The organism is Planococcus sp. TJ-302, from assembly GCF_058268455.1.
Map to the genome: position 1 here is coordinate 115,038 of NZ_JBZDOI010000002.1, position 230,686 is coordinate 345,723.

Annotated in this window: 207 protein-coding genes, 2 pseudogenes and 1 riboswitch (2 of these 210 only partly in view); of the genes and pseudogenes, 63 read left to right on the top strand and 146 right to left on the bottom strand. The window is 46.2% G+C overall.

The window, feature by feature from the left end:
- The 6 genes from AC4EHB_RS11520 to AC4EHB_RS11545 all read right to left on the bottom strand — a co-directional run.
- A protein-coding gene (locus AC4EHB_RS11520) for an SPFH domain-containing protein (protein ID WP_490981576.1) crosses the window boundary here: on the bottom strand, positions 1–575 show its 5' portion. It extends 415 nt beyond the left edge of the window; 575 of the gene's 990 nt are visible here — the first part of the coding sequence; its start codon is at positions 573–575; its stop codon lies beyond the left edge, outside the window.
- A gap of 33 nt (positions 576–608) precedes the next feature.
- Positions 609–1,397, bottom strand: coding sequence for a TPM domain-containing protein (locus AC4EHB_RS11525; protein ID WP_490981577.1), 789 nt, complete (start codon positions 1,395–1,397; stop codon positions 609–611).
- On the bottom strand, positions 1,391–2,419 hold the full coding sequence (locus AC4EHB_RS11530; RefSeq protein ID WP_490981578.1) for a TFIIB-type zinc ribbon-containing protein: 1,029 nt from the start codon (positions 2,417–2,419) through the stop codon (positions 1,391–1,393). Before AC4EHB_RS11530 ends, AC4EHB_RS11525 begins: the two co-directional genes overlap by 7 nt.
- Before the next feature lie 47 nt (positions 2,420–2,466).
- The gene (locus tag AC4EHB_RS11535; RefSeq protein ID WP_490981579.1) at positions 2,467–3,180 is read right to left on the bottom strand and encodes a PspA/IM30 family protein; all 714 of its coding nucleotides are present in this window, start codon (positions 3,178–3,180) and stop codon (positions 2,467–2,469) included.
- Positions 3,181–3,581: 401 nt separating this feature from the next.
- A complete protein-coding gene (locus AC4EHB_RS11540) occupies positions 3,582–4,466 on the bottom strand; it encodes a YitT family protein (RefSeq protein WP_490975903.1) in 885 nt (294 codons plus the stop codon).
- Between the two features lie 472 nt (positions 4,467–4,938).
- Positions 4,939–6,216: a M48 family metallopeptidase gene (locus AC4EHB_RS11545; RefSeq protein WP_490981580.1), complete on the bottom strand. Its 1,278-nt coding sequence runs from the start codon at positions 6,214–6,216 to the stop codon at positions 4,939–4,941.
- 202 nt (positions 6,217–6,418) lie between these two features.
- On the opposite strand from AC4EHB_RS11545, the gene AC4EHB_RS11550 reads away from it, so the two are divergent.
- A complete protein-coding gene (locus AC4EHB_RS11550) occupies positions 6,419–7,162 on the top strand; it encodes a ZinT family metal-binding protein (protein ID WP_490981581.1) in 744 nt (247 codons plus the stop codon).
- An 88-nt stretch (positions 7,163–7,250) separates the two neighbouring features.
- On the opposite strand, the gene AC4EHB_RS11555 is transcribed toward AC4EHB_RS11550, so the two are convergent.
- Both AC4EHB_RS11555 and AC4EHB_RS11560 read right to left on the bottom strand, forming a co-directional pair.
- Positions 7,251–7,466, bottom strand: coding sequence for a hypothetical protein (locus AC4EHB_RS11555; protein ID WP_490975900.1), 216 nt, complete (start codon positions 7,464–7,466; stop codon positions 7,251–7,253).
- 212 nt (positions 7,467–7,678) lie between these two features.
- On the bottom strand, positions 7,679–7,903 hold the full coding sequence (locus tag AC4EHB_RS11560; protein WP_490975899.1) for a hypothetical protein: 225 nt from the start codon (positions 7,901–7,903) through the stop codon (positions 7,679–7,681).
- A gap of 316 nt (positions 7,904–8,219) precedes the next feature.
- On the opposite strand from AC4EHB_RS11560, the gene AC4EHB_RS11565 reads away from it, so the two are divergent.
- A complete protein-coding gene (locus AC4EHB_RS11565; RefSeq protein ID WP_490981582.1) occupies positions 8,220–8,792 on the top strand; it encodes a DUF4256 domain-containing protein in 573 nt (190 codons plus the stop codon).
- A 131-nt stretch (positions 8,793–8,923) separates the two neighbouring features.
- Here AC4EHB_RS11565 and AC4EHB_RS11570 read toward each other — a convergent pair whose 3' ends face one another.
- The 4 genes from AC4EHB_RS11570 to AC4EHB_RS11585 form a co-directional block, all read right to left on the bottom strand.
- Positions 8,924–9,364, bottom strand: a complete 441-nt coding sequence (locus tag AC4EHB_RS11570) for a GNAT family N-acetyltransferase (RefSeq protein WP_490981583.1) — start codon at positions 9,362–9,364, stop codon at positions 8,924–8,926.
- A 230-nt stretch (positions 9,365–9,594) separates the two neighbouring features.
- On the bottom strand, positions 9,595–10,728 hold the full coding sequence (locus tag AC4EHB_RS11575; protein WP_490981584.1) for a mannitol-1-phosphate 5-dehydrogenase: 1,134 nt from the start codon (positions 10,726–10,728) through the stop codon (positions 9,595–9,597).
- Between the two features lie 5 nt (positions 10,729–10,733).
- Positions 10,734–12,818: a BglG family transcription antiterminator gene (locus tag AC4EHB_RS11580; RefSeq protein WP_490981585.1), complete on the bottom strand. Its 2,085-nt coding sequence runs from the start codon at positions 12,816–12,818 to the stop codon at positions 10,734–10,736.
- Positions 12,819–12,917: 99 nt separating this feature from the next.
- On the bottom strand, positions 12,918–14,840 hold the full coding sequence (locus AC4EHB_RS11585) for a PTS mannitol transporter subunit IICBA (protein ID WP_490975893.1): 1,923 nt from the start codon (positions 14,838–14,840) through the stop codon (positions 12,918–12,920).
- A gap of 321 nt (positions 14,841–15,161) precedes the next feature.
- On the opposite strand from AC4EHB_RS11585, the gene AC4EHB_RS11590 reads away from it, so the two are divergent.
- Positions 15,162–15,776, top strand: a complete 615-nt coding sequence (locus AC4EHB_RS11590; RefSeq protein ID WP_490981586.1) for a hypothetical protein — start codon at positions 15,162–15,164, stop codon at positions 15,774–15,776.
- A 220-nt stretch (positions 15,777–15,996) separates the two neighbouring features.
- On the opposite strand, the gene AC4EHB_RS11595 is transcribed toward AC4EHB_RS11590, so the two are convergent.
- From AC4EHB_RS11595 to AC4EHB_RS11625, 7 genes and pseudogenes are all read right to left on the bottom strand, one after another.
- On the bottom strand, positions 15,997–16,665 hold the full coding sequence (locus AC4EHB_RS11595; RefSeq protein ID WP_490981587.1) for a vWA domain-containing protein: 669 nt from the start codon (positions 16,663–16,665) through the stop codon (positions 15,997–15,999).
- A gap of 275 nt (positions 16,666–16,940) precedes the next feature.
- Positions 16,941–17,702, bottom strand: a pseudogene (locus AC4EHB_RS11600) (FUSC family protein); the annotation flags it as partial.
- A 12-nt stretch (positions 17,703–17,714) separates the two neighbouring features.
- On the bottom strand, positions 17,715–18,890 hold the full coding sequence (locus AC4EHB_RS11605) for a hypothetical protein (protein ID WP_490981588.1): 1,176 nt from the start codon (positions 18,888–18,890) through the stop codon (positions 17,715–17,717).
- Positions 18,891–19,142: 252 nt separating this feature from the next.
- On the bottom strand, positions 19,143–20,012 hold the full coding sequence (locus tag AC4EHB_RS11610; RefSeq protein ID WP_490981589.1) for an EAL domain-containing protein: 870 nt from the start codon (positions 20,010–20,012) through the stop codon (positions 19,143–19,145).
- A gap of 158 nt (positions 20,013–20,170) precedes the next feature.
- Positions 20,171–24,367, bottom strand: coding sequence for a tetratricopeptide repeat protein (locus AC4EHB_RS11615; protein ID WP_490981590.1), 4,197 nt, complete (start codon positions 24,365–24,367; stop codon positions 20,171–20,173).
- A 267-nt stretch (positions 24,368–24,634) separates the two neighbouring features.
- Positions 24,635–25,396 (bottom strand): hypothetical protein, encoded by a 762-nt coding sequence (locus AC4EHB_RS11620; protein WP_490981591.1) that lies wholly within the window; start codon positions 25,394–25,396, stop codon positions 24,635–24,637.
- Positions 25,397–25,400: 4 nt separating this feature from the next.
- Positions 25,401–29,174 carry a DEAD/DEAH box helicase gene (locus AC4EHB_RS11625; RefSeq protein ID WP_490981592.1) on the bottom strand — a complete coding sequence of 1,258 codons (3,774 nt, stop codon included), beginning with the start codon at positions 29,172–29,174 and terminating at the stop codon, positions 25,401–25,403.
- A gap of 220 nt (positions 29,175–29,394) precedes the next feature.
- Between AC4EHB_RS11625 and AC4EHB_RS11630 the strand changes: the two genes are divergently transcribed.
- Together AC4EHB_RS11630 and AC4EHB_RS11635 are read left to right on the top strand one after the other, a co-directional pair.
- A complete protein-coding gene (locus tag AC4EHB_RS11630; RefSeq protein WP_490975884.1) occupies positions 29,395–29,736 on the top strand; it encodes a hypothetical protein in 342 nt (113 codons plus the stop codon).
- A gap of 250 nt (positions 29,737–29,986) precedes the next feature.
- Entirely contained in the window at positions 29,987–30,328 is a 342-nt protein-coding gene (locus tag AC4EHB_RS11635; protein WP_490975883.1) for a hypothetical protein, read from the top strand.
- Positions 30,329–30,401: 73 nt separating this feature from the next.
- On the opposite strand, the gene AC4EHB_RS11640 is transcribed toward AC4EHB_RS11635, so the two are convergent.
- The 6 genes from AC4EHB_RS11640 to AC4EHB_RS11665 form a co-directional block, all read right to left on the bottom strand.
- A complete protein-coding gene (locus AC4EHB_RS11640) occupies positions 30,402–31,307 on the bottom strand; it encodes a hypothetical protein (protein WP_490981593.1) in 906 nt (301 codons plus the stop codon).
- A gap of 269 nt (positions 31,308–31,576) precedes the next feature.
- Positions 31,577–31,933: a hypothetical protein gene (locus AC4EHB_RS11645; RefSeq protein WP_490981594.1), complete on the bottom strand. Its 357-nt coding sequence runs from the start codon at positions 31,931–31,933 to the stop codon at positions 31,577–31,579.
- 40 nt (positions 31,934–31,973) lie between these two features.
- Positions 31,974–32,243, bottom strand: a complete 270-nt coding sequence (gene rpsN, locus AC4EHB_RS11650) for a 30S ribosomal protein S14 (RefSeq protein WP_490975880.1) — start codon at positions 32,241–32,243, stop codon at positions 31,974–31,976.
- 55 nt (positions 32,244–32,298) lie between these two features.
- Positions 32,299–32,448, bottom strand: coding sequence for a 50S ribosomal protein L33 (gene rpmG, locus AC4EHB_RS11655; RefSeq protein ID WP_490975879.1), 150 nt, complete (start codon positions 32,446–32,448; stop codon positions 32,299–32,301).
- A 23-nt stretch (positions 32,449–32,471) separates the two neighbouring features.
- Complete coding sequence (locus AC4EHB_RS11660) at positions 32,472–32,627, bottom strand: hypothetical protein (protein WP_490975878.1); 156 nt, start codon at positions 32,625–32,627, stop codon at positions 32,472–32,474.
- A 205-nt stretch (positions 32,628–32,832) separates the two neighbouring features.
- Positions 32,833–34,341 (bottom strand): phytoene desaturase family protein, encoded by a 1,509-nt coding sequence (locus AC4EHB_RS11665; RefSeq protein ID WP_490975877.1) that lies wholly within the window; start codon positions 34,339–34,341, stop codon positions 32,833–32,835.
- Between the two features lie 437 nt (positions 34,342–34,778).
- Between AC4EHB_RS11665 and AC4EHB_RS11670 the strand changes: the two genes are divergently transcribed.
- Entirely contained in the window at positions 34,779–35,255 is a 477-nt protein-coding gene (locus AC4EHB_RS11670) for an SRPBCC family protein (RefSeq protein ID WP_490981595.1), read from the top strand.
- Positions 35,256–35,452: 197 nt separating this feature from the next.
- Here the strand turns inward: AC4EHB_RS11670 and AC4EHB_RS11675 are convergent, their stop codons facing one another.
- Positions 35,453–35,626: a hypothetical protein gene (locus AC4EHB_RS11675; RefSeq protein ID WP_490975875.1), complete on the bottom strand. Its 174-nt coding sequence runs from the start codon at positions 35,624–35,626 to the stop codon at positions 35,453–35,455.
- A 219-nt stretch (positions 35,627–35,845) separates the two neighbouring features.
- On the opposite strand from AC4EHB_RS11675, the gene AC4EHB_RS11680 reads away from it, so the two are divergent.
- Positions 35,846–36,769, top strand: a complete 924-nt coding sequence (locus tag AC4EHB_RS11680) for a hypothetical protein (protein WP_490981596.1) — start codon at positions 35,846–35,848, stop codon at positions 36,767–36,769.
- A 172-nt stretch (positions 36,770–36,941) separates the two neighbouring features.
- Here the strand turns inward: AC4EHB_RS11680 and AC4EHB_RS11685 are convergent, their stop codons facing one another.
- From AC4EHB_RS11685 to AC4EHB_RS11700, 4 genes are all read right to left on the bottom strand, one after another.
- Complete coding sequence (locus AC4EHB_RS11685; RefSeq protein ID WP_490981597.1) at positions 36,942–38,231, bottom strand: TRAP transporter large permease; 1,290 nt, start codon at positions 38,229–38,231, stop codon at positions 36,942–36,944.
- A complete protein-coding gene (locus AC4EHB_RS11690; RefSeq protein WP_490975872.1) occupies positions 38,228–38,722 on the bottom strand; it encodes a TRAP transporter small permease in 495 nt (164 codons plus the stop codon). Before AC4EHB_RS11690 ends, AC4EHB_RS11685 begins: the two co-directional genes overlap by 4 nt.
- A 65-nt stretch (positions 38,723–38,787) precedes the next feature.
- Complete coding sequence (locus AC4EHB_RS11695; RefSeq protein ID WP_490981598.1) at positions 38,788–39,813, bottom strand: TRAP transporter substrate-binding protein; 1,026 nt, start codon at positions 39,811–39,813, stop codon at positions 38,788–38,790.
- Complete coding sequence (locus tag AC4EHB_RS11700; protein WP_490981599.1) at positions 39,810–40,475, bottom strand: GntR family transcriptional regulator; 666 nt, start codon at positions 40,473–40,475, stop codon at positions 39,810–39,812. Before AC4EHB_RS11700 ends, AC4EHB_RS11695 begins: the two co-directional genes overlap by 4 nt.
- A 215-nt stretch (positions 40,476–40,690) precedes the next feature.
- Between AC4EHB_RS11700 and AC4EHB_RS11705 the strand changes: the two genes are divergently transcribed.
- From AC4EHB_RS11705 to AC4EHB_RS11725, 5 genes are all read left to right on the top strand, one after another.
- On the top strand, positions 40,691–42,067 hold the full coding sequence (locus AC4EHB_RS11705; RefSeq protein ID WP_490981600.1) for an FAD-binding oxidoreductase: 1,377 nt from the start codon (positions 40,691–40,693) through the stop codon (positions 42,065–42,067).
- 338 nt (positions 42,068–42,405) lie between these two features.
- Positions 42,406–43,047 (top strand): 3-hexulose-6-phosphate synthase, encoded by a 642-nt coding sequence (gene hxlA, locus AC4EHB_RS11710; protein ID WP_490981601.1) that lies wholly within the window; start codon positions 42,406–42,408, stop codon positions 43,045–43,047.
- Position 43,048: 1 nt separating this feature from the next.
- The gene (hxlB, locus tag AC4EHB_RS11715) at positions 43,049–43,603 is read left to right on the top strand and encodes a 6-phospho-3-hexuloisomerase (protein WP_490981602.1); all 555 of its coding nucleotides are present in this window, start codon (positions 43,049–43,051) and stop codon (positions 43,601–43,603) included.
- A 157-nt stretch (positions 43,604–43,760) separates the two neighbouring features.
- On the top strand, positions 43,761–44,603 hold the full coding sequence (locus tag AC4EHB_RS11720; RefSeq protein ID WP_490981603.1) for a Cof-type HAD-IIB family hydrolase: 843 nt from the start codon (positions 43,761–43,763) through the stop codon (positions 44,601–44,603).
- On the top strand, positions 44,575–44,937 hold the full coding sequence (locus AC4EHB_RS11725; protein ID WP_490975865.1) for a winged helix-turn-helix transcriptional regulator: 363 nt from the start codon (positions 44,575–44,577) through the stop codon (positions 44,935–44,937). Before AC4EHB_RS11720 ends, AC4EHB_RS11725 begins: the two co-directional genes overlap by 29 nt.
- Before the next feature lie 77 nt (positions 44,938–45,014).
- Here AC4EHB_RS11725 and AC4EHB_RS11730 read toward each other — a convergent pair whose 3' ends face one another.
- Positions 45,015–46,211, bottom strand: coding sequence for a M14 family zinc carboxypeptidase (locus tag AC4EHB_RS11730; protein ID WP_490981604.1), 1,197 nt, complete (start codon positions 46,209–46,211; stop codon positions 45,015–45,017).
- A gap of 365 nt (positions 46,212–46,576) precedes the next feature.
- Here AC4EHB_RS11730 and AC4EHB_RS11735 point away from each other — a divergent pair, with 365 nt between their 5' ends.
- Entirely contained in the window at positions 46,577–47,878 is a 1,302-nt protein-coding gene (locus AC4EHB_RS11735; RefSeq protein ID WP_490981605.1) for an acetamidase/formamidase family protein, read from the top strand.
- Between the two features lie 48 nt (positions 47,879–47,926).
- On the opposite strand, the gene nadX is transcribed toward AC4EHB_RS11735, so the two are convergent.
- Positions 47,927–48,706: an aspartate dehydrogenase gene (gene nadX / locus AC4EHB_RS11740; protein WP_490981606.1), complete on the bottom strand. Its 780-nt coding sequence runs from the start codon at positions 48,704–48,706 to the stop codon at positions 47,927–47,929.
- A gap of 216 nt (positions 48,707–48,922) precedes the next feature.
- Between nadX and AC4EHB_RS11745 the strand changes: the two genes are divergently transcribed.
- Entirely contained in the window at positions 48,923–49,522 is a 600-nt protein-coding gene (locus tag AC4EHB_RS11745; protein WP_490981607.1) for a hypothetical protein, read from the top strand.
- A 148-nt stretch (positions 49,523–49,670) separates the two neighbouring features.
- Here AC4EHB_RS11745 and AC4EHB_RS11750 read toward each other — a convergent pair whose 3' ends face one another.
- From AC4EHB_RS11750 to AC4EHB_RS11765, 4 genes are all read right to left on the bottom strand, one after another.
- Positions 49,671–50,027, bottom strand: a complete 357-nt coding sequence (locus tag AC4EHB_RS11750; protein ID WP_490981608.1) for a hypothetical protein — start codon at positions 50,025–50,027, stop codon at positions 49,671–49,673.
- A gap of 98 nt (positions 50,028–50,125) precedes the next feature.
- Entirely contained in the window at positions 50,126–50,680 is a 555-nt protein-coding gene (locus tag AC4EHB_RS11755; protein WP_490981609.1) for a restriction endonuclease, read from the bottom strand.
- 314 nt (positions 50,681–50,994) lie between these two features.
- Positions 50,995–52,659, bottom strand: coding sequence for a diguanylate cyclase domain-containing protein (locus AC4EHB_RS11760; protein WP_490981756.1), 1,665 nt, complete (start codon positions 52,657–52,659; stop codon positions 50,995–50,997).
- Positions 52,660–52,709: 50 nt separating this feature from the next.
- Entirely contained in the window at positions 52,710–54,749 is a 2,040-nt protein-coding gene (locus AC4EHB_RS11765; RefSeq protein WP_490981610.1) for a sensor domain-containing protein, read from the bottom strand.
- Between the two features lie 874 nt (positions 54,750–55,623).
- On the opposite strand from AC4EHB_RS11765, the gene AC4EHB_RS11770 reads away from it, so the two are divergent.
- On the top strand, positions 55,624–56,373 hold the full coding sequence (locus AC4EHB_RS11770) for an SDR family NAD(P)-dependent oxidoreductase (protein WP_490975856.1): 750 nt from the start codon (positions 55,624–55,626) through the stop codon (positions 56,371–56,373).
- Positions 56,374–56,560: 187 nt separating this feature from the next.
- On the opposite strand, the gene AC4EHB_RS11775 is transcribed toward AC4EHB_RS11770, so the two are convergent.
- From AC4EHB_RS11775 to AC4EHB_RS11785, 3 genes are all read right to left on the bottom strand, one after another.
- On the bottom strand, positions 56,561–57,316 hold the full coding sequence (locus tag AC4EHB_RS11775; protein ID WP_490981611.1) for a glucose 1-dehydrogenase: 756 nt from the start codon (positions 57,314–57,316) through the stop codon (positions 56,561–56,563).
- A gap of 249 nt (positions 57,317–57,565) precedes the next feature.
- Complete coding sequence (locus tag AC4EHB_RS11780) at positions 57,566–59,521, bottom strand: phospholipase D-like domain-containing protein (protein WP_490981612.1); 1,956 nt, start codon at positions 59,519–59,521, stop codon at positions 57,566–57,568.
- A gap of 405 nt (positions 59,522–59,926) precedes the next feature.
- A complete protein-coding gene (locus AC4EHB_RS11785; RefSeq protein WP_490981613.1) occupies positions 59,927–60,913 on the bottom strand; it encodes an aldo/keto reductase in 987 nt (328 codons plus the stop codon).
- Positions 60,914–61,189: 276 nt separating this feature from the next.
- On the opposite strand from AC4EHB_RS11785, the gene arr reads away from it, so the two are divergent.
- A complete protein-coding gene (gene arr, locus AC4EHB_RS11790; RefSeq protein ID WP_490981614.1) occupies positions 61,190–61,606 on the top strand; it encodes an NAD(+)--rifampin ADP-ribosyltransferase in 417 nt (138 codons plus the stop codon).
- Positions 61,607–61,715: 109 nt separating this feature from the next.
- On the opposite strand, the gene AC4EHB_RS11795 is transcribed toward arr, so the two are convergent.
- From AC4EHB_RS11795 to AC4EHB_RS11815, 5 genes are all read right to left on the bottom strand, one after another.
- A complete protein-coding gene (locus tag AC4EHB_RS11795) occupies positions 61,716–62,228 on the bottom strand; it encodes an isoprenylcysteine carboxyl methyltransferase family protein (protein ID WP_490981615.1) in 513 nt (170 codons plus the stop codon).
- Positions 62,225–63,295, bottom strand: a complete 1,071-nt coding sequence (locus AC4EHB_RS11800; RefSeq protein ID WP_490981616.1) for a type III polyketide synthase — start codon at positions 63,293–63,295, stop codon at positions 62,225–62,227. Before AC4EHB_RS11800 ends, AC4EHB_RS11795 begins: the two co-directional genes overlap by 4 nt.
- Before the next feature lie 64 nt (positions 63,296–63,359).
- Positions 63,360–64,076 (bottom strand): type 1 glutamine amidotransferase domain-containing protein, encoded by a 717-nt coding sequence (locus AC4EHB_RS11805; protein ID WP_490975849.1) that lies wholly within the window; start codon positions 64,074–64,076, stop codon positions 63,360–63,362.
- A gap of 277 nt (positions 64,077–64,353) precedes the next feature.
- On the bottom strand, positions 64,354–64,743 hold the full coding sequence (locus AC4EHB_RS11810; RefSeq protein ID WP_490981617.1) for a MazG nucleotide pyrophosphohydrolase domain-containing protein: 390 nt from the start codon (positions 64,741–64,743) through the stop codon (positions 64,354–64,356).
- Complete coding sequence (locus AC4EHB_RS11815; protein ID WP_490981618.1) at positions 64,740–65,243, bottom strand: Lrp/AsnC family transcriptional regulator; 504 nt, start codon at positions 65,241–65,243, stop codon at positions 64,740–64,742. Before AC4EHB_RS11815 ends, AC4EHB_RS11810 begins: the two co-directional genes overlap by 4 nt.
- Positions 65,244–65,460: 217 nt before the next feature.
- On the opposite strand from AC4EHB_RS11815, the gene AC4EHB_RS11820 reads away from it, so the two are divergent.
- Positions 65,461–66,399 carry a DMT family transporter gene (locus tag AC4EHB_RS11820; RefSeq protein WP_490981619.1) on the top strand — a complete coding sequence of 313 codons (939 nt, stop codon included), beginning with the start codon at positions 65,461–65,463 and terminating at the stop codon, positions 66,397–66,399.
- Positions 66,400–66,524: 125 nt separating this feature from the next.
- Here the strand turns inward: AC4EHB_RS11820 and AC4EHB_RS11825 are convergent, their stop codons facing one another.
- Positions 66,525–67,844, bottom strand: a complete 1,320-nt coding sequence (locus AC4EHB_RS11825; RefSeq protein WP_490975845.1) for a short-chain fatty acid transporter — start codon at positions 67,842–67,844, stop codon at positions 66,525–66,527.
- Positions 67,845–68,127: 283 nt separating this feature from the next.
- Here AC4EHB_RS11825 and AC4EHB_RS11830 point away from each other — a divergent pair, with 283 nt between their 5' ends.
- Complete coding sequence (locus AC4EHB_RS11830) at positions 68,128–68,880, top strand: sulfite exporter TauE/SafE family protein (RefSeq protein WP_490981620.1); 753 nt, start codon at positions 68,128–68,130, stop codon at positions 68,878–68,880.
- 248 nt (positions 68,881–69,128) lie between these two features.
- Here AC4EHB_RS11830 and AC4EHB_RS11835 read toward each other — a convergent pair whose 3' ends face one another.
- The 9 genes from AC4EHB_RS11835 to AC4EHB_RS11875 all read right to left on the bottom strand — a co-directional run bounded on the left by AC4EHB_RS11835 (position 69,129) and on the right by AC4EHB_RS11875 (position 80,201).
- Entirely contained in the window at positions 69,129–69,698 is a 570-nt protein-coding gene (locus tag AC4EHB_RS11835) for a hypothetical protein (protein WP_490981621.1), read from the bottom strand.
- 73 nt (positions 69,699–69,771) lie between these two features.
- Entirely contained in the window at positions 69,772–70,806 is a 1,035-nt protein-coding gene (locus tag AC4EHB_RS11840; RefSeq protein WP_490981622.1) for a zinc-binding alcohol dehydrogenase family protein, read from the bottom strand.
- 252 nt (positions 70,807–71,058) lie between these two features.
- Complete coding sequence (locus AC4EHB_RS11845) at positions 71,059–71,547, bottom strand: DUF1648 domain-containing protein (protein ID WP_490981623.1); 489 nt, start codon at positions 71,545–71,547, stop codon at positions 71,059–71,061.
- Positions 71,548–71,650: 103 nt separating this feature from the next.
- Positions 71,651–72,427 carry an ABC transporter permease gene (locus AC4EHB_RS11850; RefSeq protein WP_490981624.1) on the bottom strand — a complete coding sequence of 259 codons (777 nt, stop codon included), beginning with the start codon at positions 72,425–72,427 and terminating at the stop codon, positions 71,651–71,653.
- A 3-nt stretch (positions 72,428–72,430) separates the two neighbouring features.
- On the bottom strand, positions 72,431–73,348 hold the full coding sequence (locus AC4EHB_RS11855) for an ABC transporter ATP-binding protein (protein ID WP_490981625.1): 918 nt from the start codon (positions 73,346–73,348) through the stop codon (positions 72,431–72,433).
- Positions 73,349–73,545: 197 nt separating this feature from the next.
- The gene (locus AC4EHB_RS11860; protein WP_490981626.1) at positions 73,546–76,761 is read right to left on the bottom strand and encodes a M36 family metallopeptidase; all 3,216 of its coding nucleotides are present in this window, start codon (positions 76,759–76,761) and stop codon (positions 73,546–73,548) included.
- A 409-nt stretch (positions 76,762–77,170) separates the two neighbouring features.
- Positions 77,171–78,442, bottom strand: a complete 1,272-nt coding sequence (sstT, locus tag AC4EHB_RS11865; RefSeq protein ID WP_490975837.1) for a serine/threonine transporter SstT — start codon at positions 78,440–78,442, stop codon at positions 77,171–77,173.
- Between the two features lie 651 nt (positions 78,443–79,093).
- A complete protein-coding gene (locus tag AC4EHB_RS11870; RefSeq protein ID WP_490981627.1) occupies positions 79,094–79,456 on the bottom strand; it encodes a YciI family protein in 363 nt (120 codons plus the stop codon).
- Between the two features lie 316 nt (positions 79,457–79,772).
- On the bottom strand, positions 79,773–80,201 hold the full coding sequence (locus AC4EHB_RS11875) for an OsmC family protein (RefSeq protein ID WP_490975835.1): 429 nt from the start codon (positions 80,199–80,201) through the stop codon (positions 79,773–79,775).
- A 207-nt stretch (positions 80,202–80,408) separates the two neighbouring features.
- On the opposite strand from AC4EHB_RS11875, the gene AC4EHB_RS11880 reads away from it, so the two are divergent.
- The gene (locus AC4EHB_RS11880; protein ID WP_490981628.1) at positions 80,409–80,606 is read left to right on the top strand and encodes a hypothetical protein; all 198 of its coding nucleotides are present in this window, start codon (positions 80,409–80,411) and stop codon (positions 80,604–80,606) included.
- A gap of 195 nt (positions 80,607–80,801) precedes the next feature.
- Here the strand turns inward: AC4EHB_RS11880 and AC4EHB_RS11885 are convergent, their stop codons facing one another.
- Entirely contained in the window at positions 80,802–81,773 is a 972-nt protein-coding gene (locus AC4EHB_RS11885; protein ID WP_490981629.1) for an NAD(P)-dependent alcohol dehydrogenase, read from the bottom strand.
- Positions 81,774–81,961: 188 nt separating this feature from the next.
- Here AC4EHB_RS11885 and AC4EHB_RS11890 point away from each other — a divergent pair, with 188 nt between their 5' ends.
- The 3 genes from AC4EHB_RS11890 to AC4EHB_RS11900 all read left to right on the top strand — a co-directional run bounded on the left by AC4EHB_RS11890 (position 81,962) and on the right by AC4EHB_RS11900 (position 85,130).
- Positions 81,962–83,623 (top strand): DUF2207 domain-containing protein, encoded by a 1,662-nt coding sequence (locus AC4EHB_RS11890; RefSeq protein ID WP_490981630.1) that lies wholly within the window; start codon positions 81,962–81,964, stop codon positions 83,621–83,623.
- Between the two features lie 270 nt (positions 83,624–83,893).
- On the top strand, positions 83,894–84,535 hold the full coding sequence (locus tag AC4EHB_RS11895; protein ID WP_490981631.1) for a peptidoglycan-binding domain-containing protein: 642 nt from the start codon (positions 83,894–83,896) through the stop codon (positions 84,533–84,535).
- A 319-nt stretch (positions 84,536–84,854) separates the two neighbouring features.
- Entirely contained in the window at positions 84,855–85,130 is a 276-nt protein-coding gene (locus AC4EHB_RS11900; protein WP_490981632.1) for a hypothetical protein, read from the top strand.
- 292 nt (positions 85,131–85,422) lie between these two features.
- Here AC4EHB_RS11900 and AC4EHB_RS11905 read toward each other — a convergent pair whose 3' ends face one another.
- From AC4EHB_RS11905 to AC4EHB_RS11935, 7 genes are all read right to left on the bottom strand, one after another.
- The gene (locus tag AC4EHB_RS11905; protein ID WP_490981757.1) at positions 85,423–85,986 is read right to left on the bottom strand and encodes a DUF5067 domain-containing protein; all 564 of its coding nucleotides are present in this window, start codon (positions 85,984–85,986) and stop codon (positions 85,423–85,425) included.
- A 484-nt stretch (positions 85,987–86,470) separates the two neighbouring features.
- Positions 86,471–87,715, bottom strand: a complete 1,245-nt coding sequence (locus AC4EHB_RS11910; RefSeq protein ID WP_490981633.1) for a TerD family protein — start codon at positions 87,713–87,715, stop codon at positions 86,471–86,473.
- 268 nt (positions 87,716–87,983) lie between these two features.
- Entirely contained in the window at positions 87,984–88,793 is an 810-nt protein-coding gene (locus AC4EHB_RS11915) for a TspO-related membrane protein (protein WP_490981634.1), read from the bottom strand.
- A 77-nt stretch (positions 88,794–88,870) separates the two neighbouring features.
- Positions 88,871–91,141 (bottom strand): excinuclease ABC subunit UvrA, encoded by a 2,271-nt coding sequence (locus AC4EHB_RS11920; RefSeq protein WP_490981635.1) that lies wholly within the window; start codon positions 91,139–91,141, stop codon positions 88,871–88,873.
- A gap of 278 nt (positions 91,142–91,419) precedes the next feature.
- Positions 91,420–92,262, bottom strand: a complete 843-nt coding sequence (locus AC4EHB_RS11925; protein WP_490981636.1) for an aldo/keto reductase — start codon at positions 92,260–92,262, stop codon at positions 91,420–91,422.
- Positions 92,263–92,551: 289 nt separating this feature from the next.
- Positions 92,552–93,061 (bottom strand): YfiT family bacillithiol transferase, encoded by a 510-nt coding sequence (locus AC4EHB_RS11930; RefSeq protein ID WP_490981637.1) that lies wholly within the window; start codon positions 93,059–93,061, stop codon positions 92,552–92,554.
- A gap of 153 nt (positions 93,062–93,214) precedes the next feature.
- The gene (locus AC4EHB_RS11935) at positions 93,215–93,358 is read right to left on the bottom strand and encodes a VWA domain-containing protein (protein WP_490981638.1); all 144 of its coding nucleotides are present in this window, start codon (positions 93,356–93,358) and stop codon (positions 93,215–93,217) included.
- Positions 93,359–94,324: 966 nt separating this feature from the next.
- On the opposite strand from AC4EHB_RS11935, the gene AC4EHB_RS11940 reads away from it, so the two are divergent.
- Positions 94,325–95,191, top strand: a complete 867-nt coding sequence (locus AC4EHB_RS11940) for a DNA/RNA non-specific endonuclease (RefSeq protein WP_490981758.1) — start codon at positions 94,325–94,327, stop codon at positions 95,189–95,191.
- Positions 95,192–95,386: 195 nt separating this feature from the next.
- On the opposite strand, the gene AC4EHB_RS11945 is transcribed toward AC4EHB_RS11940, so the two are convergent.
- On the bottom strand, positions 95,387–96,181 hold the full coding sequence (locus tag AC4EHB_RS11945; RefSeq protein WP_490981639.1) for a hypothetical protein: 795 nt from the start codon (positions 96,179–96,181) through the stop codon (positions 95,387–95,389).
- Positions 96,182–96,626: 445 nt separating this feature from the next.
- Positions 96,627–97,187 carry a TetR/AcrR family transcriptional regulator gene (locus tag AC4EHB_RS11950; protein WP_490981640.1) on the bottom strand — a complete coding sequence of 187 codons (561 nt, stop codon included), beginning with the start codon at positions 97,185–97,187 and terminating at the stop codon, positions 96,627–96,629.
- Positions 97,188–97,339: 152 nt separating this feature from the next.
- Here AC4EHB_RS11950 and AC4EHB_RS11955 point away from each other — a divergent pair, with 152 nt between their 5' ends.
- Positions 97,340–98,269, top strand: a complete 930-nt coding sequence (locus AC4EHB_RS11955; RefSeq protein WP_490981641.1) for a DsbA family protein — start codon at positions 97,340–97,342, stop codon at positions 98,267–98,269.
- A gap of 253 nt (positions 98,270–98,522) precedes the next feature.
- Here AC4EHB_RS11955 and AC4EHB_RS11960 read toward each other — a convergent pair whose 3' ends face one another.
- A complete protein-coding gene (locus AC4EHB_RS11960; protein WP_490981642.1) occupies positions 98,523–98,978 on the bottom strand; it encodes a hypothetical protein in 456 nt (151 codons plus the stop codon).
- A gap of 293 nt (positions 98,979–99,271) precedes the next feature.
- On the opposite strand from AC4EHB_RS11960, the gene AC4EHB_RS11965 reads away from it, so the two are divergent.
- Both AC4EHB_RS11965 and AC4EHB_RS11970 read left to right on the top strand, forming a co-directional pair.
- Positions 99,272–99,958: a GIY-YIG nuclease family protein gene (locus AC4EHB_RS11965; RefSeq protein WP_490981643.1), complete on the top strand. Its 687-nt coding sequence runs from the start codon at positions 99,272–99,274 to the stop codon at positions 99,956–99,958.
- A 26-nt stretch (positions 99,959–99,984) separates the two neighbouring features.
- Complete coding sequence (locus tag AC4EHB_RS11970; RefSeq protein WP_490981644.1) at positions 99,985–100,509, top strand: hypothetical protein; 525 nt, start codon at positions 99,985–99,987, stop codon at positions 100,507–100,509.
- Between the two features lie 248 nt (positions 100,510–100,757).
- On the opposite strand, the gene AC4EHB_RS11975 is transcribed toward AC4EHB_RS11970, so the two are convergent.
- From AC4EHB_RS11975 to AC4EHB_RS11985, 3 genes are all read right to left on the bottom strand, one after another.
- A complete protein-coding gene (locus AC4EHB_RS11975) occupies positions 100,758–101,348 on the bottom strand; it encodes a DUF4230 domain-containing protein (protein WP_490981645.1) in 591 nt (196 codons plus the stop codon).
- A 185-nt stretch (positions 101,349–101,533) separates the two neighbouring features.
- Positions 101,534–102,157 carry an EcsC family protein gene (locus AC4EHB_RS11980; protein WP_490981646.1) on the bottom strand — a complete coding sequence of 208 codons (624 nt, stop codon included), beginning with the start codon at positions 102,155–102,157 and terminating at the stop codon, positions 101,534–101,536.
- A gap of 327 nt (positions 102,158–102,484) precedes the next feature.
- Positions 102,485–103,159 carry a metallophosphoesterase gene (locus AC4EHB_RS11985; protein ID WP_490981647.1) on the bottom strand — a complete coding sequence of 225 codons (675 nt, stop codon included), beginning with the start codon at positions 103,157–103,159 and terminating at the stop codon, positions 102,485–102,487.
- A gap of 570 nt (positions 103,160–103,729) precedes the next feature.
- Here AC4EHB_RS11985 and AC4EHB_RS11990 point away from each other — a divergent pair.
- Positions 103,730–105,259: an FAD-dependent oxidoreductase gene (locus AC4EHB_RS11990; protein ID WP_490981648.1), complete on the top strand. Its 1,530-nt coding sequence runs from the start codon at positions 103,730–103,732 to the stop codon at positions 105,257–105,259.
- Positions 105,260–105,517: 258 nt separating this feature from the next.
- Here the strand turns inward: AC4EHB_RS11990 and AC4EHB_RS11995 are convergent.
- The 5 genes and pseudogenes from AC4EHB_RS11995 to AC4EHB_RS12015 all read right to left on the bottom strand — a co-directional run bounded on the left by AC4EHB_RS11995 (position 105,518) and on the right by AC4EHB_RS12015 (position 110,083).
- Positions 105,518–106,503 (bottom strand): annotated as a pseudogene (locus AC4EHB_RS11995) (YhdH/YhfP family quinone oxidoreductase).
- 451 nt (positions 106,504–106,954) lie between these two features.
- Positions 106,955–108,376: a helix-turn-helix domain-containing protein gene (locus AC4EHB_RS12000; RefSeq protein WP_490981649.1), complete on the bottom strand. Its 1,422-nt coding sequence runs from the start codon at positions 108,374–108,376 to the stop codon at positions 106,955–106,957.
- Positions 108,377–108,381: 5 nt separating this feature from the next.
- Positions 108,382–108,840, bottom strand: a complete 459-nt coding sequence (locus AC4EHB_RS12005; RefSeq protein WP_490981650.1) for a DUF6932 family protein — start codon at positions 108,838–108,840, stop codon at positions 108,382–108,384.
- A 519-nt stretch (positions 108,841–109,359) separates the two neighbouring features.
- Entirely contained in the window at positions 109,360–109,815 is a 456-nt protein-coding gene (locus tag AC4EHB_RS12010) for a transposase (RefSeq protein WP_490981651.1), read from the bottom strand.
- On the bottom strand, positions 109,799–110,083 hold the full coding sequence (locus AC4EHB_RS12015) for a hypothetical protein (RefSeq protein ID WP_490981652.1): 285 nt from the start codon (positions 110,081–110,083) through the stop codon (positions 109,799–109,801). Before AC4EHB_RS12015 ends, AC4EHB_RS12010 begins: the two co-directional genes overlap by 17 nt.
- A 349-nt stretch (positions 110,084–110,432) precedes the next feature.
- Between AC4EHB_RS12015 and AC4EHB_RS12020 the strand changes: the two genes are divergently transcribed.
- Complete coding sequence (locus tag AC4EHB_RS12020) at positions 110,433–110,678, top strand: AAA family ATPase (RefSeq protein WP_490981653.1); 246 nt, start codon at positions 110,433–110,435, stop codon at positions 110,676–110,678.
- A gap of 565 nt (positions 110,679–111,243) precedes the next feature.
- Here AC4EHB_RS12020 and AC4EHB_RS12025 read toward each other — a convergent pair.
- From AC4EHB_RS12025 to AC4EHB_RS12050, 6 genes are all read right to left on the bottom strand, one after another.
- Positions 111,244–111,939: a hypothetical protein gene (locus tag AC4EHB_RS12025; RefSeq protein WP_490981654.1), complete on the bottom strand. Its 696-nt coding sequence runs from the start codon at positions 111,937–111,939 to the stop codon at positions 111,244–111,246.
- 254 nt (positions 111,940–112,193) lie between these two features.
- Positions 112,194–112,970, bottom strand: a complete 777-nt coding sequence (locus AC4EHB_RS12030; RefSeq protein ID WP_490981655.1) for a DUF4145 domain-containing protein — start codon at positions 112,968–112,970, stop codon at positions 112,194–112,196.
- 439 nt (positions 112,971–113,409) lie between these two features.
- A complete protein-coding gene (locus AC4EHB_RS12035; RefSeq protein WP_490981656.1) occupies positions 113,410–114,129 on the bottom strand; it encodes a hypothetical protein in 720 nt (239 codons plus the stop codon).
- An 865-nt stretch (positions 114,130–114,994) separates the two neighbouring features.
- Positions 114,995–116,605, bottom strand: coding sequence for a DUF2075 domain-containing protein (locus AC4EHB_RS12040; RefSeq protein ID WP_490981657.1), 1,611 nt, complete (start codon positions 116,603–116,605; stop codon positions 114,995–114,997).
- 529 nt (positions 116,606–117,134) lie between these two features.
- Positions 117,135–117,359, bottom strand: coding sequence for a hypothetical protein (locus AC4EHB_RS12045; protein WP_490981658.1), 225 nt, complete (start codon positions 117,357–117,359; stop codon positions 117,135–117,137).
- 274 nt (positions 117,360–117,633) lie between these two features.
- A complete protein-coding gene (locus AC4EHB_RS12050) occupies positions 117,634–118,383 on the bottom strand; it encodes a hypothetical protein (protein ID WP_490981659.1) in 750 nt (249 codons plus the stop codon).
- A gap of 487 nt (positions 118,384–118,870) precedes the next feature.
- Between AC4EHB_RS12050 and AC4EHB_RS12055 the strand changes: the two genes are divergently transcribed.
- Both AC4EHB_RS12055 and AC4EHB_RS12060 read left to right on the top strand, forming a co-directional pair.
- Positions 118,871–119,149 (top strand): DUF5412 family protein, encoded by a 279-nt coding sequence (locus tag AC4EHB_RS12055; RefSeq protein WP_490981660.1) that lies wholly within the window; start codon positions 118,871–118,873, stop codon positions 119,147–119,149.
- A gap of 19 nt (positions 119,150–119,168) precedes the next feature.
- Positions 119,169–119,495 (top strand): hypothetical protein, encoded by a 327-nt coding sequence (locus AC4EHB_RS12060; protein ID WP_490981661.1) that lies wholly within the window; start codon positions 119,169–119,171, stop codon positions 119,493–119,495.
- Positions 119,496–119,582: 87 nt separating this feature from the next.
- Here the strand turns inward: AC4EHB_RS12060 and AC4EHB_RS12065 are convergent, their stop codons facing one another.
- The 14 genes from AC4EHB_RS12065 to AC4EHB_RS12130 form a co-directional block, all read right to left on the bottom strand.
- On the bottom strand, positions 119,583–119,765 hold the full coding sequence (locus tag AC4EHB_RS12065; protein WP_490981662.1) for a hypothetical protein: 183 nt from the start codon (positions 119,763–119,765) through the stop codon (positions 119,583–119,585).
- 24 nt (positions 119,766–119,789) lie between these two features.
- On the bottom strand, positions 119,790–120,638 hold the full coding sequence (locus tag AC4EHB_RS12070) for an ABC transporter permease subunit (protein ID WP_490981663.1): 849 nt from the start codon (positions 120,636–120,638) through the stop codon (positions 119,790–119,792).
- On the bottom strand, positions 120,638–121,426 hold the full coding sequence (gene phnE, locus AC4EHB_RS12075) for a phosphonate ABC transporter, permease protein PhnE (RefSeq protein WP_490981664.1): 789 nt from the start codon (positions 121,424–121,426) through the stop codon (positions 120,638–120,640). Before phnE ends, AC4EHB_RS12070 begins: the two co-directional genes overlap by 1 nt.
- A 13-nt stretch (positions 121,427–121,439) precedes the next feature.
- The gene (phnC, locus tag AC4EHB_RS12080; protein WP_490981665.1) at positions 121,440–122,213 is read right to left on the bottom strand and encodes a phosphonate ABC transporter ATP-binding protein; all 774 of its coding nucleotides are present in this window, start codon (positions 122,211–122,213) and stop codon (positions 121,440–121,442) included.
- 92 nt (positions 122,214–122,305) lie between these two features.
- The gene (locus AC4EHB_RS12085) at positions 122,306–123,349 is read right to left on the bottom strand and encodes a PhnD/SsuA/transferrin family substrate-binding protein (protein WP_490981666.1); all 1,044 of its coding nucleotides are present in this window, start codon (positions 123,347–123,349) and stop codon (positions 122,306–122,308) included.
- Positions 123,350–123,448: 99 nt separating this feature from the next.
- Complete coding sequence (locus AC4EHB_RS12090) at positions 123,449–124,276, bottom strand: PHP domain-containing protein (RefSeq protein ID WP_490981667.1); 828 nt, start codon at positions 124,274–124,276, stop codon at positions 123,449–123,451.
- Complete coding sequence (phnL, locus tag AC4EHB_RS12095; RefSeq protein WP_490981668.1) at positions 124,273–124,989, bottom strand: phosphonate C-P lyase system protein PhnL; 717 nt, start codon at positions 124,987–124,989, stop codon at positions 124,273–124,275. Before phnL ends, AC4EHB_RS12090 begins: the two co-directional genes overlap by 4 nt.
- A gap of 20 nt (positions 124,990–125,009) precedes the next feature.
- Positions 125,010–126,191 (bottom strand): phosphonate metabolism protein PhnM, encoded by a 1,182-nt coding sequence (phnM, locus tag AC4EHB_RS12100; protein ID WP_490981669.1) that lies wholly within the window; start codon positions 126,189–126,191, stop codon positions 125,010–125,012.
- Between the two features lie 14 nt (positions 126,192–126,205).
- A complete protein-coding gene (locus AC4EHB_RS12105) occupies positions 126,206–127,045 on the bottom strand; it encodes an ATP-binding cassette domain-containing protein (protein ID WP_490981670.1) in 840 nt (279 codons plus the stop codon).
- Positions 127,038–127,916 (bottom strand): alpha-D-ribose 1-methylphosphonate 5-phosphate C-P-lyase PhnJ, encoded by an 879-nt coding sequence (locus AC4EHB_RS12110; RefSeq protein ID WP_490981671.1) that lies wholly within the window; start codon positions 127,914–127,916, stop codon positions 127,038–127,040. The genes AC4EHB_RS12105 and AC4EHB_RS12110 overlap by 8 nt, the downstream gene beginning before the upstream one ends.
- Positions 127,906–129,021, bottom strand: coding sequence for a carbon-phosphorus lyase complex subunit PhnI (locus AC4EHB_RS12115; protein WP_490981672.1), 1,116 nt, complete (start codon positions 129,019–129,021; stop codon positions 127,906–127,908). The genes AC4EHB_RS12110 and AC4EHB_RS12115 overlap by 11 nt, the downstream gene beginning before the upstream one ends.
- Positions 129,022–129,618, bottom strand: a complete 597-nt coding sequence (gene phnH / locus AC4EHB_RS12120; protein WP_490975800.1) for a phosphonate C-P lyase system protein PhnH — start codon at positions 129,616–129,618, stop codon at positions 129,022–129,024.
- A gap of 37 nt (positions 129,619–129,655) precedes the next feature.
- Entirely contained in the window at positions 129,656–130,078 is a 423-nt protein-coding gene (gene phnG, locus AC4EHB_RS12125) for a phosphonate C-P lyase system protein PhnG (RefSeq protein ID WP_490981673.1), read from the bottom strand.
- A gap of 160 nt (positions 130,079–130,238) precedes the next feature.
- Entirely contained in the window at positions 130,239–130,955 is a 717-nt protein-coding gene (locus AC4EHB_RS12130) for a GntR family transcriptional regulator (protein WP_490981674.1), read from the bottom strand.
- A gap of 433 nt (positions 130,956–131,388) precedes the next feature.
- On the opposite strand from AC4EHB_RS12130, the gene AC4EHB_RS12135 reads away from it, so the two are divergent.
- The 5 genes from AC4EHB_RS12135 to AC4EHB_RS12155 are packed head-to-tail and all read left to right on the top strand — an operon-like array spanning position 131,389 to position 135,193.
- Positions 131,389–131,898 (top strand): DUF4178 domain-containing protein, encoded by a 510-nt coding sequence (locus AC4EHB_RS12135; protein WP_490981675.1) that lies wholly within the window; start codon positions 131,389–131,391, stop codon positions 131,896–131,898.
- A 19-nt stretch (positions 131,899–131,917) separates the two neighbouring features.
- Entirely contained in the window at positions 131,918–132,589 is a 672-nt protein-coding gene (locus AC4EHB_RS12140; RefSeq protein ID WP_490975796.1) for a PspA/IM30 family protein, read from the top strand.
- 60 nt (positions 132,590–132,649) lie between these two features.
- Positions 132,650–133,204 carry a DUF4247 domain-containing protein gene (locus AC4EHB_RS12145; RefSeq protein WP_490981676.1) on the top strand — a complete coding sequence of 185 codons (555 nt, stop codon included), beginning with the start codon at positions 132,650–132,652 and terminating at the stop codon, positions 133,202–133,204.
- Positions 133,205–133,227: 23 nt separating this feature from the next.
- Positions 133,228–133,623, top strand: coding sequence for a DUF350 domain-containing protein (locus tag AC4EHB_RS12150; protein WP_490975794.1), 396 nt, complete (start codon positions 133,228–133,230; stop codon positions 133,621–133,623).
- Between the two features lie 16 nt (positions 133,624–133,639).
- Positions 133,640–135,193 (top strand): polyamine aminopropyltransferase, encoded by a 1,554-nt coding sequence (locus AC4EHB_RS12155; RefSeq protein ID WP_490981759.1) that lies wholly within the window; start codon positions 133,640–133,642, stop codon positions 135,191–135,193.
- A 154-nt stretch (positions 135,194–135,347) separates the two neighbouring features.
- Here the strand turns inward: AC4EHB_RS12155 and AC4EHB_RS12160 are convergent, their stop codons facing one another.
- The 12 genes from AC4EHB_RS12160 to AC4EHB_RS12215 all read right to left on the bottom strand — a co-directional run bounded on the left by AC4EHB_RS12160 (position 135,348) and on the right by AC4EHB_RS12215 (position 148,314).
- Positions 135,348–136,280 carry a DUF5996 family protein gene (locus tag AC4EHB_RS12160; RefSeq protein ID WP_490981677.1) on the bottom strand — a complete coding sequence of 311 codons (933 nt, stop codon included), beginning with the start codon at positions 136,278–136,280 and terminating at the stop codon, positions 135,348–135,350.
- A gap of 619 nt (positions 136,281–136,899) precedes the next feature.
- Complete coding sequence (locus AC4EHB_RS12165) at positions 136,900–137,505, bottom strand: flavin reductase family protein (RefSeq protein ID WP_490981678.1); 606 nt, start codon at positions 137,503–137,505, stop codon at positions 136,900–136,902.
- A gap of 216 nt (positions 137,506–137,721) precedes the next feature.
- Positions 137,722–138,852, bottom strand: a complete 1,131-nt coding sequence (locus tag AC4EHB_RS12170; RefSeq protein ID WP_490981679.1) for an iron-containing alcohol dehydrogenase family protein — start codon at positions 138,850–138,852, stop codon at positions 137,722–137,724.
- A gap of 17 nt (positions 138,853–138,869) precedes the next feature.
- Positions 138,870–139,694 carry a MetQ/NlpA family ABC transporter substrate-binding protein gene (locus AC4EHB_RS12175; protein ID WP_490981680.1) on the bottom strand — a complete coding sequence of 275 codons (825 nt, stop codon included), beginning with the start codon at positions 139,692–139,694 and terminating at the stop codon, positions 138,870–138,872.
- Positions 139,695–139,713: 19 nt separating this feature from the next.
- Entirely contained in the window at positions 139,714–140,385 is a 672-nt protein-coding gene (locus tag AC4EHB_RS12180; protein WP_490981681.1) for a methionine ABC transporter permease, read from the bottom strand.
- Complete coding sequence (locus tag AC4EHB_RS12185) at positions 140,375–141,388, bottom strand: methionine ABC transporter ATP-binding protein (RefSeq protein ID WP_490981682.1); 1,014 nt, start codon at positions 141,386–141,388, stop codon at positions 140,375–140,377. The genes AC4EHB_RS12180 and AC4EHB_RS12185 overlap by 11 nt, the downstream gene beginning before the upstream one ends.
- A 71-nt stretch (positions 141,389–141,459) precedes the next feature.
- Positions 141,460–141,568, bottom strand: a riboswitch (SAM riboswitch).
- Between the two features lie 224 nt (positions 141,569–141,792).
- Positions 141,793–142,056 carry a cation transporter dimerization domain-containing protein gene (locus AC4EHB_RS12190; RefSeq protein ID WP_490981683.1) on the bottom strand — a complete coding sequence of 88 codons (264 nt, stop codon included), beginning with the start codon at positions 142,054–142,056 and terminating at the stop codon, positions 141,793–141,795.
- Positions 142,057–142,233: 177 nt separating this feature from the next.
- A complete protein-coding gene (locus tag AC4EHB_RS12195; protein WP_490981760.1) occupies positions 142,234–143,775 on the bottom strand; it encodes a murein hydrolase activator EnvC family protein in 1,542 nt (513 codons plus the stop codon).
- Between the two features lie 794 nt (positions 143,776–144,569).
- Positions 144,570–145,514, bottom strand: coding sequence for a metal ABC transporter substrate-binding protein (locus tag AC4EHB_RS12200; protein ID WP_490975785.1), 945 nt, complete (start codon positions 145,512–145,514; stop codon positions 144,570–144,572).
- 24 nt (positions 145,515–145,538) lie between these two features.
- On the bottom strand, positions 145,539–146,399 hold the full coding sequence (locus AC4EHB_RS12205; RefSeq protein WP_490975784.1) for a metal ABC transporter permease: 861 nt from the start codon (positions 146,397–146,399) through the stop codon (positions 145,539–145,541).
- A gap of 2 nt (positions 146,400–146,401) precedes the next feature.
- Positions 146,402–147,142 (bottom strand): metal ABC transporter ATP-binding protein, encoded by a 741-nt coding sequence (locus AC4EHB_RS12210; protein ID WP_490975783.1) that lies wholly within the window; start codon positions 147,140–147,142, stop codon positions 146,402–146,404.
- A gap of 431 nt (positions 147,143–147,573) precedes the next feature.
- Positions 147,574–148,314: a YwaF family protein gene (locus AC4EHB_RS12215; RefSeq protein WP_490981684.1), complete on the bottom strand. Its 741-nt coding sequence runs from the start codon at positions 148,312–148,314 to the stop codon at positions 147,574–147,576.
- Between the two features lie 632 nt (positions 148,315–148,946).
- On the opposite strand from AC4EHB_RS12215, the gene AC4EHB_RS12220 reads away from it, so the two are divergent.
- Positions 148,947–151,118, top strand: coding sequence for a bifunctional metallophosphatase/5'-nucleotidase (locus tag AC4EHB_RS12220; protein ID WP_490981685.1), 2,172 nt, complete (start codon positions 148,947–148,949; stop codon positions 151,116–151,118).
- Between the two features lie 336 nt (positions 151,119–151,454).
- Here AC4EHB_RS12220 and AC4EHB_RS12225 read toward each other — a convergent pair whose 3' ends face one another.
- The 3 genes from AC4EHB_RS12225 to AC4EHB_RS12235 all read right to left on the bottom strand — a co-directional run bounded on the left by AC4EHB_RS12225 (position 151,455) and on the right by AC4EHB_RS12235 (position 155,889).
- Positions 151,455–153,389, bottom strand: a complete 1,935-nt coding sequence (locus AC4EHB_RS12225; RefSeq protein WP_490981686.1) for a fructose-1,6-bisphosphatase — start codon at positions 153,387–153,389, stop codon at positions 151,455–151,457.
- Between the two features lie 262 nt (positions 153,390–153,651).
- Positions 153,652–154,710 carry an aldose epimerase family protein gene (locus AC4EHB_RS12230; protein ID WP_490981761.1) on the bottom strand — a complete coding sequence of 353 codons (1,059 nt, stop codon included), beginning with the start codon at positions 154,708–154,710 and terminating at the stop codon, positions 153,652–153,654.
- Between the two features lie 30 nt (positions 154,711–154,740).
- Positions 154,741–155,889: an ROK family protein gene (locus AC4EHB_RS12235; RefSeq protein WP_490975778.1), complete on the bottom strand. Its 1,149-nt coding sequence runs from the start codon at positions 155,887–155,889 to the stop codon at positions 154,741–154,743.
- Between the two features lie 333 nt (positions 155,890–156,222).
- Between AC4EHB_RS12235 and AC4EHB_RS12240 the strand changes: the two genes are divergently transcribed.
- Genes AC4EHB_RS12240 through AC4EHB_RS12250 form a run of 3 tightly spaced genes read left to right on the top strand, consistent with a single transcriptional unit; the run spans position 156,223 to position 159,895 of the window.
- Positions 156,223–157,401, top strand: coding sequence for a galactokinase (locus AC4EHB_RS12240; protein ID WP_490975777.1), 1,179 nt, complete (start codon positions 156,223–156,225; stop codon positions 157,399–157,401).
- A 2-nt stretch (positions 157,402–157,403) separates the two neighbouring features.
- Positions 157,404–158,399: a UDP-glucose 4-epimerase GalE gene (gene galE / locus AC4EHB_RS12245; protein ID WP_490981687.1), complete on the top strand. Its 996-nt coding sequence runs from the start codon at positions 157,404–157,406 to the stop codon at positions 158,397–158,399.
- A 2-nt stretch (positions 158,400–158,401) separates the two neighbouring features.
- A complete protein-coding gene (locus AC4EHB_RS12250; protein ID WP_490981688.1) occupies positions 158,402–159,895 on the top strand; it encodes a UDP-glucose--hexose-1-phosphate uridylyltransferase in 1,494 nt (497 codons plus the stop codon).
- A gap of 74 nt (positions 159,896–159,969) precedes the next feature.
- On the opposite strand, the gene AC4EHB_RS12255 is transcribed toward AC4EHB_RS12250, so the two are convergent.
- The 10 genes from AC4EHB_RS12255 to AC4EHB_RS12300 form a co-directional block, all read right to left on the bottom strand.
- Positions 159,970–162,000, bottom strand: coding sequence for a beta-galactosidase (locus tag AC4EHB_RS12255; protein WP_490981689.1), 2,031 nt, complete (start codon positions 161,998–162,000; stop codon positions 159,970–159,972).
- Between the two features lie 30 nt (positions 162,001–162,030).
- Positions 162,031–163,755, bottom strand: a complete 1,725-nt coding sequence (locus tag AC4EHB_RS12260; RefSeq protein ID WP_490981690.1) for a glycoside hydrolase family 35 protein — start codon at positions 163,753–163,755, stop codon at positions 162,031–162,033.
- 77 nt (positions 163,756–163,832) lie between these two features.
- The gene (locus AC4EHB_RS12265) at positions 163,833–166,043 is read right to left on the bottom strand and encodes an alpha-galactosidase (RefSeq protein WP_490981691.1); all 2,211 of its coding nucleotides are present in this window, start codon (positions 166,041–166,043) and stop codon (positions 163,833–163,835) included.
- 397 nt (positions 166,044–166,440) lie between these two features.
- Positions 166,441–167,268, bottom strand: coding sequence for a carbohydrate ABC transporter permease (locus AC4EHB_RS12270; RefSeq protein ID WP_490975771.1), 828 nt, complete (start codon positions 167,266–167,268; stop codon positions 166,441–166,443).
- Positions 167,265–168,212, bottom strand: coding sequence for a carbohydrate ABC transporter permease (locus AC4EHB_RS12275; protein ID WP_490975770.1), 948 nt, complete (start codon positions 168,210–168,212; stop codon positions 167,265–167,267). Before AC4EHB_RS12275 ends, AC4EHB_RS12270 begins: the two co-directional genes overlap by 4 nt.
- A 111-nt stretch (positions 168,213–168,323) precedes the next feature.
- On the bottom strand, positions 168,324–169,622 hold the full coding sequence (locus tag AC4EHB_RS12280) for an ABC transporter substrate-binding protein (protein ID WP_490975769.1): 1,299 nt from the start codon (positions 169,620–169,622) through the stop codon (positions 168,324–168,326).
- Positions 169,623–169,771: 149 nt separating this feature from the next.
- The gene (locus AC4EHB_RS12285; RefSeq protein ID WP_490981692.1) at positions 169,772–171,580 is read right to left on the bottom strand and encodes a sensor histidine kinase; all 1,809 of its coding nucleotides are present in this window, start codon (positions 171,578–171,580) and stop codon (positions 169,772–169,774) included.
- Entirely contained in the window at positions 171,540–173,102 is a 1,563-nt protein-coding gene (locus tag AC4EHB_RS12290; protein WP_490981693.1) for a response regulator transcription factor, read from the bottom strand. Before AC4EHB_RS12290 ends, AC4EHB_RS12285 begins: the two co-directional genes overlap by 41 nt.
- A gap of 258 nt (positions 173,103–173,360) precedes the next feature.
- Entirely contained in the window at positions 173,361–174,857 is a 1,497-nt protein-coding gene (locus AC4EHB_RS12295; RefSeq protein WP_490981694.1) for a flotillin family protein, read from the bottom strand.
- 171 nt (positions 174,858–175,028) lie between these two features.
- Positions 175,029–175,430, bottom strand: a complete 402-nt coding sequence (locus tag AC4EHB_RS12300; protein WP_490981695.1) for a hypothetical protein — start codon at positions 175,428–175,430, stop codon at positions 175,029–175,031.
- 117 nt (positions 175,431–175,547) lie between these two features.
- Here AC4EHB_RS12300 and AC4EHB_RS12305 point away from each other — a divergent pair, with 117 nt between their 5' ends.
- Together AC4EHB_RS12305 and AC4EHB_RS12310 are read left to right on the top strand one after the other, a co-directional pair.
- Positions 175,548–175,991: a hypothetical protein gene (locus AC4EHB_RS12305; RefSeq protein ID WP_490981696.1), complete on the top strand. Its 444-nt coding sequence runs from the start codon at positions 175,548–175,550 to the stop codon at positions 175,989–175,991.
- 58 nt (positions 175,992–176,049) lie between these two features.
- Entirely contained in the window at positions 176,050–176,208 is a 159-nt protein-coding gene (locus tag AC4EHB_RS12310; RefSeq protein ID WP_490975763.1) for a hypothetical protein, read from the top strand.
- Positions 176,209–176,534: 326 nt separating this feature from the next.
- Here AC4EHB_RS12310 and AC4EHB_RS12315 read toward each other — a convergent pair whose 3' ends face one another.
- A complete protein-coding gene (locus tag AC4EHB_RS12315; RefSeq protein WP_490975761.1) occupies positions 176,535–177,143 on the bottom strand; it encodes a type 1 glutamine amidotransferase family protein in 609 nt (202 codons plus the stop codon).
- Positions 177,144–177,491: 348 nt separating this feature from the next.
- Here AC4EHB_RS12315 and AC4EHB_RS12320 point away from each other — a divergent pair, with 348 nt between their 5' ends.
- The 4 genes from AC4EHB_RS12320 (at position 177,492) to AC4EHB_RS12335 (ending at position 182,123) form a co-directional block, all read left to right on the top strand.
- Complete coding sequence (locus AC4EHB_RS12320; protein ID WP_490981697.1) at positions 177,492–179,591, top strand: MMPL family transporter; 2,100 nt, start codon at positions 177,492–177,494, stop codon at positions 179,589–179,591.
- Positions 179,592–179,657: 66 nt separating this feature from the next.
- A complete protein-coding gene (locus AC4EHB_RS12325) occupies positions 179,658–180,329 on the top strand; it encodes a response regulator transcription factor (protein WP_490981698.1) in 672 nt (223 codons plus the stop codon).
- Complete coding sequence (locus AC4EHB_RS12330) at positions 180,326–181,717, top strand: sensor histidine kinase (protein WP_490981699.1); 1,392 nt, start codon at positions 180,326–180,328, stop codon at positions 181,715–181,717. The genes AC4EHB_RS12325 and AC4EHB_RS12330 overlap by 4 nt, the downstream gene beginning before the upstream one ends.
- A 16-nt stretch (positions 181,718–181,733) precedes the next feature.
- On the top strand, positions 181,734–182,123 hold the full coding sequence (locus AC4EHB_RS12335) for a hypothetical protein (protein ID WP_490975757.1): 390 nt from the start codon (positions 181,734–181,736) through the stop codon (positions 182,121–182,123).
- A gap of 256 nt (positions 182,124–182,379) precedes the next feature.
- On the opposite strand, the gene AC4EHB_RS12340 is transcribed toward AC4EHB_RS12335, so the two are convergent.
- Positions 182,380–184,236, bottom strand: a complete 1,857-nt coding sequence (locus AC4EHB_RS12340) for a penicillin-binding transpeptidase domain-containing protein (RefSeq protein ID WP_490981700.1) — start codon at positions 184,234–184,236, stop codon at positions 182,380–182,382.
- A gap of 119 nt (positions 184,237–184,355) precedes the next feature.
- Here AC4EHB_RS12340 and AC4EHB_RS12345 point away from each other — a divergent pair, with 119 nt between their 5' ends.
- Entirely contained in the window at positions 184,356–185,177 is an 822-nt protein-coding gene (locus tag AC4EHB_RS12345; protein ID WP_490981701.1) for a CPBP family intramembrane glutamic endopeptidase, read from the top strand.
- A 21-nt stretch (positions 185,178–185,198) separates the two neighbouring features.
- Positions 185,199–185,504 carry a hypothetical protein gene (locus tag AC4EHB_RS12350; protein ID WP_490981702.1) on the top strand — a complete coding sequence of 102 codons (306 nt, stop codon included), beginning with the start codon at positions 185,199–185,201 and terminating at the stop codon, positions 185,502–185,504.
- A 297-nt stretch (positions 185,505–185,801) separates the two neighbouring features.
- Here AC4EHB_RS12350 and AC4EHB_RS12355 read toward each other — a convergent pair whose 3' ends face one another.
- Together AC4EHB_RS12355 and AC4EHB_RS12360 are read right to left on the bottom strand one after the other, a co-directional pair.
- Positions 185,802–187,661, bottom strand: coding sequence for an ABC transporter ATP-binding protein (locus tag AC4EHB_RS12355; RefSeq protein WP_490981703.1), 1,860 nt, complete (start codon positions 187,659–187,661; stop codon positions 185,802–185,804).
- On the bottom strand, positions 187,658–189,382 hold the full coding sequence (locus AC4EHB_RS12360; RefSeq protein ID WP_490981704.1) for an ABC transporter ATP-binding protein: 1,725 nt from the start codon (positions 189,380–189,382) through the stop codon (positions 187,658–187,660). The genes AC4EHB_RS12355 and AC4EHB_RS12360 overlap by 4 nt, the downstream gene beginning before the upstream one ends.
- 511 nt (positions 189,383–189,893) lie before the next feature.
- Between AC4EHB_RS12360 and AC4EHB_RS12365 the strand changes: the two genes are divergently transcribed.
- Positions 189,894–190,331, top strand: a complete 438-nt coding sequence (locus AC4EHB_RS12365) for a WapI family immunity protein (protein ID WP_490981705.1) — start codon at positions 189,894–189,896, stop codon at positions 190,329–190,331.
- A 30-nt stretch (positions 190,332–190,361) separates the two neighbouring features.
- Positions 190,362–190,622, top strand: a complete 261-nt coding sequence (locus tag AC4EHB_RS12370; protein WP_490981706.1) for a hypothetical protein — start codon at positions 190,362–190,364, stop codon at positions 190,620–190,622.
- A 49-nt stretch (positions 190,623–190,671) separates the two neighbouring features.
- Here the strand turns inward: AC4EHB_RS12370 and AC4EHB_RS12375 are convergent, their stop codons facing one another.
- From AC4EHB_RS12375 to AC4EHB_RS12410, 8 genes are all read right to left on the bottom strand, one after another.
- Positions 190,672–192,678 (bottom strand): penicillin-binding transpeptidase domain-containing protein, encoded by a 2,007-nt coding sequence (locus tag AC4EHB_RS12375; RefSeq protein WP_490981707.1) that lies wholly within the window; start codon positions 192,676–192,678, stop codon positions 190,672–190,674.
- Between the two features lie 150 nt (positions 192,679–192,828).
- Positions 192,829–194,469 (bottom strand): glycoside hydrolase family 13 protein, encoded by a 1,641-nt coding sequence (locus tag AC4EHB_RS12380; RefSeq protein WP_490981708.1) that lies wholly within the window; start codon positions 194,467–194,469, stop codon positions 192,829–192,831.
- Between the two features lie 12 nt (positions 194,470–194,481).
- Positions 194,482–195,501, bottom strand: a complete 1,020-nt coding sequence (locus tag AC4EHB_RS12385) for a LacI family DNA-binding transcriptional regulator (protein ID WP_490981709.1) — start codon at positions 195,499–195,501, stop codon at positions 194,482–194,484.
- 13 nt (positions 195,502–195,514) lie between these two features.
- Positions 195,515–196,330: a carbohydrate ABC transporter permease gene (locus AC4EHB_RS12390; protein WP_490975746.1), complete on the bottom strand. Its 816-nt coding sequence runs from the start codon at positions 196,328–196,330 to the stop codon at positions 195,515–195,517.
- On the bottom strand, positions 196,330–197,190 hold the full coding sequence (locus tag AC4EHB_RS12395) for a carbohydrate ABC transporter permease (RefSeq protein WP_490975745.1): 861 nt from the start codon (positions 197,188–197,190) through the stop codon (positions 196,330–196,332). The genes AC4EHB_RS12390 and AC4EHB_RS12395 overlap by 1 nt, the downstream gene beginning before the upstream one ends.
- Before the next feature lie 114 nt (positions 197,191–197,304).
- Positions 197,305–198,615 (bottom strand): ABC transporter substrate-binding protein, encoded by a 1,311-nt coding sequence (locus AC4EHB_RS12400; protein ID WP_490981710.1) that lies wholly within the window; start codon positions 198,613–198,615, stop codon positions 197,305–197,307.
- Positions 198,616–198,856: 241 nt separating this feature from the next.
- Positions 198,857–199,729 (bottom strand): ROK family protein, encoded by an 873-nt coding sequence (locus AC4EHB_RS12405; RefSeq protein WP_490975743.1) that lies wholly within the window; start codon positions 199,727–199,729, stop codon positions 198,857–198,859.
- A 25-nt stretch (positions 199,730–199,754) separates the two neighbouring features.
- Positions 199,755–201,347, bottom strand: coding sequence for a glycoside hydrolase family 13 protein (locus tag AC4EHB_RS12410; protein ID WP_490981711.1), 1,593 nt, complete (start codon positions 201,345–201,347; stop codon positions 199,755–199,757).
- 270 nt (positions 201,348–201,617) lie between these two features.
- On the opposite strand from AC4EHB_RS12410, the gene AC4EHB_RS12415 reads away from it, so the two are divergent.
- A complete protein-coding gene (locus tag AC4EHB_RS12415) occupies positions 201,618–202,199 on the top strand; it encodes a biotin transporter BioY (RefSeq protein WP_490975741.1) in 582 nt (193 codons plus the stop codon).
- Between the two features lie 54 nt (positions 202,200–202,253).
- Here the strand turns inward: AC4EHB_RS12415 and AC4EHB_RS12420 are convergent, their stop codons facing one another.
- Together AC4EHB_RS12420 and AC4EHB_RS12425 are read right to left on the bottom strand one after the other, a co-directional pair.
- Entirely contained in the window at positions 202,254–203,729 is a 1,476-nt protein-coding gene (locus AC4EHB_RS12420) for a protein adenylyltransferase SelO (protein ID WP_490981712.1), read from the bottom strand.
- 212 nt (positions 203,730–203,941) lie between these two features.
- Complete coding sequence (locus tag AC4EHB_RS12425) at positions 203,942–204,481, bottom strand: MEDS domain-containing protein (RefSeq protein ID WP_490981713.1); 540 nt, start codon at positions 204,479–204,481, stop codon at positions 203,942–203,944.
- Positions 204,482–204,687: 206 nt separating this feature from the next.
- On the opposite strand from AC4EHB_RS12425, the gene AC4EHB_RS12430 reads away from it, so the two are divergent.
- On the top strand, positions 204,688–205,578 hold the full coding sequence (locus AC4EHB_RS12430) for a PucR family transcriptional regulator (protein ID WP_490981714.1): 891 nt from the start codon (positions 204,688–204,690) through the stop codon (positions 205,576–205,578).
- Positions 205,579–205,684: 106 nt separating this feature from the next.
- Positions 205,685–206,782 carry an ABC transporter ATP-binding protein gene (locus tag AC4EHB_RS12435; RefSeq protein ID WP_490975737.1) on the top strand — a complete coding sequence of 366 codons (1,098 nt, stop codon included), beginning with the start codon at positions 205,685–205,687 and terminating at the stop codon, positions 206,780–206,782.
- A gap of 676 nt (positions 206,783–207,458) precedes the next feature.
- Here the strand turns inward: AC4EHB_RS12435 and AC4EHB_RS12440 are convergent.
- The 3 genes from AC4EHB_RS12440 to AC4EHB_RS12450 all read right to left on the bottom strand — a co-directional run bounded on the left by AC4EHB_RS12440 (position 207,459) and on the right by AC4EHB_RS12450 (position 212,341).
- On the bottom strand, positions 207,459–207,920 hold the full coding sequence (locus AC4EHB_RS12440) for a DUF2512 family protein (RefSeq protein ID WP_490981715.1): 462 nt from the start codon (positions 207,918–207,920) through the stop codon (positions 207,459–207,461).
- 216 nt (positions 207,921–208,136) lie between these two features.
- A complete protein-coding gene (locus tag AC4EHB_RS12445) occupies positions 208,137–209,879 on the bottom strand; it encodes a DNA/RNA non-specific endonuclease (RefSeq protein WP_490975735.1) in 1,743 nt (580 codons plus the stop codon).
- 92 nt (positions 209,880–209,971) lie between these two features.
- A complete protein-coding gene (locus tag AC4EHB_RS12450) occupies positions 209,972–212,341 on the bottom strand; it encodes a M14 family zinc carboxypeptidase (protein ID WP_490975734.1) in 2,370 nt (789 codons plus the stop codon).
- Positions 212,342–212,595: 254 nt separating this feature from the next.
- Here AC4EHB_RS12450 and AC4EHB_RS12455 point away from each other — a divergent pair, with 254 nt between their 5' ends.
- The 3 genes from AC4EHB_RS12455 to AC4EHB_RS12465 all read left to right on the top strand — a co-directional run bounded on the left by AC4EHB_RS12455 (position 212,596) and on the right by AC4EHB_RS12465 (position 214,391).
- Positions 212,596–213,393: a DUF817 domain-containing protein gene (locus tag AC4EHB_RS12455; RefSeq protein WP_490981716.1), complete on the top strand. Its 798-nt coding sequence runs from the start codon at positions 212,596–212,598 to the stop codon at positions 213,391–213,393.
- Between the two features lie 73 nt (positions 213,394–213,466).
- The gene (locus AC4EHB_RS12460; protein ID WP_490975732.1) at positions 213,467–213,940 is read left to right on the top strand and encodes a GNAT family N-acetyltransferase; all 474 of its coding nucleotides are present in this window, start codon (positions 213,467–213,469) and stop codon (positions 213,938–213,940) included.
- Positions 213,941–214,019: 79 nt separating this feature from the next.
- The gene (locus AC4EHB_RS12465; protein ID WP_490981717.1) at positions 214,020–214,391 is read left to right on the top strand and encodes a DUF5655 domain-containing protein; all 372 of its coding nucleotides are present in this window, start codon (positions 214,020–214,022) and stop codon (positions 214,389–214,391) included.
- 62 nt (positions 214,392–214,453) lie between these two features.
- Here AC4EHB_RS12465 and AC4EHB_RS12470 read toward each other — a convergent pair whose 3' ends face one another.
- From AC4EHB_RS12470 to AC4EHB_RS12480, 3 genes are all read right to left on the bottom strand, one after another.
- Entirely contained in the window at positions 214,454–215,344 is an 891-nt protein-coding gene (locus AC4EHB_RS12470; protein ID WP_490981718.1) for a TIGR01777 family oxidoreductase, read from the bottom strand.
- Between the two features lie 101 nt (positions 215,345–215,445).
- A complete protein-coding gene (locus AC4EHB_RS12475; RefSeq protein ID WP_490975729.1) occupies positions 215,446–216,273 on the bottom strand; it encodes an undecaprenyl-diphosphate phosphatase in 828 nt (275 codons plus the stop codon).
- A gap of 247 nt (positions 216,274–216,520) precedes the next feature.
- Positions 216,521–216,967 (bottom strand): DUF4385 domain-containing protein, encoded by a 447-nt coding sequence (locus tag AC4EHB_RS12480; protein ID WP_490975728.1) that lies wholly within the window; start codon positions 216,965–216,967, stop codon positions 216,521–216,523.
- A gap of 295 nt (positions 216,968–217,262) precedes the next feature.
- Between AC4EHB_RS12480 and AC4EHB_RS12485 the strand changes: the two genes are divergently transcribed.
- On the top strand, positions 217,263–217,907 hold the full coding sequence (locus AC4EHB_RS12485) for a hypothetical protein (protein WP_490981719.1): 645 nt from the start codon (positions 217,263–217,265) through the stop codon (positions 217,905–217,907).
- A gap of 263 nt (positions 217,908–218,170) precedes the next feature.
- Here AC4EHB_RS12485 and AC4EHB_RS12490 read toward each other — a convergent pair whose 3' ends face one another.
- Complete coding sequence (locus AC4EHB_RS12490; protein WP_490975726.1) at positions 218,171–219,808, bottom strand: thiamine pyrophosphate-binding protein; 1,638 nt, start codon at positions 219,806–219,808, stop codon at positions 218,171–218,173.
- 20 nt (positions 219,809–219,828) lie between these two features.
- A complete protein-coding gene (locus tag AC4EHB_RS12495; RefSeq protein WP_490975725.1) occupies positions 219,829–222,603 on the bottom strand; it encodes an EAL domain-containing protein in 2,775 nt (924 codons plus the stop codon).
- A 369-nt stretch (positions 222,604–222,972) separates the two neighbouring features.
- Here AC4EHB_RS12495 and AC4EHB_RS12500 point away from each other — a divergent pair, with 369 nt between their 5' ends.
- Together AC4EHB_RS12500 and AC4EHB_RS12505 are read left to right on the top strand one after the other, a co-directional pair.
- Positions 222,973–223,329, top strand: a complete 357-nt coding sequence (locus tag AC4EHB_RS12500) for a DUF1801 domain-containing protein (protein ID WP_490975724.1) — start codon at positions 222,973–222,975, stop codon at positions 223,327–223,329.
- 23 nt (positions 223,330–223,352) lie between these two features.
- Positions 223,353–223,808: a GNAT family N-acetyltransferase gene (locus AC4EHB_RS12505; protein ID WP_490975723.1), complete on the top strand. Its 456-nt coding sequence runs from the start codon at positions 223,353–223,355 to the stop codon at positions 223,806–223,808.
- Between the two features lie 71 nt (positions 223,809–223,879).
- Here the strand turns inward: AC4EHB_RS12505 and AC4EHB_RS12510 are convergent, their stop codons facing one another.
- Genes AC4EHB_RS12510 through AC4EHB_RS12520 form a run of 3 tightly spaced genes read right to left on the bottom strand, consistent with a single transcriptional unit; the run spans position 223,880 to position 226,415 of the window.
- A complete protein-coding gene (locus AC4EHB_RS12510; protein WP_490981720.1) occupies positions 223,880–224,647 on the bottom strand; it encodes a class I SAM-dependent methyltransferase in 768 nt (255 codons plus the stop codon).
- A gap of 17 nt (positions 224,648–224,664) precedes the next feature.
- Complete coding sequence (locus AC4EHB_RS12515) at positions 224,665–225,693, bottom strand: ABC transporter permease (protein ID WP_490981721.1); 1,029 nt, start codon at positions 225,691–225,693, stop codon at positions 224,665–224,667.
- Positions 225,690–226,415, bottom strand: a complete 726-nt coding sequence (locus AC4EHB_RS12520) for an ABC transporter ATP-binding protein (protein WP_490975720.1) — start codon at positions 226,413–226,415, stop codon at positions 225,690–225,692. Before AC4EHB_RS12520 ends, AC4EHB_RS12515 begins: the two co-directional genes overlap by 4 nt.
- Before the next feature lie 257 nt (positions 226,416–226,672).
- Here AC4EHB_RS12520 and AC4EHB_RS12525 point away from each other — a divergent pair, with 257 nt between their 5' ends.
- Positions 226,673–227,476 carry a metallophosphoesterase gene (locus AC4EHB_RS12525; protein WP_490975719.1) on the top strand — a complete coding sequence of 268 codons (804 nt, stop codon included), beginning with the start codon at positions 226,673–226,675 and terminating at the stop codon, positions 227,474–227,476.
- 40 nt (positions 227,477–227,516) lie between these two features.
- Here the strand turns inward: AC4EHB_RS12525 and AC4EHB_RS12530 are convergent, their stop codons facing one another.
- Positions 227,517–228,128, bottom strand: coding sequence for a 3'-5' exonuclease (locus AC4EHB_RS12530; RefSeq protein WP_490975718.1), 612 nt, complete (start codon positions 228,126–228,128; stop codon positions 227,517–227,519).
- A gap of 103 nt (positions 228,129–228,231) precedes the next feature.
- Between AC4EHB_RS12530 and AC4EHB_RS12535 the strand changes: the two genes are divergently transcribed.
- Positions 228,232–228,417 (top strand): CsbD family protein, encoded by a 186-nt coding sequence (locus AC4EHB_RS12535; protein WP_490975717.1) that lies wholly within the window; start codon positions 228,232–228,234, stop codon positions 228,415–228,417.
- A gap of 70 nt (positions 228,418–228,487) precedes the next feature.
- Here the strand turns inward: AC4EHB_RS12535 and AC4EHB_RS12540 are convergent, their stop codons facing one another.
- Positions 228,488–229,033 carry a GNAT family N-acetyltransferase gene (locus AC4EHB_RS12540; protein WP_490981722.1) on the bottom strand — a complete coding sequence of 182 codons (546 nt, stop codon included), beginning with the start codon at positions 229,031–229,033 and terminating at the stop codon, positions 228,488–228,490.
- A 208-nt stretch (positions 229,034–229,241) separates the two neighbouring features.
- Here AC4EHB_RS12540 and AC4EHB_RS12545 point away from each other — a divergent pair, with 208 nt between their 5' ends.
- The 3 genes from AC4EHB_RS12545 to AC4EHB_RS12555 all read left to right on the top strand — a co-directional run bounded on the left by AC4EHB_RS12545 (position 229,242) and on the right by AC4EHB_RS12555 (position 230,206).
- Positions 229,242–229,526: a hypothetical protein gene (locus tag AC4EHB_RS12545; RefSeq protein ID WP_490981723.1), complete on the top strand. Its 285-nt coding sequence runs from the start codon at positions 229,242–229,244 to the stop codon at positions 229,524–229,526.
- Positions 229,527–229,540: 14 nt separating this feature from the next.
- Entirely contained in the window at positions 229,541–229,777 is a 237-nt protein-coding gene (locus AC4EHB_RS12550) for an SHOCT domain-containing protein (RefSeq protein WP_490981724.1), read from the top strand.
- Between the two features lie 102 nt (positions 229,778–229,879).
- Positions 229,880–230,206, top strand: a complete 327-nt coding sequence (locus AC4EHB_RS12555) for a four-helix bundle copper-binding protein (protein ID WP_490975714.1) — start codon at positions 229,880–229,882, stop codon at positions 230,204–230,206.
- 74 nt (positions 230,207–230,280) lie between these two features.
- Here the strand turns inward: AC4EHB_RS12555 and AC4EHB_RS12560 are convergent, their stop codons facing one another.
- Positions 230,281–230,686, bottom strand: partial view of a response regulator transcription factor gene (locus tag AC4EHB_RS12560; RefSeq protein ID WP_490981725.1) — the 3' portion only. The gene runs 269 nt beyond the window's last position; only the last 406 of its 675 coding nucleotides appear in the window; its start codon lies beyond the right edge, outside the window; the stop codon is at positions 230,281–230,283.

The following is a 230,686-nucleotide window of genomic DNA, read 5'->3' on the forward strand; positions in this document are numbered from 1 at the left end:
TGGATGCCAGCGCCGATTTCGTGGGCGTTGGCCTGCAAGTTGAACATGTCTTTGCCTTCCCGTGGAATCCATTTCATCAAGAGCTGATCCAAAATGGCGGTGATGCGGATTTTCACATCTTCCACGAGGTAACTGCTGCGCACACCCGCTATTTTGTCGATCAACGCCATATAATTGTTCACTTGAAACTGGAACGTGCCGTTCGCGCGGATCGGCATGCCGCCTGGAAGCCCCGGTACCTGGATATTAATTGGGTTCTGGGTGCCCCACCGGACGGTGAATTCTTTCGTGTTCACAAAAAGCACTTCCACACGCATCCCGCTGTTAAAGCCGAAGCGGAAACCTTTTAATGTCGATAAAAACGGAACGATTTCCGACTCGATGTCGTATTCGCCTTCATCTTCAAAAATTCCTTCCACTTTTCCATGGTCGAGGAAGATGGCATCCTGGCCGGGACGGATGACGAGTTTGCTGCCTTTTTTGATTTCCTTATTGGTCCATTTCCAGAAAATCATATCCTCCCTGAATTCTTCCCATTCCACTACATCTGCAAATTGATTGCCGAAAAATGCCATGTTGTTCATTCCTTCCGTGTATTGAATTGCCGTTTAGAATTTGCGGCCGCCTCCGCTGAACGAACGGCCTCCTCCGGTCATGCCGCCTCCACCGAAACCACCGCCTCCCCCGCCTTTGTTCTGCGGGATTTTGCTGCGGCTTACGGTTTTGTTGCGGAAGCGGTCTTCGCGGTTCGTCACTTGCGTATTGTCGCCATCAAAATATGTGCGCGGTGTCGTGGTAACTCGGCCGCCTGAGTTATAAAGCATCGAACCGACAATTCCACCGCCGAGAGCAAGGGACACCAAGCCGTGGAACCAGGTTTTCAAGAAAATGCTTTCCGGATTGACGCCCGGGCGGTAATCCATATACTCACTCGAAGCGGCCATCATTTCTTCGTAAGCCCCGCCGTAATCGCCTGCCTGCAACTCCGGGAAGATGCGGTCGAGTACAAGATCGATTCGCTCGTCATCAAGCGACGTTTCCGCTGTGCCGAAACCGGACAGGAACACTTCGCGGCTTGCGATATCGATTGTCAGCAAAACGGCGTTTTCCTGGTTGTTATCGACAGCCCATTCATCAAAGAAATCGCCCATGAATGTAACAATGTCCTTGCCATCCATTCCATTCACCGTCAAAAAAAGAAAGTCGACCCCTTCTTCGCGGCTGTATTGAACTGCAGCCGCTTCTAAGTCCTGCGCTTCCGTACCAACCAACAAACCAGCGTTGTCATAAATGTGCCGGTCTGCCACGGCTGACGCTGAAGTCGCACCTGTGAGCCAGAAAATACAGACAAGCGCAATCAACAGGAAGGGTGTTTTCCATACTATTTGGCTCACCATAGCACACCTCCTACCAAGTATGCCGCAGCTTTCATCAGCGCGAATGCTCCCACAGCAATGCCGAGGAACCAGCCCGCGACTTTTGCACCACTGATCGGCGGTTTGCCAACCACTTTGCCGGTCTGGCCGTTCATCGCAAAAGTGTGCTCTTTGTTTTCAAAATCGTAATACACCATCCATACTGGAAAAAGCGTGTAATACGCTTGCTTTTTATTAGCATGGATCTGCTTGTTCGTGTAACTGACGGTCGAGTAGCCGGAAATCGTTGTTCCGATATACGCATCGATATAAGGCACAATTTTCGACTCGACGCGCGAGAACAAGGAATCATCATCGTAATCGTATTTCTCAGACAAATAACCCGCGAGATAAGGCATTCTGAAATCCTTTAGTTCTTGATAATCATAAGGCTCCAGCTTGTCCATCAGCACGTCGTCCATCTTCTCGGAAGCGTCAGCCGGCACTTTCAAGTAGCTGAGGTCGATATCGCGGTGTACGTCGTAAAACTCGGTTTCTGTGTAAGTTGTATCCCCGCTCGTGTAGCTGCGCGTCTTAGTGGCGACTGCCGCTACTTCAGCGCTGCCGTCAATGTCATAAAGCCAGAACGGTACGTACATTCCGGTCATTTTCTTGATGCGGTCTCCGCTCATGAAACCCCTTGGGGACAACCTGCCTTTGCCGGTCCATTTCCGGAAAGCGGCTTCGGCTTCTTCTCTGCTGACGGAAAAAGGAATGACTTTGGCCGGGGCGAAATCGCCTGTCAGCCGGTCCGCCAGAACGACCGGCGCACCGCAGAAACTGCAATGCGTCGCGGTCGTTTCCGCCTCCGTCAAAAGCACCGCACCGCAATTCTCGCAATGGAACTCTTTTGCTTCATCCGTTTCAGCTACGTGTTCTATATTCTCGGGAGGAAATGTCCCGATATCTTCCTGCCTGCCGCAGCTCGGGCATGACAGCTTGCCCGACTCGCTGTCGAACGCCATATCCGAACCGCAATTCGGGCATTTATAATGAGTGACCATTGCGTCTCCCTCTCCTTGGCCTGCAGAATCTGTAGCAAAAGCCTCCATTAGGCTTTATTGACTTGGTTTTTTAACGCTTCCAGCTCTGCTTCAACATCCGTGCCGGCTTTCAGCTCATCCATTTGCTTTTCAATAGTAGAATCTGAATCGTATTTCTTGGCGAGATCTTTGATATCGACACCTGGATTTTTATTGAGCTCTGACATCGCCATCGCTTCATCAAGTTCGCGGTTGATTTTTTCTTCCATCTTGTCAAAAGCTGAAATCGTATTGCCCGCTCCGCTGAATGAATCATTGAATTCGTTCATGCGCTCCTGCGTCCGTGCTACTGCCGCTTTGCCTTTCAGCTTGTCGCGGCGTGATTCAAGTTCCCCGATATCTGACACCAGTTTTTCGTGCATTTCACGCATCTGTACTGTGTTCGCCGATGCCAATTCCGCCGCCGTCTTTAAGTCTGCTTCTTTCTCAGCCAGCTCCGCTTTGCGCTGCAGGAACTTGCGGGCATCGTCTTCATTGCCCGCTTCGAGCGCTTTCACCGCATAGCGCTGCATATCATCCAGCTCTTTATGCAGCTCTTCCAATTCCCTGCGCTCGCGCTTTTCTGCAGCCATGATTGCGGCCGTTTCAGACTTCACTTTGCCCAAGTCGCTGTTCAAGTCGCGCAAATATTGGTCAATCATCTTTTCCGGGTCTTCAGCGCTGTCCAGCATTGAATTAATATTGCTCGCCATTATGTCTCTGAACCTTTTCAAAATTTCCATCATCATTCTCCTCTTATTTCATATTTTTTATTGGCTGCCTAACAGCCATCCTATAGAGACAGAATACCCATAACCGCCCGGTCCTAAGCAATATAAAAAGCCGCATGGCACGATGCGGCTCTTCTGGCGGCATTCATTTAGCCCAGTGGTGCAAATAGAAATAAACCATGATGAGTACAACCGCGATTGCAGCTAAGACAAGCATCGGCACAAACCCAAAGGTCGCTTCCATCTGACACACACCTCCTTTACTTTCATCATAACCCCATCCAGAGGAAATGAAAACCACTTTATCAGATAATTCCGACACTAAAGACATATGCTATAAGCCATGCTCTAAAATTGCCGAAAAAAAACAGCCTGCCGATTAATGCCGGCATGGCTGTTTCGTTTGTACCCTTTTAAGTTGTTTGTTCAGTTGGCTCCGCTGCTGCGCGGTAAGACGTTTCCGGGTTCTTCTTGTAATTATCATCGCGGCGGAAATTGCCCATGACTTCCATTGTCTGGGTGATACTGACGAAAGCGTGCGGGTCGATCTCCTTGATGAGGGGACGGACGTGCGCCAACTCGTAGCGCGTGATGACCGTGTAAAGCACCTTGACTTTATTGCCGGAATAGGCGCCCTCGCCGTCGGTCACTGTGATACCGCGGTAAAGGTTTGCCAGCATTTTCTGCTTGACGGCATCGCCTTGGGTGGTGACCACCATAAGGCTGAGCTTGATGTGGCGCGTATGGATGCGGTCAACGACAAGGCCGGTGATGTAAATGGACGCCATCGTGTACATCGCAAGCTCCCATGAAAAGATAAAGCCCGATATGAAGACGACGAGGCTGTTGAGGCCGAACACCATGAAGCCAAGCGGAATGTCGCGCTTCATCGTCAAGAGCAGGCCGACGACATCAAAGCCGCCGGTCGAGCCGTAGAAGCGGATGATGAAACCGACGCCGATGCCGACCAGCACGCCGCCGAAAACCGACGACAGCAAAGCATCTTCTGTTACCTTCATGACAGGAATGTAAAGCATCGTGACCGAAGTCACCGCAACCGAATAGACGCTGTTGAGGATGAATAGTTTGCCGAGCTTCATCCAACCGAGCACCAAAATCGGGATGTTCAACAAAAGCAGCCAAATCCCTGCATTGATCGGTGTCATCAAACTGAAAATCATCGCGACTCCCGTGATGCCTCCCGATAGGATTTCATGCGGCAATAAAAACATATTAAATGCGAATCCAAGCATAACTGATCCTGCAAAAATGATCAGCGCGCTGTAAAGTTTGTCCATTAAAATTCTCCGTTCCTTTTAAACTCGGTACCTGAAAAAAACCACTAAAAAAAGGCCGCGCATCTTCCGCTCCGCCTTTTCTAGCTTTGGCACAATAGATCAAATTATAGGGGATGGCTCTACGGGAACGCAAGCTTTATTTCCTCGCAAGCAGAAAGTCTTTTGGCAGTCTGCCGGAATCATCGGCTGCCAACAGAACTTCTAATGCTTGTGCGAATTTTAGTTCGCGTCATAACTACTAGCTCTCTTCTATAATCATGCACCACGCATACGAAGAAACTCAACAGAACCCAAACAACAACCTTCCCGCTATGCGATCCGTGTGTATAGGAAGCCAAGCAACGGACACTCCTTTGCCAGAAAAATCCGCGTTCAAAATTTCGACAAGACCTTGCCAGTCTTACATGAAAAAAACGGCAGCTCTTTGGCTGCCGTCCCCTTCATTTTATAAGCCAGCCTTCGCTGCCGACCGTTATTCCTTCAGCATTTCCATGAACTCCGCTTCGGAACTTGCCCCCATTGCGTCAATCGCTGTCGTCCCTGCCGGACTTGTAATCAGCGGGTCCGCCCCGTATTCAATAAGCAGGGTGGCCATCTCGAAATCTTCATACAGGACAGCGGTCTCGAGCGCAGTTGAATAATCATCGCTCGAATTGACTTCTGCACCCGCTTCGATCAACCGTTCTGCAACTGCCGCTTCTCCGCCTTGAATCGCATACATCAGCGCATCCGCACCATCCGCGTCCTTGGCGTGGATATCTTCACCATCAGCGAGCGCCTTTTCGACGGCATCCAAATCACCATTAAAAGATGCATTCATCAACGGCGTCTCGCCTTCAACTGCAAAAAGCGATTCCTCAGAAAAATCATCCGGCAGCAATTGTGAATAAACAAACCCGCTGCCAGTAAACAATAGGATTGCCGCGATATAGACGCCGGTGAAAATACCCGTCATCAACAGAGCGCCCAATACGATTTTCCCGTTGTTCGGCTTATACAGGTAGCTGTCTTTGCCGGAGAATTGTTCAATCGATTGGATGCGCTTCGGCAAATTTGGATGCGTCGACAGCACTTCGCTGAACCATACGATGCCGTTCGACTCCGTTTCAATCTGTTCCCGGTAAGCATCTTCGTCCACTTCCAGGTACATTTTCTTGCCGATGCCGAGCAGCGTCAATGCGCGTTTCGCAGCATCCGCGTCCCGGATCACGTAAGCTGCATGACGGTCGCACGTGTATTCGCAGGAACGGCTGTAAGCCTGCGCCAAAAACGGGATAAAGCCTGCTGGCAGGATGAAGATGTTTTTCCAGACATGGCGGCGTTTGATATGTGCCAATTCATGCGCAATGATGAAATCCAGTTCCGCCTGCCCTTGTTCACGAGCCAATTCGAAAACTTCCGAATACAGAACAACCATATCGCGCCCTAAAAAGCGGGTCGCGAACGCATTCAACGCACCTTCCGATTGGATGACGAAAACGTCGGGGACTTTTTTCAATCCCATTTCCTTCGACAATACTTGAACGCGGCTATAGATATCTCCAAATTGCCGCTCATGGATGCGCACGCCGTTGCCGCGGATCGACCCGAGCATCATGGCGTTGACGTACAGCATGAAAACGAGAATGACGAGGAGGATCGCAATACCGAAAATCGACACCGCCGCGAGCACATACACCAAAAGGCTAGACAGCACGCAGAATACAAAATACAAAGTTTCTCTTTCAGATTGAATATGGTAGGAGTTCATGTTATCTTCCTTTCGACCGAACTGATTCCATTATAACAGCACTAAAGGTTTAGATAATATACTTTATTTTGAAGTTTCGAGATGAAAGTCTTGAAGTATAGGGGTTCTTCATATTCGAAATATTCTTTTTTTGGACTTCTTATAAATCCCTCTGTATAATCATAAATTGTAATTATTACGATTTAAAAAGAGGAGTGTTACCATGAAATATTCATTGATTAAAGGCTGCGGTGTTGTCGGTCTTGCCGCCTTGCTCGCTGCTGGATGCCAATCCGCTGATTCCAAAGAGACAGAACTGGATGCCCCATCCGTTTCAGCTGAAGCCAAAAAAGCACAAGCCTCAGAAGAAAACCTGACACGCGACGAAAAAGCACAAGCCTCAGAAGAAAACCTGACACGCGACGAAAAAGCACAGGTTTACGCTGGTTACTTTGACGACAGTTTAGTGGCTGACCGTCCGCTTTCCGATTGGGCAGGCGACTGGCAATCGGTCTTTCCCTTTCTTCAAAACGGCGACCTAGATGGCGTATTTGCCGACAAAGCCGCGCATTCAGATGAGATGACCGCTGAGGAATACAAGGACTATTACACTGCAGGCTACGAAACGGATGTCGAACGCTTAATCATCCAAGAAGACGACGTAAGCTTTTTCAAAAACGGCAAGGAACAAACCGGCCGCTATACATATGACGGTTACGAGATCTTGGAATACGAAGCCGGCAACCGCGGTGTGCGTTTCATCTTCAAACTGGCAGAAGAAACGACTGGCCTGCCGCGCTTTATTCAATTCAGCGACCATGCCATCTTCCCTACCGATGCTGACCATTATCATATATACTTTGGCGATGACCGTGAAGCACTGCTCGATGAAGTCGTGAATTGGCCGACGTTTTACCCATCGAATATGGATGGAGATGATGTTGCGGAAGAAATGATGGCACATTAATAACAAAAAAGGCAGCCGCCGGAATGGGATTCCGGCGGCTGCCTTTTTGGATTTATGGCTGGTTAAACCTTAAAACATGCGTTTACTTTTAACTTTGGGTATCGCGCGGCTGCTCATTCGATACTTTTTTTGAATGTTCTTTCGCATCTTCCATTTCTTCTTTTCCTTTGACGTCTTCATAATCCGTTGCTTTATTATCCCCATCTAAAGCTTCCTTGGTTTTGTTGATCGCTTTGTCAATTCCGGATTCGCGGGCTCCTATTTGTTTTTCTGGCGTTCGTCCTGCTGTACCTTTTCTAGCCATTGCCGATCCCTCCTGTTTAAATGATTAGTTATGGTTTACCCACTGTCGGCAATGTTAATCCCATTTAAAATCAGCAAGGAGTTGACGAGGGGGAAATGACGCCGGCCGAGAAGCATTGCTCGCGGAAGTCGTGAACTGGCCGATGATATAGCACTACTTAATGGTTTGAACAATAAGAAAAAGGCTGGATTGAGCGGGCCGATCCCTCTTCTTCATCCACCCCTTCTCGTCGTATTAACAGGTTCGGTATAATCCTTTATCTTCACTAGTTTAATGTCGTCTTTGTTAAATAAGTTCAATTCCCCAAAAATATCTTCAAATTGAACGATCTGTTCCGATAATGCCATGGCGGCCACATCTTCTCTCGATTCTGCTTCCACCGTCCGTTCCACCGCTAGCCCTTTTTCTAAAGAATACTGGATGACATACTTTTTCATCTTTTCACCTCCTACGTTCAACTTCTAGATAATGTGGCATAACCCTTTAAATTATATGGACCGTGCAAAAAAAATTACAGCAAAATCAAGAACTGTCATCCTGTAAGGTTAAGTGAAAGCAGCGCACCGAGTCGAAATGTTCACAGCCATTTGTACCCGTATTCCCGAATCTTGCCATAATATTGCATCTACCTTCTAACGCCTACAGTTCCACCTTTCGATCCTGAATCGGTTACTTCTTTTCCCCAGAGAACCGACTTTTCTGTATACTTGAATCATTACGGTTGTGAACCATAATAATGAGGAGGAAACAACTATGGCAAAGAGCAGTACTCAAAAAAGCTTGTCATCAGAACAACGCGAAGCCTTACTCAGCGGATTGAAAGAACGTTTCGAAAAAAACATAACTCGCCATGAATGGTTGGAATGGCCTAAAGTTCAAGCCAAGCTGGAAGCAAATGCTGAAAAGCTGTGGTCGCTTCATGAAATGGAACGAACGGGCGGAGAACCGGATGTTGTGGATTATGATAAAGCGAAAGATGAATATATTTTCTATGATTGTTCAGCGGAAAGCCCGAATGGCCGCAGAAGCGTTTGCTACGATCCGGAAGCACTGGAGGCAAGGAAGAAAAATAAACCTGAAAACAACGCGGTCGGTATGGCATCGGATATGGGCATCGAGCTGTTGACGGAAGAGCAGTACCGCGCGCTGCAGAAGCTTGGAAAGTTCGATACGAAAACGTCGAGCTGGGTGCAGACACCTGCTGATGTCAGGGTCCTCGGCGGCGCCCTTTTCTGCGATTTCCGCTACGGCCGCGTCTTCTTGTACCACAACGGCGCCGATTCCTATTATGCCGCACGCGGGTTCCGCGGGGCGCTGAAAGTTTAAGATTTCAATGGACTTCAAAAGCCAATAAAGAAAATTATGTACATGTGTAAACAAAAATAAGATTCCAAGGTAGATTGTATGCCTTGGAATCTCATTTTTTTTGTTGACCGGTTTCAATTTATTGCATCTCTTTAATCCACATTCCGGCTTAAAAACACAAGCCGCTCTATCTCTTCAAATCCATTATTCTTATAGAATTCTTCCGCCGGAATCCCGCGATCCGTCAACAAGGAGATGTTGGTGACCGCACTGTCGCCCATTTCATCCACCAACTGTTTCAAGAGAGCTTTCCCCACGCCTTTTTTCTGTTGTTTGCCTTTGACGCACATTTCATTGATGAAAAATTCATCTCCACTCCACCATTTTCTGCTGCTGCCAAAGAGAAAGCCAATAATGGTTTCGCCCTCTACTGCCAAAATCCCGATGAATCCTGGAGTCCGGGAAAAGTCCTGCAGATACTTCGTTGCTTTTTCCATCTCCCATTCATCGTTCCATGGCGCCTCATTGAAAACGCTCACGAATGTTTCAGCGCATCCGTGGAGGTCACTGTCGTGAAAAAGTCTACATTCCATACAACCAACTCCCGTCTTTTATGCCACTTGCTTACAGTTTACTATATAGCGCATTATTCCAGCAGCCCCTGTCTCCGGCACAATTCCGCACAACTTATTCACATGAATAAAAAACCGCCGCTCCTCGGAACGCTAATTCGCTGGGAGCGGCGGTGTATACGATATAAATAGTCGTGCATTGTCAGAATCACCTAGGAATAGTGTGCGGCACAAGTATCCATTAAATTCCTCTACAAAGCCTCATACTGGCGAACCACTTCTTGAGTGATTTCGCTTTCTTCATCCAGTCCGCTTATCTCTTTCAAGACAGAAGCCGGGCCGTCTGCTTTGATCATCGCTTGGATTTTCACTGCGTCTTCATCTTCCGGATTGTTGAATGCCAACGCTGCAGCAATCGCCTTGGCCAAATAAGTGTATGGCAATCCTGCTTTTTGAGCTTGTGTCGCCGGGCGGATCAAACGGTCATCCGGTCCCAGTTTCCGGATCGGTGCTCGTCCTACGCGCGTCACGCCGTCGTTCAAAAACGCATTTTTAAAGCGTTCAATGTTTTTATTGATATAAGCTAGATGCTCTTGCTCGTCGAGGCCGTATTCTTTCACAAGGTATGCGCCTGTTTCCTTCAGCGTTTCCTGCACTTGTTTTTCAATTTCTGGATCGGCCAAGGTTTGGTCGATCGTCAATTTGCCGGCAAGCGAGCCAAGGTACGCAATAACGGCATGGCCGGTATTGACGGTGAACAGCTTGCGTTCGATAAACGGTGCCAGGGTTTCCACAATCGTCATGCCTGTGACCGGCGGAATGTTTTCTGCCGTTTCCACAACCCATTCGAAATATGGTTCTACAAGCACATCTAGAGAGTGGCCTTCTTGAATCGGAACAATCCGATCGACCGCAGAGTTGAAGAAATAGACGGTGCCTTCAAGTTTGTCTTTTGACGCATCATCCAGGTTGTCCAAAATGTGGCCTTTCAAAATATCCGTTGCGCCAATCTGGTTTTCACAAGCGATGACATACAACTTTTCATCCGTCGCTTTAAGACGCTCTGCGATGCCTTTCGCAATGATCGGTGCAATCCGCGGCAAGATATTCGGACCAATCGCAGTCGTCAAATACGTCGCGCTGCGGATCGCTTCGAGAACTCCCGCTTCGTCTTTCATATTGTTGACGCCCGAGACATTTTCAATGGTTACGCTTTCTGGCTGGGCTTGAGCCATGTTCACGTGATACTTTTTTTCTTCATTCAATTTATTGATGACCTCATCGGCAACATCCACGAATGTCACGTGGTAGCCGGATTCGGAAAACAACGCCCCGATAAAACCTCTGCCAATATTTCCTGCTCCAAAATGAACGGCTTGTTTCAACGTCATCAGTCCTTTATCAAATTATTTTGTAGGTATTCGTAAAATACATCTTCCAGCTTGTTTCGGATCATGCTTTCGTTCGACGAAGAAAAAATCATCATTGCCGCATCGCTTTCGATTAAACTCGAACTGATGAGGCTCAAAATTTCCTGCTCCCGGTCGGTCATGTCGAGCGGCGCCAGCATCAGCAGCAAGTTGCGCATCTCTACCTGCCCGCCGTCCATTCCTTTGACCGGGCATGGCGTATCCAAATGCACCACTTGAAATAAAAGTTCCTGAACGGTTTCATCGCGGCAATGGAAAAGAGCCATATTGGTATCCGGAATGCCCAGCCCGCCTTTGGATTCCCGGTCGTCTAATTGGCGCATTGCGGCATCTGCGCTCTTCACAAGCCCGTCGCGTTCCGCTTGTGCGAGCACATCCGCGAGTACGGTCCGATGGTCAGCCGCTTGCGGATGCTTAAGCACTTTGAAATTCGCTAATATCGCTTTCATGCTCTTTTGGACATCTTTAATTTCCCGCAGAAGCTTCTGGACGTTCGGCCTGTTTTTCTTTTTATCTCTTTCGCCCGGTTTTTCAACAACTAAATACTGCTTTTTGCTGGTGATTTTCTCAATGTTGCGTTGCAGGTAGCTTTCGATAGACCCGATGTCTTTGTCGCTGAGCAGCGGGCTGACCATGATGTAATCCACATCCGTTACAGGAAGGCGGATTGTCGAAATCACCAAATCGTAATCCTGGAAATGCGCTGATTGAAAATCATTGATTGATAAGATTTCCACCGAATTGATTTCGGCAAGCTCTTTTTGAATGCGGCTCGCCAGCATTTTCGAGGTTCCGATGCCTGTTGGACAGACGACCACCGCATCGATGCGGACCTTTTCCTCGTTCATGAGCAATGCCGAACCGAAATGCAGGACAATATAGGCAATTTCATTGGCTGGAAATTCAATGTCCTTGAATTCATTCTCCAGGCTTTGCTTCACCGCCATAAATAACACTGGATACTTCCGCTTGATTTCATCGGTCAGCGGGTTGAACGATTCGAGATTTTGTTTTAAGCGGAAAATCGACGGTCCCATATGCGCGAGAAGCCCTTGGTAAAGCGAAAAATCATTGGTCAAGTCGACATGCAGCTGAGATGATACATCGCCAATCAGGTTTTTGATCAGCTTGCCCAACAAGACGCTGTCGTAATAAACCATGTCCGCTGCCTGCACTTTCGAGCCTTTTAAGATCATCGACAAAAAATGGAGGTCTTCCCCAGTTAAGCGGACTCCAAGCTGGCTATACAATTCATCGCCGAGCGCATCCATCAATTGAAACTCGCTGCTGAATTCATTCGCCAGCACGGCCGGCTCCAGCAAGAAACGCTGTTCCGTCCGCTGCAGCGTCAGACAGAAATAGACCACCAAACCGATATAATCGCTGTCGGCCAAACGCGTCTGCTTTTGATTGATGTGCTGGTTCACCAACTGATCGACCACTGACAAATAATGCGGTGAAAAATAGCCCAGGATGTTGTCCTCCGAATTCTTGCCTTGCTGAAGAAAATACAAGCTTTCAACAAGCTCCTCATAAAAGGTGACAAGGAAATAACTAGCCAATGCATGGCGTTTATGGACTTCCTGCCCCTCCACTTCCACGCCGACGCCTCTCCTCCTGGACAGCCTGATTGAGAACTTATGCAGCCACTCCGTCAAATCATCCAAATAAGATGTCAGCGTGGCCGTGCTGATGCCCAACTCATTGGCGAGCACCTGCTTTTTGAAAGAAGGACCTTCGTGCAGCAAAATGATCAGCAAACTCAACTTTCGTTCTTCGGGCCTTTCATCAGTCGGATTGACGCTGATTAAGCTTTGTACCAGCCGATAGATTTGTTCGTTGTTCCCGTCAATAAAGAGGCCCTCGCTCGCGTTGCGCTTCACAACCAAATCGAATTGCTTCAGCAGCTTCTCAACCGATTTCAAATCTCGCTGAATCGTCCGCGCACTGACATTTAAATAGGTGGATAACGAGTGCACCGTATGCTTCCCCGATGTTCTGACAATCAACTCTGTGATGGATTTTTCCCTAAATGTGATATACATCAATCTCACTCACTTCACTTTTAAGTTTTCCTTCTTCAAGAGCGAGAAATGCAAAATAGAACAAAAAGGCAGGTATCCCCGCCTTTCCGTTCTTGCTATTTATTTTCTATTGATGATCGCTAGTAATTCCTTAGCGGTGCGGGCTTTCACCATTTCATCTACATTGTCCTGTTCCGCGCAAATGACGGCGATTCCTGACAGGATCTCTAAATGCGAGCCGTCTTTGCCCGCGATGCCAAAGATCAATTTTGCGCTTTCTCCATTAAAGTCTACTCCATTTGGAACCTGAACAACAGTAAAGCCTGATTTGATAACCGCTTTTTTGGCTTCTTCCGTGCCGTGCGGAATGGCCACGTTATTGCCCATATAAGTTGTCGTGATTTCTTCGCGTTTCAACATTTCATCGACGTAAGAAGGTTCAACGTAACCGGCCTTCACCATCACTTCACCGGCAAAGCGGATCGCTTCTTCTTTATTGCTGAATTTCTTGTTGATGAAAATGTTTTCTTCAAGCAGCAATTGGTCGTCATCAGCTGGCTGAGGCGTTCCCGTTGCAGCCGCTTCGCTTTCTTCCACAAGCCCGACTTGCTGTTCTGTAACGCCGCTGTCCAAGTTGTTGATCAATTGATCGTATTCCGGGCTTGATAAGAAATTATCGACGGAAATGTGATGAGCATCTGGCACTTTTTGCTGCGCACGCGGCGTCAGCTTTTCCTGTGTAATGACGATTTGAGAATCGCTAGGAATTGTGCTAATGGCGGTGTTCGTTACGTGAACATTTAGCCCCGCTTCTTTCACTTTCTTGCGAAGCAGAGACGCACCCATGGCACTTGACCCCATACCGGCGTCACACGCAAAGACGATTTTACGCACATTGCTTGGGAAAACGCCTGCAGCCGTGGCTGTCGTTCCCGCTAATGCGCCGGCAACTGAACTTTTCTTGCCTTTCATTTCTTCCATTCTCTTTGTCGCAGCGTCAATATCTTCTTCAGTTTCCTTGCTTGATTTCAATACGACAGATGCAATCAGGAAGGAAACCGCGGCTGCCACGAATATTGCGGTGAAGTTGGCGACATACGCCATTCCTTCAGGCGGCGTCACTGCCGCAATCGCCAAAATGCTTCCTGGTGAAGCTGGTGCTACCAAGCCTCCGCCCATCAATACAAGTGTGAAGACACCGCTCATTCCGCCGAAAATAACTGCTAGTAACAACATCGGCTTCATCAGTACGTAAGGGAAATAAATTTCGTGGATACCGCCTAGGAAGTGAATGATTGCTGCTCCTGGTGCGGATTGTTTCGCAATCCCTTTGCCGAATACCATGAAGGCAAGCAGGACGCCAAGACCTGGTCCTGGGTTTGCTTCCAACAAGAATAAGAGAGATTTTCCGTTTTGTTGGACTTGCTCTAAGCCGATTGGCGACAAGATGCCATGGTTGACGGCGTTATTCAAGAACAGGATTTTCGCCGGTTCGATCAAAATGCTCGTCAGCGGCAATAAGCCTGCCTCCAGCAGCCAGTCTACTCCTGACACGAGGACTTCTGTTAAAGCAGAGACTGCCGGTCCGATGCCATAAAATGCAAGAATTGCAACTGCGCCTCCCAAAATACCGGCAGAAAAGTTATTGACCAGCATTTCAAAACCGGTCTTTATCTTGCCTTCAATCAATTGGTCAAACTTTTTGATGACGAATGCCCCAAGCGGTCCAACGATCATGGCCCCTAAAAACATCGGTGTATCTGGTGCGCCGACGATAACTCCCATCGTGGCAATTGCGGCAACGACGCCGCCTCGCTGTTCATAAACCAGCCGTCCTCCTGTATAGCCGATCAGCAGGGGAAGCAGGTACGTGATCATCGGACCGACCATTGTGCCGAGTCGTTCATTTGGGAAAAAGCCCGTCGGTATGAACAATGCCGTAATCAATCCCCAAGCGATAAATGCCCCGATGTTCGGAAGCACCATCGAGCTTAAAAAGTTGCCAAACTTTTGGACATGTACTTTCATCGTCGCTTGATTCATCTCATTCATCCTTTCTGTTAAAAGAGCAGCTACTCTTTTTATTCTTACTTGAATTATAGAGGTTAAATGGAAGCGCATTCAATATTAAAGAAAGTCATCTTTGTCGCCGTTGTCGGGACAAGGCTGATGTTTCTATTTCTATAGGAAGAAAGCGGGTTGAAAGAGAGCTCAAAATGCTGTTTTTGAGTATTCTTTAAATCCGTTTTTAATGAAAAACGACATTTAAAAATATTGGTTAGTTCAGTAAAATAATTCCAATATCTGTTAGTATAAAAGAGACATAAAATTTACGTTGGGATCTAAATCAAGGAGGAAGCATTAATGGAGAAAGTTAATGTTATCAATTCATCTCATACCACCCTAGAAAAACCAGTCGCGGCAGATCACCGTTTAGGCATGACACTTTTTTTATTCTCTATCATGATGGTCGTTTCAAGTTTCATTCCGGAAAAGACAGTAGGGGTGTGGCTTATCATCAACAGCAGTTTCATGTTCGTTTTTTTAGGTATTTTATATTTTTTATGGACGAAGTACAAGAATGACATGGTGAGGTATTACGCGTTTCAAGTTTATATCATGTTGATGGGCATCGTTTTTTTCGCCATCTCCCCTTTATTTAAGCTGTTGTTTGGAACCGTATATTTTTGGATGCTGTTAGCAGCAACCATTACTATAAACTTAATCTCCCACCATTTTAAAAATCGAACAGTGAAGAGCTTTGTGAACAAAGACCATAAAGTGCTTGCAACGATTTTATCCATGTATACGATGGTTTTAATTGCCGTCGGAATATTTTTAATGGGGTTGATGCAGCGAAACGAAGCGCCTGAAAATACAGGTGTTGCACTGCTTTTTTATTTTGTAAGTGTTATGTTTTTGGTGTTGGCTCCGATGTTTTTAGTTCGTGAAGCAGAAGTGGAAAAACTAAAGAACTAGATTGATATTCTTTTAAAACTGCATAACCCAAAATAAACCGCCACTCCCTTGAACTTCGATTCATTGGAAGCGGCGGTTTTTTCGTATGGCAACCCCTGTACCATCAGAGCATTTTGAATTTTTTCTGTTTCGATACTTATGCTTGTTGGCTAATCTTGCTCTGCAAAAAACTCCTGACTTCTTCAAAAATTTCAAATTGGCCTCATAGGAAAAGTCTAGCTTACCGCAAAATCCGTTTCTCTTTCGCTTCTTTCAACCATAGTGGAAACTCATTCAGCATCTGATTGTACAACTCTTCATCCGTCACTTTGCTGACATCCTGCAAATGAAAGAAGTTAGCGTTATCGATAAACCGGCCTTCCATCGTATCCAACTTTCTCAATACATCAAAATTGGCGTTGCCAAGACCGATAAACTGCCAAAAAATCGGCTGGTAAGAAGATTCGATAATGAACTTCTTAATTCCAGGCTTACACCCTCCGTCATTGATGAATACCAAAAAGACTGGTTGGTCGCTAGGCTCTTCTATCGTATACTTGCGTATGACGTCTTCCATCACTTTCGGTTCGTCGTTCCTGCCAAATTTATGTATTGCGTCATTCGATAAAATATTTTTTTCTACGTAGCCAAGAAAGATTTCTTCTGTAGCCGCAGGCAATCGGGAAAACTCGTTGTCGTAAACCCAGACATCCAAAGCGCCATCGTCATCAAACTGGCTTGCCACAGCCAGCACACGCTCCACTACTTCTTGAACTACGCCTTCCCGGTACAAACTCCACATCGAACCTGAAATGTCTAATACAATCGCCACTCTAGCCATTACACCGGTTAAATTCTTCTTCTCCAATACAATGTTGGCCGCTTTCTTTTTCAATGAAATTGTAGTCATTCTCAAACCTCCCAATATATTCCTTTCTCTAGTATAGCAAGAGAAAATCATTTTGAAACCATTACTTTCTAATTATTTTTAATATTCGAAATTTATAAATCTATTTCTTCTTTTTACTCTGGGTATAAGTCCATCCGATGTATATCTTCCCGCATATGAACCCTGTGTTATGCACAATTCAACACCATTCATCTGGGTGAATAAAATAAAAAGCCCCCCAAGAATGGTGATCCAAGGGGAGCGGCTTTGCATACAATATAAAGGGTCGTGCATAGTCAAAATCGTTTAAAATCGTTTGCGGGTCCGGGACGTTTCAAAATGTTGACCGCTTCCTGCAACTCAGTAAGCTCCCTTTCAATATCAGGAAACCCCCGAATCTCCGGAACCGGCTGTTTTGAAAAAAGCCATTTGTCTTCCACGGCATTTGCCATCATTTCAAACACAAGATACAGCTGCCCCAACTTTACTGGAGACAAGGTCTGCCTGTTTTTTTGCGCGGTATTCTCGAGCAAGAATCCCAATTGTTCAAGCGCGAAAAAGACCCGCAGCAAAGATGCGGCATCTCCTTTATTGTTTGACAGCTCGCCTCTCGCGGTGTCGAAAACCAATTTCAAATCAATGAGATTGGTCTTCATTTTCTGCTGTTCGATCGTATCAAAGCCACTCTTACTAGGGGTATGGGGCGAAAACAGCATGCCGATAAAACGCTGCTGGCTGCGCAAGGCCTTTGCCGTCATCTGCGGCAGAAAACTTGAAGCGTGCCGCCTGCCAATGAGTAATGTCCCAATCAGCCCGATGGCTGAACCGATCAAGACATCAATTACACGGGCGGAAGCAAAATAGGAAATGTCCCCGATCTGCGATGTGCTTTCAGCAATCATTAACGCATTGGGTGTAATGAAAAACGCGGCAACCGCATAGTTCAAGACAATCGCCAGTTCCGTTAATGCCGTTAATATGAATATGGCTAACACGATGAATAGGCCCTCGGGCTGGAAGGATAGGAGGATAGCGGCAATCACGATGCCGACAATTGTGCCGGCTGAGCGTTAGAGCGCGCGGTTGAACGTTGAAATGACGGTTGCGCCTGACATGACGGCGGCACACGATAATGGAATCCAATAAGACGGCTCTACGTTCAAGAAATTGGCGATGAGCGCAGCGATTGTCACCACAACGCCAAAGCGCAGAGCCGCAAAAAAGACCATCGAGTTTTTATTGAACGAATTGAAAAAGACCGTGGTGAAAGAGTCTGCAACGAGCTCTTTGCTCATGTTCTGTGTAACAGCGGCCGCATTAAGAATGCCATCGACTTTTTGGATGTGCTGCAACAAGACATCGTCTGTCTCATGTTCTTCTGAGTCGGATGCACGCGCTCGATTATTGCCGGCCGCTCCAATCGAAAGAGCGATTAACCGGATATCTTCCAGCGCTTGCGCCGGTATAGCCGAACCGCTGGCAACTCGTTCAATCGCTCCAGAATAAATCAATTTCGCTTGTTGATGGAGCGACACCAAGCGTTGACGTTCTTCACCCGTAGTCCGTACGCTGTAGCCAGATGCCAAGGTGGATTCCGCCGCTTTTATCGTTGCCCACATTTTTTGGCGGGATTCATAAAAATTTGGCGAGTCCGCTGACTCGAGCCACGACGCCAATTCACCGTATTCTTTTTTGACGGCCGCTTTTTCTGCGGCATAAGGATTCAGCTTCCACCCCCACATCGCCATTCCCCAAGACAAAAATCCTCCTGCAAAGACAAGAGCTGCGTGAAGAAAAGCCAAAGATGGCTCTTCCACCATATTGTTATTGATCAGAAACACCAGTACAAAAAAGATGGCGGAGGGTCCGTTAAACTGATATGCCCCAAAGATGAAAACAGCGATGGCTCCTATAGAGCCCACCGCCAATGCAGCAAGAACCGGACTTTGCGACAGCAATGTGCCGAGACCCGCAGAAAAAGATAAGCCAAGTGCCGCGAAGAAAATCTTTTTCGAACGCAAGGCGTACGGTTCGTTGAACATATATAAAAACGCCAGGCCGCCGAGACCGGCGATCAATCCATATTGCACCTGTCCCATCAACACCCCGATCAAGACGGGCAGCGCGGAACAAACACCGGCTGACAGCGCTTTTGCCCAAGGAAGTGGAACTTGTTTGTTGATGGCAAACGCTTGCGCTGCAAGTTTCAGGAATTGAGATCTTTTGTTATCCGCTTGTTTGCGCATCCTAGCCCTCCTCTGCCGTTTATCTATTGTTTACCCATTATCTCTGAAAAATCTATCCTTTCTAAGCTCACTTGAACCCAAGTGTATGGGTCGTTCTTTAAAACAAATAAGGAAAGCATTCTGCATTGCGCAGAACACCTTCCTATGCGTAACACTAGTTCAATTCGCAAACACTTCTTCCGCTTCCCGAGAAGCAATCTTCCAGGGAGCGGCGGTTTTAAATGTGTAATGTCTGGCACCACAAAACTTTGTTCAAAGTGATGGAACTTGGCCGCTTTTCAGCACCGGACCCGGTCGGCCAAGCGCGTAGCCTTGGCCAAAATGGATTCCCAAATTTCTTAAAAAATTCAGTTCCAAGCAATCCTCAATGCCTTCTGCAATAATTTTCGTATTCGATTGCGCAGCAAATCCCAATAGCAATTCCACCAATTGCTGCTGGGCCGGTTCGTTATGTATGCCCCGTATCAGCGATTTATCGAGTTTGATGAATTCAGGTTTCAACGAAATGATTGTTTTCAAGCTATTATATCCGGTCCCTGCATCATCGACCGCGATCCGAAAGCCTTGCTGCCGGTAATTATCAATGATTTTCTCGAATTCCGTGTAATCCGTCACTGCTTCTTTTTCCGTCAATTCCAGCACCACTTGATCGGGGGACAGATTATAGGTCTCCAGCAAATCCAGCGTCGTGCCGCTTCGGTAAGAAGGATCTGTCAAAACTTGCGGCTGGATGTTCAAAAAGATCAAGCCGCCGCGATGGTTTTTTGATCCCTTCAGCTGTTCTGCATATCGCTGAAGAGAAAGGTTGCGCAGAAATCCTTCGATGCGAAAGACATTATTGCTTTTGCCTATATAGGAATAAAATTCTTCCGTTGTCGGGAATATCGGTGTGCTGGCCGGCCGGTTCAAAACTTCAAAACCGATCGTTTCCCCGTCCCCTAAAGCCAAAATCGGTTGGAAGGCGGTCTGGAAATTCTCAGCCTGCATAAGCTCTTCAAGTTTTCCGTCTTTTTCGCTTGCCTCAAACAGGGCTTTTTGGTTTTCTGCCAAGTACTTCAAAAATTTGATCATGCTGTTTAAACTAATGATATCCGATCTCCCTTGCGCTAACTTTGAATCCATGCCACCTTACAGTATACGCCAATGTTTTTTATTGCATTGTAAAATTTCTGTAAATTTTTTCACGTGGCCTGTTCTTTCCATTCGATGAATAAAACAAAAAAAGCCGCTCCACCGGAATGATGATCCCAGCGAAGCGGCAGATTTTATTAGCAGGTATCTTAAAACAATTCCTCAATCAGTTTATCAATTTCATCATGGATCTCCTCAAACGCCGGCTCTCCAGCAATCACCAGGACGTACATTTCCGCGCCCTCTTTGCGGAATAATTTACGCAAGGTCTTAATGGCCGCCTGTTTGTTGCCGAGCTTCATTTCGCAGAGGGCCAGCTCGTAAATGGCCGGCTGAAATTCTTTTTCCTGCTGCGTCAGCGGCACCAGGATCGCATGAGCTGCTGGCGCATTGCCTAAGGTCAACTGGCTTTGCGCACGGGCCAGCTCGATCCATTCCGGAATCTCCACTTCTTCCGGGATGCCCGCGATAAACGCTTCCACATCCCCTGGCCGCTGTTCAGCCAGTGTCTGCATGACCATAGTATAGGCTTCTCCATTGAAAGGTTCCAAACGGAGCGCCTCTTCATATTTTGCCAATTCTTCATCGTCTTTTTCAAGGCTGCCAAGTGCTTCGGCCCACACCGACAATACCGATGCATCGGCTGGCTGCTGCGCGTTGAGCTCTTTTGCCAGATCAATGGCTTCATGGAGAATTTTCGGTGAATCCTTTTCCTCCGCTAATTGCATCATGGCCTGCAGCTGCAGCACGGCAGCATCGTAATGGCCGGTGCGTTTCACGAAGGGCTTTAGTTCATCGACGGCTTCTTTCGCCATTCCCCGGCTTAAGCAAAACGCGGCTTGCCGCATGACAGGCAATTCATTTTTCGGGATTTGCTTAGCGGCTTCGTCGTAAAGCGCAAAGACGTTCGATATCATCCGCAGCTGCTGCGCTTTATGGAAGAACCTGCCGATGATGCCTTTTCTCGGCTGCTCTTCTGCCTCTTCCATTTCTTCGGCTTCCGTAAACAATTGAGCAAGTTCATCGGCGCAAAATGTTTCGGCCAATCCCAATTGCTCGCCGCGCAGCCGTTTTTTCAGACGCTTGCTGATTTCATTCGTTTTGCCAAGATGCGCGAGAATCCGAATGTATTCACCGTACAGCCTTTCATCTTCCGGCCGTTCCGTTATCAACTCTTCCAATAAAGCCACTGCACGCTTGAATTCGCCTCTTCTTGCGCAGAATTGCACATGCTGGTATCTGGAAGGGAATGCACCTTTGACCGCTTTGGCCTGTCCAAACAACGCTTCCGCTTCCGCAAAATCCCCTTCTTTTTCTGCGCAAAGTGCTTTAGCGGCAAAGAGCCATTCTTCCGGCACTTGCCCGGCCACTCCTTCAAGCGTTTTCGAAATCGCAGCGACCGACTCTTCTGTTCTCGCAAGATCGAACAGCTCATCGAATTCAAGCTCCAGCGAATCATTCTGCAAAATGAACAGCGCCACAGCAAACGCACGCGGAATGTCCTCAACCTCGATATAGGCATGCATCAACGCTTCCCGCACCGCTGTATTGCCTGGGTCCAGTTCCGCGCTGCGAAGAAGCTCGCGGATGCCTTCTTTGTGCCTGCCCGCTTCCATTGCCAATAAGCCCAGCTGGAAATGTGCCTGCGCACTCGGCGCTTTTTCAAGCGCCCGCAAATAAAGCTTGCGGGCAAATTCGTTGTTCCCGGCCTGTTCATGCAATTGCCCTTCAAAACACAGCAGCGCTTCGTCGGCTTCAATGTTGCGCATGTCTTTAAATTGATGGAGTACGCGATTCCGGAACAACGGATGTTCCCCGAACTCCATGTATTGCTGCGCGATGTCAGTGAATCCTTCCAGTTCTTTCTTTTGGAGCCCTTTTTCCAATAACGCAATCGCTTGCTGCTGGCCGTCGTATTCAGGCCATTCTTCCCACAGCATCGTCGACGACCGGATGAAGAAGCCGGTGTCCCCTTGTTCCACGCAACTTGCCAAAAAGGCCACCGCGTCATCAAAACGCTGCTGCTTTACCAAACTATGCGCGATATACGTCACCGTAAACAAGTCTTCCGGATCGAGCTGGAGCGCTGTCCGGTAATCCGCTTCTGCCGCTGTGAATTGTTCCTGCTCCATTGCGATATGGCCCCGGTAGACGTGAAGCACGTCTTTATCTTCAGCTCCTTCGATGCCTCGATTGACAATAGCCATTGCTGGCTCCCAGTTTTCGGCTTCCATATGGATTTCAGCAATCCGCAGATACGCATATGGCCGTTCGGGAGCCATTTTAATATAGCGTTCAAAACAGATGACCGCTTCCGCTTCTTCGCCGAGCGCGAGCAGGCAGCGGCCGATTTCATAGACGAAATAGCCGTCTTCCGGCAGTTCCGCGCTCAGTTTCCTGAAACGCTCCAACGCTTGTCCGTACGCGCCAGACTCATATTGAATCAAACTATGCGTAATCTGCGCATAGATATCCGACGGCAGCTGGGCAAGCGCAATTGCCGACCATTTATGCGCCTGGAACAATTTTCCGACTTCCATATAACAGCGCGCCAGATGGCTATAAGCGGCTGGCTGGTAATGATCCAGCTCGATCGACTGCTTCAAATAAGGGATTGCCCGTTCTTGGCTGTCTTGGCCCATCAAAATAACGCCTCTCAAAAACAGCGCATACGGACTGTTTTTTTCATTTACAGCCGCAAGACTCGCCAGCGCCTCCGGCATTTCGTCTTTCTGGTAATGCATGTGCGCCGTCAACAGCGCTAGTTCCGCATCCTCGCTTCCAAGTTCCTGGCGCAGTTGCTCCACCCAATCAGCGTGTAAAGCTTTCGCCCGGTCTGAAAATAAAATCGAAATTCCGACCACAGCCGCGTAGCGTTGTTCTTTATGTTCTTGCAGAAAATCGATGAATGCCTCGCTCTCGCCTTCGCCTTCTTCATCCAGAAATTCGTACAAGCGCTCGAAGAAACGGTGCTCCCTTTCATCTAGAAGTGCCATTAAATGCATTTGCTCTTCTTTGACGAAGACCATGCTGAGCGAATCGGTCAGCTTATAGGCGTCTTTCATCTCGGCGTACGTCACCAGAAACGGCGCTTGGTCATTCGGATCCTGGATCAGGAGCGCCTTCAGCCGGTCATCATAGCCGACCACGACTTGGACGTGCGCGTTGTTCTCGACCATCATGCTGAGCAGCACCGGAACGCCGGCGTTGATCATCTTTTTATAGACGTCCACTGTGCCTTTGAAATATTGCGCCCGTAAACCGAGCGATTCCATATACTCCATTGTGGTACGTAGTTTTGAACCCGTCACATCGAAGACATGCGTGGCAATTTCGTCCTGGCCGATGTCCATGCCAAACGCTTCAAGCATAATTGACAATGAAGCCGGCACACAATAATCAAGCTTCTGGAGTTTCGGCGTCAGTTTCAGTTGGTTGCGTGTTGCGCCGCGTTGGATTGCCGCCTTGCCGTAAATCGTCTTTTCCAACACCCCTTGATGGTCCTGGACCCAAGCATCCAACTCATCCCATTTCTCCAATTTATACAAGCATTCCGCCGTTAAGTAAGCATAATATTCCCGTTGGATGTGAAACGGATTTTTCGAGTTGATTTCTTCCATAAGCCCAATCGTTTCTTCATAACGGCCGAGCAGGAATCGCCTTTTTACCTGCTCCATCCAAAACGACCAATTGCCCGGATATGCGGCTTGCCCCGAAAGCAACATGTCCAAAGATGCCTCTTGCCGTCCCATCACCGATAAATGATCCGCCAGCAGCAGGCGAACATACTCTTCGCGCTCTTTGGAGCCATCCGCCAACGCATCCGTTAAAATGTTCTCCGCTTTGTCCCATTCCCCGCCGTGCAGGTAATAGAAAGCTTCCAAGTCCGGCCATAATACGCCTTGCGCTTCGTTGATTTTCTCCAGCTGTTCTTTTGCTTCCGGCAAACGGTTCAGCTGGCAGAATACCCGAAACAGCAGCGTATGTGCCGAAACCCGTTCCTCCACCGTATAGGCCGTATCCGCAACTACTTGAAGGCGTGCGGCCATGCGCTCTTCCGCTTCCAGGCTCTTGCTGTTCTCTAAAAGCCGCGTGCAATGCCAGGCAAACGGGCGCAGCGTCCCAAAACGCTTATACGCATGCGTCGCCAGCAAATTGCTGTATTTATATAAATCCATTTGATCCGCCAAGCGAATCAAGCGATAATAATCATCTTCCGTTTCCAGTTCTTCCAACCATTCGCGCAGCCGAGCCTTCGACCGTGCGTCCCATAAAGCGCGAATCGCTTCAATTAATTGGCCAGCTGTCTTTATCTCATTTGCTCTCATTTTCTCCCCAACTCTCATTTCTTGCTATCCCCTTTTTATTCAGATGATTCATTATATTGTGGAAAATTATAGGACGCAATGGTTTTCAAGGTATTTTGTGCGTTTTCGGCATTTTATCAGCAATCTCCAGAGGGCTTCGTTGTCCCACGTAGTTCGACGCAATTTATATAGATGAATAAAACCAAAAACCGCTCCAGGGGATGTTGATCCACGAGAAGCGGCGATGCATAAGATATAGATTGTCGTACATTGTTAAAATCATTTAAAATTGGTTGCGGCCCAGGGTTACGCGTTTAAACTCTTTCGCTTTTCCATTGCTCTCCGCCACTTCACTGCTTCCCGCTCTTCAATTCCTTTTTCCAGCTTTTCATCCCAACTTTCGGATGCGGTGTTCCAGACGCGGGCGTAAAAAATGTCCTGTTTCTGGTCGTGTAATTGGAATTCAATGCACGGGATATGTTCAACCGACTGCTCGATACAGCTTGTGATGTCTGTTACGATGATCTGGAAGCCTTGTTCATCGGTTTCCTGTGGCCTGTTGGCGAGCATCTTTCGGATTCGGTCCTTTTTCACTGCACTTTTCACGCTGTAGCGATAAGGCTCGAGCGATTCTTCAGCTTCCGGCGTTTCGCTATCCCTCGGCAAGCAGTATTCGTCGTGGACGGCGCTGTAAACAATCTGCGCTGCTTCCGGTTCCATCTCTTCTTCAAAAATGCCTTTTTCAAGATAGTCATGCCCTTTCGCCGTCAGCACGTAGCCTTTCTTGTCGAGCCCGATCAAACGGGTACGCTCCATCTTCTCAATCGAGTCGCTGATAAAGAGCTCTTCCACAAACAGCATGGCGGCAAGCGTTGCGGCTCGGCGGATGTCCCGTTCCTGGAACGCGAACAACAGCATTTTCATCAAGATGTCCATTTTCAAGCGCTTGACGCGGTCGATTTTCACATCATAAAACACGACCGGCAGCTTCCACACTTGTTCTTTTAAAATGGCAACATCCGGATTATCCGCTGCAGTCAGCCGCAGTTTCTCGATTAGCTCTTCCACTCCTTCACCTCCTGCTGCTTTCTAACGCCTTCAAGCCATTTTTCTCTTTGACTACATTGAGCACGTGCTGATACATCGCTCTTGTATCAGGCTGCTTAGCGCGCTTCGTGAACATGTCTGAACTGCCGACAAGCACAAGCAATTCCTTGGCGCGCGATAACGCCACGTTGAGGCGGCGGTAATCTTTCGCGAAGCCGATATCGCCGTGCTTGTTATCGTTATTGCGCACCATGCTCAACACGATGATGTCCCGTTCGCTGCCCTGGAACCGGTCTACTGTCCCGGTCCGCACCGTCAAATGCGGCAAGCGCAGCTCCTGGTCCAGCATGCGCTGCAGCCGTTTGACTTGTTCGCCGTAAAAACTGATGACACCGATGCTTTTCTGATCGTGCGCCGCCATCCGTCCTGCAACCTTCGCTTCTGCGGCGGCATCGTTCAACTCCACCAGCAAAGTGCGAATTTCCTGCAGCTCTGCTGCATTGTACAAGCTTTTCCCGCCGCTCATGCGTTCTTCAAATGACGCCGGCTCATTCGGCACATCAATCCACATGAGGTGGTTGTTCCGCGACACTGTTTTCGATTCCAATAAATGATCGCGCTCCGCGTCGGAATCCATAATGCCGCATTGCAATTGGTCGTTTTCCAGTTTGTAGAACGGCGATATGGTTTCCATAATGTCTTCGTGCATGCGGTATTGGATTGCGAGCATTGTTTTGTTGCTGTCCGGCAAGTTCTTGTACAGCCGCTCGAACAGCGATTCTGCGAGCAGCTTCTCGAGCTCCCGCTTTTCTTCGAATCCGCTATTGTCGTTGACCATTTCCTCAAGCGTTTCTTCCAAGGTGTCGTTGCCAAGCAACGGCGGCAATTGGTGGTGGTCGCCGACGAGGATGATTTTCTTGCCTTTCAGCATCGGCAGCAATAATTCCGGCGGCGTCGCTTTCGACACTTCATCGATAATAACCACATCGAATACCGGATAATTTTCGATAAAATCCTTGCGCGCGGACGCAACACACGTCGTGCCGATGACGTTCGCGTGCTTGATGTACATTTTCCGGATTTCATCCAGATCGTGTTCATTCGCCCCTTCCAATAAATCCAGCCATTTCTTCTGGATCGACTGCAGCATCGGCAAATCTTTCTTTTCTTGTTTCAGTGACTCTCGCGCAAATGACAGGCTGGCAAGCTGTTTCGCCGCTTGTTCGTAATCCTCCTCCGGATTGGTGGAAAGGATGTCGTGCAACTTTGCCGCATTATGTTCGTTCGCCGCTATAGCCTCATCGACTCTTCGGATCTCGGCATCCAGTTCAGCGATTCGGACCTTGTTTTTCTCCAACGCTTCGGACTGTTCCATGTGTTCACTTTGATGTTTTTTCAAACGCTGTCCCGCTTCTGCGTATGCGGCCTGTTCTTTTTTAAGGTTTTCAAGCTCGGCGCAGCGGTGGCTGATGGCGCCTTCAATGTCTTCAGGAATGACGCCGACAGGTTTTAAATGCCGGCAGCGTTGTTCGAGCGGCGCCATTGCCTCCCGCGCTTGTTCCAGCCGTCCCAGCCATTTTTGCTCGACAGCCAGAAACTCTTGTTGCTGCTTCGAGAGCTGTTCGTTCAACGCTTTTTTCAAGCCTTGGAACGCACGCTTCGAATCTTCCACGTACGCTTCCGCGGTTTTCAGCTTCGCGCCTCTGCGCCAAATATTGTTTTGGCGCTTGTACAAACCGGCAAGTGCAGTTTTCAAAACAGCCGGATCGTTGCGCTGCGCCGTTTTCAACACCGTTCGCAGCTTCTCCATGAAGCTGTCGATTTCTGCGGACGTGAACGCTTCTGGTTTTGATAGCGCACCTTCTTTGACCTCAGCAATTGCAACGCCGAGTAGTGCCGCTGATTTTTCGACGTACGCAATGGCAGAGCTGATCGTCTCGTTGTATTGATTGAGTTTCGTCCATTCGTTCATCTTTTCGCGGTTGGTTTCGAGCTTGTTGAGGCCGTACGTGATGGATGGAACTTCATCAATCCCTTGCTGCGCCATTACCTGGAGCAAACTATCGACTTTCTTGACGCTTTCCAAGCCGTTCAGCGCCGCCTGCTTTTCTTCAACGGCAGACGCTGCTTGTTCGCGTTTTTCCACAATCGCAGCAACATCACGCTCTTTAACCCCCAGTTGTTCCGCAAGCCCTTTAAACTCAAGCGCTTGTTGCAGCTGTCCAATCACATCTGAGACTTTCTGCTTCTCGCCTTCGAACCACTCATCATTTTTTGCGCTGCCCGGCCCATGTGAATAGCTGCGAATCAATTCTTCGAGCCTTTCCAGCGTTTGCGCCATTTCATCGCTGTGTTGAACGGCTTTGCCCTTTTGAATTTCAAACTCTGCATGCTTGTTTTGTGCCGCTGCCAGAGATTCCTGCAGTTCGCGGTGCTGCACTTGCGCTTTCTTTTTGTCTTCGATGGCCGCAGCCAAACTCTCAACTACTGGTTCCAGCTCGCCATAAGACTTTTCATTCGCCGCCAGTTCGCTGTCCAGCTGCGGTTCGCGCTGCTGACGTTTTTCATACTGGGCCGTAATCTCTTTTAAGGTATGGTCTTTCCAATACTGCCCGACATTTTCTTCGATGAATTTCTTGCCTTCTTCTTCGATGCTCTCGGTGCGCCCGACCCGGAGAATCCGGATATCCTTGTTCGCCAACAAGCGCCCGAGCGCATTGTCCACCGCTAAATTCGATTGCGAGGCGACAAGTGTCCGCAAGCCTTTTCGTGCGTTTTGCAGGCAGATCTCCGAAATGACCGTCGTCTTCCCGGTACCCGGAGGCCCTTGGATGACGTACAAGTCTTCCGCTCTCATTGCGCCCGACACCGCTTTTTGCTGGAACTCATTCAACCGGTTGTGGAACGCCAGCTTTTCCTGGGCTTGAAGCGGCTTCACGGGAGGCTTTTCTTCAAAAAGAATACGGTCGAGATTCGGATTTACCGCGAGGCCTTTCTCCAAATTCCCGAAACCTTGGCGCAGACGCCTGATTTGGCTGAGCGCAGCGAAATTGCTGAATACCACTTCTTTTTTATCGAGTGACAACCCGCGTTCCCGCACTTGCTTGACCATATGGTTTTGAAGCTCGACTTCGATTGTGCGGTTCGCCGCTTTGATGACTGTGCCGACGTCGCCTGATATCCCCGTCAACCGGACGGTCAGGTTTTTCAGCGTTTTCCATTCTGCGTCTTTCAGCTGGCAACCCGTCAACGTGATACGGCTGAAGTCGTGGCTGAACGCCAGTTTTGAATAGCCTGTTTTGACGTCCGGAATGTCCATGCCGCGCTCCTGAATCTTCAAATAGCCTTCCCAGCTGCCAATACGTTTTTTCACGTAATCCGAACTTTCCTTCGCCGGCTTCATGCGGTTGATCAAATTGAGCAAAGCGGCCGTAGCCGGTTCGCGGGATTGGTCAAAAGCGATCGTTTCCTCGCGCTGCCAATTTGTCCCAAGCGCCTGGTATGCTTTACGAAGCGTCAAGTTCGTCACCAGCAATTGCTGATTCGTAAAAATTCCATGCACGACGATTGAACCGTCCAGTTCTTTCGTTGCCAACCGGAGCGTTTCAGCACCTCCGAAGATCAACGCGACCGAAAGCGAGCCGTCGCCATTTGACGGATAGCGTTCGATGAAAACCTGAAACGGCTTTTCCCCAACAAAAAATGAGCGTTCGCTGATGCCGAACCCTCTCATTTTTTCCTTCGCGGTGTTGGTCAACCGCAATGCCGTTCTGTATGTTGCTGTATGTGTTCTAACCATTTAATCACCTGTTCTATAAAACTGAAGAATTTATGCCTGAAAAGTTTCTACCTCATCATAGCATCTATTATCGGAGAGGATATTCCCTAATGATGAACAAATTGAAAAAGCTTCAGAATTCGGGAATAAGTTCAGGCACAAAGTCGAGATTCATAACCTTGAAATGGGGTATATAATTTCATACAGAATCAACAAAATTTCATTCTAGAGGAGGAATACAATGCATTATCAACTCAACCTGCATTTGTCCCGTGAGAAAAAGGATTATTTTTGGTTGTTCAGGAGCGAAGAAGATACAATAGAAGTTTTCAATGAAGTTTTACAAACCTTCAAGCAATATGAGCCGCCCAATGCGGAAGCTTTCATGGAGGAAAAGCAGCACGAAATTGATGAGACGGGGAAAAGCAACACAGTTCAGATCGAAGTCGTTAAAGCCGATAAAGAAGCCCTTATCCGCTCCGCTTCCTATAATGGAATGTGGTACGATGACAGGCATTTCCAGGATATATACTCTACACTGACTGACAAGCTGGGAAAACCGGAAGACGAATCGGCATTGTAAATGTGATTGAATTTTACTTGATACAATATAATCCCCTTGAACAGACTTTTCTGTTCAGAGGGGATTATTTTTATTGAGTAGAATCGCGATTTTCAAAGCTATGCGATTACGGGACGATCAAAACTCAAGAGGTTAACGGGATTTTAAATGCGTCATAAAAAACTATCATTCCGTGCTCTTCAAAACTGATTAAACAGGGTATAGAAATTTATACATAACCGGCAGATTTTATTTCCCTAGGAGGATTACGATGCATTATCAACTTAATTTGCAATTATCGCGTAAGAATAAGGATTATTTTTGGTTGTTTCGAAGTGAAGAAAACACCATCACTGTTTTCAATGAAGTACTTGAGACTTTTAAGCAATATGAACCAAAAAATGCGTTAGTATTTATGCAGGAAGCACAGCGCGAAATTGACGAGACCGGCACAAGCCATACGGTTCATATCGAGGTAGTCAAAGTTGATAGAAAAGTTATCATACGATCTGCTTCTTATAATGGGATGAGTTACGATGACCAGTATTTCCAGGAAATCTACAACATTCTGACCGAGCGGCTGGGAGTGCCTGAAGAAGAGACTGCCGTATAAAATGGTTGATAATAAAATCCCCTCCAGACAGAATTTTTCTGTCTGGAGGGGATTATTTGATTTAACCTATATTTTAATAATTCTTATACTCTGTATTAATAGTTCCTAAGATCGTTCCCAACACTTGCCCTTTGAACGCATCCGGCACCGATTGATTGTTCGGATCCTTGTAATACAGAACCTGAGACTCTTCAATATACGTAAAGCCGAGAGCCTCTAATTTCGTCACAAGCGACTCCGGCAATTCGCTGCTGCCTGTCACTTGTTCAAAATACGGTGTCACATAAACCGAAACATCCACATCGTCCAAGCTCGATTCCAGAATGAACAAATCCGTTTCGCTTTTCACGATCCATTGGCCTTTTGAGCTGATGGCTAGCTGCGAACGTTCCAACGTCGAAATACCGTTCAAGTTCACACCGAAAATTTGGTTGATTAGCACACGGTTTTGCGCATCACTCAATTTGTAATCCAGTTCCTTGATGTAGCGGTCCATCACTGCGTTTTTCGTCAGCTCCATAATGCGCGCATCCTGCTCAGTAGAAGACGGATTTACATTAAATGAAGCACGCAGGCTTTTCATCACATTTTCCGGATAAATGGCCAGCTTAGAGCCGTAATTATTTTTCGACACGACATCCAAATCAATGTTAAAGATTTCTTTCACAGCTAGACGAACCTCATTACCCTTCACTTTTGTGCCGAATGAAGCCAAGTACCGGTCCATTGCCTCCACCTTCGGCATTTGCTCGATGGAGAATGCCGAAGGTGTGATCGCTACGCTTTCTTCCAGCGCTGCCATCACTTTCTTCGAATACTTTGCCTCGAGCTCCACATGCTGGACCTCATTAGCCTGCGGATTTGAATAGGCCGCTGCTTCTGTTGCAAATACACTGACGACTCCCCCGGTCATAGCTATGCTTGTCATCATACTGAATAAAACCACTTTTTTCGTCATTGTGTTGAATGGGATTCTCACGTTCATTCCTCTTTCTAGTATCTGGATTTGGCAGTATATAGATTATTCGCTTTAAAGTAATCATTACTATTTATCACTTTTCCTTTATATTACAATAATTAAATCCTTTAGTCTATAAATCATTTCTAGTAAAATAGTTTGACTTTAGCTCTCAAATACTTCTTTGACCGGCATTCTCCCAAACAAATTATGCGCTTGAATAAAAAGAAACCGCCACTCCCTAAAACGCAGAGGCGTCGGGAGCGGCGGTGTATGTGCTATAAACTTCGTTATTCATTGATAAACAAAAACAAATGATTCTTTCTCTCGCCATCCGTATTTTGATTGTACTTATCACTAAAATCAATCCACTTCACTTTTTCGGAGCGCTGTTTGATTTTCACATGAAGTTCTTCTTCAATGTCCGTGAGCAATGAGACAACTTGATCGTAAGGCAATTTAAAATGTTTCATGGCCAAGTTGATGGGAGATTCCGTCAGCACCAGGCTAAAGAACTCATCTGCTGTTGCTGCCTTTTCAGCCAGGGCATCTTCAGCCTCTGTGATGAATTCATATAGTTTTCTTTTTTCTTCTGGAAGCCTGCTCACTTCGCTCCTCCGTAAAAAGTCCAGTAACCGTTCATTCATTTCTACCCCACCCTTGCACGTTTGATCTTACACTATCATTTTACCAGCTTGCTTTTTTAATGCCAGGCAGTTGGCCTTTGTGGGCAAGTTCTCTGAATGCAATCCGCGACATTTTGAACTTGCGCATGTAAGCTCTCGGCCGGCCAGTCAATTCGCAGCGGTTTTTGAGACGCGTCGGAGAAGAATTCCGGGGTAATTTGTTTAACGCTTCGGTATCCCCTTTTTCTTTTAATTCTCTGCGGAGTTCTGCATAATGGGCCACCATTTTTTGCTGCTTGTGGTCTTTCGCCACTTTTGATTTTTTCGCCATTTTCTTCTCTCCTTATATATATTAGCTGCTCCGATTTTAAAATATGTAATTTTCTTTACTTGGTTTCCCGGTGCAAAGTTACTTTTTGAAGCCGTGGGCAGTATTTTTTCATTTCAATGCGTTCAGGGTTATTGCGTTTGTTTTTAGTCGTTGAATAATTTCGGTCGCCCGTTTCTGTGCAGGCCAATGTAATGTTAAGGCGCATGTTCCAAGTTTCCTCCTTCCGCTTTAATTTTTTCGTAAAATGCTGGCAGGGGATCCTGGGAATCTCACCGCTCCATGCCCATTTCTTCTTCGGGTTGCACCCAGTTTGCCGTTTAACAGTTCGGTCTTGCCATCGCCCAAATAGCCGTTCAAGACCGTCACTGGAATTCGTTTATCCATCTTCCCCTCTCCATTCTGATAAATCTTAAATTCTTTAAATAGTAATCATTACGCTTTATAGCATATAAGCTTCTCCGAAAAACTGCAAGTGTTTCTCTAAAATTTAGCTTAATTTCGCTAATGTATTTTCAAAACCTATATTTCTTGATAATAAAAAAAGAAGAAGCTTTGTTAAAAGCTCCTTCTCTAACTTTTGAAAAATGTTTTACTTTTTCCGCGCCAAATCGCGCTTCACGATCTTATCGCTCACTTGCTGGCCGCTCAACGTAACCATCGGCATGCCGCCCCCAGGATTCACGGTACCGCCGACGAAATACAGATTGTCGTAAAGTTCGCTTTGTTTTTTGTGCTTAAAGCCGCCATTTCTCTTTTTATCAGAAACCGTTCCATAGATCGCACCACGGTCAGATCCGTAAGTGCGTTCTATGTCATGCGGCGTCCAGACGTCGCGCGTCACAATGTTTTCGCGCAAACCTTCCAAGCCCATGCGCTCCAGCTTGTCGAGAACAAGTTCTTCAAACTCCCGGTATTGCTCCGGCGTAAACGGTTTGTCTTGGATATAAGGAATATGCGGCAAGATCTTGATGTTCTCGTGCCCGGATGGTGCTTGGGATGGATCGGTTTTGTTGACGTTGACCAGATAAATCGTCGGATCGTCCGGCAGCTCGTGTTTCTCGAACACTTTGTCCATCTGTTCATGCAGATTCTCCGAAAAGAAAAAGTTGTGGTGATTCAGGAACGGATAGGTTTTCTTGACGCCAAGATGCAGCACGAGACCCGAACTCGACGGCTCATACTTTTTCACCAACTTGGCGACAAACTTCTCGTCCGCATCCACCATTTTTTTATAAAACGGAATGACTTCCATGTTTGATACATAATAATCAGCCGTCTTGACTGAACCATCTTCAAGTTCAACCGCTTCGATTTGCTGATTTTTTTCATTGATATGCGCACGGACAACACCCATGCCTGTATGGATTTGAACCCCTGTTTCTTTTGCCAGCCGCGTCAAGCCTTCCGCTAATTTATGCGTACCGCCTTCTACATACCAGCAGCCTTGCGCATGCTGCATGTAAATCATCATATTGAGAACGGCAGGTGCGCTATAAGGAGAAGACCCGACGTATTTGACGTAATAGGAAAGCATATCGCGCAAATGCGGGTTGCTGATGCGTTTGGAAATGGCGCTATACATCGTAGACGTCAAATCAAACCCAATCAACGTCGCGATGATGCCGTTTTGCGCAACCGCTTCTTTCGGCGACTCGAAGCCTTCTTTCAAATAGCTGTGTTCTGTCGTCTTGTAAATCCGCTGCGCATATTTCAACAACGCGTAATACTCTTTCATGTCCTTTTTAGAAAGTGCAGGATTTTCCCGTTCCATCAAACGAAGATCATGGTATAAATCGAGAACGGTGCCATCAGGGAAGAATGAACGCCATTCCCGTTCGAGCCGCTTGATGGGCACGTAATCTTCCATCCGCTTGCCGCTCCCCTGGAACAATTTATCGAAAATATGCGGCATCGTTAAAATGGACGGTCCGAGATCGAAGCCGAAACCATCCTGCTCCAGACGGTTCACTTTCCCGCCGACATGATCATTTTTTTCATATAACGAAACAGCGTAGCCTTTTTGTGCGAGAGAAATCGCGGCAGATATGCCGCCGAGGCCTCCGCCGATCACGATTACGGATTTTTTAGGATTCATCATAGCGGTACCATCCTTCTTTCCAATTTTTTATCTCATCGTAGCCGTTCCTAAAGACTGGAAAAAGCTCTGTTGAATGCATCTTGCTTTTTCTTCCAATTCCCTTGTTCAGAAATATCGAAACTTTACTCGCATAGCATTTGTATAGTAATTATATACTATTCGTAAAGGATAGAGAATTGATAATGGTGGAAGACGCTTTTAAAATGAAGATGATAAGTACTCGAAGGGAATATTTATTGAATATCGCTCCCGACGCTTAGGGCATGGCTCCCGCAAAAAGCCAGGCAAAGACCGCCTGTCTTCTTGCTTCGCCCAGCCCATGTTCGCGCCTTCGCTAAGTATGTTCTTATGAAAAACATAAAGTTTATGTAGTTTTGCTGTTTACTGGGTATAGATTATTAAAACATCAAGTCAATTTATATAGGAGGTTTTCAATCATGAAAGGTCCTTCAAGTTATCGCATCGATTCTGCGTCGCGGGTTATTGCAGCAACACCACAGGCCATCTATGAGGCTTTTGTAAATCCCGAAGCTTTGGTTTCTTGGCTGCCGCCCGAAGGCATGTCGGCTCATATTGACGTCTTTGATGCGCGTGCAGGCGGATCATATCAACTAACTCTGACGTATGAAATCGATCACTCAAATCCGGGAAAGACTTCGGACAACACCGACGTGTCCAAAGGCAGGTTTCTGGAATTGGTACCCGGTACAAAGATTGTACTAGTCGGCGAATTCGATTCGGAAGATCCAGCGTTTTCCGGCGAGATGATTCAGACCTGGTTTTTGGAGGCTGTAGCAGCTGGCACAAAGGTAACGATTGTAAATGAACGGGTTCCAGAAGGAATAAAAAAGGAAGACCATGACGAAGGGTTGAATTCTACTCTGGAAAATCTCGCTCGATTTGTTGAAAAATAGACCGCGCCTATTAACTCTGCGATAGTCTAACCAGCAGCGCTTTGAGTTTGTTAATTGTATTCAAAGCCTTGGCAATTCCGAGATGTTCTCTGGGGCCGCATAATTAAATCGTCCAGAGTTTTTTCACCTTAGAAGTGCCATTAACTCCTACTTTTTTGTAAAAAAAAAGCCAGGCAACGTTCGCCTAACTTCATCATTTATTTTTTGGTTTTCTCTTTGATTTTATTCGTGACATCATCTTTCATGACCATGGCTTTATCTTTGTAAGTCGACGCTTTTTCTTTATAGTCGTCTTTGTTTTCTTCCCAATGCGCTTTGCCTTTTTCAATCGACTTGTCTTTCAATGCGTTCAGCTTGTCTAGAAATGCCATTTGAATCATCCTTCCGTTTTCCCTTCCACTGACGTGAAGGGTTCAACTAGCATAAGCATAACCTTCTTTTGTCGCTTTGTCCCAAAGCTGCTCCAAGAAATGAAGGATATAGCGAGAACGCATGGAAGTAATTAAAGATTGGTTTAATACCGCTCAATTCTGCTGCCAATACGATGTCTGAACACTGCACTTCATTATGTTCTGCAGGAGGTTTCCATGATGAGGGTACTTGATTTTTTATTGGATAGCGACCCTGCTGTTAGACGGCAGACCCAAATCTATCTGTTGGGAGAGCAGTCGCCTTACACAACTGACGGCTGGATCGGTGAATTCCTTTCCCGTTACGATACTGAAAAGAAAACGTGGGGGAATGGAATTTACGGCCCTAAGTGGATTTCGACATTTTATACGATGCGGGATTTAAAATCGCTGGAAATCGATCCGCTGCATCCTATTTACCAGCAGGGATTTAAGACCTTAATCGAACATATGTGGAACCCGTATGAGTTTGTGGAAGATGATGTTTGTGTCGTGGCTATGCTGATCAGTTTATCTACTTCCGGCAAGCATCCAGAGTCCTCTATAGATGAAATGATCCATTATTTGCTGGATCAGCAGCTGCCGGATGGCGGTTGGAATTGTTCCGCGGTTTATGGGCACAGCACCAAAAGTTCCATTCACACCACGCTGTCTGTCCTGGAAGCTTTTGCTGATTACGAGAAAGAAGGTTATGGCAGCCTGCTGCCCGCTATTAAGGAACAAACAGTGGCAGGCCAGGCGTATTTGCTGCGCCGGAATCTCATGCGACGGGAATCGAATCATGAGATCATCATGCCATATATCGTCGATTTCCACTTCCCTACGAGATGGAAATACGACGTCCTGCGCGCGTTATATTATTTTGCAGCCATCAGTTTTCCTTATGAACCGGCATTAAAAGAAGGGTTGGAACTTCTTAAAAAGAAATTCGAAAGGGGCTACTTGACCAGAGGGCCGACTTACTCAGGCCGTTTTCACTTTCAAATGGAAACGACAAGAATCGGTGCAATGAATACTTTGCGAGGCTTGATCGTCTTGAAACATTACGACCCTGATTATTATCATGAAATTATCAGCAAGGAAATTGCCAATCCACATCCTTAACGTCATATTTACTTAAATAGGAAGGCGCACTCAGAAAAGAGTGCGCCTTCCTATTTATCTTCCTTGTATCAATTGCCCCACCATTTCATAAGGACGTTATTCCTTTCATGCAATTAGAGTTTATAGACTGAATACTTCCTTACACCAAGACGCGATTTTCAAAGAATAGCCCTTATTCGTACAGCCCTGGCAACCAGAGAGAAAGCTGTGGAACGAATGTAATGACGAGCAAGCAAATGATCATCGCGAACAAGAACGGCAGCACCGCATAAGCGATCCGTTCGAATTTTACACCCCCGACACTTGAGGCGACGAACAAATTGACGCCAAGCGGCGGTGTGACAAAACCGATCGCCAAGTTCGCAACGAGGACGACGCCGAAATGGACCGGATCGACGCCGACTTCTGTGACAATCGGCAGCAAAATTGGCGTCAGAACGACTAGTGCAGATATCGTATCGATAAACATGCCGACTACGAGCAATAATATATTAATTGCGAGCAAAATAACGAATGGATTGGTCGACAATGCCGTCAAATAATCGGAAATTTCGCCCGGAATCTGTTGAATCGTCATGAAATAAGCAAATGAGACCGACAAGCCGATAATGATCATCGTCGTTGCGTTAATGACTATCGTTACCCGGAAACATTCATACAAACCTTTCCAGGATAGTTCTTTGTAAACGAATTTCCCGACAATGATGGCATAAACGACCGCAACCACCGCTGCTTCTGTCGGCGAGAACACACCCCCATAAATGCCGCCCAGAATGATGACCGGAATAAGCAGCGCCCATTTCGCATCCCAGAATGCTTTTGCGACATCTTTAAAACGAAACGTAACTTGTTCTTCCGGGGCTGGCTTATAGCCGCGTTTTTTCGAAATCAGGTAAGCCGTCACCATAAGTGCGAATCCGACAAGAAGGCCCGGCAAAATCCCGGCTAAAAACATGCTGCCGACGGAAACGCTGCCGATAACGCCATACAAAACAAACGGAATGCTCGGCGGAATTATTACGCCGATTGAGCCTGCAGATGCCGCAACAGCAGATGCAAAGGCACCGCTGTAATTGCGGGCAATCATCGCAGGAATCATAAATCCGCCGATTGCCGCAACTGTCGCAGGCCCAGAACCGGAAATGGCGGCGAAGAACATACAAGCGACGATCGTCACCATACTGAGGCCGCCCGTCATCCAGCCGACCATCGCCGATGCCAGATTAAGCAGCCGCTTCGATACGCCGCCTTTCCCCATCAGCACCCCTGCGAGCATGAAAAACGGAATCGCGAGGAGTGGAAATGAATCGAGTGATGTAAACGCTTTTTGTGTAATGATGCTCAGCGGCATGGTCGTGCCGAAATAAATGGCGGTCAGAGCCGAAACCCCTAAAGCGATTGCAATCGGAACACCGATGAATATACAAACAAATAAAGTACCGAATAACAGGGCAATCGTCATGCTTGCACACCCCCGTCTTTATGCATTTCGTAATCACCGCGCCAAATTCTGCGCAATTGGGCGATTAAACGCAGACACATCCCAATGCCGCCCAGTGGGATCGCAAGAAACGGAATCCACATTGGCAATTGCATAGCAGGAGTAACTTGACCATTGGTTAAGCTTTGCAAGACCAATTCCGTGCCGAAATAAGCCAAAAATAATGCCATTGTAAACCAAATCAATAGGGACACGGTTTCCAGGATTTTTCTCGGTACTCCGTGAAAACGCGTGATGAACGCTTCCACGCGGATATGCTCACGCAGCTTTACAGCATAGCTCGCACCGATCCACACTTGGAAAATATGGATATAACGTGCCAGTTCTTCTGTCCAGCTCGGCGCATTGGAAAATACGTACCTGCCGACAACTTGCCCGAATATAAGTGCAACCATCGCAACGAGCGTCAATACCAGAAACGCTTCTTCTGCTTTCCCAAATTTTTTAATCATCGGTTTCTTCCTTTCTAAAAAGAAAAATCAAGGAATCGCATCCTTGATTTTTCATCTGTCTTCACTCAGTTATTCGCCTCTAGTGCACGGTCGATCAGGTCTGCCCCAATCTGTCCTTCGTATTTTTCATAAACCGGTGCAGCTGCTTCACGGAATGCGTCACGCTGCTCATCCGTTAAGTCGTTGATTTGCATGCCTTCTTCTTTCAGCTTCTCCATGAACTCGGTATCTTGCTGTTGTGCCAGTTCACGCTGCTGTTCGCGGAATTCTTCGGATGCTTCTGTCAGCAATACCTGCAAATCTTCCGGCAAGTCATTATAGTAATCATTGTTCATGAGAAGAGCTGTCGCTGCATAAACATGGCCTGTCAATGTCAGGTAATCCTGAACTTCGTAGAATTTATTCGTGTAGTAAAGAGAGATTGGGCAATCCATTGCATCGTACGTTCCTTGCTGCAAAGCTGTATACAATTCACCGAAGGCAAATGGCGATGCGTTCGCGCCAAAAGCATTGAATGTATCAGTATGAAGCGGGCTTTCGAGCGTACGCATCTTCAAGCCTTCCATGTCTGCCGGTGTTTCGATCGGCCCTTCGTTATTGGACACATGGCGGAACCCATTTTCCCCGAAAACAAGGCCTTTCAAGTCGTTGTTTTCCAGATCCGCCATCAGTTCCTGCCCCAATTCACCATCCAGCGCTTTATATGCCGCTTCGTTATTGTTGAACAAGAACGGCAAATCGAACACTTGGAATTTTTCATTGAAGGAAGCCATCGCAGCAACGGCGGGAATCGTCATTTCAACATTGCCGAGCTGCACCGCTTCGATCGCTTCGCGGTCAGAACCGTAAAGCTGGCCGTTCGGATACAGTTCCACTGTAATCCGTCCATCCGACTCGGATTCCAGCTTTTCTTTAAAATCCAACGCCGCTACATGAGACGATTGCTCCTCTGGCACTAAGTGGGCGATGCGAATCGTATATTTCTCACCGTCTTCGCCTTCCCCACTAGTTGAGCCGCCTTCGTCCGGTCTGCCGCATGCTGCAAGAATCAAAACCAACATAAGTAAAATTAATACTGAGAGTTTTTTCATAGTTCCTCCTGTGAGAAGTATTTTAGCAGCCGACTCTCGACATTTTCGAGGTGGACAGCCAATTGTCTTTTTGTTTCTTCCAAATTGCCTTGTTCCAATGCTTCAATGATAGCGCCGTGTTCTTTGTGGGCCTTCACTGCACTATCAAGAACTTTTTCGGATAACAGCAAGAACGCCCGGCTGCCTCCTGTGTTCACTGCATGGATCAATTCGCGCAAGCGCTTGTTCGGATGGCATTCATAAAACTGATCATGAAACCATTGATCCCAATCCATGAACCCGACAAAATCATGCGCTTGAATCGCTTCCCATTGCTGGTCATGGGCATAGCGCAGTTCCTTTAAGACATGCTGTTGATCTGCTTTCGACAACCGTTCAATCCCATAAACTTCGAGCAATCTGCGAAGCTCCATTGTTTCTTTGACATCTTGGCGAGTAAACTTTGCGACCAGCGCCGGTTTTGTTTTCCTCAACTCGATAAGCGCATCAACAGCCAGTCTTTTCAACGCCTCGCGAAGCGGCGTTCGGCTAATGCCAAGTTTTGCTGCCAGCTTTTCTTCCGGCAGTTCTTCCCCCGGCTTCAGTTCGCCGGTAATGATCATTTTTTTGATGGCTTCATATGCTTGTTCAGCCAGGGTTGGCTGCTTGACGATTTTTCTCATACTTCCTCCCTTCCGATCCAAAACTTACACAGTGTATACTGTATACAGAAAGTATAGAATAATCATTTTTATTTGTAAACATGAATTTTCAGAATAAATGAATAGTTACTTATTTACATAGCCTCCTTGAAACTCCTATACTTTATAGTGATCACCTCACTGACAAATCCAAAGAGCTTGTATATCCTTGTATAAATTAAGAAGGAGCTGATTGAATGACTGCCGAAATGCCTACTGATTGGATCAAGATATTAACAAGCCGCCTATCCGCAGACCAACTATCCACAAGCGCAGGCGAACGCTATCGCCACAGCCATGATGAATCCGACCATTCCCCGGTAGAACCGGAACTTGTGTGCTTTCCGGAAAGCACTCGGGACATTGTGGCGATTTTGAAAATAGCCGGAGATTATAAAATTCCGGTCACTGCTTTTGGCGCCGGGTCAGGTCTTGAAGGCCAAGCCATCCCGGTCAAAGGAGGCATTTCCCTGAACTTCGAACGGATGAACCAAGTGCTGCTTTTTGCACCGGAAGACTTGCTCATCACTGTGCAGCCCGGCATCACTCGATTGGCTTTAAACGAGCGCATCAACCGGCACGGTTTGCAATTCCCGATCGATCCCGGTGCGGATGCTTCTATCGGCGGCATGGCGGCGACAAATGCGAGCGGAACGACCGCGGTCCGTTACGGCGTCATGCGCGACCAGATCTTGGACATGGAAGTCGTACTCGCAAACGGCAGCGTCATCCACACCGGGACGAAAGCGAAAAAATCTTCTTCTGGCTATTCGGTAGGCGGTCTTTTCACCGGCTCTGAAGGAACACTCGGGATCATTACGGAAATCACCTTAAAACTTCATGCGATACCGGAACATACCATTGCCGCTTCCTGCACATTCGATACGCCGCGGGAATGCGCAGAAGTTGCGAATAGCGTACTGTTGTCGGGCATTCCGGTCCAGCGCATGGAATTCGTCGATGCCCCGAGCATCAAAAAAGTGAATGAATACGGCGGATATGCACTTCCTGAAAAGCATTCCTTATTCTTTGAATTCGCCGGCCTTACCCAATCCGCAATCGAAGACGCCCGACTGGCCGAAGAACTTCTGGTGGACCAAGGAGCGCAGAATTGGCACGTTGCAGCCGACGCCAAGGAACGCGCAGCCATCTGGAAAGCTCGCCACGAAATGGCCTATGCCTATCGCCATCAGCCTGGTCTCGCCGTCACCGGCGGAGATGTCTGTGTACCGATCTCTAAATTGCCGGAGCTGCTCGACTATGCGAGGGTATTGATCGAAGCAAGCGGTTTGGAAGGCGGCCTGCTTGGACACATCGGCGACGGTAATTTCCACTCCCTCATCGTCTATGACCCGGAATCCGCCGTCCAAAAAAAAATCGCCTTCGGCATCAATGACCAGCTGGCATTCCGCGCAATCGAACTTGGCGGCACGTGTACCGGCGAACACGGCGTCGGCCTCGGCAAACGAAAATTCCAGGAAGCCGAACACGGCGCAGCACTCGTACTTTTCAAAAACATAAAGCAGCTGCTCGATCCAGACAACATTCTGAACCCCGGCAAGATTTTCGAATAAGCAAAAGACACACGGATTGTTGAGTCGGCTCATAATGTTGGTTTTAGTCACGATTGCTCCGGGTGGACGCTCACTTATCGCTATTCAAAATTGGTTTTAATAAACGAACGCCCTATTGGAATCGATGGATTTCATTGGAGGCGTTCGTTTTTCTCTGCAATGGGAGTTTAAAATTGAAAGCTGCCGTACGAGGGGACGCGATTCCAGATTCACCCCGCATGAATACTGACAGTATACTTTTTGTCAGTATGTGATTTTAAAGTGCGTACTTCACAAAAGAGATAGCAGGACTTACACTGAGCCTGAGCCAAAATAAGCAACCGAGGAGATACACCTATATGAAATTACAATTAGCATTAGACTTAGTAGACATTCCACAAGCCATCGAATTGGTGAAAGAAGTAGAGGCATTTATCGATATCGTTGAAATCGGTACGCCGGTTATCAATAAAGAAGGGTTGAAAGCTGTTTCGGCCATTAAAGAAGCCTTCCCGAACCTGGAAGTTCTTGCAGATGTGAAAATCATGGATGCTGCAGCTTATGAAGTATCAAATGCTGTTGCAGCAGGTGCAGACATCGTCACGATCCTTGGACAAGCGGAAGATTCATCGATCAAAGGCGCAGTCGAAGAAGCCAAAAAACAAGGCAAGAAAATCCTGGTCGACATGATTGCGGTTAAAGACATTAAAACGCGTGCTGCAGAACTTGATCTGCTTGGCGCTGATTATATTTGCGTCCACACCGGATACGATTTGCAGGCAGAAGGCAAAGATTCGTTCGAAGACTTGCGCACCATCAAAAGCGTCGTGAAAAACGCACGCACTGCGATTGCTGGCGGCATCAATCTGGACACATTGCCAGAAGTCATCAAAGCACAGCCTGACTTGATCATTGTCGGCGGCGGCATCACAAGCAAAGATGACAAAGGCGCAGAAGCTGAGAAAATCCAGAAGCTGATGAAAGAAAGCGTGACCGCGTAACATGAACACGACAGGCTTCGCAGATGAAATACTGGCCGAACTCAAAAGGACCCTCACATCAATAGATAACAAGGAAGCTGAAAAACTGGTGTCGGGCATGCTGCAGGCTAAGAAAATATTTGTGGCTGGCGGCGGCCGCTCCGGCTTTATGGCAAAAGCATTCGTCATGCGCATGATGCACATGGGCCTTGATGCATATGTTGTGGGCGAAACGGTGACGCCGAATTTGGAGGCGGATGATCTCTTCATTGTTGGCTCCGGTTCCGGTGAGACCCAAAGCCTGGCAGCGATGACGGAGAAAGCCAAGAAAATCGGGGCGTTGATCGTAGCTGTTACGACCAATTCTGAATCCACGATTGGCCGGCTCGCAGACATCCGGCTTCTAATCCCTGCACAAGCAAAAGCAGACGGTGCCAGCGGCAAGTCCATCCAGCCGATGGGTTCGCTGTTCGAGCAATCGCTCCTTCTTTTCTATGATGCTTTGATCTTGAATTTCATGGAGAAAAAAGGGCTAGAGTCTGACACGATGTACGGCAGGCACGCCAATTTAGAATAAAAGCGAATAAGCCTGAGCCTGAATCGACAGAGGCTTAGGCTTATTTTATTTATCGGGTATTTTAGTCCGCTTCACTGGACAGCCGGATGCCTGACATGCAAAAGTGTTTGTATTGCTAAAACAAGTTCTGAAAAAAGATTTTCAAGGAGAGAAACCTATGTATAAAATGATTGCGATCGACTTGGACGGCACGTTGCTGACAGATGAGCTGACGATCTCGCCAAATACCGTGACAGCCATTCAACAAGCGATTGGAATGGGCACTGTCGTCACAATTGCGACCGGACGGATGTTTTCTTCCGCAAAACTCATTGCGCAGCAATTGGGGATTGATGCCCCGCTCATTACCTATCAAGGGGCGATGATCAAATCTGTGGATGCAACAGAAGTGTTGTATGAGAGAGTTGTTTCCGCTGACATATCACAGAAGTTAATCGAGATTGCATTCGAGAAAAACATCCACCTGCAAGTCTACCAAGACGACATTTTATACGGAGCGACGGAAACGAAAAGGTTGGTGGCTTATGCGGATGCGGTCCAGGTACTGTATGCGATTGAACCGGACTTGATCGGGCTCGCGCAAAAAGGCTTTACGAAATTGCTCTTTATTGATGAACCTCATGTCCTTGATCCCCTGCAAAAAGAATTGCAGGCATTGTTCAGCGACTTTGCTTATATCACGAAATCAAAAAAGACCTACCTGGAAGTGACGCATCCGGAAGCGAATAAGGGAAGCGCCCTGCTATTCTTAGCGAACGCGCTGGGCATCGACCGGTCAGAAATCATCGGCATCGGCGATAACCACAACGACTCCGAATTGCTGAAACAGGCCGGCTTCGGCATCGCCATGGGCAACGCCGTACAGGCAGTGAAAGACATAGCGGATTACACGTCTCTCACAAACAACGACGAAGGTGTACGCCACGCGATCGATAAATTCATTCTCGATCCGAAGGAAGGAAGCGAAGAATATGCCCAATCTGGGAGAAAAAAGCTTTAATTGCGAAAAAGAACTGACCCTTTCAATCATCGGTGGCAAGTGGAAAATGCTGATTCTGTGGCATTTGGGCAAAGAAGGCACCAAACGGTTTGGCGAATTGAAAAACCTCATGCCGGGCATCACCCAGCGCATGCTCGTGACGCAATTGCGGGAACTCGAAGAGCATTTGATCGTGCACCGCGAAGTCTATCCGGTTGTCCCGCCGAAAGTGGAATACTCCCTCACCGACCAAGGGCGCAGCCTGATCCCGATTCTGGACTCGATGTACGAATGGGGCAAGGATTACATGAAGCAAAACTTGGATACGGAGATCGACAACAAAAAAAATGCATAACACAAAACAAAGCGGATTGCAGGGGGATGCAATCCGCTTTGTTTATTTGGGTTTCTTCTATAGTGACTTGATGTTAATCAAAACGCTGGACGGTAAGCTGTAAGTGGGATGTCTTCATAAGCTTCCGGATCCAATTCTTCGACCGAACCGTCTGAGACGCCTTCGATGATTCCGGAAAGCCCGCGTTCAACCGATTTGACCAATTGCCCTTTTTCTTTTTGCCCCAGGCTCTGCGTCTGGCCTCTTACTTCAAACAGGACCGTGCCGCTGCCGTTCAACGCGTAACTGCCCAGTGCTGTCCCAGGAAGGTCCAGCCCTTGCGAATAAAGCGAGATGTTGGTGAATTTCGACTCGCCGTACGACTGAAGTTCGTTATATGCCAATAAATTCAACTGGCGCGAGAAATCATAGTTGTAGTTGTCGGCATACTCGGCGTAATCCGCTCCTTCAGGTGTGCTTGGATCCGGTACGAATTGAGCCGATAACGACAATGTCACAGGGTCAGCAGTGCCATCGACATAGTACAAGCCTTGGTGGTGCAAGTCGACAAAGACGTCCACATTGCCGAATTCGTCTTGCAGGGATTTATAGACGTCGCGGGAAGTTTGCGCTTCCGGAGTAATGAACCAGCCCGGCTCATCCGAAGCTCCCGGGAAGTCTTGCGCTTCTGGCACATAATTTAGATCCGGATTAAAGTCACGGTTTACGTCAAATCCAGGATTTGCACCGTAATCGTAGCTTTGGCTGATGCCGCGGTCCAGGTAGTTCCAAGAAGGCGTTGCGCCAGACAATTGCGGGTAGCTTTCAACCACTTCATTCCAAGTCAGGCTATTGCGGCGCTTGTCTGCTTCCGAAGCATCCGGATTCATCATCGGCATGAAGACGACCGTCACTTCTTCGCGGATCTTTTGGGACTCTTTTGAGTTATTGGATAAAGTCTTCAAGAGATTAAGAATCGCGACCGTGCCTGTTTTTTCGTTGCCATGGATTTCACTTTGCACCAGCAGGACCTTGTCTCCGGTGCCGACTCTCGCGGTGTAGATATCGAGGCCTTCATGCGATTGCCCGGCTACATCGACTTGAACGACTCCTTTACTGTTGGCTTCGATTTGCTTCAAGCTTTTTTGCAGCTCCTGGTAATCGATAAATCCGGAAATTGCGTTGTCATGATGATGTTCCGCCGTTTTCGTATTGTTTTCGACCGCATAAACCGGCATTGCCAATGCTGTACACAACCCTAAAACCCCTACTGTACTCGCCCATCTTCTTTTCAAAAACACCCACTCCTTTTAATTTTTATTCGCATCCGTCACTTTTCCACTTTTCAGCGTCGTTCCGTCTCCTCTCGCATAAAATTATTTACTTGGCTCGAAAACAGCTTAACAATAAAAGAAATAATAGTAAATATTTTTAGAATATTCAGTCCTTAAGTAATAAAATGGATTATTTTTACTGCTCATTCTTATACCAATAGATACAGAATGCACTAAATACTTCGACCTACTAAATACTTTCCACAAATAAAAGCATCCCTCTTAAGAAAGATGAACATTGCCTGCGAAGCCACGCAATTGTTAATGGCCGTTCCAAGCGATATAATTCAATTAGTCTGAAAACTTAAACCTTGAGGAGGAATATTGTGAACAAAACGGCAACTGAAACATTATTCGTCAACCATTTCGTAGATGGCATTTTGGATCCGAATAAAGAAATGTTGGGTCCGGTAAAAGACGGCGGCTACATTATCGCGAATACGGCGCCGGGCTGTTGGGGACCGATGATTACGCCAAGCATCAAAGGCGGCCACGAAGTGACAAAGCCGGTTTACGTTGAAGGCGCTGAACCGGGAGATGCGATCGCCATCCGCATCCAGTCCATCACGGTCACTTCCCAAGCAACAGCATCCGGCAACGACCAAATGATCGAAGATCGCGCAGACGGCGATGGCTATGTCGCAGCGAAATGTCCGGAATGTGGCACGAAAAATCCGGAAACCGTCATCAAAGGCATTGGCATGGAAGCCATCCGCTGTGCAGACTGCGGAGCGGACGCCACTCCTTTCATCTTCACAAATGGCTATTCGATGTTCTTCAGCGAAAAAGGCGATGTCGGCCTGACTTTACCGCAAGGAGCAGCCGAAACGATTGCGGAAGCTGGACGGTTTTACATGAACACCCCTGAAGCGTCTGTCCAAAATCCGGTGGTGACATTTGCACCGCATGACCTGGTCGGCACGATGGCACGCATGCGCCCGTTCCTCGGGCAACTTGGCACGACGCCATCACGTCCAACGCCTGACTCCCACAATGCTGGCGATTTCGGTTCTTTCTTGGTCGGCGCGACCCATGAATATACGAGCACGCAGGAACAATTAGAAACACACCGAACGGACGGCCATTTGGACGTCAACCGGGTCCGCGCCGGCGCTGTATTGATCTGCCCGGTTAAAGTTCCCGGAGGCGGCATTTATCTCGGCGATATGCACGCCATGCAAGGCGACGGTGAAATCGCAGGGCATACAACAGACGTTTCAGGCATCGCCCATCTTCAAGTCCATGTCATTAAAGGCATGAATCTCAAAGGGCCGATCTTGCTGCCGAACGTTGAGGATCTTCCCTACACGGCGAAACCGTTCACCGCAGAAGAACGCCAATCGGCTCAGCAAATTGCCGACAACTGGAACGTCGCCAAGATTGAGGAATCGTATCCGGTGTCCTTTATCGGCTCCGGTCCGACTTTGAATGACGCCACTGAAAATGGCCTTGCCCGCGCTGCTGAATTTTTCGGCGTCTCAATTCCGGAAATCATGAACCGCTCGACGATTACCGGCGCGATTGAAATTGGCCGCCTGCCGGGCGTCGTGACCGTGACGTTCCTCGCGCCAGAGCCGTATTTAAATAAAACCGGCTTGCTCGATTTAGTCAAAAACCAATACAAATAATGAAATAACCGCCATTCCGAATACGGAGTGGCGGTTATTTTTATGTTTTTAGTTTCCAATGCGCAGCGCATGGTCTTTGTTCTGCAGGACAGCGAGGATACTCAATGCAGCGAGCAGGCTCGTCTTCGGGTTATTCGGCATCGGATTGTTTTGGACTTGCAGCTGCATCTTGCCGAAATCCCCTTCCGCTTCGATGGTATGGGTATTCCGTTCAATAGCCGGATCGACGATGACGCGCACTTTTGTTTTCTCGACCCCGATCCCAGCGATCGCGAGCACCAATGCGACATTGACATTCTTCGGGAATTTTTCGACGGCTTCATATGCTGAGCCTTCGAATATCACCTTTTCTTCATCCGATTCAACTCCGAGCGATTGGGGTGATTTCCGTGTCGTGATTTGCACCCGCTTCAAGCCACCCGCCGCTTTCGCCGATTGCAGGACGTCCAGTCCGCCGATTGCACCGGACGGCAGGAAGATGTGCGTGCCGTGTGACTCCGCCAAAGCTTTGACTTCATCCAAAAAAGCGACATCTTTGAAGACGCCGATGCTACTGACGACGAGGTCTTTCTTATGTGCGACGACATCTTTCACATAAAGACCAGCCGCTTCCACTGTCGCTGCTTCTACACAGATATCCAGTGGAGCCTTTAAGAATTCCTGGATGTCTGTGTAGAAATCGACTTTGAACTGTTCACTCAAACGCTGGCCTACCTCTCGGTTGCGACCGAAAACGGCTGTAACCTTTCCGTTGGCGAGGTGGTTCACGTTGAGCTGTTCCAGCAAATACGCGGCGATATTGCCTGTACCGATGATTCCGATGTTCATGGTTTGCCTCCTTGCGTAGTGGAATGAAAACTTTTAATGATATTGATAAATTTAGTTTCTAGTTTAACTTAGTATTATATAAATCGCTTCATTTTTTAAACATTAAATATAAATATGAATATTTCTTCCATTTAGTAGTAATATATAGTTACTATCACAAGTTATTAATTATTAGTTAGAGGATTTTCTTTAATTCAATTATACAGGAGGATTTAAATGGCTAATCTACCGGTTAAGTTAGTATTCGATGCGGCAAAAACACACGGTCCTAAAGTAATTAAATTTGCAAACGAAAATAAACACATAATTGCTGGTGCAATTCCTATAATTGGAGCAGAAGCAAAAAAAATCAAAGAACGTCAAGCAAGCAAAAAAGCGAATAAAGTAGAAAATGATAGTGACCATTTTAAAAAAATAAATATTAAAGATTACAAAAAGAATGAATTAAGTAACCTCAATATTTTAACCAGAATCCAGCTAATTAAACACAAGCATGAAATCGAAACCTTTATTTCCCAAATCGCCAATGAAGAAAAACAAGAACTAGCTATAAAAAAGCCTCTTTACGCTAAAAAAATTAAGGAATGGAATTCATTACTGATTCAGCTAGAAAATCAAATAGATGTAATGGATTATCAGGAGTATTTAAAAATGTACAATAATCCTACACATGAAAGTATTTATTTTGAAGGTTATGAGCGAAAAATTCTGAACTTCAAAAATATTATTGATGAAAATTCAACTGAAGCCTTGTTTAATTTTATTCATGTTCAAACGAATAGAGATCTAGCAAATATTGAGAAAGATTTTTTATAAAATTTTAATTCAACTTGAGGATCAGCAATCAAATCGGTTTTAGGTGCGATTAGAATCGATAGCGGATACCGGGATATGAAATAAAACAAGACGCCGCCCAAGAGAAAATCTATTCTCTCTGAGCGGCGTCTTGTGGATGATAACCTTTTTATGATCTCATTTCATTAATGATACTTTGAAGACCGGACAAATTACCTTTACCTAAAGTTGCATAGTAATTTATATGCTTTTGGACAGCATTCAAGGCATTTAGATAATAACGTTCTCCGAAGTCTTTTCGAATACTCTCTAGCAAAAACTTATTTGTACTGTTATTAAATGCCCGCTTATATTCTTCTCCATCCATCATGGCTAAAAATATTGTAATGAAAGCTTGAGCAGACCCTTCATTCATACCTGATAATCGATTAATTTCGATTTTCCCTTCATTTCTTGTCAATTGTCCGGAGTATACTTTTTTAGCAGTTTTATATGCTTCTTTACTCATTGCCATCGTGATTTTCATTGATACCCTCCCCACATTTATTTTGTGCCCTTTCTGAGGCAGTACTTATCAATTCCATTGGAAGAACTTTGACATCAGGTATTTAATTCTTTCTTAATTCATCCAACTTTCTTCGCCAGCAAAATCTCCACGAGTTCATCACGGTTCACCAATTTCACTTTATTGCTCCGTGCCAGCTCTGCAGCTGCCTTTGTGAAAAAGCTGTTTGTGACGACCCACGCTTCATTAGCCCCATAATGCAATTTCGCTGCGGAAATTTCCTGAACTGCTTTGATGCCGACATTGCTCTTATAACGCTTTGCCTGAACAGCAATTTTTTGTTGCCCTTTTTCCAAAATGAGATCCGCTCCGTAATCGCCGGTGTAAGGCGTTTTTCGAACAGCATAACCTTCCGCCTTATAACGCAATCGCAAATATTCCTCGAACTCCGCCCCTGACATTGCATCCACTTGCAATATGCCCGAATCACTGATTCTTTTCTGCTTTTTGTGCTGGAATGTCTTCACAAGCGCCAACAACCCAATAAAACTAGCTGCAAATACACCAAGGGTCGCTTCAATAGATTGCGTGTAAATATAAGTCAGTGTAGTGCTAAGAATCAAAACCCCTGTCAGCATTTCCGATACATTGTCGTTCTTCTTCTTACTTGCCACGGTAAACCGCCTTTCGCTTTCTGAATTACTCTTCAATAAATTTGAATCTCCAAAATGCACTATGATTTTCAAATTATAGAAAAGACGATTTTTCTTAAAAAATGAACAATTGTACTATTTTTTCATTAAGTAAATAGTAGCATATAGCTCCCCCTATATATAGATATTTTTCCATTTTAAGACATTATAAGACGTTAAAATAAAATGTCGTACTGAAATAACCCAACGATTCACAGCATGAATAAAAAAGCCGCTCCAAGGAACTGAAATCCCCTTAGAGCGGCGCTTTATAACAGTATTACTGCCTAGACTAGCTATTTAAAAAAATGAAAGCTATACGTGCTGCGTCCTGCTTTTTTCGATTCATACATAGCAATATCAGCCCGCTTCAATATGGATGATACCGTAGCACCTGCCGTTGATGCCAAAGCAACTCCCATGCTGGTGGTGACGGCAAGTGAAACAGCATCGATTAGCCATGGCATCTCAATAGCTTCTTGAATTTTTCGGGCAATGTTTCTTGCTTGCTCTTCCGTTTTAATACGTGGCAATAGAAGAACAAATTCATCGCCTCCCAGACGTGCTGCCACATCTTGTCCTGTGATGTTTTCTTGTAAGCGTTTGCCAAATTCTGCAATAACAGCATCGCCCATTTCATGTCCAAACTGGTCATTGATGTCTTTAAAATAATCAATATCAAGTATAATCACGGTCACTTTATCATCTAATTCCGTCCCTTGATGGATGATTTCTTGAAGACATTCTGTTAAAAATCTGCGATTTGGCAGGCCGGTTAATGAGTCGTGGTAGGCATAAAAATGCAACTGGCTTTCATTCTCTTTTTGCAGCGTGATGTCACGCGTAATTGTCAACATGTGGACGAAATTCTGATCCTTATCGAATATAGGCGTCCCTTGCACTTCTGTCCAGATCCAGCCGTTTGTTTTATGTTTTTGCCGCACTTCTAATTTATAAGATTGCGCTTTAACAATTGCTCGCGAGAAAGATTTTCTTAATTGCAGAATATCATCTGGATGAACGTTATGAAAAGGCGAACTCTCCATTTGTTCTGTAGGTTCGAAACCAGCAATTCTTTTGCTCGATGGGGAGACATAAAGTGTTTTTCCATCATGATCCATTAAAACAATCGCATCTTGCGCATTTTCTGCAATAATTCGGAAACGACTTTCACTTTCTGCGTACTGACTGAACAATTTATCTGAGTTTCTCATGTCTTTCATTGTTGCATAAAAACCTACAACTTTGTTTTTCACTTCGATCGGTGCGAAATGAATCAAAATCCCAATTAAATGGCCCGATTTCCCTGTAAATTTGGCGCGGAAATCTTTTGAATCCCCTGCCATAGCTAGCTTGAAATCCGCAGCGAATAATCCATCTTCTTTTTGGTCAATATATCCATCGAACTTCGATCCAATTAACTCATTCAAGGAATAACCCGTCACTTTTTCAACAGCAGAATTCCCGGTTAAAATTCGCCCTTCTAAATCAAGGGAGAAAATTGCATCGGAATTATTTTCATATAACGAACGATAGCGAGAACGGCTTTCTTGGAGCCGTTCCCATGCTTCTTCATTCTCCAGTCGCGCCATCCGTATATTGGTTATATCTTCAACCAATCCAATGATAAAGATACATTCTCCAGTTTCATCGTACAGTGGTGTCAAGGTCGTCTTTGAATAGTTGGGCTCTCCTGATGCAGAAATAAAGGAATCTTCAAAAACCACTTTTTCTCTCTTATGGAAGGCTTGACTATACTGCTGTTCCAAAAAGCTGGCGAGTTGAGGTTCATGTAATTCCTGAAATGTTTTTCCCCAATCATTTTGGCGCATATGGGTTTTTTCAAAAACTGCCTGGTTGAAGAACTCATATTTAAAAGTGGAATCACTTGAATAGCTAACGATAAATATCATGTCTTTTATTGCTTCCATCATCACCATTTGATAAGGGAGTATACTCATTTTTTGCAAGGGTCAAGTTCCTTTCTTAAAACTGCTTTCCAAATATCGTTCTAGTCGTTCAACGCTTGAGACATCACTAAAGATTTTTGTCCAAGCTCTAAGTACTTTCTTTCCAAGTCTTCAACTTTTAAAGGCTTATCATATAAATAACCTTGATAAACGCTGCAGCCATTTGCCTGAAGGAATTCTGCTTCTACCTCCCGTTCGACTCCTTCCGCCACCAATTCACATTCGATGCTTTTCGCTAAGTGAATCAAGGATTTCAAGACGGCTTCGGATTTCGAGTCTTGGCCAATCTTTTGAACGAACGACTTATCTATTTTAATTTTAGTGATTGGAAAATGGGTTAAGTAGGAAATCATGGAAAAGCCGGTACCGAAATCATCGATGGCAATCGACATGCCCTTTGATTTGCATAGAAGCAAATTTTCCAATGTTTTGGGCGAATAGGTCAGTTCTGCCTGCTCCGTAATTTCAATCTCAATCTGCTTCGGATCGATTTCATAGTCTTTCATCAAAACAAAGAACTGGTCAAAAAAGTCCGTATTACTGATAAGAGAAGGCGTCATATTGATGGCAGCCCGAATTTTCCACTCATATCTTTTTTCCCAACTCTTCAATTGAGTAAAGACTTCTGTGAGTAGATGAAAAGTCAGCGGAACAATGTCCCCGGTCTCCTCTGCCACCTGGATGAATTCGAATGGTGAGATTTCACCGAGGTTTGGATGAGCCCAACGCGAAAGAACTTCCACGCCTATGAGCTTTCCAGAATCCCCATTGATTTGTGGCTGCATCGTATAATAAAACCCGTTTTTTTTAAAATCTCCAGCTAGCCCTTCTATAATGACTGCTTTACGTTCATGCGCGGTCTTCATGCGTGGACGGAAGAAAGCATGGCAGGAACCGCGAATCGATTTTGCTTCGTGCATGGCCATTTCAGCATAAGAATATACTTCTTCCATTGTTTTTCCATCAAAAGGATAACAAGCAATGCCGATGTTGACACAGACTTGAATCTTTTGTCCGGTTTCCAGAAGGACCGGCTTATGGAAAATCCCTTCAATTTGTTCAGCAAAAGGGGTTAGTCTTTCCTTCAAGCTAGTTTCTTTCAAAATGACAAACTCGTTTCCATCCATGCGGGCAATGTGGCATTTTTCATGAGCAAATCCTTTTAGCTCTTCCGACACTTTTTTCATGATCATATCTCCAGCATCATAGTAATGCACGGTGTTGATAAAGTTTAAATTATGAATATGGAGATGGAAAACCGTGAACTTTGTCCCCTCTTCCCGCAGCGAACGGGCCATTTGAGTAATTAATCTGCGGTTCGGCAACCCAGTCAAATAATCATAGTTGGCAGATTCCGCTAATTGGGCCTCTGTCTTTTTCCCTTCACTTACATCTTGTAAATACAGCGCCAGTCCGCCTTTCTTCAATGGACACGCCTTGACCTTGAACCACGTATCGAGTGGTTGGTAATAATCGACAAACTCCACTACGACTCGTTCTTCCAGCGCGCGCTGGTAATGGGAGTGGAAGTAGGTTTCCACCGCTTCTGGAAAATCTTCAAATAACCGGTGTCCTATCAACAAGTCGCGTTTGCTTTGAAGAAATTTTTCAGCAATATCATTTATATAAATCAATTGAAATTGATCATCTAATAAACAAAAGCCCTCTGTCATGCTTTCCAAAATGATTTCTGCTGTAATCGGTTCCATTGAATGAAGCGTAATCGGTTTATGGGAGACAATAGCTCCAGTCGAATTTCCTGAAGGGAATTCCACTCTTCGGACTTTTACCTCAAGCCATTGAGTTTCGCCATTCCCCAAAACGAACGGATATATTTGTTTATGTTCCTTCTTCTTGTAGGCCAATACTTGCTTTATCGCGTTTAGTTCACGTTCTTTCCCCAGTTTTTCAAATTCCTTAAAATAATCCGAGCCTACTTTCCATAAAGATTCTCTTACATTCTGCTCAACACAAAAGTCTACCCACGCCTGGTTCACTCTTAAGATTATTCCATTGACGTCAATTGAAATTAGAAAATCGTCGATTGTATTTACCCATGCTTGAATCTGATTATTATCCAATCATTTATCTCCCTAAAAACTGATTTTCAATAGTAATGCCTGTCTGTTCATTATTTCATAGAGTCGGATTCTTTTTAGTATAAAAATAAAACTTTACTGTTCAGAAATAGTTAAAATTCAAATTTTTTATTTTTATTGATAGAAAGAAGTTGATCTATCATCTAACGAAATATAACAAATCTGGCATATAGCCACCTATCAGGAATACATCAAAACCAACTCATCCTTTTCAAGTGTTCAGTTCAAGTGATGAACTTTTTAAAAATTTTCAGATTAAACCCTGATAAAGCTAACTTTTTTAAAAAGAAATACACTTTCCCACCCTTATTTCATGATGTTTGATTCTGCATTTAATTGTTAAATATTTACCATAAAATTTAAATATATTAAATAATTAACATTCGAATGAGACTAATATCTTCTATTGTACAACACAAAATATGAAAAAGTACCTAAATTTAAATTTTTTAGTTAACAGATTTCATTTTCCTTCACAACTTAGTTATCCCTGATAAAGTTTCATTTAAAAATATCTAAATGAAAATGGTCAAAAATTGATCCTTCCAGCTGGTCAATTCCTTTTCATTGTAGGATGTCAGAGGAAATCACACCATATGTTTATAGTTATTGCACCGAACAATTGATACATATAAATAAAATAGCGCTCCAAGGAGTATTATTTCCTCAAAGCACCGATCTAATCACAGCGTCAAGAAAAGTGAAGAAACCCTAGTGATTAAACCTCTACTTGGCTTGGATCTATAAAATGCATAGTTACACCAATTCCCTGCTCCTTGATTAGCTCCTCCCCATTTCGGGAATCGATTAAAGAAAGATTTTTAACGAAGCACCTAAATTAGAGGAGGAAGATCATATGGGCAAAACAGCAATCATTACAGGCGGCGGCAGTGGGTTGGGGCAATCGGCAGCCTTGCGCCTCGCAGACGAAGGCATCAACATCTCCGTTGTCGATGTCAGCGAAAAAGGCGGCAATGAAACCGTTGCGAAACTGAAAGAAAAAGGCGTTGACGCCATCTTCATTAAAGCCGATGTCTCTAAGGCTGAAGAAGTGAAAAACTACGTGGACAAAACACTCGAGCATTTCGGTTCGATCGATTATTTCTTCAATAATGCGGGCATTTCCGGCAGCGGAAAAAACTTCTTAGAAACAGACATCCAGGAAATCGATCAGATTGTCGGCATCAACTTGCTTGGCGCTCTCTATGGCTTGCGCTATGTGGCAGAAGCCATGCTGAAGAATGGCGGCGGTTCGATCGTCAATACCGCTTCCAGTGCCGGAGTCATCGGCCAGGCTTCCGTGGTCACTTATGGCGCTACGAAGCACGGAATCGTCGGCATGACAAAGAGCCTGGTTGCGGAATACGCCAAGGACGGCCTGCGCGTCAATGCTATTGCTCCGGGCCCGACGGAAACACCGATGGTCAAAACCTTCTTCGAGGACAATCCGGACATGAAAGCAAGCGCTGAAGCCGGCATCCCCCAGAAACGCCTAGGTACGCCGGAGGAAGTCGCGGAACTTGTCGCTTTCCTGCTGACTTCAAAAGCGCAGTACATCAACGGCGACACCATCCGCATCGATGGCGGATTCACCAATACGAAATAAGCTACACCCTAGCTGTAAGCAAGATCATTCTCGAAAACATAAAAGTACAAATAAGAAATGCCGCTCCAAGGAAATCTATTTTCCTTCGAGCGGCATTTTATGCAAAGTACCTTTTTGTTGTGACCAGAATCGCTTAGAATTGTTACTTTCCCAGGGACGCGTTTCAAACCCGTTGTGATTACTCCTCTTATCTTCCCAACCATCCGCCATCTATGGCCAGCAAATGCCCATGTACGTAATCGGCAGCTGAAGAAGCTAAAAATACCGCTGCTCCTTTGAAGTCGTCTGGATTTCCCCAGCGCCCTGCTGGAATTCTGTCCATAATTTGTTTGCTGCGTACAGGATCATTCATCAATGCTGTATTCATTTCAGTAGCGATGTAACCCGGCACAATCGCATTGACATTGATACCCAGCGATGACCATTCATTAGCTAATGCTTTCGTTAATTGTCCTACTGCACCTTTGGCCGCCGCATACGCTGGTACGAATACCCCACCTTGGAAAGATAGTAAGGAAGCGATGTTAATAATTTTCCCGCTCCCTTGTTGCGTCATAATCTTTCCAGCTTCCTGACAAAGGATCCAGACAGCTTTTAAATTCACGTCGATCACCGCATCCCAATCCTCTTCAGGAAAATCGACTGCAGAATGCCGTTTTTGAATTCCAGCGTTGTTCACCAGAATATCAACTGACCCCATTTGTTCATTAATTATAGGCAGGATCACGCGGACATCGTTCAAATTCGTGAGATCACATTTGAAAATCTCACATTTCACACCCAGCGCTTCAATCTCTTTTTTTGTTTCTTCATTGTCTGAACGCTGAATGATCGCTATGTTTGCTCCCGCCTCCGCTAGTCCAACCGCAATTCCCTTTCCAATGCCTCTTGAACCGCCTGTCACTACGGCAACTTTATCTTTTAAATTGAATAAGCCAGTCAAACCCTCACTCCTCAGATGAATAAAATAGTCATTTCACAGAAACTGTTTGTTCCGCTCCTCCGGACTCAACCCGATTTTCATTTAGTAAAGGGTATCATACAAGAACGCCTAAATATAGGTAGTTTCCATTTTAATACAGCGATGACCGCATGAAAAAAACCGTTCAAAGAAAAGATGGCTTTCTTTGAACGGCGTTGCCTATTCAGCATTCTGCAGTATGGTTTTATTCCTTGGGACGCGGCATTGGACCTAGTTTACTGCTCCGCCAGCCAGTGCGTATCTGACGTTAAACTCCTGCAAAAATTGGTTTGTAATGGCTGCGTCATGGATAAACAGCAGGTTTTCGTCATTGATGTTATTGCCGTTATTGCTCCAGTTTGTGGATCCTACAATAACAGTCGGGTCACTGTTTGTGTCAGCATCGATCAACATCGTTTTGCTGTGAAGTTTGCGGGACTCATTGGCCTGGTAAACGGGTGCAGGATTGGCCCAGCGGGTATTCGGATTGTCTTCGCTGACCTGTGAAGCGGTGCGGCCCGTCATATCCACACTTGCAGACCACCATTGGTTCCAGAAACTTTGATCAAATACCCCTTTAATATCAAAGCCCGTTAACGTGCCTTCCAGGTCATTATAAGACCCTTCCCATAAATTTTTCAATTCATCGACCAGACCCTGATCGCTCCAGGCAAAAATGGTGAAGTAAGTATTTACATCGGCTGATGTTTTAACAAGTTCTCTCATTTTACCGACTGCATCATCACCTGCAGAAAAGTAAATTTCAACGATTTTTCCGTTCACGTCGACTTGGTGTGTCGTATTATCAATTTTTCGGGTGTTGAAGTTCGCAGCGGCTATGTCAGGCGATAGGGCAGAACTGCCCCACATTTCATTAAATTCAACTTCGAAGACATCAGCCATTACAGGCCAATTGATTTCGACTACATGCTGCTGGTTGCCGTCTAAAACGCCTTGTTCCATATTGGTTTCAGTGCCGTACAAGCCGGTTACTGTGAAGTTCCAGCTTCCTGTAAATACCCAGCGGTCATCAATGACTGCAAATTTGTTGTGCATTTGTGTTCCGGGGCTATAGTAGGCATCGGTGCTTTTTTCTTCAGCTTCCACAAACAAATGGCCGGATACGTCACCGCTTCCCACTGCCACGGTTTGAAGCGGGAAATCTTCCGGTGTGGCAGGCAAGCCGAAGTCCGCTCTTGCTGCACTGTCTTCTACAGCAAACATTGGAGAATCAGAGAATACATAAATATCATCCGCTGTTCCAACTTTTCCATCCTGTCCCCTTACCATTTTTTCCACTTGCAGCCGCATCGTTTTGAAACGCTCCGCATAATTCGGATCGGTTGCATCTTTGGCATCCGCGATGACACGCACATCAATGCCTTCAGCCGCTTTTGCGATCAACGCATCCACAATGCCTGGCAGATTGATTTCGTATGTTGCAAAATCGATGCTTGTCGTCGCCTGATTCAGGCGGTTGATCAGCCGGGTTTCCAGATTCACGTTATAGTTTGCTTCATTTCCTGAACTTGCGTATGTAGTATCGGCACATTTGTTAAAGTACACATTAATTGCACCTTCCGCTTCCGAAACGTTATTCAACTGTTCCGTTTTATCGGTGCAGCCTTTCACTTTTGAGTTAACTGCACGCGGAGTGCCGTTTCCTCCATCGTAAGTTTTGGCAGAATCAACCCAGTTAGTGGCTTCAGTGCCGGCCACAAGCGGATCGACTCTTTCCATTGTTGCCTTTGCTATATTATCTCCTGCATACCAAGCATCTGCACTGTCTATTAAAGCACCGGTAGAATCTCTCAGTTCAAGTGCCTCATCGCTATTTTCCAGAGAGCCTGTATAAATCAGGTCAGCAGCAATCCCTGCGACGGAGCTGTCACTGGTTCTTTCCAATAAATAATAGCCGCCTGCCGCAATAGTGCCGGAGAGGCTGATTGCGGGGCTGTTATCAGTGGCGCGCAAAGTCCATCCGTTCACATCTACCACTGAATTCGTCGTATTATGTAATTCAATCCATTCGCTATTGTAGCTGTAGCTTGTACCCATCCAGGCAATTTCGTTAATGGCTATCGTGCTTGTCGTTGCTGCGTGTGCTGTTTGCCCTGTTTCAATACCAGGTGCCATAAAAGAAATAATAAGTGCAAAAACCATTGAAAGCCGTGCTGTATTCCTCATCTTCCCAACCCCTTTTCCATTTTCCCAAGGCTATTCAAGCCCTCTATTATTGTATATCTGTTTTATTAATTTAGTATTAATATTTAACAATAATTTCATTTTAATTTTATGTTTTACCTATTTTTAACATAAATAAGGTAATAGGCACTGAAAAGCAAGCACTTGATAAAATTCCAGTGATTGCTTTTTAAAACACATGTAATTAAATCCATATGATTTTAGCGGTTTCGCATTTGAGAGTTCCGATCGCTGGAAGCACCAAAATTCTCAAACAATTCAAAAGCATGAATAAAACAAAAAGCCGCTCAAAGGAAAGTTGAATTCCTTTGAGCGACGATTTAAGTAGAATAACTTTGGTTCTGATATTAAAAACGGAAATTTTTCCCACCTAATTCCCATAAAAGCTTACTTTCCTGGCAAAATAGCCTTAGAAGAAATGAGACCATTCTCCACGAGCTCTTGCCAAAAAGCAGCCGGAATCGTTGCAGTCATTGCCTCCAAATCTTCTTTGATGCGGTCAGGCTGTGTCGAACCAGTCACGACGGCTTTCACCGCAGGGTGCGCGGTTGAAAACTGGAGCGCTGCATCTTTCAAGTTCACACCATGATTGCGCGCAACATGAGTGAACTGCTCCACTTTCCTTTTGATTTCCGGCGTGATTTCTTTGTAATCGAAAAAGTCTCCGCTCAATAAGGCACCCGAGTTGAACGCTGAACCGATTACGAGTCCGCCGTCTTTCTCTAGTGCCAGCGGCATCATGCGTTCAAGGGCTCGTTCGTGCTGAAGAAGCGTATATTGTGTCGCAGACAAGCTCAAATCCGGATGTGCCTGTTCGAGCTCAAGCGCCACTTCAATCGGCGTCGTCGTGTTGACGCCAAGCCCCCATGCTTTAATTACCCCTTCATCCCGGAGCCGGTCCAAGACTTTAAAGGCACCATTGCGCGCTTCATCAAACTTCGTAATCCATTCATCTCCCAAAAAGTCCGGTGAAATATCATGGACAAAGACCATATCCAGGCGGTCCATTTTCAGGCGCTTCAGGCTGTCTTCAATCGACTTGAGCGTGCCATCTTCGGTATAATCCGTCAGAATTTTATTCTTACGGCCATACGCAAACAGCCCTTCTTTTTCCTCTTCTTCGTCAAGCACGATCCGGCCGACTTTCGAACTCAGCAAATAGTCATCGCGCTTATACGAAGACAAGATTTCGCCTAGCCGACTTTCAGCCAATCCCGCACCATAAAACGGCGCCGTATCAAAATACCGGATCCCTTCGTCCCACGCTGTCTGGATTGTCTCCATCGCTTCCTTTTCAGGAACGTCCCGGAACATATTGCCCAGCGGCGCCGTGCCCAGGCCAAGTTTGTTCTCTATCGTCACATCGTGTTTCATGGATGAACACCTCTTTTGAATTTTTTTAATAAAAACACATACAATTATCTACCCGCTGTGAAATTGGATAAACGATGGAAGTTGGATCAAAGACTTTCTTAAACGCAAAAAAGCCTGATTCCCCCGGTCAATAAAAGGGAAATCAGGCTTTCATAATAGATAAATCGTTCTCTCTACCTCCATTATACCCCGAATAAAAAATAATTTGCAGTCTACTTTTCCCGAAATCCCTTCACTATACTGGTACTACACCCATAACACAGGAGGCAGATCCGTATGAATGACAAAAAAGATGTCTTAGATCAAGGCCCTTTCTTCCACGGCACAAAAGCCCAATTGAAGATCGGCGATTTTTTGGAAGCTCAGAACCTCTCCAATTACCAGGACAAAAAATCGAATTATATCTACTTCACGGCAACCTTAGAAGCGGCTAAATGGGGTGCTGAATTAGCTGCATCCGATGCCAAAGAACGCATTTACATCGTCGAACCCCAGAGCGATTTCGAGAATGATCCGAACTTGACCGACAAACGGTTTCCCGGAAACCCGACGCGCTCTTATCGGTCCAAAGCGCCTCTGAAGATTGTTGCGGAATTAGGTGCTTGGGAAAGGCATTCCGAGGAAGAAATCAATCATATGCTTACCTCTTTAAAAGCGCTGCGTGACCAGGGCAAGGCGATTATCCTGGATTAGCTTTTTTAAAAAAAGAACACGCCTGATTCTCTTCCCGTTAAAGAAGAAACGCCAACGTTGAAATCGATTGATTTCAACGTTGGCGTTTTTCATGATTAAGTTACAACTCTCAATCCTCTAATTCACGCAAAGCCTTTTCTTCCGCAGGAATCCGCACGAGAAGAAGCAGCAGTGCGTTGGCGATTGAAAAAACAATCGCGGTGCGCCATGCCCCGAAAATCAGAGGCAGCGCCGCAATTTCCATTGCCACGACAATATAATTGGGATGCGGAATCCAGCGGTACGGTCCGCTATTCACTTTCTTGGCCCCAGGCAGCACCAAGATTTTGGTGTTCCAGAAACGCCCCAATGAAGCCAAAGCCCAGACGCGAAGAATTTGGGCGACGATAAAGACTACGAGGAAAAGCAGCCAGCCGCGTCCGTAACTTGGTTCCCATATCTCCACTTCCACGATCAAGGAAACGAAAAACAACACATGCAGCAGGACAATCCATTTATAATGTCCTGCTCCGGCTTCAATCGCCCCTTGCTGCTTCATCAAACGCTCGTTTGACCGCGCATAAGCCACTTCCAGCAGCCGCTGCAAAATTACAAATCCAACTAATAGGTAAAAGAACGTCATTGCGCTGTTTCTCCCCACTCAAGCCAAACCATCTCGGAACTGAAACCAGGGCCAAGGGCAGTGAGCAGCCCTTCTTCCCCGCTTTCCGGCTGTTTTTCCATGAAGTCTTTTAACACGTACAACACAGTCGGAGAAGACATATTGCCATACTGGGCAAGGACCCTTCTTGAGATCTCCGTTTTGTCCGTGGACATGCTCAGCGATGTTTCGTAGGCGGCCAGCACTTTCTTGCCTCCGGGATGGGCGATGAAATGGATGATGTCTTCCGGCGTTTTCCCCAGCTTGCCCAAAAACAAGTCGACGTTCGGCTTTAGCCATTTTTCAATGATTTTCGGGATATCCCGCGAAAAGACAACTTGCAACCCTTCATCTTTCACGTCCCAGCCCATGACGTCCTCTGAATCCGGCATGAGCGTCGATTGGCTATCTTTTATATGAAAACCCGCATGCGGTGCTTGCACATTCACGCCCGTCACCAAAGCGCAGGCCGCGCCGTCAGCGAACAACGACGTTCCGATTAAATTGCTTTTCGATAAATCCGAGCGCTGAAACGTCAAGCTGCATAATTCCAGGCACAGCACGAGCACTTTGGCATCGGGATAGGCCTTGCAATAATCATGTGCGCGGCTGATGCCTGAAGCGCCCCCGGCACAGCCGAGCCCCCACAACGGCATGCGTTTGATATGGGCCGGCATCCGCAGCTCGTTCATGATGCGGACATCAATTGTCGGCGTGGCCATGCCGGAACTCGACACAAAGAAAAACGCATCGATTTCTTCCTTGCCTACATCCGATTCCGCCAAACAGCGCTTAACGGCACGGCTGCCCATGCGAACGGCTTCTTCCACATACAAGCGGTTTCGTTCTTCAAGCCCGCGCTCTTTTTTAAACCAATCTAGCGGCGCGGCAATATAACGCCCTTCAATCTCGCCGTTGCCAAACACCCGCAGCAACCGTTCGATGTCGGTGAAATGTTCCCCGAACAAATCCCGGACCACACTGACGGTTTCCTGTTGATCCACATAATATGGCGCATTTTCAGTGACTACCTTTCGAATAAACGACACAGGCTCTTCCCCTCCTTATGTTCTAGGCTAAAAAGCCACCCTATCTAAAGGATGGCCAGCTCCATTAATCAACACTTTTCAGTTTCCACTCATTCTTCATCCATTGCCATTGTTCCTTCAATTTTAACGCGACCCCTTTGGCCGAAGCCGGATTTTGCCCCGTGATCAGCCGGCCAGACAGGACCACACATTGCGATAACGGCACAGCTGCCTGTTTATACAAAGCTCCCCGCTCCCGCAGCTTTTCTTCAAGTGAAAAGGGAATATCTTTAAACAGCCGCATCATTTTTTCTTCCCGGTTTGAAAACCCGGTTACGACATGGCCGGCCAATAGATACCTGCCGTCAGCCAGACGGACATTCGGCAAAGCGCTCTGGCCGTGGCAGACCGCTGAAACAATGCCGCCATTTTCATAAATCTTTCGGGTCAATTCCTGCAGTCCTTTGTTGTCCGGAAAATCCCACATCGTGCCATGCCCCCCAGCAAAATAAATGGCTGCGTAATCATCGGCATCCACTTCCTCAGGCACAAGCGGCTTTTTCAACCGGTCCATCATCTCGTCATTCATGTAATAGGCACGGGTTTTTTTATCCGTCAGCACCGCCATGACACTTCTCGGGTCAAGAGGCACCCGATGTTTTGACGTGCTGACGATATCGATATCAAAATCATCCTTTATTTCATGATAAAAATCCGTTAACTCCCGAAGCCATAACCCTGTTTTTTTGCCTCTTGTCCCGAGTGCGGCGTGATTTGTCACGACAATCAGTATTTTATCCAAGATGCGTTCCTCCCATGGATTCAATCTCTTTTTTATAGGTATTCCCCGCCTCTTGGGTTTTAGTCCTTTAGGATGTTTTAAGGAGCATCACAATTCGTAAGCATAAAAGCACCACTTCGTAGAATTGCGATGCAACAGGCGCCACGAATGGCGAAAACGGATAAAAGCTGCTACAAAAAAGAAAGAACAAGGCGCACATACCTCGTTCTTTCTTTTTTCCTTGGCAGTCAGTTTCACGCGGAAACAAGTGCCTTGATAAGAATCTATTTTATTCTAATCACGTCCGGATTTCTCTCCGGACAGCATCTTTATTCTTGCGGTTTTTCACTTCTTCCATCTTTGCATAAAAACTATCTTCCATCTCGATTTCAAAAAAATTAGCGAACTTCATCATATAGGCGAGGCAGTCGGCAAGCTCTTTCCCTATATCTTCCTTGCCCATTTGGGATGCCAGTCGAAATGCTTCTCCTTCGTCCATTCCTTCTTCTACATAGCGCTGCGTCAGATTGAAGGCTTTGCGCAATTCCTCAGCCACCTCGGCGACTTCCGTTGTCAGCAGCATATAACTATTCAACAGCGATGCCCGGCTTTCAGAAAAACTTTCCCCCTTAATGCTCCAGCCCATTTCCTGCTGGTATTGTTTTGTAAATGCCTGCAACTCTTTCATCTTGCACCCCCGTTATTTTCTATTGCTTCCCCAATCGGCAGCACAGTCGAATATTTGACTTCCCGCAGCGCCAAATTGGTCTGGATTTTACTAATGCCCAGTTTGTTCAGCTTCCGGATAAACAGCTGCAAATCCTGGCGGTTTCGGTTGGCGACCTTTAGCAGGTAATCATATTCCCCGGTGATGCATTGGCATTCCAACACTTCCGGCATTTTTTTCAACGCCTGTTCCAATTTATCCAATTCCTCTGCCTGATGGAGATCCGTAGTGATGAAGATAAAACACAATAAATCGAATCCCAGCTTCTCTGGATTTAAAATCGCGACTTGCTGATTGATATAGCCTTCGTTTTCGAGACGCTTAATTCTTGTATGAATAGCCGGGGACGATAAGTTCACCCGCTTCGCTATTTCAGTATGGCTCAACTCCGCTTGCTTTTGCAGAATATCCAAAATCCGGACATCCACCCCATCCAAAACTTTGCTTACGACCTTTTCCAACGTGCCCACCCCTTTTAATGTTTTTGTCCAAAGCTGCAATCAATAATGAAAACCGAATAAAATTTCCTAGAAATAGATTCTTCTTTAAATTATTCCGAATTTCCTTTGTTCCACCGAATAATACTCATAATTATACCTTAAAATGTTAAAGTTATTAATATCTAATCTAAACAATCCGCTGACCTGTTCTGAAGATAAAGCACGGAAAGGAGCCGTTATGCGTTATTTGTATTTTTTATTATTGCTATTGGTAAGCTTAATGTGGGCAGGGAATTTTGTCGTTGGGAAATGGCTGGTGGGCCATGCTTCTCCCATGACTTTGACCAGCCTGCGGTGGATGATTGCGGTGCTTTTCTTGATTCCCATGGTATGGGCGACTGAGAAAAAGATCCTGCCTCCACGCAAGGCGCTTGTCCCATTATTTCTTATGGGTATTACCGGCGTCGTGCTGTTCAACATTCTGCAATTCATCGCGCTGAACCACACGTCAGCTACGAACATCGGGCTAATCTCTACGCTGAACATGATTTCCATCGCCATCTTTTCAGCCATTTTGCTGAAAGAAAAAATCCAACCGCTGCAGAAAGCCGCGATGACCCTTTCACTTTTCGGCGTGATTCTCGTATTGTCAAAAGGAAGCAGCGATTTGCTTTTGTCTATGCAATTCAATAAAGGCGATTTATTTATGCTGGCTGCGGTTTGCAGTTGGGGCATTTATTCGGTCTGCGGCAGATGGGCAATGGCCTCAGTTTCGCCGATGATGGCCACTCTGTATTCCGGCGTATTCGGCATCGCTGTCCTGCTCCCATTCAATTTCGCTGACTTTACGGTGACTAATATTAACCCTTCATTTATCTATTCTATTTTATATACGGGGCTTATTTCCACAGTGGTTTGTTTTGTCCTTTGGAATCTCGGCGTCCAGAAATTGGGCGCGACGACATCGGGGCTGTTCCTCAATTTCAACCCGATATTCACAGCCATTCTGGCCTTCATTTTATTGGGCGAAAAAATCTCCGGCATCCAAGTGCTTGGCAGTGCCCTGGTGATCACCGGCTGTTATTTTTTCAGTTATTTCAAGACGAAAAATTACTCCGGAAAAATGTTGCAGACAAAACAAATTCTCTATCAAGCCAGGCTCGTTAGAGGGCAATGAAAATTTCTTTTAGGGTTAGCGTTAAGGAATTCCGATTCAAGAAATTCTCCTCCTCGGAACACTTTACTCATCAAAATAAAAACGGCCTTGCCCATTCATTGGGCAAGGCCGTTTTTAGCTTTCATTTACAATAACAACAACCCAAGCCCAATCACAACGCCACTGACAAACAACACGATCAAACAAAAGCCCATGATGTCTTTCGCTTTAAGCCCTGCAATTGCCAGTGCCGGCAATGCCCAGAAAGGCTGAATCATATTCGTCCAGGCATCTCCCCATGCAACCGCCATTGCAACTTTCGCTGTATCGCTGCCGAGCATTTCCGCAGCTTCAAGCATGATCGGTCCTTGCACGGCCCATTGTCCGCCACCTGAAGGGACGAAGAAGTTGACGAGCCCTGCACTTAAAAATGCGAAAAGCGGGAACGTCTCTGCCGTTGAGATGCTAACGAACGCATCCGATAAGACAGCTGCCAAACCGGACGCCGTCATCATCCCCATGATTCCCGCATAAAACGGGAATTGGATGATGATGCCGCCTGCTCCTTTGACCGCTTCTTGTACCGCGATCAAATACTTCCGAGGCGTCCCGTGGAATAAAATCCCGAGGAACAAGAACATGAAGTTAACCAAGTCGAGCGTTAGCGCAAAACCATTTTGAATGAAATAATAAGCAACGAATGAAATACCGAGTACTCCGATGATAGCAGACAAGATCCAGCTGTTTTCCAAGCGCTCTGCCGGTGTCATATCAGCATTAGCTTTTTGTTCCTCAACTTCTGGTTCCATAAGCACTTTCGGATCCACAACAACGGTCTCTTCTTTTTTCGGCATCATCAAACGGTTTAATAATGGAAGAATGATGACTAATGCCGCAACGATAATCAAGTTATAGCTGGCAAAAATCGTTTCACTTGTTGGGATAATGCCGATTTGCTCCATGAATGGATGGCCGTCTGTCGCAATCGACAGCGGAATCGAACCCGAGAATCCAGCATGCCAAATCAGGAATCCGGAGTAAGCGCTTGCAATTAGCAGGCGATAATCGACATGCTCAACGCGTTTCGCCAATTCTTTCGCGAACAACGCACCAATAACCAACCCGAATCCCCAGTTGATCCAGCTTGCTGCTAGAGAAACCAATGTGACCCAGATAATCGCGCTGCCTGGCGTCTTTGCAAAACTCGCAAGTTTGCCTAGCCCCTTTTTGAAAATCGGGCTGCTGGCCAACACGAATCCGGTAACCAGCACAAGTACCATTTGCATCGAGAACGCTAACAGCGCCCAGAATCCTTCACCCCAAAACGACACCATTTCAACTGGTGACGAACCGGTCAATCCCAAGCCCATGCCGAAAACCACCAAGGTCAAGATGATGACGAATAAAAACGGATCCGGTAAAAATCGTTCCATTAAATTATTGGAAAAACGTATAATTCCTTTCAACTTCTAACTCCCCCTTTAGCCTAAATTTACAGTTCACTCTTAATGCTACCGCATTTCCCCTTTAAAATGCATAAAAATTGAAAAAACTTATGGATTATTGGGATTTTTTATGTTGGGATTGATTTAAAATGGACTGAAATTCTGTAAAACCCTAGCCTCCCTTTTTCTATAGAAGAAAATAACCAGATAGGTGATTGGTTTTCCTTATGGCCTTGCATAAAATACATTGAATTTATTTATGCCATTAACAGCGTTATAGTGAAAATGAAAAGAGGTGGAAGGCATGGAGTTTATCATAATGTTTTTTATTGGTCTTTGCGCAACAACGCTGGGAACGCTTGCGGGAGGCGGCGGGTTGATCAGCTTGCCTGCTATGCTGTTGCTGGGGATGCCGGTCCATTCCGCAATCGGCGCCAGCAAAGTTTCCAATACTTTTAGTTCGTTTTCGAGTTTCTTTTACCTCATCAAGAAAAAGAAAATCACCTTGAAAGAATCCATTTGGATCGTTCCGGTCAGTCTCCTTGGCGGCGTGACCGGCGGTTTCATCGCATCGAACATTCCCGAGGAGCATATGTATGTCGTCGTCAGCGTGCTGCTGGTATTCGCTTTTATCACTTCGTTTATCGGGAAAAAGGGCTTTGCCGGGAAAAAGGGCTTTGCCGGGAAAGGTCCGCTGAAAATGAGCAAGAAAAGCATTGCGGGCTTATACAGCATCGGCATTTACGACGGGCTTTTCGGCCCCGGCCAAGGAACGCTGATGCTCTTTTTGTTCAGCTCTTTGAACATCGCCTATATACGCGCTGTCGGCTTTGTCCGCCTCGCGACTTTCTCCAGCTGCTTCGGTGCCGCCATCACCTATATTGCAGCCGGCGACATCATTTGGCCGCTGACCATCGCGCTCTTATTGGGTTCCGTGACTGGTGCACAGACTGGCGTCCGCATTGCCGAGAAGTTGAAGCCGGATTATGTAAAACCTATTTTGCGGGCGGTGACAGTACTGCTCATCATTCAGATTGTCTCTACCCGATTCCTTTAGAATAGATATTTTTTGTCCATCGTAATTTTTCCGTTCCCTGGAAACCCCTTCCTTCTCAAACCGTTCATAAGCATGAGTAAAACAAAACGCCGCCCAAAGGAAAGTCAGCTCCCTTTGAGCGGCGAATAGATGCATGATAAATTGTATTGTAGTGATTTCCAAACCCATCGCTCTTCAGGTTTTTATGTGCCAAGGCCTCCCTGTTGCTAAGCGCTGCTGGTTGGCCCAGTTTCATAACACTGCTCCTTTTAATCAGCGTCGTGGTTAACCGCAAAGCTAAAAACAAGCTTTATAACATATAAGGCAAGCAGCGTATTTAAAGCGAAATGAGATTCAGCTATTACAAGTAAGAAACAAGTTCCTATTAGAGCCATTGCCATTCCAGCAGTGCGCTGAATCCCTTTTCCTTTAAGGTTTGTAATGATCAATGCAGCCGTTATAGTTAAAACCCACACGATTACAGCTAATAGAAAATTGCCAAGCAGCCATCCTAATAGCAGAGGTTGGACATGTATTGCTATAAAAATTAATCTTGCTCTCTGATTTGCTTGATAATATTCATTTGTAGCTTTCGTCACATTGGCTACAACTCCACCGGTGATGTCTGCTGTTAAAATGATTAGTAATATCTTTTTCCAAACCGTAAGCTCATACCATTCGTTATAGGTATGTACTAACAATAAAGATGAGAGAACGAGGCAACAGAGTAAAACAATGGTCAATTCAACCTTTGTGGTTCTCTTCCCAAACAATTCATGCAGAAATTTAGGCATTTGCAGAGATGTATATGAACCTGGACTCCGTTTCATTAAATTCATCAGAGCTCCTTCTGCCTTCAAATTACTACCTTATTTAACCGCCATTCCTTTTCCGAACGGCGGTTAGATAAGGTTATTCGAAAGGCCCTTCCAGCACGATCTTGCCGATCGTCTTGCTTGTCAGAAGATGGGCGTATGCTCTTTTTAAATTCTCCACAGAAATCGGGGTAAAGTGTTGGGTCATGGTCGAACGGATTTTTCCTTCATCCACCCAATCCGCCAATTTGTTCAGCAGAAGATGCTGCTGCACCATGTCCGCCGTCTGGAAAAGAGAGCGGGTGTACATGAGCTCATAGGCGAAAGTGACACTTTTGCCAAACAGCGCCATGTCGAGCGGCTTGAATGCCGGCAGAATCGAGCAGATTTTCCCTTGAGGCAAAATCACTTTTGCCATTTCGGCCATATGGTCATCCACATTAGTCAGGCAGAAGATGTATTGCACGCCCCCTATGCCCAAACTTTCCAGCTGCGGCCCAAACGCTTCATGATGATTGATGGTGTGATCCGCCCCATGGTCTTTGGCCCAATCGATTGTCTCGGAACGGGAAGCAGTGCCGATTACCGTCAGGCCGGCCAGTTTGGCGATTTGTACAGCAATGGAACCTACGCCTCCCGCTGCTCCGATAATCAGGATCGTCTTGCCTGCATTCTCCGTTGCGTCTTTTGAGATACCCAGACGCTCAAAAAGCGCTTCGTAGACGGTAATGCTAGTCAAGGGCAATGCCGCTGCTTGTGGAAAATCAAGGCTTTTTGGCTTTCTCCCTACGATGCGTTCATCCACCAAATGAAATTCACTTTGGCCGCCTGGCCGATTGCTGGTACCGGCGTAAAATACTTCGTCCCCTGCTTTAAACAGTGAACATCCTTCCCCTGTTGCCACAACCACGCCTGCTACATCACGGCCAACGACAGTTAGGGACTCATCGTCTTCCTTTTTTCCGTCGCGCGTCCGAAGATCCGACGGGTTAATGGATATCGCTTTTACTTCAACGAGAAGATCGCGTCCCGTCGGTGTGGGCTTTTCCTGCTCCACCAGTTTAAAGTCCATTGCTTCCTCTTTTGAACCTGGTTGGTAAAACCCAAATGTCTTCATTGTTTCTGAACTCATTTTGCATCGCCTCTCCTTCAATTTCTGAATTGCCAATCATGTATGATTTCCATTTTACACATCCTGCCAAAAGCATTCAAAAATAACGGGCCGCTCTCCATTATGGAGCAGCCCGCTTTATTAGCTTGTTTTAATTGGGGGCAGCCCTAGATATACAACTAGCCTGTCTAAAATTTATGGAGGAACTTCTTCCACTGATTTTCTCTTTTCATATTCATTTTCCTAGGACGCGCCAAAAAGAAGTTTCCCCCTTTACATTCTCAACATCCTGAACATAAACACGAACATCGAGCCTAGGATCACCAATAGATAAACCGGAAGAAATGCTCCGCCTAAACCTTCTGCCGCTCCTCGTGCTATTTGAATCGTTAAATAAGTGAGCATGCTAAAAAACAGCACTATTTCATTTTTAAGGACATTCAGCATCAATCTGCCATTTTTATATTGCCTCTCTATATTGTCCGCTCTCAAATTAAGATAGTTGAATATATGCGGATATTTCTCCAGTACCGTGATAAAAAACCAAAGCCCTCCACCTACACTCGGCAAGATAATCAGCTCCATTTTACTGCCCCATCGATCCGCTTCCCCAGCAGCATTAAAATGGCCTGGTACCCGATCTGGCAGGTTCCCAAATTGGGCAGCCAAATAAATAAGAGCCAGTATGTAAAAAGTGATGCCGACTGCATCAAAAACGGTTTCAAATCGGGTTTTGGGAATATGGATTTTAGGTTGCTTCATAGGAAACTCCCTCCTCTCCCCTTATCCTAAGGCATTTGATAGCTGATTGCCTCTTGCGTGGACGGCGCCTCTTCATGTAGGACGCGCCGCAAACCTCTCTTATTCATTGCTGATCGGCAAAAAGCCACCAGGCCACCGTTGCCGCAAAACCGGCAATAGCCATCAGAAGGACAAGGATAAAACTGATCCATTCCAAGCCTCCTGTTCCCGCCATGCCGCTAAAAAGTGCCGGAACCGCCCACGGAAAATAAGCGCCGTAGCCGATGGCTGCAATGATCTGCGCGATGACCACCATAAAAATGACAAAGCCGATTGGCGCTAAAAACCCTTTGCCGAAACACGCAAAAAAGGCGACTGGCGGGCTTAACGCCAAGGTCAATAAAGTAGTTGTCGCTAAGAGGTAAACGCCTTCCCTGGCTGCTGCCGCGGACCACTCTGGCAAGCCGACGAACATGCCTATCAAACCGCCAACGACAATGACATACAAACTTAACAGCAAACACGTTAAAAAAATGGCGATAAACTTGGCAAGGACGATAAAGCTTCGTCGAACTGGCAAGGCCAGCAGATCTTTGATCGTCCGATCGGCGTATTCCCTGCCGAACACCCAGCTGGTGACAAAGCCGAAAACGATTAGCCCGCCGACCGCAATGATTTGGGCGAGCAAGCTGAAATATGCCGGCCATGTCGCTTCTCCCAGAATCTGCGCTTTGTCTCCGAGCAGCCCGGTCGTTCGGGCAAGCTCCGGATCTTTCAGTACAAACATGAAAAATCCTCCCATTAACGGCGCTACTGTAAAGATCGATAGTGTAATCCAAACCATTTTCGACTTCCTGATTTTTATGCTTTCCGCTTGTAGCGCCGCTATGAAATAGCCCATTGGTTACCCTCCTTCCCTTTGGATAACTCTCAAAAAATAGGCTTCCAGCGATTCCACTTCGACGTTCAAATATACAGGCGGAAATCCCAGTTCCACGAGCTTGCCCGACACAATCTCCGGCTGGTCAAGCAAGGTTTTTTCTCCGATTTCAATGAGCCCGTCCGGATTTACACGGCATGAAATCCCCTGTTCCGCCAGAGCAATGGCCGCAGCGCTATTGTGCCGTGTATCAGCAAGCAGCTTCCGTTCGATCAGGCTATTCAAATTGTCCGTTTCAAACTGTTCGACCAAGCGGCCGTGGTGAATGATGCCGATTTTATCAGCAATCAGCGCCACTTCGCTGAGCAGGTGGCTCGACAGAAAAATGCTTACGCCTTTATTGGCAGCCAAATCCCGCAGCAATTTTCGGACCTCCACAATGCCTGCAGGATCGAGGCCGTTTACCGGCTCGTCCAAAATCAGAATTTCCGGCTGGTGCAGCAGCGCTTTGGCAATCCCGATGCGCTGTGCATTTCCAAGTGACAGATGCTTTGCTTTCCGCTTCGCATATGGGGCCAATTGCAGCTCGCCGATGATCCGATCGACTGCGCCAGGGTCTTTAATCTGACGCAAACGGCGGAATAAATCCAGGTTCTCTTCAACCGTCAGTTCCTGGTAGGCATAAGGCGTCTCCACCAAGTACCCGACTTTCCCCCACACCTTATAATTCGAGAGCCTGACTTTTTTTCCGAATAGCCTGCACGACCCTTCAGTCGGTTTGATCATGCCAAGCATCATGCGGATGGTGGTCGTTTTCCCAGAGCCATTCAGCCCGATGAACCCGTAAATCTCTCCCTTCTTCAATTCCAGCGAAAGATCTTCCACAGCCTGCACGTCTTTATACCGTTTCGATAAGTTTTCAATTGCAATGACCGTGTCCATCTTCACCCTCTCCTTTATCTCTAATTATTCGATGAAGATTTCGGAAAACCTTTTCGCACAAAAACTCGCTTTTATGATTCCATGCATGAAATCTTCCGCTCCTACGGCACACCACAACTCTCCTAGACTTTATGAATATGCGTAAAATAAAAAGCCCCTTCAAAATCTTGATTTGAAGGGGCTTTTCTGAACTTGCCTTAATATGGGCTGACTGCTGTAAATGTGAAAGGTACGTTCGCACCACTGTACAATCCAACATAGACATAAGCAGTGCCGCCAGGAATGACTCCCGTTTCGTCAGCACCTGAAGTGGCTACCGACCCGATGACTTCAAAGTTTTTATTGTAGAAGTACACATCGTAGTCATAGGCGCTTTCCGATGAACCTGTCAGGTTGAACGTATGAATCCCATCTCCGTATGGTGAAGGCAGGGAAACAACGTAACCGTCGACGCCTTGTGTGCTTGGCGTTGGATTTTGTGTTGCCACAAATTCATTTTCTGTAACCGCAAGCGTCGCGCCAACTCCGGCTAAACTGCCAATGCCGGTTCCAGCATTGCCCGCTGCCACTGTACCTGCAGCAACAAACGGCTCTTCGGGCTCCAGGACAAGGGGTTCGATTTTCGTTCGGCCTGGTCCGAATGCTTGAAGTTCAGCAACTTGGATATAGCCAGAAGCATTATTTTGTGCATTTTCTGCAACCAGTTTAAGGTATTTCGCTTGGACCGGTGCGGCCAACTCATACTCTTTGTAATGCAAGTCAGGTGATGCCGGGCGAGGTTTGGCGGCAGTGAATTCACTGTCGACAATCTCTGTCCAGTTTTCTCCATCGACTGAAGAAAGTACCGTAAAGTCTTTAAGCGTAGCGAATCGCCCTTTGGAAATGTCTTTAAACGCACTGACATTTACCGTAGAGATTTCTACTGGCTGATCCGTTGCTAAATCGATCACAAATTCAGCTCCTGTAAAGCCTTCTTCCTGTAATCCAGATGCATAGACGCTCGCTTCTGTATCATCAATAGCCATTTTCACCGGATTGCTGTCTGACTCACTCGACACATTCGCAATGCTTGCACCATTAAAAGAAGAAGCAACGTTCGGCTCCAATGAAATCTTAAAGGCTTTGTTTTCCCCTGCCGCCACTTGGACATCTTTCAGCGTGCGTGAACCAAAACCTTTTGCCTGAATCGTGATGTCGTAAGTACCGGCAAGCATTGGGACGCCAAATGCACCTTTTTCCGCTGTTGTACGGACGGCACTTGTGCGCGCTTCATACTCGCCGACGATGATGCGAACATCTTCAACCGGTTTGTTGGTGCTGGCATTGATGATTTTTCCGGCAAATAAACCGTTTTTCTCTTGCGTAGGGTGGTTGTAGCCAGGCGTCGGATCCGTATCGTTTCCGCCATCTGAAGCTGCCTCCGTCCCTAAGCCGCGACTCGCAAATGCGGACCACAGCACGTCGTAATGTTTGCCGCCGAACCGTTCCGTATCGGCTGCAAGGATGGCGTCTCTCATATCCACCATCGACGGATTCGGCGCCGAAATCGGCATCGCGTCAATGACCAATTGCTCCACTACTTTTTCACCCGCTTCTTTGCCAAGCGACGCGAGCAGGTCTTCTCTTACTTTCCAAAGGATCGCTGCCCAAATCTCACCGTCTGCGTGCACTTCAGGGCCGATGATATCAAAGCCGACATCGCCGTATTGCAACGGGCTGTCTTCCAGCGCCCAGCTGCGAATTCCGCGTTCTTCGTTCCCTGTTACATAAGCACCCACAACGGCTTTGTCCTGCAAGCCATTTTTGATCAGGTAATGCATCGCGAACCAGTCGCCCCATGCCTCACCCATCGAGCCTGCTTGGTGGCTGCCAAGTGCTTCTCCGCCAGCGACCAAGCGAGTTGACAATGCGTGGGAATATTCATGGTAAATAATCCCCGCATCGTAATCTCCGTCTGCGTATTCGCCTTCAAATGCACCTGCAATCGGCTCCCAGAGGAACATGCCGCTCCATGCTGGAAGTCCGTCTGGAAGGGTTAGCATGTAGGCGTTATCGCGGCCTGTATACGTCGGTTCCCCTCCGGAAAGCGCCCCTGCTTGAACCAATCCCATAATGGCATCGCCATCAGATCCGCCTTTTCCAAAGTTCGTTGTTTGAAGATTGCCTGCGCCTTCAACCCATCCGAGCTTATAGAAATAATCATGGAATAAATTATGATGGTAAAACAAGTTGGTCGTTGCGCTGTTTACATCTTCCGCGTAGGAAGGCGGCAGCGTTTGCCCTTTGGATTTTTGCCAAGCATTCAAGAATGGGTATTTAAATTGCCCTAATGGATTGACTGGCCGAATCGCTTGGTCGGCTGGTGCAAGGAAGTTGCTCCAATTTGCAAACGAACTCGCATTGTTCCCGAATGTCGTGACGCCCAGTTCACTTGTCGGCAGCAGCCAGCCGTTCGGTGAAGCGGCCGCGTCCCCTTTAAATGATTTATTGACCAAGGCGCCGCCTTTGCTTGCATTCGGATAGTTTTCAAATACCGCACCTTCCGGATTCAAGTGCTGGACAAGCGAACGTTCGTATAGCCGTTCACCCGTTTTTGCATCGATGATGACTTCCGCACCTTCTTGAAGTTCCTCAATGTAAAGAACACGGTAGACCGGCCGGATTTCATCACCTTTGGCAAACACGGCTTTTTTCACGTATTGCTTCGTTGGCAGAACTTCCGCTCCGTCAAACACTTGCCAGCCATTTGCTTGCTTCAATGCTTTTGGCGTATACGACAAACTCGGCTGCTCCAAAGAGACGACTTTCTTCAATGCATCCGCTTCGGATAAAGCAAAATCATTGGTAAAGGATGCTGCTTTCGACAGATTGCCCGTGACCGATAAAATCTGTCCATTTTTATTGACAGACACAATTACACGGCCGCCGAAAATCGACTCGATCCCGTCAAATGATTGCTGGAACGTAACGGGCTGCAGCCCTGTTCCAGGCATTTTATAATTTCGAATAACCTGCAGCGAGTCGATGTCCTTCGCCGTTAATCCGAACACTTCTGCATTCGATTTTAACCAGCCGCGCGCAATCGTTTCCGCTGATCCTGAAGCGGGAGCCGTTAAATAGCCGTTATCTTTGAAGATGGACGAAGGGGTTCCAAACATCTTGTTCCACTGAACTTTGGCACCGCTTCCAATGGAATCGATTAAGTTATTTGCCGCAAGCAATTGTTCGCCTGTGGGGATGACACCATTCAGCACATTCCGCGCATCATACAATTGTTCATGTTCGTGGCTTTCCAAAACATTTGTTGAAGCGATCGGACCTGTCACTTTCATGGCGCTTGCGTTGTAAGGCATAAACAACGAACTTGCTAATACGGCTGAACCCAATACGGAAAACACTTTTTCCTTCTTCATATTACATCCCCATTCCTTAGTATGATCTTGAACCTCTGTACTTGTTCTTCACTATAAGTTAAAGTCCTACCGAATAGTTGATAAACACTCAGGAAGCAGTAGTAAAATTCATACAAGGTAGTAGACAGGGATAGACCATTGGCATTAGATTTTCGAGAAAGAAAAAAACCGTTAATCTCGGTTGGGAGATAAACGGTTTTGTTGGATTTTAAAAATCGAAAAGCCAGTTTGGATAGCGATTAATCTCGAAACTGGCTTTTCCATTCTCAGCATCCTAAAAATAAAGGCAAACATTGAAACCAGGATCACCACTTGAAAAAAATCAGGATTCTAGCAGCCTAAAGATGAGTTTTTATATATCTCAGATCGCTTCCGAACTATATGGAGAGTCAAAAACCAGGTAAATAATTTAGCTTTTCACCAAGTCTTCAGCAGGTTTATTGGTATCAAAAGCTTTCTCGGCACCAATGCTCCCACTTTCTTTAAGACGCTTCTTGTATTCAGCTGTTGCTGTAAAAAGCACGTCTGTTGAAGAGTTCAAAGAAGTTTCAAATGAATCCTGCAATACGCCGATGATAAAGCCTACACCGACTACTTGCATCGCCACATCATTAGGGATCCCGAACAAGCTGCACGCCAGCGGGATCAATAGCAGTGAACCACCAGCAACACCAGAAGCGCCGCAAGCACATACAGCTGCCAAAACGCTGAGAATGATGGCTGTCGGGATATCCACTTGGATGCCGAGTGTATGGACCGCAGCAAGCGTCAGAACAGAAATCGTAACCGCTGCTCCGGCCATATTGACTGTAGCTCCTAATGGAATCGATACCGAATACGTATCTTTATCCAAGCCCAGCTTTTCACATAAGGTCATATTGACCGGAATATTTGCTGCAGAGCTGCGTGTGAAGAATGCCGTAATACCGCTTTCCCGCAAGCACTTAAAAACAAGTGGATATGGGTTCTGGCGGATGTTTATAAATACGATGAGCGGATTGACCACAAGAGCCACAAAAAGCATACATCCGATCAAAAGTGCCAACAGCTTTCCATAACCCAATAGCGATGAAAGTCCGTTTGTCGTAATCGACTCGATGACAAGGCCCATGATGCCGAGCGGCGCGAACTTGATGACCCAGCCGACCATCTTGGCAACAGCATCGGAGAAATTCGTGATCAACGTTTTTGTTGTATCCGAAGCAGCCCGTAATGCCAATCCAAGAACAATCGCCCAAGCTAAAATACCGATATAGTTCGCATTAACAAGCGCGTTGACCGGATTATCAACAACATTCAAGACTAAGGTTTTTATCACTTCAATTGCATTGCCAGGGGCAGTCAGATCTTCAACTCCTTGAGTAAGCGTTATGCTTACTGGGAAAATAAAGCTGGCAATGACCGCGACCAATCCTGCTAAAAATGTTCCCATTAGGTATAAGAAGACGATGGATTTCATATTTGTTTGCTGGCCGCTTTTATGCTGAGCGATCGATGCCATGACCAAGAACAGCACCAAGACAGGAGCAATCGCTTTTAATGCACCTACAAATAATGCGCCAAAAATGGTTAAAGATTTAGCTGCTTCCGGAATCGCAACAGCCAAGATAACCCCTAAAACCAAGCCGATCAATATTTGTTTTACAATACTTATTCGATTCCACTTTTTCAATAATTTCATATCCATTCCCCCTGCTGATTTCTTCTCATGCTGCAATTCAACCGCTGTTCTGCACCCCTTTGCTGTAACAACCAACTTTCTATAACAACGGCTATTTTTCAATCTATTCCTATTCTATACAAAGAGATGAACGAATAAAACAAATTTTTTATAAAATCAAATTCTTAATCCATTAGAACCTCTACTAAGATGATAAAGACCGACCATATGGACTGCTCTCTGCTTAAATTATCCTATGTGAATGATGGTTTCAATCATAGGCTAATAAGCTTCCACAAAATCTTGTGCGGCGTTGTCAGTAAACTTGTTGTTGCATCCTATAGGGTAAGCACTCCATAACGAATAATTTCTTTTCTTCATATAAATACAATCGCCATTCCTTATATTATTGAGAGTGGCATTTAGTGTAAGCAGCTTTCTGGCATACCGAAAATTGTGTTCGGCACAGGATCGCAATTTCTTCAACTAGCTTAAATAAAACAAAAAACCGCTCAGTGGAATGCTGATTTCCACTGAACGGTGACGCATGAGGTATAAATTAGCGTGTAGTGTCAATATCGCTTAGAATTTTTTTCTTTTCCAAAGACGCGTTTTATATGATGCACCAAGTGAAGCGTACGCCTTAAGCGGAATCGGTTCGGAACTCTACACCTACACCGGCCCTTCGAACACCTGATGCAATTCAACTTCCCCTTCGCCATGCCCGATCGGGTCCGGCATCCGCATTGCCCATTCGATAGCCGCTTCCCTCGATTCGACATCAATCAAGATGAAACCGGAAATGGTTTCTTTCGGATTGGCAAAAGGACCTTCTGTAACTATGGGTTTTTCACCAGGCTCCGCATACGAAAGGCGAAGTGCTTTCGAACTGGGATAAAGTCCTTTTGCCATCACCCGAACGCCTGCCTCGACCAACTCCTCGTTATACTTCGACATAGCTTCCATCCCTTCCAAACTGGGGAGCGTTCCGGCTTCCGAAGTGGGTGATGCTTTGACAACCAACATAAACAGCATGATGTTCCCTCCTTTCCGAGGCGTTAGCCTCGCAGTTTTTACTCTTCCTTTATAAAATTCAAGACAACTGGCCCCTATTCCTTTTTCCGCTTAAGTTTTCAGCTCAACTTAGACACCTGCTCTTCTTGCCAGTTTTCCCTGCCAAAACGGCCAATAGAACGTTATATTTATTAGAAAGCTCTAAAAAGCGGGATATCCATTGATTTGTTACTAATAAAATTAATAGCGCGGGATTCTCAGTTTTAGAGAATCCCGCGCTATTTGTTTATCATAGCCCTGCCGCATTCACCGCTAGCACCTGCCTTAACTTGCAAGTTTATGCCTCCACTGTTTCAATTGGCTCATCATTCAGTGCATAGTGGTAGCTAAGGGTGGAATTCAAGGAATGCGTGACCGAACAATAGGTCTCCCTGGATAATTTAATGGCCCGCACGACTTTATCTTTAGGGAGATCCCCTTTCAGATGATAGGTGATGGCGATATCCGTAAACCGTTTCGGGTGTTCCGTTGCACGCCTTCCTTCGATATCAATGAAAAATTCCTCCACGGTCAAACGCATCTTACTCAGAACCATCACGATGTCCATTCCTGTACACACGGCCGCTGCGTGCAAAAGGAGTTCAGTCGGCCGCGGCCCGCTATTAGCCCCGCCGCTTTCAGCGTCGGCATCCAATACCACCCGATGCCCCGATTCCGTCAATCCGTTAAAAGCCATACCGCCATCCCAGTCCAACCTTGCTTTCATCCAACTCACCCTTTCTTCTTTCTCTTAGTATATCCCTCTCTCTGGAGTGCTAACCTTTCCACACTAAATGGCCTGTTCTTCATCAGGCGTTTTTTGCGACTCAATTAGGAAGGTCTTTCAGCCTAGCGGCGCTCTTTATTCCCTGCCAGTGTTTATCTCTATTGCCTCGGGGAATACAAATAAAAACAGCTAAGAGAGGGGTATTTTATGAGCCAAGACAAGCCATCTACAAAAGAAACAAACATTGAAAAAATGAACGAACTCCTTGAAGAAAAGAACAAGGAAACCTCAGAACAGCAAAATTCTAATTTACAAGAACAAAAGAACCAATCGCTGAAAGACCAGGCGCGCACCCCAGGTGAAAATAATAAATTAATAAACAGCAACAATAACCGAACTCCCTGATCTTCCATTTAGATTAGGTTGTAAAAAACTCATTCGAGCAGCAAGTTCCTTTTCTTGCAGCAAAACATTAAAAATAAACAGAACGACTACCAAATTGCACCTTGATTTGGTAGTCGTTATTCATTTTGAATGTTAATGGTACAAAAAGTGAGCATGAGACGCTTTTAGAAGTGGATTATACAACTCGGCAATTTTTCATTGATGGCTGATGGCAACATTGCCTTTTTTCGATCCACTCTCTACATAATGGTGCGCTTCACGCAGCTGCTCAAAAGGGAAGATCCGATCAACGACCGGCTTGATCTTGCCAGCTGCCAACAAGTTGCTGAGATAGCGTAAATCATCGGCTTTATATTCCGCCGCTCCGGCTATGATTTCTCGGCCGCCTTTCATTGTCGGCAAAAACCTCCGGAACAGTTGGGCTGGTCTCGGATTTCCCATCAAATAGAAGCCTTTTCGCTTCACGGATTTGAGGGTTTTCGAAAAAGGGCTTTTCCCTGCAATATCGAAGACCACATTATAGGTTTCACTAGATGTGGTAAAGTCTTCCTGCTGGTAATCAATTACTTTGTCCGCTCCAATGGATAAAAGCATGTCCAGCTTTTCGCCGCTGTCGATGGCCGTCACTTCAGCTCCCCAATTTTTGGCGAGCTGAACAGCTATCACGCCTATGCTTCCGCCGGCTCCGATGATCAGAACTTTTTGGCCGGGTTGGATTCTGGCTTTCCTGAGAAAAAACAAGGCATTTATTCCGCCTGTCGGAATGGTGGCGGCTTCTTCAAAACTGATCCCTTCCGGCATACGGGCGATCGCATAGTTGCTCGGAAGACAGAGAAAGTCGGCATATGCGCCAAGCTTCAATTCAGTCGCGCCGAAAACACGGTCCCCTTTCTTGAACTGCGTCCCTTCCGTTCCCAGGGCTTCAACTTCTCCGGCAAATTCCTGCCCCAATACGCTCAGCCTAGGTTTCCGCAAACCGAAAAACAGTCGCAGCGGAATCCACAGCAACACCGGAAATTGGAAGCTCCGCATCTCGCAATCCCCTGCTGTTACGGTAGATGCTTGAACTTTTATCCCAATTTCATTGGCTTTCGGCACCGGCTTCTCCAGCTGTTGAAGCTCCAAAACTTCCGGAGGCCCATAACGTGTGCAGACCATTGCTTTCATTTCCTGTCCCCCCTCTTGTTTTGAAAATATGAATTTTAGCTTACCTCATAAAAACTTTTCTTTCCTCTTCCTACGGATAAACGCCTAAATGGTTTCAGAAAGCATCTCCGCCTCACCCTCCCGCTACCATTCTCTTAATGAAACCTTTTCAAACGCCGTCCGTATTGTTATGCAAGAGGTGATGGATCATGGGAAGCAAAAAAATCCTTCCGTATTTGCTGGCTGTTGTGTTGGTCGTGCTCGTTCCGACGCAGGTCTACGCGGTGGACTTTGACATTACGGAAGTCCGGATCGATGCGCAGTTAAATGAAGACGGCACTGCGGATGTCACGGAACAATTCACGTATGAATTCGAAGATGATTTCAACGGCATCACGCGCGGTCTGATTGCCAAAAAAGGCACGGCGATCGAGAACTTCTCCGCTGTGGAAAACGGCAAAGCGTTGAAAGTTGAAATGGAAGACGGCGTTTACCAGATTTACCGCTCGGGTGAAGACGACGAAACGATTGAGATCGAATTGAATTACGAAATTACCAACGCTGTGGAAAAATTTGAAGATGGCGCGCAATTTTACTGGGCGTTCTTTGATGAAAGCAACGAAAGCGATTACGGCAACATGACAATTTCCATCACACCGCCCCTTCCGGCCCACAATGTTGAGGCATTGGGCTACGGGGAAGCATTTGGGACGGAACGCATCACAGATGACGGCACTGCGGTTTTCGAACTTGGCTCTGTGCCGGACGGTGAAAACGCCAATGTCCGAGCAATTTTTGAATCCGAGCTGTTCCCAGGTGCCACTGCACTCGGTGGAACAATTCGGGACGACCTAGCCCAAGACCGCGTAGAACAGGAAAACGAAGCAGCGCTTTTTGCTCAAAATCAGCAAACCGCGCGCGTAATTGCGATTCCAACGATTGCGGTTCTTGGTGCCTTGCTGCTGGGTGGAATCTTGCTAGCCTGGATGCGCGCTGCTCGGCGCAAGCGGCAAATCCGCAATTACCCGTACGAATTTTTCGTACCAAAAGAATCGATGAGCATTCCCGCACTGCTCCATTTCGCCAACTCGGCGTTCCTGTCGCCGAACGCTATCTCGGCAGCAATCCTGGAGCTCATGCGAAAAGGCAATATCAAGCAACTCTCAGAAGATCAGTTCGAGTTGATCAATCGAAAAACCGACCTCGCCCATGAAGAAACCTTGATTGGCTTATTATTCGACCGTATCGGCGACGGCCGTGAATTCACGCTGGGGCAAGTGGAACAATACACGGAAAATGTCGAAAATCATTTAGCGTATAACGAAGCGATCGCCGAATGGAATAAAGGCATCACCGCCGAAGTAAAAGCGAAAAATTTTTACGAGAAACATCCGGTGCTGCGTTGGACAGTTGGCATCATGGGCATGTTGTTTATCGGCCTCGCCATTTATACCGGAGTCAACGTGCTGTTCCCTGCGATGGCAGCATCCATCGTTTTGGCGATGCTCGCGTTCGGCTTTGCCATCGGCTATGCGCCGATCGCATTTGACGGGCTCGAAATCCGCCATCACTGGCGCCAACTAAAGGCGGCGATGCAAAACTTGCCTGAAAGCCAGTGGCACGCTCTGACCTCAGACGAACAACAGCGCGCCTACGCCTATCTGCTCGGCAGCGATCCGAAAACCGCCGAACGGAAAGCAGCAGCCTTCACTTCCGCGAATACGGCAGATGACTCCAGCATTGTTATGAATCCGGTGTTCATGACGGCAATCTTCGTGTCAGCGGGTTCGACTACTGCCAGCGCAAGCGGCAGCTCGGTTGGTTCTGGTGTAGGAGTCGGCGGTGGTGGCGGTGGATCTGGGGCGTTTTGATTGAACTGTTCCATTGCTTGGGATCAACACAATACTTAACCATTTTATAAGCATAAATAAAACAAAATGCCGCTCCAAGGAATGTTGATTTCCTCAGAGCGGCATTTTTTTTGATTGGTACTTCTTATATAACCGGAAAACAATGGTTCTTTGTATTGCCGTCTATCTATTTAATATAGTAGGGGCGTGATTTTTAAATACAAATTATAGTTTCTTTTAATAATAGACTGGGTAAATATGTGGCAAATACAACTTCTGGAGGAATCAGCCTTGAAGAAGAAATGGATTCCAATGTTTCTGGCATTCGGGTTATTGGTTGCATCTCCCCTCTCTTTTCAACCGGTGGAAGCCACAAGCCATGCATCTGCAGTTAACCGGGACAAGCTGCCAGCCAACCTTGAGAATCTAATGAACATCGCACCGGAACATCAGTTTATTCTGCGCGAAGGAAGTGCGCGCATTGAAGTGGAACTTCTCCAATGGACATTAAATCAGTACGGACTAAAAACAGCGATTGATGGAATCTTTGGACCTAAGACCCAAAAAAATGTCCGGCAATACCAAGCGGAAAAAGGCTTGAAAGTCGATGGCATTGTAGGCACGTATACATGGGTGGCACTATACGGGGAGCATAAAAAACCTTTAGATCAAGAAGAAAAACTGCCGGCCAACCTCAGGAATTTAATGGATATTGCACCGGAACATCAGTTTATACTGCATGAAGGAAGTGCGCGCATTGAAGTGAAACTTCTCCAATGGACATTAAATGAGCTTGGACTAAAAACAGCAGTTGATGGAATCTTTGGACCTGAAACCAAAAGAAATGTCCGGCAATACCAGGCAGATAGAGGCTTGAAAGTCGATGGCATTGTAGGCACGTATACATGGGCGGCCATATACGGAGAATATTAGAAAACGGTACTTCCATCGTATCTTCCATGAAGGAAATACATTTAATTGTGCACTGTGTACCCCAAATAAGACCTGCCCACCCAAAAATCGGGTGGGCATTGTCATTTTCAATTCAAAAGGATTAAATCCCCTGTCAAATTGAATAATTGTACCGTTCTTAGGGAACCACATATTTCCCAAACAATTTATAAGGATGAATAAACCAAATAGCCACTCTGAAGAATGTTGATTTGCTAGAAATGGCAATTAATATGGAATAAAATGTAATGTATTGTCAAAATCTTTTAGAGTTGTTTCTTTCCCAGGGAGGAGATTTACTATGACCCAAGGCATTGTAGATGCGCATAAAGAAGCCCCTGAATTTATCGCGCAAAATCCGGATGAAGCAAAAGAAATCACCATCAACACAATTGATGACATCACGGGCCAGAAGTTGAAAGCCTCTATCATCGATGGCGCATGGGACAACATGATCTTCGATACTGCCCTAGCTCCTGAAGAAATCCAGGCATTCGGCGATTCTTCTTTTGACTTGAAGTTCCTGAAAGAGCAGCCTGATTTCGCATTATTGACAGACATGCAGTTTTTGGAATAACGGTTTATCTGACAGCAGAAATTTTTTCTGCTGTTTTATTGTACTTTTTCTAAGGAAGGTTTCTTCTTTGAGTTTTTTAACACTCATAAACATGCAAAAGCCATCCTTGAAATAGGCTTATTTCAATGAGGATGGCGGCTTTCGGGATATTCAATTGTAGTAAATAAACCAATTTTTTTCATGCACTGGGGCTCGATTTTACTATTGTATGAAATACAAATTAAAGTGTATTCTAAAAATTTCTTAGAATTGATTCTTTCCCAAGGATTCGATTTCAACAGCTTTTAAGTAGTTATTTAATATTAAAAGCTTGCTCGCCTAATTTATTTCCATCTATACCTTGTGTAGCAATTAATGTTACAGGTGTTTCTAAATCATCTAATTCATATGCTATTGCATTCTTTACAGTACCATCTTTTTTTATTATTTCTGATTGAGAATCGAGAAATTGATCATCTGGAAGTCCACCAACATTAAGAGTGTTGATTGCATTAGGATTATTGTCTTGTACTGCTTCAAATACTGCTATCCATCCAATATTAGGGTCAATTTCTTTATCACTTAAATTAGTGACTTCATACCAAACTGCAAATACAGGTTTTTCACCATATTCATTTCCTTTTTCACCTGTTTGAATAACTTTAGTTTCTGTAATTTTAATTTTTAAGTCATTTAGTTTTGCTTCATTATCTTTAAAATAGAATTCATTATTCGTTTCTTTTTCTACATTTGTATTTTCTGTTGTTACTTCTTCATTTACAGAATCAGAATCCTTATTCGTTGCTTCGTCTTGATTGCCACAACCAGAAATTATAGCTAGTGTTAGTACAGAAGCTAGTATTATAGTTTTTTTCATCACGTTACATTTCTCCTTAGTTTTAATTTGTTTGTTCTTAGTACAACTTATTCTCTAAATACTTCTTATTATTTTCTATATTATCCCATTTTTTTAAGTGATATCCTAATAATACAACTTGTAATCTTTTTCATCCCTTTTTGTGAATCTGCACTTTATAGTTTTATACTTAAAAAACTTTAGAATAGAGCCTTATTATCTCTTGGTCGATTCGAGGAAAACGATAAATTTCCCGAAGAATTTATAAGCATGATTAAAAAAAAGCCACTCTCAGGAATAGTTCTTTCCTAGGAGTGGCTTTTTACCTCTATTGTAAGGGGAGATAACTACTGTGTACGATGCATGTATGAATATTTCCTAACTCTTATAAATTTGAATAAGGCATCCTCGAAAATAGCTGATTTCATTTAGGATAGCTTTTTGATATTCAATCATCTTTAACAAACGAAATCTTCTTGCAAAGAGGGACGTGATTTTTAAAGTTTCACTTAGATCCCGCGCTCCAGCTCATACCCCACTTAAAGGCTCTGTCCATTTCCTTATGACCATTGAAATACTCGACCACTTTTTTCACACTCATTGTTTCATCGCTGACGTTTTCAAGAAGTGCGATCGCACACATCCTTTTTCCTTTTCGGTGTTCATCCAGGCGAACCTCGATATCCGGACCGCTTTGCTGCTTCAATGTCACGACTCCATCAACTTCTGCCCAATTCGCCGCTCCCTCGTAGATGAACGCATAGACAAGAATGCGCTTGAACTTCGTGATTTTATTGCCATTGATCCGCAGGTTTTCGCCGCCTTTGACTGCCCCAGTCCTGTCGTCCTGGTCCAATGCAATATACGGCTCATAAATCAAGTCACCAAAAGTATTTCCCAGGGCCTGAACGGTTCCTTTATAGCCGTCTTCCAGTTCAAAGAGGCAACCCAGATCCAAATCAACAGAAGAGCTGGCATTTAAAACCGATGACAAAAATCCTTTCCCCGTTTTCTGGTTCCAGTTCAGATTCACCAGAATTTCGCCCAGAGGAGAATCGGTTTTGTTCAAATTGATTTTGTCGCCTGTCTTTTTCAACTCAATTTTCGTGAGATTGATCGAAGAAGTTCCAGCGGTTTTCGGCGATTCTGTTTTGGCTGGCACTTTTACGTAAAAAGCTGAATCCGCTTGAAAGTTATAAGTGGCGCATAACTCACTCAGGCTACCTTCAAAACTTTGTCCGATAGCTGCAAACTTCCATTCCCCGTTATGCAGATAGACTTCGCCTGTAATAACTCCAGTGCCGGTCAAAGAATCTTTCCCCAATTCGTATCTATGTAATTGCTGTCCGCTCTCCGCGTCATCGATTTGGACATAGGCGTTTGCCACTTGGCTGAAGTCCTGCTTCTTAGATTCTCCATCATACATATGGATCGCTACGACAATTTTCTTAATGCCAGACGAAATCTTTTTCAAATCGATCAGGATTTGTTCGTCATCCCCCGACCCTTCGCCTGTCCGGTTGTCTTTTGATAATTGAACCGCTGCATTTGCGCTGTTCAAGTTATTATAGAAAACGATGCTTTCTTTGCCTGCCAGTTGTCCTGCCTCATCCACCATCAATGCGACCGCGTCCAAATCAAAAGTTTGGCCGCTAGTGCCGGTATCCCATCCGAGCCCTACTTTTATCTTGTCCAGCTTCGGATTCGCTTTTGTTAAATCTACTTTTTGCCCTTTTACTAAAACTGCCATTGATTTTCCTCCTTTTGTAAATTCAAATTCATGTCTTCTATTCAATATACTGTAAATGAATTCTATTTTCAGGAATTTTGAAGAAGGAGTCGACGGAAGATTTGGAGCGTTTTGACTTGAGCAGTAAAAACTGCTTTGTTTCGATCCCTAGGAACCACACATTTCCTCAAACAATTTATAAGCTTGAATAAACCAAATAGCCGCTCCAAGGAATGTTGATCTCCTCGGAGCGGCTATATATGTGCCTGCTTTTATTTAGTGAACGCTTTTAAAACGTATGCCTTGGAAAAAGAGCCTTTCCATTTTTAATAAATCTCCATACCGCAACGATCAAGAATATGACAATACCGGCAATCAGAACCCCTTGGATGGCCGTCGATAACTCCGGATTCACCTCTCCACTCCTATACGAAGCGTAGATCCCGAAGAACGCCCATGCCAAAGGAAGCGGGAAGGCCGCGTTTTTGTACTTCGACAAGTAAACGAGCACGAATGCGATGGCCACCCCTAATATGATCAGCGTCCAGATCGAATAGGAAATGCCGAAACCGCTCCATTCCAGCTGCACCAAAAGCAATCCAGTGTTGACGACGGTCGCAATGGTCACCCACGCAGCGTAGAGCGTAAAGCTGATTCCTGCCAAGGTCGAAGGAACTTCGAAGCGGTGGGTATAGATTTTTCCGATGATGAGGAACAATGAGAACAGCAGACCGATGATCAAAATCGTGGAAATGCCCAATCGTTCATAAGAGAACGCGACGATCCAGGCCATGTTGAACAGCGAGCTCAGGATAAACCATGGCGAAATCAACAGGATCAGACGGCTGACTTTCGCATCTTTCCGTTTGATGAACAGATAGACCAGCGTAACCAGCACAAGCGTGTAAATCACGCCCCAAATCGAAAATGTAAACGGCGCCGGGGAAATCAGCGTCATGTATCGGTCGGAAATGTCTTTCTGGCTATTCCCAGCGAAAAAGCCGGAAGAGCCGAGGTAATTGACGCCGAGCGTCAGAAAATAAACAATCAGATTTAAGACGGTAAATAATTTTGCTTTCTTCAATGTGTTTTCATCCATAGTGAACTCCTCCTCCCGATAAATTTTTTCTTTTCCTTCACAAGAAGTTGATCAACTCCACAGCACCTATCACTTAATTACCCCTTGATCCCTTTTCTTAGCCACTTCGCCGTCAATGTTTCCGACTGGAGCATGCTTTCCGGTGTTCCTTCAAACAAGACTTCTCCGCCCTTTTTCCCGCCGCCTGGACCCATTTCGATTACCCAGTCGCTCGCGGCGATAAAGTTCAGATTGTGTTCAATGAGGATGACTGAATTCCCTTTGTCTACGAGGCCTTGGAAAACGTCCAATAAATGAGCGTTGTCTTTCGTGTGCAGACCCAACGACGGTTCATCCAACAAATAGATTTGCCCTTCTTTTTTCAGGTGGCTGGCAAGCTTTAGGCGCTGCACTTCTCCTCCACTCAACGAACTTGTCGTCTGCCCTAATGTCAGGTAGCCCAAGCCTACATCTTTTAAGGTATCAACTTTTTTGACGATTTTCGGCATTTTTAAATAATGATTGGTTTCGTCGATCGACAGTTCCAAAATTTCCACGATGTTTTTTCCTAAGTGGCGGTGGGACAGGGCTTCGTCTGAATACCGCGTCCCTCTACAGGCTTCACACGTGACGGTCACGGGATCCGCAAAAGCCACATCCGGCGTAGTGACGCCTTTGCCCTCACAGACCGGGCAGGCTCCCGATGAATTAAAGCTGAACAAGCCCACCGGCTGTCCTGTTTCTTTTGAAAGAATTGACCGAATGTCATCCATAATCCCCATATAAGTAGCGAGTGTCGAACGGCTGGAAGTTCCGATGCTGCCCTGGCCCACTGAAATGGTTTCAGGATAGTTGTCGGTAAATGCTTCGAACATTAACGAACTCTTGCCGGAACCTGAAACACCGCATACCGAGACAAGGACATTCTTCGGAATGTCCACACTTACATTTTTCAAGTTATTGGCCGAAGCATTTTTGATTGAGAAACTGTGTTCTGCCTGTCGCGGGGTTTTATTCACGCTGACCTTATGATCCAAATCGGTGATGGCTGAAGCCCTCTTCAACCCTGCCTGTGCCCCTTGATACACCACTTCACCGCCGGTCACGCCCGCGCCCGGACCCATTTCGATGATTTCATCTGCCGTTTTGATGACCGCTAAATTGTGTTCGATGACGACGACAGTGTTGTAGTTGTCTCTTAAATTTTTCAACATATGCGTCAACATGTCGATTTCTTCCGGATGAAGCCCTGCACTCGGTTCATCGAAAATATACGTGATGTTGTTCAGGCTGCTGCCCAAGTGACGGGCAATTTTCACGCGCTGCGCTTCGCCGCCCGACAGCGTGCCCACTTTTCGCGCCAGACTCAAATAGCCCAAGCCCAGGTCCACCAGCTGTTTGACATTCGGGTAGGCCTGTTGCGCGATGGATGTACCGACCGGGTCTTTTATGTTCGCCAGTTCCCCCAACAGATCCGTCATTTCCAAGCGGTCGTATTGGACGATATTGAGCCCGTTGATTTTGCATTCCAGTACTTTCGGGTTCAATCCTGAACCTTCGCAGGTCGGACACGGTGTATTTGTGGTCATCGCCAACACGTCATCCTGGGACGTTATTTTCAGTTTCGTGAGGTCCCGGTTAATGTACAGGCGAATAAACCTGGGAAGGATGCCGTCCCATTCAATGTCCCTATTGCCTACTTTGTAATAATAAGTGCTAAATGCCCGCTCGCCTTCCGGCGGCCCGTTGACCAGAAGATTATATTTTTCTTCCGTGAAATCTTTGATGGGGAGATTGGGGTCGAACAATCCGCCGTCCACCATCCATCTGCCCTGCCAGCCCGGCGGCGCCAGCGGCTTGAATCGCACTGCGGAGTCCCGGAGTGACTTCGTGTGATCGATGAGTTTGTGGATATCCGGCGCCACGATTTCTCCGAAGCCGCTGCACACCGGGCAGTTGCCGAAAGAACTTTCACTCGAAAATTCGGTGGCTGAGCCGATCGGCGGACTTCCGATCCGTGAAAACAACAGCCGGATCAACGGATCGATATCCATATAAGTGCCGACGGTCGAGCGGGAATTACTCCGCACCGGTTTCTGTTCCACGACGACCACCGGGCTTAAGTGCTGCATCAAGTCGGCATGCGGCCGCTCATACCGCGGCATTTGGTGCCGGATGTAAAGCGGATAGTTCAGCGTCATCTGCCTTCTGCTTTCTGTTGCCAACGTATCAAAGACGACTGAGCTTTTCCCTGAGCCTGACAGGCCGGTAAAAACATTAATTTTTTCTTTTGGGATATTTAAATCGATATTCTTCAAATTATTTTCGCGAAGCCCCCGCAAAATGATTACATCTCGTTTATGTGCCATGTTGATATGCTCCTTTTCTAATTCAATCAAGGAATTGTCCTATTAGTAAATGGGTTCCCTGTTTTGGACCCGCTCACACAAATGGTTATCACGATTTTCCCCTGGGTCCCACTCTATTAATAAAAATGAATAAACGAAAAAAGACACATCCGCAATCGTGTGATAACGGATGTGTCTTCGTATGGAATCTAAATTGTCGTGTATTGGCAGCAATAGGTAGAATTGCTGTTCACACAAGGCCTACACTTACTTGGAATATTGTGCAGCTAGTGTTTATTTTAAAACTCCTCATGAGTAGCTGGATCCATATCAAACAGTCTGCCATCTGGGCGCGACATGCCTGCGATCGCAGCCATTTCCGTTTCGCTTAAGGCAAAATCAAAAATATCTAGGTTTTCCCGCTGCCGCTGCGGAGAAGTGGAGCGCGGAATCGACACAGAGCCGATTTGGTATTGCCAGCGCAGCACGACCTGTGGAACTGTCTTGTTATGGGCCTCGGCAATTTTGCTGATCGTTTCATTCGACAGAATATCTGCCGCTCTGGCGATTGGGCTCCACGATTGTGTTTGGATCTTGTGTTCTGCGTGCACTCTCCGCTGTTCTTCCTGGTTAAAGAACGGATGCAATTCCACTTGGTTCAGACTCGGCGTCACCTCGGTCTCCTTCACAATGCGCTCTAGGTGCTCAGGCAGGAAGTTACTCACGCCAATCGACCGGACGAGCCCCCATTTCTTCGCATCAATCAGTGCCTGCCAAGCTTCTACATAGAGGTCTTGTTTCGGAATCGGCCAGTGGATCACGTATAGGTCGAAATAATCCAAATTGGAACGGTACAGCGATTCCTGAATCGCCACCAACGCTTTTTCGTAAGTATGATAACGGCCAGGCAATTTAGAGGTAATCCACAGCTCTTCACGGGAAATGCCGCTGCGCTTGATGCCTTCCCCAACCGCTCCTTCGTTCTCATAATTATATGCCGTATCAATCAGCCGATACCCGGCATTGATCCCACTGCTGACTGCGTTCGCCCCTGCATTGCCCCACAGTCCATATGTACCGAGTCCGGTAACCGGCAAGGTGGTTCCGTCGTTCAAGCTCACTTCTGGTATCGTTTTTTCCATTCATTGTCACTCCTCTCATATCTATTTTCAGATTACTCTTACATCATCGCAAACTCAACCTATTCGTTCCTTGAAATCCATGCCGCCATCTCCAGTAGAACAGAATGGGCTTTAAATGAAATTCCTGCTGCCCCGTACATTCCAGAGTTTGCACTTTCGAAATCAGTCTTGTGCTAGGCGCAATTGAGACTCTTCACCTTTACCGATGAAACATAAATAGGAATCCGCTCCATTGCTGAATGGGGCGGATTCCTTTTGTGTACTTACTACTTAAATTACATTTGACGGCTTAATTTCCCAAGGCAATCTTGATATGTTCCAAATGATGCTCTTCATGCCAGCACAGTTTCGCCAGTTTCGTGGCGACGCTGATTTCACCGTTCGTTTCATGGGTGAAGACGCGTCCCAACTGCTCGTCCGTTACATGTTGTCCAAGTGCGACAATCCGTTCGTTCAAGCCTTCCAGCATTCGGATTGAACTTTCCACCGGCAGTTCGTTGTCCGGAAGCGCAGCCCATTTTTCTTGATCAAAAGGAGGAACGGTCGGATTGTCATCCGTTAAAGCCAGTTTCAGGCGCTGGTACATATTCAATTGCGAATCCGCAATATGATGCACAAGCTGACGGACTGTCCAGCTGCCTTCCCTGTACTTCTTGTTCAGTTGCTCCTCGTTCAATCCATCGACCACTTCCCTCAGCCGTGTGGTATAGCTTTCGATTTTCCCGAGCCATTCCTGAACATGCTCAGCTTTTACGTTTTCTGGAACCTGTAATTGTCCAATAGGAAATTTCACATCCATTTTTCCAACCTCTTTTCCTTATCCGTATTTTTGGGCTATCGCATTCACGCTCAATATACCAATGAGGTGAAGTTTTGTAAACTGGAAGGCCGCGTGCTTAAACCGCGATTGTCGATTGCAGAAGCTTTCATTTATAAGACTAATATCACTTCTTTACTTCAAAATACGCTTTTCTTTCGCTTCCTTCAGCCACATCGGAAATTCATTCAACAGCTGATCGTATAATTTTTCATCTGATACTTGGCTGATGTCATCGAGATGGGAAAAGTTCGCGTTTTCGACCATGCGCCCGTCCATTGTATCGAGTCTTCGCAACACATCAAAATTCGAGTCGCCAATCCCGATAAACTGTCAAAAAATCAGCTGGCCGATGATTCCACGATGAATTTCTTGATGCCCGATTTGAATCCGCCATCATTGATGAAGACAAGAAACACCGGCTCGTCGCTCAATTGCCAGATAAAACAACTTTTCCATTTCCGGACTCGCTTGTTTCTTCCTACAATATTTTTTTATAATTGGAAATATATTTAAAATAGGAACGCGATTTTTAAAATTGGAGGATAAAATTATGGCCATCTTCGCCGCTGAATCAAAATCACAGCGATTCCTGAAAGATTGGAGTCTGTTCGAAAAAGTCTGGTTCCTCATTTACAAGAATTTAATCGTTTAGAATTTTTTATACAAAGTAACGATTTTCTAGAATTGGCTTTATTATAACTAATGTAAAAATTATTTAATAAATAAAACTAAATATTTCCAAACAAAAAACTATCATATCCTAGCATTTTCCTTCTAAATCGTGGTATATTCATCTTTAGAAAGTAGCAATATAGATCTAGAAAGAGAGAAATCAGGGGGAAATATTAAATGGATGTCGTATTTATTTTATTGATGCTGGTTGCCTTACTGGCTTTTGCTGCGAGCATCGTCATGTTACTCGTCAGCGCTTTGTTCAAAAAAGGACTGACTGTCAAGCAAGCTGGCCTTGCGATTGGTCTTTCATTCGCAGTAATAATTGGTTCCGGTATTGGAGTCGCCTCTACAGCAGAAGATGTTGAAACTGCAGCTGGCGTCGAAAGTGAACAGCTAGAAGCTCAGAAAGAAAAAGCGGACGAGGAAAAAGCTGAAGAACAGCGTATTGACGAACAAGAAGCTGAGAAACAGGCAGCGGAAGAAGAGAAAAAAGAAGAAGCTCGCCTAGCTGCTGAGAAAGAAGCCGATGAAATAGCGGCGCAAGAAGAGAAAAAAGAAGAAGCTCGTCTGGCAGCTGAGAAAGAAGCCGATGAGAAGCTTGCAAGAGAAAAAGAAGCGCAGGAACTGGCAGCTAAAGAGCAAGCAGAAAAAGAAGCAGCCCGACTAAATAATGAACTGTTCGCCGGATACAAACCCTTCGATGTTGATGGCGGTGATTTGTCTGGATATCGTGAAGCTAACATCGTCGTTGATATTGGGTATGGGGATCGTGAATATTGGGCCTTTACAAATGAACACGGCCAACTGGAACGTGTCATTGCTGCCGAAATCATTGTACAGGATGATAGTATCGAACCTGTAACATCGTCTGGCAGATATTACTCGGACGAGGCAAAGGTTCCCGGCGTCGAAAGTGACATTTTAGACGAAGGGCATGTCATTGCGGATTCTCTCGGCGGGGTGTCGAATGCCTATAATATTACCCCGCAGGAAAGTACGCTCAACCGGCACGGTGACCAGGCTTATATGGAAGACGTAATCCGCGACGCAGGTGGAGCTACTAATTTTGAAGCCATCATCACCTATCCGAATACGGAAACGCAAATTCCTTCAAGTTACCAGTATACGTATACAGTAAGGGGCAACGAAGTCGTTGACACTTTTGACAACGTAAACCCTGATGAAGTAAATGCATCCCTCGGTTTAACAAACAGTGAGCCTGCTGATTCAAGCAGTTCAACTACAGACAGTGCGCCTGCCGAATCAACCACCGCAAATACAGGTGCAGATGTTTCCAGTGTCGATACAAATGGCAATGGACAGGTAACGATCAAAGAAGCAGAAGTAGCTGGTTTTAGTATGCCGATCATGAGCGATCATTGGTTATATCCCTATATGCGGGATAACGATAATGACGGTATGGTTGGAGAGTAATTCTTAAGGATTTCAAGCACAATAAAGGAACAAAAGAACAGTTTGCTTGTTGGACGACTACGAGCTAAGAATTACAACCCGGAAAGAATAAACTGATGTGTTATATATTTCTCCAAAAAAGAAATCCGCCCTCTAGTTGAATAGGGCGGATTTTTTGTATGTGTAGAATTCTATCTGACACAAGGAAAGAATTTCTTAGTCGGCATCACGATATTTGTACAAAGATTCATAGGACTGGGTTCGATACTCGGTTTCAAAGGAAGAGCGGCTCCAGATGCTCGCCTTATCAGATGATTCTTCCGTCTCGACCAGCTTTAATTCTCCTGCTTCCAGCGTCATGACATCAGACTCTACTAACTTCATTTCTTTTTGATTGGAATCTAAGGCTCGAATACGCACTTGGACCTCTTTTTGTATGTCTAGATTGTTTTTGAGGAAAAACGAGTTTTTGTATGTCGTTGAGTTGCAATTCGATGTTGTGGTTCGGAAACAGTTTTTTTCGGAACTCATGAACACTACGGTGATTTCTTCGGCGTCTTGTTGCTCTTCTGCTGCCGCTAGAGCACTTTCAACTTTTTGGATATAAGATGCTTTTTCCGCCAACGGGTAAACCCACATGGTGAAAAACAGGATCGTTGTACAGAACACCGCTGTAAAAATCCACACCACCTTAGGGTTATGGAATGATTTCGGGGCGCCTTTGAAAACGATGCTTACGATAACGTTGATGATGGATATAACTAACAGAAACGCTAAAGAAACAATAATGGCCACTTTGCTTTCAAATCCATTTTGGAAAAAAGAAAGCTGATATGTATTGGAAAAATAGTAATTTAAAACAACACTGATAAGGATCAACGCAAGAAGAACGGCTAGCGATTTTTTCCAGCGCGGTTTTTCGGCTTTGCCGCTTTTCGTACTCATGCTGGACCAGAGAAACCAAGCGTACGGAAGAAAGAAGAGTAAAATGACAAGTGAAATGGTGCCCATTGAATCATGCCTTTCGCAAAAGAGTAAGTGAGAAACGAAATTTTTAAAAATTATTAAATCAGGTGAACACTTTTTCTATCCCCCTTTAATTATACGGAACACACGCTAAAAAGATTCAAAAGTTTAGCGCGGGCCTATATGAGACAAACATCAGCACAGGGATTTGAAAAAATCTTATCATGCTATTTCTTTTTGGCCGAATTTAGGAACTAGTTCAAAACCAACTTTTTATTTGTCGCTTTCTAGCTTCACCAGGGATTTTCAAGTCACTTCCTGATAATTTCTTACTGTAGTCAAGTAAGGCTCATAGCATTCTTCCATAAACCTTATATTCAACAGCACCAGCCCATCGTTGATTCACTGGGAGGCCGGTGTGTGCTGTATAAATTATTTTGTACTGTCAGAATAATCTAAAATTGTTTTTTCACAGGGAAGTGTCACTTTTTTAAAAATCAAAATGGATGCCATGCAAGAGATATGGGATAGCCGTTTGGATGAATTCTGCCGGTGGCACTGTGCTGTTTCGTTTCCACTCTAGAGAGATTCCGTAAATTCCCCAGCTCAGCATGACCGCCGTGATCTTGAGGGCTTCATCTTTTTCTGCTCCATTTTGTACCGCCAGCATTTTGTATAAAATCACCTCAAGCTGATCTCTGATGATCCGGGCAATCGTGTCTTCGTAGCCCCGGTGGCAGCGGTTGGACAAAGACTGCTGGAAATTGGTAATCGCTTTAAAGAGGTGGATGAACACGTCCTCGTTCAGTTCCTTTTGCTGGTATTCAGCCGAATTCAAGTTGACCAACAGCACTTCCGACAAGGCTTTCTCCAGTAGATCGTAAATATCTTCAAAATGATAATAAAAGGTTGCCCGGTTGATCATGGCCTCTGCCGTGATATCCTTTACCGTAATGTCCTTGAACTCCTTGCTTTCCGAAAGTTTAATGAAAGAATCCATAATCAATTTACGGGTGCGGACGACCCGGGGATCCACTTTAACTTGCGTCATGTTCGCCACTCCTTTTCCGACAATAGTTCCAGCGTGTTGGATAAGCGACACATCCTTGGAATTATCGGTGTTGTTGCTTTTCATTATGGCTTAGAATTCAAGTGTAAAGCAAACAAGCTATCTTCCAAAACTCAAGAAATGAGGGAAACCAAATGACAAACAAATTAAATATGGTATGTGATATGGAAACAGGTGTATGCGGACCAGCTGAAGAAGAGGAAATGGGACTGCTTGATTTTAGCCAACCGAAAAAATCGGTTACGCTTTATTATGTGACCGATCCCATCTGTTCGCATTGCTGGGCAATCGAACCGGTATTCCGCCGTTTTACGGAACAGTACGGCAACTATTTCAAGTTCCAGACTGTGATGGGCGGCTTGCTGGAAAAATGGCATGACGGACCGATCGACCCGGCAAATGGCATTTACAAACCGGCGGATGTAGCGCCTCACTGGCGGGAAGTGGGCGAACATTCCAGAATGCCAATCGACGGATCGTTAATGATCGATAACCCGGTCCAGTCATCCTATCCCCCTTCCCGCGTCTTTAAAGTGATCCAGGAAAAATACAAGGACGCGAAAGCGAACGAATACTTGCGCCGTGCCAGAGAAGCCCTTTTCGCTTTCAACCAAAACATCTCTGATGACTCTGTCCTGGTCGGCCTCGTCAATGGGATGGGTCTCGACGGAAAGGCAATCGTCCATGAAGCCAATGAGGCAACTGGCCAGCAGCTCTTAAGCGAAGATCTTAGTTTAGCGAGAACCCTCGGTGCCCGGGGGTTCCCTACCATCATCATGATCAACGAAGAAAATAAAGGCGTGAAACTTGTAGGCGGCCAGCCGTTTAAGGCTTATGTCGACGGCTTGAAGAAAGTGTTAGGCGAAGAAGAGCTGCACGCAAAACAGCAGCCGGCACTTTCCGGCTTGCTGCAACAAGAAAAACTTCTTTTCTCCAAAGAAATTGAAGTGATGTACAACGTTGCCCCAACCGATATCACGGCATTTATTGAAAAAGAACTTTCTCCTGGCCAATACGAAACGAAGGAAATTCTGGGGGAATCTTATTTCACCCCAGTGAAATAGAAAAGGTGCAAAATGGTTGCCATTTTGCACCTTTCGGATAAACTCTGCTCACCCTTTGTGCCGCTTTCAGGGAACCACACCATTCTCAAACATTTTACAAGCATGAATAAAACAAAACGACGCTCCGAGGAATCTTGATTTCCTCGGAGTGTCGTTTTATGTAGTATAACTTGGAATGTATTGTCAAAATCGTTTAGAATTATTTCTTTCCTTGTTACATCAGGGAAGTTCCGCCATTCGGCTATGTTCTCAATCATTGATGAACGTTCGTGATCTCTTTCATCAATTGAATCCATTCTTCTCTCTTGAAATCATACAAGTCCAGCTCCGTTTTTCTCAGAACTAAGTGAATGCTGTCGAATTTCTCATCCGTCCGGAACCTCCACCAGCTTTTCACGTTTGAAGTCTTTGTGCCTGGCTCGTAATACATCAATGTGCCTTCAGGATTTATGACTTCCTCCACCCGATCAGCATCCAAATAATCATGCGGGAAATCAATGTAAAGAGCCAGCGACGATTTATGAGGCGTAATGTACCCAATTTTATGCGACGATTCCGCGTCACTCTTCTCAAGAGCACCACTCCAAGGAACCGGTTTATTGCTGGCGATCAAAAGCCGATCGCCCTCATTCGGTTCAATCTTGCAATTCGAAAAACTGTTAAACACTTCGAGCATCTCGCCCATTTTTTGTTCTACGGATTTGTTCACTTTGCTATCCCATCCTTTTCAATTCATCTATCAGCCATGCATGTTGCAATTCCTTATAGGCAAGATCATACCGCTTCCTATAAGAAGATTTAACGTCCCACTAACTGCTATTCTATCACGTCCGCCTGATTTCGATTACTTATGTTCATAAGAATTCCCTCTGCTGGATATGATATTTGACTAGTATGCAAACTCAACGGAACATTTACAAATTTTGATATATATAAGAAAAAAGTCCTTCTCTAGGATATAATTGTATATAACATTAAAACCAATTTGGAGGGCGTTCACTAATGGTCAAAAACATGTTCAATAAAATTTTCTCTAGCAAAGCTACTCCCGAACCATCAATCATCCCCCCTGCAGTTCAGCAACATAAGATTTATCTGTTTGAATCAAATCAATATGAGCTCGAAAAAATTATTGAGTCCCCAGACCTCCAAGGCAAAGCGCCCGGATATGTTTACTTTGTACAAGAATACATGAACGGCTCTTTCAAAATCGGCAAGACCAAAAACCTTGAGAAACGAATGAATATCTTTGGTGTGAAATTGCCTTTTGAAAATAAACTTATTTTCATTATAAAAACCGGTAACCACCATCAGACTGAAGTTGCCTTCCATAAGCATTTTTCTGCCAAGAGACTCGAAGGAGAATGGTTTGCATTAAACAAAGATGATTTGGCCTGGATTAAAGCTGGTAAATACACTGAAGAAATTAATCAAACCATCCTTCCTCTTGTAGATAAGAAAACAGCGATCAAAACTGAAAATGAAAATAACGAGGACAAGCTTTTAACGCCAAAGCAAGTGGAATTCGCAAAGACATTACTTACGAAATTGGAAAACGAATACGAACTTGCCACTGATTTAGCTAATCTGACACAAAAAGACTTAAACCGTTTAAGCGGATACTTCAGATTTAAAAATAAAGGCGCTTTGACTAATCTGGTTGCTGTCGGCGTTTTGAAAGAAAAATAATTTCTCATTAATAAGAAGATTTTTGTATGTCCATAAATCCGGTAACATTTATTCAAATTGAATGGGAAGGTTCTTATAAACTATCAGAGCTCCCTCAGCTTATGAACGAAGAAATAGATTATGGAATTTATCAGGTATACGGAAGGCATCCTGTGTATGGAAATGATGTCTTGCTATATATCGGCAAGGCTGATTATCAAACTTTAGGCAAAAGAATATCTCAAGAAGATTGGCTTTACACAAATGATTCTAATAATCACAAGATTTACATTGGAAGACTTCACGGATTCCAACCTCTAACTGAAGATTTATGGTCTTCTTATATCGACTTAGCAGAGAGGCTGCTAATTTTCACTCATAAGCCTGCGTATAATTCTAAAAGCATCGCATCTTTTCCCGATAAAGAATTGCAGGATATCCATGTTTTAAACTGGGGCCATTACCGGGCTTTGCTCCCTGAAGTTTCAGGATTGAGATGGACCAGTAAATTAGACATGGAAGAATATGAAGTCTTTAGATATGGCGATGTTGTAGTTCCTACAGAATTTTGAGTTGCATCATTTATACGAATGAATAACAATAAAAGCCACAATAGACATATTGATGCAGACAGTCTAGGTATGTTTAAAGTGTTTATTGGGCATTGTTTATTACCTGGGACATGCTAAAATGCTATTTCTGGATAAAAATAAAAAAACCGTATTTATTAACCTATTAGGTTTCAAAATACGGTTTTTTCTGATTGAAATTAAAGTTTATAAACTGAGATTTTTTTTACGCAGAGACATGGTACGTAATTTTAATAAAACTCAACAATAACCTCATTTTCTTCATCAATGCTTAAGAAAGACTTCAAAACTTCCTCTGTTCTTTTGTCTGCTTCTGTTAAAAATCCTTGGCTGATTTTTTCTTTTTCAAACTTCTTTTTCTCAACGTTTATATCGTCGATAAGTTTCTGTGTAGGAGGATCAAAGAAGATATTACCTTTCACATCTTCTATCTTCATGTTTTCAGTCTCCACAACATTATCAAGAATTTTCGCTTTGGGAACTCTGACTGTTACTTGATTAGCTTCTTCATCATAGTCCACTTCCACTTTCGAAAGGTCTGATCCGGCTTTCATATATCCCGTGTACTCTACAAGCTTTATCGTCTCAGCAAAGCGAATATCAGTCAGCAGAATTTTCTTATCATCACGATTTACCATTGCTTTACTGTACTCATACTTCAATGTCGCTAACTCTGACAACTCCACGACTCTCTCCTGGATTAAGGACGTATGAGAACTTTGACCAGAAGTACTTAATGGTTTGAATTGAATAAACATAACTAAACCAACGATTACAATAAGTAACATCGAAATCATAACTCCAACTAGCAGCTTTTTCATCTGAATGTGCTCCTCACATATTGTTCCACTCGTTTAGGCAGCAAGGTAATCTATCTCTTTGCTTTTAAATCGAATGAATATAGACTTTTTATCTTTAAATATTTCTTAGGCGTTTGGAAGTGAAACTTTTTATACATGAAGCTAAAGAAATTTTTTCCTTGAAAAACTATTATAATTCTCCGTAATTAGACAAAGACCTTCTTAGCTGTCTTTCCAATTATCCCTGTCCCTATTCCGTCGACTGTACCGCCGATAACACCACCAGCTATTGGTATTGCTTTACCTAAATTCACTATACCCTTTTGTCCGAACCTAGTTACTAATCTGAAACCGACTTTTTTATTTATCGCTTTAATTACTTCACCAGGTATTCTCAGGACGGCTTGCTTAACAAAGGAATTGCCTGCTTGAATGCCAGCCTTTTTCAATATATCTGAAGCTGATTTGCCCGTTAGGCAAACAAACACAAACGTTTTAACTTGATCATCTTTCAAATCATAGCCTTTCATGTGTGCAATAGCGGCAATCATTCTAATTTGAACATACATAACAGACGCAATGTTTGCGGGTAAAGTAAACGGTAAAACAACTATCCCACCTAAGCCGGTAAGAAAACCACTAGTGGCAGCTTTAGTATTTTGCCAGCGAATCAAGCTATCGATGGCTTGTTCAGCGGTATCATGCTTTGACAAAAAGTTCTCCGCCATTTCATAAGCCGAATCCATACCAGGAATACCCTCTAAAGATTTTTCATAAGCCCAATCCAACATTTGTTGTATCTTCCCGATTGAAACTTCGTCTGCAGCCACAAGTTTTTCCTCCTAATTGATGATAAGTTTATTGTCTTCTAGTTTAACAGGTATTCAGAACAATTAACTATTAATTTTCTAATAAAAGGATAAAAAGTAAGAAATTATTTTGCTTTATTAACTTCTTTTCCCAAGAAGATAAGCAATTCCCAATCAATTTAAACGGATGAATAAAAAGGAAAAACCACAACCGAAATGTTGATGCAGCCGTTGTGGTTTTGTATCAAGTATAAATTGCGGTGTATTGTCAAAATCGTTTAGAATAGTTTCTTTCCCTTGGGAAGCGATTCTATCACCCAAAACTCCCCTATTCCTCATTCCTTTCCTTCAATGCTTCTTCACGCTATAGACTTTTCGGCTCGGCAGCTCAAGACAATTCAACTGTCCGCCGTAAACCGCGCCTCCGTCAATGCCGATAATCCGATTGTCGCCAAAATAGACATCATAATTTCTTGTCCCGCGCAGCATAAACGCCGGTGTATGGCCAAATACTACCGTCTTCTCTCCCGTATAGGCTTTATAAAATTCATCGCGGATCCACATTAAGATCGTTGGGTCGGTCTGCCCAACCAATGTACCCGGCTGAACACCCGCATGCACAAAAATAGAGTCAGCCGTCTCATGGTAATATTCCGTTTCCTTAATAAAATCGACGTGCTCCCAAAAGACAGCTGCCGTTGGAAGCGTCATGTTTTTTATGGATGGATCGTAGCTTTGCAGTGTCGGCAATGCCCCATTCCTTGCCCAGATTTGCTTCGCACCGGCTTCATCGTTTGCAGCGTCCAGCATCATTTGATCATGATTGCCCCTTAATACAATGGCACCCCGCTTTTTCAATTCGATGACCCGCTCCAAAACCCCTTTCGAATCGGGGCCGCGGTCCTCGTAATCCCCCAGTAAAATCAGCCTGTCTTCAGCGTCGTCATATTCCGCCTTCTGCAGCAGTTCTTCAAAAAGTTCAAGCTCTCCGTGAATATCGCTTATGGCCAAGATTCTTTTCATCGTCTGCACCCCTCTGCTCAAATTCTTCCGAAACTGCTCGTATGCATCCAGCTTTAAGTTAATAGGAATCTGTCCTTTTATATTCTTTTACATCACTGCTCTTGTTATTCCTTCTATTCCTTTTTGCCGGATAAAAATGTCTCTCGGATTAGATTTTAATTTCCCGCGGATCGGCACAGCAAGAATCGTGTAGAACTTCCTCTTTACCTAGGGCACGATTCTTTGAATTTTCAGCAGCTCCTAAATCACCCCTGTGTAAGAACCAATTATGGCTATTTGCCATTTCCCATGAAAACGCAAAAGGAATCCACCTCATTTCTGGTTTTTGCGGATTCCTCATTTGGGTTCGTTGTATATGTTGCATCGTGTTTTTCACTGGGTAACGATTTTAAGCCTCGCTTGCTTGAAATCGGTCGATTGAGGATATAGTAGCTGTACAAGAGCTTTTTGTTCGGTATCACGTGATTTTTCTTATAAGAACTTTTCCTATACTCGATTTGAGCCAGCCACTACATGACACTCGAAACGGAATCAATCAGCAGGCGTGTTACTCATTAGGAGGTCTCTAGGATGAACCCACAAATCTTAATCATTGGAGCCGGCCCCACTGGACTGGCTCTTGCCTATAGTCTGGCCCGCCAAGGCGTGCGGTTTCGGATCATCGATAAAAACGCAGGAACCGGCACAGCGTCACGTGCGCTCGCTGTGCATGCACGCATATTGGAGCAGTACGAGCAACTTGGCTTGGCCGAACGCAACATCAAGCGGGGGCATCCGATTTTGTCGCTTGACGTCAGTGACGGCAAACGCGTGAAAGCCACAGTGAAATTCCTTGATTTCGGCAAAGGACTGAGTCCGTTTCCGTTTATCTTGAGTTTACCGCAAGACGAGCACGAAGAAATTCTCGTGGACGAATTAAGTAAAATCGGCATCGAAGTCGAATGGAACACCGCGTTGCTTTCTTTTGAAGACACGGGAGAAGGCGTGAACGCCGTACTGCAGCAAAAAGGTCAGCTCTTAGAAAAAGCGGAATTTGCCTATTTATGCGGATGCGACGGGGCCGGCAGCATGGTCCGAAAAGGGCTGGAACTCCATTTCCCCGGCGGCACGTACAAGCAATTATTCTTTGTCGCCGATATCGAAACCGAAAAACCGGTCGACGACATGCAAAAGATGGACATGTACATGGACGACGACGGCTTTATGCTGTACATGTCCGTCCGGAACGCCAAGACCAAACGAATCCTCGGCATTATGCCTGATGAATTGAACGAACGCACCGATCTTCAATACAGTGATATCAGCGATTATGTTGAAAATAAAATTCGTGTGACCGCGGCCAAGGTCAATTGGTTTTCGACGTACCGTGTCCATAACCGCGTAAGCGAGCAATTTGCCAAAGGGCGCATCTTCATCTTAGGCGACGCCGGCCACCTGCACAGCCCTGCCGGCGGACAAGGCATGAACACCGGCATTGGCGACGCCATCAATCTGGCATGGAAGCTCGCAGCGGTGATTCAAGGAAAAGGCGCTCCGAGACTACTGGGCACATACGAAAAAGAGCGAATCGTCTTCGCGCGCCGCTTGATCGCAACAACCGACAAAGCGTTCCAAACAATCGTCAGCCAAAAACTGCGGGGCACTCTGCTGCGCCAGTATTTCGTACCCTATGCCCTGCCGTCGCTATTCAAATTTCCCTTCTCCCAAAAAAATGCGTTTAAGATCCTGTCTCAAATCCACATCAATTACCGCAACAGCCCCTTGAGCAAGGGCAAAGCCGGCAAAATCTACGGCGGCATGCGCTTGCCGTGGATCGAAACCGCAAGCGGCGATAATTTCGATCCGTTGCGCTCCGTCGATTGGCAAATTCATGTGTACGGCAAAGCGAAGCCCGAGCTGATCGACTTTGCCCGTTCGCAGTCGCTCCAGCTCCATGAGTTTGCATGGGAAGCCCAGATGAAAGACGCAGGCCTCAAGCAAGATGCGCTGTACCTGATTCGGCCAGATGGCCATGTGGGTCTTGCGAGTGAAAAACAATGGGTGCGTGTGTTGAAAGCGTATTTGGAGGCTTATGGGATTGTGGCTTTTGGAGTGGAGTAAGGCGCGACTGACCTTTTGCTTGAGTGTGTCTTTCAAGAGACATGCAGCGGCTCTCATTCTTTTTTCAGCAGTCCTCAGATGTTCATCCTCATTCTCACACAATTTATACAGCTGAATTAAACATAAAAACACACCCGCAATTGGAATTCAGCGGGTGTGTTACTGTTTGGAATCTAGTTTATTGTTAGAATCACTTTTTCACAGGGAAACAATTTGTCGAAGGTTCCCGCTCAAAGCTTGGAATGAGCCAACAACCCGTTAACACTTCACAATCGTCCGTCCCAGATGCTCACCGTTCTTGATGGCCTCAATGGTGCCAGGAACTTCTTCAAGCGAAATCTCGTCCACCAGGGTTGTACCAGCAATGTTCCAGTCATCCGCCATTTTTGCCCAAATCGCAGGGCGTTTTTCAATCGGCACATTCACGGAATCGATGCCGAGCAGATTGACCCCTCTCAGGATAAACGGCAGCACGGTTGCCTTCAACTCAACACCGGCTGCCATTCCGCACATGCTCATGCTGCCGCCGTAGGAAAGCTGCGGGATCAACACAGAGGTAATTTCCCCTCCGACAGTATCCAGTACATAATCGAATTTCTCTTTGATCAACGGCTTTTTCAATTCGCCCAAGTCATCCGGGAAAATGACGGTATGCGCTCCGAGCGATTTCGCCACCTCCACTTGATGATCTTTGCGGACCAAAGCCGTAATATTTTTATAGCCGATCTTCGCTAGCATTTGTACCGCAATACTGCCGACGCCGCCAGTCGATCCAGTCACCAATATTTTGGGATCGTTTTTCGGATCCATTTCGTTCTTCTCCAATGCCAGAATAGACAATGCAGCCGTGAAGCCCGCTGTTCCGAAGACCATCGCGTCTCGCAGGCTCAGATTTTCTGGCAACGCTACTACCCAATCCGCGGGCACCCGGGCATATTCAGCGAATCCGCCTGTGTGGCTCATCCCCATCGCAAAACCTGTGACGACGACTTCCTGCCCCTCCTGAATACGGGAATCTGCCGACCGGACAACCGTGCCGCTCACATCGATTCCCGGAATCATCGGATACTCCCGGATGACGCCCCCTTTTTCTGTACCGCTAGCATGTCTTTGTAATTGATCGAAGAATATGCCACCTTAATGAAGACGTCACCGCCTGACAGCCCTTCCTCGCCTATTTCTTCTACTCCGTAAATAACTTCGTCTTCCTGTTCTTTAATGACAATCGCTTTAAAAGAATTCATCTGTATACCCCTCCTTCCCTATCTCTTCCCGAATTGGCTTTGCGGTGAAACAGTTTTCCTGCTTAATACAGCAAAAGAAACGAATATCTTAACAAACATTCGGTGTCTAAGGAACTAATCGATAATAAGAACGGATATTCATACGATTGTGTCCATCCCAGGGAAACACACAATACTCGAACATTTTATAAACATGAATAAAACAAACGCCGCTCCAAGGAATATTTCTTTCCTTAGAGCAGCGTTTTTAGGGATTGGTATTTTTTGATGAAAACAGTGAATGCTGCTTCTAGCGTTTCAGCTTTTTAGGACATGACACTATAAAGGTTTCTGAATGCAACCAATAACTGTCGTTCAATTAACAAACAGCTTTGCTTCATTTATATTTATCCGTTTGACCCATTTTTCCCTGTTCTTCGCTCAATTTAGAGACGTGGTTTCTTTTAGACTTTTAATGAAAAATCGCATTCTGAATTAGTTCTTTTTCATGAGGGGGGTAATCTAGAGAATTCAGTAAAGAAAGGTCTATTCTTTCTTCTAAAATATTTGATGCTTCAATAAAAGGATTCCCTTTTTGTTGTAGGTTAGTAGCTGCTCCCCACCAATTTTGATTCATTTTCGATAATCGATATGCTACATAATTAGCTAATGAACTCACATCAATATTATTTATAGAGGCAACTTTTTCAACTGCACCTTTTAGAAATTTAATTTTATATCCCGCATTAACTACACATGCTTCGAATAGTTCCTCACTTTTCCCGTCAAATATAACTTCTTCAGCGAACTTATTTGCATCAATTTCTTCTTGATTTTCTGCTTCCGCAGAAATTACATCCCCGATATCTATGACTTCTCTTTCCAATGAATCAGGATCTTGAGTTGCATGCCAATACTCATGAAGTAAATCAAATAACCAACGTGAATTATATTGACTCTGTTGTTTTAATACAATAATATTCTTCCCATTAAATCTCCAACATGCACCATGGAAACCTCCTGACATTTCAAGTGGTAACACAGGTACGCCTATATCCCATAAATGGGCAACACAAGAACTAAAATTCAATTCCCCGTACTTCTCTATAACATCATTTCGAAACTCCACTGGACTAGTCGTTAATTTTGTAGATTCAGGAGACTCTATAATTTTGCTAATTTCTTTTGAAATAAATTCCGCGTAAGAAGTATATAAATAAACCAGTTCTGTCCTAGTCCCTTTTGGAGCTTTATAACGCGCAGTAGTATAGGGATTATAGTTAATTGGAGCACCTGTAAGAATATCATTCAAATACTCATTAAAAACCTTTTTAATAGTGATAAACAACTTAATATATCCATCAGTTAGGTTATAGTTTTCCTTTAACTCCATAGGTAATAATTTATTTGACAGATGGCCTGTCGTAACCTTTATGTTTTTCTTTATTTGTTCAGAGTCCGTAGACAACATTTCGTGAAATTCAGCAGGAAGATTAACGTCTAGAAAATCAACAATTTTCAAAACGGAATTTACTGATGCATCGGCAAATAACTCTTCTTCAAGTTCAACATACTCTCGAGTAGAAACACCAATTTCTTTAGCTAACGTTTCTTCGCTAATTCCTTTAGCAATTCTATATTTTATTAAATTTAAAGGTAGTTCACTAAGCGTTTCTAAAAGTAGTGGAGGAAGCACACCACTTTTTAAATCCACGTATTCGTCTATTTGCCTTTTTAAATTTTCTATTTCGCCTTCTAATGACTTACGATAAATTTCCTGTTTCTTTGGAGATAAATTTTCATATGATTTATCGTACGAAAAATTTTGAAGGGCTTCTGTGAAATTCATAAAATTTTCCTTTGAAATTTGTAATTCAATGTCATTTTTAATCATACTTTTCACCCCAAATCAATTCTTATTATACCTTTTGGCTCATTAGTTTTTTTATCCCTTTGAAAAAAATCTATATACATCGATCCCACAGGGGTAGTTGCATTAGCATTCATCGGGAAAAACTCCCCTTCAAAATGCCGCTTCTGAACTTCTCTCCCTCGGTATGTTGAATCGATTAACCGTTCATCAATAACCTCTTCATCTATTTCTTCTAAATCATAGAGTGCATCGTAATCCCCAGGATTCTTTTTATTAGTTATAAAACTACCATCGACGTAAATTTTAGTTCCTCCAGCTTTTTTTATTTCAACAATGGCTCTTTCAAGTCCATGTAACTGCATCTGTCTTTTATGATTAATTCCATACCTTTCTTTAAATTCCTCCCAAGATGTTAAATGAATTCCGGAAGGAAGATTTCCACTTTCAAGATAGGATGGTATTGTTGATGGTGTAACTTTCATCATATAAATCAATCAACTCCAAAAGTCCCTTTTTACTTATTCCCATTATAAACCAAACGTTTTTTTCTAACAACTTTAGATTAAATTTGCAAAGCAATTAGTAATGTCTAGAAGTTTAGAAATAAACCGATTTTAAATGAGTGTACAAAATATTTAAAGAATTTCACTCCCCAAAGAGCGGGACAATTCTCAAAAATTTGTTTAGATGAATAAAACGGTAAGATGCTCATACGAAATATTGATACATCGCCATTAGCGATGTAGAAAGTATGAAATGTAGTGTATTGTCAAAATCGTTTAGAATTTTTTTCTTTTCCGAGGGACATGATTCTTCTTTACTTCACTCAACAATTTTCCAGCAGTTCCTATTTCACCCTCTTAATCTAGCCCCTAAAAGTAGAGATGGTAAAATTAAGCAATCATTACACAATCTCACTAGCCAAAAACGCCTGATAATACATCTCTGGCGACAGGTAGCCCAAGCGTTTTGGTCCTCTTTTTATATTGTAGTACGCAATAAATTTAGGCAGGTCTGCTTTGACTTCTTTTTGGGAAGTCAGCTGAAAATGGAGCGGAAAATTCGTTCTTTAACTGGGAGAAAAAGCTTTCAATGACGGCGTTATCCCAACATTTGGCTTTTCGTGACATACTAGGCTGAAACTTCAGCTGCTGCGACAGCTTTCGGTATGCCGTTGAAGAAAAGACTGTGCCTCGGTATGTGTGGACCAAGAGTCCATCCAATGATTTCAACTGGCGATTTGCCATCGCCAAGAGAACCGTATCCTTTACAAGAAGGGCATTCGGGTGGTCGCTTAGGTGAAATGCCACTACCTGACGATCGAATAGATTAAGGATCACACAGCCATAGAACTTTTGATTGAAATAAGCAAACTCGGTGAGATCCCCCACCCATTTCCGGTTCGGGAGAGACTCCTGACAGAATATTCGTCTCTCATGTTGCTTATCGCTTCGAAACATTTGGCTTTTCGTTCGCCTCTCGAGAGGCCTGGAACTTTTTTAGGATTGCGATATCCTCCTGCGCCTCATAGTATTTCTTTTCGATAACCCGCAGCCGTTCAAGTTCTTCTTTTCCATTCTCTTTCACTTTGCTTTCCCGTTTAGGATGCAGTCCTTCTGTACCTTCTAGTTGAAAACGATGCAGCCAATTGGTCATGGCGCCCATTGAGATCTTCATTTCGATGGCTACGTCCACCCGGTGGCGATTTTGATACATCACTTGTTTCACAGCGTACAGCTTCTCTTATACCGTATGATGTGATTTACGCTTTTTCGATTTCCCGTTTTCCCGTTTTCCAACTACCCCACCCCTTATATGCAAAGTTTTATAGAATAAATCCTACACTTTTTCTCTATTGTAAGGGGGGGGTACCACTGTGTAAGGAACAGTTATGAATAATTTCTTTCCTTCATAAAAATATTATCGTCATCCCCTAAATCACTGCGTATGACGTTTTGTGTATACAGCTTTCTTGTATAACAGGAATTGTGTTTGGCACAGGGGCGTGTTTTACTAACGTTTTAAACTGCTTTATCTGTCAGATTCCAAGTTGACGCCGCGGCATTTCTACAAAGGCATGTTGGAACAGTTGGGACTCGAATCCAAGTTCTACCGTGGCGATGCCAAGCGGCAGCTGCATCGCGAAATCGAACTGATGAAAGACATCCACAAGCTGACGCCTGTCTGTGTCGTGGATGAAGCCCACTTACTCGATCGGGAGATGTTGGAAGAGGTGCGATTCCTCCTGAACTTCTGCATGGATACCCAGAGCCCAATGGCACTCATCATGGTCGGACAGTCCGAATTATGCGATCTTCTTTAGCTTCAGTCCTTCGCGGCCATCTGCCAGCGGATCGATATCCAATTTCGCCTGCATCATCTCGACCGTTCAGAGACCGAACAATACATGAACTAACATCTCTCTTACGCGGGTGTCGGGCGCGACATCTTTAGTGAATCTGCGATTAACGAGGTGTTCAGCTATTCATGCGGCGCATTGCGCCGCAAACAACAAACTCGTAACACATTGCCTGTTGTTTGCGACGCAGAATGGAAATTGCATCATCGACGACCGGATGGTGAAGAAAGTGATCGAGGGAGAACTGGCTTAGTTCCCCCTCGTTTTCTATATTCATTTGGACAAAGAAACCGTCAGGTTTGGGACAAAAAGAACCGTCAGTTTCTAGACAAAATTAAGCGTCAATAACACTCTAAGATGCGATTTCTTAAGCAATCTTGAATATTTAAATTCCAAGATAAAAATAATAAAGCCGTATCCATTAACCTTGGGGTTGTTGGATACGGCTTCTTCTTGGTGCAATTTCTTTAAATAAATTGAATTCGATTTAACTCTAGGACTGAATTTATTGAGGTTTTATTTACTGAATTCATCTTTCAATATCTTTTTTTATTTGTATAACAAAATTTTTAAGCTTAACATTTATTTTATTGAGAAACACGTAACGGTTGGTGATATCTAAAATTGGAAGGCCGTTAAAAGCACTGGATTCCTGAAGATACATTTCAATTTCCTTAATCTCTATTAAATACTTTGTGGGGTTGATTAAGGTTTGAACTTCGAATTTTAAAATTTCGATTTTCAACTCTTCTTGTAGATATCTTGCTTTATCAAAAGGTAAAAAGTACTCACTATTGCTTGCGTCTTCATTTTGTTCCGTTATTTCTGAATGGATATATTGATATTCATCATCAAAGTATTTATTGAAAACATCTAATATTAGTTCGTTATTTAATTTGCAATCATTATTTGCTTCTATTATCTCTTCCAAAAAGCTTTTTAAAATAAAGAAATCAATAAAAAAAGAAAATTCACTTTGATATTTACGAGTTAAATCCCTCATAGTATCCTCAATTAATGCTGAATATCTCTGAAGTGAGATTATAAAATCTACACGAATTTGATTTCTATCATGAATTAACCGACGCTGTTCATCAGACCTTCGTTGTGAATCTATTTTTTTAATACCTTTATTGAAACTTACTGTAACTATAATTAATACTATCGCTGAGATACCCTGAACTGATATAGCAATAGTTTGCAGTAAATCAAATATGTATTCCACCATCCAATCATTAATATTATATTTTCACTTCCTAGGGAGAGGTATAATCATTGTCACTGTGTTCAAAGCAATTTTGATTCCTTAATATCGTTTCTCAGAGAGTGACCCAATTTCCAGAAGTTCCTAGGTAAAAATACTAAAGCCGTACCTGTTAACATTTAAGGTCACTAGATGCTGCTTTCTCTTCATGCAATTGTTGCTAATATACTGAAACGGATTTAACACAGTGACGTGAACTAATATATTTTCCACTTTTATTTTTTTGTATTTTTAGAATCTCTTTTTCCAATGCCTTCAATTTTTTGGGCAGGTATTAAGCTATAAATACCTTTGATAACCTTTTTTTCAGTAATCAATTTATCAACAATAAAGTTTAGAATTACAAACAGAGCCTTAGAAACATCTTTATTATCATCGATATTAATTGTGCCTGGATGTACAGCTTCATTCCCTATAACTCTTAATCCATCAAGAGCATTTTGCACATCTTCAGATAATCCCTTACTGACAAGATTTCCGATCATTGCGTTAATGTTTTTTCCTTCAGCACCGACTAAAGGTAATAATTTCTCCAATGCCAGCCTAAGTAATGCCGCTGAAGCACGTGGCGATAAATCGAGAATCCCTTTTGCTTCATTATAAACCTCTTTCACTTCTTTAGGCATATCAATATGAGCTGGAGGTGCGATAGAAATACCAGGATAAATAATATGACCATCTATCCAAAAAGCTTCTTCAAAACATCTATAGCAAGTACTAAATGCAATTGCATTATTAATTAGGAATTCATTAACCGCCGTATTCCCAAAAAATTCATCGACAGCTTCTTGATCTTCAACAGAATCATCAGAGGAATCAAATACCGAAATTATTTCTCTTTGTCTTCTCAAGCCCATAGTTAAGGCAAATCCGATGTCTCTTCCATCTGTTTTTTGAATCTCATTCCAAGCGTGGTGAGCATAAGCGCGGCAATTCGGACAAGTGAATCCATCACTTCCATATTCAGGAGCAACATAATTTTCATTAATCATCTTCATTCCACCTATTTAATATATTTTTAATTGCTATTACACATTTGCAAATCTTTTGATTTTACATTTCACTATACTTTATTAGTTGATATTTCGCTTCTCTAGGAGCGACACCATTTCCAATCAATTAATATGAATGTATAAAAAGAAAAAACCATATCCGAAATAGTAATGCAGCCGGAATTGTTATCAATAAAATATAAATTGTACTATATAGTCAGATTCGTTTAGAAATGCTTTTTACACAAGGATGCAATTTTACATATTCTCCCTGTATAGCAAACATTTATGAATATTTAATTTTACTGATGAAATACTGAAGCCGTATCCGTCAACCCTTAAGGTTTCGGAACACGGCATTTTTTAATGAAATTTTAGTTAATAAACTGAATTGGGTTTGATACAGGAAGGCTATTTTTAATAACTAGCTTCCGAATAATTACTGCTTTGTATTTGTCAATTCTAATAAATCTTTATTAATATGCGAATAGTCTGGCTTAATATTCAGTATAGTATAAACCTCAGCAGCAAATTCATAAGCTGTTGTTAGAGCCCACTTCGTACTCCCGTACCCTAAACATTTATCCGGATAGAATGGGTTACTTGTGCATTCAAAAAACTTACTTGGCTTTATTCTATCCCGCAATTCATCTTCAAACTTTCGTGGAGAAACTTGGATGTCATCTATTTCGGATTCTGTAGTATTCCATTCTGGTTTATAATGCGTAAGATCGTTTCTCAATCGAATTAGCAAATTCACACTTATGAATAATTCACTATTTTTTTTAACTTTTCCCTTTTTACATAGTATCAATAGTTGGCGATACTTTTGGATAATCGATAAACTTCTATTAGATTTATTTATATTCCACCAGCTAATTATATCTTGCTTGCTCTCTTCTGAGAGGCTTATATAATCATTGGGTTTATCAACAATTTTCTCAAATAATTCATTTATATTTCCTTCAAGAAATGCAACTGAAGCCATGATAGCACCTATTGCATAAGGTTTAACAAGTTCTTGCGTTGGTTGGCTTTTTCCTGGAATGAAATTCCCCTCTAATTCCCTACTCAATCTTGTCATTTCATTAGCTAATCTTAAATGAGAAAATGACAAGCTATGCCAAAAGCTTATTGCAACTGAGTCTACAATCTTCATGAAGCGCACCCCTTTTAAATGATTCACATATATTTAATTAACTTCCCTTTTTTGGGAGCGATACAGTTCTCAAACAATTTATACAAATGAATAAAATGAAAGAATCACACCCGAAATGTTGATGTAACCAGTATGACTATGTATAAATTGTAGTGTGTAATCTAAATCATTTAGAATTGTTTTTCCTAAGGGACGGTTCGATGACCCCATTGTCTAATTGACAATAGCGGGAAAATTTATCCTGTCTATGTATGGGAGAATAAGCCAGGCTGGCAATTAAATCCTATCAAAATTAAATTATTTAATTAATACATCATTTTTTAATTTTGATAATAAGTTGTTATTTATATCATTCGCACAATGCCAAATTTTAATTCATTCTCTACTACTTGGTGATAAAAGGTTTCTTCAATTATTATTCATTTTAACGGGTTAATTTCACGCTTGCTTTTCAGTTTAGCAGGTTTGATCCCTTATTCTTTACAGTGTTCTCGTTTCATTACATTAGAAAATGTTTCTTTATTATAGGCTTAATCTTTTTAATGATGTTACTTACATTTTCCATATTGCTTCCTTGAACGGAGTAGATGAAAGCAATTTGTTTTGCGTCTTTTGTCTGAGCAGAAAGATGTGAGTTATTATTTCAAGGTATGCCGAAGTCATGAACTCTCGCGATTACGTTTTTCGAAAGTTCTCCCCTAACTCTTTAAGTATTCCAGTCTCCCGTATAAACTAGCAGTCTACTGCTTATTTCTTCTTTGAAACTCTTGGTAGAGTTCATGTGCAAAGTCAGCAACTTACAAATTAAAATCCACGATCAAATGTTTGTCCTAATGCTTTTCATATAAAAGAATGTATTTCGCTGTTAAATTCCCAAGAAATACCTCCTCAACTTCTCATCACTCGCATAAATATAAAGCCCATTTATCCCCCTCTTCATCAACACATTAATGGAATTCAATATAATTTGTTCTTTCGCTTTTTCAACATCCTTTATTCCTTCTTTTCCTCTGAAAGCTTCGGTGTCGCTATATTTTTCAGTAATGATTTTCAAACAATCATTTGGGGCATCATAAGTAACTGATGGTCCTAATATCACTCCTACATAATTCAGATCGAAGCCTTGAATCGTATATATAGATCCCGCTTCTTTGATAGTCTCCGGCTTTTCTGCCCATGTGTTTTTGGTATCGGTGGAATTCCAAGGAATTTCAAGGCTGTCTTCTCGAATGTAGTACTGCTCGCCATCTTTCTTGTGTTCATAATCGAATGTCGAAACCACTCTTGAGAGGCCGTATTCTTTATTCTTTTCCACTATGGCATCATGCATTTCCTTGGCAGAATTGAATATTTGAAAGTCATATAGTTCATCTTTCGGTAACTTTAGAATTCGCTTTTCCACAAAATTATCGATCCAGTCGATCACATCGTCTCCAGCATTCATGCGGAACTGTTCTCTTAAAACATAGGGCTCTTCTCTTTGATAGCCTGACACTATTTTCTTGAGCCGCTCCTTATCCCAATAACTTTTCAGTTTTAAGACCTGCTTTTCATCATAGACAACGATGACCACTTTGCTGTGCTTAATGATTTCTTCCAATTGATTGTCTTCATTAAAATTATTGAAAACATCTGCTCTACTTAGTAATAAATGCGCTTCGTCGACCAACACAATATCTGCTTTTTCTGTAGCTTTCTTTTGCTTATTAATGAAACTTGTGGGCTTATCAAAATTATTCTTTTTAAGAAACTTTACATTGGCAGCGATGTTTTTGTACGTTTTCAGCATCTCTGAATGGTTTACGAGCAAATAATTTTTTGTTTGATGAAGGTTAGAATTTTTGTCAGCCGCTCGTTCCTGGATGCTATTAAACACGGAACTGAGGACCACACTCTTCCCAACACCAGCTTCACCTTTAATCATGTATACAAACGTCTCATCATCATTGATGTGCTCTTCACAAACTTCAAGAATTTTTGTTTTAAGTTCGAGTTGCGTCATCGACAGCTCTTTAAAAGGAGAAAGTTTAAATATATCCCTGTTTTCAATTACGTGAGCAGGGTTATTTACCACCTTCCTTTTCAATAATTCTTTCCATATATCATTGAATATCTCTTTGTCGTAAAATTCCTTGTTGTGATAATTGTGCGTTACACTTTGCGCAGTCTGACTCTTGTTCTGCAGCTTGTAGCGATCATCGCCCAAGAAGTAATTAATTAATTTAGTTTCAATGTTGTATGTAGCTGAGCGGTGAAATTCTTGATGAATAATCAAAGTCATCTTTTCTAATTTCTTTCTTTCAATATTATTCAGATGAGACTTCATCCGATTTTTAAAGGCTACAGTTTCCCCGATATATACCGTGGTATGGTTGTTCAAAAAATAAACTACTGGATAGTTAAAGTACGTATCGTTTTTGATACTTTCCAAGGTGGACTTATTAAAATCCCAGGTTTTAAGTTCGGTCATTCCCATAAATATTCACCCCTCTGGATGCAGCAAATTCAGTGAATCCAATCAAATAGACAATTCAAGCGCTTACAGTGTAGTTTAATTTATTGATTCTAAAATGCAGCGGAGTTGTTAATGTCTTAATATTAGCATTTTTAAACTATTAATTGTCTGCATTTGGAAAATTTATTCGGTAATCATGTGCTTGTTTGGATATACCTGAATCTTCTATTTGAACACGAAGCTTGAGCTCTAGAAAGACACATGGCAGATTCAAACTGATTTTGGCGAGGAAAGTCGATATCCGAAAAATTGTTCAGATTCCACCATGGCGAATCTTGAACATCAGAAGAATTTCAAAAATACACAATGCTTTTCATCGGTTGAAAAGATTCAGTTACAGCATTAATAAAAAAGCCAGATGAGTTCAATGGGGCATAACCTGAACGACCGAAGCGACAATCAACAAATATTCCCGTGTTTTCAAGTATTTGTATTCTAACTTATGGGGAAATCATAAAAAAAGGCGGATCCAAATGGATCCGCCTTTCAATCATTCACGCTTTTTCTTAAAGAAAGCCTTGAATATACCAATATTCACGAGAATCATGCCAGCAAAGATCATAAAGAAAAGGAAATAGGCCAGCATATAGGCAAACCCTTCCCCAAATCCAAATAGCTCACCTATGGCCGGAATTCCGCCGGCAAATATGAATAGCGGCGGGAACAGGATCAAAAGGAAACCTATGATTAAAATTTTTTTTTGCTTTTGCAGCATTGTTGAATCTCTCCTTACAAATTTTTAGGGTTGCCCTTTCTATCTTCTGCTATTGTTGAACAAGCTTCTAAATAATAACACCAATCCAATTACCACTACGATTAAAATAAGCGTTCCTAGAATTCCTACGCTTTCTAACACTTTACATCTCCCCTTTCAAATTTTTGAGTCAATTAGGCTTCACACGATAATGGCGCATTGATTTCGGCACGCCTTTGATTTCGAGTGCTCCGTTATCCACGAGCTGAGCATTTCTTTAGTCAATCATATTAAGTTATTGATTTTCAGCTACGATTTGCTTTAAGTAACCTTGAGGAATTTCTAGCGTTGTTTCTAGATGCTTTGTATAATATTTTCCGTCAGTGGTTTCAATCTCCAGCATAAGTTCGTCGTTTGACGCCATTTTATAGGGTCCACTGAAGAATATGTCGATCGATTCCCCTTGCTTTAGTTGGGCAGACTGAGTTGAATCGCCGCCATTTTTTGAAGCGCTTACTGTGGCAACTGAATCGTAATGCCCAATTGTATGAATATCCATTGGTTCTTCGGCTGTAAACGTATAGTGTAGATCGTCGCCTTTTATGATTCCCTCTGCAGCCTCATCTTCACTCAATACAACGAGGATGGTTTCAACAGGTGCATAATCTTTATACGAGACAGAAACGAGCGGTGCGCGTCCGGATAATTCCATAAAATAATTTAGTTCTTCCTCAGTTAGTTTGATCACGTCTTCTCGAAGTTGATATCCGTTTTGACTAGTAAGAATTTCAGAAGTACCATTTTTCTCGTCTTGTTCTGCTGAATTTTCAGTTGGGTAAAAGCTTCTTTCATTTACTACTGCTTTCGTCAAAGGCGTCTGATCTCTTTTAGTCGTTATGTACGAAATGGCAATCTCCTGATTCTTTTCATTCATCTGCACAGATACTACTACAGGCTTTTCGACACTTGCTCTCGGCCAGAAAAAATACACACTTGCTCCACTAAGAAGCATAACCACAATGCCTATCCCAATCCACTTTTTCATCCAGCTTCTCCGTTCCATTTATTTTTTCTCTAGTTTTTAGATTGAGTTAAAAGAATTTTCAATCAAAACACCAATCTTATAAATTTTACCATTATTTGTTTTTCTTTAATCTAGCTTATGAAAAAATATTTCGAGAAATAATAAGTCCTAGCTTTCCGACTTTGTGGCTCCCAGAAGCTTTACACGATAATCGCGCATCGACTTAGTTACTCCTTTGATTCTCCATAGTGGCTTAATAGCTCAGTCTCTTCACTGGGCTATTTTCAATGCCCATAATTTTACCATAGATGATTTGGACAATCGTTTTTCATCTGAAAGCTTCAGCATTGAAAATTTCGTTTCCAGCTAAATATGCAGAACTTTTCCCACTTATTTCCGTTGTATGTAAAGAGGTGTTGGCTATGAGAAAAGCTTTGTTCATCGCTCTTGGCGTTTTATTTGTTGTGGCTGCACTCTGGACTATGGCGTCTACTGGGCGTTCTTCGATATGGAGCGTTTGCCTGAAGGGGAATTTCTAACCCAAACTGTGTCGCCCGACGGTACGTATACCGTCCGCGCCTATGTGACGAATGGCGGAGCGACAGTGGCTTATGCGGTTCGGGGCGAATTGGTTTTTAATGATGAAGATGGAAAAGAAAAGACCATCTACTGGAGGGACCGGGAAGATTCGGCAACGATCCTTTGGGTCGATAACGATACGGTGGAGATTAACGGGCGCAAGTTGAACGTCCCGCAGGAAACCTATGATTTCAGAAACAGCGAGTAACGGATAGGAGGAGTTCGTGTTGGCTGGCTTGGAAATATATTTTTTCATTCGCTTTATTTTTGTGTTCTTTATTGTCTGCTTGCTGCTGTTGCTGACGTTGACGGTCCGTCCTTTCAACCGCTACGAGCTGGTGAACGGCTTTACGATTGGCTTGTTCGTTGTGACCGCGATGGTCGTGTCGGTTACGAATGGGCTGATTGCGGGGTATTTGTCAGATGGCATTTACCCAGGCGGAGACGAAGTCATTTTTTATATGTTTTTCATCTTGTTTTTCTTATGTGCGTTGAATGTGCTGCTTTACATGATTTGTTTTATACGGAAAGAACAGCTTTTTAAGAAGATATGATTTAAAGATCAAAAATAGGAAAGCGCCGGTATGGCTGCCTTCTCTATTTTTGCTGTTCTCCAAATACCTTCTACGAATTCCGTTCGATCAATCAGCAATCAAGTATTTCAATTTGTTTTCAAAGCTTTCGATAAACTCATTCGTGATCAATGTGGCTTCACTCAATTCAAACACTTTGCAAAGGGTAATTTTTTGAACAAGGAAAACGAGAACATGAAAAAAGGCTTTCCTTTTCAACTGGAAAAGCCCTTGGTGGTTTTCATCGTACACTTCTTCTCACTCTATTTATGCTTCTCAATTAGCCGAAGAAGCTGGGAAGTAGCGATTTTTTAACCGGGTTGACAAGATTTCTAGAACAATCGCCAGAATAAGGATCATATACGTGATGAATCCGACTTCCCTCAAATCGAAGTAAAAGCCTGATGCCATGAACAGTTCAAATCCGATCCCGCCTGCACCAGCTGCCGCTCCCATAGCAACCGCTACGGCAAAGTTGATTTCAAAACGCAGGAACGTCCAAGATAACAAATAAGTGAAGGTCGACGGCAAGACTGCATGTGTCACGATATGCCACCAGCTGGCCCCGGTTGCACGCAGCGCCTCCAGTATGCCTTTATCGACTTCCTCAAAAGACTCGGAAAATGCTTTCACTAAATAGGCAATCGAGTGGAATAGCATCCCGAGCACAGCTGCTTCACTTCCTAAACCAGCTGCAATCGCAAAGATTAAGACCCATAACACGGTAGGAACAGCACGTATAAAGGCAACCACGATTCGAATCGTTTTTGATACCCATACTTTCGAAAGGTTCGTTGCGGCCATCAACGCTAAAAAAAAGGCAACGACTGCTCCTAAAATCGTTGACAGAAAAGCTAAACCGAGCGTAATGCCGACTTGGTAAAAAGCTTCTCCCCAACCAAAATGGCTGAGTGCAGGTTCCAGGAACATCGTTTTCAAGTTATAGACGGTGGCCGGAATCGCTTTCCCTAAATCCAGCCCCGTATAGTCGAAGAAGAGAAAGGCCATGATGGTGAGTGCAGTCAGCACCGCCAGCGTCCCGCTCATTACGCGTTCCGCTTTGTTGCCCGATTTAATCGTAATTCGGCCGTCACGCGTCCTTTTTTTGTACGTTGTTGCTTCCATTATAGAATCACCTTCCGAATATGGTTTGAAATTAGTTCGATCATGATCACGGCGATGACGATACTGAATGTAACAAGCGCGACAGCGTTATAGTTCAGCGTTTTGTAATACAAATCGAATGCGAATCCAATTCCTGTCCCTGTTAAGATCCCCACCAATGTCGCATTTCGAATATTCGTTTCAATCATAAACAAGATCCAGCTGATCATCTGCGGCAAACATTGGGGAATGACCGCTTTATAGACAATTTGAAAGTATGTTGCACCTGTTGCTCTTAATGCTTCAACTGCGCTCAGGCTTGCTTCATCTATGGATTCTATAAACGCCCTCGTTAAGAATCCGACGGAACCGACGAATAATGCCAGATACCCTGTCACTGAATTTTGTCCAAAAGAAAGCAGCAAAATCAAAGCCCAGGCAACCACGGGGATATTCCTTGAAACAGAAGCGATGAAACGGGCAAAGACGCCCATTGCACTGTTGCTTCCTGTGGTTTTAGATCCCATTAAGCCCAGAAAGATAGCGACAATTGTCGCTGTCGTCGTGGCGGCAATGGACATCAGGACGGTTTCGATTAATTCTTCCAAAATCGTTGGTAATTTTTCCAGTGATTCCTGTGTGATAAACAAATTGGAAAAAATCCACACGATCGCTTCAGGCAAGGTGGCCATTCCATGCAGGATATTAAAGTTTGTTATGTCTGCTGATAAATACGTCAATACGATAATAATGACAGAGATAATTACCGTCTGCTTTTTACGTTGGCTTCGCATCACTTTTTCATTCATTCGGTTTTGCTCCTCACACCGTAATTAACTTTCGGGTCTCTCTCGTTTCTGTGCCATAAATATTGTCAATATTTTCAGCCCCAAGCCTGTGGCTCGGCCCATCAAATACGACTTCACCTTTTTTCAAACCAATAATCCGATCGGAATAGCTGCGGGCCATTTCTACTTGATGCAAGTTGACGATGCACGTAATATTAAGCTCCAACGTAATGGATTTCAAATGGTCCATGATAACTTTGGAAGCGTTCGGATCAAGCGAAGCAATCGGCTCATCGCATAGAATGATTTTCGGTTCCTGGATAAGCGAACGCGCAATGCCAACGCGTTGCTGCTGCCCCCCGCTTAACTGATCGCAGCGTTTATACGCATGTTCTTCTATGCCTAATTTCTTTAGCAGGAAAAACGCTTGTTCTTTCTCCAATTCCGTAAATTTCCCTAATACGCCTTGGAGCGTTGTTTTATAACCAAGACGCCCGTGCAGTACATTTTCAATAACGGATAAACGGGGCACCAAGTTATAATGCTGGAAGATCATGCCGATGTTCGTGCGCAATAACCGTAAATCTTTTTTATTCAGACTGCCTACGTCCGAATGGTCAAAATGGACTTTGCCTTCATCGATTTCAACCATTCGATTGATGCAGCGCAAGAGCGTGGATTTGCCGGCACCAGATGGACCAATAACTGAAACGAATTCACCGGCCTCCACTTTAAAACTAACGTTATTTAATACTTTCGTTTCCGAATTGTATGTTTTACCGAGTTCTTCAACTGTTAATAAGGACATGTTTATCGGCTCCTTTTTTAGCGCGTATTTACAAACTTAAAGCATGCATGTTGAAAAATGCATGCTCTAATTTTTCACTTTGGCAGTTGATGTTAGTTGTTTGATAGCTCTCGGATTGGATCGAACCATGCGTCTTCCACTACTGAAAATCTTTCCTTGCCTGATTTAAAGAACAATCCTGACTCTCCTGAATCTTCCGGGACAAAGATTTTTTCATTATTCGCAATGTCATCTGAAACAAATAATTCTTGCAGGAGATCAAAATCTTCTTGTCCCAGTACATCTGTATTCGCAACGAACGGTGCGTTTAATACTGGCGTTACACCCATCAATGTAAATTCACTGCCGGTCACCGAGTTAAAAGGCTCAGCGGCATCTTCTTTTACTTTATAGACGGAACCGACCGTGTTTTTGTCACCTTCAGCTACTTCCACATAGCTTTCAACACAAGTGTCACAGAATGCAGCAACCTCCGCAGCGCCGCTCAATAAATTAACCGCAGAACCTTGATGAGAATTACCGAATAGGACTTGAGAGAAAAGCGCTCCGCCTTGCATTAAATCTTCCTGGCTTAAGTCTTCAAAGCCCGGCTTTTCTGCATAATGTCCGATAATCGTTGACGCGGGTACAACAAACCCTGAGGTTGAGCTGTTTGATACGAAGGACATCTTTTTCTTTTCAATCGCATCAAGTGAAAATTCGCCGTCCACCTTAAAGTTTTCTTGATCGTCCTTATTTACAGCTAACCAGCTGTGATACATTGCATCATCCAAGGTGCCTGATTCGCCAGTAGGAACAACTAAAGGTTCGATTACTTCGTTGCCTTCGTTCGCTTCGATATAACCTTGTGCTCCCATAAATGCTAGGTCTGCATTGTTGTTTACTAATGTTTCGATAGCGATTGCATAATCCGTCGTTAACTGATGTTCTACTTCTTTGCCTGTTGTTTCTGTAATGACTTTGCCAATTTCTTCACGTGAAGATTTCATGTCTGTACCGGATTCATTGGGATACCAAACGATTTTGATCACATCATCCACTTCTGTTTTCCCAGCCCCTGCAGCTCCTTCTGAACATGCAGACAACATAAAGGCTGCTGCTAAAGACAAAGTGATGACAGACAAATTTTTCTTCATTATTTTTACTCCCCTTTTCCTAACTAAATTGGCCGTTCAAGGTCCTTAATCAGTTTCATTGAATCATGTATTCTATAAGCAAAGTGTATATTTACACGATTAGCACAGACTCTTAACGTTATTAACACCTTTTAGCTGGGTGGGGCTTACAATGTCCCCCACGTTAACCGCCGCTCCAAATGAACCGTGATAATCGGATCCGCCCGTCATCACCAGGTTATATTTTTCTGCCAACGCTTCCACCCGGTGGTGGTCCTCCACTGTATGATCCATATGATTCCGTTCAATCCCGCTTAATCCGGCTTCCACCAGTTCCGGAATCATGTCATAGGAATCCAACTGGCCTGGATGAGCCACGACAGCAACTCCTCCGTCTGCTTTAATCGCCCGGACCGCATCGAATGCATCGATGTAGCGAACATCCCCCGAAGCAACGCCATCTCCTTTAAACAAGCTTTTATACAATCGCTTATATTCAGGTGAAGTATAGGCGGCATCCGTCAAAGACTTCATAATATGTTGTTTGTAAATCGTCTTAGACGGCTTCGCAAGTTCAACAATCGCTGCTAAATCCAGCGCATATCCTGCGGCTTGAAGCTTCTCGATTTGCTCTAGTGAATGTTCCTGTCTCCGTTTCAGCAGAGGCTCGCATATTGACTTCATGTGCACGGCATTTGAATGGAAATTATACCCGAGCACATGTACTTTACGGTCCCGCTTAAAGTCATACGCCGAAATTTCAATCCCCGGAACAAGTTCAATTCCATATTTTTCACCGAGCCTAGTGAGTTCCAAAAATTCTTCGACCGTATCATGTTCAACAAAACTTAGTTGAGCCACTCCATTATCACGGGCCTTCTTAATCACTGCTTCCGCACAATCAGAACCATCTGAGTAGCGGCTGTGGACATGCAAATCGGCTCTCATAAAACTGCTGTTTCTTTTGCGGTTGTCAGCTGCCTTGTCTGCATATCGAATACCTTGTCGCAAAGTCCTTCCATAAACTCGATATCATGGAAAATGCCAACCAATGTTGTTCCGTTGTTTTTCAATTTCTCAATGATTTGGCGGACTTTCTCTTTCGATTGGTGATCCAAACTTGCAGTCGGTTCATCAAGTAGTAATAACCGTGGTTTTTTCACTGTCGCCATAGCGATATTCAAGCGTAATTTTTCACCGCCGGAAAATGTATTGGGATAGCTGTCCCATAACTTCGAATCGAGTTCAAAATGCGTTAATGCTCTTTCCGCTTCCACTCGTGCCACTTCCTCTGACTCACCCATTTCCAGCAATGCATTGGTCACGAGCTGCCGGCAAGTTGTTCTCGGCATCACATTCAAAAATTGCGACACATAGCCTATTTCATATTTGCGCAAATACAGCATTTGCCTTTCCGTCACTTTCGCCAAATCAATGATTCCAAATCGGCCTGAGTCGTAAAGCAGCTTTCCTGAATCCGGCAGATACGTACGGTAAATACTTTTCAAAATGGTGGATTTCCCGCTGCCGCTTTTACCTACAATGCCAATGAATTCCCCTGCGTCCAACGTGAAATTAATATGTTCCGTTGCAGGCATCGTTTTGCTTAAATGATGAATAGTAAATCGCTTGCCAAAATCGGTTATTTCCAGCATCGCCATGTCACTGCCTCCTCGCTCTACTATTTCGTTCGGTAATTCGTCGTGGTGATCAATGCACCATTCACCATTGTGGCAGTCAGCATCGGATACCCGTCATCCATTCTTTCAATAACAAGAATGTCGGCTTTCTTCCCTCTTTTGATCGATCCCAATTCATCATCCATGCGTACTGCTTTTGCTGGATTAAGGGTGACCATCATAAACATTTTGTGCAAATCATTGTCGTGTTTTTCATGCAGATCGAATATGGCATGCAAAAGTGCGGCCGGATAATAATCACTGCAAAGAATATCCACGCAATCGTGTCCAATGGCTTCTGCAGCTGATAAATTTCCGGAGTGCGAACCGCCAAGCAGCACATTGGGAGCTCCAGCAATTGTATACAACCCAAGCTCTTTTGCTTTTAATGCCACATCAAGCGTGATGGGGAATTCACTGATTGTCGTTCCAAATGTTTTCACCAGATCCAATTTCTGTAGGTTGTCATCGTCGTGTGAAGCTATCGCAATGCCTTTAGCCAAAGCGATGTCGGCCACTTCTTTGATTTTTTCGATCGTTAAAAACTCTGTACTCTGGCGTTCCGCGATTATTACGTTCACAGCGTCATCCGTGATATTGCGGTATCCTTTTAATGTTTCCCGGTAGACTTCCAAGTTGCGGTATTGCCCTTGTCCCGGTGTATGGTCCATAAAGGACAGCAAATGCACTTTGTCGTCTTCGATATTTTTAACAAGTTGATCAACTTCATCAATATTGTCAATTTCGAAACGTGCATGCAAACGGTGGCGAATGAGATGCAACTGATGATGGGTAGCGTCAATGGCATCTACCATGCGCTGGATATTATGCGGATTCCGCATCGGTTTGTGCGTAAAAACATCTTCCCGGTAAAAAGACAGGGAATGGAACATCGTCGTTATCCCATGGCCGATTAATATTTTTTCCGCCTCTCTTAAGCTTATGTTGAAATCCATCATGCTAGTCGGACGGGGGGAAGCAATCGTTTCAATATAATCGGAATGGATGTCTATAAACCCCGGAGAAATAAAGCCGCCCCGCGCATCGATCAACTGAGCATCTTCGAAATGGACGATATCTTTTTGAGGAATAATCTCTTGGATCGTTTCTCCTTCAATAACAACAGCGTGCCCTTCAAGTATTGCTTCTTCTGTTATGATTTTCCCATTATGAATAATGTACACGGTGGCTGTTCCCCCTATAATAATGAGTAGACTAATTGCTGCGTATATTCATGTTGTGGATCTTCCAAAATCTGATCCGTCAACCCTTCTTCAATGATGGCGCCATTCAGCATGACCACCGTACGGTCTGCCAGCATTCTAATAACTGCCAAATCATGGGACACGACGAGCATGCTGATGCCTAATTCTCGTTGAATGGTTTTGATTAAATCCAAAACATTTGCTTGTACCGACAAATCCAATCCGGTTGTTACTTCATCCAAAAACAAAACTGGCGGATTATTAGACAGCGCTTTGGCAATTTGGACCCGCTGCTGCATCCCTCCAGAAAAATTGCGGGGCTCTTCTTTCATGCGATGCAAGGGGATATGCACACTTTCTAACAACTTTTTGCTCGTAGCTTCCATATCCCTTACGTTGCGGTTGCCAGCTGCAATCAGTTTTTCTGCAATATTCCCGACAGAAGAAAAGTTCATTTTCAAGCCATGCACCGGATTTTGATAAACCATGCCATAACTATGATTACGGATAAACCGTTTTTGCTGCGTCGATAAGTCAAAAACATTCTTGCCTTCTAGTGTTGGATCTTTGATATAAGCTTCGCCGGATGAGACTTCTGCATCGAAGTACAAACATTGCATCAGCGTGGACTTGCCACTTCCGCTTTCCCCGACAATCCCTAAAATTTCTCCTGGATATAAATCCAATGAAATGTCTTGGCAAGCATATACGGTTCCGCAGTTTATACAGTAGTTTTTCTCTAATTGCCGTTTATCTATTTGCCCACATTCACGGCAACCCGGACCAAATTGCTTCCGTAAGTTCCTTACTTGCAATACCGGTTCCTCATGCATAGCTGCCTTTCACCTCAGCTTCCTCTTTCTCATTCACGTTGTCGTTCATCCGTTCCATACAATAACTCGTATCGTTGCATTGGTAGATCGTTTCTCCGGTTATGTGATCAATCAGTTCGTCCAAAAATACATCCGCCGCGCTGCATAAGTGGCAATGCACACCTTCAAACGATTCCACTGTAAATGGATAATCATCAAATGCCAATGACTCTACATTTGTATAAGGTGGAACGGCATAGATTTTCTTTTCCCTTCCAGCGCCGAGCAGGATCAAGGCATCGGATTGGTGCATTTTCGGGTTGTCAAAACGTGGAATCGGACTAGGCGCCATTACATATCGATGATTCACATATACAGGGTGATCCGCGGCAGTCGCAGTTTTCCCGAATTTCATAATCTGTTCGAATAACATTAACCATGCACCACTATAATCATCTTCTGAATGCATTCTCTTCGTTATATATTCTCTTGCTTCCACGCCGCGAAGTGGCTCTGGCATCGGAACTTGCAAGACAAAAATTTGTTCTTTTGTTAACGCAATTTCCGGTATGCGGTGTCGTGATTGAATAATATCGGCATCTTCCGTGAGATCTGTAAGTTCAACGCCCGTGGTTTCATGAACCAGTTTTTTGATGCTGACAGCATTCACGGACTCGTCCGCACCTTGGTCTATGACTTTCAGTACATCGGATTTCCCTATAATCGAAAGGGTGATTTGCAATCCGCCAGTTCCCCATCCTCGGGCAATCGGCATTTCTCTCGACGCAAATGGCACTTGATAGCCTGGTATTGCTACAGCTTTCATGATGGCACGGCGAATTTCTTTTTTTGAACCTTCGTCAAAGAATGCAAAATGCGTCTCAGCCTTCATTTTCCCGCACTCCTTTCTTCACTTGACGGATACTGTCCAATTTTGATTGGAATGTTACGTAATGCGGTAATTTCAAATGGGAAATGAAGCCGGTAGATTCCACAGAATCGATGTGCAGCAAAACGAATTCTTCATCATGCGTTGGAAAATCGGAATTTGTATGCTCTAGGCATTGATCCAGGATGCTCATCGCAATTGCTTTCGTTTCGTTTTGGCCATAACAAATGCCGTACCCGATTTCAAACTCCAGTTCATCTTCGTTGCTTTCATTTTTCACTTTGACTGGAACAAAAGATTCCACTTCCGTCACTTTTATTTCTCCGATATAGAACTCATCTTCAGCGTCGTGCTCAATTTCGTTTGGATGCTCGACGTAAATAGGTACAGCGCCTACTCGCACTTCACCGACTGTCGGATGGACTTGCCCGTATCCTCTTAGCGAGGCATAGCCCAGAGAGGTGACAGCTCCTGTTTGTCCGCGTGTCAACACTTGCAGTCTGGCGCTGCGGCTTGTCGGGAAATCCAAATTTTGTTTTGTAATATCTATTGGAGGAGTATTGTCTGCCTCGTATTTTTCAAACAAGCCTTCTTCACGCAAATGCTCTACTACCTTCGGGAAGTACTGTACTCCCTCGGAAGGTTCGATATGCTGTAATTCTTGCTTATAATTTTGGAGCCATTGCTGATTTTTTGCTGCGTTTTCTTCTACCAGGTTAAAATCCAGTAATCTATGCGTGTAGTCGTAGGTCGGACCTAACAACTGCCCTCCTGGAATATCTTTGAAACTTGCTGAAATACGTCGCTCAACCAGCATGGTTCCTGTTTCAACTGTCTGGCTATAATAATTGCGCGGCAATGTGGAACGGTGTGCACGCATCAAGAAAACGGCTTCCTCCATGCTTCCTTCCGCTTGCTTGATAGACAATGCAGCCAGGTAAGGCGAATACAAGCTGCTTTCGGACATCACTTGGTCTACCATGCCACGCATGGTGGACATGATCGTATCAACCGCAATTATTTCATTGCCTTTTAAACGTTCGTACTTCAGTCTTTTTATAGAAGCTTCAATTGCCTCAGTGCCGCCTTTTACCGGAACATACCCCATTTAGTTCACCCCCATAAGTTTTACTGAGGTTGTCCTAGGAATGCAGACAATTTGTGATGCTTCATCTGTAAAGATTAAATCTATGCCTATCGGATATTCCTTTGTCCGTTCATTTCTGGCTTGCCATAAAGCGGTGCTAAAACTCGTATCGAGCTGTGCTGTGTGTTGAACCCCTGGTCCGGTTAAAGTCAGTTCATTTTTATTTGATAAAAGTGAACTTTCAATAATCCATGTTGATGATTGCTGGGGATCAATAAGATTGCCATCTTTACATTGTTTTAATGCCTCTTGGATTGCCGCTTCAGTATCTTCACGCAATACAATGACAAAGTCCGCTTTGTCAATCGGGGCAAATCTGGCTAATGTATAATTTGAAATTTGTTCTATTAAGTCTTGTCGGTTTTCTGAAAGGATATGGAATGTAACCTCTGCATCCAGCAGCGTCATCGCACTCAGCAGTGTGGCTTCATAACAAGGAAGATGGTAATCGACTCTTTCAGCATTTTTTTGGATGGACGAAATTGTGCCTGGCCGTGACATACTATGCAATATTTTTCTAAAAACCTGCTGCAAATCATGTACTTGATCAATAGCCATACTATCTCTCCTGTAAATTTAGTTTGTTTGGATCGCCTTAAACTTCCATTGTTTCAAAACGGACTTTCGTTTCAAAAAGTTCCGCTTGCTCTTTCGCTCGCTGTTTTAGAATCATGTGTTCCTCTTTTATCAGCTCCGCTTTCCAACCAGAGGTTTCCGGTAAGTCAGCTTTATAGGCTGCATCAATAATTGCTAAATTTTTGGCCAGTTCATCTTGCATACCAACAACAATGCCGATACCGATGCGTTTCTCAATTTCCACTTTGGCTTCGGTCACGAGGACTTCTCCGATATAGAATAAGGAATTCTTTGCAGATTCACGCATCTTAATCATTGTTAAGCCATATTGTGGAGCAACGATTTCCCGACACTCATAACGATCGACAATCGTTTTTACAAAATTTTTAGCCAAACTGCAATCACCTTGAATGAGAATCTCGGTTCTTCTGCGTCTTTTCATATTCGATGCATCCTCCTTTACAAAACTCATCGTAACTTGTCGCCAAGTTCGCGTGTTTTACGTAACCGTTAAGAAATCGTAAACCTTCTTCACAATCCGGCCAAAAAAAAAACAGGCAAAGGAGTTTTAATCCTTTACCTGTTTGTTCCTTAATCTATCGTTAATCCATCGTTAAATCATATTTAAACTTATCGCTGCGGTACAGTATTTTCGTATGTTCCAGCACTTTTCCTGAGCTTACATCTATGCAATCACTTTCTACAATAATGAGGGGCACCATGCTTTTGCATGAAAATAGTTGCTGCTCGTAGGAAGTAGGGAACGTTATACTTAACATGCTTTTTTTACTCGAAAATTCCGAGTAGCCAAGCTTTCGGTAGTAGGCAAACATCGACTCTATTTCATGGCCGTCTTCCATGATTTCAGGAAGCATCGCTGCATTTACAAATGAATTATGTATGGCGATCGGCTCACCATTGATATAACGCAACCTTCCAATTTTATAGACATCGTCATCTTCTTTAGCGTTTAAACTTTGATATATCCCTTCGTTGAAACGAATTTTTTCACAGTATATATTATGCGTTTTTAAATCGTAACCTGATTGCTTCATCTTATCTGTAAAGCTTGTTTTGCCCGTCAAATTCAAGTGAATTTGAATCGATGCCTCTTTTAGATAACGCCCCTTGCCTTGCTTCGAATAAATGTATCCCCGTTCTTCTAACTTGGTAAGTGCATTCCTTACCGTCATTCTTGGGACCCGGTATTTTTCTGCAAGTTCATTTTCAGACGGAAATTTCTCCCCGTATTTAAGTTTCTTTGAAACGATTTGATCCATGATGTCATCAACGATTTGAGTTTCCTTATCTGCTGACATAAGAAGCATCCCCCTTCATTTTTTTGGTGCCTCTGGAACAAAAAAACCCGAGAGTTTACACACTCATATGTATCACGCTTCTACTCTGCTCTATTTAAAATACCATAATAATATGATTCCTAGTAATAAACCACTTGTCCCTCTCTCATGAAACCATACATTTCAGAGATGCGATTCCAAGCCTTTTTTCTTAAGCTATAGCTCACTTCCGTTCTATTAGAGGTGGCTATAGTTTTTTTATTCCCAATAGTGTTGGCCGGGCTTAGTAAAACTCTATAAAGGGTAAACAAAAGCAAAGTTGGTGTCAGTTCCGCTGACTTGGAGCGTCCTGTCATTGGCAGAGATTCAGCTTTGATTTGCCGCGGCAATCTGGTATATTCAAAAAAATGAAACTTCTGCAAATACGGAACGTATTTTTAAAAGAGGTGAGCATATGGGGTTTTTAAACCGCTTATTCGGCGGGAAGGAAAAACAGGCACCGGAAGTGGAAAAACGGACGCTGCGCAATTTGCGCGTCAAAGATTTTGTCACTTATGACCTTGTTGATTACGAAGTCGTCGGCAAAATCCATTACGACGACAGCGGCTATACGTGGGATGCCTATCAGCTGACGTCTGGCGGCAAAAGCACCTGGCTCAGCGTGGAAATGGACGATGAACTTGAAGTAGGCATGTATGAAAAGTTCCGGATTCCGGGGCTCGAACCCGGAGCCAAGCAAATCACGCATGACGGCAAAACGTATCATTTGGAAGAGAAAGGCCGGGCGTACGTCACCTCCCAAGGCCGCAGCGAGAACGTCAACGGTGCGGAAATGGACTATTACGAATACCTGGATGAATCCGGCGATATCTTCCTGTCCGTTGAAGTATGGGGCGGCGAAGTGGAAGTCAGCAAAGGCTCCAAAATCGAAGAATACGAAATCACCATATTAGCAGCAAGCTAAACAAATTGGAGGAGAGAATATGTTTCAATTTTTCAGTCGTGTACGAACGTATGTAGAATCCGAGCTTAACGCAGCACTTGATAAAGCAGAAGATCCGGTAAAAATGCTCGACCAGTTTATGCGGGACATGGGCTTGGACATTCGGGATGCCGAAACGGCTGTCGCAAAACAGCTTGCCAACGAAAAGATCCTGAAGAAAAAATACGACGATGCCAGCAGCATGGTCGCAAAACGCCAGAAGCAGGCCGAAGAAGCTGTGGAAGCCGGCAATGAAGACTTGGCCCGCCGTGCACTTGAAGACAAACAGAACCATGTGGTCCAGGCGAACTCCATGAAAGAAGCTTACGAACGGGCAGCCAATGACTCGACGGTGCTGCGCGAAAAACTAGGCGAAATGAAACGCGAATACGACGAAATGCAAATCAAGAAAGATTCGCTGAAAGCACGTGCGGAATCCGCGAAAACGCGCACTAAGATCAATCGTACGATGAGTTCGGTCGACAGCGGCGAATCGCTCCAAGGGTTCAACCGCATGGAAGAAAAAGTCATGCACCTGGAAGCGGAAGCGGAGACATCGGAAGATATGCGGGCAGGCTCACGCACGCTCGATGATGAATTCGATTCGCTGAAAAAAGGCAGTGCCGTGGACGACGAATTGGCAGCCATTAAAAAACAGTTTGGAAAAGAATAACGAACCGCGGTCCGCCCGCTTGCGGGCGGGCCGTTTCCGTTCATATGGAGTGTTTAAACGATGATTAAAAAAACTTGGCTAACGGGCCTTGTGGCTGCCGTCCTGTTCTTATCGGCATGCGGCAGCCTCGTACAGGCGGAAGATTACGTGGAAGACAATTATGCGTTTGTCAATGCGATCCAAAGCGACGCCGGCGATAACAGCCGCGCCATGATGTACCGGTCCAACAAAGACATTGAAGGCACCATAGCGGAATTGAGCGGCATCCAGGAGCCGGAACAAGTCGGCGAGAAAGTGGAAGGCCGTCAAGTAATGGTCTATGACAAGGAATTCATCATTTTGACAGAGGACCCGGACAATCCCGGCTCTACCCTCGTGGAAGTGGCAGAAGATGAATTTGTCCGCAACCATTACAACCCCGGCTTTTTCAGCGGTATGTTTTTCGGTGCGTTCATCGGCAATAGGTTCGGTTCCGGCTGGAGCCAATCGCAAGCAACTCGCTGCGCGCGTGGTGGATGTTATTCTGGCGGCGGCGGATACAGTTCAATCCCATCATCTACTACGGGCGGGCGTGGATCCGGATTCCGCGGAGGCGGACCGGGTGTCGGAAAATAACTCATAGCAAAGGAGCTTGACTAGTGAATTCATTCTTACTGACGTTTTTATATTTCCTGGCAGCGATCGCTGTCGTCCTTGTCGGCCTCGTTATTTTTGAACTATTGACGAGAAAGTACAAGGACTGGGAGGAAATCAACGCAAACAATACGGCCGTCGCTTTGTCGATTGCCGGAAAAATCATCGGTACGTGCGTCATCTTGACCTTCTCGATTTTGGAGAATGACACCATTCTCGAGACTGTCACTTGGGGGCTTTTCGGGTTGCTTCTCCAGTTTGTCGCTTATTTCCTGTTCGAATTGCTGACACCCCGCTTTTCCGTGGAAACCCAATTAAAAGAAAGAAACACTTCAGTCGGCATCATTTCGTTTGCCGTTTCAGTCGGTTTGGCGTTCGTCATCGGCGCTTCTATTACGTAAGGCGGTGTGTTGAATGCTGACTGAACAAGAATCCGTCCGGCAAAGCCGGGCGATTTACTATGCCTCCGGGATCGTCTCCATCTGCGGCATCATTTTCGAGGTGCTGTTCGGAGCGCTCGGTTCATACATTTTAGGAGATGGAGTGAAGCAATACACACTCACCATCTCCCTTTTTTTAACGGGAATGGGCATCGGCGCTTACCTCAGTGAGAAAATGACCCGCCATTTGATTGCATCGTTCGTATGGATTGAATATTCTATCGGCCTCATCGGCGGATTTTCCGCAATGCTGCTGTTCGGCGTAACGGCTTACCTGCCGCCGGGCACCAGTTCGCTGTTTTTGTACAGCGTCATTCTGATTGTCGGTTCTCTGACAGGTGTCGAGCTGCCGATTTTGATCCGCAAAGCGAGCGAAATTGGCGTGTCCCTCCAGAAAAGCGCTGCCAAGGTACTGTTTTCCGATTATGCAGGCGGGCTTGTCGGCGGGCTGCTTTTTCTGTTTTTGCTGCGCCCTTATTTCGGGCTGGTGAAAACGGCTTTTCTCGTAGCATTGATCAACGTGGCGGTCGCCCTGTGGATCGTCTTCCGCTTCAAGCATGAATTGAAGCGCTTTAAACTGCATGCTTCGTTCGGCGTTTTGTTTTTAGCTATTCTTGTACTCGGTGCTTTGTTCGGAGAGCAGGCGGCGTTTCATTTCGAGCAGCAGCTCTACAAAGACCCTGTGATTTTCTCAGAGCAGACGTCGTACCAGAAAATCATTTTGACGAAGCAGCAAGGCGATACCCGGCTTTACTTGGACGGCCAGCTGCAATTCAGCTCTTCCGATGAACACCGCTATCACGAAATTCTCGTCCACCCACCAATGGCTGCGGCGGCACGGCATGATCGTGTCCTCGTACTTGGCGGCGGTGACGGTCTCGCGGTCCGTGAATTGCTGAAATACGAAAATCTTGGAAGTGTCGACTTGGTCGACCTCGACCCCAAAATGACCGAAGCCGCAAGAAATCAGCATTTGCTGACGGAGCTCAACGAAAACTCGCTCGATGACCCGAAAGTGAATGTCTTCAATGAAGACGCGTTCCGCTTTTTAGAATCTGCGGAAGGCTTTTATAACGTCATCATCATCGATTTGCCCGACCCGAACAACGAATCACTCAATAAACTTTACACACAGGAATTCTATTCACTCGCCCGCAATCATTTGCATCCGGCCGGCGCCATGATGGTCCAGGCGACAAGCCCGGTGTTTGCACCGCAAGTCTACTGGACTATCGATAAGACCATCGAGGCAACCGGCCTTCAGACCGAAAACCTGCACGCCGACATCCCGAGCTTTGGGGGCTGGGGCTACGTGCTCGCTTCCCGTTTTGGAATAGATGTGGAAAGCCTTGCCATTATGGATGACACCGAATATTTGACCACTGAGCTGCTGCCGGCATTGACGGCATTCGGCAAAGACGAAGACGCGGTGATCGAAGACAGCAATGGCGAAGTGATTAAGCTCGAGCCCAATACGCTGATCCGGCCGAACTTGATCGAAGTTTATGAGAAAGCATGGATGAATTACTGAAATGATACACGCGTTTTTGGCGGGTGAAGATTTTCTGCAAAAAAATTGCGGAAATCAACCGGCCATTGATACGTAAAAGCGCACCCTTCCAAATGGAGGATGCGCTTTTTTGATTTGATTTCAGTTGATCCATCAGAATAGCGATGGTTCTCTATCAGCTGTCAATCGGCTTCCCATGCTTACCTTGCTTCGGCATGTCCAGAGGAGTGAAATAATAGTCACATCCTTGCCAATCGAGTTCCTGGATTAGAATATCAAAAGAGCTTCGGAAAAATTCTTGGATCGTCCGGCTCGGATCGGCGGAACGGGCTGCCGTTTCCAGGTCCAGAAAAAATTCGCTCTTCTCTGGATCGTAATAGGCTTCGGCAGGCTGCAAGGAGGATGTATCGAGCTCTTTATAGAGAAAAGGATAAGGCAGCACGAAAAATGTCGGCTTATCGACGTTGTCATCTCCTAGCCAGAAACCGTATTCCAGCATATGCTCATCAAAAGCAGCTTTTTCGATAACTTTGTCCATGGGAAAGGCTGCAGGGATGCCATGCAAAATCAGCAGCGATACATCAAATGTGCCCCAAAATAGCGCTGGTTTCACTTTCCGGCAGCGCATCGGGCCGACAAACTTCAGCTGTTCCCGCAGCGCATAATGGAAAAGTTTTAACCCTCTTAGCGCATCCTTCTGGTTGAACGTTAAGGGAGCCGCATCTTCGTTCAACATCTTTTTATAAGCCATTTCCTGCGGCTTCGGGTTGATCGACAGCATGATCCCCCGGCTGTTCAACGCTTGGAAAATCTCGTCAAAATAGTCTTTGATGGATTTTGACGTTTCCAGTGGCACGCTTTGACTGTCGCCGTCCACATTGATTTGAATTCGACTGTTGATGATGTCCAAGTCGATTTGAAACGTTTCATCGCCATGAAACAATAAGCCGGTTGAGAAGCCCTCAGGTGTGACAGCCAAGGTTACATGCGCCCATTGCGGCTCTTGCTGCGCGGTTTCCAGTTTTATCTTCCCCAGAATCTGTGAGATCAAATGCAGCGTGAATTTGGTATCCGCCCACTCCGAATGCTTTATCATCTCAAGCTTCATCGCGTTCTCCTCCTTGGTCTGCTTGTTCAACTTCTGTTTTTCTCTATTGTTTTCCGAAGCCGTTGACGTTTGTTTTTCTTTCCACTTCTTTTATTCGATGCCAGCAGACATTTTCCTCTACTCTGTAAAAAAAGCGAACTGGATTGATTGCCAATCAGCTTCTGGTGCACAAATGCTTTGCTTGCTCAGACAAGCGAAATGCATCCATCTTTGATTTGGGGGCAACAGTTTCGCCCGTTAACATGAACTAAATCGCAGTTAACATGACTTAGCAAGGCGTTAACATGAAGTGCGGAAGAGTCAACATGAGCTAGCTAGCCATTAACATGAACTATTAGAAATTTAACCGGTACTAGCTGAGAAGCATCTCTCTACAACCCAAGTTCAAGAGTGTAAATGGAAAAGCCGTTCGCCCCAGCGAACGGCTCCTTAATAGAAAGAGCGCATTTCGGCTTAGCGAAATGCACTTATCTTTGTTTTTGGGGCAACAGGTTCGCAGTTAACATGAACTAGCTAGAAATTAATATGAGTTACCGCCCATAGTATTCCTTCAAAGCGTTGCTGTATCCGGTATAGTTCTTCTGTCCAACGCTTGTAAAAACGTTTCTTTCCTCAAATTTCATTTCGGTCTGGCTAGCTCAAAAATCTCACCAAGGGTGGCATAGTTTGCGCCGGCCAAACGGCTGACGGCACCCAGCCCTCTCGGATCAATGCGGCCGTTTTCGTAAATCGCCTCGTCGACATGGAACTGGACAATTTCGCCGATAAACAAATCGCTGCCAGGGCCTTCGCCGCCAAACGGCACAGCCTGGACCAACCGGCATTCCATGCGCACTTTCGATTCGGTGATCCCCGGAACTGAAACCGCTGTACTCGGAACGGGTGTCAGGCCGAAGGTGTCCACTTCACTTTCGGAGGGTGGCAAGGATGCGGAAGTTTCGTTGATCTTTTCCACATTTTCGCCGTCCACAATGTGCACAACGAATTCCCCGCTTTCGTAGATGTTGCGGGCCGTATCCTTCAGTTCTCCCTTTGGCCGCTGAATGGCCAATGACACCATCGGCGGATTGGACGAAACGATATTGAAATAGCTGAATGGTGCCCCGTTGACAACTCCCGCTTCCGATTGGGTCGTCACAAACGCAATAGGCCGCGGAATAATGGACCCGACCAATAATTTATAATTGTCCCGCTCAGTGTTTTGCTTCGGATCGATTGAAATCATGTTCTTCAGCTCCTTTTCATTTAGTAACTAAATACCCTAAAATGTTCTGCTCAATATCTATTTTGAAACTAAATCCCTGAATGTCTTTGTTCCTTGGGAGCGGAACAATTCAAAAGAGCTGAAAACGCCAAAAAGAACGACCGTAAAGTGCACCACACTTTACGATCGTTCTTCTTTTTACTTTCACGGATAGTTTCAAGCCCAATTAAGAGCGTTTTAAATGTGAAGGTGCCGTTCCGAAGCTGTTCTCTCAGAAGGTCCGATTTCATTTAAGACCGCTGGCTCTTCAAGCTTTCTCATAACTGCCGCCACGTCAGTTGCCCGAATCGGCTCTTCTTTCAACACATGAATCGTTTCGTTTTCCCGAACCGCCTGGACGGCAATTTCATCGATCCAGCGGCTTGGTATTTCTAAGTCCTTGAGTGACACCGGCAAGCCGATTTTTTGATAGAATGCCATCAACCCTTCGGCTTCTGCCGGTTTCTCTTCCAGTAGCAATTGCACGAGCACTCCGTATGCCACTTTGTCGCCATGCAGCGCCTGATGTGATTCGGGTGCGATGGTCATGGCGTTGTGAATGGCATGCGCACCTGCTACGCGGCCATATTTATCACCGAAGCCTCCGACCATGCCGCCAAGCATAATGATGGTTTCGGCCACCTTGATGAACGCGGCGGACAGCTTTCGCTGCTTGGCATCGGCAATTGCGGCTTCCGCATGTTCAAACATTTCGTCGGCGCATAGTTTCGCGGTGTAATGGGCAATCTTCAAGGCAACCGGCGGGTCTTCAAAGCGGCTGAGCTGGACGTCCGCCTCGAACCATTTCGCGATGGTGTCGCCGATACCGGCGACAAGCATCGGAACCGGTGCATCAATCAATACTTGGGGTTCGACCAAAAGCAGGTCGACGCTTCCTGGGAAAACCGTGTAATGGGTCATTGCCCCTTCGTCTGTGTAGATAACGCTGAGCGGGGTCCACGGTGCGCAATTCGATGCGAGTGTCGGAATCAGCACCAACGAGATGCCGTTTTCATGAGCGACGCCTTTCGCGATATCCAGGACTTTGCCGCCGCCGGCTCCGATGATCGCATCGGCTCCTAATGACTTAGCGAGGCCTGCAACCCGGTCGATTTCTGCAAGCGAACTTTCTCCCTGGTAAATTTCAAATGCAGCTTCAACTCCATCCAGTTCCGGAAAGAAGGGACGCAGCGCTTGCCAGGATTTTGTGCCAGTCAGGATCAGCACTTTTTTAATGTTTCGTCTCATCAACTTATCTTCGAGTCCGTCGAGCACACCGGGATTGCAGATATATTCAGCCGGTGCACCTTTTACAATGATTCCTTCCATTCTTGTCCCCTCCTTGATTAGCGAGATTCCATCCATTCCGGTTTGCCGAAGCCTTCGAAATCGGAATCGATCAAAGCTTCAAATTCCGGAGACTCCACAATTTCCACTAAATCTTTGGCTAATTGCGTGTCTTTGTTTTCCGTCTTGACCGCCACTAAGTTACGGTATTGGTCCGGCATGTCTTCAAGAACAAGCGCATCCTGCAGGTCCATTTCAGCCGCCAGCGCAAAGTTTCCTGGCACAGCTGCCAAGTCCGAGCTTTCAACAGCACGCGGCAAGCCGCCTGCTTCGATTGGCTGGAACACAAGGTTTTTCGTATTTTCATCGATGTCTTTTTCAGAAACCGTCAATTCTTCAGCTGCCGGATCGAGTGTGATCAAGCCGTGGTCCTGCAACACCAAGAACGTCCGCGCAGCGTTGACCGGATCGTTCGGAATAGCGATAGTTGCGCCGTCTTTGATTTCTTCGATTGACTTAAAGATGTTGGAATAAATGCCCATTGGCGCTGTTGGCACGGTGATCAAACCGGTCAGGTCCATGCCGTTTTCTGTCGAGAAGTTTTCCAGGTAAATCGAGTGCTGGAACAAGTTGGCGTCGAGGTCGCCATTATCCAAGGCGTTATTCGGCTGAATGTAATCGCTGAATTCAACAATTTCCACTTCGTAGCCTTTTTCTTCAAGAGCTGGTTTGAATGCCTCGTTCAGCATGTCGCTATAAGGGCCGGCCGTTCCGCCGAGTTTGATGGATTTGCTGTCGGTGTTCGATTCTTCACCACCACCGCCGCATGCGGCGAGCAAGGCAAGCAGGATGAGCAGGATAGCTGGTAAGATGAATTTTTTCATGTGAGTTTCTCTCCTTTTATTATCGTTTGTCTATTGCTTTGGATGTCCAGTCTCCAAGTTGCTGAAGAATTTGGACGAGAACGATCAAGATGACGACGGTGACGATCATGATGGTATTGTCGTAGCGGTAATAACCGAAGCGGATCGCCAAATCGCCGATGCCGCCACCGCCTACGACTCCCGCCATAGCGGAGTAGGCAACCAAAGAGATGATTGTGATCGTGACGCCTTGGATGATGCCCGGCTTCGCTTCCGGCAACAGCACATCTTTGATGATCATCCACGGCGTAGCGCCGACCGCAACAGCGGCTTCAATGACCCCTTTATCGATTTCGCGCAGCGACGTTTCGACGATGCGGGCGAAAAATGGGATGGCTGCGACTGATAGCGATACGCTTGCTGCCGCTGGCCCGATGGTCGAGTCCACCAATAGCTTGGTCAACGGAATCAAAGCAACGAGCAGAATGATGAACGGAATCGACCGCACCATATTGACGGTAAATCCGAGAATCGATTTGATCACCCGGTTTTCCAGAAACAGCCCTTTGTCGGTGACAAACAACACGATGCCGAGCGGCAATCCGACGACAATGGCAATCGCGAGCGACACGCCGATCATGTATAAGGTTTCGCCGAATGCTTTTGAAATATCCGGCCATAATTCGATCATATGCTGAAAATCAAAGCCCATTTTTAATCACCTCCACTTTTGCGCCACGGCCTTCCATATAGGTGATGGCCCTCCTGATATTTTCCGGCTGCCCTTGGATTTCCATCAAGAACAAACCGAGCGGCTTTTCCTGTATATATTCGATGGTACCGTGGAGAAAGTTTCCTTTGACATCAAAATGCTGGACGGTATCGGTGATGACGCCTTCTCCGGCCACCGCTCCCTTGAACTGCACTTTGATGATGCTTCCTGTACACGCATCAAGAATCGGCTGCGGCACATCAAACGACACGACAGAAGAAATGAATTCCTTCGTTAAATCGGTTTTGGGATCCGAAAAGATGTCGTAGACTTCTCCTTCTTCGATGACCCTGCCGTCCTGCATGACCGCCATCCGATCGCAGATTTCTTTGACGACGTTCATTTCATGGGTGATGAGGACAATCGTGATGTTCAGTTCCCGGTTTATCTTTTTCAACAGCCGCAGGATCGACAGCGTGGTATTCGGGTCAAGCGCGGATGTGGCTTCGTCGCAAAGCAGGACCGACGGGTTGTTCGCCAACGCCCGTGCAATGCCGACGCGCTGCTTTTGCCCGCCGCTCAGCTGTGCGGGATAGACGTCTTTCTTATCCGCCAATCCGACCATGTCCAGCAATTCGTCGACCCGTTTCGCCGACTCTTCTTTTGGCCGCTTGGCCGCTTTCAGCGCAAACGCGACGTTTTCGCCGACCGTCTTTTGGCTGATCAAATAGAAATGCTGAAAGATCATGCCGATTTTCAGCCGTGCCTGCCGAAGCTTTTCGCCGCGAAGGTGGGTCAGGTTCAAGCCGTCCACTTCAATTTCGCCGCTTGTCGGCTGTTCCAATAAATTCATGCAGCGCAGCAGCGAACTTTTCCCCGCTCCCGAGTAGCCGACGATGCCGAAAATTTCGCCTTCGTTAATGGTCAGCGTGACGTTGTCTACGCCGGTCACCAGACCTCTTTTCGTTTTATAGTCTTTTGATAGGTTTTGTATGCTGATCATGATGGTCCTCCTCTTTCCTACCAATAAAAAAATGCCTCTTTCATATAGAAAGAGGCACCGTAAATGGAATTGGTTTATCTTTCAGAATGAAATCATTCTGCAGGATTTAGCACCTTCCCAGCTCGTGCTGGGGGTTGCTGGACGTCTTCGGGCCTGTCCCTCGGTCTCTCTTGATAATGTTCCATATGAAGTTGTGTATTGGCTTGGATTTAATAGTATAGGACATCCTAAATGCTGTCAAACCTTTTTTTGAAAGTAATTGCTGTTTTCGAAATTGTTAGACCAGCTTCAGAAGGCGAATTTATTTCGTATTTTTTATTTTGATTGTGAGAATGGGTATGCTCGCTCCCCCTCCTTTCCTACCCCCACTATCAATTTGGATCCCAGCTCCAAAAAGCTTGGAACTATTCATTTACCCCTTCCATCTCTATTGTAGAAAATCCAATATTTAGTTCAGCTGTTGCTTCCCTAACAAGTTGTTCAATGGTTCGGGCATCTTCAAGTCCGTCCCTTTTTGCATAGAGGTGGACGTTCATTGCGTTCTCTTCTCCGTCAATTGACCAAATGCGCAATTGCTGAACCGATTGGTCTCCAGGTATTTTTTCTAATTCCAACCGGACGCTTTTCAAATCGATATTTTCGTATACGCCTTCAAGGAAACATGTCATTCATTGATAACTAGCCAAATGGCTCCATTATATTTCAATGCGTGTATCCGACTATCAAACTAACGGAATTCGCCAGATTTAGTTTTGAATTCCGTCAACTTTTTTATCAAAAGATTTCCAAAACCAAAGTCAAAAAAAAAACAGCATGCTTTAGTTAAAAGCACGCCGTTTTCACTATTATTGTAGATAATTCATTGGATTTACCGCATTAGAACGCGATCCGTTCCATGAACCAATATGAATTTCAAAATGTAGATGCGGACCGGTCGAGCGTCCTGTCGAACCAAGCAAACCGACCGTTTGGCCTTGTGAAACGGCTTGGCCAGCTGATACGCTAATCGCGTTCATGTGAGCGTAAACAGTCGCATAGGATTGGCCATTGATCGAATGGGTAAGAATGACGACATTTCCGTATCCACCCATCACGCCGGCAAAAGAAACATAACCGGACGCTGACGCAGAAATCGGTGTGCCGGTAGCATTTGCTATATCTTGCCCTAAATGCGATTCAGCACCTTCTCCGATATCCCGTCCACCGTAGCCGGATGAGTATCGGCCAGCAACCGGTCTGATAAACATTGCTCCAGAAGAAGGAGCAACTGCGGCTGCAGGGATTGGGCTTACAGAAGGACTTTCTGTTATCGCTGCCGGAACAGCTGAAGCCTTGGAACTGCTGGCAGCTTCCCGAGCCTCTGCAGCGCGTGCTTCTTCAGCAGCGGCCTGTGCTAACGCCTCTTCTTCTGCCGATTGAGCGAGTGCCTCTGCTTCATCTTTTGCTGTGGCTTGAGCGCGCGCTTCTTCAGCTGCTTGTGCTCGTGCTTCTGCAACAGCTTGTGCTCGTGCTTCTGCAACAGCCTGTGCTCGTGCCTCTGCCGCCGCAGCTTGTGCCCGTGCTTCTGCAGCAGCTTTTTCAGCTGCTATTTTTCGAAGACGTTCTTCTTCCGCTTTTCTTGCAATTTCAGCCAAGCGGGCTTGCTCATCAGCGATTTGTTTTTCCAAGTCTTCGCTGATTTCGATTACTTCACTGAATTTAATCTCTAGGCTGCCTTTTTCTGTCGCTAACCTTTGTTGTTCGGCTTCCAGCTCATTTACCAGGCCGGCTTGCTCTTTTTTCTGTCCATCAAACGAAGCTTTTAACCCGACCAGTTCCGAACGGCGTGTTTCCTGGTCATTAAGCTTGCTTTCAACTTGCGTTTTTTGTTCGGCCAATGCTTTTTTGTCATCCGCCTGATTTTGCATAATCTCACGATCCGCTTCAATCAGCGCGTTGACTGCAGAAAAACGGTCAATGAAATCAACGAAACTATTGGCGCCAAGCAGGACGTCGAGATATTCGACCGATCCCCCGCTTAATTGGATGGCACGAGCCCGTTCCTTAAGCAGTCCTGTACGCTCCGCAATCTTTTGTTCAAGTTCTTCAATCGATTTTCTCAATTCATCGATTTCGGATTTTGTCCCTTTGATTTCGGATTGCACCTGATTGATCTTTGCTTCTGTTTCGGTAATTTGGGTATTCAAATCTGCTATTTTCGCCGCAAGCTGCTCCAATTTCGTAGCATTCTGATTGAGTTGCCCCTCTTTTTCATTGATGCCCGAATTTAGTTCGCTTTGCTGTTGCTGGGCTTCTTGTTTTTTCTCTTCTAATTTATCCAGGTTATCTGCATTAGCCGTTGGGACTAAAATGGATATGGCTAATATTGAAGATAAACTGGTCATCATCCATTTCGAAATCAAGTATTTTTTCCCCTTCCGATATCTTTCTGATATTGCTATATATGATTGATAATAATGTAAGAAAGTATTTTCTATGTGTAGAAATCTATTAATTGGCTTAGAAATAATCTTATGTAAGAGTTTACTTCTCAAACCTCTAACCCACTTAGTATATCAGTTAAACCTCTACCACTGATTACAGCCATATTTCAATTTCTTCTATTTGTGAAATATTTCTGTATTATTTTAACTATTCTAATTATTGAAGAAAGATAGCGTAAAGGGATAATAGCTTCCTAGGAGGTAATCTAATGGATAATACTTGGAACAAAACTATTTATAAATTATAGTGGCCTGTTTATGATGTGATTTTTAAAGTTGAATATTTTTTAGAAGCGCGCAAAAATGTAACTTTTTAAGTCCGTATGAATAGGCAATCCACTCAACTTCCCAATAAAAATACACCCTTATTCGTTAGATGGTCGTCTAACAATAAAGGTGTATTTTAGATGCAGAGATAGGGGCACATGTTTTTTTGCCGCGGGCGTCACCGCTGTTTTGCTTCATATCGAGAAATCTCTTAGCGGAGGCGCGTCAAGGGACTAGGCAAGGAGATGGCCAAATGCAATTTGGACCATTTCCTTTGCTTCGAAGCTAGCGCAGCGATGCAACGCTTTTTCATGTCCCGAAGCTAGCGTAGCCGGGACAGAAACAATCGTCTTTGCTCTGCCCAAAGCGCCCAAAGCGGTTTATCAATATCAACATATTTTGTTCAACTTATAACCGCTAAAATATTCCCTTTAGTTAGTCAGCCCATTCAAAATAGTGTCGATATTCCATTCCATCATTTTGATATACGTATCGCCTTCTTCTCCTGGTTTCCCAATCGAATCGGTGAATACTTTCCCTTTGATTTCCATCCCGGTTTCTCTTGAGACCGCTTCCATGCTGCGAGGGTCGATACTGGTTTCTAAAAATAAGCCTTCGATATTCTGTTCTTCAATAAGGTCCACTATATGCGTAATCTGCTTGGGTGTTCCTTGATTTTCCTGATTGATTTCCCAAATATATTCTGCTTGGAAATCATACGCTTGGCTGAAATATTTAAATGCGCCTTCGCTCGTTACAAAAGTACGTTGCTCTTCTGGAATTTCGCTATACCGTTCAATGGCATTTTGATGAAGCGCTTCTAACTCGCCAATATAGGCTTCCGCATTTTGCTCGTATTCTTCCGCATGTTCCGGATCGATCTTAATGAATGCGTCCCTTGCATTTTCTGCGTATTTAATGCCATTTTGCACATCAAGCCAGGCATGAGGATCTTCTTCGCCTTCTTTGCCTTCAGTCGTCAAAAACATTGGCTCGACCCCTTTGCTTAGTGCAAATACGGGTGCATCCTCTCCTGTTTTGCCAGCAGTGTCCAGGAGTTTTTCAAACCAGGAATTCCCTGCTTCAAGATTCAAGCCGTTATAGAAGACGGCATCGGCATCGGTTGTTTTTTGTACATCCCTTGGCAGCGGATCGTATTCATGCGGATTGGATCCGACCGGAGCCAAGCTATGAATCTCCACCCGGTCTCCTCCTACATTTCGGACAATATCGTAAATAATGGAGTAGGTGGTGACTACCTGTATGGTATTTTCATTTTCGCTTGCCGCGTTGTTTTGGTATGGATCGCTTCCACACCCTCCCAAAGCAAGAAGCAATAAAAGACTAATAACTAAAAACTGCTTATGATTTCTCATCGGTATGCTCCCCTTTTGTAAATTTTAAGTCATCAACTTGTTCTGTTTTTTCTTGGCACTCAGTTCTCTCCAAATCACCCCTTGTTTAGGAGAAAACAGGAAAGCCAAAAAGAATAGCGCTGTTGCTGCAAGTACAATCGTAGCGCCTGACGCCAAATTATAAGTGAAGCTGAAATACAGGCCGATGACAGAAGCACTTGCTCCTATGGCAGCTGAGAGAAAAATCATCACCGATAACCGATCTGTCAGCAGATAAGCAGTTGCCGCCGGCGTAATGAGCATGGCTACGACCAGTACAATACCAACTGTCTGCAAAGAAGCGACTGTCACCATCGTCAGCAGCGTCATTAAGAAATAATGGATGAGCCTCACTGGAAGCCCGTAAACTTCTGCCATTGTCGGATCAAAAGATGTGACAAGAAGCTCTTTGTAAAAAAGATAAACCGCGGCTAATACAAGCACTCCGGTACCGAGCGTGATCCACATATCCGATGGCCGGACTGCCAATACATTGCCAAACAAAATATGATACAAATCCGTGCTGCTTTCGAGTACTGTAATCAGGATAACGCCTAAAGCGAATGCAGCTGTAAACATGATGCCGATTGATGTATCTTGTTTGATGCGGCTGTTTTGGCTGACAAAGCCGATTCCGATTGCGGTTAAAACCCCTGTGAACACAGCACCAAAGAAGAAATTAATGCCCAGTGCATAGGCGATGGCCACTCCCGGCAACACCGCATGTGAAATCGCATCTCCCATCAATGCCATGCCGCGTAAAATGATAAAGCAGCCGATGACGCCGCAAATGACGCCGACCATGATAGAAGTCATTAACGCCTTTTGCAAAAAGTCATATTGGATAATCCCCTCGATAAAAGCCATGATCAGCTCACCCCTACTTCATGCAAAAAGGACAATTCTCGTTCGTACGCTTTCAGGATGATTTCTGGACGCAATACTTCCTGAGGGTTTCCGAAATGAATTACCTGTTTGTTCAGTAACAGTAATTGATCAAAATAATCATTCGCTTTGCTTAAATCATGGTGGATGACTACTACCGTTTTCCCTTGATCTTTTAAATCTTTCAAAAGATTGATAATCGTTTCTTCGCTAGAAACGTCAATGCCGACAAAAGGTTCATCCAAAAAGAACAGGTCGGCATTTTGTGCTAGCGCTCGTGCGAGAAATACGCGCTGTTGCTGGCCCCCGGAAAGTTCCCCGATTTGTCGATCTGCAAATTTCTCCATGCCCACTTGTTCCAAACACGCGTAAGCCCACTCTTTTTCTTTTTTCTTTGGACGCTTGAATAGCCCCAGAGTCGGATAAGTTCCGATCAAGACGGTATCAAGAACATGGATGGGAAAATCCCAGTCAAACTCGCTTCGCTGCGGAACGTACGCGATTTTTTTGCGGTTCTCCTTCAACGTACTTCCCAATATCTCAATGCTGCCCTTATCAATCGGCACGAGGTTCAATAATGCCTTTAACAGAGTCGACTTCCCAGCACCGTTAGGCCCGATAATTCCTAAGATGTTTCCTTGTTCAACCCTTAAATCAATTTCTTGGATCGCTGCTTTGCCGTGGTAAGAGACGTGGACATTTTTTAATACGAGTGCATAAGCCATTTTATTCCCTCCCGACATTGTTTGTTGCTAGTTGAATTGTTTTTCCTAAAGGAAACTTTTTAATAGTTTATTCCTTTTTCTGATAATTGTAAATAGAAAAGATTCCTTCATTTCTATATTTTTTCATTATATTGAACCTGAAAATCGGATTGAAGAAGAATTTTTCTTGGACGCTCTGGTGCTGCTTGGCTAATAGCAAAAAAGCACAAAGGGCTAAAGACTAGCCCTTTGTGCTTTTCATTTTATTGGATCTTACTTCTTACTTTTGCAGACATCTTGCCCCTCCCATAAGTTCATTTGAGATGAGTTCTTATCTTTTATATACGAATTGGTAAATTTCAAGTTTTACTTTATGTTCCGCTTAGAAAAACATTGATTTCTTTTCAGCAGCGATAGATGCAGTATAAATTGCAATGTATGATCAGATTCCTTTAGAATACCCTTTTCCGCTTAGACGCTTTTTTAAAGAGCTTTTGGAATATCAAGTACTGCATAAAAAACAGGAGTAAGGCGGCCAAACACAAATTGATGTAATACCAAAGGCCGTCTCCAAAAAAATCCAATAGAGAAGCAGTGGAAGGCCGACGATCCAAGTAGAGATAATTGGATTCCGTCATGGGGTTCACAAGGAAACCGATAACTGCGGCGTAAACAAGCAGCAATGCATAAACGGAAAACACCGAACGGATGGTGATGGTGCTTGGAAAGACCAATCCCAGAAACAAGCAAGCCCAAGAAATCGCGGTGTGATGGATAAAGAATTTCCAAAACCGGTAATGTTGATAATCGTAAGGCAATTCGGGGGTCAATAAGGCCAGCACAGCCGGAACAATCCCGATAAAAAATGAGACCTGAATCCAAAAAGGCCGCAATGTCAGCAAGCCGGCCATGGCAGTAATAGAGGCGATTCCACATAAGTGAAGCGGCACATGGCGGCTGAAACTCCAAAGATCATGTGTAATGGCCCAATACTGGTAGGAAACTTCCGAGAAAATCAGAATGGCAAGCAATAGCCAGCGCAGCCGTTGGAACAGCTGAGCTTTCACTCCTAATCTATCTTTCAACAGGATAATGCAAAGGAGTCCAATGAAGGCTACGCTTAACGCCAGCAAGTGGCTAAGGGAAAAAAACTCAAAAGGATAGTCGGACGTTGCACCAAACCAGGTTTCCATAGCTGCCCTCCTGTATAACTCGTTATGAGAATAGTTTAGCATTATTTATCGGTGGAAGAAGTCTTATTTGCTACAGGCTTCATTCCATTATTTTGCACAATAAACGCCCCAATCTATTGGCATGTATACACTATGCGGAGTTTATAGAAGGTGTAAAATGTCACTATATTCAGTTATTTTCATTTGAGACGGTCATGAATTGTAATGTGAAAGCTCGGATAGCAGTACTTCACCGATTGGTTTTTGTATGTGCAACATCGCTTAGAATTGTTTCTTTCCACTTCTTCGTCCACTAGCAGTTTCACTGGCAGTCTACCGCTTTTATATTTGCATTGCTCCATGTGAACCTCACAAATAAAGCGGTTCCGGGCCTATTCCCCTCCCAAATTTCAAGTTGCAAACTATAGGTTTTATTAACTGGACGTAAAGAGGGCATAAAGACTTATTTAAAAGGCAAAAGATTATAAAATTTTGTTGTTCCTGTAAATGGGACATGCTAAACTGAAAATGAATGATTGCGCTTACTTGCTGTGTTGGAAATACATCGAAAGACAATTTGCCGCAGTGCTTGTGTGCACAGGCAACAGCCCGGTATCCGCCAATCGCTCAAAAAAAACTAAGGATGGTGTCGAATGAAAGGAAAAGTCTTTAAAACCGCGATTGCGGCTGTATTGACAGCTAGCGTCATCGGAGTTCAAGCTCCGGGCAACGTACAAGCAGCAGAAGGTGATTTCGAGCTGACGATCATGCACACGAATGACACGCACGCGAACTTGGACCAAGTGGCCAAGCGCGCCGGAATCATCAATGATATCCGCTCGAAAAAACCGAATAATCTATTGCTTGATGCGGGAGATGTTTTCTCAGGAACACTTTACTTCAACACATTCCAGGGCCAAGCGGATGCGGAAATGATGAATTTGATGGGCTATGACGCCATGACTTTCGGAAACCATGAATTTGACCTTGGTGCAACGGATGGCCATCAGGCACTTAGTGAATTCATGTTTGCTGCAGGCTTGCCATTCGTATCGGCAAACGCGGACTTTTCACAGAACACCTTTATCAAGGATTACCAGAATGCTGAATATACAAGAGTATTTGAAGACGGTGAAATTTACAACGGCATCATCAAAGAAATCGACGGCGAAGAAGTCGGGATCTTCGGTTTGACGACAGCAGAGACAGTAAACATTTCAAGCCCCGGCGATGTGACGTTCTCGAATTACATCGAAGCGGCTGAAGAAGCTGTAGCGGCTTTTGAAGCGGAAGGCGTAGACAAGATCATCGCGCTTACGCACATCGGCCTTAATGATTCAGTGAATTACGACAACGACATGACATTGGCTGCAGAAGTTCCAGGAATCGACATCATTGTTGGCGGGCACACTCATACGAAAGTCCAGCCTCCAATTGTTGTGGAAAACGGCGACCCGATTGTCATCGTGCAAGCTAACGAGTACGGCAAATTCCTTGGGCAATTGGACGTCACTTTTGACGATGCCGGCGTTATCACAAGCCACACAGGCGTTTTGCATGATGTAGCTGCAACTACACTGACGCCGGATGCAGAAGTAGCAGCGGCACTTAAAAAGTATTCAGATGAAATCAATGCAATCAAAACTCAGCCAACAGGCGCTGAAGCTGACGTTTTTCTTAACGGCGGACGCAGCCAAACTCCTGGAGACGGAGTCGGTGTACGCTCTTCTGAAACGAACCTTGGAAACTTGATCACAGACGGCATGCTTGCGAAAGCGAAAACCGTTGACGCTGAAACAGTGATTGCTGTTCAAAACGGCGGCGGCATCCGTGCATCAATCAATGCTGGACCAATCACGTACGGTGAAGTCTTGACGACGTTGCCATTCGGCAACTCGCTTGCCATCATGGACTTGACTGGCGCTGAGCTGAAAACGGCTCTAGAGCACAGTGTTTCCCAATATCCGAATGAATTGGGTGCATTCCTTCACGTTGCGGGCATGAAGTTCACATTCGATCCAGCTAAAGCAGTAGGATCGCGCGTTACTTCAGTAAGTGTTAAAGAAGGCGATGCGTTCACTGCATTAGACCTTGCTAAAAACTACAAAGTAGCAACGAATACATTCGTAGCTGCAGGCGGCGATGGCTATACGTCATTCGGCGCAGCTTATAAAGATGGACGCGTATCCGAGCCAGGATTCACGGATTTCGATATGTTCGTTGACCACATTACGTCATTAGAAAACGTTAACCCTGTTGTTGAAGGGCGCATCGTAGCTGGCGCTTACGTCGAACCGACAGTTCCTGGCGAGCAAGAAGCGGATCCTGACCTGTCAGGTGAAGAAGCAGTCGTCAAAGCTGGCGAATTCAACGAAGCAGGCGAATTAACAATTGAATTCACAGAAGGCACGATCGCAGCATTGCTCGAAAGCGGCAAAGATCTATTGATCGACTTGCCGACTGCTGATTTGACTTTGTCAGCAGCTAATCTACAGCAAATCGCAGCAGCAGCTGGTGAAGGCTTCAATCTTGCGTTAGCAGTTGAAGATGCGGCTACAGTAGACAGCCGACCAGCATTAGCGCAGCAAATCAACATGGCGATTACAGACGCAGAAGGCAATGAAATTCCTGTCCAATTCACGTCAAGTGTAGAACTGGCATTCGACACGGACAGCAGCATCAAAGTCCAATTCGGTGCACGCGAAGACGCACAAGGCAAATGGAAAATCATCCAAGGCGAATTGAACGGCTCAACGTTCACGCTAAGCATCAACGAACTAGGCAATTACACAGTCGTCACGAACAAAGGGCAAGCGAAGAAATAACAGCCTGTAGAAAGATCCGAAGCGCTCCTGTGCTTCGGATCTTTTTTGGTTTGGGGAGCTGGTTTTATCTGTTAACAAGGGTTTCTGCGGAGTTAACATGAACTAAATTGGAGTTAACATGAAGTGTGGAAAATTCAACATGAACTAGTGAGAGGTTAACATGACCTGTCTGGAGTTTAACCAGCACTAGCGGTAGAGAGTCTCTCTATGATCCAAGTTCAAAATCCTAAATGGAAAAGCCGTTCGCCTAGGAACAACACAATCATGAAAAAGCAACTCAAACAAAAAGCACAACCGGCTGCTAATCGCCGATTGTGCTTCTCACCTTCATTTATATCACTTCATATACCGGTGCTTTCTCAAGTTTCTTAAGTCAGCAATTTCCTGCAATAACTTTTCCCCGATATTCGTTTCCCGCACTTTTTTCCGTTCCAATTCTTCGTCAACTAGCCGTTTCACCGATAAGACGTCGGTTTCATTGCTCAAGACTTCTTTTTTCGAATTGAAGTGCTGGTGGGCGACGAGCTGCATGCCGAAGGAATTGTAGAGCAAAGTATAGCCCGCGATTCCGGTGGTGGATTGATAGGCTTTGGAGAAGCCGCCATCGATGACGATCATTTTGCCGTTCGCTTTGATCGGGTTTTCGCCGTCGATTTCTTTTACCGGCGTATGGCCGTTGATGATGCGTCCGTAATCGGGATTCAAATCGAATTCCGCAAGCATCTTGCGGCACATTGCTTCATCTTCCCGCAAATGGTAATACGGGTTTTTTCGTTCTTTATGCGTTTCTTTTTCTTTGATAAAGTAACGCTCGAACGTCGTCATTTCCCGTTTGCCGAAAAGCGAGGAATTTTCCCCTGTCCACAGGTACCACACCATATCAGTCGCAAAATCATCGGTTTCTTCCGGATGGGCGAATGCGTAGCGCAGGTAATGCTCGAAAACATCGAGCAGCTCGCGTCCCGCGTAAGTTTTGCCTTCGATCTTCATTTCCTTCATGTCGCCGTTTTCTTCCAGCGGAATGCAGCCATGAATCAGCAGATTGCCGTTATAGCGCATATACAGGCTGCCTTTTTTCATCAGGAAATTCATATGGCGCGCCAGTTTTTCCGAATGCTGAATCGAGAACAGCAGCTTGTCCATCACTTGCGCTTCTTCTTCCAGCAATTCTTCCGGCCGCTCCGGGTTGACCGTTGCAAAGCACGTGTTTTCAAGCTTATACGTTGTACCGTTGAGCGTGACTTCTTTATTGGTGTAATCGACTTTTTCTAATAACAGGCGGTCTTCCATGTCAAAGCACGGGCGCCTTTTAATGATCGGGCTTTCCAGTTTGAACTGGATGATGGAAATCGCTTGATGGATCTTGGTGATTTGCAGCTGTTCCTGCTCAGTCAATAGCTCATCTGAAATCCGCTTCGGACGGAAAACCGGATTGTCCTCGTAGTATTTCTCAGCCAGGTTCACAAGCGGCCGCAAGTTGATGCCATAGGCGTCTTCGATAATGTCCAGGTTGTTGTAGCGCGCACAGATCCGGACGATGTTCGCCAAGCAAACTTTCGATCCTGCATAGGCACCGAGCCACAGGGCATCGTGGTTCCCCCACTGGACGTCCACCGAATGGTAATCAATGAGCGTATCGACGATTTTATGCGGGGCCGGGCCGCGGTCGTAAATATCCCCCACGACATGAAGATGGTCCACAACCAATCGCTGCGTCGTGTAAGCCAGTCCGATGATCAGCTTATCAGTTTGGCCGAGGGAAATGATTTGCTCGACCATTTTCTCGTAGTATTCCTTCTTGTTTGTAAACTCGTCCGTCTTGTACAGCAGCTCTTCAATAATGTAATAGAATTGCTTCGGCAGCGCTTTGCGCAATTTCGAACGGGTGTATTTCGAAGACGCATAAGCGACCAGTTTCAACAGACGCTCAATAGTCTCGACGTACCATTCCCGCAGATTCTTTTTGCTGGTGAATTCGCTTTTGATCAATTGCAATTTCTCTTCCGGGTAATAAACCAATGTCGCAAATTCGTTGAGTTCTTCTTCAGGCATTTCCCCTTCAAAAAGATCCCGGATTTTGACTTTCACATTGCCGGAACCATTGCGCAGCACATGCTGGAACGCCTGATACTCGCCATGCAAGTCACTGACAAAATGCTCCGTCCCCTTCGGCAAATCCAGTATCGCTTCCAGGTTAATGATTTCAGTTGCCACTTTTTCTTCACAGTCGTATTTTTCCGCCAATAAATTCAAGTACTTTTCATCTAACATCAGAAATCCCCTTCCCCTTCGTATTTCCAATAAAGACAATTCCGTTCTTAAAGCATCCCATCCGGTCACCCAAAGAATTTTCTCTGTATCTTCAGTTTATAGCACTTCGCGGAAAGGCTCTAGTGCAAACTACGTGGCTGGGTGAACTGTTTTTGAAAATGATGGGAATTGCGCCCGAAAAGTTGATACTGCAGAATCTAAAAAAGATGGCTTCGGCTCAATACCGAAGTCATCTTTTTACAAGGTGCTTTTATTAAACTGTTCATTTGCTGACAATGGAGAAAGTGTAACTTGTCTCCGACGTAAACTCCTCTTCCGCTTTCAGGACGGCGGATGGGAAATGGGCATGGCGCACAGAATCCGGAGGACTTTGCGTCTCTAGGCACAGCCCCAGATAGTCTTGAGCGTCAACTTCTCTTATGGAGCTGGCGTCTCCGATAAAGTTTCCGGTATACAAAACCACTGCCGGTTGGGTTGTTACGATCACGAGTTTACGGCCGCTTTCAGCTTCCGTTAATTCGATTCCTGGCTGCGTTGCGTTGTTCAATAAAAATGGGTGGTCGTAGCCGTTTCCTACTAGCTTGGTTTGCGGATGTTCGGCTGTTGTTGCTTCCCGGATGCTTCTGCCGCTCCGGAAATCGAATAGTGGGTCTTCGGAAACTGGGACCAGTTTGCCTGTCGGCAGCAATTCATCATCCAGTTCCAAATAATGATCGCTTTTCATCGTCAATTCATGATCCAGAATGGTGCGCTTGAAATTTCCGCTCAAATTGAAATACGAATGGTTGGTGACGTTCAGCAACGTCGTTTTGTCGGATTTTCCTGAATAGGAAATGACAAGCTGATTGCTGTCATTCTTCAGCGTATAACGGACCGTCATGGATAAGGTTCCAGGATATCCTTCTTCGCCATCCGGGCTGGTATGCGTAAATTCGACGATTGCTTCATTGTTTGTCTGGATTACTTTTGAATTCCAAATAACTGCGTGTAAGCCTTTCGGGCCGCCGTGCAGGTGATGGCCATTGTCATTTTGGGGGACTTGATAGTCCAACCCTTCAATGGCAAACTCCCCATCTTTGATCCGTCCGGCAAAACGTCCAACCAATGCCCCAAAGAAGTTAGGATTGTTCTTGTATTCTTCGACTGTGTCAAAGCCAAGTACGACATTCTCCAAGTTTCCGTTGCGGTCTGGCGCGATAATCTCAGTGATTGCACATCCATAATCAATGCAGGAAACTTGAAAGCCTTGATCGTTTTTCAATGTATATAATTTGATTGGCTTTGTGTCTTTAGCTTCAAATACCTTTTCACTGATTTCCATTTCTTGTTTCACCCCTCCAATCTTTTCCGATTATTTTGGTTCAAAGATATCCACCAAGAGCAAGGTGACCGCTCCAATCAGCGTCGCATCGTCTCCTAGTTTGGAAACTTCCACTTTTGTTTGGCTGGCTGCAGGCGTCAATGCAGATGTTTGAATGGTGTCACGTATAGCAGGCAAGATGAACTCTTCTGCTTTGGACACCCCGCCGCCAAGAACAATTTTTTCCGGATTGACGATGTGGATGAGATTTGTCAGGCCAATGCCCATCGCTCTTCCGGTTTCTTTCAAGATGGCAGTGAAGCTTTCATTGCCAAGGACAGCCTGTTCGAATATGTTTTCTGCCGACAATGGGTTTTCCGTTGTCCCGCTGTTCACTTTTCTGGCGATGGCTGGTCCGGTGACAAATGTCTGGAGGCATCCGCGGTTGCCGCATTCACAAATTTCGCCGTGCAAATCGATTGTCATATGGCCGATTTCCCCCGCAATATCGGATGCGCCGTGATAAAGTTTGCCGTTAAGGATCAGGCCTGCACCAACGCCACTGCCGATATTCACTGCCAGCATGCTTTCCAATTCGCCGTGGTTGCCGAACCAGTATTCGCCGAGCGCCATGGCTCGCGCATCATTCTCCACTTTCACTTCCAAACCAAATGCCTTTTCCAACTCTTCTTTGATTGGAATATTCGCCAAGCCCAAATTCGGCGCATACAAAGACGTGCCGGTATCGACTTCGACCACACCGTGCATGGCGACGCCAATGCCGATTAACGGATGTTCCGTTTCCAGAACTCCTTCGATGCAGCTTTTTAATGCGGCGATAAATTGCCCGTTGTCGATCGGCAGCTGCAATTTGGTTTCGGACCGCTTCAGCACCTTGCCTGCGAGATCCGCCAAAATGCACTCAATGCTTTCCGGTCCTGCATCTACGCCAATAATGGTGATGGCCTGGTTATTGACGATCAGCATCGTCGGTTTCCGGCCACCCAATGATTGCCCGATATCACTTTCTTCGACAATCCCTTGTTCAATCAATTCTTTTACGCTGCTGCTGACAGTCGGCGGCGTCAACTTCGTGTCCCGAGCAATCTGCGCTCGCGATATCGGTCCATCTTTTCTTATTTTATTGAGGATCATCGATTTGTTCACCGATTTCATCCATTTAAACGTACCTTGACGCATCGTAAATCCCTCCGTTTTTTGCTGAACTATTTAAGTTGGACTCATGAATATTCATAATCGATATTCCGCAGGCGTCTATGCTGTGTTTTTCCCCATATTGAGAGATATCTTAGCGGAGGCGCCTCCAGGAGTTAGATGGAGCAATGAGACAAGTGGTCTTCTCGGCTTATTGCGGAAGTCATGCCCAAAGCGACCGGAGCGATGTTCCGTATGCTGCTTCTTAATCCCAACTCTATCGTCCGTAATAGCTTCCAATCTCGTTATTGTATAGTTTACCAAAATACTCTATACTTATGTTAATTAAATTAATTTACAAAGTATTGGAGGAATACGATGAATCAGGCTAAATTGGCTCAAACTTTCCGCGAAATCTTCAACAACGATACCGAACCACGTTTCTTTTTTGCTCCCGGCCGCATTAACCTAATTGGTGAACATACCGATTATAACGGCGGGCATGTGTTTCCAGCCGCTATTTCCTTGGGCACTTATGCAGTTGCCAGCCCGCGCAGCGATCAAAAACTGCGGTTCTACTCGCTGAATTTTTCGGAACAAGGGAAAATTGAATGTGAGCTTGGCGACTTGTCTTTTGACCCCGATCACGACTGGGCGAACTTTCCGAAAGGCATGATTCAGCATTTTATGAAAGATGGTTTTTCAATCCCCCACGGATTGGACATTCTGTTCTACGGAAACATTCCGAACGGTGCCGGACTTTCCTCTTCCGCTTCTATTGAAATGGCGACAGGCGTTGTTCTTGAAGGCCTGTTCGAATTAGAAATAAACCGTTTGCGTATGATTCAGTTGGGACAAAACGTGGAAAATCAGTATATCGGCGTCAACAGTGGCATTATGGATCAATTTGCAATCGGCAAAGGGAAAAAAGACTTTGCGATATTATTGGATTGCCAATCACTCCATTATAAATACGCACCCATCGAATTAATGGATCATGAAATTGTCATCATAAACTCCAATAAACAACGGACACTGGCCGCTTCAAAGTATAATGAGCGCCGCTCCCAATGTGAACAAGCGCTGTCTGATTTGCGTACTGAAATGCAAATTAGCAGCTTAGGCGAGTTGACAGCAGAAAAATTCGAACAAGTTAAACACCTAATCGGAAGTGAGATAAATCGCAAACGGGCAAAGCATGCGGTGTATGAAAACGAACGAACACTGCTCGCGCTAAGAGAACTTGAACAAGGCCATATTCAAGCGTTTGGAAAATTGATGAACGAGTCTCATACCTCTCTTCGTGATGATTATGAAGTTACTGGCGCGGAGCTCGATAAAATTGCAGAATTGGCTTGGGCGCAACCGGGTGTTATCGGTGCGCGAATGACAGGTGCTGGCTTCGGCGGTTGTGCGATTGCGATTGTTCACCAGACGCAAATCGAAAGTTTCAAAGAAAAAATCGCGGAGAGCTATACCGAAGAATTCGGTTTCCCGCCTTCATTTTATGAAGCAAAAATTTCGGATGGCGCAAAAGAACTTAGAGAGGAGTTTTGAATATGAGTGTTTTAGTTTTAGGCGGAGCCGGATATATTGGTTCACACGCAGTTTACCAATTGATCGATCGAGGGGACAGTGTTGTCGTTGTTGATAATTTGGAGACAGGCCATCTTGGAGCCATACACCCGAAGGCGGTTTTCTATGAAGGCGATATCCGCAATGCAGACTTTCTGGATACTGTTTTTGAAAAAGAATCGATTGATACAGTCCTCCACTTTGCCGCCAATTCCCTTGTCGGTGAATCGATGGAAAATCCCCTGAAGTATTTTGATAATAATGTCTACGGCACCCAAGTTTTGCTGAAAGCCATGATCAAGCACGATGTTAAAAAAATCGTCTTTTCTTCTACCGCAGCAACCTACGGCGAGCCGGAAGCGGTGCCGATTACCGAAACGATGCCAACCAACCCCGGCAATGCTTACGGCGAAACAAAGCTGACCATGGAAAAAATGATGAAGTGGACAGCATTGGCCCATGGCTTAAAATTTGTTTCCTTGCGTTATTTTAACGTGGCCGGTGCAAGAGAAACGGCAGAAATAGGGGAAGATCACCAACCTGAATCGCATCTCGTCCCTCTTATCTTGCAAACAGCACTCGGGCAGCGACAGGAAATTACGATTTTTGGAGATGATTATGACACTCCGGACGGGACGTGCATCCGCGACTACGTCCATGTCGAAGACCTCATCAAAGCACATTTATTGGCGTTGGAGTATTTGAAAAAAGACGGGGAAAGCGATGTATTCAACCTGGGAAGCAGCCAAGGGTTTTCAGTGAGTGAAATGATTTCTGCAGCCCGTTCTGTAACCGGAAAAGAAATTCCGGTAAAAATAGGTCCTCGCAGAGCAGGCGACCCGGGCACCTTAATCGCCAGTTCAGATAAGGCTAAACAAGTATTGGGCTGGAAGCCTGTCCATACTTCTGTTGCTAAAATAATCGAAGATGCATGGAATTGGCATTCTTCGCATCCATCAGGCTACGAAAAGGAAGTGTAGAAATGGTTTACCAAAATCTTCTTGGACTTATTCACAAAGCCATCGAAACCAACTTGATAGAAGCGGATGATATCGATTATGCCCGCAACCAGGTGATGAATCTTCTGGGGCTGGAATCGTTTCCTGAAGAAGCTATCGAAGCTGCAGATGATAGCATCCCAAACCTGCTGGAAAATTTGACGGGTTATGCAGTGGAACAAGGCGTTATTACGAACATGTTTGACGACAAGGAAATGCTGTCAGCTACTATCATGAATTGTTTTGTAGCCAGGCCTTCTGCCATCAACACTCTTTTTAATGAAAAATATGCAGAATCCCCAATCGCAGCAACCGATTACTTTTATGAATTAAGCAAAAACAGCAACTACATTCAGATGAACCGGATCAAGAAAAACATTTCTTATAAAGCGGACACTGCCTACGGCCAAATGGATATTACCATTAATCTGTCGAAACCCGAAAAAGATCCTGAGCAAATCAAAAAAGAACGTGAGATGAAACAAACGCTCTGTTACCCAAAATGTCTATTATGTAAAGAAAACGAAGGCTATGCAGGCCGGATTGGCTATCCAGCACGCGCGAATCATCGGGTCGTTAAAGTCCCTCTCACAGAGGAAAATTGGTATTTCCAGTATTCGCCCTATGTTTATTATAACGAGCACAGCATTTTGCTTTCTGAGGAACACCGTGACATGAAGATTGATCGAATTGGATTTGAACGATTGCTTAGTTTTACAGCGCTCTTCCCCCATTACTTTATCGGTTCGAACGCCGACTTGCCGATCGTTGGAGGGTCCATTTTAAGCCATGACCATTACCAGGCCGGACGTTATGAATTTGCCATGACGACAGCGGAAGATGCGTTTGTGTTCCCTTTGAATTCACATCCTGGTATCGCCGCATCCGTCGTGAAATGGCCGATGTCCGTTATCCGTTTGAAAGGCAAAGAAATCGGCAAGCTGGTGGACGCTGCTGATGAGATTTTACAGACGTGGAAAAATTATTCCGATGAATCAGCGGATGTCCTAGCATTTACCGGCGATACACCCCACAACACCATCACCCCTATCGCGCGAAATCGCAATGGGCTGTTCGAAATCGACCTTGTGCTAAGAAACAACCGGACAACCTTGGAATATCCGTCCGGGATTTTTCACCCGCACGCGGATGTCCAGCACATCAAAAAAGAAAATATCGGATTGATCGAAGTAATGGGGCTTGCCGTTTTACCGCCCCGGTTAAAAGATGAACTGGCTGAAATCGAGGAATTTTTGCTTGGGCATCTACATAACGTAGCCGCTCCCCACCTCGAATGGGCTGAACAATTAAAAGCACAATATGGCGTTCTTGCGCTTCGCGAAGATGTCCAGGTTCTTCTGCAAAAAGAACTGGGGAGAAAATTCGTCCGAGTGCTTGAAGACGCCGGCGTATTAAAAGAAACGACAGCATTTGAACGATTTATCAGCACCTTGAACAAACAAGGTGTCTGCCCTTAATACAATAAAAAAGAGGCTGATCCTTTTTCAAGGTTCAGCCTCTTTTGTGTTTTTCCGTATGTCGGCAAATCCGTTTACACCTTCGCCAAAATCAGAACACCTTTCGCTTCCAACTCAACATTCCCGCTCAATTGCTGATCTGTCAGCAATTCCTGGTACTGGCTGTCTTGCAAATCGATAGTAGCTTGTTCGGTATTATGGTTCAGCACAAACAGGTAGGTTTGACCGTCTTTCACGCGTTCGGTTGTTTCGATGCCTTCCGGTACAGCCAGCAACGGCTCGACGCCAGCTTCTTCGCAGACCGTCTGCAGGAAGTCGACGAGGAATTCTGCGTCCGGGCTTGACGCCACGTACCACGCTTTCCCTTTGCCGAATTTATTGACGGTAAGAACCGGCATGCCTTTGTAAAAGTCAGAACCGTATTCAGCAACCGCTTCCGCGCCTTCCGTATGGATCAAGTCAAACAGCAAATTGCATGAATAGCTGCCACTCATGTTGCCGCGGGCATCTTTCAGTACGATTTGGTTCGTTTCATCCGGATGAAGCGCATCGATTTCTTCCGCCCAAATGCCAAGGACATTGCGCAATTCGCCAGGGTAGCCGCCCAATGTGACAATGTCGCTTTCGTTTACGATGCCGCTGAAGAAAGTTGTCAGGAACGTGCCGCCGTTTTGCACGAATTGTTCTACTTTCGTTGCATAGCCTTCTTTGACCATATACAAGATCGGCGCAATGACAACATCGTATTGGCTCAAGTCTTCTTCCACGCCAATCATATCAACTTGGACATTGAGTTTGTACAGCGCATCGTAATATTTATGGACTTCGTTGACGTAGTCGAGCGACACGGAAGGTCCGCTTGACAGTTCAGTCGCCCAGCGGTTTTCCCAATCAAAGACAATCGCTACTTTGGCGTTGACCCGTGCATCGAGCAAGCGATCAGATAGGCTGTTCAATTCTTTACCTAATTGGGCTACTTCATTGAAGACCCGCGTATTTTCATGGCCGACGTGTTCAATGACCGCTCCGTGGTATTTCTCGCAAGCGCCGACTGAGCGCCGCAGCTGGAAGTACAGGATCGTATCCGCTCCGCGGCCGATTGCCTGGTAGCTCCATAAGCGCATGACGCCTGGACGTTTCAAGGAATTATACGGCTGCCAGTTTTGCTGGCTCGGCGTTTGCTCCATCAGCATGAACGGCTGTCCGTTCTTCAATCCGCGCATCAAATCGTGCGTCATCGCCGTGTAACTGAACGGCGTATCAATTGCCGGGTAATTGTCCCATGACACGACGTCCATTTCTTTCGCCCATTTGAAATAATCCAGCATCGGGTATGTGCCCATCAGATTTGTTGTGATCGGGGTATTTGGCACGTGCTTGCGGATCGCATTGTATTCCAGCTTGTAGCAATCCAATAAGCTGTCCGACTGGAAACGGCGGTAATCGAGCGAAATGCCCTGAAAATCGGATTCGTTGTTTTCGCGTTCTTCGCTCAGCATATTCGGTGCAACGATTTCGTCCCATTCGTAGAAAGTATGGCCCCAGAATCCGGTATTCCACGCTTTATTGAGCTTTTCGAGTGTGCCGTATTTGTCGCTCAACCAATTGCGGAAAGCGTCTTGGCAGTTGTCGCAATAGCAATAGCCGCCGTATTCGTTGGACACGTGCCAGATCAAGACGGCCGGGTGGTCTTTGTAGCGTTCTGCTAATTTCTCAGCAATCTTCTCAGAATACTCGCGGTACGTCGGGCTGTTCGGACACGAGTTGTGACGGCTGCCGAATTTTCGTTTTCTGCCGTAAAAATCCACGCGCAAAACGTCCGGGTATTTCTTCGCCATCCATGCCGGATGCGCTGCCGTACTTGTTGCTAGGCAAGTGTAAATGCCGTTTTCGTAGAGTCGGTTGATCTTGTCGTCGAGCCAGTCAAAATTATACGTTTCTTCATTCGGCTGATTTAATGCCCACGAAAAGACATTCAATGTCGCGACGTCGATTCCTGCCAGCTTGAACATCCGGACGTCTTCGTCCCAAATTTCTTTCGAATCCCATTGTTCCGGATTATAGTCCCCACCGTGCCAGATTTTCGGCAATTTATCGTTGATCATGTTTTTCCATCCCTTCTGGTTCCACTTCGATCACCCAAGCTTTGGCTGATCCAACAATTGGATTTGGTCAGTTGTGGTGTTTTCAAGTTCCAACACGACAATTTCGTTGTGTTCTTTTTTCAATAATGGTCCCGGCAAGTAAAGGCGTTGCTGTGGCCCTGCTGTATTCCAGTAGCGTCCGAGATTAAAGCCGTTGATGAAGACATTGCCTTTTGTAAATCCATGCAGATCGACATATGTATCCTGGCCTTCCTCTGCATCAAACGAGCCGCGGAAGAATTTGGGGAAACGCCGGTCTTGGCTCGTCCCGTAGTCTTCAGGCAAGAGATCCAGCTCCACTTTGAACATTTCCCAGTGGAAGAAATATTGTTCACCGAGCCATGGATTTTTGATGAGCCCTTTTGGATCGGTCAAATGTTCGCCGTAATTGGCGCGCCCCATGTTTTCAACCAGGATCTCCAACGTGTTCACGGCATCCGGGAAATCGAGTACGAGCTCTTTGTCCACATCGTTGATATACGTTGTGGCGATGTAGCGTCCGTTTATATAGATGAAGCCTCGGTCGCGGATGTTGCTTGAGTTGAATTTCAATTCCCCTTGGCGATTGATAGTCGTGCGGTAAAGCGTGTAGCCGTAAGCCTGGTCGATGTCTTCCATGGCCAGCGGAACAATGTGCTCGGCTTTGCCGCTGATGTCTTCCAGAACGTCGAACAAACTGACTGATTCCGTAAGCGTGACGTTTCCATATGCGGTCGCCGATGGTTCCTCCACAAAATCAACCGGCACTTCCCGGTAATCGCTCAAGACTTTCTTGACGGCCTTGTATTTCTCAGTAATGGCACCGCCCTCTGTCAGCAAACTGTCGTAATCGTAGCTGGTGATTGTCGGGTAATAGATATCGTAATGGTTTGCGCCGTTCATGAAGCCGAAGTTTGTGCCGCCGTGGAACATGTAGAAATTGACAGAGATGTTCTTCTCCATAATTTCTTTAAAAACCGCTGCGACATCTTCCCCGCTCCGCACCGTGTGTTCACCTGTCCAATAATCAAACCAGCCGATCCAAAACTCAGCCACCATTTTCGGCGATCCCGGCTTGAATGCTTCAAGCGCTTGGAACGACTCATCCACCCGCGAACCGAAATTCAACGTCGTCGTGACATCCGGCAGCGAGCCTTGCGTGATAAAGTCCGGGCCGTCTGACGTGAACAGGAATGTATCCAGTTCATGCTTTTCGTATTGTTCTTTGTAAAAATCCAGATAAGCCGAATCGTTGCCGTACGCGCCATATTCATTCTCGATTTGCATGGCGATGACCGGCCCGCCATTTTGATAAAGATGGCGTTTGAATTTCGGCAGTAATTCAGCAAAATAATCTGCCACATGCTTCAGAAAAGACGGATGGCTGCTTCTCATGACCAAGCTTTTATGCTTTAACAGCCACGACGGCAGGCCGCCCATTTCCCATTCTGCGCAAATATACGGCGCCGGGCGCAAAATCACATAAAGTCCAATGCTATGCGCCAGCTCGATAAAGCGTTCGATATCCGCCATTCCGGAAAAATTAAACTCCCCTTTTTTCGGTTCATGGAAATTCCACGGAATGTAGGTCTCGACTGTATTCAGCCCCAACGCCTTCAATTTCCGTAAGCGGTCTTCCCATTGTTCCGGCACCGTGCGGAAATAATGCATGCCGCCCGATAAGATTTGGAAAGGCTCCCCTTTAAAATAAAACGATTCGTTTTGAACAGTCAGCACTTCGACGCCTCCTATGTAGGTTGGAATGAGGTTGTTGATATTCCGCAAAGCTGCTCCAGCTTTGCGGAGCATCGCATTTATACACGCTTTAACTTAAAAATAATTGATGAAAAGTCAGCCGGATGTTCATTGGAGCGGCAGCGGTTGAGATGCAAGCCTGCAGCCATTAATTCATCGCCATAAAACGTGTCGTCCAATCCATCGATTGCATACTCGAATTCCGGATTCAGCCCTTTGAAGAAAACGCGGGTAAGCCCGGGATTCGGCTGCGCTAGAACTTGGTAAAAGCCAAGCATCGCCTCACGCTGGTCTTCCGACACGACCATCCAACTGGTGCGGTTGCCATCTACCGCAAAGGGGCTTTCGATGCGGTAAAATCTTCCTTGCTGGATCAGCGCACGATTTTCTTTGTAGAAAGCAATCTGCTGTTTAACTCTTTCTTTTTCTGCATCCGTCATCATCGTCACATCCAGTTCATAGCCAAATGCGCCAAAGTAAGCGACGTTAGCCCGTGTCTCAAGGCTCGTCATCCGGCCTACTTGATGATTGGGCACTGCGGATACGTGCGCACCCATTGAAGAGATAGGATAAACCATCGATGTGCCGTATTGAATCTTCAAACGTTCAACCGCATCCGTATCGTCACTCGTCCATCCTTGCGGCGCATAATGCAGCAAGCCCGGATCGAACCGGCTACCCCCTCCTGCACAAGACTCAAATAACACATGTGGGAATTCTGTCGTTAACCGTTCATATAAGGAATAAACGCCAAGAATGTAACGGTGCATCACTTCGCGCTGTCGGTTTGCCGGTAAATCCAGCGAGCCGATTTCCGTCATATAGCGGTTCATGTCCCATTTCACGTATGAAATCGGAGCGTCTTGCAAAATGTCTGCCATTAAATCGTGAATGAAATCCACAACTTCCTGTCTCGAGAAATCCAGAACAAATTGGTTTCGGCCATGCGACATCTGGCGTTTTGGAACGTGAATCACCCAATCCGGATGGGCTTTATACAGTTCGCTGACTTTCGACACCATTTCCGGTTCAAACCATAAGCCGAATTCCATCCCCAAGCCGGTAATGTCTTTTGCCAATCGGGTGATGCCATTCGGCAATTTGCGCTTATCTTCGGACCAATCGCCTAAGGAAGTGGTGTCAGCATCGCGTTTGCCGAACCAGCCATCGTCTAAGACAAATAGCTCTACACCCAATTCCTTGGATGATTTGGCGAGCTCAAAGATTTTCTTTTCATCAAAATCGAAATACGTCGCTTCCCAGTTATTGATCAATACGGGACGATCACGATCGCGCCATTGCCCTCGCGCCAACCGGGTCCGGTACAAACGGTGGAAAGTCTGGCTCATGCCGTTCAACCCTTCAGCCGAATACACCATGACCACTTCCGGCGTTTGGAAGCTCTCACCGTTTTTCAGCAGCCAATTAAAATCGAATGGATTGATGCCCATCATTAAGCGGGTTACGTCGTAATGGTCCACTTCTACCTGCGCCAGGAAATTGCCACTGTACACAAGGCTCGCTCCGTATACTTCACCTTGGTGTTCTGTTGTTTCTGGGCGTTTCAGTGCAAGAAACGGATTGTGCTGAGCACTGCTCGTTCCTCTTGTGCTGGCAATGCTTTGAATTCCAGGAACCAGTTTGCGGTTTTTGATATGCCGCTCTCTTGCCCACGAACCTGAAAGTTGAACCATCTCAAAATTCGAATCCGGCAAATCAATGCTAGCACTTAGCGCTCTCGTCAAATTCACCTCCGCCTGCCCGCGATTGATAAATTGAGCCGACCGGGTAATCGCATTTAATTCCTCAAACAATGTATAGGAAAGCCGGAGCTCTACATCGATTTCTTTATCGTATAAAAAAATCTCTAAGGTGCTTGCTTCCTCATCACTCTCTACATAAGTAGCAGGCAAACCTTCCAGCTTCTTTTTACCTCCGAAAATTCGATGATCCCGATACACGAAATTCGTTATGCGGCTGCCGTCTTCCTGCAGAACCTGATAAGCCGGCTCGCGGAAATCGGTTGTTCCGTATGCCGGATACTCCTGTTTGAGCAAATCCAGCGAAAACACAAGATCCCCTTCATTGACACAGGCTGTATTCGGCGTGGCTTCCACATGGAATAAGCGATGGAACGACTTTCTGTGGTGAAGCTTCTTTCCATAATAAAGTTGGCCAAGTTGATCATTTTCCATAACGCTAAAAATGTAGCTTGTTTTTTCAGTTTGCAGATGAAACTCCCGCGTAGAGTCGTTGTATAAAATCGGCACAATTTACCTCCTACTTGTAACTTAGATAAAGTGGACTTCTTATCCGCTTCGGCCGCTCTGGGTAGAGCAAAGACGATTGTTTCTGCATCGCTTCGCTAGCTTCGAGACATGAAAGTGCGTTACATCGCTGCGCTAGCTTCGAAGCAAAGGAAATGGTCCAAATTTCATTTGGCCATCTCCTTGCCTAGCCCTTGGACGCGTCGGCGCTAGGTAACTGAATAACTGAAAGCAACTAAACTTTTCTACTACTTAATCAGATATGGAGAAAAATAGCGGAGACGCCTGCGGGGCAGCGAAGCGACGAGACAGCCGAGACCCTGCAGGAGCGCAGCGACGAAGCGGCTTGGCGCTCGCCCGCGGCAAGCGTAGCTATTTTTCGGAATATCGATGATTAACTTTAACCCTTTACCGAGCCCATCATTCCCGCAACAAAGTGTTTCTGCATCAGGAAGAATACGATCGCGGTCGGCAATGTAGCGATGACGATGGCTGACATGATGACGCCGTAGTCTGGCGAGTAGCTTGAACCCAAGTTAGAAATCAGTAAGGGAATGGTTCTTTTTTCCGGTGATTGCAGGATGACCAACGGCCACAAATAATTATTCCAGCTGTTCATGAATGTAATGATCGCCGCTGCAGCGTATGTCGTTTTCATCGTAGGCATGTAAATTCGGAAAAAGACGCCAAGTTCACTCAAGCCATCAATCCGTCCCGCTTCCACCAAATCTTTTGGAAACATTTTCGTGTTCTGGCGGAAGAAAAAGATGAAGAACGCTGTTGTGGCTGTCGGCAGAATAACAGCGCCCAGCGAGTCAATTCCAATTAAAGGTGCGGTGTCGCTGATGCTGCCGAACATGCGGTACAACGGCACCATAATTGCCGCAAACGGAATCATCATCGACAGCAGCAAAATGTTGAAAATGATGTCTTTTCCTCTGCTGCGATGGATCTCAAACCCATAGCCAGCAAGCGATGCAAGCAAAAGCGTCAAAATAGTAGTGATGATCGCGATGATCGCTGAATTGACCAGGGCCGGAACGATGTCCACTGTCGCAAACAAGGTTTTCATGTTTTCAACCAAGTGGGTTCCAGGCAGTAAGCGCCCCTGCGTTACATCCACCGATTTATTGGTGATGCTGACGAGCATCCACAGGAACGGGAAAATGGACACTATGGCTGCGAGGCTTAGGAACGTGTAGATGAAGATTCTTTTCAAGTTTTTCATTTTCTCTCACCCGCCACTCTGAATTGAATAATGGAAAGAATTACAACCAAGATTACGATAACGTACGATACGGTTGACGCGTAACCGAAGTCAGGCGTGTATTCAAATGAAAGATTGTAGATATATTGCGAAATGGAAATTGTCGCATTTCCGGGTCCGCCATTAGTAATGTTGACGATTTCATCAAAAATCTGCAATGTACCGATTGTTGACGTGATCGATGTGAACAAAATAATCGGTTTCAACAGTGGAACGGTGATTTGGAAAAACTGCTGGATGGAGTTTGCTCCATCAATTCTTGCTGCTTCGTAAATCGACTTATCGACGTTTTGCAAAGCCGCCAGATAGAAAATCATATTATAGCCAGTCCATCTCCATGTAATCGCCAGGATGATAACCACCTTTGCCCAAAAGGGATCGGCTAAAAAGTTGATTGTTTCAGAGATGAACCCGAAATTGAGTAAAAATAGGTTGATGATGCCATCGACACCGAACAAGTATTTAAAGATGACCGAATAGGCAACCAGTGAAGTGACACAAGGCAAGAAAATCGCGATTCTGAAAAAGCCTCTGAATTTCAGTTTGGGATCATTTAACAATACGGAAAAAAATAACGCCAAGACAATCATCAATGGGACTTGAATGAGGAGATAGATTGATGTATTGGTTAGCGCTGCGATAAATGTCGGGTCACCGAACAATCGCTGCCAGTTCTCTAAGCCCACATATTCGAGATTCCCGCCCATTCCAGATTGGAACGACAAGAGAAAGGCTTGTACCATCGGATAAAAGTTAAAAATTGTGATTGCGATGACTGAGATAATGATGAACAGCCAACCAACTTTTTTCTTGAAATACACACCTGTTTTTTCGCGTTTGGTTTCTTTATAGCGCAAGCGCACTGGAAGATCCATTTCACCTTTTTTCGTTGATTGCTGGCTCATGTTTCTCATTCCTCCTATAAAAAAAACTTGAGCTGAGCCGGACTGGTGAGCGAACAAGCACTTCTACCAGTTATTCGGCGTCAACTCAAGGCTTCATTTATTTTCAATCAATTATTTGAGTTGTGCTTCAGCTTGTCCTTGGACATTTTCAAGTACTGTCGTAAGCTCTGCGCCGTTCAAATAATCTTGCATTCCAGTAACCAAAATATCTTCAATTGCATAAGTGTGAAGGCCATAATTGACGGCTGGAATTTCGTCAGTCCATTTCGAGAAGTCAGTGATGATTTGCTGCCCGCCGAAGAATTCGTCTTCTACTGCATAAGCATCGCCTTCAGCTGCCGCTGAGTAAGTCCCAAGAGCGCCGATGTCTTTAACCAATGTTTGATACAAGTCAGGATTCGAACCGAATGTATTCAACATGAAATCTGCCGCTTCTTCTTTGCCGTCCACGTTCAAGACGTACCATGAGCTTCCGCCCAAGTTAGAAGCGTTGACCGCTCCTTCCATATCCAATCGTGGCATTGGAACCACTGCCCAGTTGCCTGATTGATCTGCTGACTGTTTGATGCTTGGCGTAATCCAGTTTCCTGTTGGAACACTGGCGACATCCCCGCTGTTGAAGGCGCCGACAAACTGGCTCCAGTCAGAAACGATTTTGCCGATGTCTGCATCCATCATCTTTTTGTATGTTTCAAATGCTTTGGCAAGTGTTTCGTTGCCAGCAAGGTTTGGTGTTGAGCCATCTTCATCCACATACCAAGAACCGTTTGTCTGAATCATCATGCGGATTTGCCCCAAGTCGTTCGGGTCCAATGTCAGCATGTTTTTGCCTGTTGTTTCTTTTACTTTTTTACCGATTTCAATGTATTCATCCCACGTGATATTCGTTACATCTTCTACTGTATATCCTGCTTCTTCAAGATAGTCTGTTCGTACATACAATCCAGCTACGCCTGAATCGAATGGCAATCCGTATTGCTCGCCTTCGTGGCTCGTAGTCGCAATTTTGTATTCAGCAAAGTCGGATGCTTCGATGACATCCGTCAATGGATGGAATGCATCCGGGTAAGCTTGCAAGAAACTTTGTGCACGGTAATCTTCGATCAAGACAATGTTTGGCATTCCCTTAGTCGTACCAGAGCTAAGTCCCGTGTTTAGTTTTTGAATAATATCGTCTTGTGCATTTTCAATGATTTCGACTTCAAACTCGCCGTCTCCATTGTATGCTTCTTTTGCTTTTTCAAGAGCTGCAATGTTGAATGCCGGATCCCAAGCCCAAGCTGTAATGGTATCTGTACCGGATGAACCTTCTGAACCGCCGCTTCCACTTGCTTCTTCATCCCCTGAAGAACAAGCTGCCAACACAAGCATGCCGACTGCCAGCAATAACATAAGATAAAACTTCTTCATCTTAAATCCCCCTTTTTGTAAGCGCTTAACTTTTCGCCTTACATACAGTATAGCGACCAAAAAAAAAAGATTGTTAGCACAATCTTTAGGTGTTTTATTCAAAAATTTTTAGATATTTCAAACTTCTATTCGTATTAGTTGGACTATTCTTAGATACTTGTAATTTTGTTGGAAATTTCTGAAACTTCCGTTTTTCGAAGAGGCATCTCCACTTTCACTTTGGTTCCCTCGCCCTTCTCACTTGTAATTTCTACGCCATATTCTTCTCCATACAGCAATTGAATGCGTTCATGAACATTGCGTATGCCGATCCCGCTAAACAGATGGCGTTTCTCTTTGATATCTTCTTTCGTATGGTCGCCTTTGATTTCCATGCCGTCGCCATTATCAACAATCTCACATAACAGGTTGTCGCCTTTTTGGGACACGAGTATTTGGACAAAGCCTTCTTTTTTCTCGTTGAACGCATGGAAAAAAGCATTTTCGATAAACGGCTGAAGGATTAGCTTCGGCAGCTGGCAGTCCAGGCAATCCGGTGAAATGAAGAAATTCACTTTGATTCCCTCACCGTAGCGCGCTTGGTTGATCAGGACGTAATTTTTTAAATCCGTAATTTCCTGTTCCACGGTGATGGTTTGATCGACATTACTGAGGGCATTTTGCAATAACGAAATCAGCGCGTGGATCATATCGGTCGCTTTTTCCTTTTTGCCTTGTTGGACCATAAACTTCACTGAAGCCAAGGTATTGTATAGGAAATGCGGATTGATTTGATGCTGCAGCGCCATCAATTCCGCGCCGCGCTGCTTTTGCTGAGCCTGGACGACGAGATCGACGTATTCCTGCAATTCACTGAGCATGGAGTTGAAGGCAGTGGCGATTTTCTTCGCTTCATAGCCGCCGGTTTCAGCCACAGGCTTGTTGAAATCGTGTTTAGCCATTGTTGAGATTTGCTTGACCAATCGGCTGATTGAATTGGTCATCCGGCGGGAAATGATGAATACCACAATCACAGCCAGCAGGACGATGCCCAGACTAATCAGGAGAATTTCTTTCGTATTGACCAAATTATCCAAGACCGCGCTTTTATCCACCAGATTCACCAAATACATATTATAGGTTGGAAGGTATTGCGACATTAACATATAATTCTTATCAAACACATGCACATCTTTAAATTCCAGTTCCTCATCGTCGACTTCTTTTGCCAATGCCATGACGTCGACCGCATCATCCCCGATCATTTCTTTTTTGTTGCTGGAAATGATCCTTCCTCTTTCATTGACCAACATCACTTCGTTTTCTATGCTCGTGTAGCCTTCGTAGAATTCTTTCAATTGCGCTTCCCGGATCGGGAAATACAAGACACCGTAAATTTCACCAGTCGACCATTCCATTAATGCTTTCGTGGCCACAATCATCGGTTCGTCATTAAACGAAGTGGACGGCAAAAATTGATAAACCAGTCTATTGGGCTGATTGATCGCGTATTTTGTAATCGGATGGTTTCGCAGCACTTCCCATGAAACCGGCCAATTTGAATAATTCGCGTTGTACAGCCGCTCGTTGAATCCCAGCACGATCATATTCGCATCATAGGACTCTACTGTCGGATAAATGCGTTCCATCTGCCGGCTGATGTCATGATAAGCTCTTGATGTTTCAATAGCGTTTCCATTTTCTTGAGTCAAGACCCTTTTGATGGTGCCGTTATTTTGGACTTCATTCATCGCACTGACGATGGCAAAGCTATACGCCTCGAATTCCGTTTCAATCTGTTCCAAGGCTTTCGTGTTCGAAATGCTGAAGGTTTCCATGAATAAATTGGAAGACATCCGGATCGAGCTGAACGTGATCAGGAGCGACACAGCTACGATGCTGAGCACCATGATCAGGAACATTTTGATAAACAGGCTGTTATTTCTTAAGACTAGAAAGACCTTTTTCTTCATTTTCATGGTGCGCTTGGAGCTCCTTTCGATAGCTGCCTGGAGACATTCCAGTTATGCGTTTGAACACTTTGCAAAAATAGCTATGCTCCGAATAGCCGACCATCCCGCTAATGTTCGAGATGGACACGGTGCTGTTCTCCAGCAATTCCATCGATTTTTTGATCCGCACCCGGTTCAAATATTCGCTGAACCCTTCTTTGTGGTGTGTGCTGAAATACGAAGACAGATAGGACGCGTTAAAGTGGAAATGGTTGGCGATTTCCGACAGTCGCAGCGGCTCTGTGTAATGCTGTTCGATGTAAGCCAGAATCTTATCGAGGTTATTCGCCGGATCACCTGCTTTGTCGCCCAAGAGCATGATGATCCGCACTTCTTCCAGGAATCCATTGAACTGATCCAGCGCTTCGTTGACATGAACGGCTTCGTTAATGGTTGAGAAATAGCCGTATTTCTTTTTTTCGAGGTCTTCGGTGTTGTATTTCATGGCATCCAATAACACGATGATGTTGAAGACGATATTGCCTAAAAATGATTTGAATTCGAAGCTGTCGTTATTAAAGCGCCCAGCCAAATAATCGACATGGTTTTCCAAATACGTAAAAGCCGCATTGAACAGCCGGTCTTTGAACATCTCGATAAAGTGATTCAAGTCGAAATTGGCTTGTTTTTCATTTTCTATCGGCAACTTATCGTAGACGAATAAGCTCGTATCCGGCAAATAAAACCCATACTTTTTCATCTTGGAACGGCCTTCATCGTACACTCTTTTCATGTTGTCGATGGCATCGAATGGCTCATACACCATCCACATTGTGCCTATCAATTCGAGTGCCTGGTATTCGATGGCCTGTTTGACGGCTTCCAGCTGATGCGGTTTGAAATTGAACAAAAGAAGGGTTTCGGACTCGCTGGAATTCAAGGAAAAAATCGGCAGTTCTTCAAGAATAGAGCGTTTTAATGTCGTTTTCAGCTGACTCGGATCCAGGCTTTTTCCATGGATAGCCACTAAAGCGAATTGGCTATTGGGCAGCACATCCGATAAAATCGCCCCTTCCAAGGCAAAGTCGTAGCCCAGGATCATGCTCTCCAGCATTTCTTCGACAGAGCGTTCTGGCTTCACTGCCGATCCGGAATGCTGCAAGTCCGGAATCCTTCCCACTACTCGGTTTAAGATCCGCAATAATTCGGGACCGTTCAACTTAGGCTTTAATATATAATCGGCGACGCCGTTCTGGAACATCGACCGCACGTAATCGAAGTCTTCAAAACTGCTCAAGACAATGAATTCAGTGTTTGGAAATTCTTTCTTTCCTTCTTTAACTAAGTCGATGCCGTCCATGATCGGCATGACGATGTCCGTAATGACAATATGCGGAGAAAATTCCGCAATCAATTGCATCGCTTCTTTGCCGTTCGAAGCTTCCCCGACAATTTGAAAGCCCTCTTGTTCCCAGGCAATATAATTAATGATCCCTTGTCTGATCAACATTTCGTCATCGACAATAAGAACTTTGCATGCTTCTCCCATGAACTTACCCCCTTAAAATGAAACTCATAAGAAATCCCGATCCCCTCAGATCCGGCTATCTATCTATTGGATTGAATCGTTTGTTCAATCCCATTCACTTGGCAATTCTCTGAATTCTCTTTCTTGCCAATCTACAGATATGTTACCATCTTTTTATAGAACCATGTCGATTAATCAAAACATTGAAATTTTGACGCATAGCAAAACCCGCCGCCCCTTCGCTTTTCGCTGCAAGGGAGTTGCGGGTTTTAGTATGCCTTAACGGTGTTCGTAGGTTTCGATGGATCCTTCTTCAATTTGCGATTCTGCTTCTTCCTGCACTGCCGGCATTGTCGCAAGCGGTGCTTGTGCAACCGGCTGCTTGTTGCGGTTGACATATGATTTCAGCAAATCGCCGATGTCGATGCCGGTCATTTCCTTCAGCGGCTCCTGCATGTCGACCATCGTTTTCGTAACGCTCCGACCAAACGACGGGATGCCTTGGCCGTTGCCGGAATCGATGATTTTCACGGACTCAATATTGCTTAGCGGCAACGCGACTTTCTCCGCAAATACCGGCAGCATGTCGATGAGTTTTTCGGTGATGATGACGTCGCCATGCTCTTCCATCGCTTCTGCGAGCAGCTTGCGGGATTCAGCTTCCGCTTTCCCTCGCTCGCGGATGACCTCGGCCTCTGCAGCACCTTCGTCACGTCTGATCTTCGCTTTCGCTTCGCCGTCAATGACGGCACGGCGGGCTTCCCCTTCCGCGGAACGCGTCGTTTCGTAATACGTGGCGTCGGCTTTCGTTTTGCGCACTTTGCTTTCTTCTTCTTCGAGTTTTACGGCGCGTTCCCGTGCCATGAATTGCAGGTTCAATTCTTCATCCTGGATTTCCATCGCAAGCTTGGCTTTTTCCAGTTCGTACGACTGCTCGGACTTCGCACGCGCGCGCTCGGTTTCTTCCATAAAGGCGGCGTCTTTCAAGTCTTTTTCTTTTCTCGATTGCGCAGTGGAAATCTGGCGCTTGTACTCTTCTTCTTTCGCTTCCTGATCGGTCTGCGCACGGTGAATCCGGGTTTCGCGCTCAGTGTTCGCTTCGGCGATTTCAGCCAGCTTGCGCACTTCCGCAATCCGCGGCCGCCCCAGGTTCTCGAGGTAGCCGTTGTTTTCATCAGCATCACGCAAATCGGTCAAGCCGAGAGACGTAATCTTGAAGCCCATCAAATCGAGCTGTTTCTGGGCGATATCCTGGACGTCATTATTGAATTTTTCGCGGTCGCTGTTGATGTCTTCAACGGTCATCTTCGATAAGATCGCGCGCAAATTGGAACCGAGCACTTCGATGATTTCGGTTTCAATCTCTTCCTGCTTTTTGCCCAGGAACTGCTCGGCGTAATTGGCGATGCCGTTCAGCGTATCCGCCACTTTCACCATTGCCACGGCGTCCGCGACGATCGGCACGCCGGCGTTCGTATAGACGCGCGGCGTTGCCAGCTTCAGCTGGAACGATGTCAAAGAGACAGGCGTCGAGGTCTGGAAGCGTCTCAGCAAGTAGCCGCCGCCCCGGATAATTTTCATCGAACGCCCTTCGTCGTCGGTGAAGATGTTCGTGTCTTTTGTCGGGTCTCCCAATTTTGGCCCGGTGATAATCAATGCTTCATTGGATTTGGCGGTGCGGTACCGAATTTTCATCCAAAAGAAATACCCAACGCCTGCGATCGCTGCAATAATCAGCAGCGCGATAATGACTGAAATGATCCCTAATGATTCCATTGTGCTTCCACTCCCCTTTGATCAAATAGTTGCCGTGCCCCCTATACGCCACTCCCCGGTTCTTGCTCTGTACTGCTTTGTGCATGAGATCGTGGCCTATAGTAGTTATACGGATGATTTGTCTAAATGTTTCAAAAAAGGGAATCTTTTTACAGGATTTGGATCATGCAATTATGGCCGGTAACCGTATCCCAGGTTGAAGAAGAAATAAAAGATGAAAACAAGTAAAGCTGCCGGCAACAAACTGATCGCTAGCAGGATTTTTGCCCAAAGGGTCTGGACATGAGTAAACCACTTATAATAGATGAAAATCAAAATGCCGATGAATGGCACCAGCAGCAGATGCGATGCGGTGTATGCCCACGCTGAGTTTTCATCCCAGTAGGCATCAGGAACAGGGATGATGCCGGCGTATTTGGCATTGATGCGCCGGGTGATGCCGATGAACAAAAATGTGACGAAGGCATAATAAATGACGGCCAAACTTTTCGCTTGCCAGTTGAAATAAGGGCTGGTCATAACGAAGAGAAAAATAACTCCGATTATGATAAATAACAAGTAACTTTCCATCATTCCACCTCTTCCTGGCTTCTGTCGAATAATTCCCCGGCTCGCCTCTTCCATTCCGAAGCAACCTATTTACTTAAAATACGTTTCATAAGGAAATAAGTTCCAAAGGTGGTGTGGCGTTTGATTAAAGTATTGGGCATCATTCTGCTGCTGTTTGCAAGGCTTCTTTTCATTGGCAACCGGGTATACGAGTTCACCGAAAAGCCGGAGATTACCGGCAGTTTTTCGATTCGCACAAGCGCGTCTCCCGGCCAAGTCAACATTATCGAAATCATGGAGATGTACGATGATGGCGGCCCTGGAAACCCCTTGCATCAAGATAGCGAAAGCCAGGGATTCCATTCACTGCGCATTCATTACGGGGAATACGGCAGCTTGCTCGAAAAGTATAAAGAAATAACCGATATCCGGATGCAGGAGATCGATTATTTTGATATCGTTTGGACTGGCGATGAGCAGGTGGCCATCCATGTGATGCACCGAAACGAAGCCGGGGAAAGTTTTGTTTCCGAGTCCTACCACTTTGATTTCCTGACGGATACGCTTACCCGGCAGGAGCCGTAAACATTGTTTTGAAACGTTTGCGCCGCTGTTCCGTACTATAAGAAAAGGGGGTTGGATCATGGTTGGAGATTTTTTTATGGTATTGCCTTTGCTTACGATCTTATTCAATTTAGTTTTTATCGGCGTCGGGATTTATGTTATTTTCGCTTTTTTGAAACAAGGGAAAGAACGCAATGCTCTTTTGAAGGAAATTGCTGATGAGCTGCGCAGGAGATAATTTTAGAAAGGGGCTGGATCCAGTATGGGATTATTCCGGTTTTTATTTCTCGAAAAGAAATATTTGGTCCACACGGCATTCGGCCATGAAATGTACAACCGGGCTGTCAGAAGGTTCGAAGCACAAAAAATTTCATACGACGTTGTGCGGAAGATGAATGACACTAGCTTCGGCTCTACCGGACAAAGCGACATCCCTTTGGTTAGGAACTCTTCCGCAAGCAAAGTTCAGTATGATTTCTATGTAAAAAAAGAAGACCAAACCGCTGCCATTTTAATTAAAATGCCCGAACAAAAACCGCAGTCCTCGGACTGCGGTTTTTTTCTTTAACGTTTTTTCATAAATTCATGATAGCCGCTCTTGTAAAACTCGTACCATTCATCAATCTCTGCTTGCGGCGCTGACTGAAGCGCCTCCATCATTTCTTTACCGAACTCCAGGAACGCTGACCCATTCGCCGTGATGATCTTGCCGTCGCGCACCGCCTGCTGCTCCGCGTAATCTGCCTCGCCGGTATAATTTTCAGCAGACGCCTCCTTCAGCTCCGCCAACTGGTTGCTTGTATGCCGGACATCGTTCAATACGCCGTTCATGCCTAGAAAAACAGACGCGTCGCAAATCGCACCGACGACTTTATTGGCATCGAGCGCTTTTTGCACAAGCCCCATCACCGCCTGGCTTTCCTCTTTGCGCCACGAATTGCCGCCGATCAACACGACACCGGCAAAATCATCGCCGACTTCCTCCAACGCATAATCAGGCACAGTGCGGAAACCGCCGATTGAACGCACCGGTTCCTTGCTGAGCGACACTGTCTTCACGCAATAGCGCTGCTCGCCCTGCTCCGGCTTTTCATTTAACGCCGCTGCAAGCGAAGCCGCCTCCCAATCCGCATACTCATCCAGCACCACAAACAAAACTTCTCCCAACTTCATCCGAACATCCCCTTTACAATAAACTCACATTCCTTCTGGCTGAATATTCTATTTACTTTGCATTATAGCAGTTTGTTGCATTTGAAATAAGCTTTTGGGAGCGGAAAAGCTTATTTGCCTAAACAAGCGCGTCTTTTAGGCACGCGCTGACGAATAGTGAAATACGCTCGATATGGGTCGAAATACGCTCGGCAAAAGCTGTAATACGCCCCATTAGCTCCGAAATGCGCTCGAGACGCAATTTGAGCCACAAAACTGTTCATATCTCCGCCACCGAAAATTGATATTCAATTTATATTCGTCCGCTATGATGATTTCGATAGCAGTATAGAAAAAGGAGTGTCACGTATGAACAAATTCTTAAACCCGATCACGGATTGGGTATCCACCAAACGGGGCATGTGGATTACGATTATCGTCTGGTTCGTAGGGATGATCGCCCTTAGCATGGGCCCGACTTTAAACGATTATAAAGTAGCGAACTTCCAGTCGCTGCCCGATGATGCCCAGTCGATCATTGCGGACAACAAACTGAAGGAATATTTTCCGAACGACCAAGGGACGCCGGGCATCCTCGTCTTCCATAACCCGGAAGGCGATGTTAGCCTAGAGGCTGTCAAAGAAATCTTGGCAGGCATCACGGCAGCTGAGCTTGATGGCGTCGAGTCGATCGTCGACATCAGTCAATTGCCCCCACCTGCCTTGGAAGGCTTTTATTCGGAAGACGGCACGACGATGATTGTGCCGATGGCGCTCCAAGCGGGGCTCGGCAGCGCCGATTTCGCGGAAATCAACGATGAAGCGTCGGAAATCGGACGGGACATCGCCGCTGATTTTGACGCCATGGAATTCTACATCACCGGTCCCGCAGGTATTGCCGGAGACACTGTCAAATTATTCGAGCAAGCGGATTTTGTACTGTTGATCGCAACCGTGCTGATCATTTTGGTGCTGCTGATTGTCATCTACCGCTCGCCGCTGCTTGCTATTATTCCGCTGCTCGCAACGATCATCGTCTACCAGGTCGTTAACCAGACGCTCGCGTTCATGGGTGCTGGCGGACTGGAGCTGACGAGCCAGACGACGTCGATTATGAGCATCTTGCTGTTTGCGGCGGTTATTGATTATTCGTTGTTCGTATTCTCCCGTTTCCGCGAGGAACTGAACCATTACGAAAGCAAATTTGAAGCGATGAAATATGCCATGCGTGCTACCGGCGAACCGGTATTTTTCGCTGGCGGCACCGTGCTGGCTGCAATGCTCGTGCTGTTCTTTGCAGATTTCCGTGACTACTCGAATTTCGCACCGATTTTCGGCACAGCTGTTTTCGTCATCATGATTGCGTCTATTACGCTGATCCCCGCGTTGTTCACCCTTTTCGGCCGCAAAGCGTTTTGGCCGAAAGTACCGAAATACGGTGAGGCAAAAGAAATGAAACACGGCATCTGGGGCCCGGTAGCAAAATTCGTCGTCAACAAGCCGTTGTTGTCGGGTGGCCTTGTTACGATTCTGTTGCTCGTTTCGGCCATCAACATCATCAACTTGGAATTTGAATTCGATACAGTGAAATCATTCCCGGAAGATTTGCCTTCCCGCGTCGGCTATGAAATCGTCGAAGAGAAATTTGATAAAGGCGAACTTGCCCCTTCCACCTTGCTCGTCGAAAGTGATGAACCAATTTCGCAAGAAGCGGCAGCGGCAATTGCTGAAGAGCTGAGCGCATATGAGAAAATCGCTTCCGCACGCCTGTCTGGCCAAACCGAAAACGGCGAAGCGGTGAAATACAGCATCGCGCTGTCGCTCAATCCGTATTCCGTGGAAGCACTCGATTTCATGGAAGACTTGCGCGCCGACAGCGGAACGCTGTTCCAAGCCGCGGCCATTGATGGAGACGCACATTTTGGCGGCGTCACGCCGAAGCTTGTCGACGAACGCGCCGTCAACAACAGCGACATCTACAAGATTGTGGCACTTGAGACTTTATTGATTCTCGTGCTGCTGTTCGTGCTGACACGTTCGTGGAAAATGCCGTTTTATATGATGGCAACAATTTTATTCTCTTATTTGTCTGCGCTTGGCCTCGGAATTTTCTTGGTCGATGTATTGTTCGGCTTTGAGGCAATCAGTACCCGCGTGCCGGTTTACGCGTTCATCTTCCTGGTCGCGCTGGGCATCGATTACAACATCATCTTGGTGTCGCGCTTTATCGAAGAACGGAAAACGCGCCGGGTCAAAGATGCGCTTGAAATCGCCATCCGCAACACCGGCGGCGTGATTTCAAGCGCCGGCATCATCCTCGCAGCGACGTTTGCAGCGCTGACGACGATGCCAATCGCCGATTTGTTCATCTTCGGCTTTATGGTGTCAATCGGCATCCTGATCGACACGTTCCTGGTGCGCGGCTTGCTGCTGCCGGCGTTGATATTGTTTTTTGAAAAAGACCAGTAAACCCTGCATACTAAGGATAACCGGAAGCCGCAATTCAGGGCTTCCTTTTGATGGGGAGGAAAACGCATGAAAATTCTCGTCGTGGACGATGATCTGTATATCCAGCAATTGGTGGCGATTCATCTGGGCAATGAAGGCTATAAGGTGCTGCGGGCAAGCGACGCGGATGCTGCGCTTTTGCTGCTCGAGGAGGAAACGGTCGATCTCGCTATCGTCGACGTCATGATGCCGGGCATGGACGGCTTTGAGCTGACCCGCGTCCTGACGCGCGACCTCGGCATCCCAGTGATTCTGTTGACCGCCAAAGACCAGCTGGAAGACAAGGAAAAAGGCTTCTTGTCAGGCACCGAGGATTATGTGGTCAAGCCATTCGAGCCGAAGGAATTATTGTTCCGGGTCAAAGTGGTGCTGCGGCGCTCCGAGCGGTCGGTCCAGGAACACCTGCAGGCTGGCAATTTGTCGATCAACCGCCGCAATTTCGAAGTGGCGATTGGCAATGAAATCCTGATTTTGCCGCTGAAGGAATTCGAATTGCTGTCGCTTCTGGTGTCGCGTGCCAATCAGGCAACACCGCGCAGCCTGCTCATGGATTACGTCTGGGGCGAAGAGCACGAAGGCAATGAAATGACGCTCAACACCCATATCAACCGTATCCGCGACCGCCTGAAACGCTACGGCGCAACCGTCGAAATCCATACGCTGCGAGGCATCGGCTATAAGCTCGAGGTGCCGAAATGAAGACCTTGTACCGGCAATTCACTGTCGCAACGTTGTTCATCCTAGCCATTAGCATCCTCGTCGGCTTCACGATCGCCAATTTCTTTTATTTGACGGTTACGAAAGACGAGACCATCAAACAGAACGTCGCCATTGCTGAAGAAATCGTTGACACGCTCAAATTGGTGCCGTATTCAGAAGCAGGCTTCGACAGCTATCTGGAAGCCGTCGCAAAACTCGGCTACCAGATTGCACTTATCGACAGCACCGGCACCAAGACGTTCTTCGGTGAACCGTTCGATGACACGGCGTTTCCGGATGAAGCGCACCGTGTTCTGACGGAAAGGTCCGTCTACACCGGTTTGGATCGTTTCACGGACCAGATCTTCATGATCGGCCATTTCACCAATGAATTGCATAATACGGTCGGCGTCCCCTTCGAACTCGCCGGTGAACAGTACGGCTTGTTCATCCGCCCCGATACGAAGCTCGTGTCGACCGATATCCACTCGGTGCTGATCGGCTTTGTTGCGGCAATTGCGCTGGTCAGCATCATCGGCATGATTTGGATGGCGCGCCAATTGACGCGCCCAATCGTCCAGTTGACAGAAGCGACCAAACACATTGCGCGGGAAAATTATAGCTTTCCTTTAGACATCCGGCGCAACGACGAAATCGGCCAGCTGTCGGAAAGTTTCAACTTGATGCAGAACCAGCTCAAGCACAACGACCTGGCGCGCAAATCGTTCATCAGCAATGTTTCGCACGATTTCCAGTCGCCGCTCATGAACATCCAAGGTTACGCTGATCTCTTGAAGTCGTCGGACTTGCCGGATGCTGATCGTCTGTCGTATACATCGATCATCGACCAGGAAGCGAAGCGGCTGTCGAGTCTGACCCGGCAATTGCTGCTGCTGACTTCACTTGACCAAGGCGCGTATCCCTTGAAAATGAAAGAATTCGGGCTCGACGAACAATTGAAGAGCGCCGTCCAGAAATACCGGTGGCGCCTTGAGGAACAAGACATCAACCTGTCTTATCATCTCTCCCCAACCCGTTTCAACGGCGATCCCGAATTGCTGGAAAACGTCTGGGATAATTTATTGACCAATGCCATTAAGTACAATAAACCCGGCGGCAGCATCGAAATTTCGTTGCAACCGGACGATTCTGAAGTTGTAGTGTCGTTCAAAGATATGGGCGTTGGGATTTCACAAGACTCCCTTCCGCAGCTGTTCGACCGCTTTTACCGGGGAGATGCCGCACGCAAGAAAGACGGCACCGGACTCGGCTTATCGATCGTCCAACAGATTGCCGAACTGCACCACGGCACAATCGAAGCCGAAAGCACACTCGGTGAAGGCAGCTTATTCACGCTGCGTTTGCCGCAGACACCCTTAAAAGGATAATTGGAGGATTTAGTTTATGGAAAAAGTTTGGAGTTTACGTTTGATCCAGTTCTCAGCCATCTTCGGCTTCCTGGGCACTTATCTTGGATCACATATGGCCGGGCAGATGGATTACGCGTTACGCCCGATCCACGCGCATATTTTATTGGTCGGCTGGCTGTCGGTTTTCGCCTGGGGCATTTTCTACCGCGTCTACACGATTAAATACAAAAAACTTGTCGCATTCCACAGCATACTCGCGATGGTCGGTGCAGTCGGCCTGACCGCCGGAATGTGGATGTATAATTTGAATCCGTTCAACATGAGCGATACGCTCGTGCTGGTTCTGTTCATCGTTGGCGGAAGCTTGCTGCTGCTGGCGTTCCTATTGTTCGCCGTGATCACGTTCCTGACGGAGAAAGAATAGGTTTACAGCAAACCCGCTTTCGGCATTTTGTGCCTAGAGCGGGTTTTTGTTTTGGCATTATGTGGTTTGTAGGCGTGTGATTTCACGTGTGTTCAGAATACGCCCCATTGCATAGGAAATACGCTCTGACAATGAAAAAATATGCTCTGCAATGATGGTCATACACCCCATTAGCGGAGAAATACGCTTTCACGCATTGGAAACTCTATTTGCACAAAAGAAGCGCGCCCTATAGGCATGCGATTAAAAGCCCAAATTACCGTTTAAAAACTTCCTCTACTTTCTCCGCTAAATAATCTTCACTTTCGACGTCTTCAATCAGCAGCGCGAGGACGTATGGCGGTTTTTCTGTCGGATAGCCGATGAAAAGGCCGTTTTCGTTGCCTTGCGCTTTGATGAGGCTGAGCGACCCGGTAAAGCCGTCGAGCGATTCGCGCATTGCGGCTTGGAGCGGCTCGATGTTCGCTTCGCTGATGACATTGTCTATCCAGACTTTCGGCGTTTCACCTGCAAGGAGTGTCGGCTCATATACGGAGCCGCCGTTTTGAAACGCTGAATACAAGGCTGCGAGATGCAGAATGTTCGCCTGCACCTGGCCTGCAGAACCCGGCGCACCGTTTAAGGACAGCGTCGACGGCGTCAGTTCGATGGTGAACGGCATCGCTTCGCCGAAACCGAAATCTGCTAAGCGTTTTGCGAATGCCTTGCTCCCTTGCGCCTTCAATTGCGAGTTGTACAGATTATTGGCGGTGGCCTCTAAGGTTTTATTCGTCGCATCAGGCTTTACGGTTCCTGCTTCTAATCCGGCTGCAGCGAGAAGCGGATTTAATGCTGCGCCTGGCGTATAGGCTGCTGCGAAGCGGTTGAAGAACACCAGGCCCGGATCATTCGCGAGCTCCCGGTAGCGGCTCTGGGCGATGTTTGGGATGAATAAGTTCGGATCGTAGCCTGGAGAGCTGACGAGCGCTAACACTTCGCCGGTTTTCGGATCGATTGCTGCGGCTGCGCCTGGTTTGCCGTCCATCGCGTTGTAAATGCGCTTTTGCAGCTCGGCATCGATGCTCAGTTTTAGCGCTTCGCCTTGCGCCGCTTCCCGTTCTGACGCGGTGACGGTTTCGCCGCTATTCGCTTTTTGGATCAAGATGCGTCCAGCCGTGACGCCGCGCAATTCCGCTTCGAAGCTTTCCTCCAAGCCGCGGCGGCCGATGACGTCATCCGTCTCGTAGCCTGTGCCTTGCCGTTCCGCCAATTGCTCGGCCGTAATTGGCCCGACAAAGCCTGAGATGTGAGACAGCTGCTCGCCATACGGATAACTGCGCAAGGTCATCTCATTTCGCACTGTGCCTGGGATGGCGAACAGCTGGTCAAGCACAGCCTGGTCTTCGCGTATATGAGCAAGCGGTACATAGAAATTCGGCTGCACCCAGCTTTGGCCCAGCTTGTCGTTAATTTCCGCTGGCGTGATATCGAGAAGCGCGGCGACGTCGGCAATGCGCTTTTCTTCAAATTTCTCAGGGATGACTCCGACTTCATAGCTAACCGCGTTGATGGCGATGCTTTTGCCGTTGCGGTCGACAATGTCAGCCCGCGGCGCAAGGTCTTTCACTGCCGAGACCGTGTCGCCACGCTCGAGCCCCGGCAAAATGAACGACGGGTCCCATTCAACGAACCAATCGCTGTTTTCATACAGCAAGCTCATCGTTTTCGTGAACTCGATCGGCCCGCCTGCGCTGTCCATCGCCAATTCCAGCTTAAAATCAGCCGGCAGGTCGCGGCTCCACTCGGCGTCTGCCGCCGGCTCGCTAACTTTCACGGCAAGGTTCTGGATGGCAAGATCGCTATGGAGCTTTTGCTGCCAATCAACAAAAAGCTCTTTGCCGAATGCCCCTTTCGTGCCTTCATTCAAATACGAATCGTACATCCCTGCAAAATCCTTCTGCTGCCACAGCTCGATAAATTCTGTGAGACGCGCTTCTGCAGCGATCTGCTCTTCCGACACCTTTGCCGCTTCTTCTTCCGGCTCCGCTTCCGGCGCGGGCTGCGCCTCGTCTTGGCAGGCGGACAGGATTAGGACGAATAAAAATAAAATGATGGCTCTCATCTTTTTTTCCATTCCGGCACCCCCTTTCTTCTTAGTTTAACAGTTTTCTGAATAGTTTGAACTTGTAATTTAGGTTATCATGGAGGAAAGATCCAATACGCTCTAGTCTAAAACGAAAGGCGGTGCTGCGGATGTTCGAGGAAATGAAATCACGGCATTTATTCGGCTGGATGTTTGGCGCGTCGATCGCATCGATTTTTATCCTGCTGCAGGTCACACAAAACCCGCTCATTATCGACGTCGCGCTGCAGCTAGTGTTCTACGTCGTCGTGCCGGTATGGTTTTTCAGCTACCATTTCAAAAAACGCGGCGTGAAACTGCGCCAAGTCGTGTTCTTCCGCGGCACCGCGCGCTGGCTGCTGCCGGTCTTCGGGCTTACCGCTTTGTCATTGGCGTTTTCCATTGGCATGATTTGGCTGCTCTTGCGGGCGCTCATGCCGATCGCCCCAGCCGCGGTCGATTTCGTGCTTACACCCCAGCCCCTTCCCGACGCAGTATGGTATTTGTTCGCTACCGGTTTTATTGTCGCAGTTATCGGGCCGATTGCAGAAGAGTTCGTATTCCGCGGGCTCATTCTGAACCGGTTGATCTCGAAATTCGGCTTCTGGAACGGGCTCGGATTATCGAGTGCCATTTTTGGCATGTTCCATATCGACTTTTTCGGTGCGTTCCTGTTCGCGGTGGTCGCGTCGCTCTTGTATTTGAAGACCGGCAATCTGCTCTTGCCTATTTTGCTGCACATCGTCAACAACACCGTCGCCGTCTACCAAAGCTTTGTCAATCCGTCTTTTCCGCAGTGGCTGATGGTGACAAGCATCAACGACCTCTACACGAAAAGCATTCCGAACCTCATCGTACTGCTCGCCAGCCTAGCGCTGCTGCTGTTTATTATCGCGCGGATGGCCAAAGGCTTGGAAGGACAGATAAAAGAAGACCAGATCTTTTCGGAGTAAATTCTTTGGGAGGTGCAAGGCATGAAAACCCATTTTCTGCCGACGACGCTGCGCGGCCGGATTGGCACGATGCTCGCAGCTTTGGCGCTGCTGGAATTTTTAGCTCTTTATTTTTTTGCTGAATTGTTCGATATCATTCGTTCTGAACTGTTGTTCACTGCATTTGGTCTGGTTGCGATGGCCGCCGCTATCACAGGGGCTGTTATGGCCCTGCTTGCTATACGCAAAGACCGGGAGCGCTCCATACTCGCTTTTTTGTCGATTGCTCTAGGCTTTGTGACAGCCGGCTTCGTCCTCGGCAACCTTGTCGGCATTCCGGGTATTTGAAGCGGGAATATTCTTCTTCTACTTAAGAAAATCCTGGGGCCGATGTTGATGGCTCCAGGATTTTCTCTTTTTTCGCTAGTGCCGGTTAAACTTCAAATAGTTCATGTTCACTTCTTATTAACCCATGTTAAATCGCCGCTTCGTCATGTTAACGCCAAATTAATGCTTGTTAACGCACAAGCCTTCTCCGCAAACCCATAAACAGATGCATTTCGCCCCAGCGAAATGCGCCCTCTCCATAGAAGGAGCCGTTCGCTGAAGCGAACGGCTTTTCCATTAATGCACTTGAACTTCCATTCAGCTTGCCGCAGTCTTTGCAAACTGGCTGTTGTATAGATCGGCGTAGAAGCCGTTTCGGTCGAGCAGCTCGCTGTGCGTGCCTTGTTCGATGACGCGGCCTTTGTCCATGACGAGGATCAAATCGGCTTCGCGGATTGTCGACAGCCTATGCGCGATGACGAAACTGGTGCGGCCTTTCATCAATCCTTTCATCGCCTTTTGTATGAGGACTTCGGTCCGCGTATCGACGCTTGACGTTGCTTCATCGAGTATCATGATCGGCGGGTCGGACAGGATGGCGCGCGCAATCGTCAACAGCTGTTTCTGTCCTTGCGAGATGTTCGATGCTTCTTCATTCAACAAGGTGTCATAGCCGTCCGGCAGCGTGCGGATGAAATGGTCGGCGTGAGCCGCTGTCGCCGCCGCAATGATTTCTTCTTCTGCCGCACCGGTTTTGCCGTAGGCGATATTGTCTCTGATCGTGCCGTTGAACAGCCACGTATCCTGCAGCACCATGCCGAAATTGCGGCGCAGTTCGCCGCGCGGCAAGTCGCGCGTGTCGATGCCGTCGATAGTGATGCGGCCGCCGGCCAATTCGTAAAAGCGCATCAACAAATTGATGAGCGTCGTTTTGCCTGCGCCGGTCGGGCCGACAATGGCGACAGTTTGCCCTGGCCGTACCCGGATGTTCATGTCTTCGATCAAAGGATTGCCGCCGTAGCCGAAGTCGACATGTTCGAACGCTACTGCACCTTTCGCACGCTCTAATGCAGCATCCTTTGCTTCCTGGCTTTGTTCCCGTTCATCAAGCAGCTCGAAGACGCGCTCAGCTGCGGCGACGGTCGACTGGATGATGTTCGCGATATTCGCCGTCTGCGTCACTGGCTGCGTGAATTGCCGCGAATACGTGATGAACGCCTGGATGTCTCCGATTGAAATGCGTCCTTGCGTCACCAGGATGCCGCCTGTCACGCTGATCAGCACATAACTGAAGTTGCCGATAAATTGCATGAGCGGCATGATGATGCCGGACATGAACTGGGCTTTGCGCCCGGCTTCGTATAATTGTTCATTCGTTTCATTGAATTTATGGATCGCTTTCTTTTCGTGGCCGAACGCTTTGACGACCGGATGTCCGGTGTACATCTCTTCGATGTGGCCGTTCAGTTCACCGAGCGTGCGCTGCTGGTCGGCGAATTGCGTCTGCGAGCGCTTGAGGATCGGACGGATAACGAACACCGACAGCAAAAGGCTGGAAATCGCAATCGCTGTCAATATCGGGCTGATGATCAGCATCATCACCGTGATGCCGATGATCGTCACGAATGATGTGATGAACAGCGTTAAACTTTGCTGCAGCGTCGTGCCGATCGTATCGATGTCGTTCGTCACGCGGCTCAGCGTTTCACCTTTCGCCGTTTGGTCGTAATAATTGAGCGGCAGCCGTTCGAGCTTTGCGCTGACATCTTCGCGCAAATCGTAGACCGTGTCCTGCGCCACCGTCGACATCAGATATTGCTGCAAATACATGAACGCGCTGCTGAAAACGTAAAGCCCCGCCAGCAGCAATAAAAGCTGGCCAATCGCGTCGAAGTCGATCGACGCTCCCGGCACGCCGCGGATTTCGCCGTACGCGCCTTCGAATAATTCCGTAATCGCCAACCCCATAATCATCGGACCGATGATCGTAAACACCGTGCTGAGGATTGCCGCTGCGAACACCACCGTCAGGCGTGCGCGGCGTGGCTTTAAATAAGCAAGCAGCCGCTTGAGCGTCCTTTTGAAATTCTTCGGCTTTTCGCCTGCCATCATCATATTCGCACCGGGCGGCCCGAAGCCTGGCCCGCCGCGCTGAGGCCGTTTCTTGATGTCGCTCATGCGATTTCCTCCTCTGACAGCTGGGACTCGGCGATTTCCTTATAGACTTTATTCGTGCGCAAGAGTTCTTCGTGAGTGCCCATGCCGGCAATCCGCCCTTTTTCAAGGACGATGATGCGGTCGGCGTCCATCACCGAACTGACACGTTGTCCGATTAGCAGCACAGTCGCTTCTCCGGTTTCTCTCGCGAGCGCAGCGCGCAACTTCGAATCGGTTTTGAAATCGAGCGCCGAGAAGCTGTCGTCGAAAATATACAGGTCGGGTTTGCGGATCAGCGCACGCGCAATCGCGAGGCGCTGCTTCTGGCCGCCGGACAAATTGGATCCTCCTTGCTCAACGTACGTATCGTAGCCGTCTTCCATCGATTGGATAAATTCGTCCGCTTGCGCGATTGTCGCAGCGCGCTTGATTTCATACGGTTCCGCATCTTGCTTGCCAAAGCGGATATTGTCAGTCACCGAGCCGGAAAACAAGATCGATTTCTGCGGCACAAAGCCGATTTTCGAGCGGATTTCGTCTTGCGACGCGTCGCGGATGTCCACGCCATTGACGCGGATCGATCCTGCCGACACTTCGTAGAAACGCGGGATCAAATTGATGAGCGTCGATTTTCCGGAACCGGTCCCCCCGATGATTGCCGTCGTCTCGCCTGCTTTCGCACGGAACGTGATGTCCGACAGCACCGGCTCTTCCGCTCCCGGGTAGCTGAACGTCACCTGTTCGAACTCGAGCGTGCCGCGTTCGCGGTCAGCGGTTTGCGTGCCGAGGTCCTGGAACGCCGGGCGCATCGCCAGCACTTCGTTGATGCGATTCGCTGACACGGCAGCGCGCGGTACCATGATGAACATCATCGATGCCATGACGAGCGCGAACATGATAAGCATGACGTATTGGATGAATGCCATCAAATCGCCGATCTGCATCGCGCCGCTATTGATGCGGATGCCGCCGAACCAGATGATCGCGACAACCGTCAAGTTCATGACCAGCATCATCACCGGCATCAGGAACGCCATGATTTTATTGACACGGATCGAAACGTCCGTCAGTTCGCGGTTCGCCTTCTCAAGCCTGACCTGCTCCTGCGGCTCGCGCGTAAACGCCCGGATGACGCGGATGCCCGTCAAGTTTTCGCGCAGCACCAAATTCAGCCGGTCGAGCCGCTTCTGAACTTCCGTGAACAGCGGAATCCCTTTTTTCAGGATGAATAAAATCGACACCACCAACACCGGCATTGCGCCGATGATGACGAGCGATAACTGGGCATCTTTCGAAATCGCCATGATGAGCCCGCCGACCAGCATGATCGGTGCGCTGACAACCATGCGCAGCATCACCAGGACCACTTGCTGCACCTGCGTGATGTCGTTCGTTGTCCGTGTGATGAGCGATGCGGTTCCTACTTCATCAAATTCCTGCAGCGAAAACTGCTCGACGTGCGTGAACACTTGCCGCCGCACATCGCGCCCCATTCCCATTGCAGCTTTGGATGAGAAATAACTCGCCGCCACTGACGCCGCTGCGCCGAACGCCGACACCGCCAGCATCCAGCCGCCAATCTGCCAGATATACGGCACATCGCCAACCACGACGCCATTATCAATAATGTCCGCCATCAGCGTCGGCAAAAACAGATCCGCCATCGCCTGGATGAACACCAGTAAAAACACCATCCCTACCAGCCATTTATAGACTTTTAAATTCCTCAGGATTTTCAGCATACGTGCCGCCCCCTTCATTTCTCCATTGCTGCAGCTCTAAAGCTCCATAAGGGTTTGCTTTTAAGCTACTGCTTTTCAGAGAAGCTGTCAAAATACAGGCACGCTTTCGCTCAATAAAATCTGCAATTATTTCCCTTTGCAATCTGCCGGGTCGGGATGCGCTCTTTTATATAGAAGAAGCCGTGTGCCGAAGTGCACGGCTTTTCCGTTTCTTCAATTGAACTTAGGGTGTGGAGTGATGCGCGTCCATTCAAAAGCGTGGTTTTTGCTAGTGCCTGTTAATTTCCGATTAGTGCATGTTAAACTCCTGGCATCGCCTGTTGAATCTCGGACTAATCATGTTAAATTTTTCTCACTTCATGTTAAAGCAAAATTACTGCTTGTTAACGGGGGCAGCGGGCCGAGCTTTTTGAAAAGTCGTGCGAATGTTTCATTTCTATGGATAGGCGGGTGGAGGTTTTATTGGTAAACTAATGGATATACTTAGAAAAAGAAAACCGGGGTGAATGAAATGAAGTTTCATGTTTTGGGGGAAAATACAAAATTGGAGATCGACGTGCTGCAGCGGAATTATCCGGACAGCTTGGATTTTTGGGATGCCAATTGGATCGCTTCAACAATCCATCTTGAAATTCCAGGCTATACGGTGCATTTCGAAGCCGATTTGCGCACGGATGAGCTGCGGGATTTTGTCGACGAGCTGCGCTCGATGAACGAAAATCTTGGCGGCACTGCCATATTGAAAAATTTGGACAGCTATATTTACCTCGAAGGCGCGATGGATTTTCGCGGCAAGATTTCATGGAACATTGAAACGTGCTATCCGGCAGGGATCGGCGCCGAACTGACGTGTGATTTCGAATCGGACCAGACTTATTTGCGGATCTTGATCGATGAACTCGATCGGGTGCTGGAGGCGTTTCCGGTGCTCGGGAAAAATCCGGAATAACAGCTCGCGCTGGATAGGAGCGGATGGTCCATGAGAAGGTCAACATTCATTAGCCTTATCGCCATATTGGTTTTGCTGAGCATTTATTTCCTGGCCATCGATCCGCTGCTTGCGGACAATCGGTGGGCTGCGTTTTTCATCTACATGCTGATGTTTGTGGGCTTGAGGCTGCTAACGAAAAAATTGCATGGCTTCACTAATTTGGACAAGCGCTTTGATGCACAAACAAGCGTCTGGCTGGTGGTCGGCACCTTGCTGTTCTTCACCGTGTTCGTATCCGCCTGGCAATAAAACCACAGAAAAAGCACAATCGGCTCAAGACCGATTGTGCTTTTTTCCTTTATTTAAAAACTTCAGCGGCCATCCCGGCAACATAATCACTGCCGCCGTTGTCTTCCACGTTTTCGATCATCATCGCCAGCACAAACTCCGGATTTTCGGAATCGTAAGTGACGAAAAAGCCGTTTTCTTTGCCGCGGTCCTCACCGGCCGCTTTCAGTTCAGCGGTTCCGGTTTTGCCTGCAAGCGGTGCTTTATCGATGTTCGCTGACTGCGCGTAGCCGTCAACGACAACATTGCGCATGCCCTCGCGAAGCGTCGCTGCGTTTTCTGCGCTGATCAAGCCTTCTTTCCAGACTTGCCCATCTTCATCGTTCAATAACAAAGTCGGCTTATACATCACGCCGTCCGTGATGAACGGCGTGTACATCGACGCCAAGTGGACAATGTTCGTGAGCATCTGCCCTTGGCCGAATGACGTATCCGCCAGTTGTCCCGCTGAAGCGATTGTGCCTTCATTGGAAATCTGCGACGCTGCAAGCCCTATCGGGAATTCGATTGTTTCGCCAAAGCCATAATCTTTCAACCCCGCAATGAATGTTTCCGCGCCCATGTTCAAGGCCTGCTGGGCGAAATAAATATTATCCGAATAGACGAGCGCAATATTTAAATCGACTGGATTCGGCGCTTCCGGATGCAGGCGCGACACTTTGTAATCGCCCCATGAAGCATCTTTCTGCCACGTTTTGCCGTTGATCGTGATGCCTTCTTCCGGCTTAAGCGTCCCTGCTTCCATGCCGATTGCTGCCGTCACCGGCTTCAACGTCGACCCCGGTGCGTACGCTGCTTTGAAACGGTTAAACAGCGGATTGGCAGGATCTTCCTCCAGCGCTTTATACTGCTCGCCGCTAAGGCCTAGCATAAAGCGGTTCGGATCGAAGCCAGGCGACGAAACCAATGCCAAGGTCTCTCCTGTTTCCGGATCGATTGCGGCGCTTGTCCCTGGCTCGCCTTTCATAGCGTCATATGCCGTTTTCTGCAATTCTGCGTCAATCGTCAGCTGCACCGTTTCGCCGTCTTCTACCGGCTGTTCAGCGACATCAATCGGCTCGCTGCCTTCAGCCGGCTTTTCGATCCAGATCTTTAATCCGTCTTTGCCGCGGAGCCGGTCTTCGAGCGCTTGCTCAAGCCCTTGGCGGCCGATCATGTCGCCCGCCGTATAGCCGTCCGCTTTGCGTTCTTCCAATTGTTCTGCAGTGATGCCGCCGATATAACCTGTCACATGCGACAGCGATTCGCCGTACGGGTATTCGCGCATCGAAGTTTTTTGCGCGCCGACTCCCGGGATTTTCACCGCTGCATCAATCACTTTGTCATCCGTGCGCGCCACTTTCGCGATTGGCACGAACATTTCCGGCTGCACCCAGTTCTGGTTCAACTCGTTGTCGATCCTTTCGACTGTCGTATTGAGCAGTTTGGCCAGTTCTTCTTTTTTCGTGTCATCCGTGAATTTTTCCGGGACGATGCCGATATTGAAGCCGCCTCCGTTAATGGCGACTGGCACATTATTGCGGTCTAGAATTTCGCCGCGCGCTGCTTCAATGCGGTCGATGCGGATTTTGTCTTCGGCTTCAAGCTGCGGGAAAATGAACGACGGGTTCCATTCAACGAACCAGCCTTCCTCTTCCCCTCGCTCTTCGAAGAGCAGCGTCATCTGCTGTTCAAACTCGACCGGACCCGCAATCGTGTCCATCTTCACCTGCACCGGAAAATCGGCCGGCTCTTCTTCATTCCATTCCGTGTCTTCGGGCGGCTCTGTATACGAGACTTCCAGATTTTCGATGCCGAGATCGTCCTGGATTTTTTGCTGGCGCTCCACAAATTGCGCCGGTTCGAAAGCGCCCTTCGTGCCTTCGTTCAAATACCCTTCGTACATTTCAGTGAATTCGCTTTTATTCCAATGGCTTATGTAATCGGCTAGCCTGTCTTCCGGCGTCGCTTGCTTGTTGCAGCCGGCGAGCACGAGTAAAAGCACAGCCGCCAATACCCCAATAATCATTTTTTTCATATAACTGCCCCCTGTCCATTCCTTTATTTTACAATAAATCCGAAGAAAAGTTAAATGAGGGCCCTTCGGTTTCTCCGCAAAAAACGCAAATTAAGGAGCCGGAGAAAAGTCTAAGCTTTTCTCCGGCCCCATTATTCGTCAGTACTCTATTTATCTGTCGGTGTATGAATCTTTAGGAATCTTGTAAACCCGCGCTTCATATGGAAGCAATTGCGCCAAGTCGATGTCTTGGTAATTTGCCAAAAGCAGCGTCGAGCCTTCAGGCGCAGCGCCGCATAGACAGGCGTGCTGGGCAAGATTCGCCACGATGAGCACTTTTTCATCCCCGTATTCGCGCGTGTAGGCAAATACGGCTTCGTGGCCCATCTCCACTAGCTTATACTCGCCGTAGACGAAGACGTCCATATTCTTGCGCAGCCAGATCATCTGTTTATAAAAGGCCAGTACCGAATGCGGATCGTCTTCCTGCGCTTCAACATTCAGCCATTGGTAATTCGGATTAAGTCCGAGCCAAGGCTTGCATGTTGAAAAGCCGGCGTGAAGGCTATTGTTCCATTGCATCGGCGTCCGTGAATGGTCGCGGCTTGTCGAACGCAGCAGCGTCATGATCGCTTCGTGCTCCATGCCGGTTTCTTTTTTGTGGAAATACAGGTTATGTGTGTGGATATCATTAAAATGCTCCAGTTCTTCAAACGGCGCATTTGACATGCCGATTTCCTGCCCCTGGTAGATGAACGGCGTGCCTTGCATGAAGAAATACATGCAGCCTAATGCCGTCGCGCTTTCACGCCAGAACAAATGTTCATTCCCCCAAGTCGAAACGACTCGCGGCTTGTCATGATTTTCGATGAATAAGGCATTCCAGCCAACACCGTTCACTTTTTCCTGCCATTTGCTGAGCACTTGCTTTAGCTCGGGAACGTTGACGCCGTTGCGCACTTCGACGTTCCACAAACCGATGTCCTCGAATTGGAAGATCATATTGAATTTGCCATTTTCTGCACTAACCCAATCGTGAATTTCATCCACCGATACACCGTTCGCTTCGCCGACGGTCATGATGTCGTGCTGGCCGAACGTTTCGTCGTATAATTCCTGCAGCAGTGGCTGAATGCCGTCGACATTCATCATTTTCTCCCATGCAGGCACAAACAAATGGCCTTCTCCGTCCTCAACATTCGTGTAGTCTTTTTTAATGTGGCTGATGGCATCGACGCGGAATCCATCGATTCCTCTCGCAATCCACCAATTGACCATTTTATAGAGTTCTTTGCGGACTTCCGGGTTTTCCCAATTCAAGTCCGGCTGTTTTTTCGAGAAGATGTGCAAGTAATACTGCCCTGTCTTTTCGTCGTATTCCCAAGCTGGCCCGCCGAAAATGCTTTCCCAGTTCAACGGTTCGTCGCGCCAAATATACCAGTCGCGCTTCGGATTGTCACGCGATGAACGCGATTCCAAAAACCACGGATGCTCGTCGCTCGTATGGTTGATCACCAGATCGATGATCAGCTTCATGTCGCGCGCGTGCACTTCTTCCATCAGGCGTTCGAAATCTTCCATTGTGCCGAATTCTTCCAAAATTGACTGGTAGTCGCTGATGTCGTAGCCGTTATCGTCGTTCGGTGAGTCGTACATGGGACAAACCCAAATCACATCGATGCCAAGTTCTTTCAAGTAATCTAATTTGCTCGTGATGCCGTTAATATCGCCAAGGCCATTGCCGTCAGAATCCATGAAACTGCGCGGATAGACTTGGTAGACGACCGCTTCTTTCCACCATTTTTTATCCATATCCGATCCCTCTCAAAGACGACGGCAAGATCCCCTTTCAATCAGTCGGGAAGGAACTACGACTTGTTTCGGAGGCACCGTTTCGTCCGTTATTTTCTCTAATACCAATTCCGCTGCATGCAGCCCCAGATCGTAAATCGAAATATCCACTGTGCTGAGCGGCGGCTTCAAATGCCTTGAAATGGCATGGTTGTTAAAACCGATGATGGAGACGTCATCGGGTACGCTGATTTCCAGATCCTCGAGATAGCCGATCACTTCGTACGCCACCATGTCATCGTGCGTGACAATTGCCGTCGGCGGGACTTCGAGCGCCATCAGGCGGCGGATTGCTTCGCGTTCGTTGCCGTGCATAAATTCCTGATTGACCGTATACGCCGCGTCAAACAGGATGCCATGTTCGCCGAGCGCCAGCTTATAGCCTTCCAGCCGGTCGAGCGATACGACGAAATCATCCGCTCCGCCGACAAATGCGATATGCCGGTGGCCGAGGCCGATCAAGTATTCGACCGCCTCTTTGGCGTTATTGATGTTGTCGTTGTCGACATAGGATACGGTGCATGGATCTTTGAACGGCCGCCCGACTACTGCAAACGGAATGCCGCTTTGGCGCAGATACTCCATGACCGGATCGTCGATTTTCGAGTACAGCAGAAGGATGCCGTCCACCCGTTTGCCTTGCGCCATTTCGACGACTTCGCGATAAATTTCTTCCTGCGTGGCGCCAGTCGACAAATACAAGCCGTACTGGCTGCCATGCGCCCGTGTCGAGATGCCGCGCAGCACTTCCGGGAAGAAAGGATTTTGAAACGCCAATGTAGCCGAGTTTTCCATGATGACGCCGAGCGTCTGGCTCTTTTTCGCCACCAGGTTGCGTGCCTGGAAATTCGGGTAATAGCCCATGATTTCCATCACTTCCCGCACCTTCTCTTTCGTCTTGCCAGTGATCCGCGGATTATCGGCTATCACCCGGGACACGGTGGCCGGTGACACTCCGGCCCGTTTTGCAACGTCTTTGATCGTGACTGCCATTTTACCGTCCCCCTTATTTTACTGCCCCATCCGATACCCCTTTGATGATTTCGCGCTGTGCGAAGAAGTAGAAGATGATGACGGGGACGATAGCGAGCGTCAATCCCGCAAGCGCCAAATGCCATTGCTTCGTGTATTCTCCGAAGAAGAAGAACATCTTCAGCGGAATTGTTTCGCTTCCCGGTGTGTTGATGACGAGTGACGGCAGCAAATAATCGTTCCAGATCCAGATAATGTTAAGGATCGCCACCGTTACCGTAATCGGCTTAAGGATCGGGAAGATGATGTGCCAGAACACTTGCCAGCGGTTCGCTCCGTCAATTGTCGCCGCTTCATCAAGTGAACGCGGGATATTGTTCAGCGCTCCGTGGTACAGGAAAATGGAAAGGCTTGCGCCGAATCCGAGATACATGAAGATCAAGCCGCCGCGGTTCAGCATTTCGAACTTGCCGAATACTGTCACGAGCGGAATCATCACGGATTGGAACGGGATCAACATCGCTGCAACGAATGTGAAAAACAGTACGGTGCTGAGCCTGCTCTTAGCGCGCGACAACGCATAAGCCGCCATGGCCGAGAAGACGATGATCAAAACCACGCTGACGACGGTGATTAATAATGAATTGAACAGCGTGCGCATGAAATCGAGCTCCTCGAAAGCGGTGATGTAATTATCAAAGCTCCATGCTTCCGGAGGGCGAATCGTATCCATGAAAATTTCTTTTTTCGATTTGAACGAGTTGACGAACATCAGGTAAAACGGCACCAGCCACAAGATCGCAAGGAACAGCCCGAGGACTTCCAGTTTGATATTCCACTTTTTCCGCATTACATTTCGACCTCCTTGCGTTTATTCAAATACACTTGCACAAGGGCGATAATCGCAACGATCACAAAGAAGATGACGGCTTTCGCCTGAGCGTAGGCAAAGGCATTCTGCATGAACGCCGTCTTGAAAATTTCCATTGCGACCATTTCAGTCGAATTGTAAGGTCCGCCGCCTGTCAGCGACAAGTTTTGGTCGTACAGCTTGAACGTATTGGACAGCGTCAGGAACATGCTGACCGTGAACGCAGGAGCAACGAGCGGAAAAACGACATAACGGAAACGCTGGAACGATGATGCCCCGTCGATTTCAGAAGCCTCCAACAGCTCTTTTGGCATCCCTTCCAAATAAGCGATGTAGATGACCATTATGTAACCTGCCATCTGCCAGCTCATCAAAATGACCAAGCCCCAGAAACCGGTGTCCGTCGTGGACAGCCAGCCCTGCAAACTTTCCATTCCGATGATTTCGCCGACACTGGCGAATACTTTGATGAAGATGAATTGCCAAATGAAACCCAAGATCAATCCGCCGATCAAGTTCGGCATGAAGAACGTCGTGCGCAATAATTTGCTTGAGCGGACGCGTCCTGTAACAAGCAGCGCCAGCGACAAACCGATCAAGTTGATCAAGATGACCGATACGATCGAGAACTTTGTTGTGAACCAAAGCGAATCCATGAAACGCTGGTCATTGAACAAGTCGATGTAGTTTTGGAATCCGACGAATTCCCCCGTGTCGATGCCGTTCCAAGTGGTGAATGAATAATAGACGCCTAGAAGCATCGGAACGACGACAACTAACGTAAGCGCCAGCAAAACCGGGGCAAGAAACAACCAATAGGATAAATCTTTTGTACGCATACAGACATCTTTCCTTCCTTAAATTATACCGCGAAAGCCCTAGTAACAAAACAAAGTAGCACAGAGGCTACTTTGTTTTACCACTCAAATTATGAAAATTGACGCTATTCCGACTTATTTAGCCCGGTCTGTTTCCCAAGCTTTTTTAGCTGAATCAATGACTTCTTCCCAGCTAGCTTCTTCGCTTAGGTATTTCTGGATATTAGCTCCAAGTTCGTCCTGTCCCCATCCAGTCGGATAGCCCATGAATACCCATCCGATTGTGTTGCCTGACTCGGAAGCGTCATAGATTGCTTTTGACATTGGATCAGAGATTTTCGAAGTGTCATAGCCTTCGTAAGCAGGGATGAATTTGAAGTCTTCCAATACAGCTGTTTTACCTGCATCGGATGTGTAGAGCCAGTCCAAGAATTCTTTCGATTCTTTGACGACATTTTCGTCAGCTTTTTTGTTTACGCCCCAGTACATCGGCACGCCGACTGGCAAGCCAGCATTTTCAACGCCTTCTACAGGGATCGGCATAAGGCCGACGCCGTTGTCAGCAAGTTCAGGATCGATGCCAGCGATTGAGCCGTAAGCCCAGTTTCCTTGCTGGATGATCGCAACGCGCTCAAGCGAGAACAATTCTTCTACTTGTTGAGAGTAGTCAAGGCTTACTGTTGGCTGTTTTGAGTATTCGTTCTGCAAATCAACGATTTTCTTGAAACCGTCAGCGTATTTGAAGTCGACTGTTTTTGCGTCGAATGCTGTCAATACGTTGTTGTCGAATTCAGGAGCAAGGAATGTGTTTGACAAGTGAAGTCCTGTAACCCACGTTTCTTTGCCTGGGAAAGCGAATACCGATTCAAGTCCAAGTTCTTCTTTTTTCGAATCCAATGTTTTCACAGCTTCTTCAAGCGATGCGAAATCAGTGATCGATGCAGGATCGATTCCCGCTTCTTCGAATAGGCGAGTGTTGTAGATGAAACCGTACCCTTCTTGGTTATAAGGAAGTCCAAGAATTTCAGACTCAACCGTTACGCCTTCAAGCGTGCCTTCAAGAGCTGCCCCTGCTGCTGCTGTGTCCGCCAAGTCAGACAAATTGTCTTTCCAGTCTGCGACATCCTGGGGTCCGCCGATGTTGAAGATTGCTGGTTCGTTGCCTGATGCAAAGCGTGAACGAAGCGCCGCGCCGTAATCTTCTCCGCCGCCGACAGTCGTGATTTCAATATTGACGTTCGGGTTCTCTTTTTCGTAAAGCGCCACTACGTCTTCAAACTGGTCTTTGAATTCCACTTTGAATTGGAAGATGTCAACGGTCACTTCTTCTTCTCCGCCGCCTTCAGATCCTGAAGCGTTTTCTTCCCCACTATTGCATCCTGCCAAAACTGCTGCTGATAGCATCAATGATGCTACAAGCCCCTTGCTGAACTTTAAATCCTTCATCAGTAAATCCCCCTTTGGAATGTCGTGCAATCGTTTGCACAAAGTAGCAAATAAAAAGCGGAAACGGTCTAGAAAGCGTTTCCAGTTATTAATTATTAAAATCATAACACCGTGAAAACGTTTGCACAAGATGTAATTTTGAAAAAATTCCAAGTTTTTTAGGACGCTTAGAACTGTTTGATAAAAAAAACAGGATCGACTTTTCGCCGCTCCTGCCTCCACTTTATTTAAAGTCGTCCTTTTAATGCTCGAACACCAACAGCGCGGCACCTAAAATGCCGGCGTCGTTTTCAAATCGTGCCACTTCTATCTCCAAAGGATTCAACAGCACTGGTTTCAGCTGTTGTTGGAGCGAATCCATCCACAAGTCCGCAGCTTCTGAAACGCCGCCGCCGATGATGACCATTTCCATGTCGAATGCTGCTTGCAGGCTGCTGATGACGAGCGCCAAGTCCAAAGTGAATTCTTCCACGACTTGCTTTGCTGCCGGATCTGTCCCTGCGTTTTCAAAAAGCTCCGGCGGTGTGATTGCTAGCCCCGCTTCTTTGATGCGGCGGCGCAGCGCTGTGCCGGATACATACATTTCGCTGCAGCCCAAGCGGCCGCATGCGCATTTTACGCCATTCGGATAAAGGATCATATGCCCAAGCTCAGCCGCTCCGCCATGCGGACCGCCGCTTAGTAGTTTACCGTCCCACAGTACGCCACCGCCAAGGCCGGTGCCGAGCGTCAATACGACCACACGGTCAAGCCCTTGCGCAGCCCCGAACTTCGCTTCCGCGAGCGCCACGACGTTTGCATCATTTTCTACTTCGACGCGTTTGCCCGTCGCTCCTTCGAGCCATTCCTTAACCGGGGTGCCGGTCCAGCCCGGAAGTGTTTCTGCAGCGTAGATGACTTTCCCTTGCTTCGGATCGACGAAGCCGTGTGTGCCGACGCCAATTGCGCTGATGTCTGGCCGCAAAGCCAGGACGCGCAGGACGTTCTCTTCCAGATACGGGTATAACGGAATGCGCGTAGGAATCTGTTCTTCGTATAAAATCTTGCCGCCGGCGTCAATGACGCCCATGCGGATTTTTGTGCCGCCAATGTCAATGCCTAATACGTTTTCCATAATTCCTCCTGTTAAAGCTGTTTTTTTATTGCTTATAATAAACGATTGCTTCGTACGGTTTGAGCAGAACATCGCCTTCGCCAAGATGCAGCGCATAATTGCCGATCAGCTTTTCGCCTGCCGGACGCGCAGCTGATTTCGTGTTTTCCGAGAAATTGCAGTAGACGGTCAGCGTTTCATCCTGCCACCTGCGTGTATAGGCGAATACGTCGCTGTCTTCACGGTACAGCAATTCAAAATCGCCGTGAGTGATGATGTACATTTCTTTGCGGAAGCCGATCAGTTTTTTGTAATACTGATAAATCGAATCCGGATCGGTGTGCTGCAAGGCATTGATTTCTGTGAAATTCGGATTGACTTTCAGCCACGGCGTGCCAGTCGTAAATCCGCCGTTCGGCTCAGCCGACCATTGCATCGGCGTCCGCGCGTTGTCACGGCCTTTGGCATGGATTTTCACCATGATGTCGTCATGCGGAACTCCGGCTTCGCGTTTTTCTTTGTACATGTTCAAGGTTTCGATGTCTTCATAATCATCGATCGACTCAAAGCGCACATTCGTCATACCGAGTTCTTCGCCTTGGTAGATATAAGGCGTCCCTTGCATGAAATGCAGGCAAGTCGCGAGCATCTTTGCCGATTCAACACGCCAGTCCGTGTCTTCGCCAAAACGCGAAACGATGCGCGGCTGGTCGTGGTTGTTCCAGTATAAACTGTTCCAGCCTTCATCGTGCAAGCCGTGCTGCCATTTTTCCATATTCTCTTTCAAGTCGGTCAAGCGCAGCGGCTTCAAATCCCATTTTTCGCCGGATGCCTGGTCAAGCCCCATATGCTCGAACGTGAAAATCATATTCAGTTCCTGATTTTTGGCGGCGGTATAATCGCGCGCTTCTTTCGGCGTCGTGCCCGGTGTTTCGCCGACTGTGACGATGTCGTATTTCGACAACACTCTTTTGTTCATTTCTTTCAAGTATGTATGGACGTTCGGCCCGTTCAGGAATTGATGGCTGCCATCGCCACCCGGTGCGTCGTGCATGTCCGGCACTTTGGAAATCATATTGATGACGTCCATGCGGAAGCCGTCCACGCCTTTGTCGAGCCACCAGCGCATCATTTCGTAAACCGTTTCCCGCAATTCCGGGTTGTCCCAATTCAAATCCGGCTGCTTTTTTGAAAACAAATGCAGGAAATACTGGCCGCGCTCTTTTTGGTATTCCCAAACCGAGCCGCTGAAGAATGAACGCCAGTTTGTCGGCTCGTCACGCCATATGTAGAAATCCGGATGATTCTTGAACCATTCGTGTTCGTCCGAAGTGTGGTTGACGACGAGATCCATGACCAGTTTCATGCTGCGCGCATGGATTTCCGCCAGCAATTCGTCGAAATCCGCCATCGTGCCGAACTCTTGCATGATTTTATAATAATCGCGGATGTCGTAGCCGTTGTCGTCGTTTGGCGAATCATAGATTGGCGACAGCCAGAGAATGTCTACGCCAAGTCCGTGCAGGTAATCTAGTTTCTGGATGATGCCGCGGATATCGCCGACTCCATCCCCATCCGAGTCCATGAAGCTTCGCGGATAGATTTGGTAAACGGTCGACTTTTTCCACCATTCTGTCATAAAGTTCCCTCTTTTCTAGTAAGTGAATATTATTCTAACATCATACATGAATTTGCTGAATTGCCCACTATATTATTTGAATAAATGATTTTAAATGTCGATATTCCGCAAAACAGCCAAAGCGACCGGAGCGATGTATAAAAGCTAGCTCCTAATTTCAACTTAAAGAATTCACCTAAATATATTTGTGTTAACTATAATTAAATTTAGGTTGACTCAAAATATATGCTTACTTATACTTAGTTTATCTTGAGCTTTTGGAGGGACCTAATGACTACGACAACAACACGCACGGCCAATCATTCGAAGACTTTGAACTTAGTACATATCGCCATGTTTTCCGCGCTGATGGCAATCGGCGCAAACATCTCTTCTTTCTTGATCATCGGCGGCGTGCCGATCACGCTGCAGACATTCTTCGCCATTTTGGCTGGCCTTCTGCTGGGCAGCCGCATGGGCGCAATTTCAATGGTCGTCTATGCCTTCATCGGCCTCGCTGGCGTCCCGGTATTTGCAGGATTTTCAGGCGGCATGGACACATTGATCAGCCCAACTTTCGGGTTTATCGTATCCTTCGTCTTTATCGCGCTGGCAGCCGGGTTGATTGCTGAGAAATTCCCGTCGCGCAAAGGCTTCGTAGTTGCAGCGCTTGTCGGGCTAGTTGTCAATTACGTTATCGGCACAAACTGGATGTACGCGGCTTATAAGCTATGGTTCGCTGCACCAGAAGGCTTTACGTACAAGATGGCGTGGGCTTGGATGATGGTGCCGCTGCCAAAAGATATTATTCTTTCCGTGCTCGCAGGATTTTTCGGCTACCGCCTAAAACCGATTATCCAACGCTTCAAATAAAACACGAAAACGGCCGGCCCTTAAAAATGGGGCCGGCCGTTTTTTAAAATTGTGTCATGTACCGCAAAAAGTTTTGTAAGGGTTGTCCGGGTCTGCCGGAGGTTCGGTGTATGGCTGGTGCTCACGCTTGTGGGCGTAAGGCTCTGCCAACGCTTCGAGCAGCCGCTCCATGACGCTGTAATCGCCCTTTTGGACCGCCGCATCGAGTGCTTCTTCGACGCGGTGGTTGCGCGGAATGACGGCTGGGTTGCTGTTTTTCATGAGCTCATGTACCTCTTCGACCGATTGCGGTTGACGGCTCAACCGCTCTTGCCACGCTTTGTTCCACTCATTGAATGGGCGTGTGCCGGCCAAAACGGTTTCGGCAATGGTCCCGAACGTCAGCGCGCGGAACGTATTGGTATAGTCAGCACTCGCTTCTTTCATGACCTCGAGCCATTGACGGATGAGCTGTCCGTCTTCGGGCTCTTCTGTGAAGAGCCCGATTTTCCGGCGCATCTCGTCCAGCCAATTTGCCTGGTAGGCTTCGATAAAGCCTTCGAGCGCCTGCTGGGCAATTTCGATTGCTTCTTCTTGATTGCTGCTGAGCAGCGGCAGCAGGGTTTCAGCGAAACGCGCGAGGTTCCAGCCGGTAATCTGCGGCTGGTTTCCATATGCGTAGCGCCCGCCTTCGTCGATTGAGCTGAAGACGGTTGCCGGGTCGTAGCGGTCCATGAAAGCGCACGGACCGTAGTCGATGCTTTCGCCGCTAATCGTCATATTATCTGTATTCATGACGCCATGGATAAAGCCAACCGCCATCCATTTCGCAACGAGTGCCGCTTGGCGCTTCGCCACTTCCTGCAAGAACGCCAAGTATTTATTGTCTGCGTATTTGAGTTCTGGATAATGGCGGCCGATGGCGTAATCGGCGAGCGCTTTGCGGTCTTCGATTTCGCCTTTATAAGCCGCGAACTGGAATGTGCCGAAGCGCAGGTGGCTTGCCGCCACACGTGTCAGAACTGCGCCTGGCAGATAGGTTTCGCGTGTAATTTCTTCGCCGGTGGAAACAACAGCGAGACTGCGTGAGGTCGGGATGCCGAGCGCGTACATCGCTTCACTGATGATGAATTCGCGCAGCATCGGCCCGAGCGCAGCACGGCCGTCGCCGCCGCGGGAATATGGCGTCCGCCCTGAGCCTTTCAGCTGGATGTCAAAACGCGCGCCTTGCGGTGTCAACTGTTCGCCGAGCAGGACTGCTCGCCCGTCGCCGAGGATATTGAAGTTGCCGAATTGATGTCCGGCATAGGCTTGCGCAAGAGGCGCCGCGCCTTCTGGAATTTGGTTGCCGGCGAGCATCGCTATCCCTTCTTCCGTCTTAAGCGCCTCGCTATTTAAACCGAGCTCCGCTGCCAGCGTGTCATTAAAGGCTGCCAGCTCTGGCGAACGCACGGGCCATGGTTTCAACTGGGTATAGAACATGTTCGGAAGCTGGGCATAACTGTTTTCCAACTTCCATCCAAAACCGGTTATTTGCTTGTTGTCAGCCATAAAATCTTCCTTCCTTTATAGTTCATTTGTTCCTTCTACTATACCTTTTCCGCCTGCCGATCGCTCGTCTGGAGGTCCGAAAAATCCTACTGCCTGAAGGCATTCCAGGGAATAAAAAAACCGCCGAGGTTTCTCGGCAGCGTTGAAAACGTTCCGATTCCTCGGAGCGTGCGTGGCTATTGATTTCAAGCTTTTGTTGATACGTACAGCTCCTAGACAGTTATGTCCTCTTCGACCAGGACATACGGATGTCTTTCCAGCAGCATCGTTTGGATGTTTTCAGGCATCGATTTGCTTGCGTAAGCGTATATCAATGGGAACTGCAATTCCTTCGCCGCGACATCGATGATTTTTTCGAAATCCTTTATCAGGTGTATAGGATCTTCCATTGTCTCCCACTCCACATGCGCCCAAGAGCGGAAAGTTGCCTCTTTTTCTAAATAAGGTTCGACCGTTTTTTCAAAATACGCCTGAATTGCAGGCGGATGATAGCTGCCGCTTGAGTAGTAAAAATCGTAGCTTTTTACAAAATAGATAAAATCCATTTGTGTTTTTGTAAGCTGGGTCTTTAATTCAGCTTGGATCTTTGGAGACAAGCGGGGATTTTCAATCAGGATGACGTAATCCCCTGCTTCAACGCCATGCTTAGCATAAGCTACGACTTGATCGATGTACTTTTGAGTTCCTTCATACGAATACAGCACATGGACATCTCGCCTTTCGTCAAACAACTTGAGCATGTTATTGTTCATATTATCACCCCTATAACAGTTTAATAATGTTCCATAAAAATTTTCATAAAATGATTATACATAAAAAGGAAACACATGTCCTTTTTCAGCTGCTTCAGCTTGTAGTGCCTCTTCCATCCCGCTGTGATTTTTACGGTATAATAAATGAATTAAGGGCAGCCATGGCAGTTTCCCGTTCTTATAAATTGTATGAAATGAGGTATTCGATGATCAGCCAATTGAGTAAAATCTACCCTTCGCTCCAAGTCCACCGGCAAGGCGCTCCAGCTGCCGATCCGGCTTATAAATGGTTTTCCGCAGAAGACGGCCTCATTGTTGGCATCCATGAAACGGAACTTGCCCCAAAAGATTTATCGCTGCTCGCGGCATTCCTGACTCCTTACAATCCGAAGTTTCCGGTCCAAACGGACGAAGAATCAAGATGGCTTGCTCTGGTGAAACCTTCCGCGCAAGGCGATGCAAATGGATTCGCTTTGAATTCACCTTACCGTTTCGTCCATTTCTCGATTAAGGAAAAGCAAATTAGCCCGACCGCCTTCAAACACGCAATCCATGATTTTTTCGCCCAACAAGTGCCGATTTTGTGGGAAAATGACCATCAGGGCATATTGGTTGAATATTTGGCCGCAGAAGATGGCGCCATTTCCTATGAAGAAATTATCGATCCCTTGATGAGCGATTTGTACATCAAGATCCAGTTTTTCGTTGGCCCTTTCCATGACAGTCTAGATGAGGCCGCTGACCATTACCGGGCAGTGACGGATGCAGCGAAGACAGCCGTTCTTTATTCCAATAAAGCGGTCATCAGCTATGCAGACGCAGTACCGTATTTATTGATCAATCAGGCACAGGAACCGCTGCTAAGCGACATCAAAAGGAGCGTTTTGCAGGCATACCAGGACGATGAAGAAACCTTAAAAATGATCGAAACCTTTGTCCGCAATAATTTAAATATCTCGGAGACATCTAAAGCACTGCACATGCACCGCAATAGCCTGCAATACCGGCTTGATCGCTTCCACGACAACACCGGCATCGACGTCCGCAAGTTCCACCAAGCCATGGCTGTTTATCTGGCGATTTTAATCCAAAAGTAAAAGTGCACAAAAAAGCGCTTTCATTTTTAGGCACGTTTAACATTCTCATAAAGCCATCGTTCGGTTATGCTGTACCAATGACGAAACTATTATTGGGGGAAAACAAATGACTGGCTTATCATTAGTGAATATCAGAAAAGAATACGAAAAAGGTGTAGTTTCCGTACAAGACTTCAACTTAGAAATTCGCGATAAAGAGTTTTTGGTACTCGTGGGGCCATCAGGTTGCGGGAAATCAACGACACTGCGCATGATCGCTGGACTCGAAGACATCACGGAAGGCGATTTGTTCATCGGCGACAGAAGAGTCAACGACGTTTCGCCAAAAGACCGCGACATCGCAATGGTATTCCAGAACTATGCGTTGTACCCGCATATGACTGTTTATGAAAACATGGCGTTCAGCTTGAAACTGCGTAAAATGAAAAAAGAAGACATCAAAGCGCGCGTTGCCAATGCCGCAAAAATCCTTGGCCTTGAAGATTATTTGAACCGCAAACCGAAAGCTCTATCAGGCGGTCAGCGCCAGCGTGTCGCATTGGGCCGCGCAATCGTCCGCGATGCGAAAGTCTTCTTGATGGATGAGCCTTTGTCGAACTTGGATGCGAAGTTGCGCGTACAGATGCGTGCAGAAATCCAGAAGTTGCACCGCCGCTTACAGACGACGACTGTCTACGTTACCCATGACCAGACAGAAGCAATGACAATGGCGACGCGCTTGGTTGTTATGAAAGACGGATTTATCCACCAAGTCGGTACGCCGAAAGAAGTTTACGACTTGCCTGAAAACATGTTCGTTGGCGGCTTTATCGGTTCGCCTTCGATGAACTTCCTGCGCGGCAAATTAGTCGGCAGCCAGTTTATGATGAACGACATCCAGATTCTTGTCCCTGAAAGCAAATTGAAAATGCTTCATGACCAAGGCTATGACGGCAAAGAACTCGTTCTCGGCATCCGCCCTGAAGACATCCATGATGAGCCAATTTTCCTTGATCATTCACCGCATACCAAACTTAAAGCGTACATTGACGTTGCGGAATTGATGGGCTCGGAAATCATCCTCTACTCCAAAGTGAACGACCAGGATTTCGTAGCGCGCGTCGATGCGCGCTTCAATGTCGAAGCTGACACTACGATTGACATGGCATTCGATATGAACAAAGCCCATTTCTTCGACAGCGAATCTGAATTGCGCATTCGATAAAAAAGGCTGTATTCCGCAAAACGGGTGCTGAAAACTGAAAATCCCTTCGCTTCTGCGAAGACTGTTCCAAGCTGCCGGTCGTTTCCCGGCAGCTTTTTCTTTTGCTTTTTTCAAACAGGGCCGATGCGGCTAGTTCACCCGTTAACCGGCATTATTCCAGCGTTAACATGACTTATCGGTGAGTTAACCCGATCTAGCCGGCAATTAACATGAACTGTTTTGACTTCAACCCGCATTAACAGAAACCCTCTCTCCACGATGCAAGTTCAAGGGCAGAATTGGAAAAGCCATTCGCTTTGGCGAACGGCTCCTTTTATTGAAGGGCGCATTCCGCCTCGGCGAAATGCAATCATATAGCCCGACTAACTTATAGAGCAGGAAGATTAACCAGCGCTAGCATACACTAATTCGATTTTATCCATCACTAGCAAAAAAACATCTCTCAGCAATCCACATGCTAGTACAAAATTTGTAGGAGCGGCTGGAAATCCCGCCGCTCTTCTTTGTTGCATTGCGCTGTTATTTGTTATTCATAGATTAATATGAATATAACTTTTTACTTGCGTTTTTTTGCGCTCAGCGAAAAAGCAAACGGAAAAATGATCATAACAAAAGGAGTATTGGATTCATCCCAATACTCCTTCTATTTCACCGCTCAGTTATGAGCTTTCAACTATTAACGATCTGAATTGCCTGTTGCTGCACGTCCGTTCTTTTCAGGGAAGACGTTGCGGTCCAGGTATTTATGGAAGAACCATTCGCCTGCACCAATAACAAGGGCAGAAATCAATGCCGCCTGCACGATGTCTTCAGCGTTTTCGATCAATGCATCTCCCATCAACCAAATCACCAAGAATGCTAGGACGATGTCGGCGATTGTCGCCATCAGATTGCGTTTGTTGTGGTCTTCGCGGTCATTGTTATGAGTAGAGTTATTGTGGTTTGCACCATTATGCTGTGCCTGTTTGCCGGCTTTGCGGAAAATCATCAGATCCCCCAATGCGTAAGCAAGCAATGTCAGCACCAAGCTGATCAATAGCGTTTTCTCGAATTCCACATCATAGATGCCGGTTAAAATAATTAAAAGGACAACTGCAATCATAACAAATTTGATAGCTAATGCTTTTACGTGATTCATATTTTTTCCTCCTTTCATAATTTTAATTAACATTCAACCTTACAGAATATATATACCCATTTTTCTATACATAAACCTATTTTGTAATAATTTTTTCTTGAAATTTTAATGATACTTCTACTTGCCTTTATTAAAGAAAAAAAGGCGAATTCCGGCCAAAAACCATAAAAAATGACAGCCGAAAAATTGGCTGCCTTTTTGCATTTAGCTAAGCACTTAAAACAAAATATCCCTTTTGCTTGCAATCGTTCTGCCCCCAACCATCTCCAAATTAGCCAATGGATCGTGTGGCTGCAGACCGCTGAAATCGATGCCAGCCAATTTATCGAGGAGCGCCACCGGCACCTGGAAAGTCTGGAACGGCCCATAGACGAATTCCAAATCCTCGATCAAGTCTCGCTGAGTCAGCAAGTAAGCTGTTGCTGACAGCGTACCGTCTTCTTTGGCCATAACCGCTACTTTCCAGAATTCGGCCGGAATTCGGAATTCACCCCGGTACAAAACATCGTCTTCCCGGAAAACCGGTCCGGTGAAGACGTTCACTTTAAAACCATTGGCCCCTGCGTTTTCCAGGATGTAATCTTCCAGGCTAAGCCAGGTCTTCTGATTAAGTGCTTTGTGCTGCGGCACGCTATTGGTGAAATGGAACGTATGGGCATTCGCCTCAATAGCATCCCTTCCCCAGTTCGGGTCCTGCCTTCTTGTTAAATGTCCGCGGTCCAGGTCATTCCGGTCATACAACTCCGGCCCGCTCTGGAATTCCCTAGCCAGCCGAGGATCGAAATACCATTTGTCATTCGAGCGCTGGACGCTGACCAATTGGCTGCCGTCGATGTTCACTGCCGAATAATAGGCAAGCCGCCGTGACCTGCTCATGACAATGGAAAAATGCGTATAGTCGAGCTTTGTCTCGCCGTCCAATGTTTCCGCAACATCCGCTCTATTTCTTACTGGCGGAAGCGGCACGTCCATCCCAAGCCCCAGAAACGCCGCGTCGTATCCGTTTGCGCCGCTGTACCAATCGGCATCGAGTTCGCCGACTTCCATCGGCTGGGGAACGGCGTCCCGAAGCGGCGCTTGGGGCAATATGGCATCCAGCAGACGGGATTCCGCTGCGTCCAGGTTCCCGCGCTCGCCGTCCAGATGGCGGAGAATCGAACTGATCCGGATGCCTTCATTGGCAATCCATCTACTGGAATCATTCGGATCCGGCACGCCAGCATGATGCAGCGCGGCGACGATCCACTGGTCATTGAAAACCGGTGAGCCTGATGAACCCGGCTCGGTATCGCTTACATAATGGACAAAATGGTCCGACAGGAACTTCACTTCGTTTTCCCGGACCGTCACCGCTTTCGGTCCCCCTTGCGGATGCTGGATGATGGAGACGTATTCACCTTCCAAAATCTTTCCGGGCATCGGCAGCAGCGGCAAATGGCCAAAATCCGAAACCAACGCTCCGCTCAGCGCCTTTTCCTGTACGGCAATGATCGAAAAATCCAGCGCTTCATCAGTGATGAACAGCCTCTCCGGCTCCAGCCGAAATGAGACAATGGTACGCGGCATGAAATTCACATCGTCTTCGTAATTGAACTCCGCAACGGCATTCAATGCGGTGTCATACGTATCAACCACATGATTATTGGTTAGGATCAGCGACGGTGAAATCAAAAAACCGGTGCCGTAGCCTTTGATCTGCCCCTGGTGGTTGCGCAGCGAAATGCGGCACACCGATTTTCCAGCATTTAATCCGGCTTCAAGATAAGCGATTGGAAACAAATCGCTGTTGTGGATGATTCGTTCTGTTGCGAGACTATCATGCGGGTTGATGACGCTCCGGCGCACTTCCATCGCTTCAGGTCCTGCTGCCACTGTTGCTTCCATCGCTCTTTCCTGTTGGAGTTTCTGGTAGCGAGCCAGTGCTTCTTGTTCAATATTCTCCATTCTTACATCTGTCATGCTGTCCTCTCCTTTATGGCTGGATTTTCAACATTCGACTTTGCAATGGAAAAAGAGCAGCTGATGAAAATCGGCTGCTCTCTATTGATCGTTTATTTCGTGTAAAGTGCGTTTGATACGAGGCGGAACAAATAATCTGTGTGGTCGCGGAATGCTGGCTCGAGTCCGATCAGCGTGACGTCTTTATCGCTTTCGCGGATAATGACCGGCTGGCCGGAAGCTGCCTGGTTCCCTTTCCAATGGCCTGCCATGAAGAAGTCGCTGTCATCGAAGGACGCTTGGACTTCTCCTGCTTCAGCTCCTGTGTACCAAGCCGGTCGATAAACGAAACCGATGTCGTCCTGGCTGTAGCCCGCTGTAATGCCGGTGCCGTCGTAGTCAACAGAAACGATGCCGTTGCTGTTGCTGCCGCCGCTATTGACGCTCACTTGCGTTAAGCCGAGCGTTTTGGTTGCGCGCGATGCGCCAGCTCCGGCTGCGATGTATTTGCCGCCGTCAGCGATGAACGCGTTGATGTTCGCTTTGAATTGATCCAATTGAGCAGCATTCTGGAAGCCGAATTCTTTGTTTGCCGCGCTTAAGTTTGTGGAAATCAAGCTTTCCGTGCCATTGTAGACGAACGCGTCAAAGCCTGCAAGGCCAGCTTCCGCCACTTCTACCGGTGACAGTTCCGTGACATCAAAACCAAGGCGTTCAAGCGCCAAATTCATGCCTGCATGCGACTGCACTTTGCCCATGCCGCCGTCTTCAAGGATGGCGACTTTCACAGAAGAAACCGCTTCGGCATCAGCCGGTACAGAACCGCTCTTCACTTGCAGGCCGGATGCTTTCACCGCTGCTGCGATTGTGTTGGCTGGCGCTTCCACAAAGAAATCTCCTGTTGTTTCGCTGCGTTTCACTGCAACGCCTTCGGCAAGAAGGCTGTTGACCAATTCAACCGCTTTGACGGATGAATTCGGAATAGTGAACGGCCCTTTTCCGGTTACCGAACCTTGTCCTTTTACTTCATTGACTTTCGTTGCTGCTACGTTGAACTCCGTGTTGACGGCGAATGCGTCAAAGCCCCAAAGTTCAGGTAGGCTCCAGGCAGAAATGTCGTACATTGCCGGCGTGTCATCGGTGATGTCCTCGCCGTCCCACAGGAACGTGTTCGCAAGGCCCGCTTTCGCTTGGTCCAGCTTCACGACATATGAACCTTTTTTATACGTCTTGCCTTCGACAGTGAAATCTTTCGTCGCTTTGATCACTTCAATATCGTTCGTAATCAAATGGTTGACCGCTTTTTCCGTTACCGTCGAATCTTTTTCATCCACTGGCAGCACATATGCTTCCGGGAAAAAGCCGTCTGCATGTAACGGATGGTCAAAGTCGATGCCGCGTTTGAAGATTTCAATCTGGTCCGTGATCATTTCGTCTTTATTGTCCGTTGCATATTGCAGCGCGCCCATGACGGCATCGTACATCCACTTCACGCCGTCTTCATCGTTTGTCGGCGCTTCTAATGTGTGGCCGTATGCACCGTGGTACATGGCGTACATCGGTGTGAAAATCGGCGGGTAATCGTCCCAGCCAGCCGCGTCGTCGCGCTGCGGTACATACGTACCCGTCATGTTCTGATAAATCGTGCCTTCGTATTCGCTTTTATTGCTCATAATCTCGGCTTCCATCGCTTCTGCTTGGCCATACGCCCATTTATTGTACAAATCGTACTCATAGTTCGGGTTATGCGGCGGCGTGCAAGGTTCGATCAAGCCTTGTTTGTTCGGTGCGTAATTTTTCACGTAGCCATGCGTATCGAGGAAAACCATCGGGTTCCATTCGGTAATCAAGTCAACGGTGTGCTGCGTTTCCGGCTGTGACTGCGTCACAAAATCACGGTTCAAATCAATGCCTTCGCCGTTAAAGCGCGTAGCGTCAATACGTCCGTCCGGATTGGCGACGACGTTGAAGACGAGGATATTGCTAGCCAGGATTTCTTGTGTCTGCACATCGTTTTGCGTAGCAAAGCGTTCGATCAATTGAAGCACCGCATCGCTGCCGACAAACTCGGTGCCATGGATCGAACCGTTGATCATGATCGGCACTTTGAAATCTGGATTATTGGCGATCCAGTCTTGTGCTTTACCTGGATTTTTGAACATCTGTTTGCGCAACGCCTGATTTTGGCCGAATTTGCCGCCTGATTTCGGATCAGCAATGGTCACGACATACAACGGGTTGCCGTCAGCCGACTCGCCTTGCACTTCCACTTTGATGCGGTTGGATGCTTTGTTGATGCGCTCTAACTCTGCACCGATCTTTGAGAATTTCGTAAAATCGTAATTCTCTGCGTTGAATTTGCTGCCGTCCTGCTCCTCTAAAGCGTTGACGTATGTAGTTTTCGGAGATTCTGCGAGAACCGAAGACCAAGGTGCTGTGGCGAGCATACTCATTGCTAATAAACCGCTTACTGTTCTTTTCATCTGATTTCCTCCTGTTTTTATATTGTGTATAAATATTAGTTAACATTAATAATAATTGAAGCTTTTGGTAAATACTATCAAACTATGCGACTAAAGTATAGTCAATTCAATAGTATAAAGGTCATATTTTATTTCATATGTGGGCTTTCATTTCCCTTTTTCATGAATCTAATTCCTCCCTTTCCAGAAACCTTGCCTTTCAATTCGGCGTTCTTATTGCAAAGGCTAAAACTGGAAAGCGGAGGTGGACCACCATGTTGAACTTTTTGCGATTCGGATATTTGCAGGCGGTATCCTGTATCTTCCCTGTTATCATCTTTGCTGCATTGGCAGTTTCAAAATTCGTTGAAATCCCCTTTTTGCCGCGCTATGATTTCATTTTGCTCATCTGCATCTTGGCACAGGTGTTCATGCTGGCATCGAAACTCGAGACATGGGATGAGTTCAAAGTCATCTGTGTATTCCATGTCATCGGATTGGCGCTCGAATTGTATAAAGTGCATATGGGCTCGTGGGCGTACCCCGAAGAAGCTTATAGCAAATTTTTCAGCGTGCCGCTTTATAGCGGCTTTATGTATGCGAGTGTCGCGAGTTATATCTGCCAATCGTGGCGGCGTCTCGACCTGCAGATTTTTGGTTGGCCAAAGCCGTTTTACTCAATCGCAATCAGTTTCTTGATTTACGCGAACTTTTTTACGCATCATTTTTTGTATGACATCCGCTGGGGCTTGAAAGTGTTGCTGTTTCTCGTCTTCTTACGCACAGTCGTGTCGTTCAGACTCCATGACAAAACCTATAAAATGCCGCTGATCCTGTCCTTTTTGCTTATCGGTTTTTTCATCTGGATCGCTGAGAACATCACGACGTTTCTCGGTGCCTGGCAATACCCGGACCAGCAAGCCGCTTGGTCGCTTGTCCATATCGGCAAGATTAGTTCTTGGTTCCTGCTCGTCATCATTTCCATCATCATCGTGGCGCAGCTAAAACGCGTGAAAAGTTCGGTACAGCAGCCCAGCCGCGCGCTTGTTCCGCTTCATAAGGAAAACTTATAGAAACCGATCTTTTTTTTCGAATTAACTTATGCGTCAGAGTCGGGTAAGATGGAAAGAAATCGGAGGTGAGGACATGCCTTTAACTTTCAGGCAGGCAGTGAAACAGGACGTCGGGCGGATCGTGGAGATGCTCGCGGATGACGTATTGGGGAAGGAGCGTGAACGTTACGCGCAGCCGCTTCCCGCAAGTTATTTAGAGGCGTTCCAGGCAATCGATGCAGACTCGAACAATGAATTGATCGTGGCTGTCGACGGAACTGGCCGCATTATAGGCGTTCAGCAAGTAACGTTCACGCCTTATTTGACGCATCAAGGCTCTTGGCGCGCAACGATCGAAGGCGTGCGGACGGATTCAACGGTGCGCGGACAAGGCATCGGCGGACAGCTGATCCGCCACGCCATCGAGCGCGCCAAAGAGCGCGGCTGCCTTCTCGTCCAGCTGACAACAGACAAACAGCGGCCGGACGCGCTGCGGTTTTATGAAGGGCTTGGTTTTACCGCTAGCCATGAAGGAATGAAGATGAAATTGGAAACAGAAGGGCAATAAAGTGAGAGAACCGAAATATGGGTTCAAGGGGTTGTGGAAACGAAAGCTGCAGACCCCCCTATTAAGAAGGAGGGAACGTATGGACAAGGAGGAGTGCGATTTCTTTGCGGCCATGCCAGCTGTTCTTCCGATTTACGAACGGTTAAAAGACAGTATATCAGCCGTTGTTCCACAAACACGTGTAGAAGTCCGGAAAAGCCAAATTTCTTTTATCGATAAGCGGGTATTTGCCGCTGTCTGGCTGCCACCCCGAAAAATCAGAGGGCGTCCAGACCACTATCTTATTGTGACGCTGTGGCTCGGCCATCCGATTCAGAGCCCCAGAATAGCGGAGGCTTCACCCATTGATCCTGGACGATGGGCGAACCACATTATCCTTGCCGACGCCGCGGAAGTGAACAATGAATTTTCAGGATGGGTTGCTGAAGCTTTAAAATTCTCACTCCAATGAAAAAGGAAACCCAAAGCGGTCTCCTTTTTTAATGCTTATTTATAGAAAACTGTCAGGTTGTTCTACTTCTTTACAATCTCTGCCAACGCTTTATCGAGTGTTTCATACTGGAATTTAAAGCTCGCCTGCTCCAGCCGCTCCGGGACGACCCATCGGCTCTTGAGGATCAATTCCGGTTCTGTTCCCAGTGCCACGGCCCCCAGTCCAAGCATCCATTTTGCTGCCGGCAGCCCGACTTTACGGTTCATCGCTCGGCGCATTGATGCCATCATATCGCTATTAGACACTGGGACCGGCGCGGAAGCGTTGAAAATACCGCTCAATTTTTCATGGTCGCGCATGAACAGCACAATACGGTACAGGTCTTCGATGTGGATCCAGCTGAACATCTGTTTGCCAGAGCCCTGCTTGCCGCCGAGCCCGAAGCGCACCATGTTTTGATACGGCTCCATGGCACCGCCTCCGCTGCCAAGGACGATTGCCATGCGCAGCGCAACACGGCGCGTGCCCTCTAATTTAAAATTGAAAAAAACCTGTTCCCATGCCTTGCCGACGTCCACCGAGAATCCTTCTCCCAGTTCGCCGTCCGCTTCCGCCATCGGCCGGTCTTCGGCGTGGCGGTAAATGGTCGCTGTACTGGCGTTGATCCACAGCGGCGGTGGATTTTCACAGGCCAGCATCGCTGTGCTCAGAATTTTCGTCGTTTCCGTGCGCGATTTCAGGATTTCATCTTTATTCTTATCGGTGTATCGGCAATCGACCGATTTCCCCGCCAAATTGATAAGCATATCCGCGCCTTCCAGCGCAGCGACGATGCCGTGATGGTCTTTCCACATGACGTGGTTGTTGAGCCTTGAAATGATGTGCACTTCATAGCCGGCTTCCGTTAGCTGCGCCTCAAAATATTGCCCGATAAATCCGGTTCCGCCTGCGATAACTACTTTCCGCTTCATCTGCTCTCCCCGTTTCTATTGTCAGTTAGTATACTAACGTTTCAAGCACTCCAAAAGATTCATAAAAAATAGGCATCCAGGAAATTTCTGGATGCCCTTTTTTATAGGAAGACAATAACCGATAAAATCGCCGCTAAAATCAGACGATAAATAGCGAAAGGTGTCAGTTTCACTTTCGCAATCAGCTTCAGGAAAAAGCGAATTGAGATCAAAGCGAAGATGAAAGCACTGATAAAACCGACTGCATAAAACGATAGATAATCCATCGACAGCGTATCCAGGTTTTTCAGTACCGATACAAGACTTGCACCGATCATAATCGGTACGGCCATGATGAACGTGAAATCTGCCGCGGTGCGGTGGCTCATGCCGAACAGCACGCCGCCTGAAATCGTCGCGCCTGAACGCGAGAATCCCGGCCATAGCGACAAACATTGCACAAGCCCGACTTTAAAGGCTTGCTTGTATGTAATTTCATCGAGCGAGTTGACTTTCGGCACGCGCGGCCCGAATTTATCAGCGGCAATCATCAGGATTGCCCCTGCAACCAATGCATAGATGACTGTTTCTACTCCGAACAAATGGTCATCGATTAAATCCTTGAATGCAAAGCCCAATACGACAGCTGGCAGCATGCCGACAATGACGTGAAGCAAGTTGAAATTCTTGTTCGTTTCTTGGCCTTCAATTTTGTATAAACCGACCAGGCTGAACAAACGTTTCCAGAACACGACAACGACCGCAAGAATCGAGCCAAGCTGGATGACAATCTTAAACGTATTTGCCGGATATTTCCCAAGAAACTCCTGCGATTTCAGCCACATATCATCCACGATGATCAAGTGCCCGGTTGATGACACAGGCGCAAACTCGGTCATCCCTTCCACAAAGCCCAGTATTAAGGCTTTCAATAAATCCATCCATTCCATTATTTCATCCTACTTTCTGCAAAGAGAGCACGGCTTGAGAATACCGTTTCGCCAAAAACAGCCTTTTACTGGCAGATGCCTCTGAACTCTTATGTATGTAATTTCCCTAAGGCTCTCTCCTAATGAATTCCGTTTTTATTATAACAGAACATGTTGCTTTGCCGAAATCGCTGGAAAATTTTAATATTACGGTCTCCTTTTGTTGGATAGGCAGGCAGCAATACGGCTAAAGACAGCGGTGCCGCCTTTAGCCGTATTTTTTCTGATGTTCTTTCTTGCGTCTGAGATAGTCTTCGTCTTCACGGAGCTCATCCCATTTCTTTTTGAAAATGGCAGCTGACTTTGCTTTTTCCGGATCAATCTGCCGTTCTTTGATGGTTCTGTCTTCGTTGTATTTTCTTCCGCCTTTGTAATTCGTGTAACGCCGAGCCCGGGTATAGCCCATCTGGATAAACTTGCGCGCCATGTCCATGCCGACAAAATCATCTTGTTTGCGGTATTCTTCGAACATCTCGTAAATTTTATCACAGGATTCCTGCGCAATTTCCGGCGTTTTGAAGCGCCAATGCGGTAAAATTTCGCCTTTATAAGGCTCCACAAGCAAGACTCCCTGCTCCCCTTTGCCCACCCGATACAGTTCCGGATGTTTCCGCAAATCCAAGTTCTTGTAATCGAGGTCATAATCAAAAGCCATTTGCACACACTCCTTTTTTATTTGCTTACCCGCTTAAGTGCGAATTGATGCACACCGTTTGGCTGTGGCTATATTTAGGGCGGCAAAAGAGCTAGTTCATGTAAAGCTTGGATTACTGCCGATTAACTGCGGGTTAGTCCATGTCAATGCCGGATTAATTCATGTTAATTTTTAAAATTACCTAATAATTGTCTTTTTTTACATAATTCCAACAAATAATACTTATCGATTCATCTTTTTTAGGATATAATTTCAATATAAAGAAAATTCATCCGTGACTCAGGGGGACGCTTGTATGAAAACTATTCAACCATCTTCAAACGAATCAGTGGCACACCATACTGACAAAACTGAGCGAATGGATGCTATCGTCCGCAATTCCGGAGGTGCGCTGGACGGCGACAAAATCTGCCGCATTGTCTATGAAGCGTTCGGAATCGATTATTGCATGGTCCCGGTGCTCGAAAAAGAGATCGGCTTGCTTGTGAAAAAAGATGATAACGCTTCCATTGCGGCAATCGACCATTATTTGGCTACCCGTGAACACGCCGCAGACGGTCCCGGCATCCGCAAAATGATGAACGAATTATTCGGCACGAATCTTGAAGGCATCGCCGCTCTCAGCCGCACACGTATTTCGCTGTATTCAAAAGGCCAATGGATCGCTCGCAAGGACGGCGACCTTTTTGAAATCCACACCGGCTTTGAGGACATCGACGTCAAAGTCATCCCTTCTGCATTTTTCACTGCACAGACGGGATTCCACAAGCTTCCTGACCCTCTCGAACAGGCCCTTTGCGCTCTCGGCTATACGTTCAATTATCAAATCAGCGCGTTTTATTACTGCAACCCCGAAGGGCGATCCGTGCCGGACCACTTCAAGCGGCAAACCGTCAATGCCATCATTGCGGTCACGAACGAACATTATTCCCAACTGTAACGCCCTCTTCTATAAGAGGGCGTTACAGACTGCCGAGAAACTTAGATGGTTCTTTGCATTTCGCTTCAGCGCACTTTCATGTCTCGAAGCTAGCGCAGCGATGCAGAGACAGAGACAGAGACAGAGACAGGAGCATATGTTTTAGCGGGGCTGTTTTGCGGAACATCGACTAAATAAAAAAAATGAATTATCTTTCTCAACAACTTCTAAACCCCCCTCTTCTATAAGAGGGGGGTTTTACTTTCTATTAATCGTTCAGGCTTTTATTTGCCGAATGAAGACAGGAATTTTACGCGATCGCCCATTGGCGGCGTATTGTTGTCGACAAGCGCTACTTCCAGAACTGCTGGTCCGTTGAGGCTTGTCAGGCGGTCCAATACATCCTGGTTTAAATCATCCATCGAATCCACCCGGAAACTCGGAATGTTCATCGCAGCTGCCATCGCTGAAATATCAACAGGCTCTTGCTCGAATGACGCATGTACGCGCTTGTATTGAAGCGAATGGCCGTGGTAGACCATACCGAGGCGTGCGTTGTTCATGACGACAAAAAGAATTGGCAGTTTATGCTCTTTCGCTGTCAAAATTTCCATGCCGTGCATAAAGAAGCAGCCATCCCCCGTCACTGCGACAACCGGACGTTCAGGCTCTGCGAACTTCGAGCCGATGGCAACGTTCAAGCCGCTGCCCATCGCGCCGAAATGGACATTGATGTCGAATGTTCCTGTTTCTGGAACGTCCATATGATGGATGACATACGCCATGAATTCACCGATATCGATTGTGTAGCGCGTTTCAGCAGGCAAGTATTGCTGCAATTTCAGCAATACGTTTTTTGTGCTGTATTCTGTAAGGTCCGCTGATGGCATTTCGGCAAGCGGCGCGTCTTTAGGCCGTGCCGTCAATCCAAGCGCTTTCAGTTCCTCAATAAGGAATGCCAGGCTCAAGTGGATGTCGCCAAGGATTGGCGCATCGACTTCGTATTTGCGGTTGAATACGGAAGCGTCAAAATCCAATTGAACAAGGAAGCGGTCTTTTGCCATATTGGCATTGTAATTATTCGTAGCGGTTTCGCCGAGGCTTGAGCCGATAACGAGAAGTGTTTTTCCGTCTCCTTCATTGATCAGCTTCGACGCCATGTCGCTGCCTGCAAATCCGAAGATTCCCGCAAACAAAGGGTGGCTGCTCTTCATGATGCTTTTGCCTTGCGGCGAGACCATAATCGGCCAATCAAGTAATTCCGCAAGTTCGACAAGCTGATCCGTGGATTGGCTTGCGCCTTGCCCTGCAAAGATATAGCCTGTTTTGCGTTCCGCCATTTCTTTTGCGGCGAATTTGATCGCATCGAGATCGGGCGCCATGTCGCGGCGCACTGGCGGAGCCGGAATTTCCGGTGTGCCCACATCGCCTTGCTGAACATCGATCGGCATTGCAATATGGACCGGCCCCGGAACGCCTGAAATCGCAATTTCCGTCGCTTTGGCAATTTCTTTCAACAGGTCCTTGGCATCCTTCACCGTCACGCTGTATTTGGTCACGGACTTGAAGACCGGATCCGCGTCCAATTCCTGCGACGCGTTCAATCCCATCGTGCTGACTGGAACCGCTCCTGTGATGAACAAAACCGGCAAATGTTCACGCATCGCATTGGCTGCGCCGGTCACCAAATTGGTTGCGCCCGGGCCGCTGCTGCCGATGCAGACGCTCATCTTATTCGAGTATTTTGCGTAGGAAGCAGCCATATAGCCCGCTGCTCCTTCGTGCTTCGCCACAACCGATGTAATTTCCGGCATGTCGTATAATTCATTGAAAAACGCATTGACAGATCCTGCTGGTATGCCGAATACGTGCGTCACTCCCGCGCCTTTTAAATATTCTAATGCAGAACGTACAGCTTTCATGATATTCCCCCTGGATATGATTAGTTTCTTTTCTCTCTTCCAAAATACTTAGCGGCAAGCTCGAGGGCAGTTATCGGCCGGCTGAAATAATAACCCTGCATGATAAAGCAGTTTTTCGATTTCAGGAACTCCAGCTGCTCGATTGTCTCGACGCCTTCCGCGATGACCTGCAAATTCAAGTTCTGGGCCAATGTAATGATCGTATTGGTGATGGCTGCGTTATCGTCATCCTGGACAATATCCTGAATGAACGACCGGTCGATTTTCAGGAAATCGATCGGGAAATTCTTTAAATAGCCGAGCGATGAATAGCCTGTGCCGAAATCATCGATGGCGATGTTGACACCGAGCTTTTTCAATTCCTTCATCTTCTTGATCGTCACTTTGCTGTTTTTGATAATTTGGTTTTCGGTCAATTCGATATGCAGAAATTCAGGCGCCAGGCGATATTCCGCCAAAGTCTCACCGATCATGGTAACAAGGTTGTCTTCTTCAAACTGGCGGCCGGATAAATTCACGGACATGCTCATACGGCTATGCCCCTGTTCCTGCCAGTCCTTCAATTGCCTGCAGGCATTCTTCAGCACCCAGCGGCCAATCGGCACGATCAAGCCGGTTTCTTCTGCAATCGGGATGAAGTCCACGGGCGAAACGCGGCCTTCAGTCGGATGGTTCCATCTGAGGAGCGCTTCAGCGCCGATGATTTCTTCGGTCGCGCTATCGATTTGAGGCTGGTAGTAAATTTCCAGTTCGTCATTGCCAAGTGCTTTGTAAAGCGCGTTTTCAAGCTTGATGCTTTCCATATTGCGATGGTTCATCTCGCTTTCAAAGAAATGGTAATGGGTCCCGGATTTTTCTTTTGATTTGTACATCGCTGCATCTGCGTGCTTGATGAGTATCTCGGCTGTATCGCCGTCTTGCGGGAACATACTGATGCCGATGCTCGTCTTGATGAAAACTTCATTGCCTTTCAAGGGGAATGGGTGGGCGAATGCGTCCATAACGTGCTCAAGCGCATCCAGAACATCCTCTTGGCCATTGACATCGGTGAGGATGATGGTGAACTCATCTCCTCCTTGCCTCGAGATGATGGCGTTCGGCGGGATGCTCACTTTCAGCCGCTCAGCCGCTTCACGCAGCAGCAAGTCGCCATAGCTATGCCCCAAACTGTCGTTGATCAATTTAAAGCGGTCGAGGTCCAAGTACAGCACAGCCACTTTCCGGTCTTTTTTCCGTGCTTCGCTCAGCGAAAAGTTCAGCCGGTCATTCAACAGCACGCGGTTCGGCAAATCGGTCAAGCTGTCGTAATACGCCAAGTATTTGATTTCTTCTTCAAGCAATTTACGCTCGGTGATGTCTTTGAACGTTACAACCTCGCCAAGCACTGAGCTGCCTTCCCTGATTTCGGAAATAACGCATTCTACCGGGAAATGCTCGCCATTTTTTTTGATGAATTGCTGATCCGGAGTGCAATTCGGCAAGTCTTTTCCATTTTCTTCGGTGACTTCGAAAATCACCCGGTACGATTTTCCGGTCAGCTCGTCTTTTTCATAGCCGAGCATGGCGGCACTCGCCGGGTTGCAAAACGTGATGTTGCCTTGCAGGTCCAGTCCGAAAATTCCTTCACCGGCGGAATTCAAAATCAGCATTTTTTCGCGGCCCAGGCTTTCCAGCTCTGCCACCACTTTTTCAAGCTCGCTGTTTTTTAAGCGGATTTCCGATGTCCGCTCCTCGATAATTACTTCCTGTTTTTCCATGTACAATAAATTCGATAGGGTCGAAGCCGTTGCATCAGCAATCGATTGGGCCAATTGCATGTCCGCTTCGTGGAACGACAGCCTGTCTTTTTCAAGTTCGACAATCGCCAGAGCGCCCAGCACTTCGCCCATCGCCACGAGCGGAATCATGAACATACCTTTGATGCCGAAATTCGTGCACACGTCATGGTTCGGCCTGCTGTCCGCAAAGACATCCGGTATGAGCAGCATTTTCTTCGTGCGCACCACTTCTTGCATCACAAGATCGTTGGTCTGATCGAATTCCTGTTTGTTATGGGTTTCCAGCCATTCTTCTTCTGTCCAGTCGCTGTCGCGGCTCAGTGTCGCCGGTTTAATGCGCTGGCCCGCGAGCGGATCGAGCAGATGCACGGCCACGTTCGAGTTGTTGAGTACTTTGCCGACATAAGCGAAGCATTTATCCAAGCATTCCTGCATTGTTGCACACATTGAAAGGTCGCGCGTCAGATCCAGCAGCAATTGCTTTTCAGCGATTAAATTTTCCTTGCGCGTCAAATTCGTGGCGTTGCGGATGGCGACGCCCGCCATATTGACATACGCTTCGACCGTCTGGATTTCTTCTTCCTTCAAATTCATCGGGATGCCGTAATCGAACAGGAATACCAAGCCGAACAACTCGTCTTCATACGTAATCGGCAGCGCTAGCAGCGATTTGATCTTGAAGGCACCGACTGCACGCGGGTCCGGGCGCGTATCTTTTGAAGTGTCCGGGATATAAATGGTTTTTTTAGTCTCGACAACTTCTTTCGCAAGTAAATCATATTCCATATCGATGACATGCATATCAAGTGTCGTGCCGTTGATGTATTTCGGCTTTCCTACATACCCCCGGTAATCGCCATTGCTTTCCGGTAGGTAAATACCCACCGAATCGCATTGGACAATTTCTTCTGATATCGCTGCCGTTACGTGCTCAAGCACTTCCCGAAGCTCCAATTTCGTATTGATCAGCCTCGTAATATGCGCAAGTCGCGAGTATCTTGTTTGTTCTTTTTGCATGCACACGCTCTCCATTCCTATTGCTTCCCAGCATGATTTCCCTGTTTGCAGAACTTTTAAAAAATGCCTTAAATTTACAATATTTCTCAACTAATTTTACCATAAAATCAGAATACTTTGTACCACATTTTAATTAAGGCATGGGCATATTATTTTACTAAGACAATAGCACCAACCTTATTAACGTAAATGCTGTTCAGAAGATACTAGACAATTATCAATTTTCCGTCAATACATACTTTTCATTGCCCCTTTTCTGTATCCAGCGTTTTCATTTACAGGTAAGATAGAGGTTGAACGGAACGAAGCCGGATGCGCACTGGCTGTTTGTGATGGTTTCACCCAAAATGAATTAAAGGGGCGATTTTGATGAAAGAGTTGCATAACCCATTGGCAGATCCATTTTTTAACGAGTTGGACGAACATGTAAAACCGCTGGCGCTCCAATTACGGGAGCTCATTTTCGAAGCTTCATCCAAAATGTCGGAAGAAATCAAATGGTCCAAGCCTAGCTATTCGCATGACGGGCTGGTGTGTTATTTGCAGCCGGCGAAAAACCACGTCAATTTCGGTTTCTATCAAGGCGCGCAATTGCCTGACTACGGCAATCTGCTGGAAGGCGACGGCACGAAAATGCGGCACATCCGCATCCATAAACTATCGGATATCCAGCCGGAGCCTTTCAAAAGCTTGATCTGGGAAGCGATTGAATTTAATCAGAAATAAGCGGTTAATGAATGTAAAAGGGAATGATTGATATGAACGTACAGATTGAGGAATTGAACGCAGCAAATTGGTATGATTGCTGCAATTTGGCGCTTGCAGAGGGCCAGGAGCAATACATGGAGCCAAACTCAGTATCCATCGCACAATCGAAATTCGAACTTTCGCTCAAGCCTTATGCCATTTACGCAGACGGCCAGATTGCCGGATTCCTGATGTACAATTCCCAGTTGGAAGAACTCGAAAGCTATTGGATTTACCGCATCATGGTCGACAAAAATCACCAAGGCAAAGGCATCGGCAAAGCTGCAGTGAAATTGATGATCGATGAAATGGCGAAAACGCTCGATGCGCAGAAAATCGCTGTCGGCTATCACCCTGAAAACACTGGTGCCCACGCCCTTTATGAAAGCCTGGGTTTCCATGACAACGGCGATCGCTTTGGCAAAGAAATGGCCGTCGTGAAAAACATGGCAACATGATAAAAAAGGCGTTCAATCCCCAAATGGATTGAACGCCTTTTGCTTTTATTCCATATCCTTGCTATACACCCTTAAAGCCCGCGCTTGTTCGCGACCGCTTCAAAAGTCAGTATTTCCCCGATGCGCGATGGCGCTTTGCCGTACTGGTAATCCGCCGATACCGTAACCTCTGTGAAACCGGCGTATTCGAGCAGCATTTTGAACTCCTCGATGCCATACCAGCGCATCGGGAACCATTCAAGTTCCGTCCCGATGAGCTCGCCATCACGCCATTTTTCGTAGCGGTTCTGCCCGATCGAATATTGGTTCAGCCAGTCGACTTCCACTTTTTTCGATTCCACCGTAATCACTTCGCCATACGGGGTATTCCATTTGCGCGTATTGGTTTTTTCAAGCTCAATATTCCCTGGCAGCGACACATCGACAATCAGCCTGCCGCCGTCTGCTAGATGGCGGTGGAAATTATGCAGCGCCTGGACTGATATTTCCCGCTCGTGCATGAGCAGGAATGTACCCGTCGAGATGATAATGGCCTGATAATCCGTTTCGCTTTCAAATGATTCCATTGATGCTTCAAAGACGACCGGGTCCAAACCGCGGTCCTCGCAATTAGCCCAGCAGATTTCGAGCATTTCCGTCGATGAATCAAAGCCGTCGACGTCAAATCCCTTTTCGAGCAGCGGAATCAGCATGCGCCCCGTGCCGACAGCCGGCTCGAGAATCTTGCCATCCACACCTTCCAATCGCTCCGCGTAATATTCGATGTCACCGAACGAACTGCCGATTGGCTTGTCCAGGTCGTAAACTTCTGATGATAGTTTGCTGTAATAGCTTAACAAATGTTTCCCCCTCCTCTTTATAGCGACCGGTGCGATTTGAGCACCAGCAGATTCAGCGTGATGAACACGGCGGCAAATGCCATAAGCGCCGCCAGTTCCCCTTTGATGGCGTCGAAGCCAAGCCCTTTATACATGACTGCCTTTAATGCTTCCGCGGCATAATAAATCGGCATGGCTTTCGCAATCGCCTGCAGCCAGTCCGCGAGCCCCTCGACCGGGAATATGCCTGCAAAGAAAATCTGCGGCACCACGACGAGCGGGATAAACTGCACCATCTGAAATTCGGTGGCTGCGAACGTCGACAATAGGATGCCAAGCGACAGCGCCACCAATGCCAGCGACAGGTTAATCATGATAACATGCCAGACCGACCCGGCAACGACAACATCCAGCACAAGGATCGAGAACGCTACGACTATGATGGTCTGAACTACTGCAAACAGTCCGAAGCCCACCAAGTAAGCCGCAAGCAATTCACCTTTGCGGATCGGCGTTGCCATCAGCCGCTCCAATGTTCCTGAAGTCCGTTCTTTCAGCAAGCCGATGCCCGAAATCAGAAAAACGAAAAAGAACACGAAAAAACCGATCAATACCGGGCTTAATACATCAAAAAAAGCGGTATCCTCGCTGCCGTAAATGAACTGCACAGCAATTTCCTCCGGTCGTTCTTCAGGCTCCGCTGCCAAGCGCATCGCCGCGTTACTGACTTGCGCCGACAGTGCTTTTGAAGCTGAAGGCTCTTCGTTCAATAAAATCAACGACATCTCGCCATTCGCAACCATCAGCAAACCGTCCAATTCATGATCGATGACCGTTTCACGGATCGCCTCCTCATACGGGATGACGTGGACTCCGCGTTCTTCGAGTGCAGCGGTGAACCAGACATCCACATTGACCGTGCCAAGCACAAGCTCTTCCGTTTCGTCGTTAAAGAAAAAATACATGAGCGTCAAAATAATCAACGGTGCAAAAAACAGCAGCGCGAGCGTGCGCCGGTCCCTCAGCAATTGTTTGATGATGCGCTTGACGATCGCCAGAATCCTCATCGGTGCTCCCTTCCGGCTTTCAGGAAAACTTCCTCGAGATCCTTTGCCCCATAAGCTTGCTTCAACTCGGCTGGCGTGCCGGTCGCGAGGATCCGGCCCTCCCTAACGAGCGAAACGATGTCGCAGCGCTCGGCTTCATCCATTACATGGGTCGTAATGATAATCGTTTTCTCATGCTCCTTTTTCAAGTGCAGCAATTCCGTCCACACCGACAGCCTCAGTTCAGGGTCCATGCCAACAGTCGGCTCATCTAGAATCAGCAATTTCGGATTGTGGACCAGCGCAATAGCAAGTGATAAGCGCCGCTTCATGCCACCCGAATAAGCCGATACCCGCTTGCCGAGTTCAGCGGTTAAATTGACGATGCCGGCGGCGTATGCGATGCGCTTCTTCCGGGCTGCACTTTTCAAGGGGTACAGCGAAGCGAAAAAATCCAAATTCTCTTTACCCGTCAACTCCGTATAAAGCGCATCCGCTTGCGCCATATACCCTACCTTCTCCAACAATTTAAGGTTCGGCACATTGACGCCAAAGATACGGATCGCACCTGCATCCGGCGCCGTAATGCCCACAATCATTTTGACCAGCGTCGTCTTTCCCGAACCCGATGGCCCGATCAAGCCGTAGATCATACCTTCACCGATTAAAAAGCTGATGTCCGTCAGCACTTCCTTCTTGCCGTAAGATTTGCTGACGCCTTCTACTTCAACTGCCTGCTCCATTGATAAACCCCCATCCCATAAAAAATGAAGTTTTGCGTTTTTGCTGCAAGGCTTTGAGGCTTTTTCCAGCCGGAGCGTTTTTTATATCCGCTTCTTAAATTTCATTCTACATGTTTTTTTTTCAAATAATAGAAACGAGGCTTATTTTTTCAGAATCGTTTATTAGTTCTGGCATCTGCGTTATACTTTTTACAAAAGCTTTTGCAAAAACCATAGCAAACCTTATTTTCAGCTGCGAAACAAAGGGGGAGCCGCATGTGAAGATTGCAGTGTTGTCAGACATTCATGAAGAATTGAACCGGAAGAAAACGGGCGCGGATATCTTGGCATTGATTGAGCAATGGCTGACGATCCACCGCCCGGATGTTTTTATTATCGCCGGTGATATTGCGGGCGATCCAGATAGGGCGCTGGAACTTTTAGAAGGATTACAGGCAGTTGTGCCATACATCCGGCTGCTGTTTGTCAACGGCAACCACGATATTTACGCCCCCGATTCACAGGCAGCCTATGATAAATTATTGGCGTTCCCCGGCAATTTGGGCAATGGACCTGTCGAACTCAGCGGCGGCTGGGTCATCATTGGCGATGGCGGCTGGTACGATTATTCGTTTGGCGTCGATGGACACACAGAAGAGGAATTTGCCGCTGGCGTCTACAAGGATTACCATTGGCCGGATATGCGCCACGCACATTGGCCGCGTTCCGATATCGAGGAAACCGGCGTTTCGCTGGCAAAGCTTGAAGGTTGGCTCCAACAGCACGAAGGCAAGAATATCATCATGGTGACGCATGTCATCCCGTTCCACCATTACCTGCGCGTCAAAAATATCGGCAGCTGGGATTTTTTCAACGCGATGATGGGCAGTGTGCGCTACGGGGAACTTGCGCTGAAATACCACGTGAAGAAATATATTTTCGGCCATATCCATTTGCGCTACCACGACTGGCATGAAGGCATTGAAGTGATCTGCAACCCGCTCGGCTACTACCCCTCCGAATGGCATGCTGATTCCCCTAAAGATGAGATTTTTTCAGCCATCAAAATTGTAGAAATATAAAAAATCAGCCTCCGGCGCAATTGCCGGAGGCTGATTTGGTTTAAAGCCTTGAAACACAAAATTGGTAAATAGCTGCTGTTGCCAAGCAATCGCCAAGCGCGTCATGGGCGTTATGCTCCAACTCAAGAAATGCTGACAGTGTCGTCAGTTTATGGTTTGGTGTTTCGGTAATCGCTTTTCTTGCCAGACGAACTGTATCGATGACGGTGTATTCCGGAATCGGTGTGATTTCTTCCAGCGCGTACAAAAAGCCCATATCGAATGGTGCGTTATGCGCGATAATCGGCAAGCCTTCGATGAACGCGATCAGTTCATGCGCGACTTCTTCGATGACCGGCGCTTCCTGGACGTCTGCATTTGTAATGCCTGTGATTCTTGTAATTGTACTGGAAATATGGCATTCCGGATTGATCATTAAATACATGGTATCTTCCCGATTATGGCCAATGTATTTCACGGCACCAATTTGGATGATTTTATCGCTTCCTGCTTTCAGGCCAGTCGTTTCAAAATCGAGGACGACGTAATTCTCCACGGTCTTCATGCTGGGCTTATATTTTTTAGGCTGGGCCGTTGCTTGCCTTCCGCGCCACGGCGGCCGGGTTTCTCTTAATTTCTGGTCGATTATTTGATTGGGATCTCGTTTATCCATGTTGTCCCTCCTTTTTCGGTTCCTTCTATTGTACCGAAAAACGTTTAACTTTTCCTTTTTCAGGCTATATAATCAGTAACACATTAATAAGGAGGAATTCATCATGGCAGGAGACAAAGGATTCGGAGATAAGCTTAAAGGCGCAATCAGCAAAGGCAAAGGCGAATTGAAAGACCAAGTCGGGAATGCTAAAGGTGATTCAAATCTCCAAGCTGAAGGCAAAAAAGACAAAACCAAGGGCAATATCCAAGACACCATTGGCGACATCAAAAAAGGTTTCAATAAATAAGCATACCAAAAACTCCTTAGCAGATGTTATGCTAAGGGGTTTTTTCGTATCCGCTCTTAGTGAAAAGGTTTTATTTCCCTTCCCATTCTTCAGCGAGCATGCCGTAAACCACATGGTCGACGTACCTCCCGTAAAGCCACTCCGCTCGGCGGATGGTGCCTTCCTCAACATAGCCGAGGCGCTCCGGTATGCTCCGGCTTTTCACATTGCCGGCCGCTGCACGGATTTCCACTTTATTGAGCTCCAATTCTGTCAGCGCATAATCTGTCAACGCACGCGCCACGCGCGTCATGATGCCTTTCCCTTGGTAATCCTGCCCCAGCCAATAGCCGATATAAGCGGTTTTATTGGACCGATTGATGTTATTGAATCCACCTACACCGACAATTTCCCCTTTGAACAAAATTACCGTATTCAAGGTTTTGCCTTCCGCGTAATTCCCTCTGCCAGCCTTGATGAAATCTTCCGTATCTTTTAATTCGGTCGTGTAATCCAGCCACGGCAGCCATTCTTTCAAGTAGTTCCGAGAGTTGTCGGTCAGTTCGAAAATCGGCTTTGCGTCTCCAAGATCCACAAGTTTCAATGACAAGTCATTATCAATTTTATGTATAAACATAAACCATTCCCCTCTCTTTTTATTTTATATCGTAGCATATCCGCTTTTGCTGTGGCTTTTTCATGAAATAAATATTCCGATTTCTAATAATTAGAATATTCTATATATTATGTTGTACACTATTGGTAATTGATATTCACTTTCAGTGTTAAAGACTTAGGCAATAACAATCCAAGATGTTGGACTCTGCTGAAAGGAGACGACCGTAATGGCTTATCTCAGCTTTGTTGTCTTTATGCGGGAAGATCCCCACTACGGATGGCTGCTCCTGATTCATATTGCCTTGTTGGTTCTCCCTGTCCTGTTGGTGGTTTATACAAGGCGCATCGGTTCAGCGATGGAGAAAGTCAATTACTCGCATTTTATGGCGCGGCTTTTAAAAGATCAGTTCTGCAATGGGGAAATAACCGAAGACCAATACCGCTGCAGAATGCGCGAATGGGAAGACGATGCAAGGCGGCATCTTTCGCTTAAAAGCCATAATAAAGAATAACGGGGGTGAATGCAATGGCAGAAACAGAAGGCGTACGGATTTCATTTTTCATGATTCTCCTTATTGTGCTCATTCTAGTGGCAGCCATTAGCGCTGTGGCGATTTACGCAAGACAGCGCAGCATTGGCTCCTTAGGCTCTGCTGAAAAAAAACTGGATGACCGCTTTGCCAAAGGCGAAATCAGCGCCGAAGAATATCGGCAGCGCCTGCAGGAGCTCAACAACAGGCGCAAAAGGCCGCCAGAAGGATAAAAGTGTGCAGATTCCAAGGAGTTTGCCCCATTCCGTTTAGACTTCCGAGCTTGGGGAAATCTGAAAGGGAGAGCAGTAAAATCTGAAATGGAGGTTATAGGGATGGCTCATGAACAACATGCAGAATTGATCAAAACATTGCACGACTGCGCGGAAGCTTGCAATCATTGCTTCGACGCGTGCCTCAAAGAAGACGACGTCAAGATGATGGCTGAATGCATCCGCCTGGACCGTGAATGCGCGGACATCTGTGCGTATTTGGAACATGCCATTACACGCAATTCGCCTTTCGTTTCTGAATTGGCGAAAGTTTGCGCAGTTATTTGTGAAGCATGCGGAACAGAATGCCAAAAACATGACCACGACCATTGCCAGCGCTGTGCGGAAGCATGCATGAAATGCGCAGAAGCTTGCAGAAACGCAGCATAATCCTTATTTTCAACACAAGAAAATCCCTCCTGCATAGGAGGGATTTTTTATGCCTTTAACTACCGAGGTACCCATCATTTCATATTCACCCATTTATAGCCGATGCCCCAAACGGTGCGGAAATAATCATCGATTGGAAAGCCGGACTGGCGGATTTTTTCGCGGATGTTGCGGACATGTGAATCGACGGTGCGGCCTTCGGTTTCCGAATCGAAGCCCCAGACAATTTCAAGCAGCCGCGAACGTTCGTAGACTTTATCCGGATTTTTCATGAGCAGCCCGAGCATCGCGAATTCTTTCGGCGTCAGCCGGATGATGTGGCCGCGGTAAGCCAGTTCAAAGCGCTCTTCGTCCCACACCAAACCATCCACTTCCAGCCGTTTAGCCGGCGCAGCTCTGCGCAGCAAAGCTTCCATGCGCGCAAGCAGCTCTTCTTCGCCGAACGGCTTGACCAAATAATCGTCGGCACCGAGGCGCAGA

Excerpts from the sequence above, each read along its gene's own strand:
- AC4EHB_RS11760 (WP_490981756.1), bottom strand. The coding sequence starts at position 52,659 with ATGAGTATACTCCCTTATCAAATGGTGATGATGGAAGCAATAAAAGAC.
- AC4EHB_RS12190 (WP_490981683.1), bottom strand. The coding sequence starts at position 142,056 with ATGACATGTTTCCTTGAAGGCGTATACGAAAATATCGATTTGAAAAGC.
- AC4EHB_RS12360 (WP_490981704.1), bottom strand. The coding sequence starts at position 189,382 with ATGCTGAAAATCCTGAGGAATTTAAAAGTCTATAAATGGCTGGTAGGG.
- AC4EHB_RS12165 (WP_490981678.1), bottom strand. The coding sequence starts at position 137,505 with ATGATTTCAATCGATCCGAAGCAAAACACTGAGCGGGACAATTATAAA.
- AC4EHB_RS12140 (WP_490975796.1), top strand. The coding sequence starts at position 131,918 with ATGTTTCAATTTTTCAGTCGTGTACGAACGTATGTAGAATCCGAGCTT.
- AC4EHB_RS12380 (WP_490981708.1), bottom strand. The coding sequence starts at position 194,469 with ATGGATAAAAAATGGTGGAAAGAAGCGGTCGTCTACCAAGTCTATCCG.
- AC4EHB_RS12440 (WP_490981715.1), bottom strand. The coding sequence starts at position 207,920 with ATGAATCACGTAAAAGCATTAGCTATCAAATTTGTTATGATTGCAGTT.
- AC4EHB_RS11635 (WP_490975883.1), top strand. The coding sequence starts at position 29,987 with ATGCATTATCAACTTAATTTGCAATTATCGCGTAAGAATAAGGATTAT.
- AC4EHB_RS12535 (WP_490975717.1), top strand. The coding sequence starts at position 228,232 with ATGGCAGGAGACAAAGGATTCGGAGATAAGCTTAAAGGCGCAATCAGC.
- AC4EHB_RS12030 (WP_490981655.1), bottom strand. The coding sequence starts at position 112,970 with ATGATTAATGAAAATTATGTTGCTCCTGAATATGGAAGTGATGGATTC.
- AC4EHB_RS12090 (WP_490981667.1), bottom strand. The coding sequence starts at position 124,276 with ATGAGAGCCGATTTGCATGTCCACAGCCGCTACTCAGATGGTTCTGAT.
- AC4EHB_RS12290 (WP_490981693.1), bottom strand. The coding sequence starts at position 173,102 with ATGGGAGAAGCATGCAAAGTTCTTATTGTCGATGACGAAATGTTGATC.
- AC4EHB_RS11770 (WP_490975856.1), top strand. The coding sequence starts at position 55,624 with ATGGGCAAAACAGCAATCATTACAGGCGGCGGCAGTGGGTTGGGGCAA.
- AC4EHB_RS11560 (WP_490975899.1), bottom strand. The coding sequence starts at position 7,903 with ATGAAAAAGTATGTCATCCAGTATTCTTTAGAAAAAGGGCTAGCGGTG.
- AC4EHB_RS11930 (WP_490981637.1), bottom strand. The coding sequence starts at position 93,061 with ATGGATGTGAAATTTCCTATTGGACAATTACAGGTTCCAGAAAACGTA.
- AC4EHB_RS11915 (WP_490981634.1), bottom strand. The coding sequence starts at position 88,793 with ATGGATGAAAACACATTGAAGAAAGCAAAATTATTTACCGTCTTAAAT.
- AC4EHB_RS11565 (WP_490981582.1), top strand. The coding sequence starts at position 8,220 with ATGGCAAAGAGCAGTACTCAAAAAAGCTTGTCATCAGAACAACGCGAA.
- AC4EHB_RS12170 (WP_490981679.1), bottom strand. The coding sequence starts at position 138,852 with ATGGAAGGAATCATTGTAAAAGGTGCACCGGCTGAATATATCTGCAAT.
- AC4EHB_RS12280 (WP_490975769.1), bottom strand. The coding sequence starts at position 169,622 with ATGAAGAAGTTTTATCTTATGTTATTGCTGGCAGTCGGCATGCTTGTG.
- AC4EHB_RS12050 (WP_490981659.1), bottom strand. The coding sequence starts at position 118,383 with ATGAAAAAGTGGATTGGGATAGGCATTGTGGTTATGCTTCTTAGTGGA.
- AC4EHB_RS12275 (WP_490975770.1), bottom strand. The coding sequence starts at position 168,212 with ATGAGCCAGCAATCAACGAAAAAAGGTGAAATGGATCTTCCAGTGCGC.
- AC4EHB_RS12310 (WP_490975763.1), top strand. The coding sequence starts at position 176,050 with ATGGTTGGAGATTTTTTTATGGTATTGCCTTTGCTTACGATCTTATTC.
- AC4EHB_RS12255 (WP_490981689.1), bottom strand. The coding sequence starts at position 162,000 with ATGATCAACGATAAATTGCCGAAAATCTGGCACGGTGGGGACTATAAT.
- AC4EHB_RS11795 (WP_490981615.1), bottom strand. The coding sequence starts at position 62,228 with ATGACGTTCTTTTACCTATTAGTTGGATTTGTAATTTTGCAGCGGCTG.
- AC4EHB_RS11875 (WP_490975835.1), bottom strand. The coding sequence starts at position 80,201 with ATGAAAGCAAGGTTGGACTGGGATGGCGGTATGGCTTTTAACGGATTG.
- AC4EHB_RS11955 (WP_490981641.1), top strand. The coding sequence starts at position 97,340 with ATGACAAACAAATTAAATATGGTATGTGATATGGAAACAGGTGTATGC.
- AC4EHB_RS11745 (WP_490981607.1), top strand. The coding sequence starts at position 48,923 with ATGGCTAATCTACCGGTTAAGTTAGTATTCGATGCGGCAAAAACACAC.
- AC4EHB_RS11705 (WP_490981600.1), top strand. The coding sequence starts at position 40,691 with ATGACTGCCGAAATGCCTACTGATTGGATCAAGATATTAACAAGCCGC.
- AC4EHB_RS12420 (WP_490981712.1), bottom strand. The coding sequence starts at position 203,729 with ATGGCTGACAACAAGCAAATAACCGGTTTTGGATGGAAGTTGGAAAAC.
- AC4EHB_RS12530 (WP_490975718.1), bottom strand. The coding sequence starts at position 228,128 with ATGGATAAACGAGATCCCAATCAAATAATCGACCAGAAATTAAGAGAA.
- AC4EHB_RS12115 (WP_490981672.1), bottom strand. The coding sequence starts at position 129,021 with ATGGGGTATGTTCCGGTAAAAGGCGGCACTGAGGCAATTGAAGCTTCT.
- AC4EHB_RS12180 (WP_490981681.1), bottom strand. The coding sequence starts at position 140,385 with ATGGGCTTTGATTTTCAGCATATGATCGAATTATGGCCGGATATTTCA.
- AC4EHB_RS12145 (WP_490981676.1), top strand. The coding sequence starts at position 132,650 with ATGATTAAAAAAACTTGGCTAACGGGCCTTGTGGCTGCCGTCCTGTTC.
- AC4EHB_RS12405 (WP_490975743.1), bottom strand. The coding sequence starts at position 199,729 with ATGGAAAACGTATTAGGCATTGACATTGGCGGCACAAAAATCCGCATG.
- AC4EHB_RS11850 (WP_490981624.1), bottom strand. The coding sequence starts at position 72,427 with ATGGGCTATTTCATAGCGGCGCTACAAGCGGAAAGCATAAAAATCAGG.
- AC4EHB_RS12005 (WP_490981650.1), bottom strand. The coding sequence starts at position 108,840 with ATGATGAAAGTTACACCATCAACAATACCATCCTATCTTGAAAGTGGA.
- AC4EHB_RS11645 (WP_490981594.1), bottom strand. The coding sequence starts at position 31,933 with ATGAATGAACGGTTACTGGACTTTTTACGGAGGAGCGAAGTGAGCAGG.
- AC4EHB_RS11820 (WP_490981619.1), top strand. The coding sequence starts at position 65,461 with ATGCGTTATTTGTATTTTTTATTATTGCTATTGGTAAGCTTAATGTGG.
- AC4EHB_RS11675 (WP_490975875.1), bottom strand. The coding sequence starts at position 35,626 with ATGGCATTTCTAGACAAGCTGAACGCATTGAAAGACAAGTCGATTGAA.
- AC4EHB_RS11935 (WP_490981638.1), bottom strand. The coding sequence starts at position 93,358 with ATGGACGGGCGCATGGTCGAAAACGCGAACTTTTCCCATCTCGATGAC.
- AC4EHB_RS11780 (WP_490981612.1), bottom strand. The coding sequence starts at position 59,521 with ATGAGGAATACAGCACGGCTTTCAATGGTTTTTGCACTTATTATTTCT.
- AC4EHB_RS11545 (WP_490981580.1), bottom strand. The coding sequence starts at position 6,216 with ATGAACTCCTACCATATTCAATCTGAAAGAGAAACTTTGTATTTTGTA.
- AC4EHB_RS11585 (WP_490975893.1), bottom strand. The coding sequence starts at position 14,840 with ATGAATCAAGCGACGATGAAAGTACATGTCCAAAAGTTTGGCAACTTT.
- phnG (WP_490981673.1), bottom strand. The coding sequence starts at position 130,078 with ATGAAAAGACGCAGAAGAACCGAGATTCTCATTCAAGGTGATTGCAGT.
- AC4EHB_RS12430 (WP_490981714.1), top strand. The coding sequence starts at position 204,688 with ATGATCAGCCAATTGAGTAAAATCTACCCTTCGCTCCAAGTCCACCGG.
- AC4EHB_RS11835 (WP_490981621.1), bottom strand. The coding sequence starts at position 69,698 with ATGAATTTAATGAAACGGAGTCCAGGTTCATATACATCTCTGCAAATG.
- AC4EHB_RS11840 (WP_490981622.1), bottom strand. The coding sequence starts at position 70,806 with ATGAGTTCAGAAACAATGAAGACATTTGGGTTTTACCAACCAGGTTCA.
- AC4EHB_RS11990 (WP_490981648.1), top strand. The coding sequence starts at position 103,730 with ATGAACCCACAAATCTTAATCATTGGAGCCGGCCCCACTGGACTGGCT.
- AC4EHB_RS11540 (WP_490975903.1), bottom strand. The coding sequence starts at position 4,466 with ATGGACAAACTTTACAGCGCGCTGATCATTTTTGCAGGATCAGTTATG.
- AC4EHB_RS11720 (WP_490981603.1), top strand. The coding sequence starts at position 43,761 with ATGTATAAAATGATTGCGATCGACTTGGACGGCACGTTGCTGACAGAT.
- phnE (WP_490981664.1), bottom strand. The coding sequence starts at position 121,426 with ATGAATGAAAAAGTGATGCGAAGCCAACGTAAAAAGCAGACGGTAATT.
- AC4EHB_RS12520 (WP_490975720.1), bottom strand. The coding sequence starts at position 226,415 with ATGGAGCAGGCAGTTGAAGTAGAAGGCGTCAGCAAATCTTACGGCAAG.
- AC4EHB_RS12370 (WP_490981706.1), top strand. The coding sequence starts at position 190,362 with ATGAGAAGGTCAACATTCATTAGCCTTATCGCCATATTGGTTTTGCTG.
- AC4EHB_RS12460 (WP_490975732.1), top strand. The coding sequence starts at position 213,467 with ATGCCTTTAACTTTCAGGCAGGCAGTGAAACAGGACGTCGGGCGGATC.
- AC4EHB_RS11700 (WP_490981599.1), bottom strand. The coding sequence starts at position 40,475 with ATGAGAAAAATCGTCAAGCAGCCAACCCTGGCTGAACAAGCATATGAA.
- AC4EHB_RS11890 (WP_490981630.1), top strand. The coding sequence starts at position 81,962 with ATGGGAAGCAAAAAAATCCTTCCGTATTTGCTGGCTGTTGTGTTGGTC.
- AC4EHB_RS12410 (WP_490981711.1), bottom strand. The coding sequence starts at position 201,347 with ATGACAGAATGGTGGAAAAAGTCGACCGTTTACCAAATCTATCCGCGA.
- AC4EHB_RS11695 (WP_490981598.1), bottom strand. The coding sequence starts at position 39,813 with ATGAAAAAACTCTCAGTATTAATTTTACTTATGTTGGTTTTGATTCTT.
- galE (WP_490981687.1), top strand. The coding sequence starts at position 157,404 with ATGAGTGTTTTAGTTTTAGGCGGAGCCGGATATATTGGTTCACACGCA.
- AC4EHB_RS12425 (WP_490981713.1), bottom strand. The coding sequence starts at position 204,481 with ATGAACAATAACATGCTCAAGTTGTTTGACGAAAGGCGAGATGTCCAT.
- AC4EHB_RS11660 (WP_490975878.1), bottom strand. The coding sequence starts at position 32,627 with ATGGATAAACGAATTCCAGTGACGGTCTTGAACGGCTATTTGGGCGAT.
- AC4EHB_RS12435 (WP_490975737.1), top strand. The coding sequence starts at position 205,685 with ATGACTGGCTTATCATTAGTGAATATCAGAAAAGAATACGAAAAAGGT.
- AC4EHB_RS12340 (WP_490981700.1), bottom strand. The coding sequence starts at position 184,236 with ATGGAAAAAAAGATGAGAGCCATCATTTTATTTTTATTCGTCCTAATC.
- AC4EHB_RS11920 (WP_490981635.1), bottom strand. The coding sequence starts at position 91,141 with ATGGCACATAAACGAGATGTAATCATTTTGCGGGGGCTTCGCGAAAAT.
- AC4EHB_RS12045 (WP_490981658.1), bottom strand. The coding sequence starts at position 117,359 with ATGCTGCAAAAGCAAAAAAAAATTTTAATCATAGGTTTCCTTTTGATC.
- AC4EHB_RS11910 (WP_490981633.1), bottom strand. The coding sequence starts at position 87,715 with ATGGCAGTTTTAGTAAAAGGGCAAAAAGTAGATTTAACAAAAGCGAAT.
- AC4EHB_RS12550 (WP_490981724.1), top strand. The coding sequence starts at position 229,541 with ATGGCAGAAACAGAAGGCGTACGGATTTCATTTTTCATGATTCTCCTT.
- AC4EHB_RS11885 (WP_490981629.1), bottom strand. The coding sequence starts at position 81,773 with ATGAAAGCAATGGTCTGCACACGTTATGGGCCTCCGGAAGTTTTGGAG.
- AC4EHB_RS11845 (WP_490981623.1), bottom strand. The coding sequence starts at position 71,547 with ATGAAGCAACCTAAAATCCATATTCCCAAAACCCGATTTGAAACCGTT.
- AC4EHB_RS12020 (WP_490981653.1), top strand. The coding sequence starts at position 110,433 with ATGTTGGAACAGTTGGGACTCGAATCCAAGTTCTACCGTGGCGATGCC.
- AC4EHB_RS12320 (WP_490981697.1), top strand. The coding sequence starts at position 177,492 with ATGAACAAATTCTTAAACCCGATCACGGATTGGGTATCCACCAAACGG.
- AC4EHB_RS12210 (WP_490975783.1), bottom strand. The coding sequence starts at position 147,142 with ATGGCTTATGCACTCGTATTAAAAAATGTCCACGTCTCTTACCACGGC.
- AC4EHB_RS11985 (WP_490981647.1), bottom strand. The coding sequence starts at position 103,159 with ATGAAAAGAATCTTGGCCATAAGCGATATTCACGGAGAGCTTGAACTT.
- AC4EHB_RS11670 (WP_490981595.1), top strand. The coding sequence starts at position 34,779 with ATGAAAGGTCCTTCAAGTTATCGCATCGATTCTGCGTCGCGGGTTATT.
- AC4EHB_RS11870 (WP_490981627.1), bottom strand. The coding sequence starts at position 79,456 with ATGCTGTTTATGTTGGTTGTCAAAGCATCACCCACTTCGGAAGCCGGA.
- AC4EHB_RS12010 (WP_490981651.1), bottom strand. The coding sequence starts at position 109,815 with ATGTTTCGAAGCGATAAGCAACATGAGAGACGAATATTCTGTCAGGAG.
- AC4EHB_RS12130 (WP_490981674.1), bottom strand. The coding sequence starts at position 130,955 with ATGTCAGCAGATAAGGAAACTCAAATCGTTGATGACATCATGGATCAA.
- AC4EHB_RS12270 (WP_490975771.1), bottom strand. The coding sequence starts at position 167,268 with ATGAAAAACTTGAAAAGAATCTTCATCTACACGTTCCTAAGCCTCGCA.
- AC4EHB_RS12240 (WP_490975777.1), top strand. The coding sequence starts at position 156,223 with ATGAATCAGGCTAAATTGGCTCAAACTTTCCGCGAAATCTTCAACAAC.
- AC4EHB_RS12415 (WP_490975741.1), top strand. The coding sequence starts at position 201,618 with ATGACTACGACAACAACACGCACGGCCAATCATTCGAAGACTTTGAAC.
- hxlB (WP_490981602.1), top strand. The coding sequence starts at position 43,049 with ATGAACACGACAGGCTTCGCAGATGAAATACTGGCCGAACTCAAAAGG.
- nadX (WP_490981606.1), bottom strand. The coding sequence starts at position 48,706 with ATGAACATCGGAATCATCGGTACAGGCAATATCGCCGCGTATTTGCTG.
- AC4EHB_RS11725 (WP_490975865.1), top strand. The coding sequence starts at position 44,575 with ATGCCCAATCTGGGAGAAAAAAGCTTTAATTGCGAAAAAGAACTGACC.
- AC4EHB_RS12085 (WP_490981666.1), bottom strand. The coding sequence starts at position 123,349 with ATGAAGAAAAATTTGTCTGTCATCACTTTGTCTTTAGCAGCAGCCTTT.
- AC4EHB_RS12545 (WP_490981723.1), top strand. The coding sequence starts at position 229,242 with ATGGCTTATCTCAGCTTTGTTGTCTTTATGCGGGAAGATCCCCACTAC.
- AC4EHB_RS12445 (WP_490975735.1), bottom strand. The coding sequence starts at position 209,879 with ATGACAGATGTAAGAATGGAGAATATTGAACAAGAAGCACTGGCTCGC.
- AC4EHB_RS12135 (WP_490981675.1), top strand. The coding sequence starts at position 131,389 with ATGGGGTTTTTAAACCGCTTATTCGGCGGGAAGGAAAAACAGGCACCG.
- AC4EHB_RS12220 (WP_490981685.1), top strand. The coding sequence starts at position 148,947 with ATGAAAGGAAAAGTCTTTAAAACCGCGATTGCGGCTGTATTGACAGCT.
- AC4EHB_RS12175 (WP_490981680.1), bottom strand. The coding sequence starts at position 139,694 with ATGAAAAAATTCATCTTACCAGCTATCCTGCTCATCCTGCTTGCCTTG.
- AC4EHB_RS12480 (WP_490975728.1), bottom strand. The coding sequence starts at position 216,967 with ATGGCTTTTGATTATGACCTCGATTACAAGAACTTGGATTTGCGGAAA.
- AC4EHB_RS11925 (WP_490981636.1), bottom strand. The coding sequence starts at position 92,262 with ATGGAAAAAACGATACCAGAAGTGAGCTTGAACGACGGAACCACCTTG.
- AC4EHB_RS12555 (WP_490975714.1), top strand. The coding sequence starts at position 229,880 with ATGGCTCATGAACAACATGCAGAATTGATCAAAACATTGCACGACTGC.
- AC4EHB_RS12345 (WP_490981701.1), top strand. The coding sequence starts at position 184,356 with ATGTTCGAGGAAATGAAATCACGGCATTTATTCGGCTGGATGTTTGGC.
- AC4EHB_RS12455 (WP_490981716.1), top strand. The coding sequence starts at position 212,596 with ATGTTGAACTTTTTGCGATTCGGATATTTGCAGGCGGTATCCTGTATC.
- AC4EHB_RS11615 (WP_490981590.1), bottom strand. The coding sequence starts at position 24,367 with ATGAGAGTTGGGGAGAAAATGAGAGCAAATGAGATAAAGACAGCTGGC.
- rpsN (WP_490975880.1), bottom strand. The coding sequence starts at position 32,243 with ATGGCGAAAAAATCAAAAGTGGCGAAAGACCACAAGCAGCAAAAAATG.
- AC4EHB_RS11665 (WP_490975877.1), bottom strand. The coding sequence starts at position 34,341 with ATGATGAATCCTAAAAAATCCGTAATCGTGATCGGCGGAGGCCTCGGC.
- AC4EHB_RS11880 (WP_490981628.1), top strand. The coding sequence starts at position 80,409 with ATGAGCCAAGACAAGCCATCTACAAAAGAAACAAACATTGAAAAAATG.
- AC4EHB_RS12160 (WP_490981677.1), bottom strand. The coding sequence starts at position 136,280 with ATGAAGCTTGAGATGATAAAGCATTCGGAGTGGGCGGATACCAAATTC.
- AC4EHB_RS12285 (WP_490981692.1), bottom strand. The coding sequence starts at position 171,580 with ATGAAAATGAAGAAAAAGGTCTTTCTAGTCTTAAGAAATAACAGCCTG.
- AC4EHB_RS11530 (WP_490981578.1), bottom strand. The coding sequence starts at position 2,419 with ATGGTCACTCATTATAAATGCCCGAATTGCGGTTCGGATATGGCGTTC.
- AC4EHB_RS12450 (WP_490975734.1), bottom strand. The coding sequence starts at position 212,341 with ATGAAAAGAACAGTAAGCGGTTTATTAGCAATGAGTATGCTCGCCACA.
- AC4EHB_RS11950 (WP_490981640.1), bottom strand. The coding sequence starts at position 97,187 with ATGACGCAAGTTAAAGTGGATCCCCGGGTCGTCCGCACCCGTAAATTG.
- AC4EHB_RS12500 (WP_490975724.1), top strand. The coding sequence starts at position 222,973 with ATGAAAGAGTTGCATAACCCATTGGCAGATCCATTTTTTAACGAGTTG.
- AC4EHB_RS11900 (WP_490981632.1), top strand. The coding sequence starts at position 84,855 with ATGACCCAAGGCATTGTAGATGCGCATAAAGAAGCCCCTGAATTTATC.
- AC4EHB_RS12505 (WP_490975723.1), top strand. The coding sequence starts at position 223,353 with ATGATTGATATGAACGTACAGATTGAGGAATTGAACGCAGCAAATTGG.
- AC4EHB_RS11785 (WP_490981613.1), bottom strand. The coding sequence starts at position 60,913 with ATGAAACACGATGTGACGATAGAGAACAAACTTGGCCTGGGCACGGCG.
- hxlA (WP_490981601.1), top strand. The coding sequence starts at position 42,406 with ATGAAATTACAATTAGCATTAGACTTAGTAGACATTCCACAAGCCATC.
- AC4EHB_RS11945 (WP_490981639.1), bottom strand. The coding sequence starts at position 96,181 with ATGGGCACCATTTCACTTGTCATTTTACTCTTCTTTCTTCCGTACGCT.
- AC4EHB_RS11605 (WP_490981588.1), bottom strand. The coding sequence starts at position 18,890 with ATGCGCAAACAAGCGGATAACAAAAGATCTCAATTCCTGAAACTTGCA.
- rpmG (WP_490975879.1), bottom strand. The coding sequence starts at position 32,448 with ATGCGCCTTAACATTACATTGGCCTGCACAGAAACGGGCGACCGAAAT.
- AC4EHB_RS12490 (WP_490975726.1), bottom strand. The coding sequence starts at position 219,808 with ATGAAAGCTGTACGTTCTGCATTAGAATATTTAAAAGGCGCGGGAGTG.
- AC4EHB_RS12395 (WP_490975745.1), bottom strand. The coding sequence starts at position 197,190 with ATGCGTACAAAAGATTTATCCTATTGGTTGTTTCTTGCCCCGGTTTTG.
- AC4EHB_RS12495 (WP_490975725.1), bottom strand. The coding sequence starts at position 222,603 with ATGCAAAAAGAACAAACAAGATACTCGCGACTTGCGCATATTACGAGG.
- AC4EHB_RS12335 (WP_490975757.1), top strand. The coding sequence starts at position 181,734 with ATGGAAAAAGTTTGGAGTTTACGTTTGATCCAGTTCTCAGCCATCTTC.
- AC4EHB_RS12470 (WP_490981718.1), bottom strand. The coding sequence starts at position 215,344 with ATGAAGCGGAAAGTAGTTATCGCAGGCGGAACCGGATTTATCGGGCAA.
- AC4EHB_RS12295 (WP_490981694.1), bottom strand. The coding sequence starts at position 174,857 with ATGGAATCATTAGGGATCATTTCAGTCATTATCGCGCTGCTGATTATT.
- AC4EHB_RS12205 (WP_490975784.1), bottom strand. The coding sequence starts at position 146,399 with ATGGCTTTTATCGAGGGGATTATCCAATATGACTTTTTGCAAAAGGCG.
- AC4EHB_RS11570 (WP_490981583.1), bottom strand. The coding sequence starts at position 9,364 with ATGGAATGTAGACTTTTTCACGACAGTGACCTCCACGGATGCGCTGAA.
- AC4EHB_RS12200 (WP_490975785.1), bottom strand. The coding sequence starts at position 145,514 with ATGAGAAATCATAAGCAGTTTTTAGTTATTAGTCTTTTATTGCTTCTT.
- AC4EHB_RS11625 (WP_490981592.1), bottom strand. The coding sequence starts at position 29,174 with ATGGTTAGAACACATACAGCAACATACAGAACGGCATTGCGGTTGACC.
- AC4EHB_RS12325 (WP_490981698.1), top strand. The coding sequence starts at position 179,658 with ATGAAAATTCTCGTCGTGGACGATGATCTGTATATCCAGCAATTGGTG.
- AC4EHB_RS11750 (WP_490981608.1), bottom strand. The coding sequence starts at position 50,027 with ATGAAAATCACGATGGCAATGAGTAAAGAAGCATATAAAACTGCTAAA.
- AC4EHB_RS12250 (WP_490981688.1), top strand. The coding sequence starts at position 158,402 with ATGGTTTACCAAAATCTTCTTGGACTTATTCACAAAGCCATCGAAACC.
- AC4EHB_RS12185 (WP_490981682.1), bottom strand. The coding sequence starts at position 141,388 with ATGATCAGCATACAAAACCTATCAAAAGACTATAAAACGAAAAGAGGT.
- AC4EHB_RS11860 (WP_490981626.1), bottom strand. The coding sequence starts at position 76,761 with ATGAAGAAGGAAAAAGTGTTTTCCGTATTGGGTTCAGCCGTATTAGCA.
- AC4EHB_RS12315 (WP_490975761.1), bottom strand. The coding sequence starts at position 177,143 with ATGAAGTTGGGAGAAGTTTTGTTTGTGGTGCTGGATGAGTATGCGGAT.
- AC4EHB_RS12070 (WP_490981663.1), bottom strand. The coding sequence starts at position 120,638 with ATGGAAGCAACAACGTACAAAAAAAGGACGCGTGACGGCCGAATTACG.
- AC4EHB_RS12110 (WP_490981671.1), bottom strand. The coding sequence starts at position 127,916 with ATGAAGGCTGAGACGCATTTTGCATTCTTTGACGAAGGTTCAAAAAAA.
- sstT (WP_490975837.1), bottom strand. The coding sequence starts at position 78,442 with ATGAAATTATTGAAAAAGTGGAATCGAATAAGTATTGTAAAACAAATA.
- AC4EHB_RS11685 (WP_490981597.1), bottom strand. The coding sequence starts at position 38,231 with ATGACGATTGCCCTGTTATTCGGTACTTTATTTGTTTGTATATTCATC.
- AC4EHB_RS12385 (WP_490981709.1), bottom strand. The coding sequence starts at position 195,501 with ATGGCAGTCACGATCAAAGACGTTGCAAAACGGGCCGGAGTGTCACCG.
- AC4EHB_RS12390 (WP_490975746.1), bottom strand. The coding sequence starts at position 196,330 with ATGCGGAAAAAGTGGAATATCAAACTGGAAGTCCTCGGGCTGTTCCTT.
- AC4EHB_RS11525 (WP_490981577.1), bottom strand. The coding sequence starts at position 1,397 with ATGGTGAGCCAAATAGTATGGAAAACACCCTTCCTGTTGATTGCGCTT.
- AC4EHB_RS12225 (WP_490981686.1), bottom strand. The coding sequence starts at position 153,389 with ATGTTAGATGAAAAGTACTTGAATTTATTGGCGGAAAAATACGACTGT.
- AC4EHB_RS12040 (WP_490981657.1), bottom strand. The coding sequence starts at position 116,605 with ATGGGAATGACCGAACTTAAAACCTGGGATTTTAATAAGTCCACCTTG.
- AC4EHB_RS12000 (WP_490981649.1), bottom strand. The coding sequence starts at position 108,376 with ATGATTAAAAATGACATTGAATTACAAATTTCAAAGGAAAATTTTATG.
- AC4EHB_RS12215 (WP_490981684.1), bottom strand. The coding sequence starts at position 148,314 with ATGGAAACCTGGTTTGGTGCAACGTCCGACTATCCTTTTGAGTTTTTT.
- AC4EHB_RS12365 (WP_490981705.1), top strand. The coding sequence starts at position 189,894 with ATGAAGTTTCATGTTTTGGGGGAAAATACAAAATTGGAGATCGACGTG.
- AC4EHB_RS12230 (WP_490981761.1), bottom strand. The coding sequence starts at position 154,710 with ATGGAAATCAGTGAAAAGGTATTTGAAGCTAAAGACACAAAGCCAATC.
- AC4EHB_RS12105 (WP_490981670.1), bottom strand. The coding sequence starts at position 127,045 with ATGCATGAGGAACCGGTATTGCAAGTAAGGAACTTACGGAAGCAATTT.
- AC4EHB_RS12485 (WP_490981719.1), top strand. The coding sequence starts at position 217,263 with ATGAAAACTATTCAACCATCTTCAAACGAATCAGTGGCACACCATACT.
- AC4EHB_RS11905 (WP_490981757.1), bottom strand. The coding sequence starts at position 85,986 with ATGAAAAAAACTATAATACTAGCTTCTGTACTAACACTAGCTATAATT.
- AC4EHB_RS12465 (WP_490981717.1), top strand. The coding sequence starts at position 214,020 with ATGGACAAGGAGGAGTGCGATTTCTTTGCGGCCATGCCAGCTGTTCTT.
- AC4EHB_RS12475 (WP_490975729.1), bottom strand. The coding sequence starts at position 216,273 with ATGGAATGGATGGATTTATTGAAAGCCTTAATACTGGGCTTTGTGGAA.
- AC4EHB_RS12055 (WP_490981660.1), top strand. The coding sequence starts at position 118,871 with ATGGAGCGTTTGCCTGAAGGGGAATTTCTAACCCAAACTGTGTCGCCC.
- AC4EHB_RS11855 (WP_490981625.1), bottom strand. The coding sequence starts at position 73,348 with ATGGACACGGTCATTGCAATTGAAAACTTATCGAAACGGTATAAAGAC.
- AC4EHB_RS12195 (WP_490981760.1), bottom strand. The coding sequence starts at position 143,775 with ATGATGACCAGTTTATCTTCAATATTAGCCATATCCATTTTAGTCCCA.
- AC4EHB_RS12235 (WP_490975778.1), bottom strand. The coding sequence starts at position 155,889 with ATGCGTCAAGGTACGTTTAAATGGATGAAATCGGTGAACAAATCGATG.
- AC4EHB_RS12540 (WP_490981722.1), bottom strand. The coding sequence starts at position 229,033 with ATGTTTATACATAAAATTGATAATGACTTGTCATTGAAACTTGTGGAT.
- AC4EHB_RS11690 (WP_490975872.1), bottom strand. The coding sequence starts at position 38,722 with ATGATTAAAAAATTTGGGAAAGCAGAAGAAGCGTTTCTGGTATTGACG.
- AC4EHB_RS11970 (WP_490981644.1), top strand. The coding sequence starts at position 99,985 with ATGTCCATAAATCCGGTAACATTTATTCAAATTGAATGGGAAGGTTCT.
- AC4EHB_RS12355 (WP_490981703.1), bottom strand. The coding sequence starts at position 187,661 with ATGAGCGACATCAAGAAACGGCCTCAGCGCGGCGGGCCAGGCTTCGGG.
- phnC (WP_490981665.1), bottom strand. The coding sequence starts at position 122,213 with ATGTCCTTATTAACAGTTGAAGAACTCGGTAAAACATACAATTCGGAA.
- AC4EHB_RS12375 (WP_490981707.1), bottom strand. The coding sequence starts at position 192,678 with ATGAAAAAAATGATTATTGGGGTATTGGCGGCTGTGCTTTTACTCGTG.
- AC4EHB_RS11590 (WP_490981586.1), top strand. The coding sequence starts at position 15,162 with ATGGAGAAAGTTAATGTTATCAATTCATCTCATACCACCCTAGAAAAA.
- AC4EHB_RS12350 (WP_490981702.1), top strand. The coding sequence starts at position 185,199 with ATGAAAACCCATTTTCTGCCGACGACGCTGCGCGGCCGGATTGGCACG.
- AC4EHB_RS11580 (WP_490981585.1), bottom strand. The coding sequence starts at position 12,818 with ATGTATATCACATTTAGGGAAAAATCCATCACAGAGTTGATTGTCAGA.
- AC4EHB_RS11595 (WP_490981587.1), bottom strand. The coding sequence starts at position 16,665 with ATGACTACAATTTCATTGAAAAAGAAAGCGGCCAACATTGTATTGGAG.
- AC4EHB_RS11630 (WP_490975884.1), top strand. The coding sequence starts at position 29,395 with ATGCATTATCAACTCAACCTGCATTTGTCCCGTGAGAAAAAGGATTAT.
- AC4EHB_RS12300 (WP_490981695.1), bottom strand. The coding sequence starts at position 175,430 with ATGATGGAAAGTTACTTGTTATTTATCATAATCGGAGTTATTTTTCTC.
- AC4EHB_RS11555 (WP_490975900.1), bottom strand. The coding sequence starts at position 7,466 with ATGGCTAGAAAAGGTACAGCAGGACGAACGCCAGAAAAACAAATAGGA.
- AC4EHB_RS11965 (WP_490981643.1), top strand. The coding sequence starts at position 99,272 with ATGGTCAAAAACATGTTCAATAAAATTTTCTCTAGCAAAGCTACTCCC.
- AC4EHB_RS11550 (WP_490981581.1), top strand. The coding sequence starts at position 6,419 with ATGAAATATTCATTGATTAAAGGCTGCGGTGTTGTCGGTCTTGCCGCC.
- AC4EHB_RS11830 (WP_490981620.1), top strand. The coding sequence starts at position 68,128 with ATGGAGTTTATCATAATGTTTTTTATTGGTCTTTGCGCAACAACGCTG.
- arr (WP_490981614.1), top strand. The coding sequence starts at position 61,190 with ATGAATGACAAAAAAGATGTCTTAGATCAAGGCCCTTTCTTCCACGGC.
- AC4EHB_RS12035 (WP_490981656.1), bottom strand. The coding sequence starts at position 114,129 with ATGAAGATTGTAGACTCAGTTGCAATAAGCTTTTGGCATAGCTTGTCA.
- AC4EHB_RS11975 (WP_490981645.1), bottom strand. The coding sequence starts at position 101,348 with ATGAAAAAGCTGCTAGTTGGAGTTATGATTTCGATGTTACTTATTGTA.
- AC4EHB_RS11610 (WP_490981589.1), bottom strand. The coding sequence starts at position 20,012 with ATGGATTCAAAGTTAGCGCAAGGGAGATCGGATATCATTAGTTTAAAC.
- phnL (WP_490981668.1), bottom strand. The coding sequence starts at position 124,989 with ATGGCGATGCTGGAAATAACCGATTTTGGCAAGCGATTTACTATTCAT.
- AC4EHB_RS12330 (WP_490981699.1), top strand. The coding sequence starts at position 180,326 with ATGAAGACCTTGTACCGGCAATTCACTGTCGCAACGTTGTTCATCCTA.
- AC4EHB_RS12515 (WP_490981721.1), bottom strand. The coding sequence starts at position 225,693 with ATGAGGATTCTGGCGATCGTCAAGCGCATCATCAAACAATTGCTGAGG.
- AC4EHB_RS11810 (WP_490981617.1), bottom strand. The coding sequence starts at position 64,743 with ATGAAAGAGTTGCAGGCATTTACAAAACAATACCAGCAGGAAATGGGC.
- AC4EHB_RS11680 (WP_490981596.1), top strand. The coding sequence starts at position 35,846 with ATGAGGGTACTTGATTTTTTATTGGATAGCGACCCTGCTGTTAGACGG.
- AC4EHB_RS11535 (WP_490981579.1), bottom strand. The coding sequence starts at position 3,180 with ATGGAAATTTTGAAAAGGTTCAGAGACATAATGGCGAGCAATATTAAT.
- AC4EHB_RS12400 (WP_490981710.1), bottom strand. The coding sequence starts at position 198,615 with ATGAAGGATTTAAAGTTCAGCAAGGGGCTTGTAGCATCATTGATGCTA.
- phnH (WP_490975800.1), bottom strand. The coding sequence starts at position 129,618 with ATGGCTATTGATCAAGTACATGATTTGCAGCAGGTTTTTAGAAAAATA.